The sequence below is a fragment of the Shewanella sp. MTB7 genome, from assembly GCF_027571385.1.
Classification (GTDB): domain Bacteria; phylum Pseudomonadota; class Gammaproteobacteria; order Enterobacterales; family Shewanellaceae; genus Shewanella.
Genome location: NZ_CP085636.1, coordinates 4,176,714 through 4,407,399 on the forward strand (window position 1 = coordinate 4,176,714; position 230,686 = coordinate 4,407,399).

Consider the following 230,686-nt stretch of genomic DNA (forward strand, 5'->3'; position numbering starts at 1 on the left):
GGCGGAACCCCTAGCAGTTATGTCCGCACCTTTTACCGACAACTGCTAATTTTTTAAAATAAATTCAGCAGCCGCATTCAAACTAGGATCATTAGGGTCTGAGATATTCGTCACCCAGACAATTTCGCCTGCACGATTGATATACACAGTAGTGGGCGTTCCTGGGACGCCATAGCGCTTTGCCGCCTCCTCTCCTTTAACTAAGGTTGGAAAGTCTATTCCTCGCTTTTTAAGCGTTTCACCGGGCATCGCGCCTTCATCTTCATTGAAGCTAATACCTAACACTTGCAGATCAGTATCTTCATAGGTGTCAGCGATACTGTCCAGACCCGGTTGGAGCTTCTTACAGTAAGGGCACCAAGTGGCCCAAAAGTGCAGGATAAGTGGCTTGCCATTATATTCAGCTAAGCTGTGCATCTTTCCTTGAGGGTCGGCTAAGGTAAAGTCAGGCGCCATGTTTAACACTTCCGCCGCTAGGCTTGTTCCACTCAATAAAATCAACAGTAATACACTTTTCAACAGTTTCATCATTCTTTTCCTATCGATCAGATACCCAAACTACCTGAGAATGCTCGTTTCAGAGGCGTTGCGCGAGTTCAATTCTAGACGCATTGACTTAGGAATGGTGATTCCCTTTTAAGTTAATGCAACAACGAAGTGGGCTTGCGCAAAGCCTTCTGCGATGGGTTTTAATGCTCTTTATTCTGCGTTATTGGTTTTGCTAAGGGAACAACCATTAGCTACAAACAATGCCTTGCTTAAAGTGCATTAAATTCCCACTGAATCCTGCATTTCCAAGCAGCTTGGGTATATTTAATTGCTTCATATTAAAAATAGACCGAATAACTTGAATTTATTATTCAATTTTTACGGTCTAAGATAATTAATAGTAAAAATAAACAGCAACACAGAAGTAAACAAAAGGAGCTCCCCATGAGATTCAGTATCAGAGGAGACCAGCCCATCACCGTTTTTCAAATCACGGCTGTCTTTAGTATGATTTTCGCCCTGATAGGCTTTAGTTATAATGTTTGGCGCATGGAGATCACCGAATACAACAGCAATATGCGCTCAGCTAGTTTCGAGCTCCTACTACAACTTTCAGAGCTTGAAGGGATTATTTATGCCGCTCACTATGATCAAAATATCGTTGAAGGCAACCCTAGAAAAGGTTGGATAAAAGTCAACTTGATTGCCGATTTAAGCATGATAGCCGAGCCTGAAGTATCTAAATCAGCTAATGCACTTAAAATGGAGTGGCAAGAGAACTGGCAAACACTCAACAGATCCGAAACAAGTGCCATGAATATGGTGGGGGCGATTGATAACACACGTGATGAGGTGAGACACTTACTGTCTAAATTGAATTAGTTTTGTTTGATTCTAAATAGAAAAGCACCAAGATGTATTAATGCTCAGTGCTCCTCTAAATTCGAAACTAATGTTCACGCCTTAGGCTAGTCCCACAAGAATTCGCGGAAATGTTTACGGCAAACTGACTCATAGCTCTCGTTACCACCAATCGCGACCTGCTCACCTTCACGCATAGGCTTACCTTCGCCATCGAGACGAACCACCATATTTGCTTTTCGGCCACAATGGCAGATGGTTTTAAGCTCGACAAGTTTATCCGACCAAGCTAAAAGGTATTGGCTACCGGTAAAGAGCTCACCCTGAAAATCGGTTTTAAGGCCATAACAGAGCACTGGGATATCTAAAATATCCACCACATAGGTTAACTGTTTAACCTGTTCCTTACTAAGAAACTGTGCTTCATCAATCAATATGCAATGCATGCGCTGTTCTTTATGAACGTCACCAATCATGGTCGCTAGATTATCTGCACTACCAAATACTTGTGCATCGGTTTCGATACCAATTCTTGATGCGACTTTACCCACTCCATATCTGTCATCGATGGATGCCGTCATCACTAAGGTATTCATACCGCGTTCGCGATAGTTATAAGAGGACTGCAATAAAGAGGTCGATTTACCCGCATTCATGGCTGAGTAGTAAAAATAAAGTTGCGCCAAACCTGTATTCCTTAATTAAATAATGCCCACTAGTTTATCACTATACTCACCATTCATCGAATCCAATTTATAAGGCTTACATCCTTGATTGCATAAACAGAATAACCTGACTATTTATGTGGTAATTCAGTTAACTTTAAGGAATCATTGATAATTTAGTTATACAATAATAATTAAAGGTAGTTACATAAGCATGCAAAAAACATTACTAGCCGCAGCGATAAGTGCAACATTACTGCTTGTCGGTTGTTCAGGTACTGATACATTAAACGAAAATACCACCAGTATGGTCCAAGTTCAGAACCCGCTATTTGTGTCTAGCACACTCCAATATCAAGCACCTGACTTTAATCTTATTCGCGATGAGCATTTTAAACCGGCATTACTACAAGGGATCGTTGAGCATTATCAGCAAATTTTAACGATAGCCAATAACCCAACAGCCGCTACATTTGATAATACAATCGTCGCGATGGAAAAGAGTGGTGAACTGCTCGATCGAACCTCAACAATCTTCTACAACTTAGCCAGTTCCAACAGCAATCCCACGCTAAGGGCACTTCAAGGTGAGATGGCACCTAAGATGGCGGCTCACTCAGATAATATCAATCTAAACCCAGCGCTGTTTAAACGAATAGAAACCATTTATAACACCCGTGCTAAGCTTTCTCTATCACCTGAAGCAAACCGCTTAGTTGAGAAATACCATCAGCGCTTTATCATGGCGGGTGCAAAATTAAATGACAGCGAAAAAAAAGCAATACGCGCCCTCAACGAAGAGCAATCAACACTAACAAATGAGTTTGCTCAGCGCTTAATGAGACTAAGCAAAGAGATTGCCCTTATTGTAGAAGACAAGAGCAAACTGGCTGGCCTATCACAAAATGCGATACGTTCAGCGGCATCCGATGCCAAAGCCAATGGTCATGAAGGCAAGTACCAACTCAACATCACCAATACCACTCGTCAGCCAGTACTCACCCAACTCGATAATCGCGAGTTGCGTCAACAAGTATGGGAAGCCTCTTCAAACAGAGGATTAAGCGGTGAGAATGAAACCGCATCTCTGGTGTCGCGTCTGGCACAACTCAGAGCCGAACGAGCCAAACTGCTTGGCTACAAAAGCTGGTCCGATTATCGCTTAACGCCACAAATGGCCAAAACGCCACAAGCTGTCTATCAGATGTTTGGCTCTATGGTTCCAGCCGTTATAGCTAACACCCAGAAAGAAGCTGATGATATCCAAGCTATGATCAACAAAACCGGTGGTAATTTTGAACTCGCGCCCTGGGATTGGGCTTATTATGCCGAGCTGGTTCGTAAAGATAAGTATGACTTAGATGAAGCCTCGATTAAGCCCTATTTTGAATTTAATCGTGTACTCGAAGACGGGGTATTCTATACCCTTGAGAAGCTTTACGGCGTGACGTTAACACTCCGCCCAGATCTACCTGTGTACCATGAAGATGTCAAAGCCTATGAGATGTTCGACAGTGATGGCACTAGCATGGCTATCTTCTACTCAGATCACTTCGCACGCGAAGGCAAACGCGGCGGTGCTTGGATGAGCTCCTTTGTCACTCAATCTACGCTATTAAACAATAAGCCAGTTGTAGTCAACGTGATGAACATCAAAAAGGCACCAGATGGCAAGCCTACCTTTGTTAGCTATGATGAAGTAACCACCATGTTCCATGAGATGGGTCATGGTACCCATGGCATGTTCTCTACCGTCACCTACCCTAGTCTCTCTGGAACCGCGGTCTCAAGGGATTTTGTTGAATTTCCATCGACATTTGAAGAAGATTGGGCTGCTCACCCTCAAGTACTTGAAAATTATGCTAAGCATTATGAAACTGGTGAAGCAATACCAAAAGCACTGCTAGATAAGCTACTAAAATCACGCAGCTTTAACCAAGGCTTCGACACTCTGGAATATATGTCTGCCGCCCTACTCGACTTAGAGTGGCACTCTCTTAAAGCGGATATGCCACTGCAAGATGTTGCTACATTTGAGGCGGCTGCACTTAAGAAACACGGAGTGGACTTACCGGCAGTGCCACCTCGTTATAGATCTACCTATTTTGCTCACGCATTCCCTGGTGGATACTCGTCAAGCTATTATGCCTACATGTGGAGTGAGATCTTAGCAGCCGATGCCTATGCTTACGTGCAGACCCAAGGTGGGCTAAATCGCGAAATAGGCATGAAATATCGTAAAGCGATCCGAGAGGTAGGTAACAGTGTTGATCCTATGGATGCCTACAAGGCGTTCAGAGGTCAAGAGCCGACCACCGAAGCACTGCTTAAGCGCCGTGGTTTACAGACTAACTAATCTATTACATCAGACACAAAATAAATATATCCATGACCTCCATGGTCTTAAGCGTTCCATACGCTTCAAAGACATTTCCCATATCCCTATGGGTCAGTGGAGGAAATGTCTTAAAGATGTCGGGAACATCTAAGACCCATGGAAATAAGCATAAGTGTTCTGACCTCCAGGGATGGAGGAAATGCCAATAAATGTCAGGAACATTTGTGGCCGGACACAAAAAAGCCGCTCATCGAGCGGCTTTCTTTTTTACGACTTAATCTGAAGTGATACTAATCTGTATTCGATTATACCGCTCTGCGATTAACCTTAATCTTAAGCGCTATAACAGTGAGTACGAGCAACACGCTACAGGTAACAAAACCAGCAAGTACTGACTCAGTAAACCCAAGAACGGTATAACCCACAAGGCTTATCACAGCCACAATCAAAGCATAAGGCAGCTGGGTCATTACATGGTCCATATGATGACAGTTAGCACCAGTTGACGACAGGATAGTGGTGTCTGAGATAGGTGAACAATGGTCGCCAAATACCGCTCCAGCAAGTACAGATGCGAGCATAGGCAGCATCATGCTAGAGTGAGTGCCCATGGCCATATCGGCAGCAATAGGTAACATAATACCAAAGGTTCCCCAGCTTGTGCCTGTCGAGAAAGCCGTAAAACCAGCAAGCACAAACAGGACAGCAGGAAGCAGCGCAAACGGAATGTTGCCAGTTGCCAGGCTCGCCATATACTTACCTGTTTCCATATGACCAATCACACCCGCAATCGTCCAAGCGAATAGCAGAATATAGATGGCGGGTAACATAGAGCGCGCACCAGTGATGATGCCTTTGATGATGTATGACTTCTCTAATCCTTGGCTAATGACCAGAATTATGGTTGATACCAGACCAATCGCAGCACCAAAAAAGAGAGAGGAAGCCACATCGGTATTTTCAAAAGCACCGATAAGTGAAAACTCAGCACCTTTAGCAGCTAAGGCATCACTGCCACTAGACACCATAAAGTAGAAGGTCGCGGCAACTAGTACAGATATAGGCAGAAACAAGCCTAAAATCTTGCCATTATCCGCTTCCGGTAGATCTGAGTTCGCGCCAGGTGGTAGACCTTTAGACTCATCATACAGATGGCCTTTTTGTGCATTAAGTTCTTGTTGACGCATAGGGCCAATATCGAGACCCATAAAGGCAACACAAAACAGTAATAACAGAGCGAAGATAGCGTAGAAGTTCATCGGGATCATCTGAATAAACACACTCAGATGACCTGAATCGGTAAAACCATGGGCCGTTAAAATACCGCCAATCAAAGCGATAATATAAGCGCCCCAACTTGAAACGGGAGAGATCACACAGATAGGCGCCGCTGTTGAATCGAGCAGATAAGCCAATTTACAGCGAGAGATATAGTATCTGTCAGTCAGTGGTCTGGCGACACTACCAACGACCAAACTATTGAAGTAGTCATCAATAAAAACAACACAACCCAAGAACATGGTCAGCAACTTAGCATCACGCTTATTGCGGATCTTAGTTCTGGCCCAATCGGCAAACGCCTTGGCTGCGCCACTCACTGTAATAAGTGCTGTGATCATCCCCAGTAATACTAGAAAGCCTAATAGATACAGATTCCAGCTATTGAGACTTCCATCATCCCAAAAAAGACCTGTCACTTGTTTGGCTAGGTATTGTCCGGTATCGACGGCAGAAAAATCGGTGATCAGTACCGCCCCTAATATTATTCCAACACCTAAAGAGAGCAAAACGCGACGAGTCACAATTGCCAGCAAGATTGCAACCACAGGGGGCAGCAATGAAAGAGCCGAATCGGCGTAACTTAAAGTTGTCATTTATATATTTTCTTCGTTTAAGTACGAATGGAGGCCGACTGAACTGGTGGGATATTAACAATATATTCAAATAAATACTTGAATATATAGAGATCGGATACACCTGTCCTATCAGTAGCGCTCCATAGTAATACCATATGTTAAAAGGTATAAAATCTTCTTATCTTTAAGATAAGAAATACTATGACAGTGCTGCACCTATTCGATGGCAGCCCCAGCAGTAAGCCGTGATGTGCATTACTACTTCGGCATCAAATCCTTTCATGATAGATAAGCGGAATCACCCTGACTATCACTACTGATATTTAATGCACCTCTACTTCTCAGGACGTAATTTGAAGTGCCTTCAAATTACGTGAAGGTTATAAAAACATAAGCGGCTTTGGAGATTCTACCCCAAAGCCGCTTATTGTGACCAATATCACACTAATTTAATGAAAATTAAAACTAACGCTACCTTAATTTTACACCAAACAAACAATTGACGATGATTTAAACTAACTCAATTAGCTGAGGCACAGCCTCAAACAGATCAGCTTCCAAACCATAATCGGCGATCTGGAAAATTGGTGCTTCAGGATCTTTGTTAATCGCTACGATGACCTTTGAATCTTTCATTCCAGCCAAATGCTGAATAGCCCCAGAGATACCCACGGCGATATAGAGATCTGGCGCAACTATCTTACCGGTTTGACCAACCTGCAGATCATTGGGCACAAATCCGGCATCCACAGCGGCACGAGATGCACCTAAAGCACCACCTAGCTTATCAGCAAGCTGTTCGAGAATAGCGAAGTTCTCACCACTGCCGAGCCCACGACCACCCGAAACCACAATAGAAGCGGCGCCAAGTTCAGGACGCTCTGATTTAGTCAGACTTTGAGAGATAAACTGTGACAATGAATCTGCGACTTTCTCAATAGAAATCACAGTGGCAGCGCCATCGTTACCGACCGCATCAAATGCACTGGTACGAACCGTCATCACTTTCTTATCATCTAAACTCTGCACTGTAGCCAAAGCATTGCCCGCGTAGATTGGACGAACAAAGGTATCTGCGCTCACGACTTCAATCACTTCAGACAGCTGTGCAACATCTAATAGTGCCGATACTCTCGGTAATGTGTCTTTTCCTTGGCTAGAAGCCGCGGCAAGAATGTGCTCATAACCAGAAGCGATATCGATAATAAGTTCAGACAAGTTATCTGCTAAATGGTTAACATAGGCGGCATTATCTGCCACCAACACCTGCCTAACACCTGAAAGTTTCTGTGCGGCCTCAACCACAACACTGCAATCATGACCCGCGACTAAGATATCGACGTCACCACCAATCGCCTGAGCACAGGCAACCACTTTAGCTGTGTCCAGTTTTAAACTGGTATTATCATGTTCTGCTAATACTAAAATTGCCATTAGATCACCTTCGCTTCATTTTTCAACTTTTCAACCAGCTCTGCCACCGAAGCAACCATCACACCAGCCTGACGCTCAGACGGAGGTGATACTTTCACAATGTTTTGATGAGATTTCAAGCTAACGCCTAAATCTTCAATTGTCATCGTCTCAAGCGGCTTGCGTTTGGCCTTCATAATATTCGGAAGTTTGGCATAACGCGGCTCGTTCAAACGCAAATCAACGCTCACCACGGCTGGAAGAGGCATAGTGACAATCTGTGAGCCGCCATCTATCTCACGGGTAACCGATAAAGTATCCCCTTCAACGGTAACGACAGACGCAAATGTTGCCTGGGGCATCTTAGCCAGCGCCGCAAGCATCTGACCAGTTTGATTGTTATCACCGTCAATAGATTGCTTACCGAGTAAAATAAGTTGAGCCTGCTCTTTTTTCTGCACGCTATGAAGTAACTTAGCAATAGAGAGAGGAACGAGCTCTTCATCAGTTTCAATATGGATGCCTCGATCGGCACCAAGTGCCATCGCAGTTCGTAGCTGCTCTTGCGACGCTTTAGGCCCGACTGTAACCACAACCACTTCAGTCGCGATCCCAGCTTCTTTTAAACGAACCGCTTCTTCTACTGCGATCTCACAAAAAGGGTTAATCGCCATCTTCAAGTTTGCGGTATCAACACCAGTATTATCAGCGTTTACTCTGACTTTTACATTAGCATCGACGACGCGCTTAACAGGCACCAATACTTTCATAGGGCTTCCTTCTTACGTCATTTTTTTGCGAAGTTGTTATAGGTTATCACCTATAACTAAGTAGGTTTACTTTACGTGCTGTTAACGTTAACGTCAACATAGTTTCAAACGACCGTTTGTATTTTTTAAGATACGAGCATTATTAGTTACATTTTTGTTCATCTTAATAATAAAAAATACATATTTATGGCATATATCTGTATATTGACTGATTAAAATCAAATATTATTTGATCCTTGTTGTATAAATTCCTATTATTAGCTATCAAATAAATATTTTTATCTCACTTCTATTAATTGGACCGATATTATTATGAATGATTTTCTTGAAATACTAACTCATGGCCGTCGTTTTAAAGCAGCTGTCAAAGAACTATCTGTTGAAGACTTAAATGAATTAGCCGCTAAACTTGAAAAAATTATCACGGAAAGAGCATCTCAAGCTGAAGCTGAGAATGCAGCAATGGCAGAGCGTAATGCTCAAATTGATGAGATCCGTAAACAAATGGAAGCTGTTGGCTTATCAATTGATGATTTAGGTTCTACTGCTGTTAAAGCTGCACCTAAGAAACGCGCACCACGTCCAGCTAAATATACCATTGTTGATGTTAATGGCGAGACTGTTACTTGGACTGGTCAAGGCCGTATGCCAACTGTATTTAAGAATGAGCTTGATAAAGGTCGTGACATGGATGCTTTCCTAATCTAAGCCTTTATGATCAAAAATTAATAAAAACCGGCTAAGGCCGGTTTTTTTGTAGCTAGACGTTATAAAAATCCAACATAAATGAAAAATTTATTATTTGATGTTCACATAAAAACTAAGATAATCTCTATCAATGTCTTAATCAAATATTTTACCCTCAAAATGCATAACAATATAAAATCAATAACAATAATTGCTGCATTCACTTTAGCTTACACTAGCGATACAATAGCAAACGACCAACTAACTGATAATACACCAAAAATAACAGCTTTAACCCATGCAACCTTGATGGTAGAGCCGGGGGTTCGCCTTGAAGATTCGACACTTTTAATCAAGAAAAATAAGATTGTTGGGATTGTCAAAAATAACAATATTCCTAAACACGCCTATGTTATCAATTTAAATGGTTACACTATCTATCCAGGTTTCATCGACCCATTTACAAACTACGCGATCGATTTTGAATACCCTAAAACAGAAGTTAAACCTCCAGTTTATGAAATAAAACGAATAGGCGGTAATGCTAAAAACGGAGCGATTCATGCCGAAAAAGAGTGGTTTAACTTTGTATACCCCAATAAAGATAGAGCACTTGACTGGATCCAGAACGGTTTTACCAGCGTACAATCAAGCAATTTAGATGGCATATTTCGTGGACGTGGAGTGACATTATCTCTGGCGGATAAACACGCAAATCAAATTATATATCCTGCTAAATCGAATCATTTTATGGCATTTAACAAGGGCAGTTCACCACAGGATTATCCAGGCTCTCTGATGGGGAGTATGGCCCTTATTCGTCAAACCTTATCCGATGCAAATTGGTATAATGAAAATAAAACTAAATCTTTTTCTAAACATCAAAACCTCATTGTCGAGTTTAATACTGCTTTAGCAGGATTGGGTTACATCAAAAATGAAACTATTATTTTTGATTCTCGTAACTTAAACAACCAACTCAGAGCTGCACACATGTTAAATGAGCATAACCTTACAGCTCATTTGCTTGGAAATGGTAAAGAGTATATCCGTATAAATGAATTAAAAGCGTTTCCATTTAGCTTAATTTTGCCACTAAACTTTCCCGAATCACCCAAAGTTAGCGACAATGACAACGAAAGAGAGATAAGTTTAGCTAGCATGCGTCACTGGGAACGAGCTCCAAGTAACCTTAAAACCGTCTCGGATGCAGAGATCCCCTTCGCCATAACTCAATATGGAATTAACGCCGAGTTGTTTTGGCCAAGACTTAAGCAAGCTATCCACTCTGGGCTGAGTGAAACAGCTGCATTAGCGGCCCTCACCACAGATGCCGCAGAAATGGCAGGTATTAGTGAAATAAGTGGCCGCTTAAAAGCTGGCTTTATGGCCGATCTTGTTATTACTAAAGGCAACATATTTCAAGATGGTGAGATCCACAGCGTGTGGCTGCAAGGAGATGAAAAGCAACTCATTGACCGTAATACCTACTTATTGGATCACATCTTTCAACTGCAAGTCGGTGATCTGACACTGGATCTTGAACTTGATAGAACAGATAAAGATAAATTAACCGGTTTTCTCTCGAGTGGTGAGCAGCAAATTACTCTGCATAATCTTAACTATCATGATCACAGATTAACCTTCAATGCCAAACTGGATTCGGCAGGGTTTGAAGGGATAAATCGTTTTACCTTATGGTTTGATGAGCAAGGTATACATGGCCGTATGCTGGATAAACACAATGTTGTCACCTCAGTAGCAGGCCTTATCACAGAGCAAGTTATCCCCAAACCAGTCCTAGAGCCTAAACAGGCAAGAGGATATGTCTCAACATTAACCCAACCTAATGTGGCCTACGGAAGGGAAACTGCGCTCAAACCTGAAAAGTTACATATCAGCAATGCCACTATCTGGACCTCGGACAAGCAGGGAATAATTGAACACAGTGATCTGCTCATCTCTCAAGGACAAATTGAGCGTATAGGTCAACAACTATCCACCCCTTCCGGCTACCAATTTATTGATGCGACCGGCAAACATGTCACTGCTGGCATCATTGATGAGCACTCCCATATTGCCATCAATGGCGGTACTAACGAAGGCACTGATGCCATCACTTCAGAAGTACGAATTGGTGACGTCATCAACCCAGACGATATCGCAATTTACCGTGCCCTTGCTGGCGGTGTCACTACAGCCCAACTCCTACACGGCAGTGCCAACCCCATAGGCGGGCAGGCACAAATCATTCAGATGAAATGGGGGGAGAATGCGACAAAACTAAAATACACTCAAGCTCCAGCTAGTATCAAATTTGCGTTAGGTGAGAACGTCAAACAGAGCAATTGGGGCGACAATTTTACCCAACGTTTCCCTCAAAGTAGAATGGGGGTAAAATCCCTCTTCACCGAGGCCTTTAATGAAGCCCGAGCTTATCAGGATGCACTCGATAATTATCAAAAGCTCAGAGGAAGTGAAAAACGCCGCCGAGTAGCACCACAACCAAATTACCGTTTAGACGCCATTGTCGAAGTCCTAGAGCAAGAGCGCGAAGTGCATATTCACTCTTATGTGCAATCAGAGATTTTAATGTTCCTACGACTAGCCGAAGCATACAAGTTTAAAGTTGGCACCTTCACCCACATCCTCGAAGGTTATAAAGTCGCTGATGAGATAGCTGCTCACGGAGCGTCGGCATCAACGTTTTCAGATTGGTGGGCCTATAAGTTTGAGGTCTATGATGCTATTCCACAAAATACCTGCCTGATGCAAAATAGCGGCATATTAACCAGCATCAATTCCGATGACTATGAGATGCAAAGACGTCTGAATCAAGAAGCGGCAAAATCTATCATGTATTGTGACATGTCACCTGAAAACGCTTGGAACATGATCACCATCAACCCGGCAATTCAATTGGGTATAGATCAAGCGTTAGGATCTATCACGAAAGGAAAACAAGCCGATATCGTACTCTGGGATCACTCACCCTTGTCTGTTTATGCCAAAGTAGAATCCACTTGGATTGAAGGCAAACGATATTTTGATCGCAGCGTCGACAAACAGATGCAACGACAAGTCAGTGAAGAAAGAGCGGCATTGATTCAAAAAATCTTAATCAGCCAAAACAGCGAAAACCCACTGCCACCCGGGAAGGTAGTTGAAGAGATCTGGGAGCCTAAATGGCACTGTGACACCCAGTATGATGTATGGCAACACGCTCGTCAGGGAGGAGAGAGATTATGAAGAAGTTAACTCTATCTACCGTGATCCCTTTAGCGAACCTAGCCATACTTATGCACCTATCGGTATTTCCAAGCGCTGTATTAGCCCATGATATGGTGCCAGCCCCCGCTCAAACCACCGAGATCCTGTTTAAAAATGCCACCTTACATACCGTTATCGACGGAGTGAAACACAATACCGATCTGTTAATTCAAGATGGCGTTATTAAAGCCATAGGCACAAATTTAACCGTACCTGATGCTGTTATTGTCGATGTCAGTAACAAGCATATTTATCCAGGCTTAATTGCGCTCGACACCAGTATAGGATTAATCGAAGTTGAGATGATGCGACCCAGTAATGACAGTTACGAAATAGGGTTAAGCAACCCGCAACTCGAAGCGATTAACGCCTTTAATCCAGATTCAGAAATTATCCCCACCGTAAGAGTTAATGGTATTACTCACGCTCAAGTTGTCCCCCAAGGTGAACGTTTAGCCGGTCAATCGGCACTTGTGTCACTCGACAGCTGGACTGTAGAGGAAGCCATTGTACCGTCGACATTGGCTTTTCACCTCTATTGGCCAAGTCAGGGTGCTCTACCCGAAGATGAAGAGAAGCGTAAAACTAAACGAGAAAAATACCAGAGCAGCTTAAATCAGATAGATCGCACCTTCTCTGACGGCTATCGTTACTTTCTAGCCAGTAATGCCAACAAAGTGACCACACAGGATATTCGCTGGCAAGCATTGCTGCCATTATATCAGGGCCAAGGGCAGCTTTTTGTTCACGCCAATGGACAGAAGCAGATAGAGGAAGCAGTATCACTAGCTAAACAGTACCAATTTAAGCTCGTGATCGTCGGCGGCTATGATGCTTGGCGCCTTGGCGAACTGCTCAATGAGATAGACGCTAAGGTTATCTATACCAAAACCCTAAGTCTTCCCATGAGAAATGACGAGCCCATAGATCTGAGTTTTAAGATCCCAGCTCTGCTCAAACAAGCTCAAATTCCCTTTGCACTCGGCTTCTCCTCGGATTGGAACAGCAGAAATTTACCTTTAGCGGCAGGACAAACGATCGCTTATGGATTGAGTAAAGAGGAGGCTTTGAAAAGCATCACCCTAGATGCAGCTAAGATAATTGGTGTTGATAAGATGGGCGCGATTGCACTAGGTTATGCGGCTAACTTAGTGATCTCAGTTGGTGACATATTAGACCCCATGATGACAAAAATAGAACACGTTTATATCGATGGCAGAGCCGTGGATCTAAATAATCGACAACAACAGCTTTATCAAAAGTACCTAAAGCGATAGAATCCCAAAAACATGTGATAACAGGCCTAAATCATGAAAAAAATGTTAATCCCAGCTCTGCTTATACTCGTTAGTGGATGTGCTGGCGAGTACCAATTTAGCAGTAATCTCAATGGTGAAGCGATCGATGACTACTTCAAAGCATCTGATGTCATTGTCTATGAAAATAGTCAACCTAACGGCAAGTTTGAACGTAAAGGTCTCGTTGAAGGTGAATCTTGTCAGCTAGCAACAAATGATGCACCAGCAAGCATCGCAGAAGCACGCACCATGGCCAGACGTTCGGCTGCAGACAAAGGCGCTAATGGACTAATCATTAAGACCTGCTTCATCGCAGCTGAGAAAACACAGCAATGCATTAGCAGTGCTATCTGCGTCGGACAAGCCATTAAAATGGCCGATACCACCACACACTGATCCAGATTGAAGAAACCATAACCAGATGACATTTACTAGTCAGATCCAGGCTGTCGCCCTGTGCCGCACTCCCTACAAACAAAAATTTGGCATTCCAAGACAGCCAGGGCTCGTTACCGCTGCTCGGGGTTTTGTTGAACTACAAGTCCCCTTTAATCATATCGATGCTGTTAGGGGTTTAGAGCAATATTCACACCTATGGCTGTTATTCAGTTTTCATGAAAACCTGTCACAAGGTTGGAAAACCACGGTCAGGCCACCTCGTCTTGGCGGCAATGAAAAGTTGGGTGTGTTTGCTACTCGCTCGACTTTTAGGCCTAATGGCATAGGCCAATCTGTGGTAAAACTGCATAAGATCCACCACAATAATGGCGTGGTATCGTTAGAGATCTCAGGTATGGATCTTCTCGATGGCACTCCCGTTATAGATATTAAACCCTACATTCCCTTTTCAGACTCCATAGCAGATGCACAAGGTGGCATAGCCCACGAAGCGCCAGCTTTAGCTGAGGTTCAATTCTCTGAACACGCACTCCAGCAAGTGATCGCTTATGAAAAGCTAGCGCAATATCCTAGGCTAGCAGCACTAATCCAAGGCGTACTGGCACAGGATCCTCGCCCAGCCTATAAAAAAGCCAAGGCCGATCCTAAAGAGTATCAAGTTGCCCTGTATGATTTAGATATTCTCTGGCATATGCAAGGTAACACCATAGTGGTTACTGAGTTACGTGCTGGGCCCAAAGGGTAAAAAGGAGCGCTTTTTTGTCGACACCCGATTATCAAACCCAGCATAAAAAGCGTCTCTCTTATATGCCTTGGCTCTATTTCACTCTCAAACCTAAACTACTGAGTTGGGCTCAACCTTGGCAAAAGCAAGTTCAAGCTGAGTTTATGGCATTGGAGACAGTGTCATTCGCAGAAAACTGCTTTATTGCCCCCGAGGCCAAGCTATTTGCCGAACCCGGACGGGATATCATTGTCGGTTCGCGCTGCATGATAGCCGCCGATAGCTTTCTCCATGGGCCCATCACCTTAGGTGATGAAGTAGCGATCAACCATAACTGCTCCCTAGACGGAGGACGTGCAGGCATCAAAATAGGTGCGCAAACTCGCATCGCCAATAACGTCACCATCTACGCCTTCAATCACGGCATGGTACCCGATAGCCCAATCTATCAGCAAGCCTCAAACTCCAAAGGAGTGACGATAGGCAAAGATGTCTGGATTGGCGCTCAAGCTGGGATAGTCGATGGGGTTACTATAGGTGACTACGCCGTCATAGGCATGGGCTGCATCGTCACCAAAGATGTGCCTGATTTTGCCATCGTTACAGGCAATCCAGCCAGAGTGATAGGTGACCGACGCGATAAAGTGTAATGCTCAGTTGCTAGGCTAATGAACAGAGAGGGTTGCGATAGACCCTTAGTAAGAGACCTACGACTTAAAAACGAAATGAAGCAGAAATGCCCACGTAAGTCCCCTTTCCTGCATCGAGGTGAACAACAGGACGAAGAAAATATTGGTCGGTAATATAAGCGCCAATGGCCGAGCCGAGTATATGACTACCAGCATCGAGCAGTGCCTCTTTTGCCGAATTATCATCTCTTATATATTGATCCAACTCAGCCAAAGTCCCGACTACACTGCTAATGCCGAAACCAACCCAAGCACGATCAATTTCAGGCCAATAATAATCGGAAATCGCAACTAAAGCCCCCGCAGCAACTGCGCCACCAGCAACATGACTAATCTCGCTATTAAAACTTGAGTTACCTTTAGCCGTCGCCACATCTGACATAAACAGGCACACAAACACTAAAAATATTCTTAACGTTATTCTCATAGTCTCTGTCCTATCATCAATTTCTCTATAGGCTTTTGCTTCAGAAATAAGAGGCTAACACTAACATACATAATACCGTGAACTATGTAGTCTAATAGTACGAATATTAACTCCATAACTCGTACCGCTAATATTCACATAAATAATTGTGACGTTATCGTTATCGGTATGGGTTTCGTCGTCAGCAAAACGTAATCTTGGCAACCCTTGCCGACAATCCCACATAAGTTAATTTGCCGGTATATTAGATTCCACTTTAATCAATTCGATCGCTTTTAGCGCAAAACGCTCACCTAAGATGTCGTACCCATCCTCTAATGCATGTATGTCATTTGTTTTACCGTTAAGATCGTCGGTATTTACCCAAGTAGCTCTAGGGAGCGACTCTGCAACTTCGACTTGAGCTTCTCGTATGCTTGTCCAGTGAGCTGCTTTTTTATTCTCCATATCAAAATCATTAATGCGACCGATAACGATATTGATATCTTTCTTGTTTAAATCCATAGAAAGTTGTTTGAATAACCCCTTCAAGCTATCGGCATAGACTCTCCCTTGCTTGTCTTTGGCATCACGCTCCCCCTGCATCCAAACAAAGGTTACGGTTTTTATTTTTTCACCTTGAATTGCCCCATTAACTTTAACCATTAGGCGGTCATATAGATCGCCATTATCCGCAGGCATCTCACCTTCTACAGGTTTCCACTGCTTATACCAGCGACGAATGGGTTGACCTCCTTTGGCATCTTTCACAACGATAAAGTTATTCTTACCGAGATGGTTATCTAGGGTCGGCGTAAAGGAAACAGAGGGATCCAGACGTGCCATATTTGATTGTCCAGATAGTATAAGCAAGTGCTTACCCTCGTCACTTGCTTGTGCTGACACAGCAAAAGCGAATGTGATTAGCGCAAGAGTTAAAGAAAACTTCATTTTTTGATCCTTATTGTTGTTATTGACCTAACGACTACCTTTCATACCACCAGTGTTTACAAGCCGCCAACCATATCATCTTATTTATACTATTAATGTGTATAAATAAAAATATAATGATCTATAAGCTTTCATAAAAAAATCCAAGGCCTAGAGATAGGACTCGGATTCTGAGGTTTAGCTAAGCTGTTTATTAGATCATTAAGCGGCATTAGACTGAAAAGTTAATGTGCTACTACAAATCACTGAGATGCTGTAAATTTTGCTCTGTCACTTTCCCAATCACACTATCTACAGCATGCTCCATCAATGAAACTGATAGCTCACCATTTATTTTTAGTTCTGCTAATGGGTGGCTAGGAATGTCTCTGTTGTTCTTACCTTCCTCGATAACGATAAAATCATTAGGAAAGTGATATTCAAATTGTTCATTTTTACTGATATTAACAAGCACAACAAGCTCGGCAGAGGTCGCATCATCAGCGCCTCCTGTCGTTTTAAAGCCGTAGCGTTTTACCTCAATATAGGGGAACTCACGCTTTAAACTAGAGCTAGCACTAATTCCATCAATAAATACTGCCCTCCACTCCTTTTGAGACTGTTTATCTATACTCTGAGAGAACTGTAACTGCATATCAAAACCATCAGTACTTGCAGCCCCACGAATATCTTTCGCTATCCCCTCATCAATGGCGACACCAAGCGCGATACCTACCGGTCCCATTGTAGACATTAAGGCAATACCTGCCCCAGCGCCTTTGCCCTGAAATTGAATTCTATTGGGTTCAGCAAAATGAATATTCACAGTCGATGACTCTTCCCTATCAAGTGAGGAGCACCCAGTTATAATCAGGGCAATAAATAACCAAAGTAGTGCAATAGCTTTTTTCATTTTTATCCCTATGGATTCATGATGTAATTGATACGACATCGATTTTGAATGTTGGTTGAATAGCTATAGACCTGAATACAGACACTTTCCTTCGCCATTTTTGCTGCTAGAGCAATACTAAATACATAATCCTTATTAGTACCCTCATGGGGTATATAAAAACCACCGGGGCACTGACTTGGATTAGCCTTATACTCAACCCAAATACCATACGTATCACTACCAGTAGCCCAAGTTCTTAGCCTTTGAACCTCCCCACAGAAGTTTTCAGCAGCTTGAGATAATGTGGGTACCATTATCAAGACGAATAAAATTATCTTACGTAAAAACACACCCACGTCCTTATTTTTCAATAGTTGAATAACATCAGATAAATACTTAAAAATTAACCATCGCATTTAACGTTATTACTCAGCCAACCAAATGCGATCGACCTTCATGTATCCACTGATCGTTCCTCGCATCTGAATTTGAACATTTCTTTGACTGGCTTGGGCTGCCAGAGCGGTAGAGTAAAACAACTTGGCAAACTCAGGATTATCAGTAATTCTCACAGCTGCCGCAACGCCAGTAGTTAATGACATTTTAGCTTCACTTCCTGCAGCGGGATCCATTGCTTCATCAAAATATAAAAGAATCAAATTTCCTGAATTAACGTAAATTCGGCTCACCTTGCCATCATATTGGCAATAGCCGTTATAACTACTATAACAAGCAGGAGCCGATGCTACCGCAGCAAAGCTAGTCAGCAGTGGTACAACTAAAAATATTAATATTTTCACCCTATACTCCTTTGTTTATCAGTTAAAACTGCTTCGTTTATTTCTGTCTTACAAAGTGTAAGACTAGAAATAAGTTTTCTGAATCGTAATCAAATCGATTTCACAACTTCCACTATGTTCAGCATACGCCCTTAACTTTACACCTGACAAATAACCAGCCATGGCAATACTCAACATCTGATTGATCACCGCATCCTCGTGTTGCCCATAAGTGATGGTTCCTACACCATTACAAGACACTTCATCTTTATGTGTCGCATCTGCAGCGAAATGAACCTTTATTAACTTACTATTTGAGAAGTCGTACAATTTCACGCCAGTCAAAGTCCCATAAGCAATATCAGCAGCTTGAATGGTAAAACTTACATTTACCGCACCTAATGTGATAATGATTCCGAGGACGAACTGTTTAGTAAATAATCCCGCCCCATTATTAGCAGTCACTAATACACCCAAACACTAACAATTTTAGGATGATTATTATTCTGTCCACTACAACCATTCAGCCAAAACCGAACTGGTTCACCAGCCATAAACGCAGCTAATAAAGTGGAGTGTAAAGTCAAGTAATTAGCATCACTGGGCCTTATTGCAAAATAACTGACACTGGGACAGTTATCTGGATTGTTAGTGATACTTGGCACATGGACCATAGTCCAACCATTATTGACATAAATATTATCGATCAAACCAGAACCTGTTCCGCCGCTAGCATGTGACTTTGCCGAAATGAATAACAAAATAAGAATAAACATGTAGAATTTAAATGTCATAATTATAGCCTTATTCTGTATGTTCTATCGCATATAGTTTGCACCAAAAATTACCACTACCATTCCACTTTTGATCGTCATGGCCATATATTCGAACCTTAGCTTTTGAGTGATAGGCAGCCAAAACCATACTTAAATTAGCATCAAATCCAGCATCACTTTTGTTGAGCCAGTACCCATAGCAAACACTACTGGGATCATTGACAGTAAATACCACATCTCCGCCACCATACTGATTGTAAGAGATAAGACGCTTAATACTGGTCTGCCCCGTAGACTCAATAGCAGCATAACTATTATTTACACCAAACAGTAAAAATAAAAGCAAAGTTAGACAAGTAAGAGGGTTCATTATTATATTTCCTTAGCAACTATTTAATCATGGATATATAGGGCACCTGAAGGTGTCATTATGTTATAGGTGACGGAAGGGATTGAGTGCCAAGGGACAGAATCACAAATATGTATATAAGGCCTCACCTTTTTCCAGCCATATAAGCGGCTAGGATTGTGGCGTACACTTTATCGTACTGAGGATGATCACTTTTAACGTAAAACTTATTCCCAATCGTGCAAGTTGCTGCATTACCAAATGCACCATGCACTAAAAAGCCACCACCACGTTCAATCTCAATATGAGTCGGCACTGCTGGCGTCGCCCAACCACCCGCATAAACATTCAAACTAAACATCAAGATGGTTAATAAACAAAGTGTTAGTGTATTTGGTTTCATAATGAGATCCTAATCTGGTCTAATCGGTCCGGACACCTTGATTGTGGATAATACGATAATCAATCGAGGTGATCATGAATACAAAACGTCAGTATCGAACTTATACCAAAGAATTTAAAGAAGAAGCCATCGGCTTAATCACAGAACAAGGCTACACCGTCCCGCAAGCTGCCGATGCGCTAGGAGTGTCATCAAACCTGCTATATACCTGGAGACAGAAGGCTGAGGAGCTCGAAAACTCATCCGTTAGTTCAGATGAAAAGACTGAGCTATTAGCGCTTCGAAAAGAGGTTAAGCAGCTGAGAATGGAGAAAGAAATTCTAAAAAAGGCCAGTGCCTTCTTCGCGAGAGAAATGAAGTAAAGTTTCGGTTTATTCGAGAGCATAAGCCTCGATTCCCGACAAAAACGCTTTGTTATGTTCTGCGTGTAAGTCGCAGTACATTTTATGATTGGCTAGCTAGACCAGCTCAAATAATAAGTGAGCAAGAGCTCAATCTCTACCGAACGGCTAAACGTCTTTTTAAGCGCAGCCGAGGAAGTTTAGGCTCTCGTCAACTAGCCAAGAAACTACGCCTGGAAGGCTTCAGTATTGGACGTTATCGCACTCGAACTATTATGCGAAAGCTCGGTCTAGTAGTCACTCAACGCCAAGCTTACAAGGTAACTACAAAGCGTAAACACAGTGATAGCGTTGCAGATAATCTGCTGGATCAGCAATTCTATCCTGAGAAAGTTAATCAGATTTGGGCTGGTGATGTGACTTATTTAAGGACGCGTCAGGGCTGGATGTTTCTAGCTATTGTAATGGACTTACACTCTAGACGCATAGTAGGTTGGGCCATATCAAAGCGCATGACTGTTAATTTAGTTGAGCGAGCATTGCGAATGGCAATAACGTTACGAAAACCCAAAAGAGGGATCATGTTTCATAGTGACAGAGGCTCACAATACACCAGTAAGCAGTTTCAAAACCTGTTGAATGGACATGGGATAGTTGCTTCGATGAGCAGCGTAGGAGCCTGTTTAGACAATGCAGTTGTTGAGCGTTTCTTTGGAAGTTTGAAGCATGAGTGGTTGTTAAATGTGGTGCATTTAACGCGGGAAACAATGAAGCAAGATGTTGAAGAATATATTCGGTATTACAACCACGAGCGGCTTCACACAACACTTGGTGATTTAACACCTATCAGCTACGAAAAATTACAAAGTAAGGTGTCCGGTTTGGCTTGACCAGAATATCCATTCAATGCAAAGAGACAATTAATTTACTCATTCACTTCCGATAATCCAGTAATGATGCAGGTTGTTTGAGTATTATCGATAACATACCTCAAACTCTTTCCCCTCGCCTTTGCTGAAAGCGCATAAGCATATTGCGCCTTATCAAACTCAGTACCACTCATATTGATTTGACCACGGCTATAACGACAATGTTCAGGAAACTGAGACGAAGAGATATAAGCTACACCATTATTTAAGCTTAACGACCAACTAGTCAAAGCCTGACTAGGCCAATTACGCTTTGCATCGGTGTTATTGGTAAAAACTAAACATACAATAGCCAGTAACAAACTAAACCTGCGCATCGAAACTTCCTTTTCTTTTCAACCTAAACTAGTTATGCCTTATAACAAACGCACATGCCCAACTGTGGCATAGGAAGTTCCCGCCCATACACCGGTGCAAGCAGCACTAACATAAACATTAACTGGCTTACCTGACATATAAGCTGCAAGAAACATGTTCATCCAATTCTTATCAACAGATGGGTTGATCCTCACATCCCCACCTGAATTAATTTGGCAGTCATTAGGGTTACTAAAAGTTGATAGCTTAATCAGAGTGGTCGATTCATTGAGAGTATAAATCCCTGTCACTTCAGCTCTACCTGACCAACCTGCAGTAGCGTTGGCTAGCAAGGGAAATACAATACATATAGCACTTATCGTTATCATCACAACACGTAGCATTTAGACATCCTTTTCATCATTAATTTCTGTTGTAAACTGTTGCTGTAAAACACGCTTTTTTTGCATCCTACAGCCTAATCAACTTTATAGAAGGTCTAATACCACTGCACTCCAATGCCATTGATATAGATGTATCTGACAAACGTGCCGCTAAAGCCAAGGAATAGATCGCTTTACCGTGTTCCGTGCTCAGGTTAGCTTGATTGTATGCTTGATTACATTCCGCAGGGATGAACTCAGCAGGTACGCCCCCCTTCACAACAATAAGTGCAACCCCGTTCTCAATGATTATCGTTTGGATAGCCTGATAAGGTGTCCAATGTCCAGGTTGAGCAGAAGCTGCACTGCTAAAAATACTCAACAAAAATAATACTAACCATCTAGTCATATAGCCTCCATGACAAACAAAATAATACGTTGAATATTACCAAGACATAGTGCCCATTTTTATTCCTCGTACGTCTTGTGCGTTACCCCATGAGCTACAGGACTCTGCAACATAAAGATCGATATTCGTTTCTCCTGAGATATAAGCAGTCATAGCCATGCTTACTATCTCTTGATAATTTGGTACACTGCTGTCTATAGCAAACCTTTTGGTAGTAGCGCACGATGACATTGAAGAGCTATCTCCATCAATATTGATAAGTAATACCCCCTTACCTCCACTGAGAAATACACCAGCACCAGTAATGGTTACGCCCCTAAATCGAGTTGAAGAGAAAGCATCACAAGCAAATAAAAATAAAATCATAATAGTAGTTATCTTAAATACACTTCTCATACCCATCCTTAAATATATTACGTATTGTTATAACTACACCTTCATTTATCATGTTCCACATAAAGCGAAATTAAAAGACTCTAAACCTAAACAATTTATAGAGAGTAAATGTCTAAGCCTACTTTAAAATGAATAGAGGTAGCTTACTCTGGTTATCTACCAAATCCCTAAATATGTAACTGGTCCTGCTTGATTTATTTTAGACACACCAAGAATCAACTTCTCCGAGGTTGCCATTTTTGTTAATACTACACTCCAAATTGACTTTCCAGCTTCAGTCGTTGTATCAATCGAATAGTTATAGCAACAAGGTAAAGCTTGTGGGTTAAATTCATTGAGATTTCTGAGGTAAACCACGCCATTTGGCGCCATCTGCCACTTTAATAAGCTCATGTTTTCAATAGTAACCCAGTCTTCAGCACTCACCTTCAATGGTAAAATAAGCAAAAACAATAAAAAGATAAATTTCATAGACATCAACTACCAACATTAATAAAAAACCTAGTTAAACACCCACAAATTATTGATAATAGGTGTTAAGTGAGTATCACCCCAAAAAGGAATAATTTCACAACCAGAAGCATGCAAACCCACTTTCTTACCTGAAGCAAAAGCCATCATGGCATGAGCGATTAAATTTTTGCTCCCAACTAGATCAGCTTTTATATGCACACGTTCAGTAACGGGATAATTATCGAGATTTGTTACCTCACCCGTTATATACAATGTTACTCCACCCCCGCCATGAGCATGAATTCTATTAATTGTCACACCCGAGCTATAACCAGTAAAGTATTTAGCCTCTGCATTTTGCACAAGAAAAACCAAAGAGATTAGTACTACCTTTCTTAAAATATCCATATCTTCAATCCCAAACGTATGTTTTATATAAATTTTATTAATCATAACTAGCTGAGAGTTACTAAGCTCTGTTTCTATGGTTAGCTACTGAACCTGCAGATATTTAAAACCCCTAATAGTGTTATATGTTCTTCCATCAAAAGTCACACACCCATCAGAGTAACCCCTGATGGCTTTCCCCGCCATATAAGCAGCAAGCAATAAACTGTATGCTTTGTCATAATTACTATCAGTATTTAAAAGCACTACGGCCTCTGTTCTGCTACATGAATTAGGATTTCCCCAATCATTCCCATACATAAAAAAACCACCTGTATGGAATGCTACCTTGTCAACTTCCTCAGTCCCTACCCACCCTTTTGAATAACATGCGGGAGTGACCAAAGCTAACGATATTATCAACATGCAAATAAACACTCTCATGTAAAAACCTTATCTATTTGTTAACAGCCTAATTATTCACTCAATAGATGCAAATACTGGCACAGTACCTGCGCACCAAATATTTCCAGCAACAGCGCATTGAAATAGTGATAAAAGACTACACAATACAATAATGAAAGTTTTCATCTTTCCTTATAAAACCAGTTAACGTGTATACACAGCTTGACTATTAGTATTTTGATTATTTATATACAGTAAAGTACCTAATGGTCTCTGATACAGATTAGTCTATACATGTCCCTTCGGTTCTAAACGATACTGTTTTTTGAGCTGCAAAAGCCAACATCAACATACTAAAATATTTTTTCGCCATCGGACGATCCATCTTATAGCTAAGGTAATCACCATTCGACCCATGGAAATTTGGTGGATTCTGTACACCACCTTCAGGATAGATATAAATAATATTGCCTTGCTCGTACATGAGTATTTAAGTATTTGAGACATTTTTGCCGTGGGAGCTGCATGAGCATTCGCACAAATAAATAATGCACTCAACAGTAATATCATCCATAACATTTACAACTCCTATATATTCATTCGACACTAGCTACTTATCGTAACTGCACCGTTTTAATATCTTCACCATCGCCCCAACGCGTGCAGCTACCAGTGCCTATTATGGTCACAGGCTTTTGTGCCATATAAGCTGCCAACAACATACTGAACTGGCTCTTACCATAGGTTGAGTTCTCATCCTTGATCATCCAATAAGTAAAATGACCATTAGTACATTCGGGCATGGTTCCCCTATCTCCAGATAAAGTAAACCAATGCAACCCATCAGTCCGCACACTGATATTGGCCACTAAACCTGTTTGACTGCCGGCAAGAGAGGGCAAAGCAAGAAAAGCCGTCATTATCAAAAGTAGTAATGTTAAAAACCTCATAACCCAACCCCCTCAATTAACATCCAAAAAAAACTAATTTACATAACTTAATTCGCGAGTTTCGGCCCAAAATACCAGCCAGTGAGCCAACGCCATGGTGTGTGGCTGTCTGTTGAACAATCTTTGCCATCATTGAACCACAAGGTCATATCTTTCTGACTCATCTGTGCTGCTATAAGAGTTGAAAAAATGACTTTACATGTTTCAGTATTTACACCATTTGAATCTACAGCGACAGAACATAAAACAGGCCAAGATAAAGGACCAATACGTTCAGCTAAAAGTTGGCCATTCTGTGGGTTCAAGCTAACGCCAACTACCTTTCCATGACAGGTATAAGCCGCCCCCACAACAGAGGAAATAGACCAGATGCTCAATATAAGTAATATTCTAATAATCATAGGCTCTCCCTAGCGCAAACTAATATATCCAATACGGCAATACCCGTTACCCGAGCTTTGTTCCTGATTTGAATAGATCGTTACTGCGCTACCTGACATTTTCGCCGCAAGTAATACAGCAACATATGTCTGATAGTTACTGTTTGATGCATTTAAATAAGCCCAAGCATGATTATTGTTACAAACTTTAGGTGACCCCTCTAACGTCACCCTAAAGGCGTAGTTAGCTCCACCAGCCACATCAACTGTGACTATCTTTCCTGTAACATAACCATCCCAGGCATAACCTGAAGAGCTAAATAATGACAAAACCAACACCAAGAGTATCCCTTTCATCTCTACAGTCCTTTTAATCTAAAAACCATCTCACAACTACATTACTACTGCTTATCCAATGTCACATAAACGATTTTACATTCGCTTGAGCTTTCAACAGTTCTCACAAACACTTTCTTGTTTGAGAGCTGCGCAGCTAATAGCGTAGAGAAAATCATATCCCCACCAGCATCCGTAGATCTGAATGTGCTGTAAACATTTGAAACTGCTGGCAGGTCATCAATGTCTCATCTCCTGATGTAGCGACATACACGACTCCAGACGCATTGACATATAACTTGTCCACATACACATTTGAGCATCCCAAATTGGCACACTCCGCAAAAGCAGAAGCATTGACAAGCAATAAAACGAGCCCAACAAATACTTTTTTAAACATATCCATATATTCCAACTTCTTTCAAATCTATTTATCTCTATCCCTAACCTATTGTTTCACCGTCAAGTTACTTCAAGTGGCAATTAGTCATTAAACATCACCAATATATACTGCAGCTGGCGTACTGCCGTAAGTTGGCAAAGCGGCACAAGTTCCTTCACCACCATAATAAAAAATGGCTTTTCCATTATTCTTTTTTATATTCTGTAACATTGCAGTCCACATAGCACAAGTGGTTACACTGACTCCTTTCCAGTCATTGTTTAAGCTACAAATATAGGTAAAATCATTTCTTCCTGAATGTAAAATATCAATCATCCCATTACCATAAACCAGTACTCTATGGATATCTACTGAACAATGAAAAGCTGCAATCACTGACGTAGAAAACATAACTGACAACATCATAAAACAACCCAATGTAGATAACTTCATAACACTTCCCTTACCTTACGCTATATCCATGTTCTTAAATAATTGAAGCCTGTTAAATCAGGTTAAGTATTTTCAAATTTCTATAAAACTGGAGAACCGAGGGTTATGAATGTGGCTTTACAATAAGTAGATGATTGTGCTCTTTTTTCATCATCATATCTTAGGCCTACATCTTTACCCGCCATATGCGCTGCAAGGATCATAGAATATGCATGGTCAGTATCCATAACAAATAGCACTCTGCCATTCCAAGTGCCGCAGCTTCCAGCACTTGTCACTCCTGCTAGAGTGAACCAAAATATTGGTGCTTCCCAGCTAGTATGGATAGAACCATCATGGGTTCTTATATATTCCACCACACCACTTTTACTACCCGCTTTAGCTAGAGCAGGGGTGCTAATCAACAATATAAGCAACGCAAAAATACACTTCATGTAAGTCCCCTTTATCATAGATTGCACCGTTAATTAGTTTTTATTCATTCTTATCATTTGAGTGACATCATAAGAAGCGCATGAAGAACCATTCAACCGAACAGTTACATACTTATCTGCCAACAATGCTGCTAATGCTGTGCTATACATTGCTTGACCTTGAAATTGACTCATATCCCAAGTAATCCAACCATTATGTGGACAATTATTTTTAGACGGCCAACCTCCACAAGGGGATATATAAGTACTATTGCTGGTTGAGTGCGCCTGTATATCGCACACTTTAATTTTGTGATCCATCGAATGAACTATTGCTGAAAAAAACAGAGACACAAAGATAAAAATCTTAACGACTATATTTATGTTAGATAGTGATGTATCCATCCATTTAATCCCTTAACGTTATAACTAAATTTGAATAAATTATCCCTTATACGGCCATAAACTAACCCACTCGGTGAACTCGTATATAACCATTCCCACAACTCCCTGCATTATCAAAACCAATATTTACAGGTGCCTTAGTCGTATGAGCAATCAACAACCTAGATAGCATTCTGTTTGTCGCAATATCACTAACGTCAGTTGCAATGGCAAAGTAACTTTTGTTGCAACTTGGATGTGAGGAGGGCTGATTGTGTAATCGAAATAATATCAAACTACTGCTATAAGTCATCACCGCGGTCACTTCACCAACCATATTGGCGTTGTAACCAGCATATGACATATTGGTACTCCCCAAGAGCAAAGCTAAGATAAATATAATTTTTTTCATAAATATCACCTATTACAAATAATTCCTAGCGAGTATCTAAAAAATGAACATGTTTACTTAATTAGCCAAACTCCGACAATATCAGAACGGATCCCAGTTCCACACTGAGCACTATCATCTTGATACCTAATGACGACTTGTTTGTCTGCCATTTGTGCTGCGAGTAACATTGAGTATGTTCTATCGAAATCGACATCATTACTGCGTATATTAGCCACCCCTCCAGACTCAAAAACCATCCAGAGAGATCCATTATCCCCGATATATAGACGACTGGTCTTAGCTGCGCATTCCTTGTAAGCAAATACAGACGTGGAAATAAAAAATAGCAATAATAACCAGACCAAGGCTTTCATCTTAATTCCTTAATTTTTAATCGATAAAAAGCTAATGAGCTCTGACCTTTTATTTTTACCCATAAAATTAAGTTACTTCAGTAACTCTACAAATCTAATATCAGCCGAGAACCAATTTGTTATACTAGAACAATTCGTTCCAGGTGCATTATCTATATAAATTTGCACACTTTTGTCGGTCGCTCTAGCTGTTGTAGCTAAAGTAGCAATTAACTTACAGCTCTCAGGGCTTGTTCTATAAAACTTTACTTGGGGATTACATACTTTCATAATTCCTGAGTCAGCCACCCTTAAATAAAGCCCATCAGGCTGATGATAAGCAAGCCTATCGACCTTACCAGTGCAAATCGCTGTTGCAGCCATGACATTCGATGTAAGCAGGCTAAATATTAATACTATTAGTTTATTCATACTTCCTGATAACCTTTCAAAGTAAAAACCACCCAACCACCTCTTATCTGGGCACCAAACCTAACTAAACCTAAAGAGCTTAAAGCTAATGGTCTCTGACCCTTTATTCCAATGATTAACTAACCATAAAAATAAAAGTAAGCAACATTACAACTACCATCTGCATTTTTTGAATAACCAACTCGTATAGGTTTCTCTGCCATCCTCGCAGCCAAAATCATACTAATCCAGTGTTTTGCATACTCTTTACTGCTATCAAACTTTAGATGCCATACCCCAGTAGCAATGCAATCTGGAGCACCACCTGTGCCACCTAACTTTACTAAGGCTGTATTACTAGTGTTGATATAAAATCCTTGTACATTCCCCTCATAGTCAATGGCAAACACTGGCACAATATAAAGAGATAAATATAGGCAACACGTTTTTACTAATAATTTCATTACCACTCCATTGATAAAACTTACAATCTTCAGGCATTTAGCTCTTTATATACCCTAATTTAATCCCGATGTGATCTGTATATTCCCAATGCGGCAAGTTGTGTCATCACCATTGGTGTAAACAGTTACCGTTTTACCGGTGAGTGACATCGCCAGTGCCGTTGAATAAACACGATTCTTCTCTTCGGCAGTCCCGGAAAAATATAACCAACCATAAGTTCCCCCACTGCATCTATCTGGCGATATATTGCCTGAAAGTCTTATGGCAGGATTGGCCCCAGATGCCATAAGCGATGTGATCTTGCCAGTAGCCCAAGTAGTTCCAGCAATTGCTTGAGCTGCAAAAAACAGGTTAAGCACTGATACAATTAGCAACATCCAAAGTGAAGACTTCATCTTAATCCCTTAATTTTTAATCTATAAAAAGCTAATGGGCTCTGACCCCTTTATTATTGTTATTATATTATTTCCCTTTTAATTTGTTAAATAGCGCTCTTGCTTGTGCATTTCCTAATTTAGCAGCCTCAGTCAAATGGAACTTCATTTTTTCAGCATTTTGCTCAGATTTAAAAATGACAGCTAGATTCATATGCGCCCGATCAGAGTTCATGCCTGATGCCTTTAAATAATAATTTTTTGCTTGTTTCCAATCCTTATCTAAAGCTCTCCCCTCGAAATACAGATCACCGTACAAAAGAATGGCATTTAGATTCTTAGCCTCTATAGAGTTATGCAAATAGAACTGAGCGTCTTTTATGTTTTTCTTTTCAAGTAAATCTAATGCTAGAAAATAATCTGTAGTACCCGTTGTATCTAAACTGCAAATCTCCTTAAATAAGCGAATAGCTTCTTCTTTATTCTCTATTTCAGGCAAACCAAAATACATATGTTGAGCATATAGCCTTGTCCAATCAACATATTGAACCGAAGGGTATTTGTAATTAAACTCACGTTCTAAATCTAAGTAGTACATACTTTTGTCAAAATCTTCTTTAAAAAAGTACAACTCTGCTAAATTATGGATCGCCGACTTAGAACCTTCTTTATACGCTTCGTGAAGATGTTTTTCCGATAAACGAATACTCTCAGGGTCCTTTTTAATCAAGTAGAGCGCCCCAAGCATGTTTTTCTTCCACATAACATCATCCTTCAAGTTATCAACTTGTTTAATAACTAAATCGACACGCTCAACATCATTGGTGTCAATTATTGATTCAGCGGCATCTTTAACACACTTAGGTTCACTGCATTTAAAAGCAGATTCAGTAGCTAAACTACAAAAACTAAATCCAAAAAGAAGTATAATTAAGTTTTTAAATAAATTCATATTAATAACCAATATCCGGCTTACCAAATAACTTTTCTAGCCATAAACTACTCTTTCCAGTGTAAGTATTTAACTGTGGAGTAGTTGCAACATGTACGTTATGTCTTATGGCCTGTAATTTTGGGCTATTGCCTTTAACACTGAGTGAGCCACAAACTCCTCCCGCTGCATGACTACAAACCTTGCCTTCAAGAGCAACACTTCCTGTGTGATCAACCGTTAGTGCTACAGGACCACCTACTGAAGCTTGAACCCCATTATTAGAAGCTCCAAACCCTGCACCAGAAACAGAAGGTCCCTCTAATTTAACGTCCTTACCATCATAAGATACACCCGCTAATTTTACATGTTCTCCTTCAACAGATATTTCGCCTTTAACTTCAGTGGTAACTAGTAACTCTTTATCATCAATAGAGACAAAGTTCCAACGATCATCTGCTGTTTCATTCACTACAAATTGAATAACAGCCGTTACAGCTCCATTTGCAAACTTACCACCCGTTATCTTGGAAATAGTTCCCCCAGCGATAGCTTGAATAGTTGCACGGGCCAATGATGTACTCGTTTGTATTTTACCTATCCCCTTCATCATTCCAGCAGTTATGAACCCATGACCAAACTTACCTCCTTGTACAACAGATAAAACGCCTCCAGCACTTGCATGTGCCAACATTTGCTCTGCTGTAGACCAAGCATTAGCTGTACCTTCTGCGCCATGAATCTTCCCTCCAATGGCACCAAATACAGCCCCTGATAGGGCTCCCATCATAGCCCCGCGCAAAGTCCCCGTTGCTATATACCCGCCTGCTGCACCAGTTATCGCACCAGCCACAATGGCGTTACTAAACGCCCAAGATGCAGCCCAGCCAGACGCAGCTCCAGCTGTAAAATACGTTACCACAGCGGCGACAATAACTCGCCAATACTTCTTCACAAAATCAAATAGCTTAACAAAGGGGTCAGAGCCCTTTAGCAATTATCATCTATACTTAGCATCCAAACCTTACCTTTATCCAAGGAGCGGATATGCCACGAAAGCCACGTTTTTATGCCCCAAACATTACCAACCATATCATTCAGCGTGGCAATAATCACTCCGCTTGCTTCTTCAATGATGACGACTTTAAAATCTACATTAACGCACTCACTGATGCGCTAAATCAATATAATGTAAAACTACATGCTTTCGTGCTAATGACTAATCATGTTCACCTGCTTATGACTCCTTCAACAACTGAAGGCATCTCACAAGTAATGCAAAGTATCGGCCGCACTTATGTCAGTACAATAAACCGACTTTACCAGCGTACTGGTACCCTTTGGGAGGGGCGTCATAAAGCCTGCCTTATCGATAGCGAAGCCTACTTCATAGCTTGCCTACGCTACATCGAACTCAATCCAGTAAGAGCCAACATGGTTAAACATCCCAGCGAATACCCATGGTCAAGCTATCAATTTCATGGTGCTGGAAAACAGATTGCTTGCCTAACACCACATCCGCTCTATCAACAACTTGGCTCTACACCAGAGCTTCGGCAACATCACTATAGAGAGCTATTCAATACAGCTCTGCCACCTGAACAAATCCATACCATCAGAAACTGTTTAAATCACAACTACCCACTTGGTAATGACAAATTCAGGGCCGACATTGAAGCCCATTTAAATGTGAGATTTGGCCATCTCTCACCAGGACATCCAGTTAAACCTCTGTAAACCAAAGAGCTAAAAACTAATGTATTTAATGGGCTCTGACCCCTTTATCTCCCTCCATTGATAAAACTTACAATCTTCAGGCATTTAGCTCTTTATATACCCTAACTTAATCTCGATGTAATTTGTATATTCCCAATGCGGCAGGTGGTGTCGTCACCATTGGTGTAAACAGTTACCGTTTTACCTGAAAGTGACATCGCGAGCGCTGTCGCATAAACACGATTCTTCTCTTCGGCAGTCCCGGAAAAATATAACCATCCATAAGTTCCCCCACTGCATCTATCTGGCGATATATTACCTGCAAGTCTTATGGCAGGATTGGTCCCAGATGCCAAAAGCGATGTGACCTTACCAGTAGCCCAAGTTGTTCCAGCAGTTACTTGAGTGACAAAAAACAGGTTAAGCACAGACAAAAATATCAATACCCAAAGTGAAAACTTCATCTTAATCCCTTCATTTGTAATCGATAAAAAGCTAATGGGCTCTGACCCCTTTATCTATTATAAATTCAGAGCCGACATTGAAGCTCACCTTAACGTCAGATTCGGCCATCTAGCACCTGGACACCCTAACAAACCTAAGTAAACCTAAAGAGCTAAAAACTAATGGGCTCTGACCCCTTTATTTCTTAGACCCCTTTATCTCCTTTATCTATCTAATCTATCGACCCCTTTATCTCTAATAGACTCACCTAAGCGGAGAAGAATCCAAAAATTAATTAACTGATGCTATAGGTCTAGGATCATCTTTAGGTGAAAAAATAATATCAACCATAAAATCATTCTTTTTATTTGAATAACTAAAGGTATTTTCTCTTGTTGTATAAACCTCATTAATTCCCAGCTGTTCATGAATGATTTTAATAAATTTATGGCCTAAAAAGTTTGAATCGACTTTGACTATAACTGGCCCTATGGAAGTTGCAAATTCTTGTTCATACCTTAGCCTATGAAAATAAAAGATAATGCATATTAAAAATACTGAAATGACGTACTCAACTCCTCCCCACTTCATAAGACCAATAACTGCAGCAATTAAACAAGCTGGTATTGAAATAGCTAGCTTTATAATATTAACAAGTAAACTCGTCTTTAATTGAACATATTTTTTTTGCATGGTTCAATAACCTTTAATTATTGCCGAGTTCATCAACATGAGCTGAATTCAAAACATTAACAGTTTCCGCTGTAGCGGCAGCAGCTTTATCAGTGAATTTTATCGCTTTAGCAGCCTTATCTACAACCCCTCCCAAAGTACCTAATGCACCCGCAGCTAAAACCTCACCACCATTAACTTTGCTAAACCCTTCCGATACTGCACTTGCTGTGGAAGATAGCGTAGATTCAACAGACGATGTATCTATTTTACTTGTATCAGTGTTAGCCATTGTTTGCCCAGCAGCTTCACCGATAGCACTACTAGCTGCACTCACGGCCACACTTGCAATCAATGATGGAGCTAAAGAAGCGCCAAAAGTTGCTCCCGCTAACCCACCAACGGCTCCTCCAGAAATGGCTCCTGCAAATATTTGCTTAGCATCACCACCATTTAGAGCGGCCGACACTCCTCCTCCTACGGCACCAACTATTCCACCTAAAATAGCTAATGGGTTTTCACCATCAGGATCAATATATTTGTAAGGATTATTATTCGCATATGCATAACGGTTAAAACTATGTACATCCCTAAATGGCAGAGGATCATTCGAATAAAACCTTCCAATCAAGGGGTCATAGTATCGTGCCTGCATATAGGTAAGACCTAGATCTTCATCTTGCAGGTGCCCCGTATAGCCGATACCCGCTTTTTCGCCGCCAAGGCGCTTACCAAATGGCTCATAGACACTACGACGAGCCACTTGGCCTGCTTCATCAGTCTCCATCACTGGTGTACCCAACATATCGGTATGCTGATAGGTCACCTTAGAGCTACGTGATACCGTGCCCGCTAGATACCCCACACCACATTGATGATTGGCATTACAAGCTTGCACCTCTATGGTATTACTCCCCAACGACAAGCCAGCCAAGTCGTAACTGGTTCCGAATACCTTAATAATGCGCTTTTTACCATCTTCATCGGTGATGATGATTTGGTAATAACTTGCATTCGTCACCGCTGACCAATTGAGGTTATAACTGCCATCAGTCGTGGTGCTAGTCACACTCCCGGTGCTACTTGAAGGCATAATGGGAATAAAGGTGGTGATATCCCCAACAGCAATCGGAATAAATACCGTTTGCCCTTGGCTTGCTTGTGATTGAAAAGACAGTAAAGCGACTGACAAAACAAGCGCAACAAATGAATTAATGGCAAACCGAGTGAACATTAATATTTTCATTAGTATTCATCTCCATTGCCTGCATACGCAAATTTAGTCGTAGTGCCACCACTGCTACTACAAGTCAAGTTAGCTTCATAACCCGCACCTTCATTTTCGAAGTAAATGCCCATATTGCTGGTGCCAGAAAGTGTTGAGTGTAAAGAGCCATTTCGAAAAACTCTGCCTGTACAGCTGTCAGCATTGCTTGTTGTCCATGACAACTTGTACGCATCAGCTGGAGGAATTGGAGGAAATGGGTTCGCTGACTGACACACCGTACCTTTAGGGCAATCACCACCGCTACCTCCACCACCAGAAAATATAAGACTAATACTCGGTTTCAGCGCTGGGGGAGGCGGAGGTGTGTACGTACCTCTATGCTCGACCTCTGCAATCAACTGCTTACCCAGATAGAGGGTATCTGTTTTATCACCATTGGCATTTTGGCGATAAAGCAGTTGCCCAGCTTGACTGTAAACACTGTGATCCTCATTCTTTTTTACTCGACGATTGTGGCCATCATAGCGATAGGGAATACCTTTGGCTCTAGTGACTTGATTAGCACGGTTGAAATCTAAACCATAGCGACCATTGTGAGTCACACTACCGCGCGTATCATATGTATAATTGTAAGCATAAGCTCCGCTGAGGTTATTGAGACGATTAAGCGTATTATAGTGGTAAGTAATTGATGAGCCACTAATACTGCGGGTTTTGATATTACCTAAACCATCATAAGTGTAACTTCCAGCCCCCCACTTACCATCAGCTGACTCTAAGCGGTCTAGCCCGTCATAACTCATGTTGCCGATGTCATTGCTGCGGTCAACCCAATCAATTAACCTTGATAAATTATCATTTTGGTCATAACTGGGGTCTAATCGCAGTTGGTAGGCCGCTCCATTAACATCAGAGATTTCATCGATACGGCCTGTAGTGTCTAAAGCCACCTTGCGCACCATTCCATTACCATAGGTCAACTGTTTTAACTGGCCATTGGGATGATATTTAACATTACTGGCATAATTGACAGCACCTTCACTCGTCTTGGTTGGCTGCCCTAAAGCATTAGGCGAGTAATTGACTGTTCGGCCTGATGGATATTTTAGTGACGATACCGTCCCCAAACTGTTATACCCCCAATCCAGCACAAAGCTTTTACCGTCGATGGACAGGGTTTCTTTGTCTATGAGGTTAAGTGAGTTATACAAGTAACTCCAACTAATGGCACTACTACCACTGCCGGAGGTTAGGCTTGCTAAGTTACCATTAGCATCATAGCCATAGGTATTATCAGGTGTGGTATCGGGGAAGTTCTCGGTTTTCAATTGCCCCAGATTGTTATACCCCAAAATCACTTTGTGTGATGGGGGAACCGATGACGCTGCACAACTATCATGGCCTCCATCTGTCCCTTCTGCCCGCCAAATAAGTTGACGCTGTGCGTTATAATCATAGGCTGTTACACCAGTCTCAGGGCGATAGGTTTTACACAGTTGCTGATAGCCATCGTACAAGCGCTTCTCAGTTACAGTGCCCTGTGTGATCGACTTCACTTGACCGAATTTATTGTACGCGATGCTGGTATCATCACCGTCAGGAGTGTCAATTAACGTCGGCTTGACAAAGCTCGGGCTGCCATATGCCAAATAGCGGGTTGTTGTTACATTGCCTTTGGCATCAGTGACTTTAATTTTATTACCTGGAAGATACTCATGAGTAGTAGCCGCATTGTCACTCGTTCGAGTAACAGTATCGACTCGGCCTAATTCATCATATGCCGTGACCATGCCAGCCGTAGCACTAGCATTACCGCTGGGGAAAGATTGCAAAATCGGACGATTAGCATAATCAAAACTGTTACGTTGATAGGCAGTAGTAGAGAAATCACTTCTATCTTTCGTTCGTGTAAACGTTGGGCGCAATAAACCATCATGGTAAACTCTTTGTTCAAAATTACTCTGTGTAATGGTTTGCTTAAGCTGACCTATTTCGATATCACTGCCGTTAAGCCCATCGTTTGCCGTTGTTACCTTGGCATAACTGATAATTTTGTCAGACCAAGCACCATTAGCATAATCTACTTTCGTTAACCAACCGATAGGGTTATAACTGTAATTGGTTTTGTTGCCGTTAAAATCTGTCACGCTTTTAGTCGTACTGTCACTGTTAACTTCAATTTTAGCAATTATTGTATTACTGGTGCTCCCATTTACAGTATTACAACCATGAGTGCTTGCACATGGCATGGTAATTTTACGGGCTTTACCACGATAATAATCTTCATATTGCTCAAAGCGATTTAAGCCACTATAAGTGATTTGCTTTAAATTACCATCTGAGTGGTAGGTATTGGTTGAAACTAACCGACCAAATGTCTTTTTTTGGTAAGGTAACAAGCTACTATTGTATGTTGTTTCTTTATAAGGGCTCCCAAAACTAGAGGTGCTGGATATATATTGTTTAATCGGTAAATTTAGTATCCAGTTATTTTTATCATGTTGATACTCTATTTTCCTGTATTTTTTCTCAGAAAATACCGTTGATGACTCTGAAGTTATCAAAGGACGACCAAATTTATTAAACTCAACCACATCACTTACGAATACATCGTCATCATAAATAGATGTCGTTTTAGTTTTAATCCCATTTGCCCGCTTTGAATAATTATTATAAAAATCACTATTCACGGGGTATCCATTGAACTCTGGAGCATCAAATTCATATTGAACTTGCTCTACTAAAGTATTACTCTCATCAAGTTTTTCTACTGCTTCAATCTTACCCTCTTTCCATGACCAAGAATCTCTGTTTACGTAATAAACTATTTTGGATAGGTCGGGGTTTGTAACTGTTGTCGTTCTATGTAGGAGCCTGTCTATATTACTTGGGATATCTCCCACCAAGTCTTGGAAGCGCTCTCTAGTTTTCCTCCTATAGTGGCCAGAGTTTTCAGAGTATGAATACTGCCATACATATTCATCACTTAATACATTCAACGTTTTCTTTACTAACGCATAATTGTTCGTACAAGTGTGGTCAGGAAGATCATTGTAATCATAAAGACTTTTCAGAAACCACCATTTAACATTAGCCCTAAAAAACTCCCTAGCACCAAAGTAGAAAGTAGCAGAGGATCCATCAGGGTGAGTGACATTCATCTCCTCCAAAGTAGGACTTATAGAAGAGCTACAAGAATCTTCTTGATCATCTGGCTCATCAACATAATGAAGATCGTAATCCCACTTTCTTCCATCAGGCATGGTCACTACCAAAAGAGAAGTCTTCGTAGTGTAAGAAAGATCTGATTCATACCGCCATATTTTGCCTGATGATTTAATTAATTTGACCGAGTTTGATGGTCGTTCAACAGTAACTTCCCTTCCATCATTAGATACAATTTTTATGAGCTCTTTCTTATCATTATATTTATATTCAACAACATTACCAAATCTGTCCTCTACTTTAGAAACATATAAGACATGTTTTTCTTTATAATATGAACTGGAGCCGCCAAGACTCGGTAATGAAAACTTAGATGTATTCCCATTTAGTAAACTTAATTTATACTCATCAAGATAGTACTTGACCCCTTCAGGACTTGTCGCTAAGAAACCTTCATTTCCACCTGTTGCAAAGCAAGATATGACCCAATCATTATTCGTTGAATAGCGTGTGCCTTGTGGTAAATCTTCCAATTGATTTGGGCTAGGGTACAACAAGCTACTAGAGATCATATTGGGAATGATAAGTCTTAACCCAGAAGAATACCTATTACCACTAAGGCTGACATGAGTACTGTTACCATTTACATCATCATAAGAAGCTCTAATCCTACCTAAATTTTGCAAGCCAGAGCAACGGTTATTGCTACCCAACTTCCATGCTTCAGCAAAATAGCGCTCTTCATCTCCACTTACCATTTGATATTCAATTCGAGGAAGCTCTTCTCTCCAGCCTGTCAATTCTGGCCTATCCACCGTAAATGAGGTGTTATACGCAACTTGTAAACCAGAGTTACCCGGAATATTGGCGTCAGAGCGGTGAAAGGTTAACAGGCCATTAGCAATATCATACTTCTCACCCATCAAATCACTGGAGTGAAAACTGAGTCCATAATTCGGGGTCAATTTTTTGATAAAAGAGTCATTCAAAAATTCATTGTTGTTAAGCTCTTCATCGTCCCCATCGTTCTCAGAGAAAACTGGTAACGAAACAAACACCAATAAGGCTATCACCATGACTTTTTTTATTATAAATATATTGCGAACATTCCACATAAATAACCTCATAAATAATACTATCCTTGTCTATCTTTGCGGTATTTTACTATTACAACAAGCCAGCAGTACGTAGCTTAATGTGGCAGGCGGAAAATTATGTTACCACTGCTATCTGTGTAAACTTCATAGCCTTGATAATCGGAATTGAAATCGGCTTTTGTATAACCAACACATGATAAAAATAGCAATCCATTGTTTAATCATAATCCCTTACCGAACAAATTAATTTAACACTAACCACCGGAACGATTACATTAAACTATCAATATGTAAACATATGTTACAACTTATTTCTTAAATGTTATGGCATTTTTTTGAAATTTGTACTGCTCAAACTTTCACACTTATTCCTTCCCGACTACAGCAAAAGATAACTAATTAATTGAATTATTTAATAATCAATGAAAGATATATTTTAAATGAATGTAAATTATTTATCCTCCAAAAAAAGGGGACTTAAAAAAATAAAAATACATGAAATAGTATTGAGGAGGTGAGGATTAAGTATATAAGAATTTCATCTTGGAGAAGAGGCTTAGTCTTGGCTGGTTTTGTAATGAGTCATTTTCGGCGACACGGCGTTGATAATACTCTCTAATCTCACGACGCTCTTCGGCGCGGTTAACCACTTTGGCAAAACGTTTGCGTTTGTGTATACCCAAGCGACTTGGAAATGCAGGATTCTGTGGGTATTGCTGCTGGCATATTAGTCTTAGATGTGCCGCACATGCCACTCGTTAATGTTCTGGTCCACAGAAAATAAGGCCGTACAAGAGTTAACAATGTTTCAGCAGAGGCAGACTACATCTTAATTGTGTTAAACCTTAGAGAGTCACACTTTAGCCAATTTAGCCTTGAGATCAGATGCCACTATTTCCAATGCGGATAGCGCAACTTGTGGATCAATATTTTGACTTTCAAACAGATAAATGAGGTCCACAGCAAGCTTAACCTCATCACAGGCTCCATCGATTGAACTATGTGGGATATCTGCTGACATAAACCTTTCACTGTGTTAAACCATTCTCGAACGAATATTGTAAATAGTTCAGCGGCAAGTTCACAGGGAAATATCGACTATATGGCATTAATTCATATATCTCGCATTCTGAAATAGCTTGGGTATAATGCCGCTATAATCAGGCTAACCTTGATACCTTATGACAACAGAGACTAATAAAATCGACTTTTCAATGATCAACAAAATGACAGCTAAGTCGTTTAATGAGCAAAAAAACCTAATCAAGCGACTCTTTAAAGGCAACACGGTATTATGTGAAACCTGCAAGCAACCACTTAAGTTGGTTGTACCTAAAGAAAAGGATTCAGGGAAAACCTACGGCGTGTTCTGTAAAAAACAGTGCACCGATATCCAACTAGAGATTGAACTCGTACTTTAATTTTTCAGGTTCATTGTATCAACGTCGCAAAACTCCCTCTGGATAACTTTAATCAGTCTAAGGTGGGATCTCAGATATGGGATCTCGACCGAACTGACGACAAACAATATCAACAGCCCTGAAATATAGACTGGCAAAACGATAAAGCCTCCCCATTAAATGTTTGCCAAATACCGCCTACACCACTTTTAAACCTGTGTATAGTTAATTTTATTTAATCAAAACATAGAGATAAACTCAATATTCCTCAAAGCCAATATGGTCTACTCTGATGTTATAGAAGCGAGTGTTATAATTAGATAATAAATTAATCAAACACGCTATACCCAAGCTACTTGAAAATGCAGGATTCAGTGGGAATTTAATGCGCTTTAGGCAAGATATTGATTGTAGGTAATGGTAGTTCCCTTAGCAAAATCAATAACGCAGTATAAAGCACATTAAAACCCATCGAAGAAGGCTTTGCGCAAGCCCACTTCGTTGTTGCATTAGCTTAAAAGGGAGTCACCATTCATACGCCAATGCGTCTAGAATTGAACTCGCGCAAGGCCTCTGAAACGAGTATTATCAGGTAGTTTGGGGATAATAAATCAATTTAATATTGCATCAATATGGGGTGATTATCATGAGTTACAAACACATTCTTGTATCCATTGCCTTAAATAAAGACAGTGAGAAAGTGTTAAAGAGGGCTGCTCAAATAGCCAAACAAAATAATGCTAAGCTAAGTCTGATCCATGTAGATTTAGATATTCCTCATAACTATGAAGGGATGCTTGGTGTCGACTTTCAAGAAAGAGAATCGGCATTAAGACATGAGTCTATCGCTTCGATGAACAAGCTTATCAGTACTCACGATTACGAGATCAAAGAACATATATTTCACAGCGGGTATGTCGACGATGAAGTTATTGATAGTGTGGAGAAATACCATATCGATCTCTTAATAATGGGTCACCATAAATCCAGTTTTATCAGACAGATGCTACTCTCTCCCAGCGAGCCAGTACTGCGTAATATGCCTTGTGATCTTATGTTCATCAAGCTCGACGATGACCAAGCATAAAGTATTAGCTTACACCCAATAAAAAAGGAGTCTTAACTCCTTTTTCTAGTTACTTAACGAAAACGTTCTTCAAAAATAAGCAAAAAGTTAATGATTATTGGCGAGTAAAAATCTGCAATATTGGCAGGAGTCGATGACCAAAAGAGAGTGTCATTGAAATTAACTCTCCCTGAGCAAATATCTGTTTATAAGCGCTAGGGGCACGTTGCTTACCATCGGCAAAAAGAGCATGAAGTTGGCTCGACTCAAAAATGCGTTCACCTGAGGCACTATTTCTCAGTGTTACCACGGCCTTACGTTCACCATCTTCATTGCTCATCACAATGTAATTAACCACTTCGAAATCACTTTTATCAGGTTGAATATCATGATTATTAACAAACTGAATGTCGACATTGGCAGGGACTGAGCGATCGATATAAAAGACATTATCTGCAGCTAAGCTGTTGGCACTGAACAAGACACTAAATAGGACACTAAACATAAATATGACTTTGTTCATTTTCACCTCTTATTACAAAACCCAAATAGCCATTAAAAAGCCTTTTGCAAAGCTAAGCGCTCTTCACACCATCAAGATCGGCAGGCTGGAAGCGACTTTTAAAACTAAAAGCATAAACAGACTCTCCATGCGATCTTAAATATTCTAACCTCTCCTTAGCCTCATCGATACTGGGAATGTGCCCCTTAGGGATCCACCAAAGTACGTAGTTAGCCTCAGACAGCTTTTCAAACCACTCTTTCTTCCGCTTCATAAAGCTGATGTGATGCGTCATATACATAAAGTTTTTAAGCGCATCTTGAGAGCGCCATATAGACATGTTAACCAGCAATAATGGATCGTCAAATACCTGAATACTTGTGGCATCACCACTTTCATCCTTAAGACGCCAGACAAATCCTTCGCTGGACTCTGCCATCGCGTTCACAGACTCCAGATTATCAACAAACTCTTTCATCAAGGGCTCATCCATCGAAGCTCTGGCTTTAGCAATATTGAGCTGAGCAAGTTCCATCTCTATTTTATAACTTCCCATCATCTAATCCTTTGTCAGCAAACCCTATTCATCTGAGCATTCAAAACTGTGCGCCAGCACAAAGACAGTACCTTTAACTCAACCTAGAATCAATCCTCAGAAAATATAAGAGGGTCTTGATTTTAATATGGATTCATTTCAATGGGATAAACATTTCGTCACCGGGATAGATGACGTAGATATACAACATAAGAAGTTAGTCAATATCATCAACCGTTTTGGATACCAGCTCGCCAGCAATAATTTAGTCCTTGCAGATATCAATCAGGTACTTCACGAATTATGGACTTATACTCAAGAGCATTTTCAAGATGAAGAGACGTTAATGCAGGAGAAAGATGTAGATATCCGTCATCAGGTTTTACAAAGACAAGCCCATCGTTACTTCCTTAACGAAGTGCAGCAGATGCAGGCATCTGTTTCCATCGAAAAACCTGAAGCACTGAAGTATCTTCTTGATTTCCTTATCCAGTGGCTCGCTTATCATATCTTAGGCGATGACAAGAATATGGCTCGCCAAATAGCGGCCATTGATACAGGTATGAGTCCAGAGGAAGCATTTGAAAAAGAGCAGTCCCAAACCGACAATGCCACCGCACCACTGCTTACGGCACTTAATGGTTTATTTAATCAAGTCTCCCAGCGTAACAAAGAACTGATCGCACTCAATCAAACCTTAGAAGAGAAGGTTCAGCTTCGTACCCGGGCACTTAGTGATGCCAATAGTCATCTGAAAAAACTGTCTATAACCGATATGTTAACTGGGTTACCTAATCGACGCTTTGCCATGGAGAAACTCTCTCAACTCTGGCGTGACATGCAATCAAATCCTCAGCCTCTCGCCTGTATGATGATAGATGCCGATCATTTTAAAAATGTAAACGACACTTACGGTCACGATGCTGGCGATCTCGTGCTCCGCCAACTGGCTAAGGTACTAGAACACGCTGTTCGCACCGATGATATCGTCTGCCGCTTGGGAGGCGATGAATTCATCATCCTTTGCCCTGAAACAGATATGCTTGGACTGAACCATATAGCTAACAAGGTACTTACCAAGGTTAACGCCACTTCAGTTTCTTTTGGTGCCAGTAAAGAAAATCTAAACACTGATGGGTGTTGGAAAGGCAGTGTGAGCATAGGACTCGCTATAAGTTCTGCTAATATGTTACGTCCAAATGAGCTACTGAAGCAAGCCGATCAGGCTCTATATGTGGCAAAAAACGCGGGTAAAAACTGCATCAGATAAGCTTATAGAATAACTAACTTTAATAAACTTTTCTGACAACAAATTTCAAAAATATTTTGATTTGAATTACAAATGGCGTGGTGACATGGATGTCGTTGAACGGTTTTGTTGGCAGGACTTGCGAATATGAGTAACCTTTTAATAATATTAGAAGTCAGCTTCAATTAACAAACCAAGACACCCAATAAAACCAGAACAATTAAGAGCTAGCTTTTTATTCTCTGTTGAGAGAATAATTCTAGCGACAGCTCAAAAATCTAGCCAACCATTATTAATCAATAACATAGCGAGTCTATTGCAGGTTATCCACTTTCTAGTTGATGATAAGGCACATCTAGCAGATTTATAGATGAAGAAAAATCAGGCCAGCCATTGTTAATCAATAACATAGCGTATCTATTGCAGGTTATCCATTTTCTAGTTGGTGATAAGGCACATCTAGCATATTTATGGATGATGAGAAGCTAATGAGAGTGTTCAGTGTACTCTTTAGGGCCGAGAATAACGGAATTCAAGCAGCAGGTTTTGACTCGATTGATAATGAGCCTGTTTTAACTGAATGATGAGTTCAAACACTTAGCCAGTTTGAAAATACTGGCAGCATTTAGAAAAATGCCGTCGTCGTTTGTCTAGATGTCCACAGTAGCTTGTGAGCTCTTGCAGTGTGCCTACTGGACCATGAAAAAGCATACCAAACTCAGTCGCAAGTTTAAGCCAGTGCTCAACGGGAATATTTAACCTAATCAGTATCTTTGATGCATTAACAGAAATTGAACCTCGTTTGTCATCTCTAATGACTCTAGCCGTTTCGTCAACCAACTCGAGGTAATCTTTCAAATCAAAATTAATTCCTTGTGGCTGATTGAGGTCTTCATTTCCAATAAAAGGGAGTAACTTTACAGGTTGCTTGCCATTTAAGGCAGATTTAATTCTAAGCTGGATACTTGTATGGTCTGATTGTTCAGGAGTATTAGCCATGTTTGAACGAATAGGATTGAGGTCAACGTAAGCCATACAAGCCAAAACGGCAGCTTCATCCAATAACGCCTGACTTTTAAAGCGACCTTCCCAAAACCTTCCAGTGCAACCATCTTCTTTATTCGCCATGCGGGCAATAGGTTCGTTAAGTGTGCGCATAAACCAAGATATATCACTTAGTCGCCCTCTATATTGAGCAATAGAATGCTTTAAACTGTTAATTTCAAAGCTCTCTATTATTTCACCCTTGGCAAACCTCTGAGTGATGTCAGTTCCCATGAATATTTGATGCCAGTGCTCAACAACTTCCCTGTCACTCCAACCGTTAGATTCATAAATATCAACACACAGAACAAGATGTAGATGGTTTGACATTACCGCATAAGCTGCAACATCAATAGCAAACACCCCTGCTAATTTCAGTAGCAGAGATTCAACCCAACCGCGCCTATGGTCATAATTTTTCCCAGAAAACTTATCATCCCCAAAAAGCATGGCCCGTCTGGATACGCGCGAGCAACAGTGGTATACCGAAGTATCTTCAATACTGATTTGAGTTCTTCTTGGACGGGGCATTACAACCTCCTACTTAAGCTAATCATTAAAGCTTAGTAAGAAGCGCAAATATACGCCATTAAGAATGGCTGCATTATTTCTCTTCACGTTTTCTAAACATACCCTTCCTCTATTAATTCCTGAGGAGTAATACCAATTACATTGAGTATCCGTTCATTCAGAGGGAGGGTTTCAACCTGATGAGGTTTGAGTTGATTGATCATCTCAAAGCTTGGGAAACTTGCATAAAAAATCCGAGGCCTAGAAATAGGACTCGGATTCTGAAGTGTCTAGAAGATCAATCAACCGATGGATAAATCACTAAATGATCGATATTACACCCTAAGGCGCTTGTTTTCTACTATTTATTTAAATAACTTCAGCTACTTAGTGTATTCAACCGCTATTTGAGCTGCAAGCTTGGCATTGTTAAATACCAGCTCAATATTGGCTTTGAGGCTGGTACCTTTGGTTTTTTCAGCCACTTTAGCTAAAAGGAAAGGCGTGGATGCTTTACCTGACACGCCTTGCTGTTTCATTTGGGCCAGCGCATCAAAGATCACCTCATCGATCATGGCGCGATCCAGTTGATGTACTTCTGGAATAGGGTTCGCTACCACCACACCGCCCTTCAGTCCCATCGCCCATTTAGCTTTCAATGCATCGGCAATCTGTTTTGGAGTATCGAGTCTGTAATCAACGCCAAATTCACTCTCGCGGGTATAAAATGCAGGCAAGGTATCAGTTTGATGGCCGATCACTGGTACACCTTGAGTTTCAAGATATTCAAGTGTCAGGCCGATATCCAAAATCGACTTTACGCCAGCGCACACCACGGCAACATCGGTATTGGCCAACTCCTGTAGATCCGCAGAGATATCAAATGTCTGCTCTGCACCTCGATGCACCCCACCAATGCCACCTGTGGCAAATACTTTAATGCCGGCCATTGCCGCTAGGATCATGGTCGAAGCCACTGTTGTCGCACCATCGATTTGCTTAGCGACAATAAAAGGGATATCACGGCGGCTAGTTTTAATGACATCTAAGCCAGCTTTACCTAAACATTCAATCTCTTGTGGAGTCATTCCCACCTTCAAACGACCCTTTAGAATCGCTATCGTTGCTGGAATGGCACCATTGTCTCTGATGATCTGCTCAACACGCAGTGCTGTCTCAACATTTTGCGGATAAGGCATACCGTGAGAAATAATGGTCGACTCTAATGCGACGACAGGTTTACCAGCGGCGAGTGCGGCTGCAACTTCAGGGTTAATATCTAAATACTGCTCTAACATATAGATTCCTTGATAACGCGATTAACGGACATTTCAGACATGTTCGGATTGATGGTCGCAAGATGTGACAGCGCCACAACGGCGGCGGCCATAGCAAATGTGGTTGATTGTTCGATATCCCACTCTTGTAGCCAGCCATGAGCGAGCCCTGCAAGGAATGCATCACCAGCGCCATTGGCGTTGATCATAGGGATATCGATTGCAGGTATTAGCGCTTGGTTTTCACCATCGCTATAGAAAACGCCATCAGCACCTAAACTAAGAAAGATGCGCTGTACGCCCTGTTGATGGAACCAAGTGCTTAACATCGGCAGTTCGCTATAATCGTTAATAGCTATCCCTGATAGTTGCTCAGCTTCTTTCAAATTGGGTTTTAAGGTGTGTATAGCATTCAAAAAAGGTTGCAGTTTCTTAGCTTTTGCACAGGAGACTGTATCGACAAAGATAGGTCTATCAGAGAAGCTGCTCAGCAAATACTCAAGAGCTGGGGCCGAGAGGTTAGCATCTAAGATGAGCAGATCCGCACGTCTTAACATCTCTTCTTGAGACTGCAATACCTCGACGCTCAGACGATTTAGAATCGCCATATCATTGATAGCCACATGCATATCACTATCACCATCGAGCACAGATAAATAGGTCGAGGTAGAGGCATCATTGAGCTGTAAGCAGCCCTGCATATCTATTCCAGCATGCTGACACTGATCGATAATGGCCTGACCATAAGTGTCTTTTCCTACCGCGCTAAGCAGACGAGTATGTGAGCCTAAACGGGCTAAGTTCTCAGCAATATTGCGGCCAACGCCTCCGGGAGAGCAGGTAACACTGCCAGGATTGGAATCCCCAACTTGCAGTTTATCTAAGGGCCGACCCAGAATATCCATGTTTGCGCCACCGATCACAACTGCGTAGCGAGACTCGGCCAGAATATAGCCCTTGCCCTTAATAACGCCTTTATTGGTGAGATTCATAATATGGCCAGCAACGGCGGAGCGGCTGATCCCAAGCCTGTCGGCTAAATCTTGCTGGGAGATCAGTGGGTCTTGTTTAAGAATTGCCAATATCTGATGTTCGCGTTCTGTCATTATTATTATCCAGATTTAACGCCCAAACACTTGTTTGGATACCAAACTTAAGTTTGAAGGAGCGTTTAAAATATGCTGAATATATATAAAATTCAAGTAAAACAAACAAGAACCATATTGAAATTGTGAGCAAGCTCTGAATAAACTGGACTTAATTAGCCTTAAACTGAAAACAATGGGGGTTTAGATCTAGATAGAATGCAAGCCACAACCTAAAGGAAAAACTGAAAAATTTCATTTCAACGTCATAATTCACAATATACGACTAAGGAATGATGAATCCTTGTACGAGGAAAATATACTATCCATAATGGTATTTCTCTAAAACGATCACCCAAGATCGAGGAGAACACCAATCAAATAAATATTATTTATATTCAGATAGTTAATCTAGTTGATATAATCGTTGACTCTACATATTGATCTGTAGAGTGAGCAAGTGAGTATTACTAATAGGTGGATAAATCATGAATAAGCAAATTGTTGGCTGCATTATCGTATTGTTGTTATCAGGTTGTCAGTCCATGTCTAATGGAGACAGGTTACAGAGTTTTATCCTCGGAGATTGGCAAGTTGAATCCGTTATGGGGACGCCTACAGTGATGAGTCCTGCTAACCTCAGCTTTTTTGAGGATGGTAAAATTGCAGGTAATAATAGCTGTAATAACTTTTTTGGGAAATATACCGTGGAAGGTGACAAGGTTAAGCTAATGCCTGCAGGTTCCACAATGATGATGTGCCCTGAGTCATTGATGCGCCAAGCAGGTTTAATTGATAAAGCGATGCCCCTTGTTGCTACTGCTGAAATGAAGATAAATAATCTTAAATTTTTAGATAGCGCTGGTAAGTCAATATTTATACTCAATAAGCTCTAACCAATAAAGCCAAATCAAACAGTAATTAAGCTCCGACTAAGTCGGGGCTTAATTAGATGAAGATCTTCGTTTCAACAGCTACTGAAGTCGTTTCAGTACTCAGCTTTTAGCTCCTAGATCACAACTTAGCCCTAAACAGGCTTGTGGTGTTTAGTCACAAAGCGATCTAACTGGTTGCCGAAGGCTTGTTTCTCGCTGGCACCCATTGCGGCGGGGCCACCAGTATGAACGCCACTGGCACGCATGGTATCCATAAAGTCACGCATATTAAGTATTGATTTGATGTTTTGCTCAGTATAAAGCTCGCCGCGAGGATTGAGCGCCACGCCACCTTTATCAATCACTTCCGATGCTAATGGAATATCGGCGGTGATCACTAAGTCACCAGCTTCCAAACATTTAACTATCTCATCATCGGCCACATCAAAACCAGATGGCACCGTCACCATAGTAATAAAACGCGAAGGGGGAATACGTATCGAATGATTGGCCACTAAGATCACGTCCACTTTTGCTCTATCGGCAACTCGAAACAAGATCTCTTTTATCACACCAGGACAGGCATCAGCATCAACCCAAATTTTCATTAGTTTCCCTTCATTTTAAATTTTTAGTTAATAAGATAAAAAACCGCCGTGATCGATAAGATGACAGCGGTTTTATCTATCTCCATCACTCAGTTAAGAGCAATAGTGAGTGAGTATATTACTCTTCTTCAGCTGGTACTTTCTTAACAAAACAAGTCAGAATAACGATACGAGTACCGTTAACACGACCTTCGATATGCTCTGGATTACTTGTTAACGAAATACCACGCACCGTTGTGCCGCGCTTAGCAGTAAAAGTGGTGCCTTTAACGTTAAGATCTTTAATGATAACCACGTTATCACCCGCTTCTATGATGGCACCATTGCTATCTCTATGCGGCACAAAGTCTTCATCAACTTCATTAATACCCGCATCGGCCCATGCTTGCATATGCTCATCAAGATACAACATATCCAGTAGATCACGCGCCCAAGCTTCTGCGCTGATCTGCTTAAGCATACGGTAAGCCATCACCTGCACTGCAGGAACAGGACTCCACATGCTGTCATTCAAACAACGCCAATGGTTCATGTCGAGAGTCGAAGAGTCTTGAATTTGACCAGTACAAGTGTCACAGATCATGATACGTGCATCGCCATAACCTTTTGAATCAGGAAGCTCAAAAGATGTTAACTTTGACTCGCTACCACACAGTTCACACTTACTATCACAACGCTTTAATAGTTCTCTAGTCATCTTAATCTTATCTATCTGAAATTAAAAAATGTATGGCAAGAGTGCCATAAAATGTTGGCTCTTTTAGCAAGTGCCAACACTCAATTGGCGCGCATTATAGCATCTTTGGCCAAACCAAAAAAGTGAGCTAGGTAGCCTCTTTACTGATAAATGTGATTTACAAAGCCATGACTACATCTAATAAATAAGATCTATTAAGTTTTTATAAAGCAACCATGGAAGCCCAATGGCAGAGTCCGATCCATTATCGCTTCTGCCATCGGTCCTTGAGCTAGGTTTTCACCGTCAAATAACGATAAGCCTGATTGCTTAGTTTTATAATCCAGCCAAGTCATCAAAATATAGCCTTCTCCCAGTTTAGCTTTAGGGATAAATAGGGGCTCTTCGATAATTTTCCCCTTACCGAAATAGTAAGTGTCGGTTGGCTTGCCCTCTTGCACACGGTAAAGCGTATCACTTAACCCTGACTCACTGTCACAAGAAGCTCCGATACCAAATACAGCTTGAATCTTATCGGTTACCCTTTGATCAAATTGCAAAAACTCCATATTAATCCCGCTGTGAACGATTTGAGCCTTCAATGGAGTTTTAGTGTCTGAATCAAGCTTGAGTTTAATGGTCACCAATTCCGCATCACTGCTTTTTTCACGCTCCTTTCCTGTCAGCAGTTGAGACATTCCATTGAGTAAAATCCCTGCATCAGGGTAGAGACTGAGCTGCAGTTGCAGTTCACCATCTATTTCAACGGCTCCGCCGAAATGGAATGCAAAACCTGCGGGAAGCTCTGCCCACTGCTGTTGACTAAAATCTGCTTTATCAATAATCAGTAATTTGGCCCCAAGTTCAGGCTGCCATCTGAATGAATCGATGTACGTTTGACCGCGCAGATAGACACAAGATGAAACATAGAAAATTAGTTTGTTTTGGCTTTGAGTAAACGCGTGTAGATAACTCGCCTGCGGCAGCGTTATCACTTGCATGCGGCTAATGTCATCCTCTTTCGACACTTGATACATTAGTAATGAGTTGCTGCCATCGACATACCAACTGCCAAAGTTCCACATGCCACCTTGTCCATCAGTAAGAGGATGTGCGGAAAAAGGCAGTTGTTTATATTTATCGCCAAAACTCTTCACGCCTATTGTGCCCAAAGAATCAGGATCGAGTCGATAAGGAGAACCCGCTTCCCACAAAGCCAAGAGTTCACCACGCCAAGGGATCACGCTAGTATTGGCCACATTCATATCATCATTATTGCGAATGGGCAGTGCGTTAGGTATCTGTGTGCCGGCAGTGTTGTAACGAAACTCTCCCGCCTGTTCTTCAACTTTAAATTTCTTCGTTTGTACAAACTTACCTTTATGACTTATCTCTTCACTGCTTAAGTTAAACTGCTGCACCATGCCATCACCATCGAACCAATGCTTATAATGCATTGCCCCACGATGCATCATAGAGGGACCATTACGATATAAACTGCCCGTTAATGACTTGGGCCATTTACCCGTCAACTGCATCGCTAACGAGGTGAAGTCACTCTGAACGCCATCAAATGCCATACCCCAATCTTGTTTGGCAATGACTGCAGCATTATCTAATGACAATACTGAGTCTGCCATTTTCCCCCACACGGTTGTGGATATTAGCGCCAGAGATGAACCGATAAATTGTCGTCTGTTTAACATAAGATCTCCCCTCTTACCTTAGACATTTTTCCCCTAGCTACCGTTGCCAGAGATGAAACGATGAACTGTTTTCTATTTAACATGACCCCCTCCTCTACCTTAAATGGATGGTGATGGCGGTATCGGTATCAACAGTAAATTTGGCTTCATCGAAACTTGCGGGACCAAAACTGCCAGCATTATTACTAAAGCCGTACCCTTCACTGGGCACCCCAAGAAAATTACTGTCTAAGGTGTTATTACCATTTTCATCGTGCAGCACTTTTACTGCATATTCGCCAGGCATAAGATCGGTAAATATCATGGAGTGGCTGGTCGAAGTGACTGGTTTAATCATTGAGGCAACAGCTGAAGTCCCAGTCTGGTAACTCTCTTGGTTCTGATAGACAGCGACCATTAATTGACCTTGCTGCGTATCGATATTGTCTAAAGTTAATGTCAAATTACTCGCTTGCACTGTACTGAACATGGTTAATGTTGATAGTGCTGCAGTAGTAACAAGTGCAACTTTGATACTGTTTCTAATTATATTTTTCATCTCTATTCCCTTATGTCATGATTGAAACTTAAGTTTAGAGAATGTTAAATCAACAAACAGGTGCCAAAAGTCATGAACTTCATTGGCATTAATTTAATACCAATCAGTATAAAGATTTGATCGCTCAGCGAGAGTTTAGCGGTCCTGAGGCAAGGCAACGAATGAAGAGCATAGTTATTCTACGGTTAAGCTCGTTAACACAGGATCAGAACCGCTAGAACTCGCCTGTAAGGAGTGTTTTTGGCTGCCTATTTCTGCTTTGAATGAACTCACAAGGGAACAACCATTATGTCATCCATTCGCCTTGAATTAGTTTGCCAAAAAACACTCTGAGTAGATCAACTTCTTATACTGATTGGTATAAGTCACATTAGCAGATGATGTTAGGAGTCTGAGTGGGAGTAAAAGTACACGGGAGACGCTTTAGCAGAGAGAGTTTGATGTTACTCCTCGCCGGAATTGGCACATGGTGTTTGGTTGCTTGGCTGGGGGTTAGCCAAACGGTTAATTCGCAGATTCAGATATTTATCTCTATCGGTTATCTGCTTTTTATCGGACTGTTTTTATTTGTTGCATCCCACTATCTCTACAATCATAAACCTAAACTCTTGCTCCCAGTGCTTATGGCGCAAGCGGCGATCACTCTGTATATATCCCACTATACTCCAACCCAGATCACCCCTATTTTATTGGTGATCTGGGCATCACAACTGCCGGATGTAATGAGTAAACGCGCAGCCATTATCAATATCATCATCGTCAATGGGCTGCTGTATCTAATGCATACCGATACCAACGACAGCGCCGCTTTTACTGTACTCATGTATGTCGCCTTTCAGTTTTTTGCCTATAGCAGCAGCCAAGCCAGACTTAATGAATTTCATGCCAGGGTTGAGCAAGAACAGCTCAATCAACAATTAGTGGCAACCCGCTCTCTATTGAGTCAATCAAGCCAACAACAAGAGCGGCTAAGAATTGCCCGAGACCTACACGATATTCTTGGCCACCAACTTACCGCGCTATCCTTGCAACTTGAACTGCTCAGTCATAAAGTCCCTGGGACGATGAAACCTGAAGTTGAACAAAGTAAAAACTTGTCAAAAGAGTTACTCACCAGTATTAGAGCGGTTGTTCGTAAACAGCGAGACATTTGTCACTTAGATCTCACTGAGCCACTCACACGGTTAATGGCAAGACTTCCAGGGGTCGAACTCAGTATTCAAAGCCCATTGAAAGTAACCTCGACGGATCTCGCACAAGCACTGTTACTTATACTGCAGGAGGGCATTAGTAATGCTGTTAGGCATGGTGGAGCCAATAAGCTTACACTTGTGTTAGAAAAACACGAGTTAAGCCTGAAGCTCAAGTTAAAAGATAATGGCAACAACAAAACAACCATGCTCTCAGGTTCGGGACTAAAGGGCATGAAAGAACGTCTCGCCCCTTTTAATGGACAGATTAACTTAGTGGCTAACACCGCTACTTCCAACACGAATAGTCTTCAATCCGGTTATACCCTTCACATCACCTGCACTGAGCCCAACAACTGATATGACACAAACTGACATAAAAAAAGTGGATACACCGATCACCATCGGACTAGTAGACGATCAACAACTTGTCAGACAAGGCATAGCAAGTTTGCTGGCACTATCTGATAAAGTGAACGTGCTTTGGCAAGCTGAAGATGGTGAAGATGCCATAAAGCAACTTGGCAACCAAACTATAGACCTTATATTGAGTGACATCAGAATGCCAAACCTCGACGGTATTGGCATGTTAAAACAGATACGGGACACTGGAAACACTGTTCCCATCATCATGTTGACCACCTTCGATGATGACGAACTGTTAACCAACAGCATCACTCAAGGAGCTAATGGTTTTTTGCTTAAAGACGTATCACTCGATAAATTAATTGCAGCGATAGTGCATGTTGCATCTGGGGGTTTTTTAATTGAGCAAGCGCTACTAACGGCAATGGCAAACTCAAGCGATTCTCGACTTAATATTGATAACCTCACTGAGATAACTGTATCAAAAAGAGAAAGCGAGATCTTAATATTAATGGCGAGCGGTTTTTCAAATAAAGAGATCGCAAGTTCGGTGTTTCTTGCTGAAGGGACAGTGAAAAATCATATCTCCAATATCTTGCTCAAACTTGAGAGCAGAGATCGCACTCAAGCCGTTTTAAAGGCATTACAGATTGGCCTAATTTAGGCTGCAAGTTAGCATTATCGACTAGCTATACAACAATCAAACATATACTAGTCTGAATAAGGTGAGTCATTAACTTTAATGACTCACCTTATAAATATAAGATCCCATACACAAACCTATGCTAATTTATCTTAGGTTTATCTCATAAAGTACAAGGAACGGTATAATGCCCGAGGCAAAAAAGAAAATATTAGTGCTGTTTGCACACCCTTCCCAAGAAAGATCTGAGGTCAATAAGCCACTATTTTCAGAGTGTCAACAACATGGAGATGTCACCGCCGTTGACCTCTACCGTGAATATCCTACATATCATATTGATATAGACAAGGAGCAACAGAGGTTGGTCGCACATGATGTGATCATCTTTATGTTCCCACTTTACTGGTACTCTACTCCAGCCATTTTAAAGCAGTGGCAAGATCTGGTGCTCGAATATGGTTTCGCCTATGGTACTAATGGCACCGCCCTGAAAGGAAAAACCTTCCTCTGTGCCATTACCGCCGGAGGGGGTGAGGACGCTTATCAAAAAGCGGGTTACAACCATTTCACTATTCGCGAATTGCTTCAACCTTTGGAGCAAACCGCCTCATTAACGGGGATGGAGTATTTAGCTCCCTTTGTCTTATTTGGCTCTCGTAATGCGGTAGAGGAAAATAGAGTACACGAGCATCTATACCAGATGCATACCTTACTTAATGCATTATCGAATAATAAACTCGACATAGAGCAAGCTAAATCACTACCCCTGTTAAATAAGAGTTTGGCGACGTTGATCCAAGCATAATAACAATTAAGGAAATCAAAACGCCATGACAGCTTATTTTATTCAAGCCTTTATCTACCTTTGTGCAGCCGTTATTGCCGTGCCATTGGCTAAACGACTCGGGCTCGGCTCAGTCTTAGGTTACCTGATCGCAGGTGTTGTTATTGGGCCGATTATTGGCCTTGTCGGTAGCGAAACTAACACGCTACAACACTTCGCTGAATTCGGGGTGGTAATGATGCTATTTCTAGTAGGCCTAGAACTTGAGCCACGTATGCTATGGGACATGCGTAACAAACTTATCGGTCTCGGTGGCCTACAAATAGGAATAACCACTTTAGTTATCACCGCCGCGGGACTCTACTTTGGCTTAGTCTGGAGCGTGGCTTTTACCGTTGGCCTCATCTTTGCGCTCTCATCCACCGCCATTGTACTGCAAACCTTTAATGAAAAAGATCTGGCTAAAACGGAAGGCGGAAAAAATGCTTTCTCCGTTTTACTGTTTCAAGATATCGCTGTGATCCCGATGTTAGCCCTGATCCCTTTACTAGCCCTGCCAGAATTAATCGAAAAAGCCCAGTCCATTGCTGGCCAAACCGCCGAACACCATGAGGAACTCTCCTTAGTTGCTGGCCTTCCAGGTTGGGCGTACGGGATTGTGTTGCTACTTGCGATTGCCGTTGTTGTTGTTGGTGGTCATTACTTAAGTCGCCCTCTGTTTAGATATGTGGCCAACTCTGGTCTACGTGAAATTTTCACCGCCACCGCACTCATGTTGGTTATCGGCATTGCTGCACTTATGAGTCTTGTAGGCCTATCACCTGCGTTGGGTACCTTTTTAGCTGGCGTTGTACTGGCCAACAGTGAATTTCGCCATGAACTCGAGTCCAACATTGAACCCTTTAAGGGCTTGCTATTAGGCCTTTTCTTTATCACCGTTGGTGCAGGCATCGATTTTGGCGTACTGGCAAGCAATATAGGCCCAGTATTGGGATTAACGGCAGGGGTCATGCTCATCAAAGCCCTAGTCTTATTTGGCTTGGCATTTATCTTTAAGATTAAAAATAGTGACCGCTGGCTATTTGCCCTGAGCTTAGCTCAGGCCGGTGAATTTGGTTTCGTGCTGCTTAGCTTCACGGTACAAAATCATGTTATTCCCAGTGATTTAGCTCAAATGTTATCACTGGTTGTCGCACTCTCTATGTTCCTCACCCCAGGCCTATTTATCTTCTATGATAAAGTGATATTGCCACGGTTTGAGCATAGCGAAAATGACAGAGAAGCCGATGAGATCACCGAAAAAGGCACGGTAATTATCGCAGGGATAGGCCGTTTCGGTCAGATGGTGAACCGTTTTTTACGCGCCAATAAAATTGAAACAGTAGTATTGGATCATCAAATATCACAGGTAGAAAACCTCAAAAAAGTCAATGTCAAAAGCTTTTATGGTGATGCCACCAGACCCGATCTTCTGCACACTGCGGGGATAGAAGATGCCAGCATGATCGTTATCGCCATTGATAATAATGAACGTGCAGTTGAACTAACTAAATACGTTAAACACACCTACCCTAAGGTCAAAATATTTGCTCGCGCCTTTGATAGAGGTCATCACTTCGAGTTAAAGCTAGCGGGTGCGGATTTCATTGTCAGTGAAACCTACCACTCAGCCTTAGAATTAGGCAAGGAAGCACTGATATCTTTAGGCGTTCACCCTTTTAAAGCCGAACAGAAAAAAGCCACCCTACGTGAACTCGAACTTTATTATAAAGATTCTCTCTATGAGATGTGGAAAGAAAACAGTGAAGACAGTAAATACAGCACCCATTTCAGGGATCTGTTTATCGAGCTGGAAACATCAATAGCGAAAGCGATGAAAAGTGAACGTTTCGATGAACAAGCTAAGGTTGAACGCGGCTGGACACCGCCGCCTAAGGGCTATGAGAAAAAGATAAATGAAGATGAGAGTTAATCTTTTAAGCTAAACGACTAAATCAGCCAAGCCTTGTGTCTTATGATGCAAAGCTTGTAACTCTGTTGTTATCTCAGTAAAACTCGGGCGCATATGAAACTGTGCTTGCATACACACTTGGCTCAGACTCGTTAACGAATTAAACAGCTCACTATGGGTATTTTCACTCCCACTGTTTTGCTGTTTAGTTTGGGTAAGCATATCATCCAACAGGCAACCAAAAGCACGCACCTCGATACTTTCCATCGCCTCTCTCTGGATTGTTGGCAATAGCAACAAGTTCGAAGCCGCACCAAAATCACCAAACAATGCCGAGTTCTTGCTGTCAGCTTCCTGCTCTAACCCGTTATTCATCCCTTTCTCTAACATCGTATTGTGAGCGTAGAGATCGCCATGACTGACCCCATTATGATGTAGATGAACCATCACTTCAGACATCTGTTTGGCCACATTAACAATGGTGTCTAAGCTAAATTCAGTCTGTCCAGCAAAGGTATCACGGGTACAACTGGCTAAAGAGGGCGGCAATCCTAAGTTAGCAAAACTCGATGGAATAAGATCCATCACTAACCCAAGCTGTCCACCGTCATCTATCTGGGCTACCACCTTGATTAGATTTGTATGCTCCCCCGCTTGTAAACAGTTAGCCAACTCATCACTAGGATAACCATCACTGGTCACATCGCCTTTAAAAAGTTTAACAGCAATATCGAGTGGCTGACCATCAAGCCATTGAGGTTGAGCTAACCATTTAGCCTTATAGATCACCCCAGATGCGCCCTCACCTATCTGCTCTCCCAACTCAATGTCCATTAATCTCACATGGCCGATACTCTTACTTTCAGTTAGATCTGTCGGGCTATCTTTGGCAAAAAGCGGGCTACCAGCTACCGCTAACCAGGAGAGTCTGGGTAATTGGAACAACCAATCAGGCAGAGATGTGAATCGATTCGCAGACAAGCGAGCCAATTCTAAACGCTTACAGTTAGCCATGGTTTCTGGCAGTGCAGTCAAATGATTCCCTGCCAATGCCAACTTCTGCAAACGATAGAGATCGCCCATCGAGTCTGGTAAGCACTCTAGTTTATTATCCGTCAGTATGAGCCAGCGAGTATGCTTTGGCAGCGAATGCTCAGGCACCGAGGCAATTTGGTTGGCTTTAAAACCTATCATCTCAAGTTTCGGGCAGTTGGCAATTACACTAGGAAGCTGAGTAAAACGGTTATTGGACAGGAATAAAATTTTAAGCTTTTTTAAACATCCAAAATCATCCGGTAAACTATCAAGCTGATTATTAGACAGATCCAGTACCTCTAAGGTGTCAGCAAGTTCAAATACCTCAGTCGGAAACTGAGACAAGTTTTCAGCAAGTTGTAGTCGAGTTACCGCATTTAGCTGTCCGGATTGTAGTTGTTCAAGAGTCTGCAAAATCTAAGGCCCAATATGATCAATAAAAAAGAGAGAAAGGAGCGAGGCGATAAACCTCAAAAAGCGGGTATGTTAAAACATAGCTAGGGGCATTCAAAGCTTTAACGTAAAAAACGCAACACTTTAATATTTTTGACTGGGAGTACAACAAAACAAAACGATTACAGTTACTGATTTATAAAATTTAAATCACAATTTATACTGTAAATTACCAGTACGTTGCTCTTTATCGGTTCCATGATGCTTATATGCTCGAAAACTATATGCATTATCAAAGGCTCTATCCGGCATTAATACATAGATAATCCAAGCGCCCAACATCCATTTTAACCAACGAATCAATTTCTGCACACTTATCCCCCTTGCAATACACATTCAACGCTATATACTTCAAGTATAGAGCGTCTTATAGGATTCAAATCATGAGTGTAGCATCAGTTTTTATTAACAACCGAACCCAAGCGGTACGTTTACCCGTTGACAGTCGTTTTCCTGAAGATGTTAAGAAGGTCAACGTCAGAGTCGTAGGTAAGGAGCGGATACTTTCACCGATTGACAATACATGGGATAGTTTCTTCCTGCCACAAACTTCCGTGACAGACGACTTCATGGCAGAACGCGCAAGTCAAGAACAAGCCGAGAGGGAATCGTTCTAAATGCTTAAATACATGCTTGATACCAATATTTGTATTTATGTCATCAAGAAAAAACCTTTGGAAGCATTGCAAGCTTTTAACCTTCATGCAGGACAGCTATGTATAAGTTCTATCACGTTAGCTGAACTTTTACACGGAGCATCGAAAAGTGTAAAACCAGAGCATAACTTACGAATTGTAGAAGACTTCGTTTCCCGCCTTGATGTTTTGAATTACGGCGCTAAGGCAGCCTCTCATTATGGTGACATTCGAGCGAATTTAGAGCGGAAAGGCACACCTATAGGAGTAAATGATCTCCACATTAGTGGTCATGCTAGAAGTGAAGCTTTAATCATAGTAACAAACAACGAAAAAGAATTTATTCGTGTAGACGGATTACGAGTTGAAAACTGGGTTTAAAGTGTTCTGAAACCTAAAATGGAGTCACAATAATAAGCCACAGCATTCTGCGGCTTAATCTAGTAACAAGTATTAAAGCCCTCTATCCTCAATAATAAAATCTAGGCCACTGGTAATTGCTTCAACTTGAGCAAGAATGCAGTTCTCACCATCTGAGCGAGGGCTATCAGGATACACTTCAGTGGTGGTGTTGTAAGTTGCATCACTAAAGCCGGTACAAAGGCTCAGAGCTTTAGTTGCGTAGTTTATAACCCCTTTTTGTGAAAAAGGCACACCAATCAGTTTGCCATCGTCATCCGGCGGCGCAATATGGGTGATCTTTTCCACCGCATTAATGATTGCCGTTTGAAAATCATCACCTGGGTTTTCACTGTCACCAACCAGATAGAAACCATCAGGAATATTCCAGTTATCATGCACTACCGCATCTCTGGCAGATAATGCAGGCCTGAACTCTGAATTATCGGTATCTGTGGTTTCATGCAGATCGATATGAGCCATCAAGCTCTGGTGCAAATTCATCTTAAGTGAGGCGACCATGGCCATCAAACCCGCAGACTCTTCAGCAGGACTATCAGCATAAAACGAACGATTAGGATCGACGGCATTGGGGTTCCAACGGTTAATGGTTTCATATCCCCAAGGGCTAACACAAGGTGCGACGACCAGATTAAACTTATCACAATAACTTAATGCTTTAGTCTCTAAAAAGCGTAACGCCCCCTGAACACCACTGGTTTCATAACCATGCACTCCACCAGTGACGAGTATCGTTGGCTTGCTGTCATCCCAATCACGGCTCTTAACTACAAACAGGGGATATTTCTCAACGTCATAGGAGAGTGCGCCGTATTGCTCGACTTCAAAATTGGCCTTCAATGGTTCAATTTTATTCACCACTTCATCAAAATATGAGCGTTTGATGCTTTGCATAGCGCGCCAAATTGACCTTTCTTCAGGCCCCCACTGTTGACCTTGTTTACCTATGGGATAGATATCTGAATGAGCCATTTTTTACCCTTGAGTTTTCATTTTTGTTGTTTGGACATATTATGTTAGCAGGATAAACACCAAGGCAAATTAAGGCAACCGAACCTTAACTCTGTGCTATAAAACTAACCATTGTTGTTTGAGTCCAACGAAATGCAAACAGCCCAATATCAAACATATTATTGAACTCCAGATCCAAAACTCAGTGCTTCTGCCCATAGGGTTACTAATCAATAAAAAACCTGCAACGCCTCTTAACAGGTAGATAGAGGTGATAATAACCAATACCGTTTTTATAAAAGGCATCCGTCCAATAATTCCAGCGGCTGAATAAGCGTAAAGTGCCCATACGGCTAAAACAGAAGTGATCCCCAACGTGATAAATGTTGGCCTGAGACTCCCCTGCTCCGCAAGTTGCGCCATCGATTCACCTGCACCAAAAAATCGATACCAAGAGGCGCCGAAATAGATACAGCCAAGGTGTAGTAAGGCTGCAATGCCACTCAAGGTTCCACCAAGAATTAAAAAGATATTCAAAGTTCACCTACTCTAATTCACTAACCTTTTGAATGAGCTTCAGCATATAACTGAGCGCTAAATATCCGCCACCCCAGTTCAGTTTTATGCATGATGTATAAGCACCTAAACTCACTCGACATATCGGAGAAATAAACGCGCCAACCTACATCGACCTTAGCTACATTTCGGCCAAGTTGACGAATTTCAGAGATCACAAACTCTGAATATTGATGACCTTGTTCAGTGAGTCGTGTGCAGTTTTTGTCAAACTTCTCAGTTAATGCCGAACTTTGACTAAACACTAAAGCACCATCGGCATCCGATATCGCACAAGGAATAGTATATTTACCAGCAATAGCCACAGCATCTTTGTCGTCAAAGGCTTGACCGTAGGAGTGAAGCAAGGTTTTTAACTCTTCCATAAGCACCAATATTGATTAAGTCATTTCAATTGAAGAAAATAACATCAAAGAATAATCAACTTCAATAGGCAATACCAATAACAGCTTATTTTGATTTACTTCTAACGCCAACCCCAGTTACCTAAGTGTCACTTCTCAACAGATGTTGATGAATGTACTTAAACGCAAAACAATGAACACTCCCCCTGTCATAGACCTGGATATTTGACTTTAAGAACAGTCCACTCAACAAGGATAAATAAAATATAAAATCAGAAAATAAACACGCGCGTACGCTCAAACTCATCAAAAAATAAATTATTAAGTCCCAGGTGATTGTATTGCCACATAAGGTCAGGTAATCTGCTCAACCATTAGTCAAGAAATACTGATAAAATACGACATTATATGATGTTTTGTAGATTCCTCTAATCATAACATCGTAACAAGTCCCAGTAGATTATTCATGGATACCCGTTAAACTGATGGCAGAGCAAGCCCGTGAGAAGCTAAGTTCGGAACAAATAAATCCGGATAAGCGTACGCAAAGCGTAACAGAGACTAGGCACAGCAATGCCACCACCACACCAGAGATGCGTCGATTTATCCAAGGATCGGATCTTAGTGTGTCTCAACTCGCTAAAGTGCTCAACATTAGCGAAGCGACGGTGCGTAAGTGGCGTAAACGTGATTCAGTTACCGATACGTCTAACACTCCCCATCACCTCAATACGACACTGACACCTTTACAAGAGTATGTTGTCGTGGGATTGAGATATCAGTTAAAAACCCCATTAGACAAGTTACTAGTGGTCACTCAAAAGTACATTAACCCTAACGTGTCACGGTCAGGCCTAGCACGCTGCTTAAAACGTTATGGTGTTTCTCGCATTAACGGCATCGAAAGCCCCCGTGTGCCGATGCGTTATTTTAATCAGCTACCGATAACTCAAGGCAGCGATATTCAAACCTATACGCTCCATTACGAAACACTTGCAGAAACTTTGGCCTTGCCAAATACCAATAGTGACAATGTATTACAAGTTGTGTCTTTGACTATTCCACCTCAACTCACCGACGAAGAGTCTTTTTCAATTCTTCTTGGTATCGATCCTGACAGTGATTGGATCTATTTAGATATTTATAAAGATGGCAATACACAAGCCACGAACCGTTATATCGCCAATGTGTTAAAGCATGGGCCGTTTCATCTGCGTAAGTTGCTTGTTCGCAACTACCACACCTTTTTACAGCGTTTTCCTGGCGCCAAGTTTAGTCATGGCCCTGTCACAGAACACGTTGAAACTAACAACCAGACGCCTGATATTCAGGCACCCAGTGGAGACTCATAATGAGCCAAACCTCTAAACCTTCAAATGCTAAAACTGCAGAATCAAAGCAGGATATGCAAGCCGATTCACGCCTCAATAAACGCCTAAAAGATATGCCTATCGCCATTGTCGGTATGGCCAGTATCTTCGCTAATTCGCGTTATTTAAATAAGTTCTGGGATCTTATCAGTGAGAAAATTGATGCTATCACTGAACTGCCTTCAACTCACTGGCAACCAGAAGACTATTTTGATGCTAACAAGAGCACACCAGATAAGAGTTACTGTAAGCGTGGTGGCTTCCTGCCCGATGTAGATTTCAACCCAATGGAATTTGGCTTGCCGCCAAATATCCTTGAATTAACCGACACATCACAGCTGCTGTCATTGATTGTTGCGAAAGAAGTATTGGCCGACGCTAATCTGCCAGAAGGTTACGACAGAGATAAAATTGGTATCACGCTGGGTGTGGGCGGCGGACAGAAAATCAGTCATAGCTTAACCGCACGTCTTCAGTACCCTGTACTAAAGAAAGTCTTTGCTAACAGTGGCATTAGTGACGCTGACAGCGAAATGCTGATCAAGAAATTCCAAGACCAATATGTCCATTGGGAAGAGAACTCATTCCCAGGGTCTTTAGGAAACGTTATTGCTGGTCGTATCGCTAACCGATTCGATTTCGGTGGCATGAACTGTGTAGTCGATGCCGCATGTGCAGGTTCTCTTGCCGCTATGCGTATGGCACTCAGTGAGTTGGTTGAAGGCCGCTCAGAGATGATGATCACCGGTGGTGTGTGTACCGACAACTCTCCCTCTATGTACATGAGCTTCTCGAAAACGCCGGCGTTCACGACCAATGAAACCATTCAGCCCTTTGATATTGATTCTAAAGGCATGATGATTGGTGAAGGTATCGGCATGATCGCACTTAAGCGTCTTGAAGATGCTGAACGTGACGGCGACCGTATCTACTCTGTGATAAAAGGTGTCGGTTCATCATCAGACGGTAAGTTTAAGTCAATCTATGCACCGCGCCCAGAGGGTCAGGCAAAAGCGTTAAACCGCGCCTATGATGACGCCGGTTTTGCGCCACACACCTTAGGCCTTATCGAAGCCCACGGTACGGGTACAGCCGCAGGTGACGCAGCTGAATTTGCTGGTCTTTGCTCTGTGTTTAGTCAAGGTAACGATACCAAGCAGCATATTGCTTTAGGTTCAGTTAAATCACAAATTGGCCATACCAAGTCTACAGCGGGTACCGCAGGTGTGATCAAAGCGGCTTTGGCTCTGCACCATAAAGTGTTGCCAGCAACAATTAACATCAGTGAACCGAGTCCAAAACTGGATATCGAAAACTCACCTTTTTATCTCAACACCGAGACACGCCCATGGCTGCCACGCGTTGACGGCACACCACGCCGTGCGGGTGTTAGCTCATTTGGTTTTGGTGGCACTAACTTCCACTTCGTACTGGAAGAGTACTCGCCTGAGCACTCGCGTCTTGACAGCGAGCAAGCAAAATACCGTCAACGCCAAGTAGCCCAAAGCTTCCTTGTTAGCGCTGCAAATAAAGATGCACTCGTAAACGAGCTGAACACACTCGCTGCATCTACAGCCAAGGCTGAGTTCAACTTAAAAGATGCCGCTGCTAACTACGCCCTACGTGAGCTCGATACTAACGCGCCGCGTATTGGTTTAGTGGTTAACACAAGTGATGAGCTTGCAATCTCAATCAAGCAAGCTGTCGCTAAACTGACAAGTGATACTCTTGCTGATCAAGAAGGCTGGCAGCTACCTGGTGGCACTAGCTACCGTGCGAATGCTGTCGAAGGTAAAGTTGCCGCCCTGTTTGCAGGTCAAGGTTCACAGTACCTGAATATGGGCCGAGATCTTGCCTGTTACTACCCAGAGATGCGTCAGCAACTTGTGACCGCAGATAAAGTCTTTGCCGCTAATGGCAAAACACCATTGTCGCAAGTCTTATATCCAAAGCCTGTCTTTAATAAAGATGACTTAAAGGCACAAGAAGCGGTGTTAACCAACACAGCTAACGCACAAAGTGCCATTGGTGCCATCGCAATGGGTCAGTATGAGTTGTTTACCTCTGCTGGCTTTAATGCCGACATGGTGGCGGGTCACAGCTTTGGTGAACTCAGTGCGCTTTGCGCCGCTGGTGTCATATCAAGTGACGACTTCTATAAGCTCGCTTTCGCTCGTGGCGATGCCATGGCAACGAAAGCCCCTGCTTCTAAAAATAGTAAGAAAGGCGAAACTGAAGCTGACTCTCAACAAGATAGTGGCGCAATGTACGCCATCATCACAAAATCAGCTGAAGACCTTGCAACACTTGAGATCACTATCGCTAAGTTCGATGGGGTAAAAGTGGCTAACTACAATGCGCCAACTCAGTCTGTGATTGCAGGTCCTACAGCATCGACTGGCGAAGCCGCTAAAGCACTCAGTGAGCTTGGCTTCAAGGCGATCAACTTACCTGTATCGGGTGCCTTCCATACAGAACTCGTCGGTCACGCTCAAGCACCATTTGCTAAAGCAATTGATGCTGCTAAATTCACTAAGCCAACTCGCGCGCTGTATTCTAACGCCACAGGTGCGCTTTACGATAATACCGCCGCTAAGATTAAGACCTCGTTCAAGCAACATATGCTTCAATCAGTACGCTTTACCACTGAACTTGAAGCCATGTATGACGCAGGTGCCCGTATCTTTGTCGAGTTTGGTCCAAAGAACATTCTGCAAAAGCTAGTACAAGGTACCCTTGGCGACAAAGCTCTCGCTAACAAGAATGATATTTGTACTATCTCTATCAACCCAAGTCCTAAAGGTGATAGTGATCTACAACTTAAGCAAGCCGCTGTTCAACTAGCCGTTGCTGGTGTACAGCTCGACAATATCGATCCATACCAAGCCGATATTGCAGCCCCAGCTAAAGCATCACCGATGAATATCACACTCAACGCAGCTAACTATATTAGCAAGGCTACTCGCGCTAAAATGGCTAAATCCTTAGCAACGGGAACAGTGACAAGCCTTGCTCCTCAAATAGAGAGAGTAATTGAAGAGAAGATTGTTGAGGTCATCGTTGAAAAACGTGTCGAAGTTGAAAAGATTGTAGAAAAAATCGTTGAAGTAGCTGTATCTCAGCCCAATATTACAAACCAAGCAGTATCAGCTCAGTTTGATGTCAATTCAGTTAATGAGAGTGTCGTATCAGTGTCTCACAATAAACCTTTATCACCTGTTAGTGGTGATGCGCTAAGCAACTTTTTTGCCGCTCAGCAGCAAGCCGCAGAACTTCATCAGCAGTTCCTAGAGATCCCACAGCAATACGGTCAGACTTTCACAACCTTAATGACTGAACAGACTAAGCTAACTGGCAATGGTATTGCAATACCAGAAAGCTTACAGCGCTCGATGGAGCAGTTCCATCAGCTGCAAGCGCAAACATTGCAAAGCCATACTCAATTCCTAGAGATGCAGACTGGTAGTAATATTGCAGCACTTAACATGCTTAATGGCACCCCAACTCAAACTTATGCGCCTGCAATACACAGTACGCCAACCGTTTCAGCTATCGTGCCTACGGCTTCAATCGCTGCACCTGTCGCAGCGCCAGCACAATCGGCACCGGTAGCTGTAACGCCTCAAGTTCAAGCTCCACAAGTTAGCCATCAAGCTGCGCCAGTACAGACTAACGTTGAGCCAATACAGGTTCAAGCAGTACCTGCAACGGTTACAAGCACCGCTAATTCTTTACCTTTACAAGCCGCTGAAGGCTCGCTCTCTACTACTAAGGTTCAAGCTACCATGCTTGAAGTGGTTGCCGAAAAGACCGGTTACCCAACAGAAATGCTTGAGCTTGAGATGGACATGGAAGCCGATCTCGGCATCGATTCTATTAAAAGAGTCGAGATATTAGGCACCGTTCAAGATGAGCTTCCAGGTTTGCCAGAGCTTAGCCCTGAAGATTTAGCTGAATGTCGCACACTGGGTGAAATCGTGGCGTACATGAATTCGAAACTACCATCAGTAGATGCTCAAGCAACAGCAACAAACGTCACTGACTCTTTACCTTTAAAAGCCGCTGAAGGCTCTACTAATACAAGTGCCGCTGAAGGCTCACTTTCTGCAGCACAAGTTCAAGCGACCATGATGTCAGTGGTGGCCGACAAAACCGGTTACCCGACTGAGATGTTAGAACTTGAGATGGACATGGAAGCCGACTTAGGCATCGATTCTATTAAAAGAGTCGAAATATTAGGTACTGTTCAAGATGAACTTCCAGGTTTGCCTGAGCTTAGTCCTGAAGACTTAGCTGAGTGTCGCACACTGGGTGAAATCGTTGCCTACATGAACTCTAAGCTCCCGGCTGAAGGCTCTGCTTCTATTTCAAGTGCAGCCGCGGCGCCTACTGTTAGTGGCCTCTCTGCAGAGACAGCCTTGAGCGCGCAAGAAGTGCAGGCAACTATGATGTCAGTGGTGGCCGATAAGACCGGTTACCCAACTGAGATGCTCGAACTGAGCATGGACATGGAAGCCGACCTTGGTATCGACTCTATCAAACGAGTTGAGATTTTAGGAACGGTTCAAGATGAGCTTCCAAGCCTGCCTGAACTGAATCCTGAAGATTTGGCTGAGTGTCGTACACTGGGTGAAATCGTTAGCTATATGAACAGCAAGTTGCCTGCGACAAGCACAAGCGCCGCGACGCCTGCTGTTAGTGGCCTTGGTGCAGAGACAGCCTTGAGCACGCAAACAGCCCTGAGCGCGCAAAAAGTCCAAAGCACTATGATGTCAGTGGTGGCCGATAAGACCGGTTACCCAACTGAGATGCTCGAACTGAGCATGGACATGGAAGCCGACCTTGGTATCGACTCTATCAAGCGTGTTGAAATTCTCGGGACTGTTCAAGATGAGCTGCCTGGACTGCCTGAGCTCAACCCTGAAGATTTAGCTGAGTGTAGAACGCTTGGTGAAATCGTCACTTATATGAATTCGAAACTACCATCAGTAGATTCTCAAGCAACAGCAACAAGCGCTGCGGCTTCTTTACCTTCACAAGCCGCTGAGGGCTCTACTAATACAAGTACCGCTGATGGCTCTCTCTCTGCAGAGAAAGTTCAGTCGACTATGATGTCAGTGGTTGCCGACAAAACTGGTTATCCGACTGAGATGCTCGAATTGAGCATGGACATGGAAGCAGACCTTGGTATCGACTCTATCAAACGTGTTGAGATCTTGGGTACCGTCCAAGATGAACTGCCAGGACTGCCTGAGCTAAATCCTGAAGATCTGGCCGAATGCCGTACTTTAGGTGAAATCGTCAGCTACATGAACAGCAAACTCTCTACAAGTGACGCTGAAGGCTCACTATCTGCAGTAGGTGCTTCTGTATCAGGTGCAGTAAAGTCTGTAGCTGAGTCAATTTCTAGCAATATTGAACTACCTCCTCACAGCGAGGTAGCGCTAAAAAAGCTTAATGCGGCGGACAAATTACACAACTGTTTCGCCGCAGACACCAATATTGTGATCACAGATGACGGTCATAACGCTGGTGTTTTAGCTGAGAAACTATCTAAGCAAGGTCTTAACGTTGCCGTTGTTCGTCTTGCTGAAGGTTATGCGCAATCACCACTTAATAGTGATGTCGCAAGCTTTCAGGCAAAAAGCAGCGATGAAGCTGGTATCAAAGCCGTTATCAGCCAAATAGAGCAGCAACTGGGTCAAATCGGTGGATTTATTCACCTGCAGCCAGAAGCAGCTCTAGATAGCCAAGGCGATGCGATTAATCTTAGTGATGACAGCTTTACTCATGTTAGCCAAGCTTTCCTTTGGGCTAAGCTGCTGCAGCCTAAGCTGGCTCTTGAAAGCAGTGGGCGTCGTTGTTTCATCACGGTAAGTCGTATCGATGGTGGCTTTGGTTACTTAGACACTAAGCAACTACAAAACGCTGAGCTAAACCAAGCTGCATTAGCTGGCTTAACCAAGACACTGAGCCATGAATGGCCAACGGTCTTCTGTCGTGCTCTGGATATCGCTACAAGCTTAGATGCTACTCATCTTGCAGATGCCGTAACCGCTGAGTTATTTGATAGCGTCACTAACTTGCCTGAAGTGGGCTTATCGGTCGATGCTAACGATGATCTTGTACGTACGACCTTAGTTGCTGGTGAAGCGACTAATAAGCATGCGACAGCAAAACTAAACAGTGCAGATACTATTCTGGTGACCGGTGGCGCTAAAGGCGTCACGTTCGAATGTGCCCTCGCCCTTGCTAGTCGTACTCAATCTCACTTTATCTTAGCGGGTCGAAGTGAACTACTTGCCGTCCCTACATGGGCTGAAAACAAGTTAGTTAGCGAGCTTAAATCTGCTGCAATTGCTCACATTATCGCGACAGGCCAAAAGCCGACACCTAAACAGGTCGATGCGCTTGTCTGGCCGGTTCAAAGCAGCATTGAGATAAATACAGCTCTTGAAGCTTTTGCCAATGTAGGTGCAAGTGCTGAGTATGTCAGCATGGACGTTACCGATACTTCCGCTATCAACAAGGCGCTTGCAGGTAAAAACGAGCAGATCACCGGCCTTATCCATGGCGCCGGCGTATTGGCCGACAAGCATATTCAAGATAAGACCCTTAGCGAACTTGCGCGTGTTTACGGCACTAAGGTTAATGGCCTTAAAGCGGTACTGGCAGCACTTGACGCTAGCAAGATTAAACTGCTGGCAATGTTCTCTTCTGCTGCAGGTTTCTACGGTAATACAGGACAGAGCGATTACGCCATGTCTAACGACATCCTTAACAAGGCTGCACTGCAGTTCACTGCTCGTAACCCGCAAGCTAAAGTGATGAGCTTTAACTGGGGCCCTTGGGACGGTGGCATGGTAAATCCTGCCCTGAAGAAGATGTTTACCGACCGTGGCGTGTACGTTATTCCGCTAAAAGCAGGCGCAGAGCTATTTGCCACGCAACTACTTAGCAAAACTGGCGTGCAACTGCTGATTGGTACCTCTATGCAAGGTGGTGACTCTCAAGGCAAAAACGCTGAAGGCTCTGATACAAAAGACGCTACAGGCTCTACTGTAAAAAAGCTTAATGCGGGCGAGGTGCAACTTGCATCGCGCCCGCTAGCACCTGTCTCATTAACAGCTCTTTCTTTGACGCCACTGAAGTTAACAAGAGCCTTAAACCCCAATGCCATGGTCTTTATTCAAGACCACCGCATTGGCGGTAACCCAGTGCTGCCCACAGTATGTGCGATTCAGTGGATGCGTGAAGCGGCGAGCGAAATGCTCGGCTCTCGCGTTAAAGTGCTCGATTACAAGTTACTCAAAGGTATCGTGTTTGACACCAATGACCTGCAAGAGATGACTCTTGAATTGACACCGAATAATGAACGTCAAATTGAAGCGTTAATCAGCTGCCAAGGTCGCCCGCAATATAAGGCAAGGTTAGTCGCCTCAACGGATATTCCACCAGCTAAATTGATTAATTTAGCTGGTGAGAAACCTGTTGTCTCAGCAAGTGAGCTTTATAGCAACGGAACCTTGTTTCATGGGCCACGTTTGCAGGGCATCAAGCAAGTGTTCAACTTTGATGACTCGGGACTGTTAGCCAGTTGTCAGTTGCCACACGTTAGCTATGCTGATTGTGGACCGTTTGTGGCTCAGTTGCACCTTGGTGGCTCTCAGCCGTTTGCTGAAGATCTCTTGCTGCAAGCCATGTTGGTATGGGCAAGACTCAAGTACGGGGCTGCGAGTCTTCCTTCGACGATTGGTGAGTTTATCTCAAATAAACCAATGGCCTTTGGTGACAAAGGGTTCCTCGAACTTGAGGTAATAAAAACGACCAGTCGATCGTTGCTGGCTAATATTGCGCTTTACCATGAAGATGGCGAACTCAGCGCTATGATGAAAGAGGCGAAAGTCACTATCAGCAAGAGTTTGAATGATGCCTTCTTATCTGAGTCCACAGCGGTGCTAAGTAAAGAAAGTGAGGCTAAATAGTGAATCAAACGCTTAATGCTTCACAGCAACAAGCGCCTCAAAAAGTTGCGATGCCACTGCGCATCGCACTTTTAGTATTGCCGTCGACGGAGCTGAGTTTCAATGGCTTATCGACGCATCCACTTGAGGTGCTACAGCCTGAACTTTATCGTTCCGGCTTACTCTCTTCGATATCAGGCTCAGAGGCTTCAGGAACTGCTGTTTCCAATCTAATCAAAAAGATCAAGGTTGATGATTTCGGCGACACCAGTTTTGAGAAACAACTGCACGCCACTGTCGACGCCATAGAAAATGGCCAAGTCGTACAACTTTCAACCGAGCAGCATTCACTGTTGATGATGCCAGCGTTAAAAGCGGCACAATTGCGCATTCACCCTCATGCACTCCTTTGCGCCATGCACAAAAGCGAATCTGGTATTGAGCAAACCTTAGCTGATGCGCTCAATCAAGCTAAGCGTGACTTGGCGACAGTAAGCAAGCTCGTTACCCAGAATAATCTCACCAGTGAGCAACAGTTTGCTGCGGTTTATCAGCTAATCACAGAGCTTGCGTCTCGTACTACTGTACGTGATGAGATAAATGCGGGAGTTGAACTTGGCCCTAAGCAAGCAAAAAGCCACTACTGGTTCACCCCATATCATCAAGCAAGAGTGGCAGCGATTAACTTCAGTACATCTCTTGACAATGTGTCCAGCAACCAAAGCTGTACCAGTTATATTCTGGCTCAAGGTACTGGTTTTATTGCGCCAAAATCGATAGTAAATCATCAACGTTTGCAGTTTGTATTATCCGGAAATAGCCAACATGAACTATTAGCAGCACTCGATAGCCTTAGCACTGAACTCACATCAAACAATCACGATGTGCTCACTGTGATGAGAAATAATTTGGTCGCGTTTGAAAAAAACAGCACCGTTTATGCCATCACATTGCAAGCAAGTTCAGTCACTGCACTGTTGCAGGAGTTAGACGTAATGACTGGCATATTACCTAAGGTGTTCAACGAAAAAAGCCAGTTCAAGACGCCAGCAGGCAGTTACTTTACCGCTGAGCCTTTAGGCAGTAAGGAATCTAGCGGCCTAGCCTTCGTCTACCCAGGCGTAGGGACTGTCTATGGCGATATGTTTAGCGAGCTACATCGATACTTTCCGTCACTCTATTCACGACTTGAGCGAGAAGGTGACTTAAAGTCCATGCTGCAGGCTGATGCCATCTACAACTTAGATGCAAAGGTCCCACTAGCCATGCCATTAGGGGATCTTGCCATTGCCGGTGTTGGCAGCAGTTATCTGCTGACTCAACTATTAGTGGATGAGTTCAAGATCACGCCCAACTTTGCCTTAGGTTATTCAATGGGTGAAGCGTCAATGTGGGCAAGTCTAGGAGTATGGAGTAACCCCCAGACCTTAATTGAAAAAACCCAGCATGATCCTCTTTTCACCCGTGCGATTTCAGGCCCGCTCACCGCAGTGCGCAGTGCATGGCAACTGAATCAAAATGACGCCGATATTGTGTGGAACAGCTTTGTGGTCAGATCTCCAGCTGAGCCGATTGAAGCACTTCTGCCTGAATTCCCCCATGCTTACCTCGCTATTATCCAAGGGGATACGTGTGTTATCGCGGGATGCGAAACTCAGTGTCGTGCGCTACTCACCCAGTTAGGCAAGCGAGGCATTGCGGCTAATCGCGTCACGGCGATGCACACCACTCCAGCAATGGAAGAGCACAGCAATGTGGTTGAGTTTTACACTCAGCCACTGCAGGAGTCATTGCCAACTGATATTAAATTCATCAGTGCTGCCAACTTAACTGATGTCGATAGCCATCAAGCCGTTAATGAGTCAGGTTTTCTTGATAGCCAGCTTATAGCCAAATCCATCGCCGATACTTTCTGCAACACCTTAGACTTTACCTCGCTTATCCATAGCGCCCAAAAGCAAGGTGCCAAGCTATTTGTTGAGCTGGGCGCTGACAGACAAAACTGCACCCTTATCGACAAAATAGCTAAGCAAGGTAGAAGCACGCATACTGGTGCATCTGAAAGTCACTTAGCTTCTAAGAAAGCTGAGCAGTCTCAAGCAAGAGCGACAGGCAAGTCTTTACCTCTAAAAGACGCCGCCGGCGCTTGTTGCACTGTACCGGTTAATGCCAAAGGCGGTGAAGACATCACTACCCTGCTCAAGGCATTAGGACAACTTATCAGTCATCGAGTCCCACTCAGTGTTCAACCACTCATCGATGGATTAAATCGTGAAATTGCATTGCAGCAATTACATGACGCCAACCCGAAAGTAGTGCCTAACACTGGAACACACTCGTCGAAACCATTACTACAAGGGGAAGTCTAATGACTTTCGCAGACAAGTCTTTAACACGTTCAGCGGTTAAAGATCATAAGCAAAGCAAAATCGCCATAGTCGGTTTAGCCACGCTTTATCCTGATGCAAAAAGCCCACAAGAGTTTTGGCAGAATTTGCTCGACAAACGCGATTCTCGCAGCACCTTAACCAATGAGAAATTGGGCGCCAACAGTGCCGATTACCAAGGTGTTCAAGGCCAGTCAGATCGTTTTTATTGCAATAAAGGGGGCTACATTGAGGATTTCAGTTTCGATGCATCAGGCTATAAATTATCACCAGAAAGCTTAACTGGACTCGATAACAGCTTCCTTTGGGCACTAGACACCAGCCGCAAAGCCTTAGAAGATGCTGGTATCGCCCTTAACAATGATGACCTGTTGCAACGCACAGGTGTGATCATGGGAGCACTCTCTTTCCCAACAGCTCGTTCAAACGACCTGTTTTTGCCTATCTATCACAGCGCGGTAGAAAAAGCGCTGCAGGATAAATTAGCCAGCAGCAATTTCAAGTTAAACCCAACCAATGCTCACACAGTAAGAGCAAACCAAGATAACACTCTAGACAGTGCCAATGGCTCAATTGCCCATAACACCTCCAAAGTAGTTGCTGATGCACTCGGTCTAGGTTGTATTCAACTGAGCCTCGATGCCGCCTGCGCCAGTTCGGTTTACTCCCTCAAGCTTGCCTGTGATTACTTAAACACAGGCAAAGCCGATGTAATGTTAGCTGGGGCAGTTTCAGGTGCAGACCCTTTCTTTATCAACATGGGATTCTCCATCTTCCACGCTTATCCAGATCACGGCGTATCAGTGCCATTTGATGCTGACAGTAAAGGTCTATTCGCCGGTGAAGGCGCAGGGGTTTTAGTGTTAAAGCGTTTAGATGACGCCGAGCGTGATGGTGATAAAATCTATGCGGTTGTCAGTGGCGTTGGCCTTTCTAACGACGGTAAAGGTCAGTTTGTGCTTAGCCCGAATCCGAAAGGACAGGTAAAAGCCTTCGAGCGAGCCTACGCTGCTAGCGATATCGAGCCTAAAGATATTGAAGTGATTGAATGTCACGCAACGGGAACGCCGCTGGGTGACAAGATAGAGCTCACTTCAATGGAAACCTTCTTTGCAGATAAACTCGCGGGAAGCAAAGCGCCGTTAATTGGCTCAGCCAAATCAAACCTTGGTCATCTGCTTACCGCTGCTGGCATGCCGGGGATCATGAAAATGATCTTTGCCATGAAACAGCAAGCGTTGCCGCCAAGTATCAACATTAGCGATGCCATCTCTTCACCTAATGGCTTGTTTAATTCAACGACCCTGCCTAATCAAGTTCAGCGCTGGCCAGCAAAAGAGGGCAATACCCTTCGTCACGCCGGCGTGTCAGTATTTGGCTTTGGCGGCTGCAATGCACACTTGTTACTTGAATCCTACTCTAGCCAACAAGACTCTGGCGTTAATGATCAAGCTCTGGTCGCTAGCCAGCAAACCGCGACTCGCTCACCGGATACTCAAGCTCTGAAAGTCATCGGTCTTGGTGCTCATTTTGGTCCACTAAGCAGCATTAATCAGCTTGATAAGGCCATTGAAAATAACAGCAACGGTTTTATTTCACTGCCCAAGAAACGTTGGAAAGGGTTAGAGAAACATGCAGAACTACTTGCTGAATTTGGCTTAAGTGATACACCTAAAGGCGCTTATGTAGACAGTTTCGAGCTAGACTTCTTACGCTTTAAGCTGCCGCCTAACGAAGACGACCGTTTAATTTCACAACAGCTTATGTTGATGAAAGTCACCGATGAAGCCATTCGTGATGCTAAGTTAAAGCCCGGTCAGAAAGTCGCAGTATTAGTGGCCATGGAAACTGAGCTCGAACTGCATCAATTCCGCGGCCGAGTAAATTTACATACTCAACTTCAGGAAAGTCTGACTGCGATGGGCGTAAGCTTAAGCAGCAATGAATATCAAGCCCTTGAAGCTATCACCATGGACAGTGTCCTCGATGCGGCTAAGTTGAACCAGTACACTAGCTTTATCGGCAACATCATGGCGTCACGCATCGCCTCCTTATGGGACTTTGATGGCCCAGCATTCACCATTTCAGCCGCTGAACAATCAGTGAGCCGCTGTATTGATGTCGCCCAGAATCTGATGTCACAAGAGCATTTAGACGCAGTCGTGATTGCCGCAGTGGATCTATCCGGTAGTTTCGAGCAAGTGATACTGAAAAACAGTATTGCGCCTGTTGAAATGAATCCAAGTTCTTCTATAAAGAGTGATACTTGGAATGTCGGTGAAGGTGCTGGCGCGATTGTATTAATCAAAGATGAAAGTACCACTGCTAGCCCTTATGGACAAATCGATGCTATCGCCTTTGGCCATGCTGGGCGCGTGTCATCGGTCACCGATAAGTTGTTCACTCAAACGGGCACTGACTCAAACGATATCAGTGTGGTTGAAACAAATGTTGCTCCCGGTAGTCTAGTGGGAGCTGAAGCGTTCCTGTCGAATGCCACTTTTACTAACGCAACGACCACCAGCGCAGACAGCCGTATTGGTCACTGCTTTGCTGCGACAGGGATGGCAAGTTTGCTTCATGGCCTACTGACTCTCTCACACAATGTGAATAATAGTGTGAATAGCAAGAAAGCCTTAGTAACCAATATCAGTGAGAACCAAGTTTCACAGCTATTGCTTAGCCAAACATGGTCTGAGCGGCAAGCACTGACAACTCGATTAAGCGCTGAGCTTAAATCCGATGCAAAACACCAACTATTAAGACTCGTGACCTTAGGCGGGCGTGATATCTATCAACATATCGTCGACGCACCATTAGCCAGTTTAGCTTCAATTCAAAGCAAACTGGCTCAAGGCTCGATTTCATCGGTGGTTAAGCAACAAAAGCTGTTCGTCACACGATCAATGCAAACAGCTATCGAAACAAGAGTGCAAAAAGTGCCACAACAAGTCACTGAACATGTTCAAGTTGCATCAACACCAGTGAGCCCGACTCCAGTATTAGGTAATCCAATGACCTCTCAAACTAAAACAACACCGCAAGCGTCAACGAAACCAAACACAACAATTGATGTTTCAGCTGGTGATTTAAGCGCGTTTCAACAGAATCAGCAGTTGACTCAGCAAGCTCATCAAGCCTTCTTAAAGAGCCGTTCTGCGAGCATGAAAGTCGCAGACGCGCTCTTGAGACAGCAACTAACTCAAGAGATAGCCCAAGCCACAGGCCAAGCGGTTGCTCCTCAAGCGATACAATCTGCAGCGCCATTAGCACAGCAGCCAACAGCAGCTCTTAAAGAGTTAACACCAGATCACTCTAATGTGGCGCCCTACATTGCACTAACGCCTATGCTAAAACCTTGTATCTGGAACTATGCCGATTTAGTCGAATATGCTGAAGGCGATATCGCCAAGGTTTTTGGTCCAGATTACGCCATCATCGACAGCTATTCGCGCCGCGTACGTCTCCCGACCACAGATTACCTGTTGGTATCGCGTGTCACTAAACTCAACGCGACCATGAACGAGTATAAGCCTTGCTCGATGACCACAGAGTACGACATTCCCGTTGACGCACCTTATTTGGTTGATGGTCAAATCCCATGGGCGGTCGCAGTTGAGTCAGGCCAATGTGATTTAATGTTGATCAGTTACCTCGGTATCGACTTTGAAAACAAGGGGGAGCGTGTCTATCGTCTACTTGACTGCACCCTCACCTTCCTTGCCGATCTGCCACGCGGTGGCGACACTCTTAGGTATGACATTAAGATCAATAACTACGCCCGTAATGGCGAAACTTTATTATTCTTCTTCTCTTACGAGTGTTTTGTTGGCGACAAGATGGTGCTTAAGATGGACGGCGGTTGTGCTGGTTTCTTCACCGATGAAGAGCTTGCTGACGGTAAAGGCGTCATTCGCACTGAAGATGAAATTAAAGCGCGTAGCTTAGTGGTTAAACAAACCTTTAACCCACTACTTGATTGCCCTAAATCAAGCTTCAACTATGGCGACATTCATAAACTATTAACCGCTGATATCCAAGGCTGTTTTGGTCCAAGTCACACAGGCGCAGCTCAACCATCACTTTGTTTCGCATCAGAGAAGTTCCTGATGATTGAGCAAGTCAGCAAGGTTGATCGCAATGGCGGTACTTGGGGTCTAGGTCTAATCGAAGGCCATAAGCAGCTTGAAGCTAATCACTGGTACTTCCCTTGTCACTTCCAAGGTGATCAAGTGATGGCAGGCTCTCTTATGGCTGAGGGGTGTGGTCAGTTACTTCAGTTCTATATGTTGCACCTTGGTATGCACACTCAAACTAACAATGGCCGTTTCCAGCCATTAGAAAATGCTTCACAGCAGGTTCGTTGTCGCGGACAAGTTCTGCCTCAATCTGGCCTACTGACTTACCGCATGGAAGTGACTGAAATTGGTTTCAGCCCACGTCCTTATGCTAAAGCAAATATCGATATCCTGCTTAACGGTAAGCCTGTGGTCGATTTCCAAAACTTAGGTGTGATGATCAAAGAGGAAGATGAGTGTACTCGTTACCCGACTCTTTCTGAATCGAAAATGCCAGTGGCGTCTCTTAGTAAAGAATCAACGAGCTCAACGCAATCCCCTAAGGCATACCTGCCAGCATCAGCTAATGCGCCTTTGATGGCACAAATACCCGATTTGACCAAAGCCCCCAACAAAGGCGTGATCCCAATTTCACACGTTGAAGCGCCTATCACACCGGATTACCCGAACCGTGTGCCAGATACCGTGCCGTTTACGCCCTATCACATGTTTGAGTTTGCTACTGGGAATATCGAGAACTGTTTCGGCCCTGAATTCGCAATCTACCGCGGCATGATCCCACCACGTACCCCTTGTGGCGATCTACAAGTGACGACCCGTGTGATCGAAGTTAACGGTAATCGCGGTGAGTTCAAGAAGCCATCATCGTGTATCGCGGAATATGAAGTGCCTGTTGATGCTTGGTATTTTGATAAGAATAACCACCAAGCGACCATGCCTTACTCCATTTTGATGGAGATCTCATTGCAGCCAAATGGTTTCATCTCTGGCTACATGGGCACCACCCTTGGTTTCCCGGGGCTTGAACTGTTCTTCCGTAACTTAGATGGTAACGGCAAGATGCTACGCAATGTTGATCTGCGCGGTAAAACAATACGCAATGATTCTCGTCTACTGTCAACGGTAATGGCAGGGACTAACATCATTCAAAGCTTCAGCTTCGAGCTAAGCACTGATGGTATCCCCTTCTACGAAGGTAAAGCAGTATTTGGTTACTTCAAAGGTGATGCGCTTAAAGATCAGCTTGGTCTCGATAACGGTAAAGTCACTCAGCCTTGGCATGTATCAAAAGGCATTACTGCTGATACTAAGGTGAATCTACTCGATAAGAGCAGTCGTCACTTTAACGCACCAGTAAATCAACCACATTACCGTTTAGCGGGTGGTCAACTTAACTTTATCGACAGCGTTGAGATCGTCGATAATGGCGGCACTGAGGGACTCGGTTACTTATACGCCGAGCGAACCATTGACCCAAGTGATTGGTTCTTCCAGTTCCATTTCCATCAAGATCCAGTAATGCCAGGCTCCTTAGGTGTTGAAGCCATTATCGAAACCATGCAGACTTACGCCATAAGTAAAGATTTGGGCGCAGGATTTAAAAATCCAAAATTTGGCCAGATATTATCTGATATAAAATGGAAGTACCGTGGCCAAATAAACCCACTGAACAAGCAGATGTCGATGGATGTGAGCATTACCTCCATTAAAGATGTCGATGGCAAGAAAGTGATCACTGGTAACGCAAGTCTAAGTAAAGATGGCCTGCGTATATACCAAGTGTTTGATATTGCCATCTGTATCGAAGAAGCCTAAAAGCTGCGCTTTTAGGCTTAAATTAAAAATAACAAAGAGTTAGAGACTTAAAATCTCTAGTTTAAATATCCCCTAAACCATAGGCGTTACAGTGAAGCGGTCAAGTTTGGAGTGACCTGAGTGTATGCTTTATACATGATGGTAACGACAAACGCCGACAATAAAACTGTAGCGTCTAGGGTGACGGGGAAACAAATTTAAGGGTCAAGAATGAATCCTACGACAACAAGTAAAATACACTCTCCATGGCCTTGGTCAGTTATCGATGCAGACATCAGTTTTGATGTTAATGGAATGGAGCGACAACTAAAAGATTTCAGTCGTGGTTGTTACGTGGTAAATCACACTGAAAAAGGGTTTGGCCTTACACAAACCGCGCAAGTGGTTTTTGACGAAACCAGTGATACCGCAGCTAATAATAACTCCTTACCCGTCAGTGCTTTTGCCCCTGCTTTGGGGACTGAAAGCTTAGGCGACAGTAATTTCCGTCGAGTTCACGGAGTAAAATATGCTTACTATGCCGGCGCCATGGCCAACGGCATCTCATCTGAAGAGCTAGTGATTGCATTAGGTAAAGCTGGCATTCTTTGCTCATTTGGCGCAGCGGGCCTTATCCCAAGTCGTGTAGAAGCTGCTATTAACCGTATTCAAGCGGCACTGCCAAACGGCCCCTACATGTTCAACCTTATCCATAGCCCAAGCGAGCCAGCATTAGAGCGTGGCAGCGTTGAGCTATTTTTAAAACATAAAGTGCGCACCGTCGAAGCCTCTGCATTTCTAGGACTAACACCACAAATCGTCTACTATCGCGCCGCGGGGTTAAGCCGTGACAGTCACGGTAATATTCTGGTTGCCAATAAGGTTATTGCCAAAGTCAGCCGCACTGAAGTTGCTGAAAAATTCATGATGCCAGCTCCAGTAAAAATGCTACAAAAGCTGGTCGACGAAGGCGCCATTACCCCAGAGCAGATGGAACTAGCCCTACTTGTGCCGATGGCCGATGATGTGACAGCTGAAGCCGATTCAGGCGGCCATACCGATAATCGTCCTTTAGTGACCTTACTGCCGACTATCTTGGCGCTTAAAGATGAGATACAAGCTAAATACCAATATGACACCCCTATTCGCGTCGGATGTGGTGGCGGTGTCGGTACACCTGATGCAGCCTTGGCCACCTTCAATATGGGTGCCGCCTATATTGTCACAGGCTCTATCAACCAAGCGTGTGTTGAAGCTGGCGCCAGCGAACATACTCGAAAGTTGCTTGCTACCACAGAGATGGCCGATGTGACGATGGCTCCTGCCGCTGACATGTTCGAAATGGGCGTTAAGCTGCAAGTTGTTAAGCGCGGTACCCTATTTCCTATGCGCGCTAACAAGCTGTACGAGCTTTACACCCGTTATGACTCTATAGAGTCAATCCCAACAGAGGAACGTGAAAAGCTTGAAAAGCAAGTGTTCCGTTCAAGTCTCGATGAAATCTGGGCTGGTACTGTGGCCCACTTTAATGAACGGGATCCTAAGCAGATTGAGCGTGCGATAGGCAACCCAAAGCGTAAGATGGCGTTGATTTTCCGCTGGTATCTCGGACTGTCTAGCCGTTGGTCAAATTCAGGTGAAGTCGGTCGTGAGATGGATTACCAGATCTGGGCAGGCCCTGCACTAGGTGCATTCAACCAATGGGCTAAAGGCAGTTACTTAGATAACTACCAAGACCGCAACGCAGTCGATTTGGCTAAGCACCTTATGTACGGCGCCGCCTACCTTAACCGTATCAACTCACTGACTGCACAAGGGGTTAAGTTGCCGACTCAGCTGCTACGCTGGAAGCCAACACAACGCATGGCTTAAGAGCTGGTTCTTGGTTCTAGGAAAAGCAGGAACTAGGCTAAAACAGTAACATACAAAAGCCATTGAGCATGAATAATGCTAATGGCTTTTCTTTTAAATAGCTTTAGGTTTAAACAATCTGTCTGTTTTTGCCTTCCTACTTCTGCGCTAAATGGCTTCGCAAGGGAACTCTCGTTCCATCATCCATCCGCCTTGAATTCGATTGCTAAAAAACACGCTGAGTAGATCACTTTCTTATACTCATTAGTATTAGCTTTTGTTACACATTGAAGTCGTGAGCGACTATTACTTCGTGTTAACTTATCATTTTGGCTAGCAGCAAAGAGATCCATGATGAATGACTTACAAAAGATAGGTGGGGTTGCAGCACTTTTTGAGGCCGCTATTTATATATCAGCTTTTGTATTTTTTGGCGTGTTTTGGGATTATCCTGTTGGGGCCGATAATATCCAAAAATTTGCTTTTCTAGCAGATAATCAAGCTACTCTATCCATCGTTAATCTAACTATGTACGTCATCTTTGGATTTTTCTTGGCGCTGTTAGTTATCGCGCTTCACCAACGTCTTAAAACCAAAGCCCCTGTGTTATCACAAACTGCTTCTGCTTTCGGTCTTATTTGGGTTGGTCTCGTCATCGCCAGTGGAATGATTGCAAATATAGGATTAGGCGCTGTAATCAGTCTATCCGCCAAAGATCCAGAGCAAGCTATGACGGTCTGGATAGTGATTAATAGTATCGTTGAAGGGTTAGGAGGAGGTAACGAAGTGGTTGGTGGGTTGTGGATTCTTATATTAAGTATCGCAGCCTTAAAAACTAATGAGCTTTCAACAGGGTTAAACTATTTCGGCGTATTCGTTGGTTTTGCAGGCATTTTCACTATTTATCCCGCTGAAATATTTACAGAAATATTCGGTCTCACTCAAATTATATGGTTTTCTTGGTTAGGTATTACGATGTTAATGAGCCGCCAAAGCTAACAAGCAACAAAAATAGCTAATGATAAGGTTTATATTTTACACGTTATGTGGCATGAAAGTGACTTGTGGACATTCTTACTACTAATATAACATAGCTCACTAGGTGACCTCTCGCAGCAGTATTCCTCTTTGAAAAAGGCAGTAAAATTCATCTTGATAAAGAGCAGTCGAAAGCGATAAGTTTAAGATTTTTCATTCTTTTTTGTTTAACAAGTTATCCAGAAGTTCTTGTTGTAGTTTTAGAGGATCATTGCGTAAATTTTTGATGAAATCTTTTGGTACTTCAGTGTCGGCATCGAATTTTTCAGCCCAATCAATCAACGCCAGCATCATAGGCATAAGCTCAATACCCTTAACAGTAAGCTCATATATAAATCTTGATCCCTTAGCTGGATCTCTTGATTTACTAATGATTCCATTACTCTCTAAATCCACAAGACGGGTTGCCAAAATGTTTGTGGAGATCCCTTCACCCGCCTCAATGAATTCATGATAATACTTGCAACCTTTAAACATAAGATCGCGAATAATAAGAAAACTCCACTTATCTCCAAACTGACTCATACCAAAACGTACCGGACAACCTGACCAATTTTTTGTTTTTCTATCAACCATAAGACTTTTTCATACCAATTATCAGAATGTATATTAAACCATAAAAATACTTGCAAATCACAAGCAACTATTTTAACTTGTAAAAAACAAGTGAAAATATTCTTGATAATTTTCAAGTTCCATTTTTGTCTTTTTTAAAGAGGATATTGCACCATGATGCCAAATATAACCTTAATTTTCATTGCTATATTTACGATTTTCCAAGTGATAATTACTAATCTTGTGGGCTACGCTCGCATAAAAAATCAAGTACACTTTTACGATGAAGGTGATATTGATCTGCGCCGCCGACAACGAGCCCATGCCAATTTTACTGAAACAGTACCTATTACTCTACTAGCTATGGGCGGCGCAGAAATACTAGGAACAGATCAAATGCTTGTTCTCCTCGGCGGGCTAATCCTATTAACCGGACGTATATGGCATTATTATGTGATTCGTACAGTTGGTTGGAGCAATGGCAGGGCCGCAAGTATGATGTTAACCTTCATTGTCATGATAGGTTTTTCTTTATCTATTCTATGGAAAAGCTTTATATAATTCAGTAAATGGTTTAAATGCCAAAGATAATTCTAAGACATTTAACATTAATGAAGGGTAAGTGAATATTTTCTATATATTGATAACTGCGATAATTGTACTTTTAAGTATTTCTGCTGGTTCGGCTAAAGTTATGCAGATACCGCAAGAAATGGAATTTCTTCAGAGCTTTGGTTTAAATCAAGCCACAATTATTTCTTTTGGTGTGTTTCAAATTTTAGCTGGTGTTTTACTTATCCCCCCTAGAACACGATTATACGGAGCGCTATTAGCTTTTGTCGCTTTAGTCATATCAACATCGTTATTATTAATTGATGGAAATATGTCACTTGGTTTTATTTCAATTATAACTGTGATATTAACTAGCATAATAATCAATCAAACACTTAAAGTGAAAATGAATAGATAAATTTTCCCAACTTGAAACCAAGCATAAGTAACTGCTTTCTCGGCTTTTAGGATCACAATAGATCTTGTGTATCCCAGAGTAACTTGGCATAAGGTTCCATCGGGATATTCATTTGCTGTTGCAACCATTCAGCCTTCGTAAGCAGTTCTTCTCTTTTTATGGAGGGGATCTCATTTTTAAATGCGAGTACAATCCTATTACCACTTGCCACTTCGAAACTGAGTGATCTATTTCCAAACTCCAGCTCGAGCAATTCATCTAACTCTTCTCGTAATTTAGGTGCAGTATGCCAAATATTGAGCACGAGAACACCTTGATTATTGAGTGCATTTTTACAATCACGCAAATAGGATAACTGTACTTGTTTCCGCTCCATACCCTCCGAGTTGTATAGATCTGAAAAGATAATATCGCTTTTCACGTCGGTATTTTTTATGTAGTTCACAGCATCGTCTATATGAATGATGAGGCGTTCAGTGTCGGGTAAGTAAAAATAATCTTTTGCAGTCTTCGCCACGGCTTCGCGGTATTCAATTGCATGTACCTCCAACTCTGGGAAACTACTAAGTAGATTCTTTGCCATTGAGCCTGCGCCAAGTCCCATGATAGTCGCAGTGGTTACCTTAGGAATAAATAATAAACCTGTCATCATGGCCTGGGTGTAGCCAAGATGTAATCCATTAATGTTATTTAGTTTCATGCAGCTTTGATAGATTTTTCCATCAAAGCTGAGAATACGGCTGTTCTTTGTTTCGTAAACATAAACTGGGCCGTGCTCATCTTCTATTGATGAGATGCATGTTCCTTTGATATCCATGGGATTTTTACTGTCTCTTAAATACGGAGCTATAACTGATTAAGCATTATAACGGAAAACAGGATTGGGTCTTTCATTTTGATGGTTTGATAAATGGAACACGTTAGCGGATACCAGAAAAATGAATCAAGCCATACATAATCATAATCAAGTACAACAATAGCGCTAGCATATACTCAACAACCCAGTGTTCTGCTACACTGCTTTTGGTTACTTGTTAAGTTAAGATCAATTTTTTATGCAGCGCCCACCACTTCGTCAAGCCAAAACCATCGATAACGTTTTTAATAGCGCTTACTGGCATCTTGGCCAGCAGGATTTTACCATCAATGAAATTCGCACCAAGCTTGAACGTAAAACCGAAAACCAAGAATGGATTGATATCGTACTCGCCAAGCTAATCGAGAATGGCTACTTAAAAAGTAACTACGACTTTGCTGTACGCTATTGCGAGTTGTCCTTTAGTAATCAACTCGGCAGTGGTGCAATAAAACGTAAGTTACAACTGCGTGGCATACCTGCTGTAGAGATTGATACCGCGATAGAACAAGTGATCGACGAGCAAAATGTCGATGCCTATGGGATGGCGACATCTAGACTGCTAAGCAAATTTGATAACTTTTTGGGCACCAATAGAGAGAAAGTCTATGCCCAGATGACCACCAAAGGCTTTTCTCGTGCAGAAATTGATCACGCATTATCACAACATCCAGAACGTGAAACATTGCGCAGCAAATTAGCCGTAAAAGCAGACAAAGTCGACTTAACCACTGAGATAATCAAACTATTTAATAAAGGCAAAGGCGAAACGCTGATCCTGCAGGAATTAAAGCAACGGCTAATTGATGTAAGCGACTTTGAAGAGATCTTATACCAATTAACGCTAACAGATGATGTCGATTTCTATCAAAGCTGTAAAAATGAGTTGGCTAAAAAACGTTATGACTTATCGGACTATAAAGAAAAGTCGAAAGCGTATGCGTATTTATCCCGTAAAGGCTTCGGCAGTGATGAGATAAAAGAGGCGATGAATCCAGATGATGAGTAACTCGCTGTTTCAGAATCTGCATAATGGCTTAATTAAGTAGGTTTCCACCGTACTCGCGGTGTATAGTGCGCGTAATATTTCTAACTAGATACCAACGTTATGCCTAGCTACTACCTTCATTCAGAAAATGCCAAACAAGCGCTTGAAGCCATCACTAAAGGACTTTCCAGCGTTCGGCTCTCTACTGACCTTAATCTTTCTGAACAGGATTTTGCCTTAAGTAACCAGGAGCTAGTACTCGACGAAGACAATCAACTCACGGTTGCTGAACTCAAAAAAATCCTTAAAAAAACAGGCAGAATTTACCTCTGTCGTGACGGCGACATGGATCCGCTAGAAGACCGTAGCCTAGGCTACTACAAGCTAGTTCCCACGACTGGAGCACCACTGTTAGAAATTAGCGGCGTTAAGATGCACATATCCAAGGGCACCGATCCTTTTACGAGTGCGTCGCAGATGGCTCAGCAGGCGGTAAGCAAGGGGGACAAGGTGCTCGATTGCTGTAGTGGACTGGGTTATGCGGCCATCGCAGCCCATAGACTAGGAGCAAGTGAGGTACTGACTATCGAACTGAGCCCTGAGGTAATGGGACTGCGTGCTCAGAACCCTTGGTCACAGGATTTAGGGAACGAAGGGATTGTGCAATGTCAAGGCAGTAGCTATAAGCTGATCCTTACAATGGCGGCGAGTTCTTTCGATGCTGTCGTTCATGATCCACCGCGTTTTTCCCTTGCAGGTGAACTGTATAGCGAAGAGTTCTACCGAGAAATTTACCGAGTGTTACGTAAAGGTGGAAAGCTGTTTCATTACACTGGAAACCCTCACGTCATAAAGACAGGCAGCAGCTTTGTCGATGGCGTTATCCGCCGACTCAATAAGGCGGGTTTCAAAAACGTGGAAAAGGTCGAGCATCTGATGGGAGTTCGAGCACAGAAGTAATAGCCTATTAATATGGTTAGCCATCTATATTTTTCCATCTTACCGCTAGCGGATCAGATTTAATTCAAGCTGGTTCGTTGGCCATATGACACTATGATTTGAAAGCTTTTCGACTGAAACTATCTAACAAAATCATCGATAATCTTCTGTAACTCACCTCTCCTTCTCATGGCATAAATTTCAGAATTAAATTTCAAAATAAAATCATCCATATAGGGATATTGTTCACCACCATTAGCGGTAAAACCGAGGAAACCTTGCTCTATACTGATGGTCGCCCCCTCCATTAACCTTGCATGTTTGCCTCCTTCATCATATTTACCTGCAGCTTTGAGCTGTTTCAGTTCCCATAAGATAGAGATCCTGTCATTCATGTAGCAGTCGCTTCGGCCTAATCCCAACATCATGATATTTATCTCATTACCGTTAGCTTCATTTACGGTGATCTTTTCATCTTTAACCGCCTGCCAGAACCTATCTCCTCCCAATGAAAAGCCCGCATTATTACCGATGACTAAACCCAAATAATCATCAGGCCAGGTAGATCGAATCGTACTTGCAAGCACCTCATTTCGACAAACAACAATCACTCTTTCATCCAAAATGGGGATAGAATAGGGCCATATATAGGGCCTCTTTTCGGTTCTATGATAGGGAGGATAGATGGCAAATCCTTTGCCACTCTCAATATAAGATAACCCCCGTTTCCATGGAACGGCGTTTATTTTGACCTTGTAGCCTTCCATTCTCGAAAATACTTTTTGAAGGATCTCAGTGTAGATCCCTTTTAGTTCACCATCTTCTTGATATGTATAGGGTGGATAGGAGTCGTCTGCATAGATTTCAACCTCAATATCGGCAGCATAAACTAAGCTAGGAATATATAGACATACAAAAATACAGATAAACAGCTGAATGTTTTTCATAGAAGACCCCTACATAATTAAATTTTGGCACTCAACTAGCAGTTAACAACCAATATTCCACAAGTGGGCAACACCTTCAAGCTTAGTTTGCATTGATACAGCCAATACTTTCGTTGGCCTGATTTTTGCTCTATGACTATAAACCAATAAATTATTATGGAGTGAAAATGAACACATTAATAATGATATTAAAAAGTGAATTAGATAACATTTCAATTAGTGAGAGTAATATTTTTAATATTATCATGGCGAGTTTATTACTGACAGTGTCATATTTAATGCCCGTTATGCCGATGTCAATGGCATTACTCGTGTTTACAGTTTTACTTTATTGCTTTTGTAGCAACAAGCTAATCCTTTCTCCTCATTTATCACAACTAAAAGACATTTACATTAAGGAAAGCCAAGGGTTATTAGTTATCTACGTTTTATTCAGGCTAGCAGCAAACTTGTTTGAAATAAAAGTAGAATTTTGTTTATTCTTTTACCTTGTCGCGTTAGTGCTATTTACGTCAAGCCTGTCAGCAATCAAAAAAGCCCCCATACAGTTACGAGCCCCATTCAAGCTCGCGGTCACACTATCAATTCTTTCATGTACAGCCATTGGTGTTGAATATTATTACTACCTATTTTATCAATCTGTTCATTAACAACAAATGTCCATATGACATGCGCAACATCAAAATGACAACATCAAAATGACATGTTTTAGTAAATATATTATTCCATCACATGTTCAAGGTTTGATTTTACTCTGTTAATCGTTAAAAACATTCTTGGTACAATTTGTGCTTTAGTCATTATTGAAGGACATAAATAAAAAACCTACCATTATCAGGAGTAAAAATGAAAGTATCAAAAATAACATCCGCAGTATTAATGTCTTTAGCCTTGTTTAGTAGTTTTGCATCAAATGCAAAAACCGTCTCAGTTGATATCTCTGTGATTGAAAAAGAGATGGTCATCGATAATGCTGGAACTAAACATAATATGTGGACCTACGGTGGAACTATTCCAGGTCCTGTCGTACGAGTCACCGAGGGGGATATTGTTGACTTTTCATTATTAAATAAAAAAGGTAACAAACAATCGCACTCTATGGACTTCCACGCCGCGATAGTCGATGTACTAGATGAATTTGAAAGTGTGCGTCCTGGCAAACGTAAAGATTTTAAATTTGAAGCTAAGTATCCAGGCGTTTTTATTTACCATTGTGGTTCCGAGTCAATGTCTGAACATATTTCACGTGGTATGTATGGCGTTATCATTGTTGACCCTAAGGAGGGCTATACAAAAGACTTCCCAAAACCTGACCGTGAGTACGTTATTGTTGAGGGCGATCTATTTGAAAATAATGCAACACCAACAGAGATCACCAATAATGAGAAACTTAAAGGTGTTTTGATCAACGGTAAACAATTTCATTATGATCCGGTACACGATCAAAATGCAACAAAAGTACTTGAGTCTAAACCCGGTGAACGAGTACGTATCTATTTTGTTAACGCGAAAATTAATGAAAATGCTGCATTTCATCCTATTGCGGGTATTTGGGATAAAGTCTGGGATAACGGAAATCCTAAAAACCTTCGCCATGGCATTCAAACCATTGATGTCGCCCCTGCTCATGCGGTTATTGCTGACATCGTCAGTCCTAATGATCGTGCCACGAATAATGCACTCGTCGATCACCGCATGAAGTCTGCATTAAATGGGGCTATCACCGTATTAATGAATAAACCAGATGCGGATCCTAAAATGGGGAAAGGTGACAATTTAGTTATTTATTAATACTTACTCAATATAATACTAATTTTCTCATCCCCATATTTAAAAAAGCTATACATGAATAACTTAACCCTATTCATAGGGCATGGATGCCCTCTCGACGTGGAAAAATAACATGAAAATAAACACACTTTATTTAAAAGCCATCTTGATACTAATGCTCTTCCAATTCAATCCATCCGTTAATGCTAAAGAGCTTGGTGAAGTGCTGTATGAAGAAAACTGTGCTGGTTGTCATTCTATCTCTGACAATAGCAGTATCACACTCTCGCAACGGCTTAAAGAGAAAGCACCAACACTTTTCTACGCAGGTAATAAATTTAACCCAGCTTGGTTAGAGAATTGGCTAGTTGAGCCGAAACGTATTCGCCCTGGTGGTCATTTCTTTTTAGACAATGTGATTGTAACTGAAGAAGGTGATGCCATAGATGAAAGTAAATTGATGGACCATATCCTTGTTAGTGATGTTCAGGCAAAACAGATCACTGAGTTTTTAATGGCTCAGACACCAAAGTCAGATCTTATTGCGTTAGAAAAAGTCACCTTCGGCAAAACGAATCGGACGCTGGGGGAAAAGAACTTTCACAAGTTTAAAGGCTGTGGCTCTTGTCATCAGAGTGAGGATGGCTATGGCGGTGTTTCAGGCCCGGAACTTTACACTTCAATCCAACGTTTACAACCAGCCTTTATCTCATCTTACATTCGATATCCAGAAAAATGGGATCCTAAAACACTCATGCCTAACCGCCATTTAAATGAGAACGCCATCGAAAAGTTATTGAACTATCTCAACCTAATAGCGGAGCAACCAGAATGAGAATATTACACTGTATCTTACTTTTCTTGTGTCTGTTTCTAAGTGGTCAACTAGCTGCTGAATCAAAAATAGGACAAGAGTTATATCAAGCGTATTGCACACAATGTCATGGGAAAGAAGGAGATGGCTGGGGAGTCAATGCAGCAACGATGGACGTGTTACCTAAAGATCACACTGACACTAAAGAGATGATCTCTCGCACTGATGAAGACATATTTATTGCGATAAAAAAAGGAGGAAAGGCGGTGAGTAAGTCGAATTTGATGCCCAATTGGGATGCAAATATGACAGATGAAGAGATCGATGAACTTGTCGTTTTCGTTAGAACACTTTGTTGTCAAAAGGAGGAGATAAGTAATGAGAATTAATTTAACAGCCAGTAAAGTTTGGATTCTATCTTCATTATTATTGATTTTTAGTCAAATAGTAAACGCAGAAACACTAGAGTTTTCCATGACAATTGAAGAGATGGTTAAAGAAGTAACGCCCGGATTCTCTAATAAAGTGTGGGCCTTTAATGGTCAAGTTCCAGGTCCATTAATCCGTGCCAAGGAAGGTGATCGTTTAAAGATTACCGTGCAAAATAATTCGACGTTAGCACATACTGTCCACTGGCATGGAACTTTTCAAACCAATAGTTGGAAAATGGATGGTGTCCCCGGTGTGACTCAAGAAGCCATAGAACCAGGAGACTCCTTTCTCTATGACTTTATCGTTGATAGACCGGGCAGCCTTTGGTATCACTGCCATGTTAATGTCCCTGAACACGTTGGTTTAAGGGGGATGTGGGGCCCTATGATCATAGATCCTAAAGATCCAACAGACATAGAGAAAGAGATCACCAAAGAAGCCATTATGATGTTTTCTGGTTGGAACTCTGAAGTTGCGATGGAATATGGCAAAGGAGGACACCCACAAGAACTCAATGATTATTTTTCCATAAACGGTAAATCATTTCCCAGTACCCAGCCACTGCGCGTTAAAAAAGGAGAAGTGCTTAGGATCCGGTTATATGCCGCAACAGTCGAGGCGGCTTACCATTTACACGGTCACGATGTTTTAGTTACCCATAAAGACGGTTTACCACTAGATAGTCCTTATTGGGCAGACGTTGTCTACGTCCCCTCTGGTGGACGTGTGGATGTGATAGTAAGAATGGATAACCCAGGTATTTGGATTAATCACGACCACATTGAACGTCACACCTCTAACGCAGGAAAAATGCCTGGCGGCGCAGTAACGATCATTGAGTATGAAGGTGTAGAAACCGAAGATTGGTACAAATGGAAAGATAAAGTATATCAAGCTGACTTCTACATGAGCGAGACCATGGAAAAAGGCTCAGGCATCCATAATATCGATATTTTTAAAGCTACCCCGCCCAAATCTGAGCGCTCAAATAAAAAAAGAAAACGTAAAAAAAGTGCTAATGAAAAGGAAGGATCCTAGTGCCAAAGCAATATATTAAAACATCCTGACACTCATTTTTCCCGTTTAGGTTTTTAAGGCATTCCCTCTAAGATCATGCTTGATCTCTACAGAGGGAATGTCTTATTTTATATAAATAATATCAGTTGAATACAAATAGGCAGCTTATGGAATAAAGATGATCTCCTCATCGAGTAGATCAAAAATCACTTCATTGGCCATTTCTCTCTCAACCCCACTTTGAGCAAGCACATCAATCAGCTCTGTCCCCTTGAAGCAGGTCGTTTGCTCTGCAAGCAGTAATATCAATTGCGCAAGAATGGGATTGGACACATTTTGCTTTTCTCTATGCCTAACCTTGTAACCAACACTCTCGATACGTTGGGCCTGATCTTGATTACGTTTCTCGATGAAAAAAGAGGTTTCTGGATTGACAACAAAAGTGCTGGCCTCAATCTCTGCTACAGTGATCCGCTCTCTAGCATCATTGCCAGCACCACAGATGATGAAATCAAGTTTTGGCGCCTCAAATAATCGTTCGATAACCTGATATTGCTCAAATGCACTCAACTCCTTCAACCTTGCCAGCAGATCAGGATCACTAAACCGCTTGTCAACTGACCACACATCGGGTTCTACCCAACGTACAAATTTCATATTGGCTTGGGTGATTAATTGCCATAAACCAGCGATATCATAGCTGACCTCATTGACATTCAAACACGTATCAACAAACTCGACATCTGGATTTCGGTAGGTGTTTTTCCAATAATTATCTTTAAAAATAGTCTCTTCAGCAGCTTTAGACAGTAGCCTTCCCATGGGGATACGACTCTCTATGGACGCATCTTTAGGGGAGATAATGTTTATCCCTTCAATTAATCGATACAGCGCCTGACGGCCGAAACTGCCATAAAGCATTAATGAAATAACCCCATGAGGCGCTAAAATATGGGTTAAATTATTCAAACCCACTTGCGGATCGGCTAAGTGATGCAGCACCCCTGAGGAGTAAATCACATCAAAACCACCTTCAGGCACATCAAGCCCCTCTAAGGTCATTAAATCCGCTTGCACAAAGTTAATATTGGTCAGTCCACGCGCTTTTGCGTTTGCCCTTGCTTCAGCTAGGCCGACTGAGTTGATATCAATCGCAGTGAAATTCACATTGGGCTGTAATGATGCCGCACCGATAACGCCAGGACCTCGACCACAGCCAGCATCCAAGACTTGAAGCGGTCTATCAGAATTACGTTTGACCGCGACATAGCTCAACAACAGCCTAATATCGAAACCTGGTCTGATAGTCGGCTCACCGGATGGGTAAGGGTATTGCTCATACATCTCTTTAACTTTGCTGGTCGTCTGATCCAAGATTCGTCTCCAGATATTGTCAATTAATCAAATTAGAGGTAAGTCGATTGAACCAAGATAGACGAAAAAAACCTTCTATACCATGTCTTTATGGGATAAAAATACAATCTTATAAACTGCTGCTATATAAATAATATTAATAGTGCTTCCTTAACACTAGGAGATAAAAAAACCACCGAGATAACTCGATGGCAGTCGTGATACCAATTCCACTAAGAATGTGATCTTTCAGCGGAAGTTCAAAGCCCTGTAGGCAAGGCGGATGCTTGAAACTAATAGTTATTCTATATCGAAAGCCTCTAACGCAGCATAAAGGGCTTTGAAACCCGCACTACGTGAGCCTCTCAGGCATTCCACTTCTGCTTTGCATTGACTTAAAAGGGAATAACCATTTCTTCATCCATGCGCCTTGAATTGAAAAACCTGAGTGGCTCTGAATTGATCACTTATTTAGTGGAACTGGTATTACATAAGTGGTTATCACTAACCGATAAAAAGATTAAAAGATAAAGTTCACCTTCGCCGTATAAGTAATACCATCAAACCCATAGGGCAATGCTCTTACTGGATATTGAAATGCTTGATTAGTGATAAAATCCAACGGTTCATCGGCACCAAGCTCATCGGGCGTCACATCAAAGATGTTATTCACCCCGGCTGAGAAACTTAAAGCGTCGGTGAAGTGATACTCAAGATTAATGTCCACTAACACGGCTGACTCAACGATACTGGTAGGCTTAAATGACCCTGTAGGCGAAAGAAAACCGGGTAATCCGATATGATCATTACCGAAATAGGTCACATCTGTTTCACCAAAATAGTTAGCTCGTATCATGCCACGCCAATCATTTTTACTGTAATCGAAGGTTAAGGTAGCACGCTCATGGGGCTGACCGTCGGTTAAGAAACTACGTTGAAGGTCATCGAGTGCCACTTCCTCTGGGATCCCCTCGGGTGCATTCACACTGTCAATTTCTGTTTCATTTAAGTTACCCGCTAATGTGGTATTTAAGTCACCACCAAACAGATCAGCCCTGTGGGTAATAATCAGATCGATACCTTGAGTGGTTGAATTGACCGAGTTAGAGAAATAATTCGCTTGCTCAGCACCTGTCGCAGCGAGGGCTGCAACGGCATCAGGACTAAAGGCCACGTCCTCGGCAGAGAGAAGACTGCCTAAGGTAATTCGGTCCTCAATCTCTATTCGGTAAGCATCTAAGGTCACAGACAGATCATCGGTGGCATTAAGTACGAAACCTAAACTCAGGTTTTTTGATGTTTCAAGTTTTAAACTGTCCACTCCCAGTGCTGAGGGAAAATCAGATCCAGCCGTTGCCGTAAAAGAACTGGATAATACACCACCCGGCCCCAAGTTTGTGGTGTAAGCGGTGTAAGCACTCTGTTGCAGAGACGGTGCTCTAAAGCCAGTAGATACAGCGCCACGTAAAGCAAATGAATCACTGATGTCATAGCGGGAAGATATCTTACCGACTAAATCATTGCCTGAATCGGAGAAATCTTCGAAACGAAGCGCAGCGCCTAACATCCAGTCGTCGGTCAAGTTAGTTTCAAGATCAAGATAGAAGGCATAGCTGCTTCGATCTGCCTTACCTGCTGCATCGGGTCTTAAGCCCGGATAGGCTTGAAATCCACAACCGGCGTAGATTTCAGGATCCATAACCGAAGGAAAAGCGCTACTGGCATTTGAACTGCCACATGAGTATGAAGCGAGTTCACCCGCAACAATCTCATAGTTTTCACTGCGATATTCGGTGCCGAACGCAACGTATAACGGTGCATCCCGACCAATATCGACCACGCCCGTTACATCAGTATTAAACGTGGTTTGATCGAAGCGAAAACCACCTGAGTAACCTGATGTGGGTCCAGAGTTCGCCGCGATGTCAGCATCCGTTGCAGTAGGATTATTGATCTTATACTCGGCTGCATAAGAAGCATTTATCGTATTTCTAGAATCAAAGTCATAACGGTTTTGGCCATAGACAGCAGAAATATCGAACTGCCAATCATCATTGATGTCACCTCTTAATCCTGCTGCAATAGAAGTATCCTGCGCTTCGTTATGGATGCGCGGCAAAAATCCATCTGGGTAGACTTGAGGCACCACTTTTGCCGCTTCATCAAAGTTTCGCCAAAAACCATTACCTAATGCGGTGCGATTTGAATAACCACCAAATGAATAAAGTTCAAACTCGCCCACGGGCATCATGGCATTATAAAATACCGACTTAAATTCAGAAGCTGCATTACCTTGTCCCCAACGCACCTCATCGGACAAGGTGCCTTTAGGCACTGTCGAAGAGCCGCCGATATCTCTCTGTGCACGGTTAGTGCCATCGGCATCTCGATACTCCAGCGACAGATTAATAAAGCCACCATCATCACCGAGATCAAAGCCAGTGTTTACACCGACCGAATAGTTATCACCATCGCCCTCACCAGTGCTTCCACCTTGCACATAACCAGAAGTCTCACCTGTACTGTCTCTCAGGGACAAGTTGATTACACCTGCAATGGCATCTGAGCCATATTGTGCGGCGGCGCCATCACGCAGCACTTGAACATCTTTCAGTGCAATCAAGGGAATGGCATTCATATCAGTACCGGCAGCCCCCGCGCCAACGGTACCGTTAAGGCCAAATATCGCTTGGTTGTGGCGGCGTTTACCATTAATCAACACGAGAGTCTGATCAGGCTGTAGTCCCCGTAACGTCGCTGGACGAAATAGATCCGAACCATCAGACACTTGGGTTCGACTGAAGTTAAACGAGGGGACACTGGCCTGCAGGCTTTGACCAAGCTCAGTAAATCCACCGCGAGTCAGGCTCTCTGCGCTGATGATATCAACTGGCACAGCAGATTCGGTCGCCGTACGATTCGAGACTCGAGTGCCCAATATCAAAATGGTCTCCACCTCTTGCTCAACTTTATCCATCGACGTTTCTTCGGCGGCATGGGCCATCAGTGTTGAACCACCAAGTGCTAAACCTATCGCTAGCGTTAACGAATTAGCGCGGAATATTTTCATTATCATTGCTCCATTTACTATTTATTATCTGGGCAAATACTTATCCGTGCCTTTACATAACTGAAGACATGGATGAGTAATTTAGAGACAAAATGTTTACGATTAAAAACGCCATTAATGCCAACTAATACCAAAGATATTAAATAGCAAAACGACAATGAACCTAATATGGCTAATTACACATAAATATATCCGATGACGTTAATCGGCATATTTAAATCGAATCAGCTAAATATTGAGTGATAAAACATCACTGAAATAACCACCGGACAGACAAAACGCACATAACTAGGCCATATTTTCCAAAATAATGATGATTCTACTTCTGGGCAGCCCTCCTTCAATTCATTTAATATCACGTTACGACGCCATACCCAGCCCACAAATATTGATAACACCAATCCAAGCAACGGCTGACTATATTGAGTCGTAAATGCAACAACGGCACCAAACAGAAGTTCAAAATTGAAGATAATTACTGAGCTTATTAATGTAATAAATCCGCCTATTAACCAGGTTGCTCTACTTCTTGGAAGTGAACTGTTTTCTACCGTATAGGCAACAGGCACCTCGAGCATTGAGATTGATGAAGTCACAGCTGCAATCGCCATCAAAGAGAAAAAGATAAAGGAGATAACATTGCCAAGATTTCCCATGGCATTAAACAATTCGGGAATAACGGTAAATATTAATCTATCACCATTAATCAATTCGCCACTTTCGGTAAAAATAGTGACACCATTATGTTGGGCGACATACATGGCGGGAATAATTAACATGCCTGCTAATATCGCAATGCCAATATCCACTAATGTAACTTGAGCACCTAAGGTCACGATATTCTCTTTTTTACTGATATAGGAACCGTAAATAAGCATGGTGCCTACCCCCAATGAGAGGGAGAAAAATGCCTGACCTAAGGCACTAATTAATAGTTCTGAGCTTAATATTTTTGAAAAATCGGGAATAACATACACTTCCCAGCCTAAAGCAGCTCCCTCAAGCGTGGCGACAAATATAATTAATGAAATAAGTAGAATTAACAGCAATGGCATCAATCTGGCTGACCATTTCTCTATTCCATCACTGACGCCCTTATGAACAATGCCAATGGTTAATAAAGAGAAAATAACACAGAATAGCAAATTCCTTGGCGTTGAGAAGGCTGTTAACCACTGTGAAAACTGCGCTAAGCCTAAAACCTCAGTGATCGATGCTAACGCATAAGCCAGCATCCAACCCGCGACAATGGAATAAAAACTTAATATTAAACAAACAACCGTTAATGCCCAATACCCAGTTAACTTTCCACTGATTTTACTCACAGGCCCTCGCGAGATATCCTGCAGTGCATTTACCATATTCGATTGTGAATAACGCCCAATAACCAGTTCAGCCATTAAGATGGGGTACGCTAACAAGAAAGTCAGTATCAAATAGACAAGTACAAAAGCAGCTCCACCATTGCTTGCGACTTGGGTAGGGAAACCCCAAATGTTACCCAAACCCACTGCAGAACCTGCCGCCGCAAGCACAAAACCAAGCTTAGATGAAAACTGTCCACGTACACTCATACTTAACAACCTTATTGTAAAGCCTTGTATATAAATGGCTTATTATTAACTGTTCGTTATTGGCATAAAACCATCATACTGACAAAAACCACACTTTCTAGCTTTTTATCCAACAAAAACAAACAAAATAATAACAAAGGTGATAATTATTCTTGTACTCAAAACAACAAAACACTGAGCACATCAAGCATCTAAACCAATCATTCAGCCCTAAAGCATTCATTTTTTGTATCTAAATAGAAGATTTATAAAATTATGGTTATTTTTTAAAAACAGATAACCTTAAAAACATATCCAAATCGAAATCTATTGCTATATAAAGGCGAAATAAATGTCTGAACTACCAATATTAACCAGCTACATTGATGGTCATTTCGTTAATAGCGATATTCATTTTGACAATATAAACCCAGTCAATGGTCGGGTTATTGCCCATATTAGTGAAGCTACACCAGAGATGATTGAAGATGCCGTGACAAGTGCACGAGCGGCTCAAAACTCAGGTTGGGGGAAGATGACGGTTAATGAACGTTGCGCGCTACTGCATAAAGTAGCCGACCGTATGGCTGAGCGTGAACAGGAATTTATTGCCGCCGAAATAGCTGACACGGGAAAATCACTCTTCCAAGTTAAAAGCATCGATATTCCCCGTGGTACAGCAAACTTCCGATTTTTCGCCGATCTGGCAAAGTTTAATTCAGGTGAAACATTCATCACAGACACTCCAACTGGAGATAAAGCCCTTAACTACAGCATCAACAAACCCTTAGGCGTGGTCGGTATTATCTCTCCTTGGAACCTGCCTCTGCTACTGGCGACCTGGAAAGTAGCCCCAGCCATGGCTTGCGGAAATAGTGTGATATTAAAACCTTCCGAAGAAACCTCCTCCACAGCTTTCCTCCTTGCCCAGGTCATGGATGAAGTCGGCATTCCAAATGGAGCTTTTAATCTAATACTAGGTCGAGGTCATGCCGTTGGCGACGCGCTTACCTGCGCCAAAGGGATCGATGCTATAACTTTTACCGGCGCCTCATCCACAGGAAAACAGATAATGAGATCGGTGGCCGACAGGGTTAAACCCATCTCATTTGAACTGGGTGGCAAAAATTCCGCCATCGTATTTGCCGATGCGGATCTGGATAAAGCAATAAAAGGTGTTACCGGATCCAGCTTTACCAACTGTGGACAGGTCTGTCTCTGTACCGAAAAAGTCTATGTTCATCGCTCGATTTTCGCACCATTCATCGACGGCCTTAAACAAGCTGCTGCGCAGATAAAAATAGGTTACCCAACAGACAAAGATGTGTTTATCGGCCCCTTAGTCTCAAAAGCCCACCAACAAAAAGTACTGGCATATTATCAGCTAGCAAAAGAGGAAGGCGCAGAATTTATCACAGGTGGTGGCATACCCAAATTCAATGATGAGCGCGATATGGGCTGTTTTATTGAACCAACCATCATTACTGGGCTCAGTGATAACGCTCGGGTGAATCAAGAGGAGATCTTCGGCCCCATCTGCCATATCTCAGTGTTCGATGATGAAGATGAGGTGATAGATAGAGTTAACAATACTGACTATGGTCTTGCAGCTTCTGTATGGACAGAAAATCTCTCCCGTGCTCACCGCGTTTCACCTCAGTTAGATGTCGGTCTGGTGTGGGTTAATTCTTGGTTCTTGCGAGATCTGCGCGCTCCCTTTGGTGGTGTCAAGTTATCTGGCATTGGCCGTGAAGGCGGTAAACACTCACTCGCCTTCTACAGTGAGCCCATCAATATTTGTATTCATATCGACAGTTAAGCTAGACCGAAATAGGCAAACACTACATCAATTTTAAATAGCGAACACGAGAGCAAAGTAATGAGCAATAGCAAAACAGCAGCAAAACTCGTAGAAGGCAAAGCCAAACCAAGAGGCCGTTTTCCTCATCTTAAGCGGGCTGGCGACTTTATCTATGTGTCAGGTACCAGTTCCAGATTGCCAGATAACTCCTTTGCCGGTGTTGAAGTCGACGAGATGGGCAGCACTAATTTAGATATAGAAGTGCAGACCCGAGCCGTGATTGACAACATTCGCGACATTTTACGCTCGGTTGGTGCCGACTTAACCGATCTGGTTGAGATCAGCACCTTTCTCGTCAACATGAATGACTTTGCCGGCTACAACCGCGTCTATTCTGAATACTTTGATTACGACGGGCCAACCCGTACCACCGTTGCCGTACATCAACTGCCTCATCCACATTTGCTGATTGAGTGTAAAGCCGTGGCCTATAAACCGCTCAAAGGCTAAATGCTAGGTTTCTAGGTTCTAGGTCCGAGTTTCGAGTTTCGATAAGCATTAACGAATAATAAGAGAAGGTAAGCAGATGAGTAAATTAGCCGCATTTAACTTTCAGCAATGGATAGAGGAGCACCAACACCTATTAAAGCCGCCTGTTGGCAATGTGCAGATCTGGGAAGATACCGACATGATGGTCACTGTGGTTGGGGGGCCTAATCAAAGAACCGACTTTCACGATGATCCGGTTGAGGAGTTCTTCTATCAACTTAAAGGTGACATGGTATTGAAGGTTATCGAAGAGGGAAAATGCCGCGACCTGTTTATTCGCGAAGGCGATATTTTCTTCCTACCGCCCCATGTTCGTCACTCGCCGCAGCGTCCCATGCCCGGCAGTATCGGTTTAGTCATAGAACCTAAACGCCCCGAGGGCATGAAGGATGCCTTTGAATGGTACTGCTTTAAATGTGATGCTTTAGTTCACAGAGCAGAGGTGACACTCAAGTCTATCGTGCGAGATCTCCCCCCAATCTATCAAGCTTTCTATCAAGATGAACAGGCCAGAACCTGCCCAGAGTGTGGCGAATTACACCCAGGCAAAGAGGCCCCACTAGGTTGGGTGACCCTAAAGGATAAAGAGCAGAGTAAAGAGAAGGAAAAATCATGAAGGTCGTCGATATCCACTCCCATTTCATCCCTAAAGAGTGGGAAAACCTGCAAAAGAGATTTGGTGGCGATGACTGGCCTTGGCTGTCTCATGCACAAAGTAATATGAAAAACTCCCAGCCGGAACAAGCCATGTTGATGAAAGGCAAGCAGGCCTTCAGACCTGTCTACTCAGCCTGTTGGGATCCTCAAGTTCGTTTAGACGAGATGGATCGTGACGGGGTTGATAAACAGATCATCTCGGCAACGCCCATTCTATTTGCCTATGACCGACCCATAGAGCAAGCTCGTTACTGCGCCCAGCTGTTTAATGATGCCGCATTAGATATCTGCTCACACAACACAAGACGTCTATTCGCCTTAGCTCAAGTGCCGCTACAGGATATCAACGCTTCCTGCATCGAAGTCAGTCGCGCTAAAGCCAATGGCCATGTTGGAGTACAGATAGGTAACCATGTGGGCGAAAAAAACATGGACGATGAAGGCGTACTCACCTTTTTACAACACTGTGCAGATGAAGCGATCCCCGTATTTGTCCACCCTTGGGACATGATGGCCAGCGAACGCACCAAAGATTACATGATGGGCTGGACCGTTGGTATGCCAGCCGAAACCCAGCTCTCTATCGTGTCGATGATTCTAGGCGGTGGATTCGACCGTGTCAGTGACACTCTTAAGATCTGCTTTGCCCATGGCGGTGGCTCATTTGCCTTCCTGCTTGGCCGTTTAGAGAACGCCTGGCACCACAAAGACATTGCACGGGGCAAGTCACAGCATCCACCGAGCCACTATCTCAACCGTTTTTATCTTGATACCGCCGTTTTTGATCACGATGCCTTAGATCTACTCGTGAAAAAGATGGGACCAGATCGGTTGATGTTTGGCACTGACTACCCGTTTCCCTTAGGTGAGCAGCAGATGAGCCAGTTAATTAAAAGCGCTAGCGAGCTAGATCTGCAAACCAAACAGAAGTTGTTATCCAGTAACGCCGAAAAGTTTTTTAGCCTATAGCGCAAGCTTGCTGAATGCCAGCAGACAAAGCAAAAAATTCTAGCCACTTTTAACAAGAAACAGGCCGAACAGTTTTTTACCCTTTAATCAGAATTAACTTGCTGAAATATATCATTTAATAGTCAGTTAAAACCAGTTGAACAAGAAGAGAGATAATATGCTCAATGATTTAGCCAAAAAACTCGACCAAGCAGCCGCTAATGCCACTAGCATAGCCCAGCTCTCCTCATCGACACAGTTATCCCTAGATGATGCTTATCAAGTGCAAAAGTTGAGTATCGAACATAGATTATCCCGCGCAGAGAAGTTAGTCGGCTACAAGATGGGCTTTACCAGCCGCGCCAAGATGATCCAGATGGGCGTTAACGACCTTATCTGGGGCCGACTCACCGATGCAATGATAATCCAAGACGGCGGCACCATAGATTTGACCCATTATGTTCATCCCAGAGCTGAACCAGAGATCGCTTTTCGTCTTAAAAGTCCGCTCTCGGGTATTGTCACCAAAGAGGAGGCGTTCGCCGCGATTGGTGCCGTTGCTGGCGCGATTGAAGTGATCGACTCTCGCTATCAAAACTTTAAATTCTCCCTCAGCGATGTGATTGCCGATAACTGTTCAAGTACCGGCTTTGTCATCGGCCCTTGGCACCCCGCTGATACCAACATCGACGGACTTGCGATGGTGCTAAAAGTTAACGATATCGAAGTTGAGCGAGGCAGTAGCCAAGATATATTGGACCACCCGCTCAATTCACTTATCGAAGCGGCGCGCTGCGTGGCCCAATATGGCGAATCACTGCAAGCGGGGCAGATAATCTTAGCGGGTGCCGCAACAGCCGCCGTTGCCTTAAAACCTGGGCAAACCATCTCCACCGAGATTGAAGGCTTAGGGCAATGCCACTTCTCTACGTTGAATAGCAGTACTCTTAGCTCAAATAAATAGCCCAAGTAAATAATGCAAACAAATAGTCTAAGCAAGTAACCTGAGTTAATAAGGACCACCATGACATTCGAAAACACACTCGCATTTGCTCAGCAGCAAGATAAAAATGACCCATTAGCACACTATAAAGCGCAGTTCCATCATCCTATTATCGATGGCAAGCAGGTGCTTTACTTCACCGGTAACTCCCTAGGCTTGCAGCCTAAAACGGCCAAAGAGTATATCAATCAAGAGTTAGAAGATTGGGCTCAATGGGGCGTCGAAGGCCACTTTCATGCTAAGAATCCTTGGGTGAGTTATCATGAGATCTTAACCCCAGCATCGGCGCGATTGGTTGGTGCAAACGAGTCTGAAGTGGTCTGTATGAGCTCCCTGACCACTAACCTCCACTTGTTGTTTGTCTCGTTTTATAAACCAACGGCAAAGCGCTTTAAGATCATCAGTGAAGCCAAAATGTTCCCCTCAGATCGCTACCTGCTGGAAACCCAAGTGCGCCACCATGGACTTAACCCCGATGAAGCCATTATCGAAATATCCCCCCGAGATGGTGAGTACCTGATCCGTGAAGAGGATATTATTGCGGCGGTAAACGACAACGCCGATGAGCTAGCACTGCTGTTTTTCGGCGGGGTCAACTATTTTACAGGCCAGCTATTCGACATGGAAAAGCTCACCCAAGCTGCCCATAACGTCGGCGCTTTAGCGGGCTTCGATCTGGCCCACGCCGTGGGTAATGTGCCAATGAAACTTCACGATTGGGATGTGGATTTTGCAGCCTGGTGTACCTATAAATACCTCAACTCCAGTGCAGGGAATGTCGGCGGCATATTCGTCAACGACCGCCACGGCAACAACACCGAGATCAACCGATTCGGCGGCTGGTGGGGCCACAATAAAGAACGACGCTTCCTGATGGAAAATCATTTTGAGCCGATGACCGGCGCCGAAGGTTGGCAGATAAGTAATGCGCCAGTGATGGGAATGGCGATATTAAAGTCTTCTCTGGATATCTTTCATGAGGCAGGGATTGAAAACCTCAGAGCCAAAAGCCTTAAGCTCACCGCTTACCTTGAATTTGTCTTCAACGATATCGTCGATCAATTTGCCGATATCCGCCTAGAGATCATCACGCCTAGCGAACCCAGTCGCCGTGGATGCCAGCTCTCGATCAAACTTATCGGCACTAACAAAGACTTTTTCCAAGCCCTAACCAAAGCGGGCGTTATCGCTGATTTTCGCGAACCCGATGTCATCAGACTCGCGCCAACGCCACTGTACAACAGCTTCGAAGATGTCTATCTACTGGGGCAAACCTTGAAATCTTTAGCGCAAAACTGGAGCTAATATGGATAAGCAGGTGAAAAACATTGCCGTTGCCGGAGCAGGACCAGTAGGTGCCCTACTCTCAGTGATGCTGGCCAAGCAGGGCTATAAAGTTGACCTGTTTGAGTCAAGAGTCGACTCCCGTAAAGCGAGTATTTATCAAGGTAAATCAATTAATTTAGCCCTATCTGATCGCGGCTGGTTAGCACTGCAAGCCATTGGTCTGGATAAGAGTATTCGTCAGCATGCTATCCCAATGTACTGCCGTATTATGCACGATCTTCAGGGCAACTTAACTAAGCAGCCCTACGGCAAAGAGGAGCAGGCCATCTGGTCAGTATCTCGCGCAGGGATTAATGAGCAGCTCATCTCACTTGCCGAAGAGGAGCCGTTAATTGATGTGCACTTTGAGCATCATCTGACTCAGCTTGATTTCGACACGCTCGACAGTGTGTTCTCAACCCAAGAGCAAGAAAGTAAAATCCACCATAGCGACCTATTTTTTGGTGCCGATGGCGCATTTTCAAAAGTCCGCCGCTTAGCCCAAGCACTACCGCGACAACGCATCAGTTACAGCCTCGACTATATGCCCCAAAGCTATATCGAGCTCACCATCGCCGCTAACGAGGATGGCAGCCATAAGCTGGAAAAAAATGCCCTGCATATCTGGCCCAGAAAAGCCTTTATGTTGATCGCCCTGCCCAACTCAGATGGCTCATTTACTTGTACCCTATTTTTAAATCATGAGGGTGAGCTTTCATTTGAGTCCTTAGACAACAGGGAAAAAGTCGCAGGTTTCTTTGAAGATTTTTTTGCCGATGCGTTGCCTCTACTCGACAATCCTATCGATGATTTTATGCACAAATCCGCCTCTCCCCTTTGCCTAGTTCATATCTATCCTTGGGTGATAAATAACAAGGTGGGGCTCATCGGTGATGCCGCCCATGCCATGGTGCCATTTTATGGGCAAGGAATGAATTGTGGTTTTGAAGATTGCCGTATTCTCAACGAGTTAATCGACGAACATGAGCACGACTGGGATCATATATTGGCGGCCTATCAAACTGAGCGAAAGCCCAACGGCGATGCCATTATCGAATTAGCCAAACGAAATTTTGTTGAAATGAGTGATTTATCAGGCGATAGTGATTTCCTGTTACGTAAGAAGATTGAAAGCGAATTCAATAGGATGTATCCACAACTTTGGGTGCCTCTGTATTCGATGGTCACCTTCTCGCCCCATCAGTCCTACTCATCAGCACTGGCAATTGGAGATATACAAAATGAGATCATGGACGAGATCATGCAATTAAAGAATATCCACCAAGAGTGGCAAGCCCCCCATGTTTATCAATTACTGCATAAACTAGTATTAGAAAAGCTGGAGAGATAATCATGTCATGCCCACATAGCAGTAGCCCTAAGCCAGCAAATCGACCGAAACAAGTTGATAGCCGAGAGAATCCAAAATCGAGCCAAACTCGGGAGATGGAAGATTCTATCCATACCGATTTTAAAGATGATATGTCATACGGGGATTACCTTTGCCTTGAACAGGTTCTCTCTGCCCAGCGCCCTCAATCCGACGTCCCTGATGAGATGCTATTTATCATCATTCACCAAACGAGTGAGCTCTGGCTAAAGCTGGCGGGTAACGAACTCGACACCATGATAAAAAATGTTCAGGACGGTGACTTTAGCCACGCCTTTAAGGTGATCTCACGGGTAAAACAGATCTTAAATCAGCTGACCCAATCCTGGAACATACTCTCCACCTTAACCCCGGTCGATTATCTCAAATTCCGCGACTCCCTCGGTCACTCTTCGGGCTTCCAGTCCTATGGTTACCGCAAGATTGAATTTCTATTGGGCAATAAAAATGCCGACCTTATTCAGGTCCATGAGAGCGACCCTAAAGTACACAATGAGCTTAAAACCATACTCGAACAGCCCAGTCTCTACGATGAGGTCATCAAAGTACTACATAAACAGGGGCTGCCCATCGACGATAGCGCACTCAATCGTGACTTCAGCCAAAGCTATCAATCCAATGAGTCAGTATTAAATGCTTGGCTCAGCGTCTATCGCAACGCAGATGAGCATTTTGAACTCTATGAGCTGGCCGAGAAGTTAATCGATATCGAGGATGCCTTTCAGCAGTGGCGCTTTAAGCACATGTACACAGTGCAACGTATCATAGGCAACAAGATGGGCACAGGCGGTTCATCTGGTGTCAGCTTTCTTAAAAAGGCCTTGGATATCAGCTTCTTCCCTGAGTTATTTGAACTGCGGACACACCTTTAAATGTTGTCGCCGCTAGAAAAGGACAAGCTGGATAAAGCATCTCTTGAGATAGAGTACTCACCGAGCAGCTGTGTCGATGACATCATGATCTATATCCAGCAATATATAGATCAAAGCCAAATCGTCATCCAACAAGCAGTTGCTGACAACTCTGTACTCAGAGATCTTAAGTACGGTGACCTTCACTGTAAACATAAAGAGGATGAGGTGCTCGATCTCTTTCTTCCTGCTCTTCAAAGCGCCAAAGGCAAAGGGTCAGCTACCGTTCAGAAAAGAAAGCTGCAGGTCTTTATCCACGGCGGTTATTGGCAAGAACTCACCAAGAAAGAGTCCGCATTCGCGGCCCAAGCCTTTCAACAAGCTGGCCACTACTTTGCCGTGATCAACTACAGTCTCGCCCCCAAAGCCAGCCTGACTGAGATAGTAGACCAGAACCGTCGCGCCCTCGCTTGGCTCGCTGCGAACGCCGATAAACTCGGCTTCGATGCCAACGAGATCTACCTCTCTGGCAGTTCTGCTGGCGCACATCTCTGCTTGATGATGCTGCAAACCGATTGGCCAAGCTACTTGGCTAGCACTTACCAAGCAAATCTGCCAAACATTAATACCACTCTTAACTCAGAGCTGTCCTTTATCAAAGGCGTCTGCGCCGTCAGTGGCATCTACGATATTGAGCCTCTGCTGCACACCACTATTAATGATCCATTGCAGTTAACGGCACTTGAAGTCGAAGCTAACAGTCCGCTGCGTCATGCCACTCAGAATCATTGCCCTGTGATTATCGCCTTTGGTGATAATGAAACTAGTGAATTTAAGCGCCAAAGCTTGGCTATGAAAGCTCAACTTGAAGAACAAGGGTTTACTGTTACCTTCAGCGAGATAGCAGGCCGAAACCATTTCGATGTGATTTTGGATTTAGGTGTTGAAGGGGCTTGGTTATTTGAGGAAATGCTCAAACAGATGGATTAGAGAGCGTTCTCACCACTGGAAGAAGGACGGGCTTTGCCCTGCTAGGGCAGCACTACGTGCCTGCGAGAACGCTCGCAAGCTCACTGCTAGGATGCTTCGCTGCGATAAGTTCATAAGATAAATATTTACACCTCTGACTGTTACTCCTCTTCGTGGTTCTCTGGGTTCTGTGTGGTAGATAGCTTTGGTTTATCGTTAAAAAAGATCATTCTCACCACGGTGAATATGGCAAAGCCATAAGCTTATGAACGAGATACAGGGACTGTAGAACTGGCCTTAAACAGGGATGTTATTGCGCTATGCTCCACAGAGTTCACGGAGAAGAGCAGGAGGTTTTCAAAATGTTTAAAGCAGTTGCTCCTCTCCGTGGTCCTCCGTGCTCTCTGTGGTGAATAGCTTTTATCTTTTATATCAAACAAAAAAAGCCGGAGGTTTGAGTAAAACCTATTCACACTTGGTAACACTTCAACCATGAACTTGTGGTTACTTCTATGGCCTACTTATACCAAGCAGTATTGGAAAGTGAAGAGAACAGGGAGATGATTTGATGGGTAAATTGAAACGCTTTTGGAAAAATAACAAACAGCTATTCATTTTTATTATTCTAATGTCTGTTTTTAGAAGTGCTGTGGCTGATTGGTACACGGTACCCACGGGCTCGATGCAACCAACCATTAAAGAGGGTGACCGTATTATCGTGGATAAGATGGCCTATGACTTAAGGCTTCCCTTTACTCAGATATCATTGCTTAAAACCGGTGAGCCCAAACGTGGGGAAATTGTTGTTTTTGAATCAAAAGCTGCAAAGAATCGTTTAATAAAACGTGTTATTGGATTACCTGGCGACAGCATCAGCTTAAGTAATGAAGTACTGTCCATTAACGGTAATACTCTGAATTACTCAATAGTGACCCAAAATAATCAAGAACTGATTGCCGAGGAGAACATTAAAGGGTTAATCCATAAAATCCGCATTGAAAAAGGTGCTAGCGATGGTTTAAGCCATTTCAATACGTTAACTGTACCTAAGAATCGCTACATGGTTATGGGGGATAATCGTCGTAACAGTGCCGACTCTCGGGTCTATGGTTTTGTGCCGAGGGGGGAGCTTAAGGGCAAAGCAACCAATATCGCATTCTCACTCAATTATGATAACCACTATATTCCCCGAGAAGGTAGATTTTTCATCGACCTCTACTCGGAGCAAGATCTAAACTAGTCCCTCACAAATCCAATTACACACAAGAACAAACAGCTGTATAGCTTGATGTGAGAGCCTTACTCCGTTATATTCAATAAATGATTTTGTTAAGCAAATGCATCAAAGCCATTAATCACGCTTTTATAAGCAAACCCTAATAAAAAAGGTGGCTGTGTTATAAATCTGCGGTGGAGATGTGCAGCAAACGATCACAACATGAAGATTTTTTGGCTGGTGTTTGTAAGTAATAGCTTTCCTCCGTGGTTATCAGTGTTCTCGTTGGGAAATAGCTTATGCCTTTATATAAGGAGATATGATGATTTTAATCTCTTACAAACCTAATACATTTAAATACAAGATTACTTTTTACCTCTATAATGTCAGGTAATGATATATACATAGCAACTAAGTATTTGCTGTTAGCTTACACAAGCTTTACTATTTGAATTCACCAATAAGGTTTTTAATGACCATTAAAAAAATAGATCCAACTACGTTAGACTTTCTTCTCAAACTCAGACGCGCAAAACAGATCGATACGTTAGAAACCATGACGGAAGCACTAGAAAGACAAAATCCTCTGGCCAGCGATCAAGAAGCGATTGCTTTAGCTTGGGTGTTACGAGAAAAAGAGATTAAAACAGGAATTTCATCCATTTAACGATTTGAACACCTTAATTTTATCTTCCATTGAAATAAATTACGCCACTTATAGGGAACAATAAGCCTAGAAAACAAGCTGGATCCTGAAACCCGTTCAGGATGACGGCCAAGAACGTTTCCCTACAAGTATAAATACAAGTCACACTTGCTCCTCTGTCTTGGGTATCCAATCAAGAGATATATGCAATCTACAAAAGAATAACATTGGGCTGTATGAGTGCATTACAGATGGCATAAAGTGAACATGCTAAGCCGTATTGATAAACGAAACATAGAAAAGCCCATCCTTATACGCTTTTAAAGTGACCAATATTTAAGCCAGCACTATCTGCAAGCGGCATTCATCAGTTTAGGTGCTCTTTTAGCACTCCTCCTCGATCCTCGAACACATCCCATAAGACAAGCTGTCGCTATCATTGCAGGCGTCATAGCAGTGATCTTGGCAGCAACATTAGGCCTGACATTGGTAGGTCACCCTCATTTAGCCATCACCTATTTGCTCGTGTTTGGCTTTCTTGCTGGTCAACCTAAACCAGAGCATGCGTACTGGGGACTACTGGGTAAATATTTCGTCAGCGCCTTACTGCTCGCTCAACTTGGGTTCCCAGCATCGTTCGACATTGGATTATCCTACTTTTATGGGGCAGTATTTGCGTTGATACTGATCTTATTACAGGGATCAATCTATAAAACCCAAGAGATGGGAAATTCACCTAATGATGAACTTATGCAAATTATTAAGGGAGATACTAACGGTCCCCTATACGGATTAACACTGCCATTAACTATCCTTGCTGCCACGGTATCTGTCGACTGGTTACATGTTACTCAACCAGGTTGGGTTGGCCTAACAATTCTATTTGTCATGCATATCAATGACAGGTTGTCATGGCATCGTTTATGGGATCGAATATTAGGCACCTTGATTGGTATCATCATTGCTTATATTGGAGTGCGCTATGCTAACCAAATAAGCTTGGCCATCATGGTCGCTGTGTTTGCTTTTTGGATACCCTACAGTCTTAGAAAAAATTATATGCTGTTTAGCTTAACGATTACCGTCACTGTGATGGTGGTTATCAATTTTGCATTACTGCCAAATGGAGATTTAAACCTAATGCAATGGCGCTTTTATGACACTCTAATCGGTTGCAGTTGGGTAGCTATTGCCCTGCTTATTACTCATAACTTACATCGTCATTCCAACATTTAATGTGCCTTGCTTCGCTGTACAGAAGGACAGGCTTTGTCTACTAGAAAGGCACAGCAAGGGTGGCACTAGGTGTCTTTTGGTTATGTATTTTCAGCTGCATAAATCCAACAAGTACGCCCTGATGTTAGCTCAGCAGCAACCCTTTTGTAGTCATCAACTTCATAATCATCGGCTAAGACTAATTCCTTGTCCGAAAGTTCGAAAACAGTGCCAGTGACTTCATCTTCAATATTACCGCTATACCTTAATATTAGATGTACATCCTTGCCGCTTTCTCTAATAACCCTTGCATCAGTAATCGTTAGTCACTAACAATATACTTTGAAAGCACATCTTTGTGTCCTACTAACTCCCGGCCAAAGTTGGCTATCTGCACATTTTTTTGTTGCAAAGTTCCATAAGAAAACAATAACGCCATGTTCACCTCTATTATCACTTTCATTTTCGCCTGCTAGCATTGAAAGTGATCATTGCGTAACGAGCCTGTAGATTGATTCATTTAAGTTAATTTTTAACACAATCCAGTGACTGTAGCTTTAATATCACCCTGACACTCAATGCAGCTGTATTATTTGACTATGTCAAACACAACCAACTCTCCTTTTCCCGTTGTTATCTATATCTATTACTAAAGGCTACAAATAACTATCAACCAATGGCTTTACGAATCGTCAATGGTGAGGTTTGGCACTTTAAAAATATTAACGCCAGTGTAGTACAGCTATGTGAAGATGAATCTTTTAGATTCAGTTATTTAGACTATTTTTCTGAATACCCTCAATTTGATGAGTTTGCAACTCATGCTGTGGCAAAGGCAAAAACAGAGTGTTTATTTTCACAAGACTTCAATAATAATGAAGGACAGCGTAATACGTTATATGTTTCAGTATTGCCTTGGATAAACTTCACCAGCTTTCAACATGCCACCCATTTACCGAGTGAAACGGGTATTCCTAAGTTGGTATTTGGTCAATTTAAGAAGAGTACAGGTACTATGCCATTATCAATAGAGGTCCATCACGGTTTAATGGACGGTGTGCATGTCGCAAAATTTGTGCAGCTATTACAGGATTATTTTAACAATCCACATCTGCATTTAACGTGATTTTTGAGACAAGTTAACGGTGTAGACGTAATAATGTAAGCTTAGAGGTGCAGCTTATAAACTTACCCAAAATAACGGGAATAAATGCGACTGCGAGTTTCTAAAATAGGGAGGCTATTAGCTAACATAATATGCCTTCCAATATGGCCACCCAAGATTATTCCACTTTCTAGTGCTCCTCCAATAAGAATATGAACCTTCTTGGTATTACGAACAATAAAAGCTCTATTCAGTCTAAATTCTTCATCTACGACCCAAATAAATACAATTCAATTCAATCAATAAACAACAGAACTACCGAGCATTAGTTCGGAATTAATATGCTAAATAATAAGATTTAGTAGCTAAGCGGTTTTATTAGGTACTACCCAGCCATCGTCGGCAATTAGCAGCCCCTTGTCTGCGTTTACGCTCCAAATGTTCGCTATAAATACCTAACGCTTCAAGTGTTCCTACTGGACCTTTAAATAATCGACTAAAGTCGGTCGTCAATTTTATCCAGTTTTTTAGTGGAACATTTATTCTCATTAGCATCTGCAGTGAGGTATCACTTATCATTCCACATTTGTCATCTCGAATAACTCTTCCGGTTTCATCAACAAGTTGCAGATAATCATTGATCTCGAACAACAAACCTTTTGCTATCCCCCTAGATTCATTACCTACAAAGGGCAATAGAACGCTCGGTTGTTCTCCGTTAAGAGCAGATTTAATCCTAAGTTGAATACTGGTGTGGTCTGAATGTTCAGTACTATCAGCCATTTTCGCGCGAATGGGATTTAAATCGACATAAGCCATACAGGCCAAAACAGCAGCGTCATCGAGTAATGCTTGAGATTTGAAACGGCCTTCCCAAAAACGGCCAGTACATTTGTCCTCTTTATTTGCCATGCGAGCTATCGGTTCGTTAAGTGCCCTCATAAACCAAGAAATATCACTTAATCGACTTCGATATTGAGCAATTGATTGCTTCAAATTATTGACCTCAGTAGTTTGTATTACTTCACCTTTAGCAAACTTCTGAGTGATATATGTACCTTTGAACAACTTATGCCAATGCTCGACTACCTCTCTATCTGTCCAAGCATTTGCTTCATAGATATCCAGTTTCAACACCAAGTGAAGATGATTTGACATAATCGCAAAAGCGCTAATGTCTATAGCGAAGACACTGGCTAACTCAAGCAATCTCGCTTCAACCCAACCTTGGCGATGCTCATAGGACTTCCCTGTATATTTATCGATACCTGTGAGCCATGATTTTCGTACGCATCTGGACACGCAATGATAGAAAGGAGTATCTTCCACACTGATTAATGTACTTCTTGGTCTAGCCATAACAACCTCAACCTAACGATGATAATTAAAGCTTAGACACCGGTTGATAATTCAGCGAATAAAGATGGGTGTCATGATTAGAAGGGTTGCGTAACGAGTCTGCAGCCGCGTACTGAACTTGTTTTGTTGTTCCTCACCAATTACAGCCCAGAATCTGGCTAGTGAACCAGCCTAAACTAGAACACCTCACTTCTCATTGCTCAACAATTTACTCGGTTAAGTTTATCGCCAGTAATTATTTGCAATAGCAATCGTTTTAAACTCTATTGCAACTAGCTCTGCCGAATACATTAATAGTTGAGGGTTATCGATATATTTTTGCCTAATCGCCATCTTCATTTTCGGATCTCGTACGATAGTTCCGATGGTTTTTCTCACCATTTTCATAGCAAGCGCGCGTCCTTCAAGCGGTGTGTTGGTGATCAGACTTGGCATGTAGTCTTCAGCCTTTTTCTCATCAGCTGCATATACAACCTGAAAAGGTGCAATTGATAAAACGGATAGAAACAAAATATTTCTTAAATAGTAAAACATAATAGAGCCTCTTAATATAGTATCGATTCGACACCTAACTTATAAGGATACTCTCAAAGAGTCAATAACAGAATTTTTACATCATAAGTATTTATACCCATCCACATAGAAACAGCCATCAACCTTCATTGATGACTGTTGTATTTTTAATCAGCTCAAGCAGTTTGAGTTATCCAGCCACTTCAGCGAGTTTTCCTCGGCTGCTCTGGCTCACGTAAATCATCCACAATATCTTTATAGAGCTCCGGATACTTATCTTCGACATAAGTATCGAGTGTTAACCTTTGTTCGACCAAACGGCTCTCTTGTTGCCAACGGCCCCATATTTGAGATTCACTGCCGACTAAATACTCTATTAATGCTTTAGGCTGAACAATATCGACGCTATCCTCCTCCATCATTAACTTTTGAGCAGTAAAAAGCTGTTGATCATATTGCGCGGCTAGATATTGAAATAGGCGTTGCTCATAGTAATGAGAAATTATCTCGGCATACTCGGCCAATATTGTTTCGTTGTGATCATCAACAATTACTACGGCCATCTTGTTGGCCTTGCAATCCCCTGGTGTATGGACATTGGTTTCACCCAACTGTAAACCCGTATCTATATCGTCATAAAAACCGTATGAAACCAACTTGTATTGACGACATTGCTTTAGACTTCCAAAAGAGAAAATCGACCCTGATGGTGCAGGCTCAACATCCAACCATCCTCGGCCATGATCAGAGCTAGTCCATGAGGCTGGCGGCTGATCTCTTTGGGAGCAAATAGAGTTCATCGAAGTCATATTGCCTAGCTTTTTATAACAAGTTCGCACAAACTCAAATGCAGCGGGGTTGGTATAGGTCACTTCGACATCAATTGAAGCTTCATATTTAGACGCCCCAGGCGCAACGTCCACGACAGATATATTACTGATCAGCACATCCGGTTCAGGCTCAGGTAGTGTGGATTGTTTGTAAGTCCCGATCTTACGCCACTTGGCATTTTTCCATTTACCACGCCAGTTTTTCTTTTCACAGTAACACCACACCTTAAACTTGTATTCAGTATCTGAATTCAAGCCCGTGGCGGTATAGCTATTTGGAATAGAAAAGTCTTCCACACCACCACACACATTCAAGGTAGGAGTCTTGCGATAGCAAACTTTATAGTTAGCGCCTACGTGATTATAATTACCGCTGGGCACCGTCCAAGTGACTGATATGGCACTATCATCACTACTCGTTGACCATACTGAACCAATTCCTCCTGCAGCATTGGCCCCACCACACATCATAAGAAGTAACAGCGATAAAGATAGCTTGCTGGCTCTGACACCTTGCTTAAATTTAGCCCTAATGCTTAGCATCGTCGCCACGGCGATCTGCCATATATCCACAGTTATATTATCCTTCATACCCCTTGCCCTCTTTTGAAAACTAAAGTGCCAAGATATATTCATAATGCTGGAACACTGAAGCCATTTCCGGGGCAATACAGGGTGAATAAGGTAAATAATGGGAAAGAATTAACGAAACATGAGTTAGAAAGTCGTTAACGTTTGCCCCTGATTAGACCTGAATATGAAAAGCGAGAGATGATACCAATTCCACTAAATAAGTGATCAATTCAAGGCGCATTGATGAAAAAATGGTTGATCCCTTTTAAGTCAATGCAAAGCAGAAGTGGAATGCCTGAGTGGCTCACGTAGTGCGGAGGTCAAAGCCCTTTATGCTACGTTAGAGGCTTTCGATATACGACTGCACGGTCTATTTTGTTCCATACAAAATGAGACATTTCCTCCTTCCTTGGAGGTCAGATACAGAAGGTAGGGCGAAGCACGACTGAATGGATTCAGGAGGTAGAGTAACGCAGGAGCAGTTACCGAGGATGCCAAAGCCGAGAATAACTATTAGCTTCAAGCATCTGTAAGCCACATGGATGTGGTGCATGTCGATATTGCACGACTATAGAGATATAGGAGGTAGAGCATTGTCAGAAATAAATGCCGAGGAGCAATATATTGACCTTGCCTACAGGGCTTTGAACTCCCGCTGAAAGATCACATTATTAGTGGAATTGGTATTAAATATAAGGCCGCGAATAGACGGCCTTATATTTTGGATTACTTAGCTGATCATATTTAGCGAATTAATAGACTTTAGCGACAATTTTATCACTGACAATATTGCCTTTAGAGTCTTCAATCCACACGGTAGACTTATATTTGCTGAGTTCGCCAGTCACATTGTATGTTTCATTTGCGATTGGATTGAATGATACGTTACCTGAAACTAACAAATTCTCACCAACCAAGGTTTGGCCATCAATCATAAACTGAACAAAACCAGCAATGGTAAATTGTTGCTCTTCGGTCATGACTGATCGAGTGACCATATAGGGCGTTATGACCTCTTTTCGGCCAGAGTTTTGTAGTCGAGTTCGGTAGCTAGCATTTTCAATTACCTTCTCATCTACCTGTGTCAATACAAAAAAGTGAGCCTTGGGTCCAGTGTGATGTTTATATGTATCATTCACACTCGCCGTCGTCCCTGAATATCCCTCAGGTATTGATGACTGAAAACTCATACAACCCGCTAAGTTAAGTAAAATAATACTTATCGCAATACTTTTAAATTTCACGTTTAATTTACTCCATCAATTTAAAAAACCACACTTGTAATATGTATAATTTATTGATTTAGATGAATATGATAAACAACCTCTGTAAGCGTTATGCGAAATAGAAATCTGTTCGCGATCTTGAAATGTTATCTACATATTCAGCCAGTTACAATTTAACTCTACATGACGTTTTTTTACTTAACAAGTTCGAATTTGTATCATAATAGCAACCAATTCAACTTATTGCTAACATTCGTATTTGGTAATATATTTAAGAGCAAGCCCCCATGCTAGCTGCGAAGAAGTGCAACCCATTCGACAAAATAATCATGCAGAACTGGTGTTACGCAAAAAATACAGGTAGGGGAGTCATACCAACAAAAGACGCGGTGAATGGTAGACAAAAAATCTTCCACCATGGATGGCAATAAACTTGATGACAGAAACCTGATAGATGATAAAATGTCGACCAATTTTATTTTCAGTACTGGATATCGGTAATGCGCGTTAGCAAGTACCTGCTTTCAACTCAAAAAGAGACCCCTGCAGATGCAGAAGTGGTCAGTCATCAATTAATGTTACGTGCCGGCATGATCCGTCGTAACGCTTCAGGCCTTTACAGCTGGTTACCGACAGGACTTCGCGTTCTGCGCAAGGTAGAAGCCATTGTCCGTGAAGAGATGAATAAAGCCGGTTCTGTTGAAATTCTTATGCCTATGGTTCAGCCTGCTGATCTTTGGGTTGAAACAGGCCGTCTTGAAAAATTTGGTCCTGAGCTGCTGCGTTTCCAAGACCGTCACAACCGTGATTTCGTGCTTGGCCCAACTCACGAAGAAGTGATCACTGATATCGTGCGTAAAGAGGTCAACTCTTACAAGCAGTTGCCACTGAATCTATTTCAAATCCAAACTAAATTCCGCGATGAAGTGCGTCCACGTTTCGGTGTCATGCGTTCACGTGAATTCTTGATGAAAGATGCTTACTCTTTCCACTTAGATCAAGAGACGATGGATGAAACCTACGAGACAATGTTCCAGGCATATAGCAATATCCTTAATCGCCTAGGTCTAGCGTTCCGTCCAGTCATGGCTGACACAGGTTCTATCGGTGGCAGTATGTCACACGAGTTCCATGTATTAGCTAACAGCGGTGAAGACTTAATTGCTTACTCAACTGAGAGTGATTACGCAGCCAATGTCGAAAAATGTGAAGCACCAATGCCTTCTGAAACTCGCGCTGCTGCCACTCAAGAGATGAGCTTGGTTGATACGCCTAATGCAAAAACCATTGCAGAATTGGTTGAGCAACACGGTATCGCTATCGAAAAGACAGTAAAAACCCTTATCGTTAAAGGCGCAACAGAGGAAGCACCTTTAGTTGCCCTTGTTATTCGTGGTGACCACGACCTTAACGAAGTTAAAGCTGAGAAAATTGCTGCAGTACTGACGCCGTTTGAATTTGCAGACGAAGCTGATATCCGTAAAGCGATTGGCACAGGTCCAGGTTCTATCGGTCCTGTTGGTCTTGAGATTCCTGTCTATATCGATCATGGCGTGAACGTGATGAGTGATTTTGGCGCAGGTGCAAACCAAGATAACAAACATCTGTTTGGGATCAACTGGGAACGCGATCTTCCACAGGCTGAAGTATTCGATCTCCGTAACATTATCGAAGGTGAGCCTAGCCCATGTGGTAAAGGCACAATCGCCCTACTTCGCGGTATTGAAGTCGGTCATATCTTCCAGCTTGGAGACAACTATTCTAAAGCCATGAACGCTAACGTACTCGATCACAACGGTAAGGCTAAGACCTTACTTATGGGTTGTTACGGTGTCGGCGTTAGCCGTATGGTTGCCGCTGCGATTGAGCAGAATCACGATGACCGCGGTATCACTTGGCCTGATGCGATTGCACCGTTCCGCGTTGGTATCTTACCAATGAACATGCATAAATCTCATCGCGTTCAAGATATGGCCGAACAGCTATATCAAGATCTGAACGATGCGGGTATCGAAGTGCTGTTTGATGATCGTAAAGAGCGCGCTGGTGTGATGTTTGCCGACATGGAATTGATTGGCCTACCTCACGTTGTCGTGATCGGCGATCGTAACATAGATAACGGTGTATTTGAGTATAAGAACCGCCGCACCGGAGAGAAGCAAGAAGTCCCATTCGATCAAATTGTTGAGTTTTTAAAATCAGCTAAATAAACTTTATCTTTTAGATAGTTTTTCTAGCTCCGTTAATAATGCCACTCAATTGAGTGGCATTATTTTTTACAGAGAATTGGGATACGCTACCTCAACACCTCTCCGGCTAATGTGCCTGTATATTGCTGTTTGTCTATCGCTAGCTGGCCATTGATGAGTACAGTTTCAACCCCTGTTGAGTAACGGTTCCAGTGAGAAAAATCAGCTTGTGCACGGTAGTTCTCTGTATCTAGAATAACAATATCAGCAAACATACCGACGCCCAGCTCCCCTCTGTTTTTCAAACCTAATATCTCTGCGGTTTTAGTTGAGCTCTGGTAGATAAACGCCTCAAGGGTTAACAGCGGATTGTGCTTAACATATTGCTGGTATTTTTGCGGGAATGAAGCGTATTTTCTCGGGTGACCATCGGTGCCATCTGATGAGGTAACCACCCAAGGTTTAACGATAAAGTTCTCTAGATCTTGCTCTGACATATTGAAAGAAGCCACCCTCACCTCACCACGTTGCACCAGTTCAATTGCCGTATCCACTTCAGATTTCCCCAGTGCTATAGCTATCTGTTCTAAGGTTTTTCCGACCAATTGTTGATCCTTAAATGCCGTAATAAGCAGGGCTTTACCACCGCCTCGTCGGCGCAAGTTCTCAGTGATCTTACTATTGAGTTGCTGATATAAATGAGGGGTATTTAAGCGTTCGAAAAAGGCTTTCTGTGAATCCGCCATCACCCATTTAGGCATAACGGCATTATGTAACTTGGTGCCAGATGCAAGCCAAGGGTATTGATCCGCCGAAATAGAGATGCCCTGAGATTGCGCCAACTCTACCTTGGCAATAACAGCCTCACTTTGTCCCCATACATCGACTCCCAGTGCTTTTAAATGAGCAAGGTGCAGATGAATATTGGCCTGCTTTGCAATCGCAATCGCTTCATCAACGGCGGATAATAAACCGATACTAAAACTACTCTCATCACGCAGGTGAGTGTCATAGATGCCATGATATCGAGCAGCCACTTTCGCCAATGCAATCACCTCATCGGTGTCGGCATAGTTCTGTGGTACATAGTAAAGCCCAGCTGAAAACCCCAAAGCCCCCTGTTCCATCGCCTGTTCAACCAGTGACTTCATGCCATTAAGTTCTGTTGTGGTGGACTTTCGCTTTGCTTTGCCCATCACTTGTTGGCGCACAGCGCCATGGCCCACCAGCATGCCCACATTGGTGCCAATGCCATTGACTAACAAATGTTTACTGAGCTTATCAATATTGGCACTGCCATCACCATCATTGCCCACGATAACCGTAGTCACGCCTTGAGTTAGATAATTGAGGTTATGATTATTATCGTGACTTTTAAGCTCGGCTAAGGCATGGGTATGGGGATCGACAAAGCCTGGGCTCACCACTTTGCCTTTGGCATCAATAACTCTTTTCGCCTTTACTTGTTTACTTCCTCTTGGATAGATATCACAAATGATGGCGCCACAAACCGCTAAATCCATTAACTCTAAGCGTTTATTTTTACTATTAAACACCTGACCTGAGTGGATCAAAATATCCACCTCAGCAAGCTCAGTGGATGATTGACGCGGTAATGGGCTCTCACTTGAACATCCCACCAAAGCGGGCAGCAAGACTAAGATAAGTAAGTACGGATTTCTAATCATATCAAGGTTCACTCTACTGGTTTCGAAGCGAGCATGGTCTGCATCAGGCTGTTTGCGGCATTAATCGCGAGGTTATCGATAAAGCGTCTGTTAGTGTTATCCCCCACCTCATAGGTGATGGCATGGACTCGATACTTGTCGGCAATATACTGCTTAAATACACCCATATCTGGATTGTTACCAGGTTGTTGAACCACCTTAAAACTGGCGTATTGGCTGTCTAAATCACCTAACCAGTGCTCTACCATCTGTGGGTTTTGTAACCCGTAATCCTTTGGCATGGTATAGAAGATATCTTTTCGAGTGGAATGAAAATCCACCGCAAAGTGAACCTTGTCTCCCGACGCAATCAAACGTTCAAGATAGCTTGCCACGACACGGGTTTCTGCCTGCTTAAATTTGCCCCAATCTCTGTTCAAATCAATGCCATTGGCATTATGACGCCAATTACCCACCTCTACGCCGTCAGGGTTCAAATTTGGAATGATGACAATGTTAAATCTCTGTCTAAACTGCTTAGCAAGTTGAGTGTTCGACAGTAACACCTCACTAAAGGGAAACAGTGCCATGGCGCCTGTCAGCTCGGGCGGATGTTGACGACCGAGTACCAATAGCCACTCCTTAGCCTCTTTGTTAGTATTCACTTCTAGCTTCATAATAGGACGCTGCTCAGTAGACAAACCAAGTAGCTCATGGCTTGCCTGCCCTTGAGCCATTAACGCCTCCCCCCAATATAGATAATCTTGATTATCAATGATCTCTTGGCCTGCCACCCAAATAGGTTGGTCAGTGGCAGTAAAGTGCATCTTTAACTGTTGATTTCTCAACGTGTATTCTTTAAGTGACCAGCTCTCACCGTCACGGCTTACTTTGGGTAAATATCGATGCTTGCCCCCTTCAACCTCCATCACAATATCCACCTCTTGGGGGGAGTCGGTCACCAACTTAAAGGCGTACCAAGCACTGTCATTAATCGGTGTATTTTCAGGGCTTAAGGTCAGTAAAAATCGTGTTTCACTGAGCTGCTGACAACGGTCAAGCCGACCCGTTGAAAAGTCAGTATCAAACTTAACATTGTCGAACTGACAGCGATTGTTGGTAGCAGTAGAGGCGCTCTGGCAAGCGGTAAAAAAAAGCAGGGATAATGCAATATAAAAAACAGTCGTAACTAATTTATAGGGTAGCAACATAACAGGACCTATATGCAAAGAAGCATGGCCCAAAAGGGCCATGCTTTAAATCAAGCTAGAATGACTTACTAAAGCTCATGTAAAAATATCGACCACGGTTTGAATGCAAACTGCCGAAGTAACCATGCGCTAACTCATCGGCCAAAGGTGGCTGTTCATCAGTGATATTTCTGACGCCTAAACGCAGCTTACTATTATCAAGGAAATGAGCCCCTTTAAAGCGATAATCAGCATAAAGGTTAATGGTTTCAAAGTTGTCGACGGGCAGCTTAATGACCTCATCATTGTCATCGGTATAGGTGGTACTTGTATCAATCACATCACTGATATAGTTGTAACTTACCCCTGCACCGATTTGATCTAAACGCCAATTAATTTCAGCTCTTCCACGCCACTCAGGGCGGCCATTTTCTTTGATTAGGTCACCCGCACCCGCTACGGTTCTATCAGCAGGAACCGCTGGATTACCCGCCTCCTGCGCCGCAATCAGCTCAGCTGAAATGGGGTCTGCATCCTGATAAAACTTAATCAGATGAGCCACATTAGCTGAGAAATCCCATTCACCGATATCCGTTTCGAGTGAATATAGGAAACTGAAATCAACACCTTCAATATCACGAATGTTCAGGTTTAAATAATCGTTATTGATCTGTATCACTTCCATGGTGCTGTCATCACGGATCACCGCAGGATTTGATGATCCTTGACTGCGAAGTAGTGAGTCATAGAGCAGATGAGACGAGCCAGGTAAGATACCGACAATGTTCTTCTGCTCTATCTGCCAGTAATCTGCCGTAAAGGTAAAATTACTGGTTGGGTTAAACACAAAACCAATTGAGCTATTCACCGACTCTTCTGGTTTTAGATCGGTGGAGCCGCTGCGAATATCGATGATGCCATAAGTCTCATCCAATATAGGATCATAGAGTCCATTACTTCTTGGCACCCCTTCGGCACTCACTTGTGGCAGACCTGGCGCTCTAAATCCACCAGCATAAGAAGCACGAATACTTAACCAATCAATCGGTTCCCAGTAAAGCGCTACTTTAGGTTTAGCGGCCGAGCCCACATCGGAGAAATGTTCATAACGTCCAGCTATCTGTAACTCGATGTATTGTGAATAAGAATCCAATAGCGGGATTAACAGCTCAGCATAAACTGAGGCAACGTTTCTTGCGGCATCTGAGTTTGGCGTATGACTTGAACCCAAAACATCGCTGCCAGAAAGTTCTTCGCCGGTGACCGAGTCAATAAAAGGGTTACTGCCATTTAACAGAGGATCACGAATATCTTCAAAGGTTTCTCTGCGGTATTCCACACCCATCGCAAGCCCTATATCACCTGAAGGCAAGCTCCAGAGTTGACCGTTACTCACCTTAAAGTCCACCGACGCTAAGCTCGTTTTCCCGTCACGTTGCACATCAACCATAAACTGATCGATCACCCCTTGAGGGTTTAACGTTCCATCCCCTGCATTGAGATTATTGATATCCCCGCCGTTAAAGATATTGTAAGCAAGATCAGGATTGGTACTGTTTACCGCGGCTTGAAATTTACTTGCCTGCACACGATTAGCAATATCGTTAGTTTCAGCTGCTGTATAGAACATCGCACTGTTCCAGTCCCAGTCACCAAAGTTGCCATCAAAACCTGCCAGAATACGGTAACTGGTATTTTCCACATGAATCATTCTCGGCCCTGCATCTATCGGACGATAACGTCGAACGTCCACATCCTCTCCAAACGGGTTGTAGTAGGCATTCTCATCGATGGTAAATCTCTGAGCCGTTAAGTTACCAGCCTGCTCACGGGTTCGTTCTGAATTAGCCTTGTAATAAGTAACTTCTGAAAAGAACTCCAGAGAATCACTTAACTCATGGGTTGCGTAACCATAGAAGTTGAGTCTATCGACATCTGAAACCAAAGAGCGGGTGGTACCACGATCGAAACGCAACTCTCTTGATAGGCTGCCTTTATCGGCGCAGATCCCATTGCCTAGATCCTGAACACATCCATCCATGCTGTCGGGCTGAATGTGAAAAGTTTTTAACGAACCACTTCTAAACTCCCCCCAAGGAGTTGTGGTGGTACGGTTATCAAGCTGAGTATCACCAATAAAGCCTGCGGGCAGTGTAGGATACTCACGTAGATCATGGCTTTTGGCATAATCTCGCTCAGATGCCATCATGCCTTCTCTGTCAAAATAACTTAATGAGCCAGTAAGGTGGGTCTTGCCTTCGTTAAGTGATACCCCGCCTAAATAGCTTACTGTTCCTTCCCGCAAAGAGGTGCCTTCAGAACCCCCATAGGAGAAAGAAACTTTATGTCCTTCATAGTCATCTTTTAATTTATAGTTAACCACGCCAGCAACGGCATCTGAGCCATAAATAGCAGCGGCACCATCACGCAACACCTCTACTGAACGCAAACCAGAAATAGGAAGTGCGTTTGAGTTAACCGTTGTGACTGGCACAAAGTTTTCGGTCTGAGTGCCTGGATGAGTAACAACACGACGACCATTGAGCAAGGTTAAGGTATTGCCAGTCCCTAGCCCCCTAAGGTTGATCGACGCCACATCTCCGCGGGCATCATTAACGCCACCATTACCAGTTGACGCGCCAAAATTAACCTCCCCCATCTGCGGAATTTGGCGTAAAAGGTCATCGCCTGACATCGCCATTGTGTTTTCAATATCTTCCTCTGTCAGTGTGGTCACAGGGAGTGAGCCACTGTCGACAGCACGTTTAATGTTGGAGCCAACCACACTCACACGTTCAATCGATTTCTCCGCAGTCTGTTTATCTTCTTCCTCAGCAGCTAGCGCATTTGCCGCTAATGCACTGCATAGGCAGGCACTTAAATAACTTAATTTCAGTCCAACACCATAGCTCTTCTTATTATTGTTCATTTAGCTTTTCCCTTCCTATTTTACCTAGCTCACTTCATACCGGCTTTATCTGTTATTTCCTGACACTTACACTGAATAAACTCAGATAACATTACAAATACCAGTTGCTAACCATGGTATAACCTTAGGTTATACTTTTGTAGCGAAATAAGTCGAGAAATGTTAATTTAACTCAGTAAACTTGATCTCAATAATTAAAAATATAAAAGAGACGATGATGAGAAAAAACCAGACAACAGCACTTTTTATGCTGATATTTGGCCTGCTTGCAGGTATTTTTTGCCACCACTATATCGATAAGCAGTGGTTAGAAAGAGCTGTTAGCTATGAACTTTATTCGAACCTCGATGATCAACTCGCTTATAAATTTAAAGGCAAGGAGATACTCGTAGGAGAACTGACTCCCTATCAACTCTCCCCTTTATCCCAAGAAAATCTAGATAAGCTTGAAGCTGAGCCGAGTATTGAACAACAGTGGGTACAGGACTCTCAAGGATCAATACGCCTACTCAAACCTGCATTTCACTTTGGGATCTGGTCGCTACTGCCCGCTTTCATTACGGTCTGTTTATGCTTACTGACCCGTGAACCGCTAGTATCACTATTGACTGGCATCATAGTGGGGGCGTTTATGTTGGGACAATTCGATGTCGTCGATAAAGTCCTCATTCCAAACTTAGCCAGCGAAGGTACGGCGAGCTTATTACTGCTCTATCTGTGGCTACTGGGAGGACTGTTAGGGATCTGGACCAAGACTGGCGCGGCACAAGCCTTTGCTGATTATATGGCCAAGCATTTTGTTAAAGGGCCTAAAAGTGCCAAATTAGTCACTTGGTTTCTTGGAGTGCTCTTTTTTCAAGGTGGTACCATGAGTACCGTGCTTGTTGGCACAACGGTACGACCTTTAGCTGACAAAGCCAAAGTGAGTCACGAAGAGATGAGCTACATTGTTGACTCTACCGCCTCTCCCATCGCCGCAGTGCTCGCTTTTAATGCCTGGCCCGCTTATGTTCAAGCACTCATTTTTGTACCAGGTGTGACCTTTCTTGCGACTGAATCGGATAGGTTGAGTTTCTTTTTTAGCAGCATCCCCTTTAGTTTTTACGGTATTTTTGCCGTCATAGGCACCCTACTACTCAGCTTAAACATCACCAAGTTTTCGGGTAAACGCATTCAACAAGCTCACCAAAGAGCAGCAACAACAGGCGAGCTTGATGCACCTGGCGCTAGGCCTTTGAGCGCCAAAGAGCTACAAGCAGTTGCAGTACCAGCCAATTATCGACCCAATATGCTGGAGTTTGTTGTCCCTCTAGTCTGTCTAATTGGTATCGCGATAGGCACTTTTGTTGCATTAGGCTCACCTAAAGTTAACTGGGCATTCACCGCTGCACTGTTACTTTCTAGCGGTATCGCGTTGTTCAAGGGAATGAGCTTGAACGATCTCATTGATGGCTTTGGCACAGGACTTAAAGGCGTCGTACTCGCTTCAGTGATTTTAATGTTAGCGGTGATCATCGGCAGCATTAGTAAGCAAATTGGTGGCGGTCTGTACCTAGTGTCACTGTTGGCCGAGCAATTACCCTATTGGCTGGTACCATTGACCTTACAGCTGATCACCATGCTCATCGCTTTCTCTACTGGTACCAGTTGGGGAACTTACGCTATCGCATTTCCCCTAGCGATGCCGCTGGCATGGGAAATATCTCAAGTTCAAGGGTTGGCTAACCCAGAGCTTTATTTAATGGTCTGCTTTGCCACAGTATTAAATGGCAGTATCTATGGCGATCAATGCTCCCCAATCTCAGATACTACCGTATTGAGCGCCATGACGACTGGCTGCGATCTTATGGACCATGTAAAATCCCAAATCGTCCCCGCGTCACTTGCGGCCGCGATGGCTGCAATCCTTTGGACTGCTTTGGTGTACTTCTTTGTTTAAGGCAAAGGGGGATTTATTCAATTATAAAGAGGTAAATACATGAGACTGAGACACATAGAGATATTTCACGCCATCTATACCACTGGCTCTATCACCAATGCAGCAAAAATTCTGCATGTGTCTCAACCCTCAGTCAGTAAAGTGCTGTCACACGCCGAGCTGCAGTTGGGGTTTCAGCTCTTCAACCGAGTAAAAGGGCGATTGACGCCCACCGAGGAAGCAAAAATATTGTTCGACGATGTTGATAAGATCTATCAACAATTGAGATCGATTAAAAACACCGCTAACAATATTAAAAAGTCAGAGTTTGGTAGTATCAAAATTGGGCTTACACCAGCACTCGGTTTTGACAGTATTCCAGCCGCTGTGGCCAACTTTCATCGTGACCACCCGGCAGTGAATATTCAGTTGCAGACTATTCACAATGAATCAGTGATGCACACCTTGCTCGAAAGAAAGTGCGATCTTGCCATTGTCTTCTCCCCGGATAAACAACCCGGCCTCAATGAGATAGAGCTGGCGCGTTCAGAACTCACCATCGTTTACCCCAAGGCACTGTTTCCACACTGTCCCACTAAACTGTCCTTCGCAGAGCTGAGCAAACATGAATTTATCGACATTGGGGATAGTGGCCCACTTGGGGATCTACTCTGGACTCGAATGCTTGAAGAAAATGTCAACATAACCCCGAATATTAGAGTTCAAACCTACTTCATTGCAGCCAGAATTGTGGCACAAAATATTGGCCTATGTGTGGTCGATAAATTTACTGCCCTTGGCAATTTATCCCCAAATACAGCAATGGCTTCATTCGACCCACCATTAGAGTTTAGTATCAGTGCGTTACACTTAGAGAACAGCAATTTATCTTCCGCTAACAAAGCGTTTTTAAATTATTTAACCAGTGTAATATCATAGCGTTACCACAACCTATAACCTTAAGTTATAGTCATGATAACTCTTTCAAATTTATCCAGATTATAGATCCGCTAAGCTGTAATTAATAACAATTACACTTAATAACAAGGGTCATCATCCCATGATAAAAGCTCCCTATCTCCTCTTTATCGGCGATGCAACAGACAAACTATCGATCAAAATGGCACAAGGCGCTGTCGACTGGAGTCCAGAGCAGTGCTTAGGCGAACTCAGCGTTACAGGCTGCACCGTCACAACCGGCCTACCACAAATGACCATAGCTCAAGCTGCAACAATGGGGGCTAAATCGTTTGTGTTAGGCTTTGCCAATAGCGGTGGCGTACTCGACGCCAAATGGCACGAAGTGATTAAGCAGGCACTCGAACAAGGGTTAGATATTGTCAGTGGATTACATGAAAAGTTAGCCAATATTGAAGTATTAGCTCAACTTGCAGATAACTTAGGCAGGCAACTTATCGATATCCGCCACCCCCAGCAATCATTTAAAACTGGCACTGGCGAAAAACGCAATGGTAAACGCTTACTTACCGTGGGAACGGACTGCTCAGTAGGAAAGATGTACACCTCTCTTGCCTTAGAAAAAGAGATGAGAGCCCAACAACTTGATGTTGACTTTAGGGCCACGGGTCAATGCGGGATCCTGATAAAAGGTCAGGGAGTGGCTATCGACTGTGTCGTATCTGACTTTATCTCTGGTGCAACGGAATCATTATCCCCCGATAACAGGAGTGAACATTGGGATATTATTGAGGGACAAGGCTCGCTATCACACCCTGCATTTGCCGGTGTCAGCTTAGGCTTACTCCATGGATCACAGCCCGATGCAATCGTAATTTGTCATGCCCTTAATCGCAGCCATATGCGTGGACTGCCTAATAGTCAGTTCCCCTCAATAGCTGACACCATCAACTTAAACTTACAGGCCGCTAGGCTCACTAACCCCAATGTTTATGTCGCTGGTATCGCAATAAACACCTCAAGTGTCACTATCGATAAGGGGCAAGAGATCTGCCGTGCTATCGGCCAAGAGTTCGGCTTAGCCTGCGCTGATCCTCTGCGTGATGGTGTTGCAAGTATCGTTAATCATTTACAACAACCCCCACCTAAGGTAACGACGGCTAATGATGGCTCGCTGAAAAATCACCCAGCAGAAATAACAGACATGGCGAAAAGAGCATGATCAGTTCAACTAAACTGCTCCACTTCTACGGAGAGGATTTTGAGCTACTCGCCGTTCAACAGTCAATTCCTCTTAAACAGGTATTTAGAATTGCTCGCGGTGCAAAAAACACCGCACAAGTGATTGTGGTCATCGTTAAATACCAAGGACTTATCGGATGGGGCGAGTCAGTCCCCTATCGTCGATATGGTGAAACTGTTGCGAGCGCCATATTGGCCATCAAAGCCGTCTGTACTCATGCTAAACAGTTCACAGAACTTGCCGACGCTATCTCAACCCATAGCCAAGGCGCTGCGCAAAATGCACTGGACTGTGCCTATTTAGATCTCCAAGCTAAAATAACCGGTAAAACAGCAAATGTTCGCTTTAATCTGCCAAACACACGAGCAGTGATAACAGCCCAAACCTTGAGCATAGACACCCCAGAGGCAATGGCCGAAGCAGCTAGACTGTTAATAAAGTCGCCACTCATTAAGGTTAAACTCGACAATATCGACATTATTGACAAGATGACTGCTATCCACAATATGGCTCCCCATAGCCAGTTTATTGTGGACGCGAATGAGGCGTGGTCTATCGAAGATCTACGACAATGTGCAGAGGAACTCGCTGCGCTAAACGTGGTACTGATTGAACAACCCTTACCCGCTGGAAATGATGAAGCACTCACAGGCTTAAATATCGATATTGCGCTGTGCGCCGATGAGTCTTGTCATACTGTTAAGGATCTTCCTTTCCTGTCTGGCAAGTATGACGTGGTCAATATCAAACTTGATAAAACAGGCGGATTGACCGAAGCGGTCACACTCGCAGCACAAGCCAAACTGATGGGGTTTGACATCATGCTCGGTTGCATGGTGGGCAGTTCACTGGCCATGGCGCCAGCATTTTTGCTCAGTCCTTTTGCTAAATACATCGACCTTGACGGCCCCTTATTGGTCAAAGAGGACAGGCTGGTGAGTTTCGAGATTGATAATGGCTTAATGCAACCCTTTAACGAACAGCTTTGGGGAGGCGTTAACCCAGAGATCAACATTGAAGCGAATCAACTACTTGAACTTTAAGACTAGTTAAATTGCAGCACCACAGGTTGCGAAGCCGCCTGATTGAAACCAATCACACTCGCTTGCGTCTCGCCAAAATGAAAACCATTAGGCTCAGAGTTACTGCTGTAAGCGCTTTGCCACTCGATTAACGAGAAGTCATCAAATGCAATGATCTGGCTCTGTGCCTGACTATCTTGAGTTGTTGACACGATCTCGACTAGGACTCGATAGCTTTTATATCCAATTCTTGGCGAGTTAAAATCAGCAGCGATGCTCTGCCAGCCCTCTTTGCCCGACACTTTGACGGATTTAATCAGCTGTTTTTCACTGTTTTTAAAAGCATCAAAGAGTTTCTGCCGCGTTTTACGCCCTTGCCAGTAAAAGTTCAGCGTCACCGGTGTCGCCGTATTAACCTGAGTGTGCGCTGTCATGGGTGAACTGGAGTTATAAACTCGTCTAAAGTGCTTCATCCCTAACCAGGCGCTATTATCTAGTGTTAATTCAAGGCTAGTATTACCACTTAGCTTTTTTCCCTCTTTACTCTCACCTAGATTCAATCGATTGCTTTTGGCATCAATAAGCCAAGTGCGGTCGCTAGTATTAAAATCAGCATAGTGTTCAAAATCACTGCCATTGATAAGGTTGACCCCGAGTCGATATTGCAGTTGTTCATCCTTCATCTCAACGCTTGTGAGTCTGTCTCCCCAATGTGAGGCTGCGAGACTAAATAGCACATTTTTACCACTAGGCTGAACAGTTTTACTGTATTGAGCTTTTAACGTCTCTTTATTCTCAGACTCGATAACACCGTGGCCGCCGGACGTGCTGATATAGGTGTTTCGCTTTTCTGAAAGTTCAGATAAACGTTTCATCACATAATGTCGTTGTAAACCGACGGCGGGGGTGGGCTTGTAGCCTTTTAGGTAGATAGGAACAATCTCAGCACGGTGAAATTCTCCTTCATCAAGCCATACGTACAAGATAAAGCTGAGTTGTGTCGAATTAAAGTTTTGATCGAATATGAAATTTCCCATGGAGTAAGCAATCAAGCGGTTTTGGTACAATTCCAGCCCTTGAGCAACATGAGGGTGATGGGCTATAGCAAGCGATGCACCCACATCAATCGCAGATTTAAGCCTCTGCTCCGTAACGCCTGTAGGCTCGTTTTTATACTCTAAGCTGCCATGGTATTGCACCACAGTATGACGACTGCCTTTCGTTTCCCGTATCACGGTAGAAACGATATTCTCTAAACTACCGTATGCGGCGCCGCCATGATCTGCTGTTGCTGCTTGACCGACTTTGGCACCGCCTTCCCACCCGACATACCCCAACATAGAAAATGGCTGACCATTGATTGTTTCCCAGTGAGCTTTTAATGCATCATTAGATGTTTTACCCGCTCCTGAATAGCCGAGCTGGCTCTGTGAAAGGTGTTTCAGCGTAGAATCTAGTCCAGACTCTAGATAGTCATAGGTGTGATTATTGCCTAAAGTCACGTAGTCAATTCCAGCCCAAGTGAGTGCTGATAGCAACGCGGGCTGACTAAAGAACACCACCGACTTTTTAGCCTTCTTCTTAGGTGTTTCGCTCGCAATTTGAGTCTCAAGATTAACCGCTGCTAGATCAGCCAAACTCATATATGGCTTCATCTGTTCCACGACTTGTCGACTGTCATCTAACAGACTCTCATCATGAAGCAGCTCAGGATCATCAAAATAAGGCTTAAAGAATCGTCTGCCCATCATGACATCACCACCAAACGCTAACATGACACGGCCCAATCTTCTCTCTGTTAACTTGATGGCCGGAATAGTACCGCCATTTTGCAACAACTCACTCAGACTAAATGAGTGAATAGAGGAGTAAAAACCTTGGCTATCGAGTACTAACTGAAATAGCGGCTCAGGCAGCATGATGGTAAAACGCCCATCCGCATCTGTGGTCACATTGCGAGTGCTAACCTTTGTACTTGTGCTAGCTAAACCAATATCTTGCACTTCAATAACAACGCCTTTAATGGGTCGAGAAGCATCATCGATCACTCGACCCTGTACTGAGATCACGTCACTCAGTACAGGCTGGCTAAACAGGGCAATAAAAAGAAAAAAACTAAACCAGCTGATCTTAATAGGTGTAGCGATAATTGACATATGCATAGATAATTACATTGTTATTATTATTAACTTTTACCATAAAAGAATTAACACGTTACCGCCAGTGATCTCCATGCCATTCTAAGCTCAATGTATACCCTAAGGTTATGAATCACTCTCGATGATTTACTGAAAAACAACTTCACATCGCTATTTTAGTCATCACAATTGAGCGACATCGAATAATTATCTTGATTTGAAATTAGATATTAGCTTTACTAACTGTAAATAAAGAATAATTTTCATGGAGTGAAAATGCCAGATAAAACAGCATTAGTTCTTGGCGGCGGTGGGGCACGGGCGGCTTATCAAATAGGCGTACTTAAAGCCATCGTTCAGTTATACCCCAGAAATCATGGCATCCCATTTAAGATTATCTGTGGAACTTCTGCTGGTGCCATTAATGGGACCTCAATTGCTACTCATGCGTCCTGTTTTCACTTAGGTGTCAGAAAACTCGAATGGGTTTGGCGTAATTTTCATACTGAGAAAGTATACAGTGCATCTATCTCAGGCGTATTAAAGCACTTAAGCAAAATGCTACTGATGAGCGTGCAAGATGACAAGGTCAATACCAACGCCGGTAGTCTATTTAATAGTGAACCACTGCGGGGCTTACTCGATAACTTGATCAACTTTACTCGTATTGACAGAAATATTGGCAGCGGAGCGCTAAACGCCCTAAGTATCGATGCCTCCTGTTATAACTCCTCTCGTTCAGTCACTTTTTTTCAGGGTAGCCATGATATCCCCGAATGGCAAAGAGACCGACGCAGTGGCCAACGTACTCAGTTAAACACCGATCATCTGCTTGCCAGCTCTGCTATTCCGCTTGTTTTTCCCTCAGTAAAACTCAATCAAGACTATTACGGCGATGGTTCGGTCCATCAGCTAGCCCCCTTAAGCAGCCCTATTCACTTAGGCGCAAAGAAGATATTTGTGATCAACCTTGAGAGCCCTCATAAACATCTCTCCCAAGAAGTGGACCACCATCCCAAAACAGCCACCATCGCAGGTCACCTACTGGATACTATCTTTTCTGACACCTTGAATAGTGACTTAGAGCGACTAGAACGGATAAATAACACTCTCGCATTGATCCCCAAAGAGGACGCGAAAAAACTCCCCTTAGCCAATATTCAGACGTTAGTGATTAAACCCAGTGAAGACTTAAGTAAACTTGCCTCTCGCTATTATAACGAGATGCCCTTTGCGGTGAGAGCAATGCTAAGGCCCATAGGCATTAATCAACAGACAGATTCAAGTATCGTCTCTTATCTGCTTTTCGAACGCTCTTATTGCAGTGCCTTGATCGACTTAGGTTATCAGGATGCCATGTGTCAAATTGATGAAATTAGAGATTTTTTTGAGATAAAGAAATAATTGCACATTTCTCATTAATACCTTTTTGAATCATTTCTGCGGCGGTCACTCCCCAGATTTCATAGGAAACTTCACTCGGGTGAAATCCATCTTTCGCCAAACCGCTTTGCTGTAAATCAGCAACTCGGTGAAGTTTGTGACTTATATCGATAAAGCCACAGCCTTTATTGAGATGAACAAAATGCGCTAAGCTACGATTGAACGCTTGCGCTCTTTTGCCTAAAAACCAACGAAGAGGATTAGGTAATAAGGGGAACTGCTCCATTGGGGGAACTGATGTAAACCAAATTTGTTTGGTTTGGAATTGTTTTTGGAGCAGTTGACTCAATATGAGTAGTTGCTTACTCCATTTCACTGTACTTACAGGACTAAGAACATCATTCACGCCGATTGAAAGCAACACCAGATCAAACTGCTTAGCTTCTATCGTCGTTAACCTTTGAATAAGATCTGCCGTGGTGTCCCCTGATTGCGCTACCAAGGACCAAGATACACTATGCTCTTTTGCCAATTCTCGAGTAAAATAGCCCACCAACGCCTGCTCTTGATGATCAACACCAACCCCAGCAGCAGCTGAATCCCCCGCCACCAGAACACTTAATGCTGAACCCGACCCAAGCGTTCCACATCGTTCACCATTTGCCTCAGGTAAAACTAGGCTTGTTCGACGAACACAGTACCCCTGAAAAACAAACAGGGGCACAAGCAGGACAAAAACAATATAGTGGAACATCAAGTGCTTCTAGTCTCTAAAAATATAACCAAACGACTCAACCTAACTAGGCTGCGCAGTTTGAGCGATATACTTGTCGACTAAACGTTCGAGAATATCTAAAGGTACGGGACCATTTTTTAAGACCACATCATGGAAATCCCTCAGATTAAACTTATCTCCCAAGGCTAATTGCGCTTTATCCCGCAGGGCTAAGATTTTCATCATCCCAACCTTATAAGAGGTCGCCTGACCTGGCATCACAATATAACGTTCAATTTCGGAAACCACATCACTGGTGGCCATACCGGTATTGAGCTTCATATATTCAATGGCTTGCTCACGAGTCCAGCGTTTTTCATGGATCCCGGTATCCACCACTAAGCGTACCCCTCTGAATAACTCCGCCTGCAATCTACCGACATTATCAAAAGGATCATCCTGAAAACCTAGCTCCCAAGCTACACGTTCAGAGTAAAGTGCCCAGCCTTCACTATAAGCTGTAAATGGAGCCATTTTACGAATAAAAGGCATCCCCTCCAGCTCCATAGCAACGGCAACCTGAAAATGATGACCAGGGATTGCTTCATGGTAAGCAAGAGTGCGCATACCATATTTAGGTGTCGCCTTAATATCGTATAAATTAGCAAAGAAACGACCGGGACGACTGCCATCAATAGCGGGCTGTTGATAATAGGCTCCCGGTGCTGTTTTTTCTTTAAATTCTGGGATCCGCACCACCTCCATTCCAGCTTCCGGGCGAATTCTAAACGCATCATCCAGCCCCCCATTGATCTCATCGAGAATCGTTTGATAATCAACTAAAATCTGGGCTCTACCCGCATCACTGTCTTCATAATAAAACTGTGGATCCGCGGCCAATGTTTCAATCGCAGCCGAGAAACCATGTGTAATGTCAAATCCTTCAGCTGCTAATATAGTGAGTATCTCACTTTGAATACGCGCCACTTCTGCCAAACCCATATTATGAATTTCATCGGCAGTATAGTCAGTAGTGGTGAAAAAATTCAGTGAAAGTTGATACGCTTCATTGCCATTGGGAAGACGCCACAAACCATCATCGGTTCCAGCTTTATCCGCCAACGCTGAAAAGTAGTCGATAAACAAACCGTAAGCTGGATACACATATTCACGGATATTATCCTCAGCTAATGTGAGTAGTTCAGCTTGTTTCTTAATAGGAATATCTTGAGTATCTGCCAGTTTTGTTTTTAAAGAGACATAGAGAATATTGTCCTTAATCGGTGTCTCGACAAACTCTGTCATCTCCGTTAACACGCGATCAATAACAAATCGAGGAGGAATGATCCCATTAAGCTCTCTGACCCTCAGGCCAAGCAAGTTCTGTTCAAATTTAAGTTTTACTTTCTCTAATCTAGAAAGGTAATTTTCGGCATCCTCAACCGTCTCTACCCTATGCTGAGCTTCCATAAAGCTAGGATAGCCATTTTGAACCCCAAACAGCTGATTAACAGGGTAATTATGATAACGATAGGCTTCGGCTTTAGCTGAAAAGTCAAGCAGGTATAGCGCTATCTCTTTCGACAATAGCTGATTTTCATCTAAATCTGCGTCTTCATAGCTCAATAAGGTTTCATGTATGACATCAAGTTCGGCAAATAACTCATCGGTCTTCTCAGGTCTGTCGTCATCGAGATCCGCGTTGTGACTTTTTATTCCTACAGACTCAAGGAAACCTAGTGAAGTTAATGTTTCTGGGCTATCAAAGGCAATTTTAATTAACGTGCGATCTAAAAAAGCACGAAAGAAAAACGGTTTCTTAGCGTACCATTCATGTGTAGCGAGTGCGGCACCTGAAACTAAGAGGATTAATAAGGCTAATCCGGTGTATTTTAATATTTTTTTAAACATGACAATCCCTGTTACTGTCTATTATCGCAACTAGGCTAACACCATACTCATGCATTTAACAGACTGACAACAGCGACTAAAAGTAACAAAATATTGAAGCAACATCTTCTCGTTCAAGTATAAATTAACTGAAACAACTTACCCTTGTAGTAAATAGTGTTCAGCCTTCTCTATCCGTCTCGGTTTACCGAGTAAAATCAATGTATCGGACGAGCGAATTTTCCAATCAAGTTCAGGTTTTTCTATTTCAGCCCCACCGCGTCTCACCGCCCTCAATTCAACCCTGAGTTTACCCCAAGGGATCTCGGCTAAAGTGAGTCCGACAGCATTCGCACCTTTTGGTAACGCCACAGCATGTAGATGTTCTAAGGTAAAATCAGTTTCAGATCCGGAGAAGAAACCATGCAGATAGCGGTAATGGTTACGGCGTTCAAACTCAAGCCGTTTGAGGATCCGATTCAAAGGTACACCACATTGATACAGCACCTGAGAAACTAACATTAAGCTGCCTTCTAAACTTTCTGGTATCACTTGGCTAGCGCCAGCGGCCTCAAGTTCTGCCAGATTACTATCATCGCGTGTTCGCACCAAAATTTTTGCATCGGGAGCCAAGTATCGACATAAAGGCAACACTTCTTCAAGTAGGCGATTATCACTGAAGGTTAATACGATCAACTTGGCCTCTTTAATTTTGGCCTGTTTCAAAATACTGCGTTTACAAACGTCACCAAAATAGACCGGCTCACCAGCTTTTCTAGCCTCAGAAACCCGAGTAGGATCCAGATCCAACACCAAAAAAGGCACGGCTTCTGTCTTCATGAACCTAGCGATTGTTTGACCGACCCGACCATACCCTAAGATCAGCACCAAATCTTTTTCATGGTCTTCATCATGTTCAATACTTGGCACGATTAAGGGGGCTTCAATCTCTTTCGCTCTAGCACCCTGCATTATGCGAGCAATATCGACACTATGGCGTACAAGCCAAGGAGCAAGTGCCATAGACATAACAGCGACCATGACCAACTTAGTACTTAACACAATATCCAGTAAGCTGTAATTGACCGCTAATGCCAACACTACAAAACTAAACTCTCCCACCTGAGCTAAAGTCAAAGCCGTCGCGACGGATATCCCAAACGATTCTCGAGCAAACCTAAGTAACGCAAATATCACTAAGGCTTTACCCAAAATCACTGTGAACAATAAAATTAAGATCTCTCCCCAAAAATCGATAACTAAAGAGAAATCCATTAACATGCCAATTGAGATGAAAAAGAGTCCCATCAGCAGATCCCTAAAGGGACGAATATCCGCCTCTAACTGCCCCTTATATTGACTTTCGCCTAAGAGCATTCCCGCCAAAAACGCCCCTAATGCCATTGATAGGCCAAGCCATTGCGTTAAGGCTCCTGTGAGTAATGCAACCACTAAGGTTGACAGCATAAAAAGTTCATTGGAACGAGAACGAGCCACCTCATCAAACATTCTCGGTAAGCCCCACTTACCAAAGGCCATCAAGGCTGCAAAGATTAGCCCGCCTTCAGCCATTGCCCAGGCCACATTTCCAAAAGAGAGCACATCGCCACCTGATGCCAACAGGGGGAGCAGAATTAATAAAGGGACGACAGCCAGATCCTGAAATAAAAGTACACTGACAGACAGCTCGCCATGGCGACGCCTTAACCAGCCTTGTTCATTAAGGAGTTTTAACACTATAGCTGTGGAGGATAACGCAATCGCAGAGCCAACAACTACGGACTCAACAATGGATAATGAGCTAAGCAATGCGATACAGGTCGCCAGCACAGTTGTGATCACCATCTGAGCACTGCCTAACCCAAATACTGTCCGCCTCATGGCCCACAGCCTAGGCAAAGAAAACTCAAGCCCCAGACTAAACATAAGCAATACTACACCCAGTTCGGCCACCGATTGCATCTGTTGCTGGCTAAACCAATTAAACCCCGAAGGCCCACTTATCACCCCTGTGAGTAAATAAGCCAAGATCGCTGGCAGTCCCGCTCGTCTCAATATGGCTATGGAGATGATGGCAATCACAAGCATCATGAGTACTTGAATAAGAAAGCTATGTTCCATGCTAAATTCTCCTCCAGTCAAAAAACTGACTAACCGATTATCCTACCGACATCAGAAAGAGTAACTGAATGACAAATAAAGACAAATTTAATTAACAAAAACTTGGGCACGCATATTGCTTATATTTATCCATTACAGAGGATTTATAAATTATTCAAGTCCGCTTAAAATGGAGTGTTTATTATGGACTTTGGCCTAGCGACAGAGTTTTCACCTGAAGAATATCGATATCAACCCGCAGTACATCAGCTAACTGATATCGAACCCAATTTAGTGAGAATAATCCAACATCTACATGAAAGTTTAGATCCTAGGACAGTTTTTGCCTGTTTCGGCAAAATAATGGGACAACACTTGCCGATTGAAGGTGTAAAGTTGACCTTTAACCATCACCAATTTAATTGGGGATGCCATCAAGGCATCCAAGTGTTACAGCAAGTTAACTTTTCCGGTAACGTTTACAATTTAAGCTATGTGTTGAGAAAACCTTTAACACCTTCTCAGTCAGAACTATTAAAATTAATGCAAACATTGGTATTATTACCTCTATTTAATGCTATTAAATATCAGGAAATTTCCAGAAAAGCCATGTATGACTCGCTGACTAACCTTGGAAACCGCCACTATTATGCGGAAAGTTTAAAGAAAGCCATTGCAACCTCGACTCGTCATGACAGCCCGCTTTCTATCATCGTTTTAGATCTTGATAATTTCAAAAATCTAAATGACAGTCACGGTCATCTGCTCGGTGATGAAGTATTGTCTGAATTTGGTCAATTGCTAACATTGGCGATAAGAGACACAGATCAAGCTTTTCGTGTCGGCGGCGATGAATTTGTTGTGATAGTAAGAGGCGATACCTGTGCTGCTAGCACCCTGTGCGAGCGTGTACTTTCGTCCATCTCGACTCACAGCTTATTTGAGAAATACCAAGCCGAAACCAGTTTAGGTGTATCACAATGGCAAGAGGGAGAAACTGCCGCATCAGTATTTGAACGCGCCGACAAGGCGTTATACCTTGCGAAATCAAACGGCAGGCGTTGCTTTAAAATTGCCTAAGGTTAAGATTAATCAAACGAATTAAGAATGACAAATGTGCGCTGTATAATAAAACTTAATCTAGCTTGCCAAGAAGAGTAAGCCTTCTGAGTCTTTATCACACAAATATGATTTTTCTATCCAATAACCTACTGCACAAACCAGCTTTTCATCGTAGAAAATAAGCGGCACTCTTGCTCTCTCCCAAGGTGGTACGCCGTATTCCTGCCATAGCTTTTTTAACTCTCTGCCGTGTTGTCTGTTGTGTGGGCGACACCGTGTACTACCCACGACACAGCAGCGAATACTGAGCACTTCATTAGCCAGCGGCATTCGAACCCTATCTTGCACAATCTCTTTTACTATTATTAATTTTTTGCTGTCGGAAAGAGAAATAACCAACTCGTCTGCTTTTATAACGTTCGGAGCCGTCACACTCCCATCTTTCATTAATAGCAGCAAAGCAACATCAACTTCAATATTAGAGGTAGAAATTTGATCAATTACCTCCTGATTTATCGAAAAAACATAGGCTCTATTATTAAAGCGCCTAACTAACATATCACCGATTTTAAGTTCGATTTTAGCATCAGGCTTTGCACACAACAGTTGATTGAGTAATTGCTCAAGCTGCACCAAAGATGGGGGGGCGAATCCAAGTTGCTCAACGTACCCTCTAAAGAGCAGTGCCTGCCAATTTGGTTTCTGTTGACCGAATAAAATAAGGTTTAAGGCTGTGCCATTGCCATATGGCACCATTTCAATAAATTCAGGTAAGCGAAGACTAACTTCTTCATCGATCACACTTTGTTGCTGTCCACATAATGCCGCACTACGACTGGCCGTGGCCGCAATCGCGCTCCACCTTGATTTAAGCTTAGGAATGATCTCCAACCGTAAAAAGTTCCTGTCATATTTATCATCGCAGTTACTCTCATCTTCAATATGTTGCAAACCAAGATGAGCAGCCTTGGCTTCGATTTGCTCACGGCTAATACTAAGTAAAGGCCGTGACAATACTTTATCACCATCGAAGGATTGCACTGCGCCCATCGCTGATAAGCCTTTTGGCCCCAGTCCACGCTTTAACGCCAACAATATCGTTTCTAATTGGTCATCTAAGTGATGTCCAGTTAACAGAAGATCTCCACTATCCATCAGCGACTTTATCGCCTTATAGCGGACCTTACGTGCTTCTGCTTCTATACTGAGCCTAGGGCCTGTGTTTACTTGAACACGAACAATTTCAATTGGCAGTTGATAATGTAATGCTTGTCTCTGACAATGAGCTACCCACATATCGGCATTACTGCTGAGCCCATGGTGAACATGAATCAACAGGTAGCCATATTCAGGGTGTAGTTTGGCATAAGAAGCTAAACCTTGAGCCAAAATTGCTGAATCGACACCACCACTGTAAGCCAGTACTAACTTCGCACCAACGCGAATTAAAGAGGCGTTAACGCTCGCATCAATCAGCGCTGCGGTATCAAATTCCAGAGCAGCCATATTAGAATAAAATCCTAACTTTACCGGCACCGGTTAAGGTTTCTAAAGCCAACATGAGTTCATCCGTTGGGTTCACTCGCCAGCTATTACCAAGTTTAAGCTGAGCCTTAACTTGGGGTTGAGCGTAATTAACGATGACAGGTACCGCACCATTTTTCCATGGCTCAATAGCACTTTGGAATTGATTAAGCCAATCAGGTGAAATAGTCTGACTCTCGATATCAACTTCAACCGCACTGGCAAAGTGGCTACGCGCCTCGCCCATATCAATAATGTTTCTGGCGGTCATACGGTTACCGCCAGCAAAATCATCAAAACTGACTTCGCCTTCGATAATCAGAATTCTATCTTTCTCTAACAGATGATTAAACTTCTCAAAAGCCTCAGTAAACAACATCACCTCAAGACGCGCACTCTTATCATCTAAGGTCACAAGCCCCATCTTTGAGCCACGTTTAGTCATCATCACACGCGTGGCGACCACAAGTCCCGCCGCCTTCATTGTTTTGCCACGTTCCGTCGGATGTATATCTTTAAGACGACAGGAGGTGTAGTGCTTTAACTCTTTCAGATATTGATTAATAGGGTGGCCAGTAAGATACAGACCTAACGTATCTCTTTCTCCTTCTAACCACACTTTATCGGGCCAAGGAGCACATTCAACAAACTGCTGTTTTATATCCTCTTGATCGGAATTTAGCAGGCCAAACATATCATGTTGCCCGATAGCTTCCGCTTTAGCATTTTGATCCGCTGCGCGTATTGCTTCTGGCAAGGTTGCCATCATGGCGGCGCGATGAGGACCTAATGAATCTAACGCACCTGCATAGATAAGCTTTTCCATAATGCGTTTATTGAGTTTTTTCAGATCCACACGGGCACAAAAATCGAATAGATCTTTAAAAGGACCATCTTTACGCGCTGCAAGAATGGAATCGACAGGGCCATCTCCCACACCTTTAATTGCACCAATGCCGTAAACAATCTTACCTTCTTCATCAACATTGAATTTAAGTAAGCCTTTGTTCACGTCCGGTGGCAACAATGGCATCCCCATACGTTCACACTCATCGACTAAGATAACGATCTTATCGGTGTTATCCATATCAGCAGACATTACCGCGGCCATAAATTCAGCTGGATAATGGGTCTTTAACCAAAGTGTTTGATAAGAAACTAACGCATAGGCAGCCGAGTGAGATTTGTTAAAACCGTAGCCAGCAAACTTCTCCACCAGATCGAAGATCTTCATCGACAGCTCACCGTCGACACCGTTATTAATGGAACCCTCTTCGAATGTACCGCGTTGCTTTGCCATCTCCTCAGGTTTCTTCTTACCCATTGCACGACGAAGCATATCTGCACCACCGAGTGAGTAACCCGCTAGAACCTGAGCAATCTGCATCACCTGTTCTTGATAAAGGATAATGCCGTAGGTAGGCTCGAGCACCCATTTCAAAGAGTCATGCTGATATTCAGCATCGGGATAAGAGACGGCTTCTCGGCCATGCTTACGTTCGATAAAGTTATCAACCATGCCCGATTGAAGTGGCCCCGGTCTGAATAGGGCGACTAGGGCAATCATATCTTCAAAGCTATCGGGCTGAAGACGCTTAATCAAATCTTTCATACCGCGGGATTCAAGCTGAAATACCGCAGTTGTTTCATAACGCTGTAATAATTTAAAGCTCGCTGGGTCTGTTAAAGGGATAGATTCTATTCGAATATGTTTTTCACCTGCCTTATCTTTTTTAGCATTGATCATTTGCAATGCCCAATCGATAATAGTCAGGGTTCGCAGACCCAAGAAGTCAAACTTAACCAGACCCGCAGTCTCGACATCATTCTTATCGAACTGAGTGACCGGGTTGAGGCCTTCTGCGTCACAATATATAGGCGCGAAATCGGTGATCGTCGTTGGTGAAATAACAACACCACCGGCGTGCTTACCCGCGTTACGTGTGACACCTTCAAGTATCCGGCACATATCAATGAGGTCTTTAACCTCCTCATCGCCGTCGTAAGACTCCTGCAGCGCAGGTTCCACCTCAAATGCTTTGGCTAAGGTCATGCCTGGCTCTGCTGGTACCATTTTAGAGATCCGGTCAACAAAACCATAAGGGTGGCCTAACACTCGACCCACATCACGAATAACGGCTTTAGCTGCCATGGTACCGAAAGTAATAATTTGTGACACCGCATCTCGACCATAAAGTTCGGCCACATGATCAATCACCTCATCACGCCTGTCCATACAGAAGTCGATATCAAAATCCGGCATTGAAACACGTTCAGGGTTAAGGAATCGCTCAAACAGCAATTCATATTCAAGTGGATCAAGATCGGTAATTTTAAGCGCATAAGCCACTAAAGAACCAGCACCAGAGCCACGACCTGGGCCAATAGGAATATCTTGATCTTTACCCCACTGAATAAATTCCATTACGATAAGGAAGTAACCAGGGAATCCCATCTGGTTAATCACTTTAAGCTCAATATCGAGTCTTTCATCATAGCTAGGTCGTTTTCCAGCCCTGACTTCAGGGTCAGGAAAGAGAAACTCGAGTCGTTCTTCAAGCCCTTTTTCTGATACCTCAACCAGAAAATCCTCAATAGAAAGATCACCTGTTGGAAAGTTAGGCAAGAAATACTCGCCTAACCGCACGGTTACGTTACAGCGTTTAGCTATCTCAACTGTGTTTTGAATTGCCTCGGGAATATCTTCAAACAATTCACACATCTGCTCACTAGTCTTAAAATACTGCTCAGCACTGTACTTTTTCGGACGACGAGGATCAGCCAAAGTAAAACCGTCAGAGATGGCGACACGGATCTCATGGGCATCAAACTGTTCAGGTTTGTTGAACACTACTTGGTTTGTAGCTACGACTGGAAGGCTTTTAACTTCAGCCAGCTCAACAGCCATGTGCAGATAACGTTCTTCATCGGGACGACCCGTTCGAAGAAGTTCAAGATAATATCGGTCGGGAAAATGAGTTTGATAAAACTCGACTAAAGAATCAACTTGAGACAAATTGCCTTTCAATAAGGCTTTCCCTACATCACCGAGCCTTCCACCCGAGAGTAAAATAATACCCTCACTGTATTTAGCTAACCAAGCTTGATCGATAACGGCTCTGTCATCGATATGTCCTCTAAGATAAGCATCACTGATCAGTAAGGTTAAGTTTTTATATCCCTGATTATTCATAGCTAACACAGTGATCGCACAGAGCTCTTTGGCAAAACCAGGCACTCTGACCCACAAGTCAGCGCCGATAATAGGTTTGATTCCAGCACCATGACAACCTTCGTAAAACTTCACTAGGCCACACAGGTTAGTTTGATCTGTCAATGCTACAGCTGGCATGCCTAACTCAGACACTTTTCCTATGATAGGTTTAACCTTTACCAGTCCATCTGACATAGAATAATCACTGTGAACACGTAAATGGACAAAACGGGGATCAGACATATTTTCGGATACTTAATTTAATAAAAAGGAAAATAAAAGCTTAAGAAAGACTAACAGAGTCAAACTCGTCAAACCAGAACATCAATTAGAGAGACAGTATCTAGTCCTAGATTAAGTCTTTAGCTAACCTTTCTCTAACAGGTTTAAAACTCTTACGATATTCAGGAAGCACACCGTGCAGTTCAAGCGCTTCAACATGTGCTTTGGTTGGGTAGCCCTTGTGTTTAGCAAACCCATATTGCGGATGCTCCATATCGAGCAGCTCCATCTCTCTATCACGAATGACCTTAGCGATAATCGATGCAGCACTGATTGCAGCAATAAGACCGTCACCTTTTATCACCGCATGTGCCGGGATAGGGCTATCTGATTGCTCACCATGATGGAACACTGGCGTGCGGTTACCATCAACTAACACGGACAGAGGTTTAATCTCTAATCCAGCCACTGCACGCTGCATCGCTAACATAGTAGCATGCAGAATATTAAGCTCATCTATCTCTTCAGGATTCGCATGGCCCACGCTTATGCACAATGCCTTTTCATGTATCTCGGCAAAAAGTAGTTCACGTTTTTTTTCAGTCAGTTTCTTAGAATCATTTAAACCAGCAATGGGATTATTAGGATCTAAGATAACAGCAGCTGTGACCACGTTCCCCACGAGTGGGCCACGGCCAACTTCATCGACGCCAGCATATAATTCACAACACAAGACCTCTATTTGTTCAGGTGTAATACCTTTAAAAACAGCCATATAATCTAACCAATACCTTAACTATTTATTTTACGAATGAATCAATTCAATCACGGCTTCGGCAGCTCGCTCACTGGCGTTACACCTCAGTTGTTTATGCAATGCCAAAAACTTATCATGCAGCGGAGTAAAATCCATATCAAGCTGCTCACAAACAGCGTTAGCAATTAATTCAGCGGTGCAGTTTTCCTGAATAAGCTCAGTCACAAGATCTTCACCTGCCAGTAGATTAGGCAGAGAGAATTTATCGATCTGCATCATACGTCTAGCTATACTGTATGTCAGCGCGTTAACGCGATATGCCACCACCATAGGACGCTTAACCAACATAGCTTCAAGTGTCGCAGTACCGGAAGCAAGTAGGATGCAGTCAGCTGCCGCCATCACTTCGCGTGATTGTCCCTCGATTAACGTTATCTCAAGATCGGGAGCATGAAGTTTTAACGCCGCCTCAAATTGTTCACGTCTCTTGGCATTAACCAATGGCGTAATAAAACGAATATCAGGGTATCTCTGTTTGATAATACTGGCCGCTTTTACGAAAGGCTCGGCAAGCTGTTTTAACTCTCCGCCACGAGAACCTGGCAGTACAGCTAAATATTCAGCATTAGGATCAAGGCCTAAACCCGCTCTGGCAACTAATTTATCACTAGCTAAATCAATATCGTCAGCAAGTGTATGCCCGACAAAAGTACAAGGGATGTCGTACTTATCGTAAAAAGCTTTTTCGAATGGAAGCAAAGATAGCACCATGTTAGTGGCTTTCGCGATCTTAAAGATGCGCTTAGGACGCCAAGCCCAAACTGAAGGACTGACATAATGAACCGTTTTGATCCCTCTATTTTTTAATGTTAACTCTAAACCGATGTTAAAATCAGGCGCATCAATACCGATAAAGCAATCTGGCCCGATTGCACAGATCTCATCTAGCAAGGTTTTGCGCACTTTCAATAATCTAGGTAGACGAGAGAGCACTTCTACTATTCCCATTACCGCTAACTCTTCAAATGAGAACAGAGATTCGAAGCCCAATGCATCCATTTTAGGCCCGCCAATCCCGACAAATCGAGCATTGGGATATTGTTTTTGAAGTGCCTTTATCAAACCAGCACCTAAAATATCTCCGGAGAGTTCTCCGGCGACCATAGCAAAAGTGGGAAATGTTGCTTCACTCATAGGTTCGGATCTTAGGTTATATGTAAAAAGATAGGTTAACATCAGCATTAGTCAATTCAGTGGCTATATTCCCCACTGAATGGCAGATACATATAAAATAGAAAGCCCGTAAATTTACGGGCTCTCAATATATGTTTATATGTATAATTAGCGGATAATGCCACGATTAGAACTGCTTACAAAGTCGATTAACAGCTTAACTTGTTCATCATCAGACTCTTCAGCCAAAGCCACTAATGCCTCTTCAACTGTGTGCCCCTTGCGATAAAGGGTTTTGTACGCTCTACGAACCGCCATCTGACTCTCTTTAGAGAAACCACGACGTTTCATACCTTCACTATTCAAACCACGAGGAATGGCAGGTTGACCCGATGCCATCACAAAAGGAGGCACATCTTGCAAGATGAGTGAATAACCCGCAGTAAACGCATGAGCACCAATATGAACAAACTGATGCACGCCAGTTAAACCACCTAAAATGGCCCAATCACCCACATGCACATGGCCCGCAATAGACGCATTGTTAGACATGATCACATTATTCCCAACAACACAGTCATGGGCAATATGTACATAAGCCATAAACAAGTTATTTGAACCTATGCGTGTCTCACCTTTATCTTGAGTCGTACCTCGGTGAATGGTGACCGATTCTCGAATGATATTATTATCACCCATGATTAAACGTGTCGGTTCACCTGCGTACTTTTTATCTTGGCAATCTTCACCCACAGAGGCAAATTGAAATATTCTGTTGCCCTTGCCTATAACCGTTGGTCCCTTCACGACAACGTGAGAACTTAGCCAACAATCATCACCAATTTCAACATTAGCACCAATATAGGTCCATGGACCGATAGTGACATTATTACCAATTTTGGCATCTGGGTGAATATACGCTAATTTATCTATCACTTCTTAATCTCTCTACGGGCACACATGATCTCAGCTGAGCAGACTAACTCACCATCAACCTTAACCACACCTGTGAACACCCCAATTCCACGGCGCTCTTTCACCATCTTAACTTCAAAATGCAACTGATCACCAGGCTCAACAACACGCTTAAAACGTGCCTTATCGATACCAGCAAAATAATACAACGAATCCTCAGCGGCTGCTTCCATGCTTTTATAAGCTAAAATGCCCGTAGCTTGCGCCATTGCTTCTAAAATAAGTACGCCAGGCATCACAGGTTGAACCGGGAAATGTCCCTGAAAGAAAGGTTCATTGATAGTGACGTTTTTAATCGCGTGCAGTGACTCACCAGGTGTGTAATCCAACACTCGGTCAATCAATAAAAATGGGTATCTATGGGGCAAACAGTTTATTATCTCTTTGATATCCATAGTATTTAATTGTTCAGACACTCAATATTCCTCAAACTACCTTTAGGCAGTTAATCCTCAGTTTTAACATTTTTCTCTAACTGTTTAACACGTTGAAATAGCTCATCTAATTGCTTAAATCTAACAGTATTCCTACGCCATAACTTATTAGGCATCGCTACACTCGTGGAGGTATAAACCCCTGGTTCACGAATAATACTGGTGACATTGGTACCACCAGAAATGTGAGTCCCATCAGCAATGGTCAAATGACCCGCAACAGCGCTATTTCCGCCAATTATACAGTACTTACCAATTTTAGTACTGCCTGCTATGGTAGAATTACCTGCAATGGCCACATTTTCCCCGATCACATCATTATGAGCAATCTGAACTTGGTTATCGAGAATAACACCATCGTGGATCTCTGTGTGCTCAATAGCACCACGATCAACGGTTGTGCTCGCACCAATCTCAACTCGACTCCCAATGCGCACCCCACCTGTTTGTGGAATTTTAATCCATTGGCCGCGCTCATTAGCGTAACCAAAACCATCAGAACCAAGCACTGCCCCTGAATGGATAATACAATCTTGTCCCAGATGAACGTTATGATAAAGAGTGACATTAGCCCAAAGACGAGTCCCTGAACCAAGAATACTCTCTTGTCCAATAACACAACCTGGACCTACTTGAACGTTCTCACCTAAAATAACATCCTCACCAATAACCGCATTAGCGCCAATAGCAACACCTTCACCTAAACTCGCGCTTGGATGAATCACAGCCGTTGGATGGATCCCCACTGCTGATTTTGGTGTGTTATCTAATAACTGGGCAACTCGAGCAAAACCTACATAGGGATCATTTAAAATGAGTGCATTGCCAGTAAAGCCAGCAAGCGCTTTAGGAGAGATCAATACAGCACTCGCTTGAGTCGTCTCAAGTTGAGCGCGATATTTTGTATTCGCTAAAAAAGAGAGCTGCCCTTGGGCAGCATTTTCAAGTGTCGCGACACTGGAAATAACCAGTGTCTCATCACCTTGGATCTCAGCGTCGAGAGCTTCAGCAAGCTCTCTTAACGTGTAGCATGTCATCTATAATTAACCTTTGCTAAGCGCATCAACTACTTTATTGCTGATATCAGCAGTAGGCTTAACATAAATAACTGCACCACGTTGTAGCACCATGTCATAGTTATCTTTCTCAGCTATTTTGTTGATAGCTTGCTGAACTTTAACTAACAACTTATTCTGCTCTTCACCTTGGCGACGACGCATATCTTCATCGAGTGCTTTACCTTTAAGTTGTAACTCAGACTTCATTGATTCCATTTTACGAACCATATCTGTTTTCTGACTTTCACTCATTAACGCACCATCACGTTGCTGCTTTTCAAGCATGCCACGCAGATCTTCCTGCATCTTTTGCACACTAGCAACCCGATCACCGAATTCAGTTTTAAGTGTTTTAGTCACCTGCTCACGCTGGGGTAACTGTTCGAAAACGGCTTGCATATCAACAACTGCAATCTTCTCTGCTTGTGCAGCTAAAGGGGCAGCCAGTAAAACCAAAACCGTCATCGCTCGATTAAACATCTTCATCAAAATACTCCTGTATTCAGCAAAACTTGCCGATATCTCTTTATTTAAATTAGTTAGAATTTAGAAAGTTTTGCCAATATTGAATGAGAAAATTTCAGTTTCATCATCTTCATATTCTTTGATTGGCCATGCAAGACTAAACACCATAGGTCCCATCGGTGACAGCCATTGTACACTCATGCCCCAAGATGCTCGGATCCGGGCTGGGTCAGAGTAATCCTCTAGCTTATCAAACTCATGAGCAGGAAGATATCGGTATGAATCATAGTCAAACTCAGTATCCCATACGTTACCGGCATCGACGAAGAAACTGGTACGTACTGAATTAGTGTAAGCCTCATCCAAGAAAGGCGTCGGTACAATCATCTCGATACTGGCTGTTGCTATCGCATTACCACCAATGGAGCGACCATCACTGACTTGAATTTGGTTAGGATCTCCTGGTAGGTAACAACCATCCCCCGATGGATCCGGTGAGCAAGGCTCTAGACCACGAGACAGGTAGAACGAACGCGGTCCAACAGAGTTAGACTTAAAACCACGTAATGAACTGCTACCACCTGAGTAGTAGTTTTCCCAGAAAGGTAAAATCTGATCATTGTCGTTAAACTGACCATAACCATTACCATAACCAAGCCGCGCCTTCGTTAATAACACAAAGCTATGACTGCGATTAACAGGGAAATAGAAACTCGTATCAAAATCGGCTTTAAAGTACTGCAGATCGGAACCCGGAATAGTGATCTTAGTACTTAAGCGCTGAGATGAACCAGACGATGGAAAGGTGCCTCGGTTTAAGTTGCTGCGTGACCAACCTAAGTTAGCCTCGAAATTATTGAACGCTAATGAAGCATTAGGATCGTCACTATCACGGTAAATGTTATAGAAACGCAGTGCCTGCTCATAAGCTGAAATCTCTGAGATTTCGTTATGACGGTAACCTAATCCACCATTGATACGGTTATATTCATTAATTGGAAAACCTGAGTTAACCGCGATACCGTATGAACTGTTTTTATAAGCTTCTAGGTTAGCCTCATCTGCATCAAACTCATTCCAGTAGATGCTACCACCGAGACTGACACCATCTTTAGTAAAATAAGGGTCAGTGAAGGATAGATTGACGTTCTTAGAGTATTTATTGGTATTTAAGTTAATACCAGCCTGATTACCTGTACCGAGGAAGTTACTCTGCTGAACACCAAACTGCAGACTCATACCCGATTCTGTACCGTAACCAACACCAGCATTAAAAGAACCTGACGGTTGCTCTTTTACAGTAAACGCAACATCGACAAGATCATCGGTACCCGGAACTTGAATCGTTTCAGTATCGACCGTTTCAAAGTAGCCAAGACGGTTAAGGTTCGATTTCGAAAGTTCAACCTGCGCTGAGTTTAACCAAGCTCCTTCCATCTGACGTAACTGACGACGCATCACTTCATCTTTAGTGATCTGGTTACCTGAAAAGTTAATACTGCGCACGTAAACCCGTTTACCCGGCTTAATATTAACGTTTAAGCTGACCTCTTTGGTCTCGTCATCAATTTCAGGATAAGTTTTCACTTCAGGGTATGCATAACCAAATCGACCTAGGTATTTACCGTACATCTCTTCGGCAAAGGTCACATCGGCTCCGTTATACGTATCTCCCACTTTAATAGGAAGAATCGCTTTCATCAGCTCTTCACGCCCCATCAAATCGCCCGTTAGGTTAACCTCTTTAACCTTGTACGGCTCACCTTCATCGACATTGATCGTAATATAAAGCCCTTTACGATCTGGCGTCATTGTCACTTGAGTCGATGTGACGTCGAAACGAATATAACCTCGGTTTTGGTAAAAAGATTTAACGGTTTCAAGATCCGCCTCTAGCTTCTGTTTCTGGTAGCGTCGTTCACCAAACAGATCCCACCAAGCAACAAAGTCTTTAAGCTCAAGCATACCGATTAGCTCAGCATCGCTGAAAACTTCATTACCAACAATATTTATCTGCTTAATTTCAGCAGCTAAACCTTCGGTAAAGTTGAATTTTAATTCAACACGATTTCGAGGCAGGTTGATAACCTGAGCTTCAACTTTGGCGCCATACTTTCCGACACCATAGTAGAAGTCCTGTAGACTCTTCTCAATTCCGGATAACATAGTGCGATCGAGTGATTCACCGGTTTTAACACCGGAGCCATCTAGACTCTCCTGCAACTGTTCATCTTTGATATCCTTGTTGCCTTCAAAGGTAACGGTGCTAATTGTCGGTCTCTCTTTGACCGTTACAATCAATACACCACCGTCACGACTAACCTTGATATGTTCAAAGTTAGTCGAGGCATACAAGCTTTTGATGGCTTGTTGAAGTTTAAGTTCATCAACAGTATCACCAACCTTGACTGGAATTGTCAGTAAGGCTGCACCAAGAGCTACACGTTGTAGGCCTTGAACTTGAATATCTGTGACTTCAAAAGGCTGGAATGTTTCTGCCCAACCGTTCCCTGATAAAGACGCACCGACTAATACCATCGAGGCAAAAAGTTTATTAAATCTCATAGAGCACTTCTAGTTATATGTGTGTCCTTGCTCAGAGTCGGGAGAAATCATTGAAAAGCGCAATGCTCATCAACATTAGCAGCATAGCTGCCCCAAATCTGAATCCAATTTCCTGAACCTTTTCAGGTACAGGCCTGCCTGTGATCACTTCAATGAAGTAATATAACAGATGTCCCCCATCAAGCACTGGCAAAGGCAATAAATTGATAATGCCTAAGTTCACGCTGATTAATGCGAGGAAACCTAAAAAGTAAACCAAGCCATAGTTAGCACTATTACCCGCACCTTGTGCAATAGATATTGGTCCACTTAAATTTTTCACTGATATATCACCAGTGAACAACTTGCCAATCATCTTAAAGCTGACATCAACAAGTTGCCATGTTTTATCTGCCGCTACTGCAAAAGATTCAATAAAGCCATATTCTAACTGCAGTTTCATATTTTCTGGCCAAGCGGCTTGAGTCGGCGCAATACCAATCACACCTTCAATCTCACCTTTGGCATTCTCCCTCTCTTGAGGAGTAACGACAAACTTAAGTTGCTCGCCTGCTCGTCTTACCGTTATCTCAACAGGCTTATTTGCCGATGACTTTATCAGCTCAACAAATACATCCCAATCAAGATAAGGCGCGTCATTCATCGCGACTAAGGTATCGCCCACTTCAATGCCAGCCTCAGCTGCAGCACCATCAGGACTAACAAGACCTAACACAGGAGTAATAGCGGGTCGATAGATCCCTAAACCCAAAGAGGTTATTGGCGACTCTTTTTCAGGATCAAACTTCCAATTCTCAGTATTTAATGTGTACTTCTCACCTTGAGCTGAAGGTGTTGAATCATTAATATCAGTCACACTACTCATTGGAGTCAGCGTTAATTCAATCTCAGGATCACCTATGTGACCAATTAATGCATAAGTGACCTCTTCCCAGTTTCTTACCGATCGATCGCCCACCAAGGTTATCTGCATCGGCTCATCCACCTGAATTTGTGCCGCAGGAGTCCCTAAAGTAGTCGTATCAATCACAGGTTTTATAGAGGGAACACCAATAAGGTACATGAAATACAGAGCAATGATGGCGAAAAGAAAGTTAGCTAGAGGCCCCGCCGCGACTATCGCTATTCGCTGCCAAACTGTTTTACGGTTAAATGCCTGATCTTTAAGCTCCTCTGGTACATCTTCTACCCGCTCATCCAGCATTTTAACGTAGCCACCAAGCGGGATGAGAGCAAGAACATACTCAGTACCGTCTTTGCCCACTTTACGCCAAATCGCTTTACCGAAACCGATAGAGAAGCGTTCAACTTTGACGCCACAACGCCTGGCGACCCAAAAATGGCCATACTCGTGTGCAGTAATGAGCATACCTAATGCTATGATAAAGGAACCTAAGTTCCATAAAAAATCGGTCATTCCCTTCCTCAGAGATCAATTAAATTCTGTTTAGCCATTCTGTCGCATAGACACGTGTCTGTATATCTAACGCTAAAATGTCATCAATATTGTTCAGTGCTTGTTTAGGTACCTGACTTAAACAGTTTTCATTCACTTTAGCAATATCGGTAAACGTTATTTTATTATCTAAAAATGCCGCTACTGATATTTCATTAGCTGCATTTAATATTGTTGTTGCTTCCTGTCCTTGTTCACAAGCATCTATCGCTAATGCTAAACAAGGAAAACGAGTAAAGTCAGGTTCTAAGAAGCTTAACTGTCCGACTTTGAAAAAGTCTAAAGGTTCAACTCCAGAAAGAATTCTTTGTGGATAAGACATACAATGTGCAATAGGTGTTCGCATGTCCGGATTGCCCAATTGCGCAATTACCGACCCATCTCTAAACTGCACCATAGAGTGAATAACACTTTGAGGATGGACAACGACTTTAATCTGTTCGCTGCTAGCATTAAATAACCAGCGCGCTTCGATATACTCAAGCCCTTTATTCATCATACTGGCCGAATCAACAGAGATCTTACGTCCCATAGACCAATTAGGATGTTTACAGGCTTGATCAGGGGTCATTTGAGATAATGAATTTAGCTCAGAGGTCAAAAATGGACCACCAGAACCCGTTAACAAAATATGAGAAATACCGGCTTTGTCTAATTCACAAAAACCTATTTTTTGTTGCTCTGACTCAGGTAAAGCTTGAAAAATAGCATTATGTTCACTGTCTACTGGCAATACTTGAGCACCAGATTTTTTCATCTCTTCAATAAAGAGTCGGCCTGACATCACCAAAGACTCTTTATTCGCTAACAGCACTCGTTTACCGGCTTTAACAGCCGCTAATGTTGGCATGAGCCCGGCAGCCCCAACAATCGCAGCCATAACGGTATTAACACAAGTTGCGGTAACAATAGCGTGAAGCTGATCTTCACCAGTTGTTACTTCAACCTTTAAATGCGGCGGCAGACTATCTTGTAATAGTTTAGCCGCCTTAGCATCGACCATATGTGCGACTTTGGGTTGATGCTGCACACATAAAGCTAGCATCTTGTCGACATTGGTATTTGCCACTAAAGCATAGACCGAATACATCTCAGAATTTTTGGAGACCACACTAAGCGTGCTTGCACCAATTGATCCTGTCGCCCCTAATATCACCATGTTCTGCATGAAAGTTACATCCAAAATGCAATATAGATTAATGTAAATACAGGTAATGCAGCGGTTAAACTATCGATACGGTCTAACACACCGCCGTGTCCAGGCAAAATCTTACCAGAATCTTTAATCTGAGCCACACGTTTAAACATACTCTCAGACAGATCACCCACCGCAGACACCAAGGCCACAAAAAGCGTCACACAAATGACCAAACCTAGTTCCTGCTCAGGAGATACCTGCATGATAGCAAATACAATCACCATACTCATCGCCAGTCCACCCACTAAACCTTCTATGGTTTTAGCCGGACTGACATTTGGCATTAACTTGCTACGACCGAAGGCTTTACCCGCAAAATAAGCGCCGCTATCTGTCGCCCACACCACTAACATGACTAAAAAAACTAATGAGCCACCATAATAAGGATCGGCTTCAGTGCTTAAGCCCTTAAGCGCAACCAGTGCCACATAACATGGGATAAGAGTTAACTGACCAAACATTGACTTGAACATATGGCTTTTTTGCCATAATACTGCACTCTTAGGAAACGATATAACGAGCAGGAAAGCGATGATCCACCAGAAGGCTCCGATTAAAATAATCGAAAGATAGATTGGGTGAAGGTGCCCCTTAAACCACAACTCATCACTTGGCACAAACAAGTTTAATGCCACTAACAAGATGCCAATCGTTACCGTAAAGCTCCACTGTGTTATCTGGCAGCGTTTATCGATTATCTGCCCCCACTCCTTGGCAGCAATTAAAAATACTCCTATAAGAACCCAGGAGAAGTATTCAGTGGGAAGCCCAAAAACAGCCCCCAAAACCAAGGGGATTAACCATATTGCTGTTATTATTCGTTGTTTTAGCAAAACTGTCCCTCTACAATTATTTAATTTCTTGCAACGACTCTATCTGACAACCAGTCAAACCAAATCGACGTTGTCTTGAAGCAAAGGTTGCTACTGCTTGTTTAAATGCGTGTTCATCAAAATCAGGCCATAGGATGTCGGTAAACACCAGCTCAGCATACGCAGCTTGCCAGAGAATAAAATTACTTATTCTGTAATCACCACCCGTACGGATCATTAAATCAACTTCAGGCTGATTTTGCATGCTTAAATGTCGACTTAAAGCCTCTTCAGTGAACTGACTGCTGGTCATTTCACCAGATTCTACCTTTTCAGCCAATTTTCTAGCTGCTTGCATGATGTCCCAACGGCCGCCATAATTAGCCGCGATGTTGAGGATCATACCAGTATTATCTGCGGTTTTTTCTTCTGCAACTGCGATCTGTTTCTGCAACCGTTCAGAAAAACGACTAATGTCACCGATGATATTGAGTCTCACCCCATTGCTATGCAACAGTTTAATCTCTCGTTGAAGTACAGTAAAAAACAGCCCCATCAAAAGAGTGACCTCTTTATCAGGTCTACGCCAGTTCTCACTCGAAAACGCAAACAGAGTTAACGAACCAATGCCCATCTCTCTGGCAGTACTGACTGCACGTCTCACCGTTTTAACACCTGCTTTATGCCCCATAACTCTAGGCTTGCCTTTCGCCTGAGCCCAACGACCATTGCCATCCATAATGATAGCAACGTGCTTTGGAGTAGACAGTTTAACAAGTTCTGCGAGGTCATCAGCAGAAAACTCTGAACAAGATTCGGAGTCGATTGACATCTATTACAACCCTTTAAATAGACAAACGCCGTGTAGTATACCTCTACACGGCGCCTTAACTCTAGTTTCTTAGTCTGAGATTAGACTTCCATCAACTCTGCTTCTTTTGCAGCCAAAATCTCATCAATCAGTTTGATATGTGCATCGGTGAATTTCTGCACATCTTCTTCACTACGGCGTACGTCATCTTCAGTACACTCTTTATCTTTCTCTAGCCCTTTCACATCTGAATTCGCATCACGACGTACGTTACGTACCGCAATACGACCGTTTTCAGCTTCAGCGCGAACAACTTTAATTAAGTCTTTACGACGCTGTTCAGTCAGAGCAGGCAAGGGAACACGAATAGTTGACCCCGCAGACATTGGGTTAAGTCCCAAATCTGAGCTCATGATAGCCTTCTCGATAGCCTGGATCATGGTGGTGTCAAATACGTTAATAGCCAAGGTACGTGCATCTTCAATAACGACGTTACCGACTTGCTTAAGCGGTGTCATAGAGCCGTAATAAGACACTTTAATCGAATCTAACAAACTTGGGTGTGCACGACCAGTACGGACTTTAGCCATCTGTGATTTAGTCGCTTCTACGCATTTATCCATGCGCTCTTTAGCATCTTTTTTAATTTCGTTTAGCACGTTAATTGTCCTTTATGTGTCTCTGAATGCTTAATCTTCATTGAACTAAAGCGTTTGCATAGCAATAGCTTGCCTGCAAGCTTCACTCTCGATGTCTATACAACGAGGTTACTCGCTCTTGTCGACTTGATCATTGTTCCTTCATGCTCGCCCATAATAACGCGGCGTAGAGCACCAGGTTTATTCATGTTAAATACTAATATAGGCATATTATGATCTCTCGCCATCGTAAATGCAGCAAGATCCATCACTTTCAATTCTTTTTCAAGTATCTCATCGTAACCCATTTCATCGTACTTTACTGCATCTGGATTCTTAACTGGATCATCTGAGTAGACACCATCAACTTTAGTGCCTTTTAAAACCACTTCAGCTTCGATTTCGATACCGCGTAAACACGCAGCGGAGTCAGTAGTACAAAAAGGATTACCCGTTCCTGCTGCAAAGATGACCACACGACCGGATTTCAGTAAGCTAATCGCTTCCGCCCAGTTGTAATCATCACATACACCTTTAAGGGGGATTGCAGACATTAATCTTGCATTAACGTAGGCACGGTGCAAAGCATCACGCATCGCCAAACCGTTCATCACAGTTGCAAGCATACCCATGTGATCACCCACTACGCGATTCATACCAGCTTTAGCCAGTCCTTCACCACGAAATAAGTTACCACCACCGATAACCACACCTACCTGAATGCCAAGCTCAACCAGTTCTTTTATCTCCTGAGCCATACGATCCAACACCTTAGGATCTATGCCAAAACCTTCTTCACCCATAAGGGCCTCGCCACTAAGCTTAAGAAGAATACGTCGAAATGCAGGTTTAGGATTCGTGCTCATTGTTATTGTCCTGATTTATGCCGATAGGTAATTATCTGATATACGATAAAACCGCAGCGGTTGCTACGGTCTTATGGGGGCTTGAGTAAGGGGGTTAAGCCTTAGAAGCAGCGATCTGTGCAGCAACTTCTGCAGCAAAATCTTCTGATTTCTTCTCGATACCTTCGCCAACTTCTAGACGAATAAAGTTTGATACTGTAGCGCCTTTCTCTTTAAGAATTTGGCCAACAGTTTTCTTAGGCTCCATGATGTAAGCTTGACCTGTAAGCGATATCTCACCGGTAAACTTCTTCATACGGCCAACAACCATTTTCTCAGCGATCTCAGCAGGCTTGCCTTCGTTCATAGCGATTTCGATTTGAAGTGCTTGTTCTTTTTCAACGAGTTCAACTGGAACATCAGTAGGGTTGACAAACTCTGGCTTAGAAGCTGCAATGTGCATTGCAATGTGCTTAAGCGTTTCTTCGTCAGCGTCGCCAGCTACAACAACACCGATACGATCGCCGTGACGGTAAGAAGCAAGGTTAGCACCATCGATGTACTCAACGCGACGTACATTGATGTTTTCACCAATTTTAGTCACTAATGCAATACGGGTATCTTCGAACTGTGTTTTCAGATCTTCGATAGAAACTTTAGATGCAGCAGCAACCTCTAGAACAGCGTTAGCAAATCCTAGGAAGTTTGCATCTTTTGCAACGAAGTCAGTTTGACAGTTAACTTCTAAAAGTGCAGCAAAGCCTTCGCCATTCTTAATAAGAATTGTGCCTTCAGCAGCGATGTTACCTGCTTTTTTAGCAGCCTTAGCAGCACCGCTTTTACGCATATTATCAATCGCTAGCTCAATGTCACCAGCAGTTTCAGTTAATGCATTCTTACAATCCATCATGCCAGCGCCAGTGCGCTCACGAAGTTCTTTAACCTGGGCAGCAGTAATTGCCATTGTTAAATCCTCTAAAAATAATTCTTCAAATAGGAAACAGGGGCCAAAGGCCCCTGATCACCAATCAACTAGCTTGGTTAATATGGGAGATGAAAATCATCAACCTTATTATTCAGCTTCGACGAAACCGTCTTGCTCAGCTTGTACAGCTAAGTCTTGACCACGGCCAGCTTTAGCAGCAGCAGCAACAGACTCAGTGTATAAACGGATTGAACGCATTGCGTCATCGTTACCAGGAACGATGTAGTTGATACCGTCTGGAGAAGAGTTAGTATCAACAACAGCTACAACTGGGATACCCAAGTTATTGGCTTCTTTAATAGCGATATGCTCATGGTCAGCACCGATAACGAAAATAACGTCAGGTAGGCCACCCATGTTCTTGATACCACCAAGAGATTTTTCTAACTTCTCAAGCTCACGAGTACGCATAAGCGCTTCTTTCTTAGTAAGCTTGTCGAAAGTACCATCAATAGACTGACTCTCAAGATCTTTAAGACGCTTGATTGATTGACGAACTGTTTTCCAGTTTGTCAACATACCGCCTAACCAGCGGTGATCAACGTAGTACTGATCACAAGAGATAGCAGACTCTTTGATAGCTTCGCTTGCAGCACGCTTAGTACCAACAAAAAGAACTTTACCTTTCTTTGATGCAACATTGCTAATAAAAGCAAGTGCTTCATTGAACATAGGCACAGTGTGCTCTAGGTTGATGATGTGAACACCATTACGAGCACCAAAGATGAATGGCTTCATTTTTGGGTTCCAGTAACGAGTCTGGTGACCGAAGTGAACACCGGCTTGTAGCATGTCGCGCATTGAAACTGTAGTCATTTTAATACCTTAAATAATTAGGGGTTAGACCTCCACGTATCCCATATCTCCGACCTATATAAAGGCACCCCGGAGAATGTGTCGACACGTGTGTGATTTAGTATTTACAATTAGCCATGTATAATGGCAGTAATGTTTAATTCTACACTTCATGACATACTGCTAAAATCCTAATACAGAACGATTAGAGTTTGTTGCTTTTGCCAATAATTGAGGTGACAGAGTCAAACATAACGGCGCGCTTTATACCATATTGGGATTACAAACACAAATTTTTGCTGTAAATTACCCCCTGAATTCGTCATTAAAAAAACCCGAGAGATAGCTTAATGAGTATAGTAATAAAGACTGCTGAAGAGATTGAAAAGATGCGCGCTGCGGGTAAACTTGCCGCAGAAGTACTTGAGATGGTAGCCCCTTTTGTAAAGATGGGAGTGACGACGAATGAACTCAATGAACTCTGTGCAAAATTTACTGAAGAAAATGGTGCAATCTCAGCTCCTCTCGATTACCACGGTTTTCCAAAATCCATCTGTACGTCAGTCAATGACGTTATCTGTCACGGTATCCCAAATGATCGCCCCCTTAAAGATGGCGATATTGTTAACTTAGACATTACGGTTATCAAAGATGGATTTCATGGTGACACATCAAAAATGTTCCTTATTGGTGATGTAAGTCCTAAAGATATGCGTTTGTGCCGCGTCGCTCAAGAGAGTCTTTACGCCAGCATCAAAAAGGTTCGACCAGGCATGAAGCTCGGCGAGATTGGTACCATTGTAGAAAAATTCATTAAGACCAAAAAAACGGGTCTTGAAAAATACAGTATCGTAAAAGACTACTGTGGTCATGGTATAGGTGCTGGCTTTCATGAAGAGCCGCAAGTCATGCACTACAAAAATAGTGATAAAACAGTTTTACGTTCAGGCATGTGTTTTACCATAGAGCCGATGATCAACGCTGGTCGTCATACCTGTATCTTAGATAAAGAAGATAACTGGACTGTCACCACATCAGATGGTAAAAAATCTGCTCAATGGGAACACACATTATTAGTGACTAAAACGGGAGTCGAAATATTAACCCTTCGTGCTGAAGAGGATTTCCCTAGAATCATTAATCACTAAATCTAAGATAGATAATTTTATTATCGGTTTACTCTATAGCCTTTGCATTAGAATAAATCGGTAATATTTAGCTTGTTCAAGGGAATCGATGACCACTTCACCAGCGCTACTCGCCAAAGCCGCACTACTCGAACAAAACAACGAATTACTCTCCCAATTTCGCCTTCAGGGTGATATCAAGCAATTAGTCGCTCAGCGCGGTAATTTTGTCGATCAACTATTACAGCACCAATGGCATGCCCAAAAACTTGACCGCTACCCCATCGCACTTATCGCTGTTGGGGGTTATGGCAGAGCCGAGCTACATCCCCAATCTGATATCGATCTTTTATTTCTCATCGACGCAGAGTTAAGCCTTGCTGCAGAAAAAGCATTGAGTGGCTATATTGCTTTCTTATGGGACGCGGGGTTAGAAGTGGGTCACAGTGTTCGCAGTATTGAACAAACAATCGAACTGGGAAAGAGTGACGTCACCATCGCCACCAATCTGATCGAGTCAAGGCTTTTAGCCGGACCTAAAACCTTATACCAAGCTCTTTATGCCAGTATCAGAAATGATGATTTTTGGCCCCCAAGTAAATTCTATATTGCCAAACGTGACGAGCAGTTTGCTCGCCATGCTAAAGCGAGTGCCTTTGATCTAGAACCCAACCTTAAAACTTGTCCAGGGGGATTAAGAGATATTCACACGGTAGCTTGGGTTGCTATGCGCTATTTCGATGCATCCAAAACGGCAGATCTCGTCGGACATGGATTTTTAGAACCTGATGAACTCGATGAACTGCTTGAATGTCAGTCGTTTTTATGGGAGCTCAGGTTTGCACTGCACATTATTTCAGGCAGAGATGAAAACCGTTTATTGTTCGACCTTCAACGTCAGGTAGCCGATCTATTAGGCTATGAGGACTCGACTCAATTAGGCGTTGAACAGATGATGAAACGTTACTATCGCACTGTCAGGCGGGTAATGGAGCTTAACCAGATGCTGCTTCAACTGTTCAAACGAGCGACACTTGGCCACACCAAGGCACTTGAAATAAAGCCCATCAATCAAAACTATCAACTCCGAGGATGTTTTATTGAAAGCTTAAACGAACACTTGTTTGACAATCCTGCTGAGATTGTAAATCTGTTTCTTTATGCCGCTAAGAACTCTAACATTAAAGGGATTTACGCCCCAACGCTCAGAAGTTTAAGAAAAGCGAGACGTTCACAAACTCAACCTTTGATGAACCACCCTGCCTGCCGGGTCATTTTTACAGCTATACTGCGCCATCCCAGAGGGATCGCTTCACTTTCGCTGATGCATAAACATGGGGTTTTATCCGCTTATCTTCCCGCTTGGCGAGAGATTGAAGGTCAAATGCAGTTCGATCTTTTCCACGCTTACACTGTTGATGAACACACCCACAGATTATTGCAAAATATTGATCGTTTCTCTCAGCCGGAGCAAAGAGAGGAGTTTCCTTTAGGCTCTGTACTCATCAACCAACTGCCCAAAAAAGAGTTATTGGTGCTCGCAGCGCTTTTTCATGACATTGGAAAAGGACGTGGCGGCGATCACAGTAAACTGGGGGCCGTCGATGCCTTAGCCTTCTGTAAACTGCACGATCTCAGCGATCATGACGGTCGATTGGTCAGTTGGTTAGTTGAGAACCATTTAGTCATGTCAGTAACTGCTCAACGACGTGATATCTCCGATCCCGACGTCGTCGGAGAGTTTGCCGATAAAGTGCGTGACGCCGTGCATTTAAGTTATCTTTACTGTCTGACCGTGGCGGATATATGTGCCACCAACGAAAAAACTTGGAACAACTGGAAAGGTTCCCTACTACGCGAACTCTACTTCTCAACCCAAAGAGTGCTCGCTCGTGGCAAAGAGAAACCTGTTGATATTCGTGCCAGAGTGCGTGAGCACCAAGCCAAGGCAAAAAAAGAGCTACTCAGGCGCGGTGTTAAAGAGAAAAGTTTAGATGCTCTTTGGCAACGATTTAAAGCTGACTATTTTTTAAAACACCAAGCGAACCAAATAGCCTGGCACTGTGATGCGATCTTAAAACATAAGCAAGCAGAGCCTTTAGTACTTATCTCAAAGCACACGACCCGAGGTGGTACAGAACTATTTATCTATGGTAAAGATAAACCTAAACTGTTTGCGACTGTGATGGCAGTATTGGACAATAAAAACATCAATGTCCATGAAGCTAGTGTCATGGCATCAAAAGACGGTTATGTACTGGATTCATTCGTTATTCTTGAACAAGATGGCAGTTCAGTATCTCAGACATCACGTATTCAAAGCCTCCGAAAAGCGCTGGTGAAAGCCTTAAGCAGTGATACGGCTAAGTTGCCTAAATTTAAGAAGCTACCACGGCAAATGAAGCCCTTTAGGGTGCGCACTCAGGTAAGCTTTTTGCCTTCACGTCGTAGCAGTACAAGTATGATGGAACTGATCACTTTAGATAGCCCAGGGTTACTCGCCAAAGTTGGTGATATCTTATACCGCTGTAAAATAAGGCTACTCACCGCAAAAATAACGACCATAGGCGAACGAGCAGAAGATTTTTTTATGCTCCAAAATGCCGATGGCGAAGAGCTCAACCTTGAACAGAAACAATTATTACAAGAAAGTCTAGTCAACGCTTTTACAAAGCAAGTCATGACTTAATTGGAAAATAAAACAGTTAATATTTTACCAATGAAAAGTGAGCGAAGTGTTAGATAGCATTAATTATGCTAAATCATTCTTTTATATTTCTTCTTACCAAAGTAATTTTGTACCACTTGAGTATATAATCATTTCCAACGAAATTTAATCAATTACATAACCGGGAGACATTGATGGAGGCTTTACGCCAACGCATAGAAGCAGCTTTTGAAGCGCGTGCAGAAATTAGTCCTAATACAGTTGAGCCAAGTTTACGTGCTGATATAGAGCAGGTTATCAACATGCTCGACACTGGTGAAGCTAGAGTTGCTGAAAAAATTGATGGGCAATGGCATGTCCACCAGTGGCTGAAAAAAGCGGTATTGCTCTCATTCCGTATCTTCGATAATGCTGTTATCGACGGTGCTGAAACTAAGTACTTTGATAAAGTGCCGATGAAGTTTGCCGATTACGATGAAGCTCGCTTCAGAAAGGAAGCTATCCGAGTCGTACCACCAGCAGCCGTTCGCAAAGGCTCCTTTATCGGTAAGAACACCGTTTTAATGCCGTCATACGTTAACCTTGGCGCTTATGTAGATGAAGGTACTATGGTCGATACATGGGCGACTGTGGGTTCATGTGCGCAGATCGGTAAGAATGTACACCTTTCTGGTGGTGTCGGTATCGGTGGTGTTTTAGAGCCATTGCAAGCTGGCCCAACTATTATCGAAGATAACTGCTTTATCGGTGCTCGTTCTGAAGTAGTTGAAGGCGTGATTGTTGAAGAAGGCAGCGTAATTTCAATGGGCGTTTATCTGGGTCAAAGTACGCGTATCTATGATCGCGAAACAGGTGAAGTCCATTACGGACGAGTGCCTGCTGGCTCAGTCGTTGTTTCTGGTACTCTACCTTCAAAATGTGGCAACTATAATCTTTACGCTGCAATTATTGTGAAAAAGGTCGATGCTAAGACTCGTGGTAAAGTCGGTATCAATGAACTATTAAGAATTGTCGATTAACCCTTAATTCAGTAGAATGAAAAAAACTTCCACTCAAATAAGTGGGAGTTTTTTATGTTTTCTCTTTTAAAAACACAAATTTTTACACCGTGAAACACTCTGTTCCTACCACCACATCTTGATACACTTGACTACAAATAACTTACAGCTTTCCTAGCAAAAACAGTCTTAAATCTAACCAACCTCGAAGAAAAGACACTAGGAGCTACCCATGAAAAAACGACTAATCATTGCAACCCTGATCTTAACCCCACTTGCCTTTAATGTGACAGCAGCTATGCATCCACAACTCGAAAAGACACTTGTCGACGTGTGTAAAGCGGGGGCCAGTAACAGCGTGTACAAATTGCGTGACACCGTAAAAAGTTACCGTATCAATGAGCAACGAATCTACCCGCGTTTAATCTGTAACGGTGAGACTTTTCATCAATTTGTGCTCAGTCAAGGTGCAGACAAAACCGCAAAGCATATTGGCCGATATATGAGAGGAACGGTAACGATTAAAGATTTAGTCATGAGTAATAGCTCAGATGGCATCTTAGCGGTGACCTATTGATAAAATATTATATTTAATACATCAAACCGAGTTATAACGTATAAATAAAAGAGCCATTAAGGCTCTTTTATTTATCATTCTCATTGGAATACTTTAGGTAAGCTAAAACACGACGGTTTTATTGCCGTAGACGATCACTTCTTCGTGGATAACTAATTGTAAAGCTTTGCTAAGTACACTCTTCTCAACATCTCGTCCATTCCTAGCTAAGTCATCTGCACTATAACTATGGTCAACGTGAATGACATCCTGTTTGATAATAGGGCCTTCATCCAAACAGTTATTCACAAAATGAGCTGTAGCACCAATAATCTTTACGCCTCGCTCCCAAGCTTGACGATAAGGTGATGCTCCAATAAACGCAGGCAAAAAAGAGTGATGAATATTAATGATACGATTAGGAAATAGTTCAACAAACTCCGGCGTCAATATACGCATAAACTTGGCTAAAACCAGATAGTCAGCTTGATACTCCTCAATCACAGTCACCATTTTTTTCTCATGTTCGACGCGCGAGCATCCCTCATGAGAAATATAATGAAATGGAATATCAAACTTTTCAGCCAAGAGCGCTAAGTTCTGATAATTTCCCACTATCGCTGCGATATCAACATCTAACCCACCATAGTAAGCTTTCATCAAAATATCACCTAGACAGTGGGCCTCTTTGGTAACCAAGATAACAATGCGTTTTCTTCCCGAACTAACCAGCTTAATATGACTAGTTAATGGTAATATATTCTCAAGGTCATTTAAGATTAACTCATCGTTAAACTCCCCCTCTAATTCGGTTCGCATAAAGAAGCGCCCATGTGAATTATCAACAAACTCACTGTTTTTAATAATATTGAGTTTATGGTTAAAGCACACACTTGTTATTTTAGTGATCAAACCCTGAGCATCAGCGCAGTCTGTGATCAACACTTTACGTTCCATATTCTTTCAACTCCAAAGCCAAAAAATAAAATTAACCTTTAATTAGACCTGTGCTTTTAAATTAGGCTAAGGGGCTTCGGTATCGATCTGTTTATTCCAGATCTGCAACCATGCTTTGGCTGCAAGCTCTGGCTCCATCGTTTCACCGGCGTCTATCTTCAACAGTCGACCGACACGGTGAGCACCCAGCTCAGTCAACAATTCATCAAACTGTATTCCAGCTCGACAAAAGGTATCGTAACTTGAGTCTCCTAATGCGATGACACCGTATTGTAAATTAGGCAGATAAGGAGCTTGTGATTTAAGCATCTCAAACCAAGGAAGAATATCATCAGGGATATCCCCCTGGCCTGTGGTTGAACACACAATTAATAGCACCTCATGCTGAGGCGGAAGGAAGCTTGTAAGCTCATCGCTTTGAAATAGTTTAACTTGTTTACCTATTTCTTGAATATCATCTCTTAACGTTTCGGCGACAAATTGTGCATTGCCATACACAGTTCCAAAAATCAGATTCACTTTTCTCATGTTATACATCGCCCTGAGATCAATTTAGCTTTATAATTAAACAATACTTTATTGATAGCTTCATGCCAACTTACTTTGCTTGAAACTTCAAGGATATAACTCGATGCGCCACTCAAGTCGACAGAAGCACCTTAAACACCTTCATCGATCCGCACATATCAGACGTATGTGTTATTTCAGAACTGTCCATTATGCCGATGAACACAACTCGCAACCTCCAACTGCAGAAAATCAAATAACACCATTAGAGGTTAAGAGCGATGATAATCATACAAAATAATTAAACTAACAAACGAAACATCAAGCAATAAAAGATGGCGGCTCTGCAGCCAACATATCCTCATTCCAACCGAAAGCATCAAATAAAGAAAACCACTCTTGTTCTAACTCTGTCTCAACCGTCATTCTTTCTCCCGTTTTGGGATGAACAAAAGAGAGACTTTTTGCAATTAACCAAAGTCGATTTACCGCAAAGTGTTCCCTAAAAAATTTATTCTGTTTACCGTCACCATGAGTTGTATCACCCACTATAGGATGTCTGAGATGAGCCATGTGACGTCTTAGTTGGTGTTTACGGCCTGTATGCGGTGAGAGCTTTATCATGGCGTAACGGCTGCTTGCATATCGACCCGACGAATAGGGGATCTCAGCATTCAATAAAGGCTGGTAACTGGTGACTGCATCTTGAGCTGCTTTATTTGGATCAACATCTTTATCGCCATGATCATCTAGTTCAACCCTCAATGCATAATCTAATGTGCCCGCTTCATGCATATTGCCTCTAACAATTGCTAAATATTGTTTTTCGACTGTTTTAGCAGAAAACTGCTCACATAAATTATTTGCCATCTCACTGCTTTTTGCGAATAGCAGTACACCTGATGTCGGCCTGTCTAGACGATGAACGGGAAAAACATGACAGCCCACTTTATCTCGAGTCAACTGCATAGCAAAGAAACGCTCTCGCCTTGCCAGGTATGATCTGTGTACCAGAAGTCCTGCAGGTTTATGAATAACGACGATATCGTCATCTTCAAATAGTATCTCAATTTCTGGGGGCACTTCATCCATTAGCCCTTCGTTGAGGGCTAACTCATCAAACGCTTCAGATGAGTTGTGCATATTATCTTGGTCTAGCTGATTATCATTGTTCACTGAGTAAATTATCCAAATCATCAAAAATCATAATTAATGGCTGTAAATGGGACTGAGTATTCCATGCATGGTGTGCCATAGGGGCGATAGAGATACTTGAGGGAAGCGGGCTCTTCGATATAATCAATTGATCCATCTTGGGAATAAAAATATATTGTACCCAGTTCTCAAATGACATCACCTCACAACTAAATGGAGATGTGTTAGCCATAGCTTCTTGAGAGGGGGTCTCTTTTGACCACAAACCATGAATTTTTAGAGCATTCTCTAACTGACGCAACTTCTCAATTGTTTTTACATATAGCATGCTGTTATTCCTATTTTGTAGCGCAGCTCCTTAGAATGAGCACTCACACTTCAAAAAGATAAATGCCACCTAAATCAGCCCTTCATATTTGCCACACAATAATATCATCTCAACTCACTTCTCCCTATAATAGCCCTACTAAAAAGCAGATCATCAATGTTACGGCAGGAAAATGACCGAAATAACAACCTTAACTCAGTTCTTATCAACTGCGAATACTCAATTTCAAGTCTATGATATGGGAAGAAGAGTACAACATATTGATATGCCAATATTTAAGCAGATTGAAGAGCTCACGACACCTTATCCATCCCCTATTTTAGGGCACGCTCAATTTGCTATCGTTTTTTGGGATGCAAGCCAACAACATTATATCTGGTTTCTAAAGTTGCCTTTAGATGAGCGAGGTTTACTGTCACCGGCTCCCAGAACGCAATTTATTAACATGATTATTGAGGCATTAGGTCGCGATCCTGCACAAGTACTCTCTGAAGAACAACAGCAGAGACTAGCCAATCATCCATTTTCATTTAAACCAACATCAGAGAAACTTGCTCTTTTTAATGCTCTGGTAAAAAAGCAGCTTGAGCAAAAAGTCTCTTCTCAGTATGAATTTGCTTATCAATACCTTTCTAGGCAAGTGAAACCTGAGAGCTGGCAAGAGGTTGGACTGCAAGGGATCGCTGATATCTGTGTGCGCACTAACGAACTCGATCACCTTAAGATTCTGATTAATAGCTTTGACTATGCGAGTACTGAAGTGCAAGTAGCTGTATGCCAATGTCTCGAACATTTAGTTATCGATGAACAGTTGGCCGACACTATACTGAAAAAGCTATTCATTGCAGATAATAAATTGAAACCTTATTATCTGCGGGCTCTTGCCTCAGATGAAGCGATATCTATAAAAGGGATATCTCACCTTGCAGAGCTCAACTTGCTCGATAGCAATGCGCTTATCACCATAGCCGCTCGTAACTGGGCAGCCTTGAAAGATGAGCAAATTCGAAGTGTATTCTTAGAAGCTCTTGCTACACAAGAGCAACACTTCTTTAATCAAATTTTTGCTGATATTGTAGCAATACCAGCATTGCGAACTCAGTTACTATCAGATCTTCGCAACCCTGATAGAAGTGAAATACTGTCAACCGCTATAGGTGGATTATTTAAGGTGACAAAAGCATGATGACCGATTTTTTATTATTTGCAGCAGTTATCGTCATTGCCGCATTTTTTTGGCAACTTCGTCAGATGGCTGAATTAAGCCGTGTGTTTGCCAACAGAGAGTGTCAAAAACAAAAAGTGCAACTGTTAGCCATTGCGATGGAGTCCGCCAGACCCAGTATAGGTGGCAGTAGCGGCTTAACTTGGAGAGCGAAGTACCTTCTTGAATTTAGTACCGACGGGATCAATCAGTACCAAGCACATATTTGGATGCAAGGAAAAACTGTTCAAAAAGTTCAATGGCCTATTTTTCCTGAGCCAGAATGGCTTGAAGCGCCTGAAGCAAGGGGATCTGTTGGTGGTAGTTGTGGTGCTCGTGGGAGTTGTAACAGTGGTAAATGTAAATAAAGGTTTTCGCTAAATTTGACGGCATAAACCAACAAAAAACCAATAAAGAAAAAGCGCGTCTCCAGTAGAGTCGCGCCCTTTATCTCTTTTGTTAAGCAATCCTGCTATTTATTATGCTCCCTGCACCATCCATGCGTTCAAAATGCTCCTTGCTTCATCCTTGAGACTTCCATTTTCCCCAATAACAAACTCGTTATCAGAGTAAGTTATCATCCATGAACTCAGTAATCCATTCACCGAGCTAACTCAATCCTTAAGCGTATCCCGACACATCCCTGTTATATCCTTATCACATCCCTTTTATTTCCATGTATCTGTTTATTAAAAAACAGTTACTCTTCCATGATCTCGGTTATCCATTTACCGAGCTAGCTCATCCATAAGCGTGTCCACATCCATCCTTGTAGCATCCCTTCTGCACTATCCATGTGTCCTGTCTTCCAGACAGTAAACCTTCCATCCTGGATTGTTTAACTTTCCTTAGTCAGTAATACTACACACCATCCTAGCGTGCCTCATCCTTGATAGTTTCTCTTTAGTGCCGATCCTTCCGTCACTTTGATCATCCTGATCATTGAATCCATTCATTTACTGTATTTCCTTCTACGAGTTAAATTCTAGGGTAAATAAGAGTAATAATGGGGGTATTGTAAAAAGCAAGTTTCTAACGAAAGAGAGGTTTTGTTCAAAATTAATTATAAGGCACTGCTTTTAAAGCATAAATTAACAAAAGTGAGGTTTATCTATTATTAATCATTTCACATGTCTCACACTCTTGTAAGAGATCTCTTACATCGACTATAGCCGTTTAGGATAACCGCTAGAGCCTAAACTTATCTTAATCCCGACGGTCAAACACTCCTATGTATCTTCAAAGGATAAAACTGATGACATTAGAAAATAACAATAGATAAAAGTCACTAAGTTTAACGACGAAAAAACTTAACGATCCGCTGAGCAAACATAATACAATCGCCCAACAAACTATAGAGTGGGTACTGAAAAGTGACAGGTCTATTCTTCTCAAATTTAAAATGACCGATCCAAGCAAAGCCATAGCCAACTAAAGGCAATAACAAGAGCTGGATCCAATGCTGGGTAATAAGCGTTTCAATCAAAATAACCAGTACAGATAAGCTCCCAATATAATGAAGACGTCTACAGGTAGAGTTTTGATGTTGGGATAGGTAAAAGGGATAAAAAGCTTTAAAGGTTAAATATACTTTTCCCCCTGCAGATTTAGACGACTCAGTCATTATCATGACCACGATAAAATAACAATTCTCCCTCAACGTTACCTATGGTCAACGGCTCTAAAAGGATAAACCCATGTTGACTAAAAAGCTGTGCATGATTCGGTTCACTAGCAAAAACACCAATCCCTTCTAACTCAGGTTGTTCATCACACCAACTTAATGTTGCTTGAACCAACTGACTTCCAAGCCCCTTACCTTGCTCTGTAGGGGAAACAGCAATAAATTGCAAAATACCACATCGAGGGCTCGGCAGATGTTCTAATAGTGAAGACTCTTTCTTGATCAAAGCCTGTGTTGATTGCCAACCTGTACTGATCAGCATCTTTAAACGCCAATGCCAATACCTCGACTCACCTAACGGAACTTGCTGAGTCACAATACAAGCAACGCCTACCATTCTATCGAAATCGAATAAGCCAATTAATGCTTGCTCTTGTTGCCATAATTCATTGAGCTCCTCGCGTATTGCCCCTCTCAACTTCTGCTCGTACATAGCCAAATCACCAGCATACAATGAATCTATAAAGAAGGGATCATCATGATAGGCGTTATAGAGTATTGATGCCGCAACCCGTAAATCTTCGGCTGTGAGATATACTGCTCGATAAGCTTCTAGTAATGCGTTATCTTCATTATTCATTAATTGGTAACCTTTGATCTAAATCAATTACCTACCAATGTATCAAGTCAAATTGACAGTGTAAATATTAATCAGAAGCACTGTTAAAAAAATCTCTTTTGTTCAAGTTTGATCCATAATAAGTATTAGCTATTTAGCTTTGTGATACCGCCATAAGGAGCAGTCAATGGATACGACACCACAAGATCTTAGTCATTTATTTGATCAACTAGGCATAGACAGCAGTGAAGAAAATATCGACAAGTTTATAGCGGACAATCAGATCCCAAAAAATGTGTTAATTAGTCAGGCGGTTTTTTGGAGTGAGTCACAAAAAAGTTTTTTGCGAGAGGCGATAGACGAGGACGCCCAATGGTCTGAACTTATTGACCATTTAGACGCCTTAATCAGAAGGTAACTCAAATACTGATGTAGGCCTTCTCACCCCAACCAACAACGGCATTATTACTGATGACTACAGGAGTGCATTCATCTTTTGTAGTCTTACCATCTTCCTTAGTTCGCTGGGTTCGATAAAAAAGCACATGCACCTCTTTCTCGTTCTGAATATAAGCCTCATAAAAATCCGCATCTCCCATCAATACTTTAACTTGATCTTGGCTCATACCTAGGTTTAATTTCGTTAGATTATCACGGTTAGCCGACTGAGTTTGCTCCCAACTGTTCCAGCCTGAATCGCTCTCACCAAGGTTGATAACACAACCGCTTAAGCCTAAACTTGCGACCCCTACGAACACTAAACCAATTAAATTTGTTTTCACTATGACTTCCTGTTTCTTTATTATAGATAAGATGCTTTAAAGCAAGTAACAGGCCAGAATATATCTACTTGTTTTTATTGACTTTGTTTTTTAGCAAATATTTTTATTAGTCTTTTAAGCTAGCTATTGAGAAAAATAACCAATGATGAGTCCTTTAGAACATGTGTTAGCAGCTGCAAAATCAGTAGCAAGTACAGGAAAGCAGCCTAGCCTGGTCTTAATAAAAACAAAACTGGGGAACAGTGTTCCATTGCCCATACTTATCCAAGGTTTGCAACAGTTTAAATCAATGTCTCTGGAGTCAATCGCGCAAATACAAACTCCCGACACTCATTTACTTCAACCAGAAAATACACAAGAGATATCTGAACTTGATAAACTTAAGCAAGAAATTAAACAACTAAAAGATATTTATCAACAGCTTAACATTAGAATATCTCAGTTAGAAATAGACCATAAGGTTCAAAAATAATGCACGTTGTAGAACTACGATTTGAGTGTTTTGACGACACTACTATGACCTCTGCTGAAAAAGCGATAAATGGGCTTCTGGAAGCTTATCGAGCCAACGGGCAGGTATTAGGAAGAGAGTTTGCCATTGCTTTCAATGATGGTGACTTTAGAGTTAGGCTGTTAATGCCAGAAAAAAGTAGTCTGGCCAAACGTTTTAACAGTCCTTGGGTGAACGCAGCATTGAATGAACTAACACATGCCAAGTTGCTAGCCCCAAGAGATAAATATATAGGTCAAGATATCAATTCAGAAAGTAGCAGTTTTGAAAAGCCGAGTTGGCAGCTCATCTACACCAGTTATGTACATATGTGTTCACCAGTGCGAAATGGTGACACACTGCAACCCATCCCACTCTATCAGTTACCTGCAACCTTTAACGGCGACCATAAACGTGTTATCCGTTGGCAGACCGAGTGGCAAGCCTGTGATGAGCTACAGATGGCTGCGGGTACTAAAGCAGAATTTGCTGCTTTAGAAGAACTTACCTCAACTAACAGTGATCTTTTCCGCCGTGGTTGGGATATCAGAGGAAGAATTGAATTTCAGACTAACATCTCAACTTACTACTACCTTTATCGCGTAGGTGGAGACAGCTTAATCTCTGAGAAACAACGACCTTGTCCACGTTGTGGTAACAAAGAGTGGCTCTTAGATGAACCTTTACTAGATATGTTTCATTTTCGCTGTGATGAGTGTCGTATTGTATCGAATATCTCTTGGGATCATCTTTAAATAGTAGATCCTAGGACCTAGAGCCTAGGATCTTTTTAAATTCTGCCACATCAATTTAATGCGATGCCAAATTCCTGGGTGATCCAATTCAGGCATAGATTCTTCTATATGCAGTTCAGGCGGAGCCACTCTCGGCACCAAAGAACTAATGAAGCTTTCAAGCGAATCAGCCAGTTTCTCACTAGGTACTTGGCCTGGGATCTCCGTCCACACACTACCATCTTCATTATCGACAATGAGCATTCGATCTCCGTCACCTAAAACACCAATAAACCAGGTTGGTGCCTGTTTAAGTTTTTTCTTCATCATCAGGTGACCGATGATATTTTGCTGTAGATAATCAAAATCCGTCTTATTCCACACCTGTAATAGCTCACCTGTTCCCCACTTTGAGTCAAATAGGAGTGGAGCGGAAAAATGAGTGCAAAACAAACCATTGATGTCTGGATGTAACTTTATCTCTAGCGCTGTTTCCACATTATCAAAGTTGACATGCTCTTCTCTCTCTTTCGGCTGCCAATGAACGGTATTATTCATTCCCTCGCCATGCACATCTTCAGTAAACTCACCTTCGATACAAGGGGAGTCTTCTCCTTGAGGATAATAGCGAGGAGATTCTCCTAACTTATCGATATAAGCTTGATGGTACATTTTTAAGAATTTATTCAGCGCAGATAAAGAAGACACTTAGTTGTTGTCCAAAATCAGGTATAATGGTTACCTATTTTGCCATGGAAAAACCATTGATGACACAAATTCATGATCCTTATAGTGACGCAAAAGCTCTTTCTGAACTCACGCTAGGAAAAGCGACTGGCTATCAGTCTGAGTATGATGCATCTCTGCTGCAAGGGGTTCCCCGTAAACTCAACCGTGATGCCATAGAACTCGTTGGCACTCTGCCCTTCCATGGCACTGATATCTGGACAGGTTATGAACTTTCTTGGCTCAATGCCAAAGGAAAGCCTATGATCGCTATCGCTGAATTCCTCCTCAATTTCGATAGCGAACACTTAATCGAATCCAAATCTTTTAAGCTATACCTCAATAGCTTCAATCAAACAAAGTTTGACTCCATTGAACAGGTTCAAGCTAGATTAGCGGATGACCTAAGCCGCTGTGCAAATGGTGAGGTATTGGTTAAAATTATCGAACCTAAACACTTCACTCACCAACGCATTGTTGAACTTCCGGGTACCTGTATTGACGATCTAGACATTGAGATCCACAATTACAATTTTAATCCCGATTATCTACTCGACAGTACAGATGACAAAGCCGTAGTCGCCGAAACATTAAACTCTAACCTGTTAAAATCTAACTGTTTAATTACATCTCAACCCGATTGGGGCAGTGTAATGATCCGTTACCAAGGACCTAAGATCGATCGCGAGAAACTGCTACGTTACCTTATTTCATTCCGTCAACATAATGAGTTTCACGAGCAGTGTATCGAACGGATCTTTGTTGATCTAAAACGTTTCTGCCACTGTGCAAAGTTAACCGTCTACGCCCGTTACACCCGACGTGGGGGCTTAGATATCAACCCTTACCGTAGTGACTTCGAGCATACTCCAGAAAACCATAGACTAGCTAGGCAGTAAGTAGACAGCCCTTTTAAGTTAGTAAAGACGTTATTTTGTGAGATAAGACTATATAGCATCAGCTAAAACGCTCCTTTCTGGCGTGTTTTAGCCTCACCTTTCTACATTCATGAATTCACAAGAAAACATCAATTCCCCGCACCACCCTCCTTAAATCATAAAATCTAGATTCAAATACAACAAATCGTTTACCTAAGTTAATTATCTGTTTCCACTCACTCGAGCTTGGTAAATACAACTAAATGAAATTGTCGACAGACTGTTAGGAATCATCCTGTTTAGTCATAGATATATTAGATAAAACGATTAATACCACTTTTGAGGTACATCAAACTTGGCGCCATATATTGACCTTGGTCACATATCTTAAACAGTGACAAGAATCATCAATTAACATTGTTCTAAATCAAAAATCACTACTCTGTAAACATCTATAACATCTACAAATTTGCAAAGTAATCATAATTTATAAGGACTACATAATGAAAGTTCGTGCGCTAACCCTAGCCATCTTAGCAAGTATTTCCGCATCAGCCATTGCTGCAGATACTGTTGATCCATTAAAAAAAGCCTTTATCGACGATGCAGAGGTCAATCTCCAGTTCCGTTTACGCTATGAGCAAGCCGATGTGGAGAATGTAGATGATCAAAATCAAACAACTTTACGCACACGCCTCACCTATAAAACAGGTGACATCTACAACTTCTTTGGTCTAACTGAAATTGATGATGTACGCTCAACTGATAATGAACCCCTCATTGCCGATTATGAGTACACCCAAATCAACCAAGCCTTTATTGGTTACCGAGCTCCAGCTAATACATTATTAAAATATGGTAGACAACGTATCCTATTAGATAATCAAAGATTCGTTGGTGGTGTTGGCTTCCGCCAAAATGAACAAACCTATGATGCCTTTTCAATACAAAATACTGCTATTGAGCACCTAACCGCTTACTACGCTTACATCAATAATGTAAACCGAATTTTCTCAGAAGACTCAGGTAACGATAAACATAAAAACGAAACTAATTTACTCAATATTAACTATAAGGGACTCGACTTCGTTCACCTTAGCGGTTATGCCTACCTTATCGACAACCTAGATGTCGCTAAGTTCTCAACCGATACCTACGGTATTCGTGCGACTGGTAATGTAAAGCTAGATACCCTCAAGTTTAACTATGAAGCTGAGTATGCTCAACAGTCTGAAGGTGGGGATAACCCGACAACCTACACAGCGAACTACTACAAGTTAGGCGCAGGGATCGGCTATCAAGGCTTTGGTGCTAAAATAGGCTATGAAGTACTAGGTTCTGACGATGGTAAGGCGGGATTCATTACGCCACTTGCTACCTTACACGCCTTTAACGGTTGGACCGATAAGTTCCTCTTCGGTGGTGCGGGTAACTGGGACAATGGTTTGGTCGATACCCACGTCATCTTGACCGCTAAAGTTTCAGGTCTTAATTTACTGGCCAAATACCATAAGTTTGACTCTGACTATGGTGACATCGACATGGGCCAAGAGTGGGGTGTTTCGGCCTCTTACACTTTTGCTAACCACTATGACGTAAGTGTTAAATATGCCAGCTACACAGGTGGTGACAGTCACATAGGCTACTCTAACGCCGATACTGATAAAATTTGGTTAACCTTAGAAGCTAAATACTGAAAATAGTGGGTTAATGGTATAACTCTAAAAAGGGATTAAGGTAACTTCCATACTTAATCCTTAAGAGCAGGTCTAGTTTAATCTCAACCTGCTTCTTGTTTAACTATCACAATCTAATCTCGCCAACATCTCCTGCACTGTTAACTCCAGCGTGTTTAAATCAACTTTGCCAACATTTGATATACTCAAAGCAAAGCGATATTCCTCGTTCAATTTAGCAAGGTAAACAGACCATCTTGAGTCATCTGCATTTTTACCCCGATGCTCATCATGAATGTTCAAGGTTATATTGTTAAACAGAGGCAAAACCTTAATATCTGACCCATGAGCCTCAAGTAAACAACGATTTTCTATCATTTGGCTAAAATCAAAGCTAAAGGATTTAAGCGACAGAGATAAGCCCAACCCTTTGGCTTTAATATAAGACTCTTTCAACGCCCAAAGATCAAAGAAACGCTCCCGTTGCAAATGTTCCGGCAGGGTTAAGAGCTCATCAGATTCGGTTTGAGTAAAATAGTGATTTAAAATCGAATAGATGTTCGTATTCGCTCTACTGCGCTCTATATCAACACCCAATTCAATATCGTCATTATAGGTATCTGCCATCGACGTTTGCTTAGCATCGAGCACTGCTATCACTAGCCAATCACCACTGTGACTAATATTAAACTTAAGTCCCGTATGTACACGTTGCTTTGCGATTAAATCAGGTTTTCCTTTCTCGCCATATACAAAGCGCCAATCTTGAGGAGCTATCTTCCCAGCAGTACCAGTGTGTAGGGATAGAATGCCTCTGAGATAACCCCTTACCATCAGACCTTTATCCCGAGCTTGGGGTTGAATATATCGTGATACCTTGGCCAACTCATCTTCAGATAGCCATTGACGTATCTGCTCAACCTGCTCTAAGTTCATCTCATCGACATTTAATGGGCAAAAATAGAGCATTACTTGGGGTAATGTTCCGAAAGATGAAGGTGACAAGTTAACTCCACGACAGGTGATTATTTCTTAAATCTCGCAAGAATAAGATAGTAGCAGAACTAAACGATTTAAATAAGTAATACCAATTGGTATAAAGCCTACCTAGTATACATTTACTGACTTGTTCCCAAAGAACAACAAAAATTCGCCACCATAATAGGGATGTATAAATAAGCATGAATTTACCAGTCTACAATTCATGGAAAACAGCAAGCACTGAGTTAACAAAACGGTATAACGTTCTGAGTTGATATTGAATTTTTGGTTAACCCAAAAAAAAACCACCGAATAATCGATGGCTTTAGTATTTTATTTCTTCTATTTCGTTTATTTTATTTAGCCAGCAATAAAATGATGCCTAAATATCGCTAACTTAAACCAGCTTCATCTCTTGAATGATCTCATGAGCAATCTCAGGAGTCGTACTCACAGGTTTCTCATGCAGATCGGCTTTTAATTGCCCTTTACGATGTTTAAGTGCGGCATCAAGTTTCTTTGATGCTGAAGTGATAGCCGGAAACATGATTTCGTTTGTACCAGAAGCAGAAATTCGGCTACCTTCATAATTAGTACGTAACTCAACTTGATGCTCGCCGTGCTCTTTTGAGATGATAACATCCAGTGAGATTAACGTCGGAAAGTGAGTGGCGATTTTAGAAAACTTGTCGTTCACATGTTCTTTGATTGAATCACTAATATCAACGTGGTGACCAGAAAGATTTATTTTCATAGGTTTTCCTTTTAAGAATTACTTCAATAATAGAGTTTGGGGCTGAGAAGGGAAAACACAAGGGGGCATGTAAAATAAATTTACTCAGTAACGATTGCCACACACTTATTTAAATTTACCCTTTTCTATCAGTCCTTTATTACTCTGTATCCATTCTAATGATGACATTTCAGTGTTAGCTATCACGGCCAGCACAATGGCTTAATCTGATTGCTTGCAGTCCCCACTCTGTACCGCAATTGAAAATAAGCTGTGTCATAAACTATCAAATTAGCTAACTTAATTTTTACTCCTCATATTCAACAAATGCAAGCCTCCCTTATATTCAATGTATAAAATTAAGACAAAACTAAGCTAACCGTCATAAAAACGAACAAAACGCTGCATTCTTGACTACAAAGAAAGAGGTCTAAACCTAAGGTTCACTATAAGCATAAACAAAATTATAACCACTTGAGGTAAAACTATAACCTAGCCCATCAATTCTCCTGCAAAATCTAAATGCTTATCATAGGATCAAATATGTTCATTTTATGTCCCTGTATCACTCACTAAAAACAATGCTTTGAGGCACAGATCTCATTTGAGAATCTTTACACATTAAATACAAATGAAAACCGTTCTCATTTCTGAGTATTCATGTAAAATCACTAATATTATGTTCATTTAATTTCCCCCCATTAGGAAGCACTGTGGTATTAGCGAATTGTACGTTTCGAGCTCTATTTGCAACCAAGGGAGGCGACATTTTATCTCGTGCATTAGCAGCCATTTTTGGTGGTTATATTCTAGCTGCAACGGCGTGTGGCTTACTCGCTATATCTCTGCCACTTCCCACCGCTGAAAGTGTCCTTGTGGCCATGATGTTATCCTTTGTTTTCTATCTTGCTGCTGCACTTTGGTCTTTTAGTGTGAAAAAAAGTTGGCAAGCTTGGCGCGATATTTTATGCATAAGCACCCTGTTCTACCTTCTCATACTTGTTGTAGACTAAGCCATGAAAGAGACTTTTTTCCGCACTATGACCTGGTTACATACTTGGGTAGGTCTGCTCGTATGCTGGGTTTTATTATTGGTCTTTTTTGCTGGAACAATGAGCTACTACCGTTATGAGATTTCCCTCTGGACTCAGCCTGAGCTGCATCATGAGGTATTTCAAAGCTATCAAGATAGCCATCTCAGTCAACAATTAGTCCAGGGACAACGCTATTTAGAGCAACATGCAGCAGATGCCAAAGACTGGCGTATTAATTTCCCTATCGAGCGTAAACCTTATCTGAGCTATAGCTGGCAGACACAGCCTAAGCCGGGGCAGCGTCGTGGTGAGTTTATTGAACATGTGATTAAAAATAATGACCAAGGGGTGATCACTGAAGTTCGTGACTCTCGCGGTGGTAATTTCTTCTATCGCTTACATTTTGATCTTCATTATATGCCTGCAAATATTGCACGTTGGATAGTCGGATTGTGTACCCTATTTATGCTACTGGCCTTGATCAGCGGCATCGTGATCCATAAACGTATTTTTAAAGACTTCTTTAACTTCAGACGTAACAAAGGCAGCCGCTCTTGGTTAGATGCCCACAATATCAGTTCTGTATTGGCTCTGCCTTATCATTTAATGATCACCTATACCGGCCTTATCACCTTAATGTTGATGTATATGCCCTGGGGAGTGCTAACAGCTTATGATGGCGATGTACGCGCCTTTCGTGCTGAGCTAAAGCCAGCTAGGGAGCAAGTTAAATCCATTGGTATTTCTGCCGATATGATCCAAATAAACACATTACTGCCTCAGGTGAAATCGTATTGGGGAGAGGCACCAATCAAGCAAGTTGTTATCACCAATCTCAATGATGAGAACAGCCGCATTAGTTTTTATAAAAATACGCAACAAACAGTCACAGACAAACGTATTTCTTTAGTTTTTAGTGGTGTTACCGGCAAACTAGTCGGTGATATTCCTGATTCACCATCGGCAACTCATGTTACTCACGATACGTTAATGTCATTACACACCGCTCGATTTGCAGAGCCTCTGCTTAGGGGATTTTTCTTTATATGCGGCATTATGGGTTGCGCTATGATTGCAACTGGTACTCTTTTATGGGCAGTCAAAATACGTCAAAAACAGCAAAAAAACATCACAGGCGGTGCTAAGCCTAGCCTAGGTTTACGTCTCGTAGAGGGATTAAACCTGACTTTCATTGCCGGACTCCCCCTCGCTACTTGTAGTTTTTTCTACGCTAATCGTTTATTACCTACAGAGATGGCCAACAGAGCCCAATGGGAGGCAAATGGCTTCTTTATTACCTTAGCCCTCGTCGCAGTATTGGCCAGCATCAACCGAACACAAACAAGCTGGCGGTTTGTATTACGTCTTGGATCAATAGGCTTAATCGCCATACCCGTTCTCAATGCATTAACCTCAAGTAGTCATCTGATAAGTAATATCAGTCAACTGCAATGGGTTTTAGTTGGGTTCGACATGATGTGCGTCTTGCTAGGTAGCGCCCTTTGGTTTGCCTCAAACAAACTAGCCAACAAAATCAGCTTATCAAAAACATCCAGTGGCATTAAGCAAGAAACGAAAACAGAAATACCAGTTGGACAAGCAGCTCAACAACATACTCAACTTACACCGACAAAAGGAGCATAGATGATGATCTCAAACACTCTGATCCTCAGCTTATTAACGTTTACCTATCTGGCCTTAGGATGCATGGCTTTAGCTATGTTTTCCCATTTTCGCGATAGCTTTAAACACTCCCCAAGTCAAGCTCAGAGTCGAGGGTTATATTGGACTGGTTGGGTTATTTTAACCCTCAGTTACTACGTAGGGATCAGTTATCTAGGTTTTGCCTATGGCAGTATACTGTTTATCGGCATCTTATCTTTTGCAGGTTTATTGGTGATTTTAACTGCGAGTTACCAGCCTAAACATTTACCTCATTTAATGGCAGGGTCGACCTCTGTGGGATTGAGCCTGATGTTTATTAGCTAACTGTAACTCATATTTTGACAAGTCTAGTTCAGATATACCGGCTTTCTACCCTATAAATTGACGTTTAATTGCCAGTATTTCATCCAAAGAGTCGATAAAAAGAGATACTAACGTTGGATCAAAATGCAGACCAGATTCATCTTTCAATAATTGAATGGCTTCATCAACAGACCAGGCTTCCTTGTAGGGCCTAACACTCGTCAATGCATCAAAAACATCGGCAATAGCCACAATTCGCCCCACTTTAGGAATAGCTTCACCTTGTAGTCCATAAGGGTAACCACTGCCATCCCACTTTTCATGGTGAGATAACGCGATGATACGTGCGATGTTTAACATCTCAGAACCATCATCCCCTAGGATTTGGGCACCTATTTCGGCATGAGTAAGCATGATTTGCCATTCATCATCATCGAGCTTTCCCTGTTTCTGTAAAATCGAATCCGGAATACCAATTTTACCGACATCGTGCATAGGAGCAGCAATCTTCAATGTTTCAGCATCTTTCGCACTCATCCCCGTCGCAAGGGCCAAAACGTAGGTATAATGACTCATTCGGATAACGTGCATCCCTGTTTCATTATCTTTATATTCAGCAGCCCTCCCTAACCTTTGCACTACTTTTAGCTGGTTATCAGATATCTCTTGGGTCTTCTCCATCACTTTTTGATCAAGCTCACGATTTTGGTTATAGAGGGCTAGATGCGTTTTCACTCTCAATAGCACTATTGCTGGGCTAATTGGTTTAGTGATGTAATCTACCGCGCCTAATTCCAACCCTCTCACCTCATCTTCTTGGGCTATCTTCGCAGTGACAAAGATAATGGGAATATGACGGGTACTATGATCTATTTTTAGTTGACGACACACCTCATATCCATCAATACCATCCATCATCACATCCAATAAAATCAAATCAGGCGGCGTTGACGAGCGAGTGATTCTTAACGCTATTTCACCATTTTTAGCGACTTTCACTTTATAACTGTCTCTCAGCACTCCCGCTAAAACATCAATGTTCTCAGGTGTATCATCAACGACCAGAACGGTTGCTTTCTCAACATGACTCTTATCCACTTTTAGGATCCCTTAATTTAGTTCTCATTTAGTGACGATAATATTGAGGCGACCACAATTCTTGCAGCTTCAAAATCGTAATTTTCCACTTGCTTGCTAAGCTCATTGAACTCTTGGGCTAAGCTACCATCCCTTAGGAAATATAGCTCATCGAAGATAAAGTCTCCTACTTCCGCTTCATAATTATCTAACATAGCGTCGAGTTTACTTAATTTATCTTTCAACTCAATAACCGATAGTTCTCCCGACACATGCTCTTGATTATCAACAACATCAACTGAATATTCAAAATAATATTCGAGTTCGTCCCTTACTTTAATTAACGATCCCCTGACCTTAAATAGTTGTGACTCGATCTCAAGCATATTGATATCTGTCACATCCATTAATTTAACATAAGACTCAAAATCTGCGGTGTAACTGGCCAGTTCAGACGCACCGATTGTCCCAGCAATTCCTTTAAGTGTATGGATGATTCTTTCTGCAGCACTAACATCAGCATTATTCAAAGCCTGTGTTAAATCGATTTCAAATGACGCAGTTGAATCACTAAAGCGTTTAAGAATCTTTCTATATAGCTTTCGATCACCTTGAGTACGCTCTAAACCCGACTTAGCATTTATATGCACAAAGTGATAATCATCAACAACATTAAGCTTATCACTATGACTAACCACTAGATCAACAGGGTCTCTTGGATTTGCAGGCTTAATTGATTTCGCCATTGTAATAAAAGTATTCTGCACATTTATGGGTTTAGGGATGTGATCAGTCATACCGGAGGCGATGGCTTTTTCTCTATCACCCGCCATCGCATTAGCTGTCATTGCAACAATAGGTAAAGTAGACAAACCCTGCATTTGTCTTATTTTTTTTGTCGCTGTATAACCATCCATCACAGGCATCTGGCAATCCATCAATACGCCATCGAATGACTCTTTTTGCAAGCAATCGATAGCCTCTTGACCATTGACGGCACTAACGGAAGAGATATGGTTATTCGACAGAAGATCCACAATAAGCTCCCTATTGAGATCATTGTCTTCAACGATTAAAATATGAGCACCAGCAAGCTGCTTTAGCGCATTACGATACTGACCCTCTTTGATTGAGCTCTTACTCTGCTTATTTCCCCCTCTCCCTAAAGCTTCAAGCATGGTATTAAGCAAATGAGTTGAAGTGATTGGTTTAGTTAATACCCCAGAAAACTCAATATCACCGGCTAAATCGATTAGCTCCTCTTTACCATAAGCTGTCACCATTAAAATTTTAGGTTTTTCCTGTATCAATGTTGATTGCTGAATCGCTTTTGCTGTTTCAATGCCACTCATCCCTGGCATTTTCCAATCCAGCAACACCAGCTGATATGAAGCGCCCTCTTGCTCGAGTAAGCCCATAGCCTGCTGGCCATTTGCCGCAAGGGAAAATGCAATACCATGGCCCTCTAACATATTGGCGAAGATCTCCCTTGCATTGGCATTATCATCCACAATAAGTACATTTATATTTTCAAGGGAAACTTGATCAAGAGTAGGTGTCTCGCGTACCTCAACAGGAGTTAAAGGTAAGCTAAATTTGAAACAGCTTCCTACGCCTTCTTGGCTCTCAAAACTAATGACGCCTCCCATTAGCTCAACTAAGTTCTGACTGATAATAAGCCCCAACCCGGTACCGCCATGCTTTCTAGTCGTTGAAGTGTCAGCCTGAGAAAATGCTTTAAACAACTTTAATTGCTGCTCTTTTGACATCCCGATACCCGTGTCAGTTATCTCAAAAATCAACTCTATGCTGGTCTCGCTTTGAGATTGAGCAAACACTTTAATCAGCACTTCTCCTTGCTCAGTAAATTTAATCGCGTTGTTACTAAGATTGGTGAGTACCTGAGATAAACGCAGAGGATCACCATTAAAATAACTTGGCAATAATGAGTCGGTATGAAACAGTAATTCTATCCCTTTATCTTCGGCTTTAAAGCCAACGAGATCACTGACATCTTCAAGTACATCTTCCAAGGAGAAATCAATTTTTTCAATATCTAACTTACCTGCTTCTATTTTAGAAAAATCGAGAATGTCATTAATAATACCGAGCAGAGACTCAGCTGAGCGATTCACTTTTTCTATATAGTTACGCTGCTTCCTATCAAGAGCCGTCTCTAAAGCAAGATGGGACATACCGATAATGGCATTCATCGGGGTTCTGATCTCATGGCTCATATTGGCAAGGAAATCACTTTTAGCTCTATTGGCACTGTCCGCTTTTTGTTTTGCTAACTCGAGCTCTTTTTCAAGCCGCTTAGCGGCATCGATATTCATATTGATACCGCTAACTCTTATCGCTCTGCCTCGACTATTGCGTTCAAATACCTTACCGACACTCAATATCCACTCATATTGACCTGACCGATTCAACAGTCTTAACTCTTGTCGATAAACCTCATCATCTCCAATGATATGAGCTTCTATCAGCTCACTATAGAGCTGACGGTCATCTCGGTGTATCAAGCCGATCCAGGTCCTGTTACCATGCTTTAATTCAGACCATTTATCTTCACGAATACACAATTCTGTTACCTTGTAGCCCAGCATAGTGGCGCATACATTATTAATTAACACCTTCCCTTCTAATGGGAAAGAGTCCCACATGCCAAGCTGAGCACTATTGGATGCAACTTCAAGACGATTCTCTGATTCGTGCAGTTTTATCTCACTGGTTTTTTGCTCGGTAATATCAAAAATACTGACGTCAAGGTACTCTTCTACACCATGATTATTAATAGAGAAGAGCGCACGGATCTGCACATAACGTTCAATATTAGAAGCATGAATAATTCTGACATCGACTCTCAATGAAGTACCATCCACTCGACTCAATTCCATCTGTGTATTGAGCTCAGCGACATCTGCTGGATGTATCAAATCAAACAAATTAACCTTAGGTGTTTCTCCTAAAAAATCCTCAATCTCGTACCCTGTTATCTGTGCCATATTCGGACTCGTATATAGCATCACAGAAGTCCGCCAGTCTTTACTGAGTCGATATCTAAACACCGCACCTTGGATATTACTGACCATTGAGCTAAATTGAGCTTGATTATTTTTAAGCTCTTTTCGCGCTTGTTCTCTTTGGGTCACATCGAGTAATGAGAGGCGAATATCTTCAAGGTTGCCTTGTTCATCCAATTTAGAGATCACTGTCATTGAAGCAAACTTTCTTTGATTATCCTCCCTAAAAAGCTCCACTCTGATATCTGAAGTAACCTCACCAGATAGCACATGTGAAAATAACTCTTGGGTAAATTTTTCACTGTGTTTGATAACATCATTAAACTTAAGATGGGCAAATTCCTCACGCTCTCGACCCGTCAATTTCGAAAATGCCAGATTATGCTTTATAAAGTTTCCTTTGATGTCTAATGAGGCATAAGCGACTGGCGAGTGTTCATAAAGATCCCACAGGCGATGCTCTCTCTCCTGTAACTCCATTGTGCGGGTGTTCACTCTATCTTCTAACTTATCGTTGACCGCCTTTAGCTGTTCGTGAATTCTGCGGCCCACCCAAACAGAACCCATAAAAATGATACATACAAGCAAAACAACCACCGCGAACATTCCATAAACAATTCGCTGAAAGCTTGAGTAATTCTTTCGGGCCTCTTTCAAGGTCAGTTCAGAAACAATGCCAAAACCATATTTATCACTCCAGCGCCATGCGCCGATAACCTCATCGCCCTTAAAATCGATATACCCCGAAAAATCCTGCCCATCTAAATGCCCACTGATCTGCCTTGCACTTTCAGTGAGATACACTTTATTAGATGGATCTGGTGAGACACCGACTTCTTCAAACTTATTTTTTGGGATTGCAGAGACTAGGTTCAATACTGATGTTTCCCCTTTTTGTAACATACCGAGTTCAACTAACTTGTCATTAAAACGGCTTTCAGTCAGTAAACGACCATGGTCATCTACAAAATATGAATCTCCCGTTTCGCCGATATGAGCGCTGCTAGTGAGCTTAGAGAACTCTAAATAGGGATTAATACGCAAAGCTAATACAGCTGGAATAGAGCCATCTACAAATTCAATAGGGCTTATCACAAACATGGTTGGCGTGCTCTTATCTAAGATACCGCTCGGATTTAACAGTGCAACATCTGAATTCATTGGAGGTGTGATCACTATTTCTCCCTTGAATGCACTGGCCAATAATTCCGGGTAATTAGTTTGAATAATGTTAATCAACCCTAAATTTTCATCACGATTTGACGCCAGATTGGTACCATCTGATGAGATAATAAAAAAACCCATGGTGCCAAAAGGTTTGCTGTAACGATAATAAGCAGAGCGGGCCCACTCGACATCAGAGTCCAATAATAGACTCGCCCTGTCTCTCGGTGCATTGATTAGATCTTCCACGTGTCCATGGAGTATCGGATTAAAAGCAACACTTAAAATTCGGTCCTCCCAACCCGCGACCCAAGCTTCAACGGCAGCATCGGCAACATCGACAACTCCTAGCAGGGATTGACCACTTTTCTCTCTGTCATTCTTATCCGCAACCACTAATCCAATTCTGGCAATCAAGAAAATGATGGTGACAAAAATAATAATCCCAGCTCCAGCCAGACGACCATATTGAGCATATCCAGAAAACGTATCTTTATCTTTAATTGTTAATAAACGTAGCCGCCAAAAAACAACACAGAGGCCAAGCAACATCAACACAAGCAAGATGATTTGTAGCAATCTGTCCATATCTACATCCAAAGAAAAGAGTCACGCTACACAGAGCCTAACTTCAACATAAGCACTTAAAAAGTATTTAATAATCAAATATACAAGAAATTTCCACTCAAAGGGGGCTTTTGTATATAAATTGTAAAGATACACAGAATAATAAGCTGAACTATCCATTTCTCGCTACAAGAAAGACAAATATATTGGCGATGAGACGGGGGTGAAAATAGGGGCTACGACCAGGTCGTAATCCCCGAACACGCTAATAACAGACGTGGTGAAAGCTTAAATACAAGGTCAACGTTTACTTCAAACTTTCATTCGAAAAAGGAAGTATTCAAACTTCTTGAATACTGTCCAGTTTGCATTATATCTTTACTACTTTATATCCAATGCCATACCTTTAGCTGGAATAGACTGGGCCTTAAGGGGAAGAACAGGTTGCTGCACAAGCTCCTCTTTCAAATAACTGATGGCCTTTTCTAATTGAGCGTCATGACCTGTAAAGGTTGCGTATGGTAAGTTATCAACCTCAATATCCGGGCTAACCCCGCGACCTTCCAAGATCCAACGTCCATCCATTGCATACTGCGGGTACTCAGCTACTCGTGCTATTCCCTTATCTGTTAGCGAGTTTCGTCCCGACAACCAAACACCGGCCCCCGTGGTCTGCTTACCGATAAGTGGTGCGATACCTAGCGCTTTAATACCAGCAGAGAAAGTCTCCCCATCTGAATAGGTCAGCTGATCAGTGAGAACTACTAAGTGCCCGCGAAATGTTTGCTGCATATTGGCGTTAGGTGTACCTCGAGTTGGTTGCCAAAAAGCCCAAGTACGGCGCAGTAATTTCTCGATGATCCAACTATCGATATTGCCACCACGATTACGGCGAACATCAATCACTAAGCCCTCTTTTTCATAGTTAGCGTAAAACTCTCGAGCGAAACTGGCGACATCACCGCTGCCCATAGCATAAAGGTGCAGATAACCAATTTTCCCGTCACTTGCTTCACTCACCTTATTGCTATTGGCATTAACCCAATCTAGGTATCTCAGTTTGGCATCACTGCGAATACTAACGGGCTTTACGATGGTTTTATGCTGCTTGTTACCACGCTTTAGGGTGAGCAGAATTTGCTTGTTCGCTTGATTGGTTAAAAAACGTGTGACATCGGCTTGATTTGCTATCGATTTACCATTAATCGACACTATGATATCGCCGATTTCAGCATCAACACCTATCTGCGCCAACGGTGCTGCATTAGATGGCAGTTCAGGGTCATTGGCATAGATATGAGTGATTTTTACGCCGGCCTTAGTCTGGGCTAAACGAGCCCCTAAGCTGGCAGCTTTTGCCATCTCACTGTCTCGTGGTAGATCGCCACCACGAACCTGGGAATGCAAGGAGTCTAACTCGCCCATCATCTGTTTAAAGATGTCATTAAGCTCATGACGGTCGGTAAGCCTGTCAACCAGAGGTTGGTATTTACGCTTAGTTGCTTGCCAATCCAGACCTCGCATCTGCTTATCAAAAAAGGAATCTCGATGCATTAACCAAGCATCTTCGAACATCTGTTGCCACTCTAGCTCTGGCTCTATGGCTAATTGCCACTGATTGGTCTGCACTTTGGCATGATTAAGTTCTTTAGGAAGCTTATCAACCGCGTCAACAATCAACATATCTTGACCATTGTTACTATGCTTACGAATAAAGAGTTTTTGGCCATCGGCCGATAGATCATAGCGACCAACATCTTCGGCATAGGTCTCGACTTTGGGATCCAGAGGATCAAACTTAACCACTTTAAGACTAGGTACACTGCTACGCCCCGGAACTTGCTCAATAAAGTATAAGCTGTTGTCGTTGGCCTGAAGATTAGAATAGTTACCTGAAGCAACAGGTACTTGCCACAACCGCTGAGCAATACCATTCCAATCAAGCTTTACCTTAATCTTATCCGCTTTCTTATCTTGAGCATTCCCTTCGACAGATTTCGTTAGTTCATTAGGTTGACGAAATGGGAAGTTGGCACTTTTATCCAATGCCAAAGCGAATATCTCGGTGCGTTTATCGAACATGGGCCCCATGTTACGATCGCCCCAAGGTGAAGTGGGAGTTGCGATAAATTGTCGATCGGAGAGGAAATAGAGCCACTTACCATCACCACTAAATGTGGGAGAATAAGATTCATATTTATCACTTGTCAGAGTTTCACTGCGATTTTCGTCTAATGAATAAAGGACTATTTGTGGCCTAGGCTTACCCAGTTCAGACTTAGTGATAGCGATAAATTGGCTGTCTGCTGACCACACAATATCAGCATATGGACCTAATCCTTCACCTTGGGTAATAATCTTCTTGTTTCGATTTTTATTTAAATCCAACAACCAGAGATCACCGTTATAGTCATCGCTAGCAATGTAGCGACCATCCGGTGATAGTTTGATATCCATGCGTAATGTAGTGCCATCTTTAGTTAACTGTTTGGCTCCCTGGCTCCCATCGGCTGGGAAACGCCAGATCTCTTGCTCTCCTGATGCATCACTGATCCCATAAACCCAACGTCCATCTGGACTCAATACTGCACGACTAATTCGACTGTTACCCGGTAGTGCAAGCTCTACAAGACGAGAACCATCAGTGGTCGCGATTGCCACATGGCTTCTCGCGGTGATCACTACTTTATCTCCCTTGGGTGATAACTGAGTTGAAGTTGCATATTTCATTGGGCTATTAACCCAATGTGCACGGCGTTGAGTAAAATCAGAAACAAGTTCAATGTCCAGAGTCCGTGCTTCATTGTGACTAAAATCAAGTAACTTAATATCAGCACCTTGTTGAAAGACTATTTGGCCTTTATGTATACGAGCACCGCGAACTTGCCACTCTTTATATTGAGTCACTTGCTGTATATCTGTGCCATCGAGTGCCATCGACCAGAAATTATCATTACCATCGCCGTCACTGACAAAAAAGAGGCGATTATTCCACAACATAGGCTGACGAACTGACCCCTTATGGGCAGACGTTAGTCGTTGGGCTTCTTTGTTTGAATTTAACTTATAACGCCAAAGCTCACCTTTAGCCCCGCCACGGTAAACTTTGACATTATCCCCAGTGGTTTGTAGACCAAAGCGAGTAAAATAGAGATATTCTCCCTTATCATCAATCACCCCTTCGATAGCATCAGCTAAAGGGAGATCCTGAGTCTCCAGCGTATCTGGATTAACCGTTCTCAATACCCAGTAATTAGCAGGGCCAAATGCGTTATCCGTGGCATAGAGCACCTCACCAGTTGCAGTCCAACCTTGCACCCTAACTCGACTGTTTTCGAAACTAATCCGTTTTGCCTGTCCGCCCGCTATTGGAATAACGTAAACTTCGCTAGCGCCATCATAGTTTGCAACGTAGGCCACCCATTGACCATCTTTAGAGATCGTCGCGCCGATCTCCTCTGCTGGCAAGCTGGTTAAACGCTGAGCCTGAACGCGATCCATTCGTTTAGTCCATAGATCTCCCTCGGCAGTAAACACTAACGTATTACCACTCAATGCTGGGGCTCGGTAGTAACCCAGCACCTCTGAGGATTCCGATGCTATCGCAGTTGAAAGATGAAGGCCGCCAAGCGCCAATAAGGTACAAACAAGAGAAGAACTGAGTTTCATTGATAGCTCATTATTTTTATTTGATTTTTTTATGAGCAACAAGATATCAAACTTTAACTAATTCAACAGTAAAATATTGATCAATAGTTATGAGTAAATGTGTACAAATATACTGACTGACTATACTTAGCAATTAGTGTTCAATTATATAGGTTTAACATGGAGAGAGATGAGCAGGATAATGCGGCAAAGAAATCAATATTAGAAGATATTGAAATCATGAGTGACGCGGACTCTTTACCTATTAGGCAAGACCCCATTATTGAAAAGTTATTAAAAAAGCTGCCAACAGATATTGCCGATAGCTACACAGATAAACAACTTCAGGGCTTTAGAGTTGCATTAGGTGATCGCACTTGGGCCAAGCACTTTGTTGATAATCGAGGCACCTTCGCATTCCCTTTTATCCGTTTGCGTTTTTTCTATGTATTTCTCCTAGGTAAAAACAAGCGTGCTTATACTAGACGTGAGAAACATGCCTCAATGTTGATGTTTGTCGGTCTTGTATTGAGTTTTATCGCCATCAGCATGCTACTGGGTTTATTCACTCTCTATATTCTCAAGTCTGCTTTAGGTATCGATCTGATGGAGGGAACCTCACTGGGGATCTGGGATTGGTTTAAAGATTTGTTTTAAGCCCCTAACATCACGGAGAGGAGCTATCGTTGTCATTAATTATCTATCAGACACAGGGACACTAGGTTTAGGCAAAGGCATAATCACTTGCTCACTTAAAGTTTTCCATCTTAGATACTGAGGGTGCTGCTCGCTGTTAAGTTGCGGATAGGACTTGCGTATCTTAAGTACTAATTTTTCAGCTTCAACCCATTGCTCATTTTTTACTAAGTTATCAAGATGATTTAGCGCCTGTTTGGCACTCACTACTGCATCACGTTGCGGCATTGTCTTGAGAGGTTTGCTATCTGAAAGGGAATGTATTTTTGCCTTAACAGCATCACTAACTGGCTCAGGTGCCCCCCCTTTAGCTGCTACAGCACTCAGTTCCACATGAGCAACCTCATGGTGAACAACACTGTTTAATTGAGTTCGCGGCTCATCAAAATTAGATGATTTCATCATGGCTCTGGGCTCACTCTGGCGTAGAATCGTTTGTGAGTCAGGCTCCTGTGCAGTTGATGACATCTGCATCATAACCGGAGTATAAGACTCATCACTTAATATATCCTGAGTAGCATCTTGGTTAATAAGCAGCAGTGTTGCCACAAACACCACTGAAGCCGCCGATGATAATGGCCAACGGTGACGACGCCAAAAACTATTATCAACTACCACAACAGTATCACTCTTAGTTGAATCACTTGAACTTTTCGCTAATAAAACAATGGCATAATCCAGTTCAGCACTGGGGACTTCCAGTGCTTGAGCTCGATACAAAACTTGAAGTTCCGCGTCAAATTCAGCAGGTTTATCTGCATTTTCATCTCTCATTTTCAACCTCCTGCCACTTGTTCATGACACATGTTTTCAAACTCTGATTGGCGTAACGGATACGGCTCTTAGACGCCTCAAGCGAAATGCCCACCACCTCTGAAATCACACCTGCGGTAAAACCCGCTTCCATATTGAGCAACAAGGCCTCTTTTTGCACCGTAGGTAAGAGTGAAATACAGTGCTTAAGCAACTTAGCCTTAACTCCCTCTTCGAACTGAGTATCGGGGGTTTGAGTATCGCTTGGTAAAAACGAATCTACATCTTGATCTTCATTAAACGCCTCACTAAAGAGATCCACCGGCTTCACTGCTCTGACATGATCAATAAGTAAGTTATGGGCTATTCGATACAACCAAGTGGTAAATTTTGCACTCGTCTCATAGCTAGCAGCGGCTTTAATCACTCGTCCCCACGTCTCTTGGTAGAGATCTTCCGCGAGTTGAATATCACCAATCTGACGAACAAAGTAGCGATAAAGCCCACCCTTATGTTTTTGATATAGGGATTCAAATGCTGAGGTATCGCCTTGTGCATATTGCGACATTAATTGTTGATCAACGTCAGCCTCCCCCTTCTCATACAATGCTTCTGCCACAGAACTCTCCAGACAATACTTTCTCCCCAACTCTATTTTTACAGGGGCTTGATTGCTGGAAAGTGTGCACCGCTAACCCTTTTTTGTCTATCCTAAGTTTGTAGGAAAAGTCAGTTGCTGGCGACTATGGCTTTGCCAGCAGTCCAGCAGTTTTAGTCAACTGCACAAACTCGTGACGATAACCAAAGGGGTCTTCCCCCATAGCTGACTGTGCTATCTCGCTCACCTTGGCATAATTTAAATGACCAATATAATGATTCTTATTAATAAGTTGACCTAATCCCGCTACTGCAACTGCAAATCTAAAATCGTCACTGGCTTGGGCAAAGTTTCTCAACGCCGTATCTTTTAAGATGGGATAACTGATCAATTTACTCACCTCTTCGCCTATAGGTTTATACCTTAACTTCAAATATGCGAGTTCAGTTCGACTGTATTTCTCTTTGCCGGTAGTGGTATCTACACCGTATCTGAGCTTATCATTCGCTTGATTGGGGCTATCAACAAAACTTAACTCATAAAGAGCCGTTACTCGGTGTCCTGCACCTATTTCCCCTGCATCCACCTTATCGTTATTAAAATCTTCCCGATTAAGGATGCGATTTTCATAACCGATAAGACGATATTCCGAAACAATAGCGGGGTTAAACTCCACCTGCACTTTCACATCTTTCGCTATGGTCATTAAGGTGGCACTGAGTTCATCCACCAGCACCTTACGGGCCTCATTTAGGGTATCAATATAGGCGTAATGTCCATTACCTTTATCAGCAAGTTGCTCCATCAGATGATCATTATAATTGCCTTGCCCAAATCCTAAAGTGGTCAAAGCAATACCGTGTTTACGTTTTTCTTCAATCAACTCGATAAGTCCCTGTTGATCTGACATACCAAGATTAAAATCTCCATCGGTGGCTAAAATAACCCGATTAACCCCTCCATGAATAAAATGCTTTTGCGCCAGTTGATAAGCCTGCACTATTCCTGCCTCGCCATTGGTCGAGCCTCCCGCTTTTAGTTTATCCAAAGCCTGAGAGATGGCTAAATGATCATTGCCTTTGACGCCATCAAGTACGACTCCCGACGCTCCTGCATAAACGACCACTGATATGCGGTCCTGCTCATCAAGCTGCTGACTCAGCATCTTAAGTGAACTCTTCAGTAACGGCAGTTTGTCCCGTGATGACATTGACCCCGACACATCCAGTAAAAAAACCAGATGGCTGGCACCTAAAGAGGCTTTATCTTTCTCAAATCCTTTAAGGCCGATCCTCAGTAACATCTTATCGGTATTGTAAGGTGACGGTGCTAACTCAGTATTAACACTAAATGGCTGCTCGCCTGCATTGGGAGATGGATATTGATAAGCAAAATAGTTAACCATCTCCTCGATTCTAATGGTTCCTTTCTCAGGTAAACGCCCTTGATTAATCCAGCGCCTAAGTGTTGAATAGCTGCCAGTATCTACATCAATGGAAAAGGTGGAAACAGAGATTTCTCCCGCCACCATAATTCCGTTAGCAACTTGTCGTTCAAACCGGTTCCGATCTTGTTGACCGATCCCAAGATCATAATGCTCCCTTAGGGGATAACTCATTTGAACGAGTCGATCCGAACGAGATAAGGCTTTCATCTTCATCATTCGATCACTGGCTTGCTGACCAGCAATATAAGAATCACTCACACTGGCTTTATCTTGGCTTGGAGCATTAATGTGTGAATTTTCTAACCTAAATGAGGGGTCGGCTTGCGTAACACGAGACAGTATTCTCAAAACCTGCGCATTGGTACTTTCAGGCTTCAACGTTAAAACTTGAGTAGGCTTATCCTCATTCACCCCTTTGGCGGTTTCCGACTCAAGAGGTTGCTGGCCGCTACATGCAACTAAAGCCAAGCTTGAACTCATCACCAGAGCCAATGAATTACTGGACAATCTAATGTTTCTCTCTTGCATGCCTTTTTTGATTTGGATTAGCATAAGGCTCTCCTGTTTATTTATCTTTATTCTCGATTTAGGTATATAAACGCAGAGACAAACCAAAATGGTTAAAAAAAGATCCAATAAATACAAAGGAGAACCAATCTAAATTTGAAGCAGTTCATAAAACATCAACTTATAGCGAGCTTGATCACATTTCAAAAAGCCTAAATATGCTACTTTTGACTAATACCTAATCATGTCCATACCCGCAATACTGACAAGCACAATGTCTTTGCCACTCACTTGCTGATATAGAAACTACTTCTACTCAGGAGCGTTAATGTGCCATATAAAGCTCACCTATTCTCATTTTCCCTGAGCCTTCCTTAATAGGAGTTGGCTCCAAATATAGCAATAATCTAATAAGGGACAATGTCATCTTCCGAGACTGAACATTTTCAATCCGTTTTCAATTTTTTTCAGGAAAGATTAACGTGCCACACAAAGCTCACCTATTCTCATTATCCTTAGGTCATGCCTTCTATGACGCTTGTATTAAGGAAAAATACAGCTTCAAACGCTTTGGACAAGATCTACTTGCCGGCATCTCTGTTGGAATTATTGCGATACCTTTGGCAATGGCCCTGGCAATTGCCAGTGGCGTTCCTCCGCAGTATGGGCTCTACACTGCAATCATTGGTGGATTTATTATCTCCCTAACAGGTGGGTCACGATACAGTATTTCTGGACCTACGGCGGCTTTTGTCGTGCTACTTTATCCCATAGCCCAAGAGTTTGGACTAGCAGGTCTACTTATGGCAACTGCGATGTCAGGGGTTATTTTAGTCATGATGTCACTATTAAAATTAGGACAACTGATTCAATATATTCCCGAACCAGTAACATTGGGTTTTACCGGGGGCATAGGTGTCGTGATTGCCACGCTGCAGCTTAAGGATTTCTTCGGGCTCTCCATCGCTGACATGCCAGAGCACTATATCGATAAATTAGCAGCATTGGCTCATGCTTTGCCTACCATAGAAGCTGCAAGTACCTCGGTAGCGCTTGCGACCTTCGCGGTCATGCTCATGTGGCCAAAGTTAAAAACCCCGATCCCTGCTCATCTACCCGCAATTATAGTCGGCAGCTTTTTAGCCCTTTGGCTAAACCAAGACGGCACGATTGTCGAAACGATAGGCACACGATTTAGCTATCCCCTAGCTGACGGTGGAGTTGGTATGGGTATTCCACCCTTTATGCCCGCTTTTGAACTGCCTTGGTTACAAGATGGTCCTAACCATCAAGCCTTGGGTTTTAGTTGGAGCATGGTACAAGCGCTGCTTCCAAGTGCATTTGCTATTGCAATGCTCGGCGCGATTGAATCACTGTTATGTGCCGTTGTGCTCGACGGTATGACGGGGAAAAGGCACAGTGCTAATAGCGAGCTACTGGGACAAGGTCTGGGGAACATCATTGCACCCTTCTTCGGCGGAATTCCAGCCACTGCAGCCATTGCAAGAAGTGCAGCAAATGTAAAGGCTGGCGCCCAAAGTCCAGTTGCCGGCATGGTCCACTCTATTGTGCTACTTCTGGGTTTACTATTGCTAGCAAATATTCTCGCTTATCTGCCAATGCCTGCCATGGCGGCACTCTTATTGGTCGTAGCCTGGAATATGAGTGAAGCGCCCAAAGCACTGCACCTGATAAAATCTGCCCCTAAGAGTGATGTCATCGTTTTTCTAACCTGCTTTTCACTCACCGTCATCTTCGACATGGTTATCGCAATAACGGTTGGAATAGTATTGGCTGCACTGCTATTTATGAAAGAAATAGCCGAAATGACACGACTCTACAATATTACCCAGAATAAGCGTTATATCGACCGAGATATTCCTGATAACTGGTTAGTCCTGAAGATAAATGGTCCGCTCTTTTTTGCCGCGGCCGATTCTATTTTTTCAGAAATAACTCTGTTAGCCAAAGAGCATCAAACACTCATTCTTTATATGGATGGCGTTTCGATATTAGATGCGGGAGGATTAACAGCATTAACTAAGTTGATAGAACATCTGCAAGCAAAACAGTGCAAACTGGTTATTACCGATCTGCAATTCCAACCTATTCGAACCTTAGCCAGAGCTAAAATTCAACCGATAGAGGACTTACTCCACTTCTACCCAACACTGGGGGATGCACTAGAAAAACATCCTCACTAAATAAATAATAGCAGGACAATAAAAAACGCCATCGAACCTAAGCTCGATGGCGTTTTCATTTAATATCAATCAGATTAAGCGTTAGCAAGTTTCTCTTGCAGCTTAGCATCTTTAGCTTGAACAGCTTCTGCAGATTTAGCACGTTCTGCTTTAACTGCTACAGCAAGTGCATCATCAGCAACTGCAAGCATTTGCGCCGCTAGATAGCCCGCATTCTTTGCACCAGCACTGCCAATCGCGACAGTCGCAACAGGAACGCCGCCAGGCATCATTACAGTTGAAAGAAGTGCGTCATGGCCCTGCAATGGACCACAATCAATCGGAACTCCGATAACAGGGCGTGTAGTGATACCAGCAACAGCACCCGCTAGATGAGCTGCAAGTCCAGCAGCACAGATAAACACTTTACAACCACGAGCTTCTGCATCAGTAACATATGCATGAGTTGCAGCGGGAGTGCGGTGAGCAGAGGTAACCTTAGCTTCAAATTTAATTTCAAAAGTTTTTAGCACATCAAGGGTAGCTTGCATGGTTGGTAAGTCAGAATCAGACCCCATCAACACAGCAACGAATGGTTTGCTCATTTTTATTCCTTTTGTAGGGTATTACTTTAAAATTTCTTATATTTAGGGGCATTATATATAATCTATATAGAAAATGCTCCTTGAGTAAACGGCCCCCCCAAGCCAGAGGGGATTATCCCCTAGGCTAACAGACACTGCAAATAACTTATTGGAACACATCTATAACATTTTGCACCTAAGTTATTTAAAACCAAGAAAACATCGTAAACCTTTATCACTAAAGCACTAAATAAAACAATATTATTCTATACATTCAATATACAATACCGATGAGGGAGTCATGGTGATGAGCACACATGGAAAAAAATGTTACACAGGATAATTCTGCAAGAAATACTGAAACTGGCAGCTTAAAAAGCCGTGAAATAGATAGTTTAGATCTAAAGTTTCACTTAAGTCTTCTCGGTGTTCCTCTACTGTTGATCTGTTTCATCTGGATATTTTTTAACGCAGATCTTAATAGTGATGATCTGTTAAAACTTCTCTTAATTTGTAATATTTACATTCTTGGCTATAGCTTAAGCTATTACCTACATCAAGCTCGATTAAATCGTCTTTGGTAGCATTTGCAGCAAGTGGTACACATCAACGAAACTACGTTCGAATTAGTCAACCTCTCCAGCCAATATGAAGATGAACAAGCTTTTCTGGATGCCTTGTTAAAAAAAGCCGTGAGTAGTGTTGACGGAGCGGAGATGGGCTGCATCATTAGGGTCAACAAAAAAGATCAAAGCCTCTATTTTGAGTCCAGTGTTGGAATTGATATCGAAAAATTACGTAAAATTAGCTTTCAACTAGATCAATCTTTCGAATATAGACTAACTCAAGGTATGAATGACAAGTTGGTGGTCATAGATAATATAGAGAACATCAACGCTAAGAGCTCATTATCAATTGAGGATCAAGAGAGACTACTCACAGCCCCAATTAAACCCATTCGCTCTACGCTCTCAAGCCCTATACATATCGATGGTGAGTTGTACGCTATGATTAATCTCGACAGCAGTGAAACCAAAGCCTTCGGAGATTATGATTGTAACTTAGTAAACATACTCACCCATGAAGCTTCTAACGCTATCGCTTTATACCAAAAAACACACCAAATCCAAACATTAGCCAATTATGACAGTCTAACCTCTCTCTACAACCGTCAATGTTTCGAAGCCCGTTTAGCCCAGTGGCAGCTTAAGTCTCATTTAAGCAGTTATCTAGTATTAATCGATATGGATAATTTAAAACAAATTAATGATAACCAAGGCCATCAATCCGGAGATGATGCATTAGTATTATTAGCAAAAATACTAAAGTATCACTGGCATGAAAAACAGCTCATTGCCAGATATGGCGGCGACGAGTTTATTGCTATTTGTCGTGGTCCCCTATCATCAATTTTGGCTGATATGCATGCTATCCAATTAGAACTGAACACTGACGCCAGCCACATTTATTTCAGTTTTGGGATCGCTGAGTATGATGGCCATTGGCAACGCGCATTTAGAGATGCTGATATCAAGATGTATGAGCATAAGCGTTCCAATAAGGTACGCTTAGATAGTCATGTTAACGGTGCTGAAAAAAGTTAACCGAAAAACAGACGCCATAACCAAGAGGAGTCCAAGTCGTCTTTACAAGTATGATATTGCTGAGCATAACGCTTAGATCTATCATCCACTTTTTTAGCGACCTTGATCAACCATGCTTTCTGATTATAAGTTTTACGTTTATACCCGCCCCAACCTTCGTGATAATTAAGATATTGATTACGCGCATCCCACTTAGAGACGCCATTAATTTTATTGGTCTTATAGATAAACCATCCCATAAAATCCATAGCATCATCAAAGTTACTTCGACTCGACCAGGAGTTGCCCGTCTCTTTAACGTAATCATCCCAGGTCATGGTTTTAGCTTGTGCATAACCATAAGCATCACTGGCTCGACCAATTGGAATAAAACCAAGGAAATACTCCATTGGTGGCGCAGCATTGTGCTTAAACGAACTCTCCTGATACATCATGGCCAAAGGGACATGCACTGGAACTCCCCACTTCTCTCGGGTATTTTTAGCTGCTTCATACCAAGAACGATGCTCTTGATAGATAGCGCATAAATTTTCTGGCTCTTTGGGCGGGGCGCTTGCACAACCTGACACGAAAAAAGCCAAAATCGCCGTCAATATATAGGAAGAGAGTTTCATTAATGAAAGTACCGAAAAGCTAAATTATCAAAGCCATAGTGTCACATTGATGGAAAAAAGAAGCAAATACAGACTCGACAAAAAACAGCCTATTCTAACTCCGGTAGCTCACAGCTATACTCCTCTTGTCGCCAGATTTCTGGCTCCCAAAAGTCAGTGTTGTTACCGCGATAGATTTTATCCGTATTAAATTTTGCAGCCAGATGATATCTCTGATTCGCTTCAACGGTTACAGATAACACTTTAGGCGTTCGTGCCGCCAGCTTTACCTTTAATGTAGGCGAGTTGATTAACTCGGCCAAAGTAAACACATAGGTACCAAGAGGAAGCTGATAGTTAGGCTTAGAGATAACAGGTTTACCGTTGAGGTGTGTCACCACTACTCGATAGATATTTTGCGCAGGATCTGGATTTAAGTAACCCGACACCGTACCACAATAACGACTTGTATCAGGCTGTGAAGCACAGCCTGATACAAGTCCGATGAATGCAATAAACAATAAAATATTGCGACTGTGGCCTATCATCAGACGTTGTTAACTCGAGCCTTGTCCTCTAATGAGGGCTCAGCAAAATAATCATCAAGAAAAGATTCGAAGCTCTGAGTTGTCTCACTTTCCATCAATGTCTGTTTTTCAATTGACTCAATGGCAGCAGTTCGATACTGCTGCTGTACAGCCTCAGGCAGTGGATAACCATTTAACGTATGGTAATACGTCTCAGCTAATTGCTTAACCCAGACGCTGTGATCAATTTGAGAAGTTTTAAGCTCTTTCATTACTAGGCCTGAAATAGAGAGCTCTGGATCGTCAATCGCTGTGCGCCATCGCGTAAGCGCTTCACGATAATCTTGCTTGCCCTCTTCATCAAGTAAGCCACATAAGCTGCCCAGTCCATCAAAGAGCTGATTCATCCAGCTAGAGAGTAAAATAGGATGACCATCTTTACTCAATTCTAGCCCAGGCTTACGCCCCTCTAAAATAACGCGGTTTAAATTACTCGAAATTTCACTTTCCTGTTCAACATCACTCAAAGGTGACTCATTTAACAAGCAATACAGTAAAAAGAGGTCTAAAAACCTAACCTGAGAAGCTTCGATACCAATAGGGCTAAAAGGATTAACGTCCAAAGCTCTCACTTCTATATATTCTATCCCAGCTCTAGCTAATGCTTCAGAGGGCTTCTCGCCATTTTCCGCGACTCGCTTGGCACGAATAGGCGCATAAAATTCATTTTCAATCTGCAACACGTTGGCATTCAATTGACGATATTCACCACCAACTTTAACGCCTATGGCTTCAAAACTCTTCGAAGGCTTACCAATTGCAGCCTTCATGCCAATCAAATATTTTTCAAGCGAGTCATAGCTGATATCCAGCTGCTCTTGCTCCTTGTTGGTATAACCAAGGTCGCTCATGCGCAATGAAGTGGCATAAGGAAGATAAAGAGTGCCTTTACCCATCTTCTCAAATGGGATATCGGTTTCTTGTTGCTTAAGGAATGAGCTACAAAGTGCAGGAGACGCACCAAATAGATAAGGTAAAACCCAAACCATACGGCGATAATTACGTATGAGTCCTAAATAAGACTCTGAGATGAAATCACTTTTCGTCAGCGAACTACCTGAGAACTGATACAAGTTATCCCACAGCTCTGATGACACTGAAAAATTAAAATGTACACCAGAAATAATCTGCATCTGAGCACCATATCGATAGGTTAGTCCCTTGCGATACAAACTCTTCATCATCCCCTGATTAGAGACACCATAATCAGCAATAGGAATGTCTTTCACATCTCCCACATAACAAGGCATACTTACAGGCCAAAGCCTTTGATTATCAAGGTTTTGAACTGAAAATGCATGGGTGTAGGTCAGATCTTGCAATAAGCTATCAATATTACCAAAGACAGGCGTAATAAACTCTAACAAAGACTCACTGTAATCTGTGGTGATCCGCGAATGTGTTAATGCAGATCCCAAAGCTTGTGGATGACTATCAGTCGCCAGATGTCCTGAGCTGTCAGTCCTCAATGACTCGCGTTCAATACCGCGCTGCATTCCCTGTAGTGCATTACGCCCCTCAGAGTTCGAGAGATGCTCAATTACTTCATTGAAAGATTTCAATATATTCTTCTCTAGTTTCATCATTATTTTCATATGTATATATCTATATAAGTCAGACCAGTTTATGTCCTACTTACTTTCAAAATACCTCGCCAAGATATCGAAAATGGACTGATAAAATGATGGACACGATTCCATCTCGCTAGTTAACTCTCATTCAACCTACAAAGTAAAGTAGGATCTAATTGGCATTAACCTTTTAAGTTATGCGCCAACCAGACTCTGCTTCTTAGATCTTTAGATATATGGGGCAGTGACTCAAATTACAACTCTAAAATAGAAACTGGGTATCCAAGTGCTTTAATATCCGCCTCAATTTTGGCTCTATCCCCCACGATAACCACGATCATCTGCTTAAGTTTTAGCTGTTCTTCGGCTAATTTATTGAGCTCAGCTTTGGTCATATTATTGGTGATATCAGTCTGTTTATCCGTAAACTTGGTATCGAGATCGAAACGCTGAATACGACGCATAAAGCCTGCTTTTTGATAGGGAGTCTCATAATCTAACGCTTTACCTTGGGAGATTGACGCTTTCATAAAGGCCAGCTCCTCATCGGTTATCCCCAGATTTTTATAGCCCTCGATCTCTTTAACAAACTCACCTAACGCCTCTGAAGTCACATCGGTTCGAACACTCGCTTGCGCTTCGAAAACCCCAAGTTCACTGCCACCTGAGAAATAACTGCGTGCACCATAGGTGTAACCTTTATCTTCACGAAGATTAAGATTAATGCGGCTATTAAAAGCACCGCCTAAAGGATAATTCATCAAGTATGATTTAAAGAAGTCACCCGTGGCATCCCAAGGTAATCCATGTTTCCCTAACTTGATAACCGATTGAGCAGCACCTGGTTTGTCGAGTATATAAACGGTTCCACCTTTAAGCGCCGGTAGCTTAGCTAATGTAGGTAATGCTGAAGCCTCACCTTTCCAGTGAGATAGCCCACTAAGCTTCCCCAAGATCTCCGCTTCACTTAAATCACTTACAGCAACAACCTGTGCATTACCAGCGGTGTATTGCTGCTGATAAAAATTGGTGACATCGGCTAATATTAATCCTGATACCGTCGCTAAAGTGCCATTACTGCTCACACCTAACGGGCTATCAGTGCCATAAATCAACCCATCAAATGCAGTATCTGCCATATAATTAGGATCTGACATCATGTGCTGTAAACTTTGCAACTGTTGTTGTTTAAGACGCTCAAAATCTGTAGCGCTGAACTTAGGTTCAAACAGACGCTCTTCAACTATCGCTAAGGTTTCATCTAAGCGGGAAGTCAGGCTAGAGACCTTGATGTAACTTTGATAACCGCTAGCACCAAAACTCACGCTGCTGCCTAACATCTCCAGTGCTTGTGCTAACTCTTCTGAGGTGCGTTTTTGGCTAGACTCGTTCAGCATCGAGGCTGTTAGCCCGGCAAGTCCTGCTTTTTCAATAGGCACCAACCTGTGGCCACCGTTAAGATATATCAACAACTCAACCGTTGGCGTCTCTTCACTTTCGGTGCCAATAACCTCAATGCCATTAGCGAGCTCACCATGCCATAACTCCGGGGCCTTTAGCACTGGGGCTTTACCGGCAGCTGGCATCACATTGCGATCAAATGAGGAACTGACGACTTGATGATTATCAATCCCGCTGACAGCAACATCCGACACAGCCAGCACTGGCGGAATGTAAGTATCTTCATGGGCAATGAGTTGCCTCTGCCCTTCAGGAACAACGCTTATCACTACCATAGGCTTATTTTTGATATAAGTGTTAAACACCCGCATCACATCTGCTTTCGTCACATTGGCATAGCGCGCTAAGTCTGAAGCTATCATGTTAGGATCATCAGAAAATGTTTGATTAAAGGCTAAAGTCGACACCTTACCTGAGACACTTTGCAAACCAAAAATAGTGCCAGCTTCAAATTGCACTTTCACTTTCTGTAGATCTTCATCGGTCACACCGCGCTGTTCAAACTCCTCAATCGACTCTTTCATCCGCTGCTCAAGATCTTTCAGCCGCCCACCCTTTGCCGGGTTAGCTAAAGCATACATGGAAAATTGACACGCCAGCTCCTGACAAGGATGACTCACTCCAGCCTGAACCGCATAGCCATCTTTGACTAAATTCTTGTAGAAAATGGATGTTTTTCCCCCTCCAAGAATGTTTGACAGGAGATCCAGCGCAGCTTCATCTTGATGACGGGCGTACACTGTCGGAAAGCCAATCTTAATAAGCGGTAGATGTATTTTATCTTCCATCGAGATGTAACGGGTTCCATCTAACGTAACTAAAGACTTCTTATCAGCTTTAACCTCAGGACCCGATGGGATCTCACCAAAATACTGATTTATCCAAGTCAAGGTCTGCATTTCATCAAAGTCCCCCCCAACGGTCAACGTCGCGTTATTTGGACCATACCAACGTTTAAAGAAATTTTTAACGTCATCTAAACTGGCACGTTCCAGATCTTCTGGCCAGCCAATAACAGGCCAAGAGTATTGATGCCCTTGAGGGTAAAAAGCTTGATTAAACAGCTCACCGGTGCGGCCATAAGGCTGATTATCGATACGTTGAGCACGTTCGTTTTTAACGGTTTCACGTTGAACTTCAAACTTCTCTTCTGTTAACGCTGGTAAGAAAAATCCCATACGATCAGATTCAAGCCAAAGCATTTTCTCTAACTGGTTACTCGGTACTGTCTCAAAGTAATTAGTTCTATCTGTATTCGTCGTGCCATTAAGCGTTCCACCGGCTTCAGTAACCGTTTTAAAATGCTGCTCATCACCAACATGTTGTGAGCCTTGGAACATCATATGTTCAAATAAATGCGCAAAACCTGAACGCCCCTCTAGCTCACGCGCTGAACCCACATGGTAAGTCACATCCACATGCACTAATGGATCCGAACTGTCTTGATGCAAAATAACGGTAAGACCATTGGCTAGCTGATATTTTTTATAAGCGATACCCACTTCAGATTTAGCAAGGCTGACTGACTCAAGCAAGGTCACCCCTTGAGGCAAATTCGATTCTGTTTCCTGACTCGCACATCCAGCTAATGCGACTGAAATAGCCACGGCTAATATCCATTTTTTCACAATAAAGCTCCTTACTGACTGAGTGTTAACTCAGCATTTATAACCAATGAAGTGCGAAAGCTGCTACCAAGAGATAACGTACACACTTACCTACTAATATCATCAGAGTCGATCTAAGCAGAGGAAGTTTCATCCAGCCCGCTAATAAACACAGAAGATCACCAATTAATGGTGCCCAAGATAGCAAAAGCGCCCAATAACCATACTTTTGAATTAATACCATCGCGTGACGATACTTTCCTTTCGCCACCTCTTCTGGGCTGCGGGCAAATCGGCCTAAACTGCCTAAGTAAAAACTGGTCAGCGCGCCAAGTGTATTGCCGATAGTAGCGACAATAACCAAAGAAAACCAAGCATCATCACTTTCATTTAGCAGCGCAACAAGTAAAACTTCTGATCCACCCGGTAACAAGGTCGCAGCAAGGAAGGATGCACTAAACATTAACCATAACGCTGTCATAAAAGCTTACCTAATGAAAAATCGTAATTTTTTATTAATAAATACCGATTAATTGCCAATGTTGAACTTGTGTTAATTATTAAAGTTATTAAAACAAACTCTATTATCACAATAAGTTATAACGAAATGGGTTTGTTTTGCAAGTAGTGCTATCTATACAATGGAAACATCGGATAATAGCTTAACTTCTTTGCTCCATTTTTGAGCATATAAACGATTAATTACAAACCTATTTTAATAATAAAAACTTGGAAAACTCATCATGTGGCAAACCATTAAACAGATCCCTTTTTGGCAAAAAGTCCTCGCAGGCTTTATTTTAGGGGCCAGTATCGGTATTATTTTTGGCGAATCAGCCACAGTACTAAAACCCTTAGGCGACCTATTTATCAGCGCCATTAAGATGCTGGTTGCACCTTTAATCTTATGTGCCATTGTCGTTAGCATCACCTCACTTGGTTCCCAAACCAGTCTTAAGCGCTTAAGTTTCAAAACATTAGCCATGTTTATGTTCACCGGCACTATCGCCTCCCTCATCGGCTTAACCGTCGGGTCGCTGATTGACATGGGCGGTTCGATGGAACTTGTGACAACAGAGATACGTGAACGTAACGTGCCTGGATTTTCTCAAGTGTTATTGGACATGATACCAGTCAACCCTTTTGCATCACTTGCCGAAGGTAACGTACTGCAAATTATCGTCTTTGCCGCATTAGTTGGCATCGCTATCAACAAAGTAGGTGAAAAAGCAGCCCCACTTAAACACGCTTTCGAGGCGGGTGCAGAGGTCATGTTTCAGCTCACTCGCATGGTACTCCAATTAACCCCTATCGGTGTTTTTGGCCTTATGGCTTGGGTTGTCGGTGAATATGGTTTATCAACGTTACTGCCCTTAGGTAAGTTTATTGGCGCTATCTATATCGCTGCGCTAATTCATATCATCTTTGTCTATGGCGGTTTAATTAAATTTGCCGCTAAGCTAAGTCCTATTCAATTTTTCCGTAAAGCTATGCCGGCACAGATAATCGCTTTCTCAACGGCCTCAAGTTTCGGCACACTACCAGCAAGTACGCGTTGCACAGAATCAATGGGCGTTTCCAAACAATACAGCTCTTTTGTGTTGCCCCTAGGTGCAACGATGAATATGGACGGTTGTGGCGGAATTTACCCCGCTATTGCAGCTATATTCATTGCCCAAATCTATGGTATCCAACTGGATATGACTGACTATATGCTGATTGCTGTTACTGCAACCCTTGCCTCTGTTGGCACAGCGGGGGTGCCTGGCAGTGCAATGGTCATGCTTTCAGTCACCTTAGGAGTCGTTGGTCTACCACTTGAAGGGATCGCCTTTATCGCCGCTATCGATCGCATCATAGATATGATCCGAACCAGCACTAACGTGACAGGTGATATGATGACTGCTGTGGTCATCGGCAAGTCTGAAGGTTTATTAGATGAACAACAGTTCTATAATAACCAAGAAGCGGATGCCAGCGAAAATATTACCGCGACTCAAACGAAGTCAGCTTCTGAGTAAAGCCAGTATTTTTTAAGGCTTAAATACATCTTCAAAAAATCAGCCGCTTTTGCGGTTTTTTTATGATAAAAAATGCTAATAGCCTATTAAAATTACGTTATTTAGTATTATACTTACCCTACAACTACAAGCTGGTTTAACAATATAAGGCTAATACATGGCAAAGTTTTTCCTGTTCCCCATTATCTTATGCCTGTTGTGGACAGGCTTTTTGCACTTCAATGGTGTACCTCTTAAACAAGGCAAAAAGGGCTTTGTCTATATTATCGCGATCAGCGCAAGCATCATCCTTTCTCTTGCCCTACTACTGTGGATGACAGCCGAGCAAAATATCCCTAGCTAACAGCATATCCACCTCTTTAAATGGAAATCTAATCCCATTTGTAGTATAAGCACTCTCAATTATGCTCTATCAATCAAATTAGCTGTATTTATAAGGTCCCATGTCAGATAAATTTTTCTTTAAAGGGCGCAAAAGCCCTAAGCCTAAACATGAAAGTTTTGGCTATAACACTAAGCGTACCTCTAAGTTAGGCAGCAGCGATAACCCACTTAACTTGGTCGTTTGTAACGATGCGCGTAAAGTCGAAATAGAAGCTCTGTTAAACCAACACGATTTAATCGCTAACATTGAGATTAACTCGGACGTTGAAGAGAACATCCTAGAGCTAGACGGTATTTTGAATAAGCCTGAAACCACTCGCTTCGATAAAAAGCCCAACAGGAATGAGCCTTGTCCTTGTGGTAGTGGCAATAAATATAAAAAGTGTTGTGGGTAAAAATAACACTAAACAAAACACCTTCTTATACTTACGGGTATAAGAAAGTGACATTTTTCCATCTACATATTGTTTGAAATGGTTATGAGGTGTTGCGCTAACTCATTCTCAGTTTTAGGTAATGTTTTTAACTCGAAGGTCAATGGATCTCCGCCATTGAGCATAAACACAGAACTTTCCCCATGATCATAGTGAAACCATTTTCCATTGATACATAGATCTGTATAGCAATTCGGTAATAACTCCATAGGGACACCTCTTAATGTGTTACGACATTTTGCTGTCGTCAGTTCATCATTATTAGCAACAGAAAATGCGATTTTACATCTCCTTTATAAAACCTTATAAAGCCAAGAGGTGTGTTGATCTATATCAAATACAAATACAATAGATGTAAAAAATCATACAACGAGTAACGTAAAAAACTAATTAATCGAACATTAAGATAAATATTCAGTATTATATTTCAATGATGAACGACAGAATAATCAACAAATTGGAATTGAAAAAAGCTAACTAAGTGGAATTGGCATTGTTTGATTATATAAATTAAAATTTTTCGATCTGTGCAGCGAAAAAAGAAACTGTCTAATCACATCCTGTCCGTGCGATGTAGACATTGAAACCTTGCTGCAAAAAAATGCCTATCAGCTCTGACAGGTTCCAATTGTAACTCAACAGGCTTTTTGTCAGGTAAATTCAGATGTAATACCTTCCCATGAAAATTTTGCTGAAAAGTCGAGGTATCTTTCATATACAAGGTGATCCTTGTCGATGATAAAGATAAAATATCTCCCAGTGAGTGATTGGTACCGTCCGTTAAGGTAACATTCTCAGGTAGCTTTACGCGCCAACTTCGTTCATTACCATTGATATCAATTACTTCAGGAGCCCCAAGATTAGGGATCATTTCACCACACTCATCAATTTCAATCTTAAGTGGGATCCAGAGTTTATAACCTTGTCCCTCTGCTAAAAGTGACAAACTTGATTGGCGTAATATGGGCGCTAAACAGCTGGGTATCAGTGTTTGCACTTTCAGAACACAAGCGTGTTTTCGCTCTGTTTTAGCTGTTGAGAAAAGCTCCCTGAAGAGATCCACTTCATCTACTGAGAAATTCATGTCTGTTTCGATGTATTAAAATGATAAATTGATTATAAAGTATTCAAGTTTTAGCTTCAATCAGTGGTGAGTATGAAGTCTTAATCCGTTTTCAGCAGATAAAGCACACAATATAATAAGCAAAGTGAACAGTGCTGAACACTCCACCTTTCTTACTCTATCACTAAATGTATTGAATAAAATTGATACGAATATAAGGCAATAAATAAAAAAGCCCATCAAAAATGGGCTTTAAACATAATATTTCGCTAAATGTTAGCCCAGTACTGCAAGCAACACACCGGCGGCAACAGCGGAGCCCAGAACGCCAGCAACGTTGGGACCCATAGCATGCATCAACAGGAAGTTATGTTGATTAGACTCTAGACCAACCTTGTTGACCACCCTTGCAGCCATAGGAACCGCTGAGACGCCCGCCGCACCAATCAAAGGGTTTATCTTTCCCCCTGATAGCTTACACATCAACTTAGCCATCAACACGCCTGTTGCTGTTCCTATCGCAAATGCAATAGCACCTAACAGCAGAATACCTAAGGTTTCAAGTTGTAAGAACTTGTCTGCCGAAAGCTTAGAACCCACTGCAAGACCAAGAAAGATGGTCACGATATTGATCAACTCGTTTTGAGCCGTATTCGACAACCTATCCACTACACCAGATTCACGCATCAAGTTACCGAGACAGAACATACCGACTAAAGGTGTCGCAGTAGGTAAAAACAGGATTGTTAGGCCTAGTACCATAAGTGGAAAAATGATTTTCTCTTTCTTACTAACTTCCCTTAGCTGCTCCATTTTAATCTGTCGCTCAGCTTCAGTGGTAAAGAACCTCATAATAGGTGGCTGAATAAGAGGGACCAACGCCATATAAGAGTATGCAGCTACAGCAATCGCACCGAGAAGTTCTGGAGCAAGCTTAGAAGCGAGAAAAATGGCCGTAGGGCCATCCGCACCGCCGATAATGGCAATAGCACCTGCATCTTTCATACTGAAATCAAACCCAGGAACAAAGTTTAACGCTACTGCACCGATCAAAGTGGCAAAGATACCAAATTGAGCAGCAGCCCCTAGTAATAACATTTTAGGGTTAGCGATTAAGGCTCCGAAATCAGTCATGGCTCCCACCCCCATAAATATCAGCAGTGGGAATACCCCAGTTTCAATGCCAACATGATAGGCGAAATAGAGTATTCCCCCCTCTTCAGTAAAGCCACCATTAGGGATATTAGCTAAAATGGCACCAAAGCCAATAGGTAAAAGCAGTAAGGGTTCAAACTTTCTAACAATCGAAAGATAAAGAAGTAAAGCCCCAACTCCCATCATTAATAGTTGGCCACCGGTAAAATTAGCGATTCCCGACTCAGACCAAAATGCAATTAATCCTTCCATCTGAGCTCCTATGCCAAACCTAATAATTGATGACCAACGGAGACAGAGTCACCCTCTTTAACCCAGATTTTGCTAATAACACCATCAGCTTCAGCGCGAATTTCAGTTTCCATCTTCATCGCTTCTAATATGATAACCACATCACCTTCACTAACAACATCACCGGCAGAGACATTAACCTTGAAAATATTCCCAGAAAGAGGGGCTTTCATCTCTAATTTGATAACACTGTCTTGGGTCGTTGCAACTTGAGGCGTAGCTGGAGTAAAAGGCACAACATTTTCAACAGAATTGATTTGACTGATATCCCCTCCAGGGGACACTTCCACAACAAAGCTCTGACCTTGCACATTAACAGTATAAGTTTCAGGACCTCTGTGCTGTGGGGCAGTACTTTCAACTTCGACCTTAGCTGCAATCTCTGGCTTAGGTTCAAATGCATCAGGATTATTCCTATTTTTAATAAACTTCAAGCCAATTTGCGGAAACAATGCATAAGTAAGTACATCATCAGACAACTCAGGAGCCAGATCTAATCCCTCTTGTGCAGCCTTCTCTTTAAGTTCTTGGGTCAATTTTTCAAATTCAGGTGAAAGCAGATCGGCAGGACGGCAAGTAATCGCTTGTCCGCCATTGAGTACTTTAGCTTGCAACTCTTGATTAACTGGCGCTGGTGTCGCACCATATTCGCCTTTTAATACGCCTTCAGTCTCTTTTGTCAGAGATTTGTACCGCTCCCCCGTCAGTACATTAATAACTGATTGTGTACCGACAATTTGTGATGTAGGAGTCACTAGAGGGAGGAAACCAAGCTCCTCACGAACCCTTGGGATCTCCTCAAGCACTAGGTCTAATTTGTCAGCGGCACCCTGCTCTTTTAACTGAATCTCCAAGTTGGTTAGCATTCCACCCGGCACTTGAGCACGTAAAATACGAGAATCAATTCCCTTAAGTTTACCTTCAAATTGAGCATATTTTTCACGTATATCCCTAAAGTAGGCAGCAATCTCTTCGAGCAGCGCCATATCATAACCCGTAGCTCTGTCTGTACCTTCAACCATGGCAACCAGAGTCTCTGTCGCACTGTGACCATAGGTTTGGCTCATTGATGAAATAGCGGTATCGAGCACATCGATTCCAGCCTCAATGGCCTTCAGATACGTGGCAGTACTTAACCCTGTGGTCGCATGACAATGCATAGAGACCATTAAGTCTGTTTGAGACTTAATCTGACTGATCATGTCAAATGCATCAAACGGCTTAAGTAGACCTGCCATATCCTTAATACATATTGAATGGCAACCCATATCTTCGAGTCGCTTGGCCATATCAACCCAAGTATTTAAGTTATGCACCGGGCTGGTTGTATAAGAGATGGTTCCCTGAGCATGACCGCCCACCTCAACCACGGATCTCACCGCAGTTTCCAAATTGCGCACATCATTCATTGCATCGAAGATACGGAACACATCAACACCATTGATGTGAGCACGCTCAACAAACTTCTGAACAAGATCATCAGCGTAATGGCGGTAACCTAACAGGTTTTGTCCACGTAAAAGCATTTGCTGCGGAGTATTAGGCATCACTTTTTTCAGTTCGCGAATACGTTCCCACGGATCTTCGCCTAAATAACGAATACATGAGTCAAATGTCGCTCCTCCCCATGATTCCAAAGACCAGAAGCCAACTTTGTCCAATAGTGGCGCAATAGGCAGCATATCTTCGGTTCGAAGACGTGTAGCAAGAATGGATTGATGTGCATCTCTTAGGACGACGTCGGTTAACGCAAGTGGCTTACTCATAGAAAATCCTTACTACTATTATTATTATGCTTTAGCGCGATATTGCTCAATGGCAACGGTGATAACAGCAACCATTTTGGGATCTACTCCCTGACTTTGAATGCCCACTCCGGTTTTTACAGACTTGTCAGCTGTTACTGGCAAAGGAGCAAATTTCCACGCTACCAATTTAATGCCTAAAATCAGTATTGTGAGAAAGACGAACACCAATGTCATACCCAACAGCATGATGCCAAACGATTCAACAATTTGTTCAGATATCGACTCCATACCATCCTCTTCATTCTTTGATCTATATAACCTAGGGGACACAACACCTAGAAAGTAACTTTTTATTCACTATTGAGATTAATGCAAGTCACCTTAACGGTGACGCTTACAATCTACAGAACTGAGGTAGAGACCAGTCAATTAGAAAACAATAACTAATCTATAACAAAATAGTGAGTGAGTTGTAAATTGGTCATACCAAATAAATCAAGATCAAAGCTAGATGACTGGGTAATTAATAATTTTTTAATCATTTTACTGAGGAACCATCAATAACCTAGCCATATCAATCGACTTATACATAAAAAGTTGTAGTAGCAGAAAGCAGAGGTTTCAACATAGGGAGTAAAGATAAGAGTGGTTGAAATTTTATGCAGTTTAGGCAAATAAACGCCATACGTTTAACGCTAACATTGAGCTTGAAATTGAAGGGTTAAAATTGAGCTCCTGTGTAGAAGAAAAGAAAATAGTGCAACGAGTACAAACTATAAAGAGAACTCAGACAACGCAAACAGGTATGAATCTTCAACAAGCCCCTAGCTAGAGCATCTATAACGACGAAACCGAGCTTTGGTGACGATAACCTCACACTTGGCATCCGATGGTGCTTGGCATAGCTTATATGGATACGAGAGCCTAGACACAAAGTCGAATATAAGCCTTCCATGATGACTCGGCATAACTTAGATCTCGAGATTCCAGACACAAAACTAAATTTATACCATCCATGGTAATTTGGCATAAGTGTTCTGACCTCCAGGGATGGAGGAAATGCCAATCAATGTCAGGAACATTTGTGGCCAGACACAAAAAAGCCCATTGATTTCTCAATGGGCTTGATTGATGGCGGAGAGGGAGGGATTCGAACCCTCGATGGGATTTAAAGCCCATACTCCCTTAGCAGGGGAGCGCCTTCGGCCACTCGGCCACCTCTCCTAAACTTCTATTATTCATGAAAATAATAATGGTGCGCGTGGAAGGAGTCGAACCTCCGACCGCCTGGTTCGTAGCCAGGTACTCTATCCAGCTGAGCTACACGCGCAAATATCAGTTTATCCTTCTTGTAAAAGAAGGATTATTCCCAGTTAAACAACTAACTCGAAATATAAATATGGTGCGGATGGGAGGAGTCGAACCTCCGACCGCCTGGTTCGTAGCCAGGTACTCTATCCAGCTGAGCTACATCCGCACAAACTATTTCAACTTTCACCTAAAGCTAAAAACTCAAAGTTGCCCTTGATACTTATCGCTTTAAATATGGTGCGCGTGGAAGGAGTCGAACCTCCGACCGCCTGGTTCGTAGCCAGGTACTCTATCCAGCTGAGCTACACGCGCAAATCTTAATTATAGTAACAAAACTATATTGACTTAATACCGATATAGTTACCAGCATAAAACCTTTCACCTTTATCAGTATGGTGCGGATGGGAGGAGTCGAACCTCCGACCGCCTGGTTCGTAGCCAGGTACTCTATCCAGCTGAGCTACATCCGCATCGGTTACTGACAACATCTAGTCTATTGACTCTAAAGAGTCTACTTAGTCTTTCGACCTAAGGCGACAAAAAAACCCGTTGACAATATCAACGGGCTTGATTGATGGCGGAGAGGGAGGGATTCGAACCCTCGATGGGATTTAAAGCCCATACTCCCTTAGCAGGGGAGCGCCTTCGGCCACTCGGCCACCTCTCCTAAACTTCTATTATTCATGAAAATAATAATGGTGCGCGTGGAAGGAGTCGAACCTCCGACCGCCTGGTTCGTAGCCAGGTACTCTATCCAGCTGAGCTACACGCGCAAATATCAGTTTATCCTTCTTGTAAAAGAAGGATTATTCCCAGTTAAACAACTAACTCGAAATATAAATATGGTGCGGATGGGAGGAGTCGAACCTCCGACCGCCTGGTTCGTAGCCAGGTACTCTATCCAGCTGAGCTACATCCGCACATATAAAACATTACACTTACTTTTTACTATTGAATGGTGCGGATGGGAGGAGTCGAACCTCCGACCGCCTGGTTCGTAGCCAGGTACTCTATCCAGCTGAGCTACATCCGCACATATAAAACATTACACTTACTTTTTACTATTGAATGGTGCGGATGGGAGGAGTCGAACCTCCGACCGCCTGGTTCGTAGCCAGGTACTCTATCCAGCTGAGCTACATCCGCACATATAAAACATTACACTTACTTTTTACTATTGAATGGTGCGGATGGGAGGAGTCGAACCTCCGACCGCCTGGTTCGTAGCCAGGTACTCTATCCAGCTGAGCTACATCCGCAACGCCTTTCAATATATCCCGTCATCTTACAAAATGGTGCGGATGGGAGGAGTCGAACCTCCGACCGCCTGGTTCGTAGCCAGGTACTCTATCCAGCTGAGCTACATCCGCAACGTATTTGCAAGTAAGAAATGGCGGAGAGGGAGGGATTCGAACCCTCGATGGGATTTAAAGCCCATACTCCCTTAGCAGGGGAGCGCCTTCGGCCACTCGGCCACCTCTCCGTTTCTTGGCGCACATATTACTGTTTGAAGAAAATAAGTCAAACCATTTCTTATAAAGGATTTCTGTTTGGAGTGTTTTTAAACAGATCAAACAAATAATGCACGTCTTCAGTATATAAGGAGATTCTTTTACCGGAAAAACCAATGAAACCCACTTAATTATTTTTATTCAAAAAACAAAAAAGCCAGTTAATAAACTGGCTTCTCTATAAATTAGTTTTCAAAGACTGGATAAGACTAAAAGTTGCCGCCTTCAGAAGAGTTCCCGGCTTTTTCAGACTGGATACGCTGGTAGATCTCTTCACGATGCACTGACACTTCTTTAGGTGCATTGACACCAATACGCACTTGATTCCCCTTAACACCTAAAACAGTGACAGTTACTTCATCACCAATCATCAGTGTTTCACCAACACGACGAGTCAATATCAGCATTCGCTTACTCCTTTAGTTCTAAATTCTGCTTTATACGGCACTAATCCGTTATATGCTTATTATAAGGTTAGCTTAGTACAAATTAAAAGTACTCAAGCTCAAAACCATCATTTAATACCGCTTCTCTAACTATAAACCGCGATATGAGCCTACTGCACTCGCCTTATCTCAAAATGAGTTGAGCAGTAGATAATATTACAATCTACAACTGTCATTAACCTAGCATTAAAAGTTACAAACCCCAAGACCAGAACCAATTTCGCGGCAGATTAAAGCGATAAATATATAGCGACAACAATAAAACTCCGAAAATCAACATGAATAAAACATAAGCATCCGATTAAATCGGCAGTACAAGCATATTTAACTCAGGTGTTCTTATTGATTGTAATTGAGACCTATGCCACAAAAAAGCGCCTTAGTTAACTAAGACGCTTTTAATATTACATGCTACCCCTTAAACCAAACGTTCCTCTAACCAAGGAATTACTTGCGTTAATGCAGCATCTAAGTGCTCAGGTTGAGTACCACCGGCCTGAGCCATGTCTGGTCGACCACCGCCCTTTCCACCCACCTGGGTTGCAATAGACGCGACGAGTTCACCCGCTTTGACTTTAGAAGTGAGATCTTTAGTCACACCTACAATTAGATTAACTTTAGCATCACCCGCAATGGCAAGTACGACAATACCTGAACCTAACTTTTGTTTAAGCTCATCTTGCAATCCGCGTAACGCACCAGCATCAACACCTTCTAGCTTCTTAACCAGAACATTAACACCATTTATCAGCAGAGCTTCACCCGCTAGATCGGCACTTGTTGCAGCAGCAAGCTTATCCTTAAGTTGCGACAACTCTTTTTCAAGTAATTTAGTACGCTCTAACTGAGCCTTAAGCTTAATAACGACAGAACCACTGTCAGCCTTAAGTAAAGCCGCAGCCTGCTCTAACTCCGCTTTTTGTGCTGCAATATAAACCATCGCAGCAGCTCCGGTTACCGCTTCAATACGACGTATACCCGCCGCAATACCACCTTCTGAAGTGATCTTAAACAAACCAATATCACCGGTGCGTCCCACATGAGTACCACCACAAAGTTCGATAGAGAAGTCACCCATGGTGACCACTCGTACTTCATCGGTATATTTTTCACCGAAAAGCGCCATCGCGCCCTTCTCTTTGGCTCGATCCATATCCATGACTTCAGCCGTTAACTTATGATTGCGACGGATCTGCGTATTAACCAGATCTTCAACCGCTTGCAACTCTTCAGGCTTCATCCCTTCGAAATGAGAAAAATCAAATCGTAATCTTTCAGAATCAACCAAAGAGCCTTTCTGAGAGACATGAGTACCAAGCAGTTGGCGTAATGCTGCGTGCAGTAGATGAGTAACAGAATGGTTCAACTCGGTGCGCTGACGAAGTTCTTCATCGACTATCGCCTCTAAAGTATCACCAACAGAGATAGTACCAGAGTTCAATCGACCTTGATGACCGACTGCTTGACCGTACTTTTGCGTATCTTTAACAACAAACTCAATGCCGTAAGCCGTTAATAACCCTTTATCACCACACTGTCCACCTGACTCACCATAAAATGGTGTACAGTCAAGTACGATCACAGCATCTTCACCTGCATTTAAGCTATTGGTTAGCTCACCTGCTTGATAGATTGCAGTAACCTTGCCAGGGGCTGTCAACTCGATATAACCCGAGAATTGAGTTTCTTCATCAATTTTAAGTGAATCATTGTAATCAGTGTCAAATTGACCAGCTGCTTGTGCACGACGTCTCTGCTCAGCCATCGCCACTTCAAAACCAGCTTCATCAACGCTGATCTCACGTTCACGACACACATCAGCGGTCAAATCAACCGGAAAGCCATAAGTATCATAAAGTTTAAACGCCGTTTCGCCGTCTAATACATCGCCTTTAAGCTCATTAAGCGCACCATCTAGAATGCCTAAACCGCGCTCCAAAGTACGAGCAAATTGCTCCTCTTCAGCTTTCAATGATTTTTCAACAATAGCTTGTGTTGCTGCTAAACCTTTAGCAGCATCTCCCATCACTTCGATGAGCGTTGGTACTAACTTATAGAAGAAGGAATCCGTTGCACCTAGCTTATTTCCGTGACGTACTGCGCGGCGGATAATGCGACGAAGTACATAGCCACGGCCTTCATTCGACGGCATAACGCCGTCGGCAATTAAGAAGGCACAAGATCGAATGTGATCAGAAATAACCCGCAGTGATTTATTTTCTAAATCAGTCACAGCTAATATCTCTGCACTCTTTTTGATCAAAGCTTGAAAGATATCAATTTCATAGTTTGAGTGTACGCCTTGCATAATTGCAGCAATACGCTCAATTCCCATCCCCGTATCAACTGAGGGCTTAGGCAGTGGTAGCATGTCACCATTTGACTGACGATTATATTGCATGAATACGATGTTCCAGATCTCAATAAATCTGTCACCGTCTTCTTCAGGCGTGCCAGGACGGCCACCCCAGATATGATCACCATGATCATAAAAAATTTCAGAACAAGGACCACAAGGACCTGTATCGCCCATCTGCCAGAAGTTATCAGACGCATATGCCGCGCCTTTGTTGTCACCAATACGGATTAAATTCTCAGCAGGAACGCCAATCTCTTTGGTCCAGATATCGTAAGCTTCATCATCAGTTTCATAAATGGTGACACATAGGCGCTCTTTAGGAAGCTTCAACTCTTGAGTTAAGAAGTTCCATGCAAAACCGATCGCCTCACGCTTAAAATAATCACCAAAACTAAAGTTACCTAACATTTCGAAAAAAGTGTGATGACGGGCTGTGTAACCAACGTTATCTAAATCGTTATGTTTGCCACCGGCACGTACGCAACGTTGTGAAGAGGTAGCGCGAGTATAACTACGCTTATCTTCCCCAAGGAACACATCTTTAAACTGATTCATACCTGCGTTAGTAAACAGCAAGGTTGGATCATTAACAGGTACCAGTGAACTACTGTCCACAACCTGATGACCGTTGGTACGGAAATACTCTAAGAAAGCACTTCTTAGCGCTGCAGTGGTTTGATACATGAAATCATCCTGAATTAATTAAGCTAACTGCGATTACTATGATCACAGATCATACTATTAGCCGAACATTATAATCAGTCTACAGGATAACAACCAGTGATTTAGGGATGGAAAAGTGGGAAAGAGATTAAATTTGTTAGCCTAATCCTTATTCATCATAGGGATCATATTCCAAAGCAGAAGCCACTAAATCGTACGTTAGGCCTTGTTCCAACAAATATAGGGTCAGTTAGCTTTGAACTTAAAGAAAAAAATCATCGCGGCGTGCAAGTTGCGCTACCGCGAAATAATCTGCCAAATGGCTTATAGAGCGACTAATGACTAAGTCTGAGACTTAAAAGACTTCACCAGTTTCTAGATCAACATTATCATCAACAATAGCTGGTTCAGCCGGTGTTAATAACATCTCTCTAAGTGTTTTATCAATTTCATCAGCAATGGCAGGATTCTCTAGCAGATATTTACCAGCATTGGCACGGCCTTGACCAATTTTGTCACCTTTATAGCTGTACCAAGCACCCGCTTTTTCAACCAGTTTATGGGTAACGCCCAAGTCAACTAGCTCACCAGTGCGGTTAATGCCTTGACCATATAGAATTTGGAACTCTGCTTGTCTAAATGGCGCTGCAATCTTGTTCTTAACCACTTTTACGCGGGTTTCGTTACCGATCACTTCTTCACGATCTTTAATTGCACCGGTACGACGAATATCGAGACGAACAGAAGCATAAAACTTAAGTGCATTACCACCCGTTGTAGTTTCAGGGTTACCAAACATCACACCAATCTTCATACGGATTTGGTTAATGAAGATAAGCATTGTGTTAGTCTGCTTAAGGTTACCAGCAAGCTTACGCATCGCTTGGCTCATCATACGAGCAGCAAGACCCATATGAGAATCACCAATCTCACCTTCAATTTCAGCTTTTGGTGTTAAAGCCGCTACCGAATCGACAACAATAACATCGACAGCACCAGAGCGTGTTAGTGCATCACAAATTTCTAATGCTTGCTCACCGGTATCAGGTTGTGAACAAAGTAGGTTATCAATATCCACACCCAGTTTCTTCGCATATATTGGATCCAACGCATGTTCGGCATCGATAAAGGCACATACCCGACCTTCACGTTGAGCCGCAGCAATCACTTCGAGCGTCAAAGTTGTTTTACCCGAAGATTCAGGACCATAAATCTCGACAATACGACCTAAAGGAAGGCCGCCGGCACCTAAGGCAATATCTAAAGAGAGTGAACCAGTAGAGATAGTTTCAACATCCATTGAGCGATTTTCACCCAGCTTCATGATAGAGCCTTTACCGAACTGCTTTTCAATCTGGCTTAAAACAGCGTTAAGTGCTTTCTCTTTGTTCGCGTCTATCTTCATTCCTGTATCCTCAGAGTCACAGCGACTGCGCTGCTTAAAATCTTGTAATGACTCCACTGCTTGCTTAAAAAGTGCTTTAAAAGGAGTCTCAATATGCAAACTAGTATACTGTATAGTCATACAGTATCAAGTGCTGTTGATGATTATTTTTATTCACCCCAGATCACTGGATAATAAGTACTTATTTACACAGATATTATTCATTCGCATTTTTAATCACGATTAAAGGCTCGATAATAGGAAAAATATTGTTAATATTGGCGCAACCAGTTAAGGCCTGTTTAGATTGATACGGCCTGTTTAATACGTCAGCAAAGAGACGAGCAGTAGATGAAAGCAATCGACAACCAAGATTTAGAAAAACATACCCCTATGATGCGTCAATATTTGACGTTAAAAGCCGAGAATCCAGATGTACTTCTGTTCTATCGTATGGGGGATTTCTATGAACTCTTTTACGATGATGCTAAAAAAGCGTCTGAATTATTAGGGATATCGCTTACAGCAAGAGGCAAAAGTGGTGGCGATCCAATTCCCATGGCTGGTCTCCCCTATCACGCAGTGGAAGGTTACTTAGCTAAGCTGGTTCAACTAAGAGTCTCGGTCGCTATATGTGAGCAGATCGGTGACCCTGCAACATCCAAAGGCCCTGTCGAGCGTAAAGTTGTCCGTCTCGTCACCCCAGGTACGCTGACCGATGAAGCCCTTCTGCAGGAGAGAAGAGACAACTTACTTGCTGCTGTCTATCATGGAAAAACAGGCTTTGGTTACGCAACGTTAGACATCAGCTCAGGTCGCTTTGTCATTGCCGAATTAACGACATCTGAAGCATTGGAAGCTGAACTTCAACGTACCAGCCCTGCAGAAATTCTTTACAGCGAAGACTTCAGTGAGATGGGGCTTATTGCTGGTTTTCAAGGCACACGCCGTCGCCCTGAATGGGAGTTTGACTTTGACACCAGTAAAAAACTCTTACTCGATCAGTTTGGTACCAAAGATCTTCATGGCTTTGGCGTCGATGGGGCTCGTCTGTCACTTCAAGCCGCTGGTTGTCTTATGCAATATGTTAAAGATACCCAACGTACAGCACTGCCTCATATCAATTCTATCGTCAGGTTTAATCAAGGTGATAGTATTATTCTTGATGCTGCCACCAGACGTAATCTTGAACTGACGGTCAATCTTCAAGGCGGTTATACCAATACCTTAGCCACAGTATTAGATAATACCACCACGCCTATGGGCAGCCGTATGCTGCAAAGGTGGATACACGAGCCGCTTCGTGATCGTACTCGTATCGAAGCACGTCAAAATGCACTTGCAGAGATATTAGAAAACGGGCTCTATGATGAGCTTCACCCTCTACTGAAATCTCTAGGAGATATTGAGCGGATCACCGCAAGACTGGCCTTAAGAAATGCACGCCCTAGGGATTTTTCTCGTCTTAAACATGCACTCGCCATTTTGCCTGAAATCCAACACATTTTAGCCAAGTGTCAATCAGACCATATCAAGCATCTTGCCCATCTTATCAGCGAGTTTCCTCAGGAACTGGCACTACTCGATAGGGCTATCGTCGATAATCCTCCGATGCTGATCCGCGATGGTGGCGTGTTAAAACCTGGCTACAATGCGGAATTAGATCAATGGCGCGACCTGAGCCAAGGCGCGACAGATTATTTAGCTGAGCTTGAAGCTAGAGAAAAAGAGGCTACAGGCATATCGACTCTAAAGGTTGGGTATAACCGCGTACACGGTTATTATATCGAAGTGAGTCGCAGAGAATCTGATCTGGTACCTCTTAGCTATCAGCGTAGACAAACACTGAAAAATACTGAACGTTATATCGTCGCTGAACTTAAAGAACACGAAGAGAAAGTGCTTTCTAGTCAAGGTAAGGCATTGGCACTTGAGAAGCAGTTATGGGATCAACTCTTTGATCTTATTTTACCAAAACTCCATGAACTCCAGTTATTCGCTCAAGGCGCGGCCGAACTCGATGTGATCGCTAACTTTGCAGAGCGCGCTGAAACCCTTAACTATCAAAGACCAGTATTAATCGAGAGTTCAGGTATACAGATAGAGTCCGGTCGTCACCCAGTGATCGAACAGGTTAGCCAAACACCTTTTATCGCTAATCCAGTAACCCTAAATCCAACACGTAAAATGCTCATTGTCACAGGCCCTAATATGGGAGGTAAGTCGACCTATATGAGACAGGTTGCCTTGATCACCTTGATGGCTCACATCGGCTGTTATGTACCTGCTCAAAGTGCCATTATAGGACCCGTTGATCGTATATTTACCCGTATTGGTGCCGCTGACGATCTCGCATCCGGTCGCTCCACGTTCATGGTTGAGATGACAGAAACCGCTAATATCTTGCACAATGCGACACCCAACAGCTTAGTATTAATGGATGAAATTGGTCGAGGCACCTCGACCTATGATGGCCTGTCATTAGCATGGTCAGCGGCGGAATATCTAGCGCAGACAATTAAAGCTATGACCTTGTTCGCCACCCACTATTTTGAACTAACTCAACTACCGGATCTCATCTCAAATGTAGCTAATGTACACCTTGATGCGATTGAGCACGGTGATACGATCATCTTTATGCATGCCGTTCAGGATGGTGCTGCAAGCAAGAGTTACGGACTGCAGGTTGCAGCACTTGCCGGGGTGCCTAACTCAGTAATTTTAGCTGCAAAACATAAGTTACATCATTTAGAAAGCCGTGATGCCCAAAACGATGAATTAACACAATCTAATGGAGTGCAACAAAGTATTGTATTCCCAGAGCCAATTGGCTCTCCACTTCAAGAGGCTATGGACTCGATTAGACCCGACGAGCTAACCCCTAAACAGGCACTCGATATTTTATACGAGCTTAAAAAGTTATACTGTTAACAATTACAGGCATTAAAAAGCGCACATTAAGTGCGCTTTTTAATGGTGATTAGCAGGAGTAAGAATTCAAGTCATCTAAAGGTTAAATCACTAAGATGAACTTTACATATATTAAGGCTATGCCTTAAATCCCCTCTAATCATTATTACCTACCTCTAAGAAAAGAAACACTTAAATGCGTGAGGTAGACGATAAGCTATTAAATTTTAAAAATAGCTTCTACAGATAAGCCTTGAGCACTAAGAAGATCTTTAAGTCGTTTCAAAGCTTCGACTTGGATCTGGCGCACTCGCTCTCTGGTCAATCCTATCTCTTTACCTACATTTTCAAGTGTTGAAGGTTCATATCCCAACAGCCCAAAGCGGCGCGCTAACACCTCTCTTTGCTTGGTGTTGAGTTCATCTAACCACTTCACCACCGACTTAGACATATCTTCATCTTGCACCTTATAATCAGGACCAACATTGTCATCATCAGCCAATACATCGAGCAAGGCTTTATCGTTATCGCCACCAAGCGGTGTATCGACAGAGGTGATCCGCTCGTTAAGCTTTAACATACGACTGACATCGGAACTAGGAAGATCTAACTTCTCCGCAATCTCTTCAGCTGTAGGTTCATGATCTAACTTATGAGCTAACTCTCTTGCCGTTCGTAGATAAACGTTCAGCTCTTTAACTACATGTATAGGAAGGCGAATCGTTCTTGTTTGATTCATGATGGCACGTTCTATGGTCTGACGGATCCACCAAGTTGCATAAGTAGAAAATCTGAAACCTCTTTCAGGATCAAATTTTTCAACAGCCCTAATAAGACCCAAATTTCCCTCTTCAATAAGATCAAGCAAAGCAAGACCACGATTATTATAACGACGGGCAATTTTAACCACGAGCCTTAGATTACTTTCGATCATACGGTTACGGGATTTATCACAGCCTTTTAAAGCCTTGCGTGAAAAATACACCTCTTCTTCCGCACTGAGTAGGGGGGAAAAACCAATTTCACTAAGATACAATTGAGTTGCATCTAAGTTTTTTTGTAAGTCATCCTGAACCTGACTCTCAAGCTCAACACTATCCGCTTTTGTTCCTTTTTTATCAATTTCAACATCAGACTCATTCTTAACTAAGTCCACTAACGGTTCCGCTATTGCTGTATTCGATTTACGACCCATAAAATGATCTCCCAAATTTAGCTTAATTAAATTACTTCACGTTATTATCCTCCAATTGCCAAAACGGCCCTAAATCATTATTATTTAGGTAAGTATTTCAGTGGGTTAACAGACTTACCATGACGACGGATCTCAAAATGTAACATGACCCTATCTGTGCCTGTATTACCCATTTTTGCTAATGTTTGCCCAATAGTAACAAACTGTTTTTCTTTAACTAAGATGCTGTCTGCATGGGCATAAGCACTAAGATAATCATCGCTATGCTTGACTATTACCAAGTTACCATACCCTCGAAGTGCACTGCCTGCATATACAACTCGCCCATCGGCGGCCGCTTTTATTATGTCACCTCGCTGTCCAGCAATTTTAATTCCTTTACTTCCCTGCTCTTTGGCAGAGAAAGTACCAATCACCTTTCCTTTTACTGGCCACAGCCACTGAGTCACTGTTGTTGGCAACTCCGATTTATTCCTGTGGATAACATCGTTAACAACTTGTTGATTAGTTGTTACAGAATACCCAGACTTTGGCAGTTGATCAAGTGATTTTTTTGACGGGGTCACAGGGGTGCTTTTAGCTACAAGAACAGGGGTAAGCTTATGTTTACCCTCATGTTTAACGTCTCCACCTACAACTTTATGACTATTTTTTGACGTTACCTTAGCGTTAACCGCATTTGTAACATTTGATGTCAAATCAAGGTTTAGCTTCTGCCCAGGAAATATCGTATAGGGCTTCTTCAGCTTGTTTTTATTAGCTAAATCAATAAAATCATTATCCGATGCCCAGGCAATTGAGTAAAGCGTGTCACCTTGTTTTACGTGATAAAAATCTGATTTTAATGCACCTTTATTATAAGCAGTCTTAACTGGCGTTGTTACGCTGGCAACCGGGGCTGGTCGTTCAGACTGAAAACTACAGCCTATTGTTAATAAACAAACTATCCCTAGAACCAGAGCAACCCTGTTCCTCTTCATTTTAACAATCAAAGAAATCACCTAACGCCATATACACACACTCATTAAGACAAGTCTTAATGCCAAAAAAAGTAACAATTCAACCTAGAGAATGTGACTATGCAAGCTCACCGTTCACTAATGGTACAAAACGCACAATCTCTACCGCTTCAGAGCTGAACTGTTCGCCATGGCGCACCACCTTTAAGAGCTGTTGAGAACTATCACCAACAGGTATTATCAGCACGCCATTATCGACAAGTTGATCGAGTAAAGCTTCAGGTATTGTACTCGCAGCAGCTGTCACTATAATGCCATCAAAAGGACCTTTATTAGACCAACCTTGCCAGCCATCACCATATTTAAAGGAGACATTATGCAAATCCAAACGTTTCAATCTTTGCCGAGCTTGGATCTGCAGTCCTTTAATTCGTTCAACGGTGCACAATTCAGACGTAAGTTGAGCCAGAATAGCAGATTGATACCCTGAACCAGTTCCGATCTCGAGTACTTTCATCGGTTTATGTTCCAGTAACAATTCAGTCATTCTGGCAACGATATAAGGCTGAGAGATGGTTTGCCCCATGCCGATTGGCAAAGCCGTATTTTCATAGGCTTTGTGTCCCAGTGCAGCATCAAGAAATAACTCCCTAGGAGTATTAGCTACCGCCTCTAAAACCCCTTCATTACGGATCCCTGATTCACGCAAACTTCTTGCTAAGTTCAGTGCTGCTGTTGTCGCTACCCGACTCATAACTTATCTATCCACTCTTGCATTGATGTAATTTGATTGAACGCTGTGAGATCCACTGTAAGTGGCGTCACAGAGACAAAGCCATTTGTTATCGCATGAAAATCCGTACCTTCACTGGCATCTTGCTCTTCACCCGGTGGGCCTAACCAGAATATGTCCTTACCTGCAGGATCCTGAGTTTTAATCATGCCCGCCGCTTTGTGTCTGGCGCCTAAGCGAGTCACTTTAATCCCTTTAATCTGCTCAATAGGAAGATCTGGCACATTAACATTGAGAATTTGGTCTTGGGCTATCGGGCTCTTGAGTAAACCTTCAATTATTTTGCAGGTAAAATAAGCAGCGCTATCATAATGTTCAAGTTTAGATCCCACTAACGAAACAGCAATGGCTGGTAAACCAAGAAATCGTCCCTCCATTGCCGCCGCAACGGTACCTGAATACAAGGTATCGTCACCTAAGTTAGCGCCAGCATTAATCCCTGAAACTACCATATGAGGCTCATCTGTGTAGAGTTCTCGAATAGCCAGATGTACGCAATCGGTAGGTGTACCACTTACAGAGATATAACCATTACTCAAGGTATTAATTCGCAAAGGGTTAGTCAAGGTTAAAGAGTTACTTGCACCGGAGCAATTACGATCAGGTCCCACAGTCATCACTTCATAGGACGCTGCTAACGCATTGGTTAATGCAACAATTCCTGGCGCCGTGACCCCATCATCATTACTGACCAGAATTTTTATCTCCTGCTTATCGATGCCTACGCTATTTTCGCTACCCCTATCTAGTTCAGGTTCAGATTTAAGTTTAGAATCAGCTTTAGATTTAAATTCAGAATCAGTCGAATCTAGCCTCGCCTGTTGGCGTTCTCGAAATTCACGGTCATTGACGTCTTCATAATCAAAAAGCTCCCTAAGCACAGAGGTAGCATAACAGCCAGCAGCTAAGGCAAACTTAATCGTAATAACATCATCACTTTCTTTCTCATAGCTTAAGTGCTGTGGCTCAGATAATAGTGTCCGACGATCTTGGGTTAGTCCAGCATGTTCAAGACCATCACGCTCAGCGTCAAATTCTGTTAATACTCTAGCTTCAAACTCTCCAGCTTCACCATGTGATAGCGCAGCGCCTCTACCCCACATAGGTGCTGAAAGCTGAATATCTTTCTCTTCGAGTCGTTTTATCGTCGCCTCATCCCACTGTTCGGCGGTAAAATAGCTGTTACTGCCGGCGAGCATGACACAGTCACCTGACAATTTATCAAGGCCATGCTCAGCTAATCTCGCCGATACAGTGACATTAAACAAGTAAGAGCGCACAGCAGATAGATACATGCTGCGCTTTTTTCGGTCTTTCACTATACGGCCGGTAAACATTTGACGACCAAAGACTAAATTTTTTCCATCATGGCCAAAACGCTGCTCACCAAAGTAATTAGGCACACCCGATTGTTTAATCAATTCTAGACGTTCAATAACCTTATCCATATGAGTGACATTTCGTAATGTTAAGGTAAAGCGATTACCAGCCAAAGCACCAATACGCAGTTTCTTATTGTGACGGTTACTTGATAGTATGGTTAACTGTTCACTATTCAAACTCGCCCAATCTGGTGTCTCTTTACCTGGGATACGCACACCAAACCACTGTTCTGTGATTGCATTTTTATCTTTCTGTCCGGCATAAGTCACCTCTTTTGGGTGAACCTTGGCAAAACCCGATAAAATAGTCGCCACGTCATTGGTATTCAGCCCCTCTTTACGGATATGAAGTAGGTGATGTTCCCCCTCTCCCGTCGCTGCAAAAGGCAACATTTCCTGAACTCGAAAATCGCTATTATAGGTACGAAGATCCGCTTTAGAAATTGGCTTACCGTGTAAAAAATGAAGTTCAATCATGGGGACTCTGTTCTCTCAATCGGGCAATCCGATCTATTAATAAATAATTCACAGTGAAGCAAGCTGAGTGATAGGTTATGCTGACTTTGTCAGCAAGATCACCGCTTCAACAGCAATCCCCTCTTTACGACCGGTAAAACCAAGCTTTTCTGTTGTGGTCGCTTTAACATTGATGTTATCCAGATCTGTGTCAAAATCACGACTTAAGACTTGCCTAATCGCTTCAATATGTGGTGCCATCTTTGGTACTTGAGCAATGATGGTCACATCCAAATTACCAATAATAAAACCTTTGTTTTTAGCAAGTTGATAGCAGTGGCGAAGTAATTTTCGGCTATCTGCCCCCTTGAAATCATCATCAGTATCCGGAAAATGCTTACCTATGTCGCCCAGCGCTACCGCACCAAGAACAGCATCTGAGATAGCATGTAGGACAACATCACCATCGGAATGGGCAATCAGACCCGTTTTGTATGGCACATTAACACCGCCTAATAGTAACGGGGAATCACCACCAAACTTATGCACATCAAAGCCATGACCAATACGTATATTCATGTAAAATCCACTTACTGACGGCAAATTTACGCAATCAGTTGAAATAGGTTAAAACGACACTTCAGCGAAGAAATAGGTTAAAACGACACTTCAGCGAAGAAATATAAAATTAATTTGTTAAAAATAGTTTAGCCAGCCGAAGATCATCTGGGTGGGTGATCTTAATGTTTTCGATGCTACCCGAAACCAGCCCAGGTGAAACTCCAGCCCACTCCATCGCAGAAGCTTCATCAGTAATAATCGCATTTTCTATCAACGCAGAACTTAAGTTACCTCTAAGCTCTGCACCTAAAAATAGTTGAGGAGTTAAAGCTTGCCATAACTGCTCTCGACACACTGTTTTTTCTATTGTTCCATCACCCTTGCCACGTTTCATTGTATCCCTAACGGGCACAGCCAATATTGCGCCTTGAGGGAAGCGCTCTCGAGATGCGATAAGCTTATCAATGTCGCTATGGGTCAAACAGGGACGCGCAGCATCATGTACTAAGGCCCAAGCACCGTCTTCAATATGCTCAAGGCAAGCTAATACAGAATCAGCTCTCTCGCCTCCGCCGACAACAGTGTGTAGCTTAGGGTGCGATGCCTGAGGTAAAGAGCTAAATAGCGTATCTTTTGGATAAAGTGCCACGATCACTTTGTCAATTTTGGGGTGAGTTAGGAGTATGGTTAACGTTAACCCTAAGATAGGCGTACCATTAATCTCTAAATACTGTTTAGGGATCTCCGTTCCCATTCGACTTCCTATACCCGCAGCCGGAACAACGGCAACAATTTTATCTTGACGCTCATTCATAGTTAAAGCTCATAATGTATATACCCAAGCGACCTCAATATGCTCGTTTCAGAGCTCCCGTAGGATAGCTGAACAAGGCAATGATTGAGGATAATGGTTATTCCCTTATTGATATCACTAACACAGTGCAGATATTCTACGGGAACTCCCCAAGGGCACGGCGAGAAGCTACATGTTTCTGCGTTATGAAAAAGTGAATTAGAATAACTAGTCCAACTATTTCATGCCTTGAACTCCGTCACTTCTCGACATGCTAAACCCTGTATCTTGAAGTGGTTTGGGTATAAATGAAAGAGTTAATGACTTAAAACCTTGCTGGTATGTTTATCACCGACGACACGAAAAAAAGTTTCACCTTTTTTTACCATACCTAGCTCATTCCGAGCTCGCTCCTCTAACGCTTCAGTACCACTGCGAAGATCGATAATCTCCTCTCTCAATATCTGATTCCTGTCATTTAACTTGTCATTACTCGCTTGCTGAAGATAAATATGATCTCGTAATTTCAACGATTTTGGCAGACTATTTACGCCAAGCCAAAGTTGGTATTGAAGCAAGCCTAACAGTGACACTAATACAAATAGAAGACGTCTCATTATAATTAAAAATCCGCCAGTGGATGTACGACAATATTTTAGCGATAGTAACAAAAAAGGTCACCTATATGGTGACCTTTTCAAATTTAGCGGTCATTTAATCGTTTTTAATTGACCACCTAACTCAACAGATAATGCGATAATCAAAAATAGATCACGCTTTACCTTTAATTTCACTACGACCACGATATGGTGCTTTTTCACCTAACTGCTCTTCAATACGAAGCAGTTGATTGTACTTAGCAACACGATCTGAACGGCAAAGTGAACCGGTCTTAATTTGACCAGCTGAAGTGGCAACGGCTAGATCAGCAATAGTTGAATCTTCAGTTTCACCGCTACGATGGGAGATAACAACGGTGTAACCCGCTTCTTTAGCCATACGAATAGCCGCAAGCGTCTCAGTCAAAGATCCAATTTGGTTAAACTTGATCAAGATTGAGTTAGCAATGTTGTTGTCGATACCGCGCTTTAAAATCTTAGTGTTAGTCACGAACAGATCGTCACCCACTAATTGGATCTTGTCACCCATGATTTGAGTTTGGTATGCCCAACCTTCCCAATCTGACTCATCAAGACCATCTTCGATTGAAGCAATTGGATATTCTTCGGTCAACGTCTTAAGGAAATCAGAGAAGTCATTAGCAGAAAAGACTTTACCTTCACCAACCAGATTATATTGACCATCTTTGTAAAACTCGGATGCAGCACAGTCAAGCGCTAACGTGACATCTTCACCTAGCTTATAACCTGCTTTCTCAACCGCAACTTTGATCATTGCAAGCGCATCAGCATTAGAAGCCAAATTTGGAGCAAACCCACCTTCATCGCCGACTGATGTACTCAAACCTTTCTCTTGAAGTACTTTTTTCAAGCTATGAAAGATTTCAGCGCCAACTTGCAGTGCTTCACGGAACGTCTTAGCACCAACAGGCTGTATCATAAACTCTTGGATGTCCACGTTGTTATCAGCGTGCTCACCACCGTTTAAGATGTTCATCATCGGCACAGGCATTGAGTACTGACCTGAAGTACCATTTAGATCTGCGATATGTGCATATAAAGGAACACCTTTAAATGCAGCAGCGGCTTTAGCTGCAGAAAGAGATACAGCTAGGATTGCGTTAGCACCAAGTTTATCTTTATTTTCAGTGCCATCAAGGTCAATCATTATCTGATCAACTTCGCTTTGATTAGTTGCATCTTGACCGATTAGCGCATCACGTATTGGACCGTTGATATTTGCAATCGCTTTTAATACGCCTTTACCCATGTAGCGAGCTTTATCGCCATCGCGTAACTCTAATGCTTCACGGCTGCCGGTAGATGCCCCTGATGGCGCTGCTGCCATACCGTGAAACCCACCTTCTAAGTAAACTTCTGCTTCTACAGTTGGATTACCACGTGAATCCATGATCTCGCGACCAATGACGTTAATAATTTTAGCCATAATTCCCTCGGTTTAAGTTTAAAAATGAAAAAGTGAAAATAAAATCTGTTCACCAAAATCGACATAACCAAAACAGCGCCTAAGTCTCCTCTAGGGTAAAAAAGAGTGACACCTCACCATGTAAAAACACAGTAAGTAAAATGAACTTAGGACAAGTACTCTATAGACAAAAAAGCCGCTTCCTAAGAGAGGAAACGGCCGAGTATTTGGTATTAGCCTAAATTGCGTTTTTGATACGCGATGGCCGCAGCAACAAACTCGACAAACAATGGCTGACCATCACGGGGAGTTGATGTAAATTCTGGATGAAATTGACCTGCTACAAACCAAGGATGGTTTGGTAACTCTATCATCTCGACAAGTTGACGATCTGAAGATAGACCACTAAACACTAGGCCTGCTTTCTCAAGACGATCTTTATAATTGTTGTTAACTTCATAACGATGACGATGACGCTCAACGCAAGTGTTAGCTTTATAAGCAGCAGCAGCTTTAGACCCTTCTTTCAAATGGCATAGCTGTGCACCTAGACGCATGGTTCCACCAAGATCTGATGTTTCATGGCGCTCTTCGAGCTGACCTTCTTCATTGAGCCATTCGGTAATTAAGCCCACTACAGGATGTGGAGTATCTTTACGGAACTCTGTTGAATGTGCACCTTCAAGACCTGCTACATTACGCGCAAACTCAATCAATGCTACTTGCATACCCAAACAGATACCAAAATAGGGAATATTATTTTCGCGAGCATATTTAGCTGCAAAAATCTTACCTTCAATACCACGCTCACCAAATCCACCTGGTACTAAAATACCATCTAGATCAGCAAGCACTTCATCACCTCTCGCTTCTACGGTCTGAGAGTCAATATATTTAATATTGACCGAAACTCGGTTAAATAGACCAGCATGCTTAAGTGCTTCGTTGACAGACTTATAAGCATCTGGCAATTCAATGTACTTACCCACCATACCGATAGTGACTTCACCCGTCGGATTAGCTTCCTGGTAAATAACCTGTTCCCACTCATGCAGATCAGCTTCAGGACACTCAATACCAAAACGCTTAACGACAAGTTCATCTAGACCTTGCGCTTTAAGTAGTGCAGGGATTTTATAGATACTATCAACGTCTTTAAGCGAAATAACAGCACGTTCTTCTACATTACAAAAAAGCGAGATTTTAGCTCTTTCATTAGCAGGAACAGGACGATCACCACGACAAACTAATACATCCGGTGCAATACCGATAGAGCGAAGCTCTTTCACTGAATGTTGTGTTGGCTTAGTTTTCACTTCACCTGCAGCGCCAAGGAATGGCACTAAAGTCAGGTGCATAAATAAAGTTCGTTCACGCCCCAACTCAACACCTAACTGACGAATAGATTCCAAGAATGGAAGAGATTCAATATCACCAACAGTTCCGCCAATCTCAACGATAGCAACATCGTGGCCTTCACCACCTGCAAGGACTTTCTCTTTTATTGCATTAGTTATGTGCGGGATCACCTGAATGGTGGCACCTAAGTAATCACCACGGCGCTCTTTACGAAGCACTTCAGAGTAAATACGGCCTGTTGTAAAGTTATTACGACGGTTCATCTTGGTACGAATGAAACGCTCGTAGTGACCTAAGTCAAGATCCGTTTCAGCACCATCCTCGGTCACAAACACTTCACCGTGCTGTGTCGGACTCATCGTCCCCGGATCCAGGTTGATATAAGGATCCAGCTTCATAATGGTTACATTTAGGCCACGGGCCTCTAAAATTGCAGCCAAAGATGCCGCTGCAATGCCTTTACCTAGTGATGAAACCACGCCACCAGTTACGAAGATATACCTTGTAGTCATTAATGAACCTGAGAAAATGAGTTGGAAATACGTGCTTGTAATTAAGCACTAGGACGGGGCGCAATTATACCAAAGCCCTAGCGATTCGACAAACAAGATTATTAGAAAGTTTTAACTTCTTGTGATTTTACTTCATCCCAGTATTGATCGAGCTCATCCAAAGTATGATCTTCCATCGACTTACCCGTTTGATTTGCTAACGATTCTACCCCTCGAAAACGTCTTTCAAACTTTCTGTTTGCCTGACGTAATGCCTGCTCGGGTTCAACGCCAAGGTGCCGGGCAAGATTCACCACGGCAAATAGCAGATCGCCCATTTCGTCCTGAACTCTATCTTGACTAATTTCATCTTG

General features: G+C 42.6%; 202 protein-coding genes, 13 tRNA genes, 3 pseudogenes and 1 riboswitch (2 of these 219 only partly in view). Of the genes and pseudogenes, 77 read left to right on the forward strand and 141 right to left on the reverse strand.

Annotation, left to right across the window (positions count from 1 at the left end; translation table 11 throughout):
* On the forward strand, positions 1 to 57 hold the final stretch of the coding sequence (locus tag HWQ47_RS18050) for a type II secretion system protein (RefSeq protein ID WP_269967450.1). Its footprint begins 516 nt before the window's first position; only the last 57 of its 573 coding nucleotides appear in the window; its start codon lies beyond the left edge, outside the window; its stop codon occupies positions 55 to 57.
* On the opposite strand, the gene HWQ47_RS18055 is transcribed toward HWQ47_RS18050, so the two are convergent.
* A complete protein-coding gene (locus tag HWQ47_RS18055; RefSeq protein ID WP_269967451.1) occupies positions 46 to 531 on the reverse strand; it encodes a peroxiredoxin family protein in 486 nt (161 codons plus the stop codon). The genes HWQ47_RS18050 and HWQ47_RS18055 overlap by 12 nt on opposite strands.
* Before the next feature lie 402 nt (positions 532 to 933).
* On the opposite strand from HWQ47_RS18055, the gene HWQ47_RS18060 reads away from it, so the two are divergent.
* Positions 934 to 1,371 carry a hypothetical protein gene (locus HWQ47_RS18060; protein ID WP_269967452.1) on the forward strand — a complete coding sequence of 146 codons (438 nt, stop codon included), beginning with the start codon at positions 934 to 936 and terminating at the stop codon, positions 1,369 to 1,371.
* 86 nt (positions 1,372 to 1,457) lie between these two features.
* Here HWQ47_RS18060 and HWQ47_RS18065 read toward each other — a convergent pair whose 3' ends face one another.
* On the reverse strand, positions 1,458 to 2,036 hold the full coding sequence (locus HWQ47_RS18065; RefSeq protein ID WP_269967453.1) for a thymidine kinase: 579 nt from the start codon (positions 2,034 to 2,036) through the stop codon (positions 1,458 to 1,460).
* Between the two features lie 193 nt (positions 2,037 to 2,229).
* Between HWQ47_RS18065 and HWQ47_RS18070 the strand changes: the two genes are divergently transcribed.
* Positions 2,230 to 4,371, forward strand: coding sequence for a M3 family metallopeptidase (locus HWQ47_RS18070; RefSeq protein ID WP_269967454.1), 2,142 nt, complete (start codon positions 2,230 to 2,232; stop codon positions 4,369 to 4,371).
* Positions 4,372 to 4,658: 287 nt separating this feature from the next.
* Here the strand turns inward: HWQ47_RS18070 and HWQ47_RS18075 are convergent, their stop codons facing one another.
* The 3 genes from HWQ47_RS18075 to HWQ47_RS18085 form a co-directional block, all read right to left on the reverse strand.
* Complete coding sequence (locus tag HWQ47_RS18075) at positions 4,659 to 6,227, reverse strand: Na+/H+ antiporter NhaC family protein (RefSeq protein WP_269967455.1); 1,569 nt, start codon at positions 6,225 to 6,227, stop codon at positions 4,659 to 4,661.
* Between the two features lie 107 nt (positions 6,228 to 6,334).
* Positions 6,335 to 6,554, reverse strand: a riboswitch (Lysine riboswitch).
* Between the two features lie 165 nt (positions 6,555 to 6,719).
* On the reverse strand, positions 6,720 to 7,643 hold the full coding sequence (locus tag HWQ47_RS18080) for an electron transfer flavoprotein subunit alpha/FixB family protein (protein ID WP_269967456.1): 924 nt from the start codon (positions 7,641 to 7,643) through the stop codon (positions 6,720 to 6,722).
* Positions 7,643 to 8,392: an electron transfer flavoprotein subunit beta/FixA family protein gene (locus tag HWQ47_RS18085; protein WP_269967457.1), complete on the reverse strand. Its 750-nt coding sequence runs from the start codon at positions 8,390 to 8,392 to the stop codon at positions 7,643 to 7,645. The genes HWQ47_RS18080 and HWQ47_RS18085 overlap by 1 nt, the downstream gene beginning before the upstream one ends.
* Before the next feature lie 312 nt (positions 8,393 to 8,704).
* Here HWQ47_RS18085 and HWQ47_RS18090 point away from each other — a divergent pair, with 312 nt between their 5' ends.
* The 6 genes from HWQ47_RS18090 (at position 8,705) to HWQ47_RS18115 (ending at position 15,420) form a co-directional block, all read left to right on the forward strand.
* Positions 8,705 to 9,100, forward strand: coding sequence for an H-NS histone family protein (locus HWQ47_RS18090; RefSeq protein ID WP_269967458.1), 396 nt, complete (start codon positions 8,705 to 8,707; stop codon positions 9,098 to 9,100).
* Positions 9,101 to 9,259: 159 nt separating this feature from the next.
* A complete protein-coding gene (locus HWQ47_RS18095; protein ID WP_269971782.1) occupies positions 9,260 to 12,328 on the forward strand; it encodes an amidohydrolase family protein in 3,069 nt (1,022 codons plus the stop codon).
* Positions 12,325 to 13,626 carry an amidohydrolase family protein gene (locus HWQ47_RS18100; protein ID WP_269967459.1) on the forward strand — a complete coding sequence of 434 codons (1,302 nt, stop codon included), beginning with the start codon at positions 12,325 to 12,327 and terminating at the stop codon, positions 13,624 to 13,626. The genes HWQ47_RS18095 and HWQ47_RS18100 overlap by 4 nt, the downstream gene beginning before the upstream one ends.
* Positions 13,627 to 13,659: 33 nt before the next feature.
* A complete protein-coding gene (gene rcsF / locus HWQ47_RS18105; protein ID WP_269967460.1) occupies positions 13,660 to 14,043 on the forward strand; it encodes an Rcs stress response system protein RcsF in 384 nt (127 codons plus the stop codon).
* 25 nt (positions 14,044 to 14,068) lie between these two features.
* Positions 14,069 to 14,791: a tRNA (N6-threonylcarbamoyladenosine(37)-N6)-methyltransferase TrmO gene (tsaA, locus tag HWQ47_RS18110; RefSeq protein ID WP_269967461.1), complete on the forward strand. Its 723-nt coding sequence runs from the start codon at positions 14,069 to 14,071 to the stop codon at positions 14,789 to 14,791.
* A 62-nt stretch (positions 14,792 to 14,853) separates the two neighbouring features.
* Complete coding sequence (locus tag HWQ47_RS18115; protein ID WP_269971783.1) at positions 14,854 to 15,420, forward strand: acyltransferase; 567 nt, start codon at positions 14,854 to 14,856, stop codon at positions 15,418 to 15,420.
* 64 nt (positions 15,421 to 15,484) lie between these two features.
* Here the strand turns inward: HWQ47_RS18115 and HWQ47_RS18120 are convergent, their stop codons facing one another.
* The 9 genes from HWQ47_RS18120 to HWQ47_RS18160 all read right to left on the reverse strand — a co-directional run bounded on the left by HWQ47_RS18120 (position 15,485) and on the right by HWQ47_RS18160 (position 19,997).
* On the reverse strand, positions 15,485 to 15,886 hold the full coding sequence (locus HWQ47_RS18120; protein WP_269967462.1) for a hypothetical protein: 402 nt from the start codon (positions 15,884 to 15,886) through the stop codon (positions 15,485 to 15,487).
* A gap of 228 nt (positions 15,887 to 16,114) precedes the next feature.
* Positions 16,115 to 16,816 carry a sialate O-acetylesterase gene (locus HWQ47_RS18125; protein ID WP_269967463.1) on the reverse strand — a complete coding sequence of 234 codons (702 nt, stop codon included), beginning with the start codon at positions 16,814 to 16,816 and terminating at the stop codon, positions 16,115 to 16,117.
* A gap of 235 nt (positions 16,817 to 17,051) precedes the next feature.
* Positions 17,052 to 17,708 (reverse strand): hypothetical protein, encoded by a 657-nt coding sequence (locus tag HWQ47_RS18130; RefSeq protein WP_269967464.1) that lies wholly within the window; start codon positions 17,706 to 17,708, stop codon positions 17,052 to 17,054.
* A gap of 8 nt (positions 17,709 to 17,716) precedes the next feature.
* On the reverse strand, positions 17,717 to 18,040 hold the full coding sequence (locus HWQ47_RS18135; protein WP_269967465.1) for a hypothetical protein: 324 nt from the start codon (positions 18,038 to 18,040) through the stop codon (positions 17,717 to 17,719).
* A 75-nt stretch (positions 18,041 to 18,115) separates the two neighbouring features.
* A complete protein-coding gene (locus HWQ47_RS18140) occupies positions 18,116 to 18,490 on the reverse strand; it encodes a hypothetical protein (RefSeq protein WP_269967466.1) in 375 nt (124 codons plus the stop codon).
* Between the two features lie 63 nt (positions 18,491 to 18,553).
* A complete protein-coding gene (locus HWQ47_RS18145; RefSeq protein ID WP_269967467.1) occupies positions 18,554 to 18,934 on the reverse strand; it encodes a hypothetical protein in 381 nt (126 codons plus the stop codon).
* Complete coding sequence (locus HWQ47_RS18150) at positions 18,934 to 19,263, reverse strand: hypothetical protein (protein WP_269967468.1); 330 nt, start codon at positions 19,261 to 19,263, stop codon at positions 18,934 to 18,936. Before HWQ47_RS18150 ends, HWQ47_RS18145 begins: the two co-directional genes overlap by 1 nt.
* 10 nt (positions 19,264 to 19,273) lie before the next feature.
* On the reverse strand, positions 19,274 to 19,615 hold the full coding sequence (locus HWQ47_RS18155; protein WP_269967469.1) for a hypothetical protein: 342 nt from the start codon (positions 19,613 to 19,615) through the stop codon (positions 19,274 to 19,276).
* Between the two features lie 124 nt (positions 19,616 to 19,739).
* Positions 19,740 to 19,997: a hypothetical protein gene (locus tag HWQ47_RS18160; RefSeq protein ID WP_269967470.1), complete on the reverse strand. Its 258-nt coding sequence runs from the start codon at positions 19,995 to 19,997 to the stop codon at positions 19,740 to 19,742.
* A 74-nt stretch (positions 19,998 to 20,071) separates the two neighbouring features.
* Here HWQ47_RS18160 and HWQ47_RS18165 point away from each other — a divergent pair.
* Positions 20,072 to 21,228, forward strand: a protein-coding gene (locus HWQ47_RS18165) for an IS3 family transposase (RefSeq protein ID WP_269967471.1) whose coding sequence is annotated in 2 segments (ribosomal slippage) — positions 20,072 to 20,318 and positions 20,318 to 21,228 — 1,158 coding nt in all. Because the reading frame shifts where the segments join, the coding sequence is not laid out codon by codon here.
* 35 nt (positions 21,229 to 21,263) lie between these two features.
* Here HWQ47_RS18165 and HWQ47_RS18170 read toward each other — a convergent pair.
* The 19 genes from HWQ47_RS18170 to HWQ47_RS18260 form a co-directional block, all read right to left on the reverse strand.
* Positions 21,264 to 21,584: a hypothetical protein gene (locus HWQ47_RS18170; protein ID WP_269967472.1), complete on the reverse strand. Its 321-nt coding sequence runs from the start codon at positions 21,582 to 21,584 to the stop codon at positions 21,264 to 21,266.
* A gap of 39 nt (positions 21,585 to 21,623) precedes the next feature.
* Positions 21,624 to 21,968 carry a hypothetical protein gene (locus HWQ47_RS18175; RefSeq protein ID WP_269967473.1) on the reverse strand — a complete coding sequence of 115 codons (345 nt, stop codon included), beginning with the start codon at positions 21,966 to 21,968 and terminating at the stop codon, positions 21,624 to 21,626.
* Positions 21,969 to 22,035: 67 nt separating this feature from the next.
* Positions 22,036 to 22,356, reverse strand: a complete 321-nt coding sequence (locus HWQ47_RS18180) for a hypothetical protein (protein WP_269967474.1) — start codon at positions 22,354 to 22,356, stop codon at positions 22,036 to 22,038.
* Positions 22,357 to 22,392: 36 nt separating this feature from the next.
* Positions 22,393 to 22,722 carry a hypothetical protein gene (locus tag HWQ47_RS18185; RefSeq protein WP_269967475.1) on the reverse strand — a complete coding sequence of 110 codons (330 nt, stop codon included), beginning with the start codon at positions 22,720 to 22,722 and terminating at the stop codon, positions 22,393 to 22,395.
* Positions 22,723 to 22,908: 186 nt separating this feature from the next.
* Complete coding sequence (locus HWQ47_RS18190; RefSeq protein WP_269967476.1) at positions 22,909 to 23,223, reverse strand: hypothetical protein; 315 nt, start codon at positions 23,221 to 23,223, stop codon at positions 22,909 to 22,911.
* 30 nt (positions 23,224 to 23,253) lie between these two features.
* On the reverse strand, positions 23,254 to 23,613 hold the full coding sequence (locus tag HWQ47_RS18195; RefSeq protein WP_269967477.1) for a hypothetical protein: 360 nt from the start codon (positions 23,611 to 23,613) through the stop codon (positions 23,254 to 23,256).
* A gap of 998 nt (positions 23,614 to 24,611) precedes the next feature.
* Positions 24,612 to 24,947: a hypothetical protein gene (locus HWQ47_RS18200; RefSeq protein WP_269967478.1), complete on the reverse strand. Its 336-nt coding sequence runs from the start codon at positions 24,945 to 24,947 to the stop codon at positions 24,612 to 24,614.
* A gap of 47 nt (positions 24,948 to 24,994) precedes the next feature.
* Positions 24,995 to 25,348: a hypothetical protein gene (locus HWQ47_RS18205; RefSeq protein WP_269967479.1), complete on the reverse strand. Its 354-nt coding sequence runs from the start codon at positions 25,346 to 25,348 to the stop codon at positions 24,995 to 24,997.
* Positions 25,349 to 25,357: 9 nt separating this feature from the next.
* A complete protein-coding gene (locus tag HWQ47_RS18210) occupies positions 25,358 to 25,684 on the reverse strand; it encodes a hypothetical protein (protein ID WP_269967480.1) in 327 nt (108 codons plus the stop codon).
* A 469-nt stretch (positions 25,685 to 26,153) separates the two neighbouring features.
* Positions 26,154 to 26,498, reverse strand: coding sequence for a hypothetical protein (locus HWQ47_RS18215; RefSeq protein ID WP_269967481.1), 345 nt, complete (start codon positions 26,496 to 26,498; stop codon positions 26,154 to 26,156).
* A gap of 80 nt (positions 26,499 to 26,578) precedes the next feature.
* Positions 26,579 to 26,932, reverse strand: a complete 354-nt coding sequence (locus HWQ47_RS18220; protein WP_269967482.1) for a hypothetical protein — start codon at positions 26,930 to 26,932, stop codon at positions 26,579 to 26,581.
* Between the two features lie 33 nt (positions 26,933 to 26,965).
* Positions 26,966 to 27,316: a hypothetical protein gene (locus HWQ47_RS18225; RefSeq protein ID WP_269967483.1), complete on the reverse strand. Its 351-nt coding sequence runs from the start codon at positions 27,314 to 27,316 to the stop codon at positions 26,966 to 26,968.
* 61 nt (positions 27,317 to 27,377) lie between these two features.
* On the reverse strand, positions 27,378 to 27,707 hold the full coding sequence (locus HWQ47_RS18230; RefSeq protein WP_269967484.1) for a hypothetical protein: 330 nt from the start codon (positions 27,705 to 27,707) through the stop codon (positions 27,378 to 27,380).
* Between the two features lie 53 nt (positions 27,708 to 27,760).
* A complete protein-coding gene (locus tag HWQ47_RS18235) occupies positions 27,761 to 28,063 on the reverse strand; it encodes a hypothetical protein (protein WP_269967485.1) in 303 nt (100 codons plus the stop codon).
* 72 nt (positions 28,064 to 28,135) lie between these two features.
* Complete coding sequence (locus tag HWQ47_RS18240) at positions 28,136 to 28,474, reverse strand: hypothetical protein (protein ID WP_269967486.1); 339 nt, start codon at positions 28,472 to 28,474, stop codon at positions 28,136 to 28,138.
* Positions 28,475 to 28,593: 119 nt separating this feature from the next.
* Complete coding sequence (locus HWQ47_RS18245; protein WP_269967487.1) at positions 28,594 to 28,917, reverse strand: hypothetical protein; 324 nt, start codon at positions 28,915 to 28,917, stop codon at positions 28,594 to 28,596.
* Positions 28,918 to 28,971: 54 nt separating this feature from the next.
* On the reverse strand, positions 28,972 to 29,313 hold the full coding sequence (locus HWQ47_RS18250) for a hypothetical protein (RefSeq protein ID WP_269967488.1): 342 nt from the start codon (positions 29,311 to 29,313) through the stop codon (positions 28,972 to 28,974).
* A 67-nt stretch (positions 29,314 to 29,380) separates the two neighbouring features.
* Positions 29,381 to 30,244 carry a tetratricopeptide repeat protein gene (locus HWQ47_RS18255; protein ID WP_269967489.1) on the reverse strand — a complete coding sequence of 288 codons (864 nt, stop codon included), beginning with the start codon at positions 30,242 to 30,244 and terminating at the stop codon, positions 29,381 to 29,383.
* A gap of 1 nt (position 30,245) precedes the next feature.
* Positions 30,246 to 31,220: a hypothetical protein gene (locus HWQ47_RS18260; protein WP_269967490.1), complete on the reverse strand. Its 975-nt coding sequence runs from the start codon at positions 31,218 to 31,220 to the stop codon at positions 30,246 to 30,248.
* Positions 31,221 to 31,270: 50 nt separating this feature from the next.
* On the opposite strand from HWQ47_RS18260, the gene HWQ47_RS18265 reads away from it, so the two are divergent.
* The gene (locus tag HWQ47_RS18265; RefSeq protein ID WP_269967491.1) at positions 31,271 to 31,960 is read left to right on the forward strand and encodes a transposase; all 690 of its coding nucleotides are present in this window, start codon (positions 31,271 to 31,273) and stop codon (positions 31,958 to 31,960) included.
* Between the two features lie 101 nt (positions 31,961 to 32,061).
* On the opposite strand, the gene HWQ47_RS18270 is transcribed toward HWQ47_RS18265, so the two are convergent.
* From HWQ47_RS18270 to rsmS, 5 genes are all read right to left on the reverse strand, one after another.
* Positions 32,062 to 32,403 (reverse strand): hypothetical protein, encoded by a 342-nt coding sequence (locus HWQ47_RS18270; RefSeq protein ID WP_269967492.1) that lies wholly within the window; start codon positions 32,401 to 32,403, stop codon positions 32,062 to 32,064.
* A gap of 271 nt (positions 32,404 to 32,674) precedes the next feature.
* Positions 32,675 to 33,076, reverse strand: a complete 402-nt coding sequence (locus HWQ47_RS18275) for a hypothetical protein (protein ID WP_269967493.1) — start codon at positions 33,074 to 33,076, stop codon at positions 32,675 to 32,677.
* Between the two features lie 13 nt (positions 33,077 to 33,089).
* Positions 33,090 to 34,301: an RHS repeat-associated core domain-containing protein gene (locus HWQ47_RS18280; protein WP_269967494.1), complete on the reverse strand. Its 1,212-nt coding sequence runs from the start codon at positions 34,299 to 34,301 to the stop codon at positions 33,090 to 33,092.
* Positions 34,301 to 38,575 (reverse strand): RHS repeat domain-containing protein, encoded by a 4,275-nt coding sequence (locus HWQ47_RS18285; protein ID WP_269967495.1) that lies wholly within the window; start codon positions 38,573 to 38,575, stop codon positions 34,301 to 34,303. The genes HWQ47_RS18280 and HWQ47_RS18285 overlap by 1 nt, the downstream gene beginning before the upstream one ends.
* An 823-nt stretch (positions 38,576 to 39,398) precedes the next feature.
* On the reverse strand, positions 39,399 to 39,566 hold the full coding sequence (gene rsmS / locus HWQ47_RS18290) for a pleiotropic regulatory protein RsmS (protein ID WP_269967496.1): 168 nt from the start codon (positions 39,564 to 39,566) through the stop codon (positions 39,399 to 39,401).
* A 160-nt stretch (positions 39,567 to 39,726) separates the two neighbouring features.
* Here rsmS and HWQ47_RS18295 point away from each other — a divergent pair, with 160 nt between their 5' ends.
* A complete protein-coding gene (locus tag HWQ47_RS18295; protein ID WP_269967497.1) occupies positions 39,727 to 39,966 on the forward strand; it encodes a hypothetical protein in 240 nt (79 codons plus the stop codon).
* A 625-nt stretch (positions 39,967 to 40,591) separates the two neighbouring features.
* Positions 40,592 to 41,032: a universal stress protein gene (locus HWQ47_RS18300; RefSeq protein WP_269967498.1), complete on the forward strand. Its 441-nt coding sequence runs from the start codon at positions 40,592 to 40,594 to the stop codon at positions 41,030 to 41,032.
* 94 nt (positions 41,033 to 41,126) lie between these two features.
* On the opposite strand, the gene HWQ47_RS18305 is transcribed toward HWQ47_RS18300, so the two are convergent.
* Together HWQ47_RS18305 and HWQ47_RS18310 are read right to left on the reverse strand one after the other, a co-directional pair.
* Positions 41,127 to 41,534, reverse strand: coding sequence for a hypothetical protein (locus HWQ47_RS18305; RefSeq protein WP_269967499.1), 408 nt, complete (start codon positions 41,532 to 41,534; stop codon positions 41,127 to 41,129).
* A gap of 52 nt (positions 41,535 to 41,586) precedes the next feature.
* The gene (locus tag HWQ47_RS18310) at positions 41,587 to 42,048 is read right to left on the reverse strand and encodes a DUF3291 domain-containing protein (protein WP_269971784.1); all 462 of its coding nucleotides are present in this window, start codon (positions 42,046 to 42,048) and stop codon (positions 41,587 to 41,589) included.
* 148 nt (positions 42,049 to 42,196) lie between these two features.
* Here HWQ47_RS18310 and HWQ47_RS18315 point away from each other — a divergent pair, with 148 nt between their 5' ends.
* A complete protein-coding gene (locus HWQ47_RS18315; RefSeq protein ID WP_269967500.1) occupies positions 42,197 to 43,318 on the forward strand; it encodes a GGDEF domain-containing protein in 1,122 nt (373 codons plus the stop codon).
* Between the two features lie 576 nt (positions 43,319 to 43,894).
* Here the strand turns inward: HWQ47_RS18315 and HWQ47_RS18320 are convergent.
* From HWQ47_RS18320 to HWQ47_RS18330, 3 genes are all read right to left on the reverse strand, one after another.
* Complete coding sequence (locus tag HWQ47_RS18320; RefSeq protein ID WP_269967501.1) at positions 43,895 to 44,872, reverse strand: transposase; 978 nt, start codon at positions 44,870 to 44,872, stop codon at positions 43,895 to 43,897.
* A gap of 362 nt (positions 44,873 to 45,234) precedes the next feature.
* Complete coding sequence (locus HWQ47_RS18325; protein WP_269967502.1) at positions 45,235 to 46,149, reverse strand: pseudouridine-5'-phosphate glycosidase; 915 nt, start codon at positions 46,147 to 46,149, stop codon at positions 45,235 to 45,237.
* Complete coding sequence (locus tag HWQ47_RS18330) at positions 46,143 to 47,234, reverse strand: PfkB family carbohydrate kinase (protein ID WP_269967503.1); 1,092 nt, start codon at positions 47,232 to 47,234, stop codon at positions 46,143 to 46,145. Before HWQ47_RS18330 ends, HWQ47_RS18325 begins: the two co-directional genes overlap by 7 nt.
* Positions 47,235 to 47,701: 467 nt before the next feature.
* On the opposite strand from HWQ47_RS18330, the gene HWQ47_RS18335 reads away from it, so the two are divergent.
* A complete protein-coding gene (locus tag HWQ47_RS18335; protein ID WP_269967504.1) occupies positions 47,702 to 48,109 on the forward strand; it encodes an META domain-containing protein in 408 nt (135 codons plus the stop codon).
* Positions 48,110 to 48,240: 131 nt separating this feature from the next.
* Here HWQ47_RS18335 and HWQ47_RS18340 read toward each other — a convergent pair whose 3' ends face one another.
* From HWQ47_RS18340 to HWQ47_RS18355, 4 genes are all read right to left on the reverse strand, one after another.
* The gene (locus HWQ47_RS18340) at positions 48,241 to 48,696 is read right to left on the reverse strand and encodes a YaiI/YqxD family protein (protein WP_269967505.1); all 456 of its coding nucleotides are present in this window, start codon (positions 48,694 to 48,696) and stop codon (positions 48,241 to 48,243) included.
* Positions 48,697 to 48,814: 118 nt separating this feature from the next.
* Positions 48,815 to 49,393: a PhnA domain-containing protein gene (locus HWQ47_RS18345; RefSeq protein WP_269967506.1), complete on the reverse strand. Its 579-nt coding sequence runs from the start codon at positions 49,391 to 49,393 to the stop codon at positions 48,815 to 48,817.
* A 194-nt stretch (positions 49,394 to 49,587) separates the two neighbouring features.
* Positions 49,588 to 51,078: a carotenoid oxygenase family protein gene (locus tag HWQ47_RS18350; protein ID WP_269967507.1), complete on the reverse strand. Its 1,491-nt coding sequence runs from the start codon at positions 51,076 to 51,078 to the stop codon at positions 49,588 to 49,590.
* 94 nt (positions 51,079 to 51,172) lie between these two features.
* Positions 51,173 to 51,616: a DUF2141 domain-containing protein gene (locus HWQ47_RS18355; RefSeq protein ID WP_269967508.1), complete on the reverse strand. Its 444-nt coding sequence runs from the start codon at positions 51,614 to 51,616 to the stop codon at positions 51,173 to 51,175.
* Positions 51,617 to 52,011: 395 nt separating this feature from the next.
* Between HWQ47_RS18355 and HWQ47_RS18360 the strand changes: the two genes are divergently transcribed.
* The 4 genes from HWQ47_RS18360 to HWQ47_RS18375 all read left to right on the forward strand — a co-directional run bounded on the left by HWQ47_RS18360 (position 52,012) and on the right by HWQ47_RS18375 (position 56,571).
* On the forward strand, positions 52,012 to 53,166 hold the full coding sequence (locus tag HWQ47_RS18360; RefSeq protein ID WP_326515505.1) for a sensor histidine kinase: 1,155 nt from the start codon (positions 52,012 to 52,014) through the stop codon (positions 53,164 to 53,166).
* Between the two features lies 1 nt (position 53,167).
* Positions 53,168 to 53,836, forward strand: coding sequence for a response regulator (locus HWQ47_RS18365; protein ID WP_269967509.1), 669 nt, complete (start codon positions 53,168 to 53,170; stop codon positions 53,834 to 53,836).
* Between the two features lie 166 nt (positions 53,837 to 54,002).
* The gene (locus tag HWQ47_RS18370) at positions 54,003 to 54,620 is read left to right on the forward strand and encodes an NAD(P)H-dependent oxidoreductase (protein WP_269967510.1); all 618 of its coding nucleotides are present in this window, start codon (positions 54,003 to 54,005) and stop codon (positions 54,618 to 54,620) included.
* Between the two features lie 25 nt (positions 54,621 to 54,645).
* The gene (locus HWQ47_RS18375; protein WP_269967511.1) at positions 54,646 to 56,571 is read left to right on the forward strand and encodes a monovalent cation:proton antiporter-2 (CPA2) family protein; all 1,926 of its coding nucleotides are present in this window, start codon (positions 54,646 to 54,648) and stop codon (positions 56,569 to 56,571) included.
* Between the two features lie 9 nt (positions 56,572 to 56,580).
* Here HWQ47_RS18375 and HWQ47_RS18380 read toward each other — a convergent pair whose 3' ends face one another.
* Together HWQ47_RS18380 and HWQ47_RS18385 are read right to left on the reverse strand one after the other, a co-directional pair.
* Positions 56,581 to 57,999 (reverse strand): leucine-rich repeat-containing protein kinase family protein, encoded by a 1,419-nt coding sequence (locus HWQ47_RS18380; RefSeq protein ID WP_269967512.1) that lies wholly within the window; start codon positions 57,997 to 57,999, stop codon positions 56,581 to 56,583.
* Between the two features lie 189 nt (positions 58,000 to 58,188).
* The gene (locus HWQ47_RS18385) at positions 58,189 to 58,350 is read right to left on the reverse strand and encodes a hypothetical protein (protein ID WP_269967513.1); all 162 of its coding nucleotides are present in this window, start codon (positions 58,348 to 58,350) and stop codon (positions 58,189 to 58,191) included.
* 71 nt (positions 58,351 to 58,421) lie between these two features.
* Between HWQ47_RS18385 and vapB the strand changes: the two genes are divergently transcribed.
* On the forward strand, positions 58,422 to 58,655 hold the full coding sequence (gene vapB / locus HWQ47_RS18390; protein ID WP_269967514.1) for a type II toxin-antitoxin system VapB family antitoxin: 234 nt from the start codon (positions 58,422 to 58,424) through the stop codon (positions 58,653 to 58,655).
* On the forward strand, positions 58,656 to 59,054 hold the full coding sequence (gene vapC / locus HWQ47_RS18395; RefSeq protein WP_269967515.1) for a type II toxin-antitoxin system tRNA(fMet)-specific endonuclease VapC: 399 nt from the start codon (positions 58,656 to 58,658) through the stop codon (positions 59,052 to 59,054).
* Positions 59,055 to 59,126: 72 nt separating this feature from the next.
* Here the strand turns inward: vapC and HWQ47_RS18400 are convergent, their stop codons facing one another.
* The 3 genes from HWQ47_RS18400 to HWQ47_RS18410 form a co-directional block, all read right to left on the reverse strand.
* Positions 59,127 to 60,065, reverse strand: coding sequence for a M14 family metallopeptidase (locus HWQ47_RS18400; RefSeq protein WP_269967516.1), 939 nt, complete (start codon positions 60,063 to 60,065; stop codon positions 59,127 to 59,129).
* A 96-nt stretch (positions 60,066 to 60,161) separates the two neighbouring features.
* A complete protein-coding gene (locus HWQ47_RS18405; RefSeq protein ID WP_269967517.1) occupies positions 60,162 to 60,581 on the reverse strand; it encodes a hypothetical protein in 420 nt (139 codons plus the stop codon).
* 20 nt (positions 60,582 to 60,601) lie between these two features.
* Positions 60,602 to 60,985, reverse strand: coding sequence for a hypothetical protein (locus tag HWQ47_RS18410; RefSeq protein WP_269967518.1), 384 nt, complete (start codon positions 60,983 to 60,985; stop codon positions 60,602 to 60,604).
* Between the two features lie 464 nt (positions 60,986 to 61,449).
* On the opposite strand from HWQ47_RS18410, the gene HWQ47_RS18415 reads away from it, so the two are divergent.
* The 6 genes from HWQ47_RS18415 (at position 61,450) to HWQ47_RS18440 (ending at position 81,408) form a co-directional block, all read left to right on the forward strand.
* Positions 61,450 to 62,316, forward strand: a complete 867-nt coding sequence (locus HWQ47_RS18415; RefSeq protein ID WP_269967519.1) for a transcriptional regulator — start codon at positions 61,450 to 61,452, stop codon at positions 62,314 to 62,316.
* Entirely contained in the window at positions 62,316 to 70,319 is an 8,004-nt protein-coding gene (locus HWQ47_RS18420; protein ID WP_269967520.1) for a type I polyketide synthase, read from the forward strand. The genes HWQ47_RS18415 and HWQ47_RS18420 overlap by 1 nt, the downstream gene beginning before the upstream one ends.
* Positions 70,319 to 72,667 carry a PfaB family protein gene (locus HWQ47_RS18425; RefSeq protein ID WP_269967521.1) on the forward strand — a complete coding sequence of 783 codons (2,349 nt, stop codon included), beginning with the start codon at positions 70,319 to 70,321 and terminating at the stop codon, positions 72,665 to 72,667. Before HWQ47_RS18420 ends, HWQ47_RS18425 begins: the two co-directional genes overlap by 1 nt.
* Positions 72,667 to 78,579, forward strand: coding sequence for a hotdog fold thioesterase (locus HWQ47_RS18430; RefSeq protein ID WP_269967522.1), 5,913 nt, complete (start codon positions 72,667 to 72,669; stop codon positions 78,577 to 78,579). The genes HWQ47_RS18425 and HWQ47_RS18430 overlap by 1 nt, the downstream gene beginning before the upstream one ends.
* 210 nt (positions 78,580 to 78,789) lie before the next feature.
* Positions 78,790 to 80,430, forward strand: a complete 1,641-nt coding sequence (pfaD, locus tag HWQ47_RS18435) for an eicosapentaenoate synthase subunit PfaD (protein ID WP_269967523.1) — start codon at positions 78,790 to 78,792, stop codon at positions 80,428 to 80,430.
* A 333-nt stretch (positions 80,431 to 80,763) separates the two neighbouring features.
* Positions 80,764 to 81,408 carry a hypothetical protein gene (locus HWQ47_RS18440; protein ID WP_269971786.1) on the forward strand — a complete coding sequence of 215 codons (645 nt, stop codon included), beginning with the start codon at positions 80,764 to 80,766 and terminating at the stop codon, positions 81,406 to 81,408.
* Positions 81,409 to 81,600: 192 nt separating this feature from the next.
* Here HWQ47_RS18440 and HWQ47_RS18445 read toward each other — a convergent pair whose 3' ends face one another.
* Complete coding sequence (locus HWQ47_RS18445; RefSeq protein WP_269967524.1) at positions 81,601 to 82,023, reverse strand: winged helix-turn-helix transcriptional regulator; 423 nt, start codon at positions 82,021 to 82,023, stop codon at positions 81,601 to 81,603.
* Positions 82,024 to 82,176: 153 nt separating this feature from the next.
* Between HWQ47_RS18445 and HWQ47_RS18450 the strand changes: the two genes are divergently transcribed.
* Both HWQ47_RS18450 and HWQ47_RS18455 read left to right on the forward strand, forming a co-directional pair.
* Positions 82,177 to 82,563: an MAPEG family protein gene (locus HWQ47_RS18450; protein WP_269967525.1), complete on the forward strand. Its 387-nt coding sequence runs from the start codon at positions 82,177 to 82,179 to the stop codon at positions 82,561 to 82,563.
* Between the two features lie 61 nt (positions 82,564 to 82,624).
* On the forward strand, positions 82,625 to 82,972 hold the full coding sequence (locus HWQ47_RS18455) for a DoxX family protein (protein WP_269967526.1): 348 nt from the start codon (positions 82,625 to 82,627) through the stop codon (positions 82,970 to 82,972).
* Positions 82,973 to 83,024: 52 nt separating this feature from the next.
* Here the strand turns inward: HWQ47_RS18455 and HWQ47_RS18460 are convergent, their stop codons facing one another.
* The gene (locus HWQ47_RS18460) at positions 83,025 to 83,789 is read right to left on the reverse strand and encodes a spermidine synthase (protein ID WP_269967527.1); all 765 of its coding nucleotides are present in this window, start codon (positions 83,787 to 83,789) and stop codon (positions 83,025 to 83,027) included.
* Positions 83,790 to 84,027: 238 nt separating this feature from the next.
* Here HWQ47_RS18460 and HWQ47_RS18465 point away from each other — a divergent pair, with 238 nt between their 5' ends.
* Positions 84,028 to 84,837 carry a regulatory protein RecX gene (locus HWQ47_RS18465; RefSeq protein WP_269967528.1) on the forward strand — a complete coding sequence of 270 codons (810 nt, stop codon included), beginning with the start codon at positions 84,028 to 84,030 and terminating at the stop codon, positions 84,835 to 84,837.
* Positions 84,838 to 84,936: 99 nt separating this feature from the next.
* The gene (locus tag HWQ47_RS18470) at positions 84,937 to 85,776 is read left to right on the forward strand and encodes a class I SAM-dependent methyltransferase (RefSeq protein ID WP_269967529.1); all 840 of its coding nucleotides are present in this window, start codon (positions 84,937 to 84,939) and stop codon (positions 85,774 to 85,776) included.
* Between the two features lie 119 nt (positions 85,777 to 85,895).
* Here HWQ47_RS18470 and HWQ47_RS18475 read toward each other — a convergent pair whose 3' ends face one another.
* Complete coding sequence (locus tag HWQ47_RS18475; RefSeq protein ID WP_269967530.1) at positions 85,896 to 86,702, reverse strand: substrate-binding periplasmic protein; 807 nt, start codon at positions 86,700 to 86,702, stop codon at positions 85,896 to 85,898.
* 167 nt (positions 86,703 to 86,869) lie between these two features.
* Here HWQ47_RS18475 and HWQ47_RS18480 point away from each other — a divergent pair, with 167 nt between their 5' ends.
* The 5 genes from HWQ47_RS18480 to HWQ47_RS18500 all read left to right on the forward strand — a co-directional run bounded on the left by HWQ47_RS18480 (position 86,870) and on the right by HWQ47_RS18500 (position 90,756).
* Positions 86,870 to 87,352, forward strand: coding sequence for a hypothetical protein (locus HWQ47_RS18480; RefSeq protein WP_269967531.1), 483 nt, complete (start codon positions 86,870 to 86,872; stop codon positions 87,350 to 87,352).
* 196 nt (positions 87,353 to 87,548) lie between these two features.
* The gene (locus HWQ47_RS18485) at positions 87,549 to 88,493 is read left to right on the forward strand and encodes a multicopper oxidase domain-containing protein (protein ID WP_269967532.1); all 945 of its coding nucleotides are present in this window, start codon (positions 87,549 to 87,551) and stop codon (positions 88,491 to 88,493) included.
* A 112-nt stretch (positions 88,494 to 88,605) separates the two neighbouring features.
* The gene (locus HWQ47_RS18490) at positions 88,606 to 89,307 is read left to right on the forward strand and encodes a c-type cytochrome (protein WP_269967533.1); all 702 of its coding nucleotides are present in this window, start codon (positions 88,606 to 88,608) and stop codon (positions 89,305 to 89,307) included.
* Positions 89,304 to 89,675: a c-type cytochrome gene (locus HWQ47_RS18495; protein ID WP_269967534.1), complete on the forward strand. Its 372-nt coding sequence runs from the start codon at positions 89,304 to 89,306 to the stop codon at positions 89,673 to 89,675. Before HWQ47_RS18490 ends, HWQ47_RS18495 begins: the two co-directional genes overlap by 4 nt.
* Positions 89,665 to 90,756, forward strand: coding sequence for a multicopper oxidase domain-containing protein (locus HWQ47_RS18500; RefSeq protein ID WP_269967535.1), 1,092 nt, complete (start codon positions 89,665 to 89,667; stop codon positions 90,754 to 90,756). Before HWQ47_RS18495 ends, HWQ47_RS18500 begins: the two co-directional genes overlap by 11 nt.
* A 144-nt stretch (positions 90,757 to 90,900) precedes the next feature.
* On the opposite strand, the gene HWQ47_RS18505 is transcribed toward HWQ47_RS18500, so the two are convergent.
* The 3 genes from HWQ47_RS18505 to HWQ47_RS18515 all read right to left on the reverse strand — a co-directional run bounded on the left by HWQ47_RS18505 (position 90,901) and on the right by HWQ47_RS18515 (position 96,732).
* Positions 90,901 to 92,109 (reverse strand): class I SAM-dependent methyltransferase, encoded by a 1,209-nt coding sequence (locus HWQ47_RS18505; protein ID WP_269967536.1) that lies wholly within the window; start codon positions 92,107 to 92,109, stop codon positions 90,901 to 90,903.
* A 499-nt stretch (positions 92,110 to 92,608) separates the two neighbouring features.
* A complete protein-coding gene (locus tag HWQ47_RS18510; protein WP_269967537.1) occupies positions 92,609 to 95,158 on the reverse strand; it encodes a TonB-dependent receptor plug domain-containing protein in 2,550 nt (849 codons plus the stop codon).
* A 224-nt stretch (positions 95,159 to 95,382) separates the two neighbouring features.
* Complete coding sequence (locus HWQ47_RS18515; RefSeq protein WP_269967538.1) at positions 95,383 to 96,732, reverse strand: sodium-dependent transporter; 1,350 nt, start codon at positions 96,730 to 96,732, stop codon at positions 95,383 to 95,385.
* A gap of 331 nt (positions 96,733 to 97,063) precedes the next feature.
* Here HWQ47_RS18515 and HWQ47_RS18520 point away from each other — a divergent pair, with 331 nt between their 5' ends.
* The 12 genes from HWQ47_RS18520 (at position 97,064) to HWQ47_RS18575 (ending at position 109,303) form a co-directional block, all read left to right on the forward strand.
* Positions 97,064 to 98,530, forward strand: a complete 1,467-nt coding sequence (locus HWQ47_RS18520; RefSeq protein ID WP_269967539.1) for a 2-hydroxymuconic semialdehyde dehydrogenase — start codon at positions 97,064 to 97,066, stop codon at positions 98,528 to 98,530.
* Between the two features lie 60 nt (positions 98,531 to 98,590).
* A complete protein-coding gene (locus HWQ47_RS18525) occupies positions 98,591 to 99,022 on the forward strand; it encodes a RidA family protein (protein ID WP_269967540.1) in 432 nt (143 codons plus the stop codon).
* Between the two features lie 76 nt (positions 99,023 to 99,098).
* A complete protein-coding gene (locus tag HWQ47_RS18530) occupies positions 99,099 to 99,677 on the forward strand; it encodes a 3-hydroxyanthranilate 3,4-dioxygenase (protein ID WP_269967541.1) in 579 nt (192 codons plus the stop codon).
* Positions 99,674 to 100,687 (forward strand): amidohydrolase family protein, encoded by a 1,014-nt coding sequence (locus HWQ47_RS18535; RefSeq protein WP_269967542.1) that lies wholly within the window; start codon positions 99,674 to 99,676, stop codon positions 100,685 to 100,687. Before HWQ47_RS18530 ends, HWQ47_RS18535 begins: the two co-directional genes overlap by 4 nt.
* 157 nt (positions 100,688 to 100,844) lie before the next feature.
* Entirely contained in the window at positions 100,845 to 101,630 is a 786-nt protein-coding gene (locus tag HWQ47_RS18540) for a 2-keto-4-pentenoate hydratase (RefSeq protein ID WP_269967543.1), read from the forward strand.
* A 60-nt stretch (positions 101,631 to 101,690) separates the two neighbouring features.
* A complete protein-coding gene (gene kynU, locus HWQ47_RS18545; protein ID WP_269967544.1) occupies positions 101,691 to 102,974 on the forward strand; it encodes a kynureninase in 1,284 nt (427 codons plus the stop codon).
* Position 102,975: 1 nt separating this feature from the next.
* The gene (locus HWQ47_RS18550) at positions 102,976 to 104,346 is read left to right on the forward strand and encodes an FAD-dependent oxidoreductase (RefSeq protein WP_269967545.1); all 1,371 of its coding nucleotides are present in this window, start codon (positions 102,976 to 102,978) and stop codon (positions 104,344 to 104,346) included.
* A gap of 2 nt (positions 104,347 to 104,348) precedes the next feature.
* On the forward strand, positions 104,349 to 105,257 hold the full coding sequence (gene kynA, locus HWQ47_RS18555) for a tryptophan 2,3-dioxygenase (protein ID WP_269967546.1): 909 nt from the start codon (positions 104,349 to 104,351) through the stop codon (positions 105,255 to 105,257).
* Positions 105,258 to 106,226 (forward strand): alpha/beta hydrolase, encoded by a 969-nt coding sequence (locus HWQ47_RS18560; protein ID WP_269967547.1) that lies wholly within the window; start codon positions 105,258 to 105,260, stop codon positions 106,224 to 106,226.
* A 547-nt stretch (positions 106,227 to 106,773) separates the two neighbouring features.
* Positions 106,774 to 107,445 (forward strand): signal peptidase I, encoded by a 672-nt coding sequence (gene lepB / locus HWQ47_RS18565; RefSeq protein WP_269967548.1) that lies wholly within the window; start codon positions 106,774 to 106,776, stop codon positions 107,443 to 107,445.
* A gap of 448 nt (positions 107,446 to 107,893) precedes the next feature.
* Positions 107,894 to 108,088, forward strand: coding sequence for a hypothetical protein (locus tag HWQ47_RS18570; RefSeq protein WP_269967549.1), 195 nt, complete (start codon positions 107,894 to 107,896; stop codon positions 108,086 to 108,088).
* 435 nt (positions 108,089 to 108,523) lie between these two features.
* The gene (locus HWQ47_RS18575; RefSeq protein ID WP_269967550.1) at positions 108,524 to 109,303 is read left to right on the forward strand and encodes an FUSC family protein; all 780 of its coding nucleotides are present in this window, start codon (positions 108,524 to 108,526) and stop codon (positions 109,301 to 109,303) included.
* A gap of 80 nt (positions 109,304 to 109,383) precedes the next feature.
* Here HWQ47_RS18575 and HWQ47_RS28000 read toward each other — a convergent pair whose 3' ends face one another.
* Entirely contained in the window at positions 109,384 to 109,602 is a 219-nt protein-coding gene (locus HWQ47_RS28000; protein WP_333481918.1) for a gamma-glutamylcyclotransferase, read from the reverse strand.
* Between the two features lie 230 nt (positions 109,603 to 109,832).
* Between HWQ47_RS28000 and HWQ47_RS18580 the strand changes: the two are divergent.
* Positions 109,833 to 110,408 (forward strand): annotated as a pseudogene (locus tag HWQ47_RS18580) (CatA-like O-acetyltransferase); the annotation flags it as partial.
* A gap of 357 nt (positions 110,409 to 110,765) precedes the next feature.
* Here HWQ47_RS18580 and HWQ47_RS18585 read toward each other — a convergent pair.
* From HWQ47_RS18585 to HWQ47_RS18600, 4 genes are all read right to left on the reverse strand, one after another.
* Positions 110,766 to 111,746, reverse strand: a complete 981-nt coding sequence (locus HWQ47_RS18585) for a transposase (protein WP_269967551.1) — start codon at positions 111,744 to 111,746, stop codon at positions 110,766 to 110,768.
* Positions 111,747 to 111,968: 222 nt separating this feature from the next.
* Positions 111,969 to 112,280 carry a hexameric tyrosine-coordinated heme protein gene (locus HWQ47_RS18590; RefSeq protein ID WP_269967552.1) on the reverse strand — a complete coding sequence of 104 codons (312 nt, stop codon included), beginning with the start codon at positions 112,278 to 112,280 and terminating at the stop codon, positions 111,969 to 111,971.
* Positions 112,281 to 112,462: 182 nt separating this feature from the next.
* Positions 112,463 to 113,680: a fibronectin type III domain-containing protein gene (locus HWQ47_RS18595; protein WP_269967553.1), complete on the reverse strand. Its 1,218-nt coding sequence runs from the start codon at positions 113,678 to 113,680 to the stop codon at positions 112,463 to 112,465.
* Between the two features lie 734 nt (positions 113,681 to 114,414).
* Positions 114,415 to 114,906, reverse strand: coding sequence for a hypothetical protein (locus tag HWQ47_RS18600; RefSeq protein ID WP_269967554.1), 492 nt, complete (start codon positions 114,904 to 114,906; stop codon positions 114,415 to 114,417).
* A 482-nt stretch (positions 114,907 to 115,388) separates the two neighbouring features.
* Here HWQ47_RS18600 and HWQ47_RS18605 point away from each other — a divergent pair, with 482 nt between their 5' ends.
* Positions 115,389 to 117,098 carry a proline--tRNA ligase gene (locus HWQ47_RS18605; RefSeq protein ID WP_269967555.1) on the forward strand — a complete coding sequence of 570 codons (1,710 nt, stop codon included), beginning with the start codon at positions 115,389 to 115,391 and terminating at the stop codon, positions 117,096 to 117,098.
* An 86-nt stretch (positions 117,099 to 117,184) separates the two neighbouring features.
* Here the strand turns inward: HWQ47_RS18605 and HWQ47_RS18610 are convergent, their stop codons facing one another.
* Genes HWQ47_RS18610 through HWQ47_RS18620 form a run of 3 tightly spaced genes read right to left on the reverse strand, consistent with a single transcriptional unit; the run spans position 117,185 to position 122,863 of the window.
* Complete coding sequence (locus HWQ47_RS18610; protein ID WP_269967556.1) at positions 117,185 to 118,765, reverse strand: N-acyl-D-amino-acid deacylase family protein; 1,581 nt, start codon at positions 118,763 to 118,765, stop codon at positions 117,185 to 117,187.
* An 8-nt stretch (positions 118,766 to 118,773) separates the two neighbouring features.
* A complete protein-coding gene (locus tag HWQ47_RS18615) occupies positions 118,774 to 119,955 on the reverse strand; it encodes a M14 family metallopeptidase (protein WP_269967557.1) in 1,182 nt (393 codons plus the stop codon).
* Positions 119,956 to 120,010: 55 nt separating this feature from the next.
* On the reverse strand, positions 120,011 to 122,863 hold the full coding sequence (locus tag HWQ47_RS18620; protein WP_269967558.1) for a TonB-dependent receptor domain-containing protein: 2,853 nt from the start codon (positions 122,861 to 122,863) through the stop codon (positions 120,011 to 120,013).
* A 214-nt stretch (positions 122,864 to 123,077) separates the two neighbouring features.
* Between HWQ47_RS18620 and HWQ47_RS18625 the strand changes: the two genes are divergently transcribed.
* From HWQ47_RS18625 to HWQ47_RS18640, 4 genes are all read left to right on the forward strand, one after another.
* Positions 123,078 to 124,802, forward strand: coding sequence for a Na+/H+ antiporter NhaC family protein (locus HWQ47_RS18625; protein WP_269967559.1), 1,725 nt, complete (start codon positions 123,078 to 123,080; stop codon positions 124,800 to 124,802).
* Positions 124,803 to 124,841: 39 nt separating this feature from the next.
* Positions 124,842 to 125,720 carry a LysR family transcriptional regulator gene (locus HWQ47_RS18630; RefSeq protein WP_269967560.1) on the forward strand — a complete coding sequence of 293 codons (879 nt, stop codon included), beginning with the start codon at positions 124,842 to 124,844 and terminating at the stop codon, positions 125,718 to 125,720.
* A gap of 121 nt (positions 125,721 to 125,841) precedes the next feature.
* The gene (gene dgcN / locus HWQ47_RS18635; RefSeq protein WP_269967561.1) at positions 125,842 to 126,921 is read left to right on the forward strand and encodes an N-acetyltransferase DgcN; all 1,080 of its coding nucleotides are present in this window, start codon (positions 125,842 to 125,844) and stop codon (positions 126,919 to 126,921) included.
* On the forward strand, positions 126,918 to 127,985 hold the full coding sequence (locus tag HWQ47_RS18640) for a dipeptide epimerase (RefSeq protein ID WP_269967562.1): 1,068 nt from the start codon (positions 126,918 to 126,920) through the stop codon (positions 127,983 to 127,985). The genes dgcN and HWQ47_RS18640 overlap by 4 nt, the downstream gene beginning before the upstream one ends.
* A gap of 2 nt (positions 127,986 to 127,987) precedes the next feature.
* On the opposite strand, the gene HWQ47_RS18645 is transcribed toward HWQ47_RS18640, so the two are convergent.
* Positions 127,988 to 130,126: a CapA family protein gene (locus tag HWQ47_RS18645; RefSeq protein WP_269967563.1), complete on the reverse strand. Its 2,139-nt coding sequence runs from the start codon at positions 130,124 to 130,126 to the stop codon at positions 127,988 to 127,990.
* A gap of 252 nt (positions 130,127 to 130,378) precedes the next feature.
* Between HWQ47_RS18645 and HWQ47_RS18650 the strand changes: the two genes are divergently transcribed.
* Entirely contained in the window at positions 130,379 to 131,506 is a 1,128-nt protein-coding gene (locus HWQ47_RS18650) for a patatin-like phospholipase family protein (protein WP_269967564.1), read from the forward strand.
* Here the strand turns inward: HWQ47_RS18650 and HWQ47_RS18655 are convergent.
* The 3 genes from HWQ47_RS18655 to HWQ47_RS18665 form a co-directional block, all read right to left on the reverse strand.
* Positions 131,478 to 132,239: an SGNH/GDSL hydrolase family protein gene (locus HWQ47_RS18655; RefSeq protein ID WP_269967565.1), complete on the reverse strand. Its 762-nt coding sequence runs from the start codon at positions 132,237 to 132,239 to the stop codon at positions 131,478 to 131,480. The genes HWQ47_RS18650 and HWQ47_RS18655 overlap by 29 nt on opposite strands.
* 42 nt (positions 132,240 to 132,281) lie before the next feature.
* Positions 132,282 to 134,111 (reverse strand): DUF885 domain-containing protein, encoded by a 1,830-nt coding sequence (locus HWQ47_RS18660; protein ID WP_269967566.1) that lies wholly within the window; start codon positions 134,109 to 134,111, stop codon positions 132,282 to 132,284.
* A 138-nt stretch (positions 134,112 to 134,249) separates the two neighbouring features.
* Positions 134,250 to 136,211: a monovalent cation:proton antiporter family protein gene (locus tag HWQ47_RS18665; RefSeq protein WP_269967567.1), complete on the reverse strand. Its 1,962-nt coding sequence runs from the start codon at positions 136,209 to 136,211 to the stop codon at positions 134,250 to 134,252.
* 183 nt (positions 136,212 to 136,394) lie between these two features.
* Here HWQ47_RS18665 and dgcS point away from each other — a divergent pair, with 183 nt between their 5' ends.
* Entirely contained in the window at positions 136,395 to 137,270 is an 876-nt protein-coding gene (dgcS, locus tag HWQ47_RS18670; protein WP_269967568.1) for a diguanylate cyclase DgcS, read from the forward strand.
* A 60-nt stretch (positions 137,271 to 137,330) separates the two neighbouring features.
* On the opposite strand, the gene tilS is transcribed toward dgcS, so the two are convergent.
* The 17 genes from tilS to rpsB all read right to left on the reverse strand — a co-directional run bounded on the left by tilS (position 137,331) and on the right by rpsB (position 157,200).
* A complete protein-coding gene (gene tilS / locus HWQ47_RS18675) occupies positions 137,331 to 138,758 on the reverse strand; it encodes a tRNA lysidine(34) synthetase TilS (RefSeq protein ID WP_269967569.1) in 1,428 nt (475 codons plus the stop codon).
* A gap of 1 nt (position 138,759) precedes the next feature.
* Positions 138,760 to 142,233 carry a DNA polymerase III subunit alpha gene (gene dnaE, locus HWQ47_RS18680; protein ID WP_269967570.1) on the reverse strand — a complete coding sequence of 1,158 codons (3,474 nt, stop codon included), beginning with the start codon at positions 142,231 to 142,233 and terminating at the stop codon, positions 138,760 to 138,762.
* Positions 142,234 to 142,339: 106 nt separating this feature from the next.
* Entirely contained in the window at positions 142,340 to 142,987 is a 648-nt protein-coding gene (gene rnhB / locus HWQ47_RS18685) for a ribonuclease HII (protein ID WP_269967571.1), read from the reverse strand.
* A 30-nt stretch (positions 142,988 to 143,017) separates the two neighbouring features.
* On the reverse strand, positions 143,018 to 144,163 hold the full coding sequence (lpxB, locus tag HWQ47_RS18690) for a lipid-A-disaccharide synthase (protein WP_269967572.1): 1,146 nt from the start codon (positions 144,161 to 144,163) through the stop codon (positions 143,018 to 143,020).
* Positions 144,164 to 144,310: 147 nt separating this feature from the next.
* Complete coding sequence (gene lpxA / locus HWQ47_RS18695; RefSeq protein WP_269967573.1) at positions 144,311 to 145,078, reverse strand: acyl-ACP--UDP-N-acetylglucosamine O-acyltransferase; 768 nt, start codon at positions 145,076 to 145,078, stop codon at positions 144,311 to 144,313.
* Positions 145,075 to 145,533: a 3-hydroxyacyl-ACP dehydratase FabZ gene (gene fabZ / locus HWQ47_RS18700; protein ID WP_269967574.1), complete on the reverse strand. Its 459-nt coding sequence runs from the start codon at positions 145,531 to 145,533 to the stop codon at positions 145,075 to 145,077. The genes lpxA and fabZ overlap by 4 nt, the downstream gene beginning before the upstream one ends.
* Before the next feature lie 29 nt (positions 145,534 to 145,562).
* A complete protein-coding gene (gene lpxD, locus HWQ47_RS18705) occupies positions 145,563 to 146,588 on the reverse strand; it encodes a UDP-3-O-(3-hydroxymyristoyl)glucosamine N-acyltransferase (protein ID WP_269967575.1) in 1,026 nt (341 codons plus the stop codon).
* Between the two features lie 6 nt (positions 146,589 to 146,594).
* A complete protein-coding gene (locus tag HWQ47_RS18710; RefSeq protein ID WP_269971787.1) occupies positions 146,595 to 147,089 on the reverse strand; it encodes an OmpH family outer membrane protein in 495 nt (164 codons plus the stop codon).
* Positions 147,090 to 147,155: 66 nt separating this feature from the next.
* Positions 147,156 to 149,639 carry an outer membrane protein assembly factor BamA gene (bamA, locus tag HWQ47_RS18715; RefSeq protein WP_269967576.1) on the reverse strand — a complete coding sequence of 828 codons (2,484 nt, stop codon included), beginning with the start codon at positions 149,637 to 149,639 and terminating at the stop codon, positions 147,156 to 147,158.
* Between the two features lie 31 nt (positions 149,640 to 149,670).
* A complete protein-coding gene (gene rseP, locus HWQ47_RS18720) occupies positions 149,671 to 151,056 on the reverse strand; it encodes a sigma E protease regulator RseP (protein WP_269967577.1) in 1,386 nt (461 codons plus the stop codon).
* 19 nt (positions 151,057 to 151,075) lie between these two features.
* On the reverse strand, positions 151,076 to 152,263 hold the full coding sequence (ispC, locus tag HWQ47_RS18725) for a 1-deoxy-D-xylulose-5-phosphate reductoisomerase (protein WP_269967578.1): 1,188 nt from the start codon (positions 152,261 to 152,263) through the stop codon (positions 151,076 to 151,078).
* Positions 152,264 to 152,268: 5 nt separating this feature from the next.
* The gene (locus HWQ47_RS18730) at positions 152,269 to 153,126 is read right to left on the reverse strand and encodes a phosphatidate cytidylyltransferase (RefSeq protein WP_269967579.1); all 858 of its coding nucleotides are present in this window, start codon (positions 153,124 to 153,126) and stop codon (positions 152,269 to 152,271) included.
* A 16-nt stretch (positions 153,127 to 153,142) separates the two neighbouring features.
* Complete coding sequence (gene uppS / locus HWQ47_RS18735; RefSeq protein WP_269967580.1) at positions 153,143 to 153,937, reverse strand: polyprenyl diphosphate synthase; 795 nt, start codon at positions 153,935 to 153,937, stop codon at positions 153,143 to 153,145.
* An 80-nt stretch (positions 153,938 to 154,017) separates the two neighbouring features.
* Entirely contained in the window at positions 154,018 to 154,575 is a 558-nt protein-coding gene (gene frr, locus HWQ47_RS18740; protein WP_269967581.1) for a ribosome recycling factor, read from the reverse strand.
* Between the two features lie 95 nt (positions 154,576 to 154,670).
* Complete coding sequence (pyrH, locus tag HWQ47_RS18745; protein WP_269967582.1) at positions 154,671 to 155,420, reverse strand: UMP kinase; 750 nt, start codon at positions 155,418 to 155,420, stop codon at positions 154,671 to 154,673.
* A 94-nt stretch (positions 155,421 to 155,514) separates the two neighbouring features.
* The gene (tsf, locus tag HWQ47_RS18750; RefSeq protein WP_269967583.1) at positions 155,515 to 156,363 is read right to left on the reverse strand and encodes a translation elongation factor Ts; all 849 of its coding nucleotides are present in this window, start codon (positions 156,361 to 156,363) and stop codon (positions 155,515 to 155,517) included.
* Positions 156,364 to 156,471: 108 nt separating this feature from the next.
* Positions 156,472 to 157,200: a 30S ribosomal protein S2 gene (rpsB, locus tag HWQ47_RS18755; RefSeq protein WP_144040216.1), complete on the reverse strand. Its 729-nt coding sequence runs from the start codon at positions 157,198 to 157,200 to the stop codon at positions 156,472 to 156,474.
* Between the two features lie 329 nt (positions 157,201 to 157,529).
* Here rpsB and map point away from each other — a divergent pair, with 329 nt between their 5' ends.
* The 4 genes from map (at position 157,530) to HWQ47_RS18775 (ending at position 162,549) form a co-directional block, all read left to right on the forward strand.
* Entirely contained in the window at positions 157,530 to 158,327 is a 798-nt protein-coding gene (gene map / locus HWQ47_RS18760) for a type I methionyl aminopeptidase (protein WP_269967584.1), read from the forward strand.
* Positions 158,328 to 158,415: 88 nt separating this feature from the next.
* Positions 158,416 to 160,995 (forward strand): bifunctional uridylyltransferase/uridylyl-removing protein GlnD, encoded by a 2,580-nt coding sequence (glnD, locus tag HWQ47_RS18765; RefSeq protein ID WP_269967585.1) that lies wholly within the window; start codon positions 158,416 to 158,418, stop codon positions 160,993 to 160,995.
* Positions 160,996 to 161,168: 173 nt separating this feature from the next.
* Positions 161,169 to 161,993, forward strand: a complete 825-nt coding sequence (gene dapD / locus HWQ47_RS18770; protein ID WP_269967586.1) for a 2,3,4,5-tetrahydropyridine-2,6-dicarboxylate N-succinyltransferase — start codon at positions 161,169 to 161,171, stop codon at positions 161,991 to 161,993.
* A gap of 211 nt (positions 161,994 to 162,204) precedes the next feature.
* Positions 162,205 to 162,549, forward strand: coding sequence for a DUF3718 domain-containing protein (locus HWQ47_RS18775; protein ID WP_269967587.1), 345 nt, complete (start codon positions 162,205 to 162,207; stop codon positions 162,547 to 162,549).
* Between the two features lie 102 nt (positions 162,550 to 162,651).
* Here the strand turns inward: HWQ47_RS18775 and purU are convergent, their stop codons facing one another.
* The 4 genes from purU to HWQ47_RS18795 all read right to left on the reverse strand — a co-directional run bounded on the left by purU (position 162,652) and on the right by HWQ47_RS18795 (position 165,475).
* Complete coding sequence (purU, locus tag HWQ47_RS18780) at positions 162,652 to 163,485, reverse strand: formyltetrahydrofolate deformylase (RefSeq protein WP_269967588.1); 834 nt, start codon at positions 163,483 to 163,485, stop codon at positions 162,652 to 162,654.
* 66 nt (positions 163,486 to 163,551) lie between these two features.
* Positions 163,552 to 164,013, reverse strand: a complete 462-nt coding sequence (locus HWQ47_RS18785; protein ID WP_269967589.1) for a flavodoxin — start codon at positions 164,011 to 164,013, stop codon at positions 163,552 to 163,554.
* Between the two features lie 300 nt (positions 164,014 to 164,313).
* Positions 164,314 to 165,135: a tRNA pseudouridine(65) synthase TruC gene (gene truC, locus HWQ47_RS18790; protein ID WP_442802083.1), complete on the reverse strand. Its 822-nt coding sequence runs from the start codon at positions 165,133 to 165,135 to the stop codon at positions 164,314 to 164,316.
* Positions 165,136 to 165,157: 22 nt separating this feature from the next.
* The gene (locus HWQ47_RS18795; protein WP_269967590.1) at positions 165,158 to 165,475 is read right to left on the reverse strand and encodes a YqcC family protein; all 318 of its coding nucleotides are present in this window, start codon (positions 165,473 to 165,475) and stop codon (positions 165,158 to 165,160) included.
* Between the two features lie 172 nt (positions 165,476 to 165,647).
* On the opposite strand from HWQ47_RS18795, the gene HWQ47_RS18800 reads away from it, so the two are divergent.
* Both HWQ47_RS18800 and HWQ47_RS18805 read left to right on the forward strand, forming a co-directional pair.
* Positions 165,648 to 166,661 (forward strand): DUF3549 family protein, encoded by a 1,014-nt coding sequence (locus HWQ47_RS18800; RefSeq protein ID WP_269967591.1) that lies wholly within the window; start codon positions 165,648 to 165,650, stop codon positions 166,659 to 166,661.
* Positions 166,658 to 167,047, forward strand: coding sequence for a DUF3301 domain-containing protein (locus HWQ47_RS18805; protein WP_269967592.1), 390 nt, complete (start codon positions 166,658 to 166,660; stop codon positions 167,045 to 167,047). The genes HWQ47_RS18800 and HWQ47_RS18805 overlap by 4 nt, the downstream gene beginning before the upstream one ends.
* Before the next feature lie 926 nt (positions 167,048 to 167,973).
* Here the strand turns inward: HWQ47_RS18805 and HWQ47_RS18810 are convergent.
* Positions 167,974 to 168,309, reverse strand: coding sequence for an Mpo1-like protein (locus tag HWQ47_RS18810; RefSeq protein ID WP_442802081.1), 336 nt, complete (start codon positions 168,307 to 168,309; stop codon positions 167,974 to 167,976).
* On the reverse strand, positions 168,296 to 168,943 hold the full coding sequence (locus tag HWQ47_RS18815) for a GNAT family N-acetyltransferase (RefSeq protein ID WP_269967594.1): 648 nt from the start codon (positions 168,941 to 168,943) through the stop codon (positions 168,296 to 168,298). The genes HWQ47_RS18810 and HWQ47_RS18815 overlap by 14 nt, the downstream gene beginning before the upstream one ends.
* A gap of 166 nt (positions 168,944 to 169,109) precedes the next feature.
* Between HWQ47_RS18815 and HWQ47_RS18820 the strand changes: the two genes are divergently transcribed.
* Positions 169,110 to 169,340, forward strand: coding sequence for a DUF2789 domain-containing protein (locus HWQ47_RS18820; RefSeq protein ID WP_269967595.1), 231 nt, complete (start codon positions 169,110 to 169,112; stop codon positions 169,338 to 169,340).
* A gap of 1 nt (position 169,341) precedes the next feature.
* Here the strand turns inward: HWQ47_RS18820 and HWQ47_RS18825 are convergent, their stop codons facing one another.
* A complete protein-coding gene (locus HWQ47_RS18825) occupies positions 169,342 to 169,704 on the reverse strand; it encodes a DUF3192 domain-containing protein (RefSeq protein WP_269967596.1) in 363 nt (120 codons plus the stop codon).
* Between the two features lie 142 nt (positions 169,705 to 169,846).
* Between HWQ47_RS18825 and HWQ47_RS18830 the strand changes: the two genes are divergently transcribed.
* Positions 169,847 to 170,176: a hypothetical protein gene (locus tag HWQ47_RS18830; protein WP_442802080.1), complete on the forward strand. Its 330-nt coding sequence runs from the start codon at positions 169,847 to 169,849 to the stop codon at positions 170,174 to 170,176.
* Positions 170,176 to 170,949 (forward strand): Zn-ribbon-containing protein, encoded by a 774-nt coding sequence (locus HWQ47_RS18835; protein WP_269967597.1) that lies wholly within the window; start codon positions 170,176 to 170,178, stop codon positions 170,947 to 170,949. The genes HWQ47_RS18830 and HWQ47_RS18835 overlap by 1 nt, the downstream gene beginning before the upstream one ends.
* A gap of 24 nt (positions 170,950 to 170,973) precedes the next feature.
* Here HWQ47_RS18835 and syd read toward each other — a convergent pair whose 3' ends face one another.
* A complete protein-coding gene (gene syd, locus HWQ47_RS18840) occupies positions 170,974 to 171,636 on the reverse strand; it encodes a SecY-interacting protein (RefSeq protein WP_269967598.1) in 663 nt (220 codons plus the stop codon).
* A gap of 59 nt (positions 171,637 to 171,695) precedes the next feature.
* On the opposite strand from syd, the gene queF reads away from it, so the two are divergent.
* Positions 171,696 to 172,553 carry an NADPH-dependent 7-cyano-7-deazaguanine reductase QueF gene (gene queF / locus HWQ47_RS18845; RefSeq protein ID WP_269967599.1) on the forward strand — a complete coding sequence of 286 codons (858 nt, stop codon included), beginning with the start codon at positions 171,696 to 171,698 and terminating at the stop codon, positions 172,551 to 172,553.
* A gap of 482 nt (positions 172,554 to 173,035) precedes the next feature.
* Positions 173,036 to 174,229, forward strand: coding sequence for an alginate export family protein (locus HWQ47_RS18850; protein WP_269967600.1), 1,194 nt, complete (start codon positions 173,036 to 173,038; stop codon positions 174,227 to 174,229).
* Positions 174,230 to 174,328: 99 nt separating this feature from the next.
* Here the strand turns inward: HWQ47_RS18850 and HWQ47_RS18855 are convergent, their stop codons facing one another.
* Positions 174,329 to 175,213 carry a 4'-phosphopantetheinyl transferase family protein gene (locus tag HWQ47_RS18855; RefSeq protein ID WP_269967601.1) on the reverse strand — a complete coding sequence of 295 codons (885 nt, stop codon included), beginning with the start codon at positions 175,211 to 175,213 and terminating at the stop codon, positions 174,329 to 174,331.
* A 373-nt stretch (positions 175,214 to 175,586) separates the two neighbouring features.
* A complete protein-coding gene (hpf, locus tag HWQ47_RS18860; protein ID WP_144040236.1) occupies positions 175,587 to 175,943 on the reverse strand; it encodes a ribosome hibernation-promoting factor, HPF/YfiA family in 357 nt (118 codons plus the stop codon).
* A 692-nt stretch (positions 175,944 to 176,635) separates the two neighbouring features.
* Here hpf and HWQ47_RS18865 point away from each other — a divergent pair.
* From HWQ47_RS18865 to HWQ47_RS18875, 3 genes are read left to right on the forward strand one after another with little or no spacing between them, the layout of a single operon-like run.
* On the forward strand, positions 176,636 to 176,935 hold the full coding sequence (locus HWQ47_RS18865; protein ID WP_269967602.1) for a hypothetical protein: 300 nt from the start codon (positions 176,636 to 176,638) through the stop codon (positions 176,933 to 176,935).
* A gap of 3 nt (positions 176,936 to 176,938) precedes the next feature.
* Positions 176,939 to 178,600, forward strand: coding sequence for a PepSY-associated TM helix domain-containing protein (locus HWQ47_RS18870; RefSeq protein WP_269967603.1), 1,662 nt, complete (start codon positions 176,939 to 176,941; stop codon positions 178,598 to 178,600).
* A complete protein-coding gene (locus tag HWQ47_RS18875) occupies positions 178,601 to 178,945 on the forward strand; it encodes a DUF3325 domain-containing protein (protein WP_442802079.1) in 345 nt (114 codons plus the stop codon). It begins immediately after the preceding gene.
* A 45-nt stretch (positions 178,946 to 178,990) separates the two neighbouring features.
* Here the strand turns inward: HWQ47_RS18875 and HWQ47_RS18880 are convergent, their stop codons facing one another.
* The 3 genes from HWQ47_RS18880 to HWQ47_RS18890 all read right to left on the reverse strand — a co-directional run bounded on the left by HWQ47_RS18880 (position 178,991) and on the right by HWQ47_RS18890 (position 188,427).
* Positions 178,991 to 180,022: an HD-GYP domain-containing protein gene (locus tag HWQ47_RS18880; protein ID WP_269967604.1), complete on the reverse strand. Its 1,032-nt coding sequence runs from the start codon at positions 180,020 to 180,022 to the stop codon at positions 178,991 to 178,993.
* Between the two features lie 17 nt (positions 180,023 to 180,039).
* Positions 180,040 to 184,779, reverse strand: a complete 4,740-nt coding sequence (locus tag HWQ47_RS18885; RefSeq protein ID WP_269967605.1) for a response regulator — start codon at positions 184,777 to 184,779, stop codon at positions 180,040 to 180,042.
* 360 nt (positions 184,780 to 185,139) lie between these two features.
* Positions 185,140 to 188,427, reverse strand: coding sequence for a S41 family peptidase (locus HWQ47_RS18890; RefSeq protein ID WP_269967606.1), 3,288 nt, complete (start codon positions 188,425 to 188,427; stop codon positions 185,140 to 185,142).
* Positions 188,428 to 188,646: 219 nt separating this feature from the next.
* Here HWQ47_RS18890 and HWQ47_RS18895 point away from each other — a divergent pair, with 219 nt between their 5' ends.
* On the forward strand, positions 188,647 to 189,063 hold the full coding sequence (locus HWQ47_RS18895) for a hypothetical protein (RefSeq protein WP_442802082.1): 417 nt from the start codon (positions 188,647 to 188,649) through the stop codon (positions 189,061 to 189,063).
* A gap of 39 nt (positions 189,064 to 189,102) precedes the next feature.
* On the opposite strand, the gene HWQ47_RS18900 is transcribed toward HWQ47_RS18895, so the two are convergent.
* The 3 genes from HWQ47_RS18900 to HWQ47_RS18910 form a co-directional block, all read right to left on the reverse strand.
* Complete coding sequence (locus tag HWQ47_RS18900; RefSeq protein WP_269967608.1) at positions 189,103 to 189,876, reverse strand: hypothetical protein; 774 nt, start codon at positions 189,874 to 189,876, stop codon at positions 189,103 to 189,105.
* Entirely contained in the window at positions 189,866 to 190,423 is a 558-nt protein-coding gene (locus HWQ47_RS18905) for a sigma-70 family RNA polymerase sigma factor (protein WP_269971791.1), read from the reverse strand. The genes HWQ47_RS18900 and HWQ47_RS18905 overlap by 11 nt, the downstream gene beginning before the upstream one ends.
* 175 nt (positions 190,424 to 190,598) lie before the next feature.
* A complete protein-coding gene (locus HWQ47_RS18910) occupies positions 190,599 to 192,452 on the reverse strand; it encodes a vWA domain-containing protein (protein ID WP_269967609.1) in 1,854 nt (617 codons plus the stop codon).
* 437 nt (positions 192,453 to 192,889) lie between these two features.
* Here HWQ47_RS18910 and dauA point away from each other — a divergent pair, with 437 nt between their 5' ends.
* Positions 192,890 to 194,611, forward strand: coding sequence for a C4-dicarboxylic acid transporter DauA (gene dauA / locus HWQ47_RS18915; RefSeq protein ID WP_269967610.1), 1,722 nt, complete (start codon positions 192,890 to 192,892; stop codon positions 194,609 to 194,611).
* Positions 194,612 to 194,685: 74 nt separating this feature from the next.
* Here dauA and purE read toward each other — a convergent pair whose 3' ends face one another.
* Positions 194,686 to 195,195 carry a 5-(carboxyamino)imidazole ribonucleotide mutase gene (purE, locus tag HWQ47_RS18920; RefSeq protein WP_269967611.1) on the reverse strand — a complete coding sequence of 170 codons (510 nt, stop codon included), beginning with the start codon at positions 195,193 to 195,195 and terminating at the stop codon, positions 194,686 to 194,688.
* A gap of 296 nt (positions 195,196 to 195,491) precedes the next feature.
* On the opposite strand from purE, the pseudogene HWQ47_RS18930 reads away from it, so the two are divergent.
* Positions 195,492 to 196,778, forward strand: a pseudogene (locus tag HWQ47_RS18930) (sensor domain-containing diguanylate cyclase).
* Here HWQ47_RS18930 and HWQ47_RS18935 read toward each other — a convergent pair.
* From HWQ47_RS18935 to HWQ47_RS18955, 5 genes are all read right to left on the reverse strand, one after another.
* Positions 196,775 to 197,392 carry a transglycosylase SLT domain-containing protein gene (locus tag HWQ47_RS18935; protein WP_269967613.1) on the reverse strand — a complete coding sequence of 206 codons (618 nt, stop codon included), beginning with the start codon at positions 197,390 to 197,392 and terminating at the stop codon, positions 196,775 to 196,777. The pseudogene HWQ47_RS18930 and the gene HWQ47_RS18935 sit on opposite strands and share 4 nt — an antisense overlap.
* 89 nt (positions 197,393 to 197,481) lie before the next feature.
* Positions 197,482 to 197,919, reverse strand: coding sequence for a hypothetical protein (locus HWQ47_RS18940; RefSeq protein WP_269967614.1), 438 nt, complete (start codon positions 197,917 to 197,919; stop codon positions 197,482 to 197,484).
* Complete coding sequence (gene gshA, locus HWQ47_RS18945; RefSeq protein ID WP_269967615.1) at positions 197,919 to 199,553, reverse strand: glutamate--cysteine ligase; 1,635 nt, start codon at positions 199,551 to 199,553, stop codon at positions 197,919 to 197,921. Before gshA ends, HWQ47_RS18940 begins: the two co-directional genes overlap by 1 nt.
* Positions 199,554 to 199,783: 230 nt before the next feature.
* Positions 199,784 to 202,618, reverse strand: a complete 2,835-nt coding sequence (locus HWQ47_RS18950; protein WP_269967616.1) for a M16 family metallopeptidase — start codon at positions 202,616 to 202,618, stop codon at positions 199,784 to 199,786.
* A 37-nt stretch (positions 202,619 to 202,655) separates the two neighbouring features.
* Entirely contained in the window at positions 202,656 to 203,078 is a 423-nt protein-coding gene (locus HWQ47_RS18955) for a YqaA family protein (RefSeq protein WP_269967617.1), read from the reverse strand.
* Between the two features lie 259 nt (positions 203,079 to 203,337).
* On the opposite strand from HWQ47_RS18955, the gene HWQ47_RS18960 reads away from it, so the two are divergent.
* From HWQ47_RS18960 to HWQ47_RS18970, 3 genes are all read left to right on the forward strand, one after another.
* The gene (locus tag HWQ47_RS18960) at positions 203,338 to 204,618 is read left to right on the forward strand and encodes a dicarboxylate/amino acid:cation symporter (RefSeq protein WP_269971793.1); all 1,281 of its coding nucleotides are present in this window, start codon (positions 203,338 to 203,340) and stop codon (positions 204,616 to 204,618) included.
* Positions 204,619 to 204,775: 157 nt separating this feature from the next.
* Positions 204,776 to 204,961 carry a hypothetical protein gene (locus tag HWQ47_RS18965; protein ID WP_269967618.1) on the forward strand — a complete coding sequence of 62 codons (186 nt, stop codon included), beginning with the start codon at positions 204,776 to 204,778 and terminating at the stop codon, positions 204,959 to 204,961.
* A gap of 100 nt (positions 204,962 to 205,061) precedes the next feature.
* On the forward strand, positions 205,062 to 205,397 hold the full coding sequence (locus HWQ47_RS18970) for a PBPRA1643 family SWIM/SEC-C metal-binding motif protein (RefSeq protein ID WP_269967619.1): 336 nt from the start codon (positions 205,062 to 205,064) through the stop codon (positions 205,395 to 205,397).
* A 62-nt stretch (positions 205,398 to 205,459) separates the two neighbouring features.
* Here HWQ47_RS18970 and HWQ47_RS18975 read toward each other — a convergent pair whose 3' ends face one another.
* The 21 genes from HWQ47_RS18975 to recA all read right to left on the reverse strand — a co-directional run bounded on the left by HWQ47_RS18975 (position 205,460) and on the right by recA (position 217,388).
* The gene (locus HWQ47_RS18975) at positions 205,460 to 205,645 is read right to left on the reverse strand and encodes a hypothetical protein (protein WP_269967620.1); all 186 of its coding nucleotides are present in this window, start codon (positions 205,643 to 205,645) and stop codon (positions 205,460 to 205,462) included.
* 344 nt (positions 205,646 to 205,989) lie between these two features.
* Positions 205,990 to 206,520, reverse strand: coding sequence for a PilZ domain-containing protein (locus HWQ47_RS18980; RefSeq protein ID WP_269967621.1), 531 nt, complete (start codon positions 206,518 to 206,520; stop codon positions 205,990 to 205,992).
* 255 nt (positions 206,521 to 206,775) lie between these two features.
* Positions 206,776 to 207,906 carry a sodium ion-translocating decarboxylase subunit beta gene (locus HWQ47_RS18985; protein ID WP_269967622.1) on the reverse strand — a complete coding sequence of 377 codons (1,131 nt, stop codon included), beginning with the start codon at positions 207,904 to 207,906 and terminating at the stop codon, positions 206,776 to 206,778.
* A gap of 8 nt (positions 207,907 to 207,914) precedes the next feature.
* On the reverse strand, positions 207,915 to 209,711 hold the full coding sequence (oadA, locus tag HWQ47_RS18990; protein WP_269967623.1) for a sodium-extruding oxaloacetate decarboxylase subunit alpha: 1,797 nt from the start codon (positions 209,709 to 209,711) through the stop codon (positions 207,915 to 207,917).
* A gap of 24 nt (positions 209,712 to 209,735) precedes the next feature.
* Positions 209,736 to 209,981, reverse strand: coding sequence for an OadG family protein (locus HWQ47_RS18995; protein WP_269967624.1), 246 nt, complete (start codon positions 209,979 to 209,981; stop codon positions 209,736 to 209,738).
* A gap of 844 nt (positions 209,982 to 210,825) precedes the next feature.
* A tRNA-Ser gene (locus HWQ47_RS19000) sits at positions 210,826 to 210,917 on the reverse strand.
* Between the two features lie 29 nt (positions 210,918 to 210,946).
* A tRNA-Arg gene (locus tag HWQ47_RS19005) sits at positions 210,947 to 211,023 on the reverse strand.
* Between the two features lie 70 nt (positions 211,024 to 211,093).
* Positions 211,094 to 211,170 (reverse strand) — tRNA-Arg (locus HWQ47_RS19010).
* 69 nt (positions 211,171 to 211,239) lie between these two features.
* Positions 211,240 to 211,316, reverse strand: a tRNA-Arg gene (locus HWQ47_RS19015).
* An 81-nt stretch (positions 211,317 to 211,397) separates the two neighbouring features.
* Positions 211,398 to 211,474, reverse strand: a tRNA-Arg gene (locus tag HWQ47_RS19020).
* A gap of 105 nt (positions 211,475 to 211,579) precedes the next feature.
* Positions 211,580 to 211,671, reverse strand: a tRNA-Ser gene (locus HWQ47_RS19025).
* A 29-nt stretch (positions 211,672 to 211,700) separates the two neighbouring features.
* Positions 211,701 to 211,777 (reverse strand) — tRNA-Arg (locus tag HWQ47_RS19030).
* A gap of 70 nt (positions 211,778 to 211,847) precedes the next feature.
* Positions 211,848 to 211,924 (reverse strand) — tRNA-Arg (locus tag HWQ47_RS19035).
* Between the two features lie 36 nt (positions 211,925 to 211,960).
* Positions 211,961 to 212,037: transfer RNA gene (locus tag HWQ47_RS19040), tRNA-Arg, on the reverse strand.
* A 36-nt stretch (positions 212,038 to 212,073) separates the two neighbouring features.
* Positions 212,074 to 212,150, reverse strand: a tRNA-Arg gene (locus HWQ47_RS19045).
* Between the two features lie 36 nt (positions 212,151 to 212,186).
* A tRNA-Arg gene (locus tag HWQ47_RS19050) sits at positions 212,187 to 212,263 on the reverse strand.
* A gap of 34 nt (positions 212,264 to 212,297) precedes the next feature.
* A tRNA-Arg gene (locus tag HWQ47_RS19055) sits at positions 212,298 to 212,374 on the reverse strand.
* 21 nt (positions 212,375 to 212,395) lie between these two features.
* Positions 212,396 to 212,487: transfer RNA gene (locus HWQ47_RS19060), tRNA-Ser, on the reverse strand.
* A gap of 237 nt (positions 212,488 to 212,724) precedes the next feature.
* Positions 212,725 to 212,922 (reverse strand): carbon storage regulator CsrA, encoded by a 198-nt coding sequence (csrA, locus tag HWQ47_RS19065; RefSeq protein WP_012325942.1) that lies wholly within the window; start codon positions 212,920 to 212,922, stop codon positions 212,725 to 212,727.
* Between the two features lie 457 nt (positions 212,923 to 213,379).
* A complete protein-coding gene (gene alaS / locus HWQ47_RS19070; RefSeq protein ID WP_269967625.1) occupies positions 213,380 to 216,004 on the reverse strand; it encodes an alanine--tRNA ligase in 2,625 nt (874 codons plus the stop codon).
* Between the two features lie 334 nt (positions 216,005 to 216,338).
* On the reverse strand, positions 216,339 to 217,388 hold the full coding sequence (gene recA, locus HWQ47_RS19075; RefSeq protein ID WP_269971794.1) for a recombinase RecA: 1,050 nt from the start codon (positions 217,386 to 217,388) through the stop codon (positions 216,339 to 216,341).
* Between the two features lie 330 nt (positions 217,389 to 217,718).
* Here recA and mutS point away from each other — a divergent pair, with 330 nt between their 5' ends.
* Positions 217,719 to 220,298: a DNA mismatch repair protein MutS gene (mutS, locus tag HWQ47_RS19080; protein ID WP_269967626.1), complete on the forward strand. Its 2,580-nt coding sequence runs from the start codon at positions 217,719 to 217,721 to the stop codon at positions 220,296 to 220,298.
* A 199-nt stretch (positions 220,299 to 220,497) separates the two neighbouring features.
* Here mutS and rpoS read toward each other — a convergent pair whose 3' ends face one another.
* The 11 genes and pseudogenes from rpoS to mazG form a co-directional block, all read right to left on the reverse strand.
* Complete coding sequence (gene rpoS / locus HWQ47_RS19085) at positions 220,498 to 221,472, reverse strand: RNA polymerase sigma factor RpoS (RefSeq protein WP_269967627.1); 975 nt, start codon at positions 221,470 to 221,472, stop codon at positions 220,498 to 220,500.
* An 80-nt stretch (positions 221,473 to 221,552) separates the two neighbouring features.
* On the reverse strand, positions 221,553 to 222,452 hold the full coding sequence (locus HWQ47_RS19090; RefSeq protein ID WP_269967628.1) for a peptidoglycan DD-metalloendopeptidase family protein: 900 nt from the start codon (positions 222,450 to 222,452) through the stop codon (positions 221,553 to 221,555).
* A 97-nt stretch (positions 222,453 to 222,549) separates the two neighbouring features.
* A complete protein-coding gene (locus tag HWQ47_RS19095) occupies positions 222,550 to 223,185 on the reverse strand; it encodes a protein-L-isoaspartate(D-aspartate) O-methyltransferase (RefSeq protein WP_269967629.1) in 636 nt (211 codons plus the stop codon).
* The gene (gene surE, locus HWQ47_RS19100; RefSeq protein ID WP_269971795.1) at positions 223,182 to 223,928 is read right to left on the reverse strand and encodes a 5'/3'-nucleotidase SurE; all 747 of its coding nucleotides are present in this window, start codon (positions 223,926 to 223,928) and stop codon (positions 223,182 to 223,184) included. Before surE ends, HWQ47_RS19095 begins: the two co-directional genes overlap by 4 nt.
* A 126-nt stretch (positions 223,929 to 224,054) precedes the next feature.
* Positions 224,055 to 225,083, reverse strand: a pseudogene (gene truD / locus HWQ47_RS19105) (tRNA pseudouridine(13) synthase TruD); the annotation flags it as partial.
* A 75-nt stretch (positions 225,084 to 225,158) separates the two neighbouring features.
* Entirely contained in the window at positions 225,159 to 225,641 is a 483-nt protein-coding gene (ispF, locus tag HWQ47_RS19110) for a 2-C-methyl-D-erythritol 2,4-cyclodiphosphate synthase (protein ID WP_269967630.1), read from the reverse strand.
* A 109-nt stretch (positions 225,642 to 225,750) separates the two neighbouring features.
* Positions 225,751 to 226,437, reverse strand: coding sequence for a 2-C-methyl-D-erythritol 4-phosphate cytidylyltransferase (gene ispD, locus HWQ47_RS19115; protein WP_269967631.1), 687 nt, complete (start codon positions 226,435 to 226,437; stop codon positions 225,751 to 225,753).
* Between the two features lie 296 nt (positions 226,438 to 226,733).
* Positions 226,734 to 227,033, reverse strand: coding sequence for a cell division protein FtsB (gene ftsB, locus HWQ47_RS19120; protein ID WP_269967632.1), 300 nt, complete (start codon positions 227,031 to 227,033; stop codon positions 226,734 to 226,736).
* A 154-nt stretch (positions 227,034 to 227,187) separates the two neighbouring features.
* Positions 227,188 to 228,483, reverse strand: coding sequence for a phosphopyruvate hydratase (eno, locus tag HWQ47_RS19125; protein ID WP_269967633.1), 1,296 nt, complete (start codon positions 228,481 to 228,483; stop codon positions 227,188 to 227,190).
* 212 nt (positions 228,484 to 228,695) lie between these two features.
* Positions 228,696 to 230,333, reverse strand: a complete 1,638-nt coding sequence (locus HWQ47_RS19130; protein ID WP_269967634.1) for a CTP synthase — start codon at positions 230,331 to 230,333, stop codon at positions 228,696 to 228,698.
* A 101-nt stretch (positions 230,334 to 230,434) separates the two neighbouring features.
* Positions 230,435 to 230,686, reverse strand: partial view of a nucleoside triphosphate pyrophosphohydrolase gene (gene mazG, locus HWQ47_RS19135; protein WP_269967635.1) — the end only. It continues 549 nt past the right edge of the window; only the last 252 of its 801 coding nucleotides appear in the window; its start codon lies off the right edge, out of view; its stop codon occupies positions 230,435 to 230,437.

Excerpts from the sequence above, each read along its gene's own strand:
- HWQ47_RS18055 (WP_269967451.1), bottom strand. The coding sequence starts at position 531 with ATGATGAAACTGTTGAAAAGTGTATTACTGTTGATTTTATTGAGTGGA.
- HWQ47_RS18060 (WP_269967452.1), top strand. The coding sequence starts at position 934 with ATGAGATTCAGTATCAGAGGAGACCAGCCCATCACCGTTTTTCAAATC.
- HWQ47_RS18070 (WP_269967454.1), top strand. The coding sequence starts at position 2,230 with ATGCAAAAAACATTACTAGCCGCAGCGATAAGTGCAACATTACTGCTT.
- HWQ47_RS18075 (WP_269967455.1), bottom strand. The coding sequence starts at position 6,227 with ATGACAACTTTAAGTTACGCCGATTCGGCTCTTTCATTGCTGCCCCCT.
- HWQ47_RS18080 (WP_269967456.1), bottom strand. The coding sequence starts at position 7,643 with ATGGCAATTTTAGTATTAGCAGAACATGATAATACCAGTTTAAAACTG.
- HWQ47_RS18085 (WP_269967457.1), bottom strand. The coding sequence starts at position 8,392 with ATGAAAGTATTGGTGCCTGTTAAGCGCGTCGTCGATGCTAATGTAAAA.
- HWQ47_RS18090 (WP_269967458.1), top strand. The coding sequence starts at position 8,705 with ATGAATGATTTTCTTGAAATACTAACTCATGGCCGTCGTTTTAAAGCA.
- HWQ47_RS18095 (WP_269971782.1), top strand. The coding sequence starts at position 9,260 with ATGCATAACAATATAAAATCAATAACAATAATTGCTGCATTCACTTTA.
- HWQ47_RS18100 (WP_269967459.1), top strand. The coding sequence starts at position 12,325 with ATGAAGAAGTTAACTCTATCTACCGTGATCCCTTTAGCGAACCTAGCC.
- rcsF (WP_269967460.1), top strand. The coding sequence starts at position 13,660 with ATGAAAAAAATGTTAATCCCAGCTCTGCTTATACTCGTTAGTGGATGT.
- tsaA (WP_269967461.1), top strand. The coding sequence starts at position 14,069 with ATGACATTTACTAGTCAGATCCAGGCTGTCGCCCTGTGCCGCACTCCC.
- HWQ47_RS18115 (WP_269971783.1), top strand. The coding sequence starts at position 14,854 with ATGCCTTGGCTCTATTTCACTCTCAAACCTAAACTACTGAGTTGGGCT.
- HWQ47_RS18120 (WP_269967462.1), bottom strand. The coding sequence starts at position 15,886 with ATGAGAATAACGTTAAGAATATTTTTAGTGTTTGTGTGCCTGTTTATG.
- HWQ47_RS18125 (WP_269967463.1), bottom strand. The coding sequence starts at position 16,816 with ATGAAGTTTTCTTTAACTCTTGCGCTAATCACATTCGCTTTTGCTGTG.
- HWQ47_RS18130 (WP_269967464.1), bottom strand. The coding sequence starts at position 17,708 with ATGAAAAAAGCTATTGCACTACTTTGGTTATTTATTGCCCTGATTATA.
- HWQ47_RS18150 (WP_269967468.1), bottom strand. The coding sequence starts at position 19,263 with ATGACATTTAAATTCTACATGTTTATTCTTATTTTGTTATTCATTTCG.
- HWQ47_RS18155 (WP_269967469.1), bottom strand. The coding sequence starts at position 19,615 with ATGAACCCTCTTACTTGTCTAACTTTGCTTTTATTTTTACTGTTTGGT.
- HWQ47_RS18160 (WP_269967470.1), bottom strand. The coding sequence starts at position 19,997 with ATGAAACCAAATACACTAACACTTTGTTTATTAACCATCTTGATGTTT.
- HWQ47_RS18170 (WP_269967472.1), bottom strand. The coding sequence starts at position 21,584 with ATGCGCAGGTTTAGTTTGTTACTGGCTATTGTATGTTTAGTTTTTACC.
- HWQ47_RS18175 (WP_269967473.1), bottom strand. The coding sequence starts at position 21,968 with ATGCTACGTGTTGTGATGATAACGATAAGTGCTATATGTATTGTATTT.
- HWQ47_RS18180 (WP_269967474.1), bottom strand. The coding sequence starts at position 22,356 with ATGACTAGATGGTTAGTATTATTTTTGTTGAGTATTTTTAGCAGTGCA.
- HWQ47_RS18185 (WP_269967475.1), bottom strand. The coding sequence starts at position 22,722 with ATGATTTTATTTTTATTTGCTTGTGATGCTTTCTCTTCAACTCGATTT.
- HWQ47_RS18190 (WP_269967476.1), bottom strand. The coding sequence starts at position 23,223 with ATGAAATTTATCTTTTTATTGTTTTTGCTTATTTTACCATTGAAGGTG.
- HWQ47_RS18195 (WP_269967477.1), bottom strand. The coding sequence starts at position 23,613 with ATGGATATTTTAAGAAAGGTAGTACTAATCTCTTTGGTTTTTCTTGTG.
- HWQ47_RS18200 (WP_269967478.1), bottom strand. The coding sequence starts at position 24,947 with ATGAGGTTTTTAACATTACTACTTTTGATAATGACGGCTTTTCTTGCT.
- HWQ47_RS18205 (WP_269967479.1), bottom strand. The coding sequence starts at position 25,348 with ATGATTATTAGAATATTACTTATATTGAGCATCTGGTCTATTTCCTCT.
- HWQ47_RS18210 (WP_269967480.1), bottom strand. The coding sequence starts at position 25,684 with ATGAAAGGGATACTCTTGGTGTTGGTTTTGTCATTATTTAGCTCTTCA.
- HWQ47_RS18215 (WP_269967481.1), bottom strand. The coding sequence starts at position 26,498 with ATGAAGTTATCTACATTGGGTTGTTTTATGATGTTGTCAGTTATGTTT.
- HWQ47_RS18220 (WP_269967482.1), bottom strand. The coding sequence starts at position 26,932 with ATGAAGTGTATTTTTGCGTTGCTTATATTGTTGATTAGCACCCCTGCT.
- HWQ47_RS18225 (WP_269967483.1), bottom strand. The coding sequence starts at position 27,316 with ATGGATACATCACTATCTAACATAAATATAGTCGTTAAGATTTTTATC.
- HWQ47_RS18230 (WP_269967484.1), bottom strand. The coding sequence starts at position 27,707 with ATGAAAAAAATTATATTTATCTTAGCTTTGCTCTTGGGGAGTACCAAT.
- HWQ47_RS18235 (WP_269967485.1), bottom strand. The coding sequence starts at position 28,063 with ATGAAAGCCTTGGTCTGGTTATTATTGCTATTTTTTATTTCCACGTCT.
- HWQ47_RS18240 (WP_269967486.1), bottom strand. The coding sequence starts at position 28,474 with ATGAATAAACTAATAGTATTAATATTTAGCCTGCTTACATCGAATGTC.
- HWQ47_RS18245 (WP_269967487.1), bottom strand. The coding sequence starts at position 28,917 with ATGAAATTATTAGTAAAAACGTGTTGCCTATATTTATCTCTTTATATT.
- HWQ47_RS18250 (WP_269967488.1), bottom strand. The coding sequence starts at position 29,313 with ATGAAGTCTTCACTTTGGATGTTGCTAATTGTATCAGTGCTTAACCTG.
- HWQ47_RS18255 (WP_269967489.1), bottom strand. The coding sequence starts at position 30,244 with ATGAATTTATTTAAAAACTTAATTATACTTCTTTTTGGATTTAGTTTT.
- HWQ47_RS18265 (WP_269967491.1), top strand. The coding sequence starts at position 31,271 with ATGCCACGAAAGCCACGTTTTTATGCCCCAAACATTACCAACCATATC.
- HWQ47_RS18270 (WP_269967492.1), bottom strand. The coding sequence starts at position 32,403 with ATGAAGTTTTCACTTTGGGTATTGATATTTTTGTCTGTGCTTAACCTG.
- HWQ47_RS18275 (WP_269967493.1), bottom strand. The coding sequence starts at position 33,076 with ATGCAAAAAAAATATGTTCAATTAAAGACGAGTTTACTTGTTAATATT.
- HWQ47_RS18280 (WP_269967494.1), bottom strand. The coding sequence starts at position 34,301 with ATGAAAATATTAATGTTCACTCGGTTTGCCATTAATTCATTTGTTGCG.
- HWQ47_RS18285 (WP_269967495.1), bottom strand. The coding sequence starts at position 38,575 with ATGAGGTTATTTATGTGGAATGTTCGCAATATATTTATAATAAAAAAA.
- rsmS (WP_269967496.1), bottom strand. The coding sequence starts at position 39,566 with ATGTCAGCAGATATCCCACATAGTTCAATCGATGGAGCCTGTGATGAG.
- HWQ47_RS18295 (WP_269967497.1), top strand. The coding sequence starts at position 39,727 with ATGACAACAGAGACTAATAAAATCGACTTTTCAATGATCAACAAAATG.
- HWQ47_RS18300 (WP_269967498.1), top strand. The coding sequence starts at position 40,592 with ATGAGTTACAAACACATTCTTGTATCCATTGCCTTAAATAAAGACAGT.
- HWQ47_RS18305 (WP_269967499.1), bottom strand. The coding sequence starts at position 41,534 with ATGAACAAAGTCATATTTATGTTTAGTGTCCTATTTAGTGTCTTGTTC.
- HWQ47_RS18310 (WP_269971784.1), bottom strand. The coding sequence starts at position 42,048 with ATGGAACTTGCTCAGCTCAATATTGCTAAAGCCAGAGCTTCGATGGAT.
- HWQ47_RS18315 (WP_269967500.1), top strand. The coding sequence starts at position 42,197 with ATGGATTCATTTCAATGGGATAAACATTTCGTCACCGGGATAGATGAC.
- HWQ47_RS18320 (WP_269967501.1), bottom strand. The coding sequence starts at position 44,872 with ATGCCCCGTCCAAGAAGAACTCAAATCAGTATTGAAGATACTTCGGTA.
- HWQ47_RS18325 (WP_269967502.1), bottom strand. The coding sequence starts at position 46,149 with ATGTTAGAGCAGTATTTAGATATTAACCCTGAAGTTGCAGCCGCACTC.
- HWQ47_RS18330 (WP_269967503.1), bottom strand. The coding sequence starts at position 47,234 with ATGACAGAACGCGAACATCAGATATTGGCAATTCTTAAACAAGACCCA.
- HWQ47_RS18335 (WP_269967504.1), top strand. The coding sequence starts at position 47,702 with ATGAATAAGCAAATTGTTGGCTGCATTATCGTATTGTTGTTATCAGGT.
- HWQ47_RS18340 (WP_269967505.1), bottom strand. The coding sequence starts at position 48,696 with ATGAAAATTTGGGTTGATGCTGATGCCTGTCCTGGTGTGATAAAAGAG.
- HWQ47_RS18345 (WP_269967506.1), bottom strand. The coding sequence starts at position 49,393 with ATGACTAGAGAACTATTAAAGCGTTGTGATAGTAAGTGTGAACTGTGT.
- HWQ47_RS18350 (WP_269967507.1), bottom strand. The coding sequence starts at position 51,078 with ATGTTAAACAGACGACAATTTATCGGTTCATCTCTGGCGCTAATATCC.
- HWQ47_RS18355 (WP_269967508.1), bottom strand. The coding sequence starts at position 51,616 with ATGAAAAATATAATTAGAAACAGTATCAAAGTTGCACTTGTTACTACT.
- HWQ47_RS18365 (WP_269967509.1), top strand. The coding sequence starts at position 53,168 with ATGACACAAACTGACATAAAAAAAGTGGATACACCGATCACCATCGGA.
- HWQ47_RS18370 (WP_269967510.1), top strand. The coding sequence starts at position 54,003 with ATGCCCGAGGCAAAAAAGAAAATATTAGTGCTGTTTGCACACCCTTCC.
- HWQ47_RS18375 (WP_269967511.1), top strand. The coding sequence starts at position 54,646 with ATGACAGCTTATTTTATTCAAGCCTTTATCTACCTTTGTGCAGCCGTT.
- vapB (WP_269967514.1), top strand. The coding sequence starts at position 58,422 with ATGAGTGTAGCATCAGTTTTTATTAACAACCGAACCCAAGCGGTACGT.
- vapC (WP_269967515.1), top strand. The coding sequence starts at position 58,656 with ATGCTTAAATACATGCTTGATACCAATATTTGTATTTATGTCATCAAG.
- HWQ47_RS18400 (WP_269967516.1), bottom strand. The coding sequence starts at position 60,065 with ATGGCTCATTCAGATATCTATCCCATAGGTAAACAAGGTCAACAGTGG.
- HWQ47_RS18410 (WP_269967518.1), bottom strand. The coding sequence starts at position 60,985 with ATGGAAGAGTTAAAAACCTTGCTTCACTCCTACGGTCAAGCCTTTGAC.
- HWQ47_RS18415 (WP_269967519.1), top strand. The coding sequence starts at position 61,450 with ATGGCAGAGCAAGCCCGTGAGAAGCTAAGTTCGGAACAAATAAATCCG.
- HWQ47_RS18420 (WP_269967520.1), top strand. The coding sequence starts at position 62,316 with ATGAGCCAAACCTCTAAACCTTCAAATGCTAAAACTGCAGAATCAAAG.
- HWQ47_RS18430 (WP_269967522.1), top strand. The coding sequence starts at position 72,667 with ATGACTTTCGCAGACAAGTCTTTAACACGTTCAGCGGTTAAAGATCAT.
- pfaD (WP_269967523.1), top strand. The coding sequence starts at position 78,790 with ATGAATCCTACGACAACAAGTAAAATACACTCTCCATGGCCTTGGTCA.
- HWQ47_RS18440 (WP_269971786.1), top strand. The coding sequence starts at position 80,764 with ATGAATGACTTACAAAAGATAGGTGGGGTTGCAGCACTTTTTGAGGCC.
- HWQ47_RS18445 (WP_269967524.1), bottom strand. The coding sequence starts at position 82,023 with ATGGTTGATAGAAAAACAAAAAATTGGTCAGGTTGTCCGGTACGTTTT.
- HWQ47_RS18450 (WP_269967525.1), top strand. The coding sequence starts at position 82,177 with ATGATGCCAAATATAACCTTAATTTTCATTGCTATATTTACGATTTTC.
- HWQ47_RS18460 (WP_269967527.1), bottom strand. The coding sequence starts at position 83,789 with ATGGATATCAAAGGAACATGCATCTCATCAATAGAAGATGAGCACGGC.
- HWQ47_RS18465 (WP_269967528.1), top strand. The coding sequence starts at position 84,028 with ATGCAGCGCCCACCACTTCGTCAAGCCAAAACCATCGATAACGTTTTT.
- HWQ47_RS18470 (WP_269967529.1), top strand. The coding sequence starts at position 84,937 with ATGCCTAGCTACTACCTTCATTCAGAAAATGCCAAACAAGCGCTTGAA.
- HWQ47_RS18475 (WP_269967530.1), bottom strand. The coding sequence starts at position 86,702 with ATGAAAAACATTCAGCTGTTTATCTGTATTTTTGTATGTCTATATATT.
- HWQ47_RS18480 (WP_269967531.1), top strand. The coding sequence starts at position 86,870 with ATGAACACATTAATAATGATATTAAAAAGTGAATTAGATAACATTTCA.
- HWQ47_RS18485 (WP_269967532.1), top strand. The coding sequence starts at position 87,549 with ATGAAAGTATCAAAAATAACATCCGCAGTATTAATGTCTTTAGCCTTG.
- HWQ47_RS18490 (WP_269967533.1), top strand. The coding sequence starts at position 88,606 with ATGAAAATAAACACACTTTATTTAAAAGCCATCTTGATACTAATGCTC.
- HWQ47_RS18495 (WP_269967534.1), top strand. The coding sequence starts at position 89,304 with ATGAGAATATTACACTGTATCTTACTTTTCTTGTGTCTGTTTCTAAGT.
- HWQ47_RS18500 (WP_269967535.1), top strand. The coding sequence starts at position 89,665 with ATGAGAATTAATTTAACAGCCAGTAAAGTTTGGATTCTATCTTCATTA.
- HWQ47_RS18510 (WP_269967537.1), bottom strand. The coding sequence starts at position 95,158 with ATGAAAATATTCCGCGCTAATTCGTTAACGCTAGCGATAGGTTTAGCA.
- HWQ47_RS18515 (WP_269967538.1), bottom strand. The coding sequence starts at position 96,732 with ATGAGTGTACGTGGACAGTTTTCATCTAAGCTTGGTTTTGTGCTTGCG.
- HWQ47_RS18520 (WP_269967539.1), top strand. The coding sequence starts at position 97,064 with ATGTCTGAACTACCAATATTAACCAGCTACATTGATGGTCATTTCGTT.
- HWQ47_RS18525 (WP_269967540.1), top strand. The coding sequence starts at position 98,591 with ATGAGCAATAGCAAAACAGCAGCAAAACTCGTAGAAGGCAAAGCCAAA.
- HWQ47_RS18530 (WP_269967541.1), top strand. The coding sequence starts at position 99,099 with ATGAGTAAATTAGCCGCATTTAACTTTCAGCAATGGATAGAGGAGCAC.
- HWQ47_RS18535 (WP_269967542.1), top strand. The coding sequence starts at position 99,674 with ATGAAGGTCGTCGATATCCACTCCCATTTCATCCCTAAAGAGTGGGAA.
- HWQ47_RS18540 (WP_269967543.1), top strand. The coding sequence starts at position 100,845 with ATGCTCAATGATTTAGCCAAAAAACTCGACCAAGCAGCCGCTAATGCC.
- kynU (WP_269967544.1), top strand. The coding sequence starts at position 101,691 with ATGACATTCGAAAACACACTCGCATTTGCTCAGCAGCAAGATAAAAAT.
- HWQ47_RS18550 (WP_269967545.1), top strand. The coding sequence starts at position 102,976 with ATGGATAAGCAGGTGAAAAACATTGCCGTTGCCGGAGCAGGACCAGTA.
- kynA (WP_269967546.1), top strand. The coding sequence starts at position 104,349 with ATGTCATGCCCACATAGCAGTAGCCCTAAGCCAGCAAATCGACCGAAA.
- HWQ47_RS18560 (WP_269967547.1), top strand. The coding sequence starts at position 105,258 with ATGTTGTCGCCGCTAGAAAAGGACAAGCTGGATAAAGCATCTCTTGAG.
- lepB (WP_269967548.1), top strand. The coding sequence starts at position 106,774 with ATGGGTAAATTGAAACGCTTTTGGAAAAATAACAAACAGCTATTCATT.
- HWQ47_RS18570 (WP_269967549.1), top strand. The coding sequence starts at position 107,894 with ATGACCATTAAAAAAATAGATCCAACTACGTTAGACTTTCTTCTCAAA.
- HWQ47_RS18585 (WP_269967551.1), bottom strand. The coding sequence starts at position 111,746 with ATGGCTAGACCAAGAAGTACATTAATCAGTGTGGAAGATACTCCTTTC.
- HWQ47_RS18590 (WP_269967552.1), bottom strand. The coding sequence starts at position 112,280 with ATGTTTTACTATTTAAGAAATATTTTGTTTCTATCCGTTTTATCAATT.
- HWQ47_RS18595 (WP_269967553.1), bottom strand. The coding sequence starts at position 113,680 with ATGAAGGATAATATAACTGTGGATATATGGCAGATCGCCGTGGCGACG.
- HWQ47_RS18605 (WP_269967555.1), top strand. The coding sequence starts at position 115,389 with ATGCGCGTTAGCAAGTACCTGCTTTCAACTCAAAAAGAGACCCCTGCA.
- HWQ47_RS18610 (WP_269967556.1), bottom strand. The coding sequence starts at position 118,765 with ATGATTAGAAATCCGTACTTACTTATCTTAGTCTTGCTGCCCGCTTTG.
- HWQ47_RS18615 (WP_269967557.1), bottom strand. The coding sequence starts at position 119,955 with ATGTTGCTACCCTATAAATTAGTTACGACTGTTTTTTATATTGCATTA.
- HWQ47_RS18620 (WP_269967558.1), bottom strand. The coding sequence starts at position 122,863 with ATGAACAATAATAAGAAGAGCTATGGTGTTGGACTGAAATTAAGTTAT.
- HWQ47_RS18625 (WP_269967559.1), top strand. The coding sequence starts at position 123,078 with ATGATGAGAAAAAACCAGACAACAGCACTTTTTATGCTGATATTTGGC.
- HWQ47_RS18630 (WP_269967560.1), top strand. The coding sequence starts at position 124,842 with ATGAGACTGAGACACATAGAGATATTTCACGCCATCTATACCACTGGC.
- dgcN (WP_269967561.1), top strand. The coding sequence starts at position 125,842 with ATGATAAAAGCTCCCTATCTCCTCTTTATCGGCGATGCAACAGACAAA.
- HWQ47_RS18640 (WP_269967562.1), top strand. The coding sequence starts at position 126,918 with ATGATCAGTTCAACTAAACTGCTCCACTTCTACGGAGAGGATTTTGAG.
- HWQ47_RS18645 (WP_269967563.1), bottom strand. The coding sequence starts at position 130,126 with ATGCATATGTCAATTATCGCTACACCTATTAAGATCAGCTGGTTTAGT.
- HWQ47_RS18650 (WP_269967564.1), top strand. The coding sequence starts at position 130,379 with ATGCCAGATAAAACAGCATTAGTTCTTGGCGGCGGTGGGGCACGGGCG.
- HWQ47_RS18655 (WP_269967565.1), bottom strand. The coding sequence starts at position 132,239 with ATGTTCCACTATATTGTTTTTGTCCTGCTTGTGCCCCTGTTTGTTTTT.
- HWQ47_RS18660 (WP_269967566.1), bottom strand. The coding sequence starts at position 134,111 with ATGTTTAAAAAAATATTAAAATACACCGGATTAGCCTTATTAATCCTC.
- HWQ47_RS18665 (WP_269967567.1), bottom strand. The coding sequence starts at position 136,211 with ATGGAACATAGCTTTCTTATTCAAGTACTCATGATGCTTGTGATTGCC.
- dgcS (WP_269967568.1), top strand. The coding sequence starts at position 136,395 with ATGGACTTTGGCCTAGCGACAGAGTTTTCACCTGAAGAATATCGATAT.
- tilS (WP_269967569.1), bottom strand. The coding sequence starts at position 138,758 with ATGGCTGCTCTGGAATTTGATACCGCAGCGCTGATTGATGCGAGCGTT.
- dnaE (WP_269967570.1), bottom strand. The coding sequence starts at position 142,233 with ATGTCTGATCCCCGTTTTGTCCATTTACGTGTTCACAGTGATTATTCT.
- rnhB (WP_269967571.1), bottom strand. The coding sequence starts at position 142,987 with ATGGCTGTTTTTAAAGGTATTACACCTGAACAAATAGAGGTCTTGTGT.
- lpxB (WP_269967572.1), bottom strand. The coding sequence starts at position 144,163 with ATGAGTGAAGCAACATTTCCCACTTTTGCTATGGTCGCCGGAGAACTC.
- lpxD (WP_269967575.1), bottom strand. The coding sequence starts at position 146,588 with ATGACATGCTACACGTTAAGAGAGCTTGCTGAAGCTCTCGACGCTGAG.
- HWQ47_RS18710 (WP_269971787.1), bottom strand. The coding sequence starts at position 147,089 with ATGTTTAATCGAGCGATGACGGTTTTGGTTTTACTGGCTGCCCCTTTA.
- bamA (WP_269967576.1), bottom strand. The coding sequence starts at position 149,639 with ATGAGATTTAATAAACTTTTTGCCTCGATGGTATTAGTCGGTGCGTCT.
- rseP (WP_269967577.1), bottom strand. The coding sequence starts at position 151,056 with ATGACCGATTTTTTATGGAACTTAGGTTCCTTTATCATAGCATTAGGT.
- ispC (WP_269967578.1), bottom strand. The coding sequence starts at position 152,263 with ATGCAGAACATGGTGATATTAGGGGCGACAGGATCAATTGGTGCAAGC.
- uppS (WP_269967580.1), bottom strand. The coding sequence starts at position 153,937 with ATGTCAATCGACTCCGAATCTTGTTCAGAGTTTTCTGCTGATGACCTC.
- pyrH (WP_269967582.1), bottom strand. The coding sequence starts at position 155,420 with ATGAGCACGAATCCTAAACCTGCATTTCGACGTATTCTTCTTAAGCTT.
- tsf (WP_269967583.1), bottom strand. The coding sequence starts at position 156,363 with ATGGCAATTACTGCTGCCCAGGTTAAAGAACTTCGTGAGCGCACTGGC.
- rpsB (WP_144040216.1), bottom strand. The coding sequence starts at position 157,200 with ATGACTACAGTTTCAATGCGCGACATGCTACAAGCCGGTGTTCACTTC.
- map (WP_269967584.1), top strand. The coding sequence starts at position 157,530 with ATGAGTATAGTAATAAAGACTGCTGAAGAGATTGAAAAGATGCGCGCT.
- glnD (WP_269967585.1), top strand. The coding sequence starts at position 158,416 with ATGACCACTTCACCAGCGCTACTCGCCAAAGCCGCACTACTCGAACAA.
- dapD (WP_269967586.1), top strand. The coding sequence starts at position 161,169 with ATGGAGGCTTTACGCCAACGCATAGAAGCAGCTTTTGAAGCGCGTGCA.
- HWQ47_RS18775 (WP_269967587.1), top strand. The coding sequence starts at position 162,205 with ATGAAAAAACGACTAATCATTGCAACCCTGATCTTAACCCCACTTGCC.
- purU (WP_269967588.1), bottom strand. The coding sequence starts at position 163,485 with ATGGAACGTAAAGTGTTGATCACAGACTGCGCTGATGCTCAGGGTTTG.
- HWQ47_RS18785 (WP_269967589.1), bottom strand. The coding sequence starts at position 164,013 with ATGAGAAAAGTGAATCTGATTTTTGGAACTGTGTATGGCAATGCACAA.
- truC (WP_442802083.1), bottom strand. The coding sequence starts at position 165,135 with ATGCACAACTCATCTGAAGCGTTTGATGAGTTAGCCCTCAACGAAGGG.
- HWQ47_RS18795 (WP_269967590.1), bottom strand. The coding sequence starts at position 165,475 with ATGCTATATGTAAAAACAATTGAGAAGTTGCGTCAGTTAGAGAATGCT.
- HWQ47_RS18800 (WP_269967591.1), top strand. The coding sequence starts at position 165,648 with ATGACCGAAATAACAACCTTAACTCAGTTCTTATCAACTGCGAATACT.
- HWQ47_RS18805 (WP_269967592.1), top strand. The coding sequence starts at position 166,658 with ATGATGACCGATTTTTTATTATTTGCAGCAGTTATCGTCATTGCCGCA.
- HWQ47_RS18810 (WP_442802081.1), bottom strand. The coding sequence starts at position 168,309 with ATGATAATGACTGAGTCGTCTAAATCTGCAGGGGGAAAAGTATATTTA.
- HWQ47_RS18815 (WP_269967594.1), bottom strand. The coding sequence starts at position 168,943 with ATGAATAATGAAGATAACGCATTACTAGAAGCTTATCGAGCAGTATAT.
- HWQ47_RS18820 (WP_269967595.1), top strand. The coding sequence starts at position 169,110 with ATGGATACGACACCACAAGATCTTAGTCATTTATTTGATCAACTAGGC.
- HWQ47_RS18830 (WP_442802080.1), top strand. The coding sequence starts at position 169,847 with ATGATGAGTCCTTTAGAACATGTGTTAGCAGCTGCAAAATCAGTAGCA.
- HWQ47_RS18835 (WP_269967597.1), top strand. The coding sequence starts at position 170,176 with ATGCACGTTGTAGAACTACGATTTGAGTGTTTTGACGACACTACTATG.
- queF (WP_269967599.1), top strand. The coding sequence starts at position 171,696 with ATGACACAAATTCATGATCCTTATAGTGACGCAAAAGCTCTTTCTGAA.
- HWQ47_RS18850 (WP_269967600.1), top strand. The coding sequence starts at position 173,036 with ATGAAAGTTCGTGCGCTAACCCTAGCCATCTTAGCAAGTATTTCCGCA.
- hpf (WP_144040236.1), bottom strand. The coding sequence starts at position 175,943 with ATGAAAATAAATCTTTCTGGTCACCACGTTGATATTAGTGATTCAATC.
- HWQ47_RS18870 (WP_269967603.1), top strand. The coding sequence starts at position 176,939 with ATGAAAGAGACTTTTTTCCGCACTATGACCTGGTTACATACTTGGGTA.
- HWQ47_RS18875 (WP_442802079.1), top strand. The coding sequence starts at position 178,601 with ATGATGATCTCAAACACTCTGATCCTCAGCTTATTAACGTTTACCTAT.
- HWQ47_RS18885 (WP_269967605.1), bottom strand. The coding sequence starts at position 184,779 with ATGGACAGATTGCTACAAATCATCTTGCTTGTGTTGATGTTGCTTGGC.
- HWQ47_RS18890 (WP_269967606.1), bottom strand. The coding sequence starts at position 188,427 with ATGAAACTCAGTTCTTCTCTTGTTTGTACCTTATTGGCGCTTGGCGGC.
- HWQ47_RS18895 (WP_442802082.1), top strand. The coding sequence starts at position 188,647 with ATGAGTGACGCGGACTCTTTACCTATTAGGCAAGACCCCATTATTGAA.
- HWQ47_RS18900 (WP_269967608.1), bottom strand. The coding sequence starts at position 189,876 with ATGAGAGATGAAAATGCAGATAAACCTGCTGAATTTGACGCGGAACTT.
- HWQ47_RS18905 (WP_269971791.1), bottom strand. The coding sequence starts at position 190,423 with ATGTCGCAATATGCACAAGGCGATACCTCAGCATTTGAATCCCTATAT.
- HWQ47_RS18910 (WP_269967609.1), bottom strand. The coding sequence starts at position 192,452 with ATGCTAATCCAAATCAAAAAAGGCATGCAAGAGAGAAACATTAGATTG.
- purE (WP_269967611.1), bottom strand. The coding sequence starts at position 195,195 with ATGAGCAAACCATTCGTTGCTGTGTTGATGGGGTCTGATTCTGACTTA.
- HWQ47_RS18935 (WP_269967613.1), bottom strand. The coding sequence starts at position 197,392 with ATGAAACTCTCTTCCTATATATTGACGGCGATTTTGGCTTTTTTCGTG.
- HWQ47_RS18940 (WP_269967614.1), bottom strand. The coding sequence starts at position 197,919 with ATGATAGGCCACAGTCGCAATATTTTATTGTTTATTGCATTCATCGGA.
- gshA (WP_269967615.1), bottom strand. The coding sequence starts at position 199,553 with ATGAAAATAATGATGAAACTAGAGAAGAATATATTGAAATCTTTCAAT.
- HWQ47_RS18955 (WP_269967617.1), bottom strand. The coding sequence starts at position 203,078 with ATGACAGCGTTATGGTTAATGTTTAGTGCATCCTTCCTTGCTGCGACC.
- HWQ47_RS18965 (WP_269967618.1), top strand. The coding sequence starts at position 204,776 with ATGGCAAAGTTTTTCCTGTTCCCCATTATCTTATGCCTGTTGTGGACA.
- HWQ47_RS18970 (WP_269967619.1), top strand. The coding sequence starts at position 205,062 with ATGTCAGATAAATTTTTCTTTAAAGGGCGCAAAAGCCCTAAGCCTAAA.
- HWQ47_RS18975 (WP_269967620.1), bottom strand. The coding sequence starts at position 205,645 with ATGGAGTTATTACCGAATTGCTATACAGATCTATGTATCAATGGAAAA.
- HWQ47_RS18980 (WP_269967621.1), bottom strand. The coding sequence starts at position 206,520 with ATGAATTTCTCAGTAGATGAAGTGGATCTCTTCAGGGAGCTTTTCTCA.
- HWQ47_RS18985 (WP_269967622.1), bottom strand. The coding sequence starts at position 207,906 with ATGGAAGGATTAATTGCATTTTGGTCTGAGTCGGGAATCGCTAATTTT.
- oadA (WP_269967623.1), bottom strand. The coding sequence starts at position 209,711 with ATGAGTAAGCCACTTGCGTTAACCGACGTCGTCCTAAGAGATGCACAT.
- HWQ47_RS18995 (WP_269967624.1), bottom strand. The coding sequence starts at position 209,981 with ATGGAGTCGATATCTGAACAAATTGTTGAATCGTTTGGCATCATGCTG.
- csrA (WP_012325942.1), bottom strand. The coding sequence starts at position 212,922 with ATGCTGATATTGACTCGTCGTGTTGGTGAAACACTGATGATTGGTGAT.
- alaS (WP_269967625.1), bottom strand. The coding sequence starts at position 216,004 with ATGTATCAAACCACTGCAGCGCTAAGAAGTGCTTTCTTAGAGTATTTC.
- recA (WP_269971794.1), bottom strand. The coding sequence starts at position 217,388 with ATGAAGATAGACGCGAACAAAGAGAAAGCACTTAACGCTGTTTTAAGC.
- mutS (WP_269967626.1), top strand. The coding sequence starts at position 217,719 with ATGAAAGCAATCGACAACCAAGATTTAGAAAAACATACCCCTATGATG.
- rpoS (WP_269967627.1), bottom strand. The coding sequence starts at position 221,472 with ATGGGTCGTAAATCGAATACAGCAATAGCGGAACCGTTAGTGGACTTA.
- HWQ47_RS19090 (WP_269967628.1), bottom strand. The coding sequence starts at position 222,452 with ATGAAGAGGAACAGGGTTGCTCTGGTTCTAGGGATAGTTTGTTTATTA.
- HWQ47_RS19095 (WP_269967629.1), bottom strand. The coding sequence starts at position 223,185 with ATGAGTCGGGTAGCGACAACAGCAGCACTGAACTTAGCAAGAAGTTTG.
- ispF (WP_269967630.1), bottom strand. The coding sequence starts at position 225,641 with ATGAATATACGTATTGGTCATGGCTTTGATGTGCATAAGTTTGGTGGT.
- ispD (WP_269967631.1), bottom strand. The coding sequence starts at position 226,437 with ATGAATGAGCGTCAAGATAAAATTGTTGCCGTTGTTCCGGCTGCGGGT.
- ftsB (WP_269967632.1), bottom strand. The coding sequence starts at position 227,033 with ATGAGACGTCTTCTATTTGTATTAGTGTCACTGTTAGGCTTGCTTCAA.
- eno (WP_269967633.1), bottom strand. The coding sequence starts at position 228,483 with ATGGCTAAAATTATTAACGTCATTGGTCGCGAGATCATGGATTCACGT.
- HWQ47_RS19130 (WP_269967634.1), bottom strand. The coding sequence starts at position 230,333 with ATGACTACAAGGTATATCTTCGTAACTGGTGGCGTGGTTTCATCACTA.